Here is a 230,065-nt window from a genome sequence, read left to right as displayed (position 1 = left end):
TTTGAAGCAGCCAGCCGCCACGGCCAGTTTCAGGAGGCTGCCGCCGAACTTGGGGTGACGCCTTCGGCCCTGTCGTATCAAATCCGGCAATTGGAAGAGCATCTGGGCGTTGCGCTGTTTGTGCGGGCCAATCGACATGTATCGCTGTCGCCGCGAGGCCAGGCGCTGGCGGTGGAAGTTCAAGCGGCGTTTCAGCAGATGGAGCGGGCCTTCGATGGTTTCCGGCAAGTCGAGGACGACGACACGCTGGTGATTTCCTGCGGCCCCGCCTTTTCCGCCAAATGGCTCGCGCCCCGTCTGCATTTCTTTCTGGAGGAAAACCCCGAACTGGATTTCCGCCTCTCGGCCACGACACGCCTGACAGATTTTGCCGCCGATGGTGTCGATGCGGCGGTGCGGTTCGGTGCGGGGGACTATCCGGGGCTCTATGTTGAGCCGTTGTTTGAAGAGACATCCATTCCGATGATTTCACCCTCCCTGTTTGAGCAACTCGGCGGCGTGGCGGATGAAGCGCTGTTTTCCAGAGTAAAGCTGATCCACGATGATTCGCTCGGCTTCCTCGCGCCGGAAGGCCACTGGCCGCGCTGGTTGTCCGCGATGGGCTATGGCGGTGTCGACCCCAAGCGCGGCTCAAGGTTTAGCCATGCGGACCATTGCATCGAAGCCGCGGTCGACGGCGCAGGCATTGTGATGGGGCGGCTGGGGTTTGCGTTCCGCGATCTCAAGGCCGGACGGCTCATGACGCCGTTCAAGCAGGCGGTCGCGTCCTTTGGCGGCTTCTATTTCTGCTGCCCACCCGCCGCGCTCGACAACGATAAGGTGCTGCGTTTCAAAGGCTGGCTGCGCGATGAGGCCGACGATCAGGCGGACGCGATCGACGCCTTCGTGAAAGACCACGGCATTGAGCGCATAGACGCCTAGTCCGGATCCACTTTCCCGCGCAGTTTCTTCACCGTGCCGCGTTTGGCCTTGCTTTCCAGTCGTCGCTTTTTTGAACCCAAAGTGGGCCGCGTCGGCCTGCGCTTGGGCGGCGGCGGCGCGGCGGCTTCTTCGATCAGCGCAACAAGGCGCTTGCGGGCATCATCGCGGTTTTTCTCCTGGCTGCGAAAGCGCGTGGCGGAAATGACGATATCGCCCTCCGCGTTCAACCGCTTGCCTGCGACCTGTTCGACCTTGGCGATGACCGGCCAAGGCAGGGTGGCGGCGCGGCGCGGGTTGTAGCGAAGCTGTACGCCGGTCGCCAATTTGTTGACGTTCTGGCCGCCCGGTCCGCCGGAATGGACAAACTTCTCTTCCAGATCGCTTTCCAGAATATAAGTCGCGTGTTTGATGGGGATGCGGGTTTCGGCCATGCCCCCTTTTAATGCGGCGGAACCGTTTGACAAATCCTGCAGCCTGACGCTGAATCGCGGCAACCAAAAACAAGCCCAAGGCACACGTATGGCCAAGATCGACAAGTCGCAGCTTCGCTCCAAACTCTGGTTCGCAAACCCGGACGATTTCGACATGACGGCGCTCTATATCGAGCGCTACATGAATTGGGGCATCACCCGCGAGGAGTTGCAATCGGGCAAGCCGATCATCGGCATCGCGCAGACGGGATCGGACCTTTCGCCCTGCAACCGCCATCACATCATTCTGGCCGAGCGCGTGCGCGAGGGCATTCGTGAAGCTGGCGGCATCGCGTTTGAGTTTCCCGTCCACCCGATTCAGGAAACCGGCAAGCGTCCCACCGCCAATCTCGACCGCAATCTGGCCTATCTGGGCTTGGTGGAAACCCTGTTCGGCTATCCAATCGACGGTGTGGTGCTGACCATCGGTTGCGACAAGACAACGCCTGCCTGCCTGATGGCTGCAGCGACGGCGAACATTCCCGCGATTGCGCTTTCCGTCGGGCCGATGTTGAACGGCTGGTACAAGGGACAGCGCACTGGCTCCGGCACGATCAAATGGCATGCGAAGAAAGAACTTTCGGCGGGCAATCTGTCCTACGAGGAATACACCGACATCGTGGCATCGTCTGCGCCCTCGCCCGGCTATTGCAACACGATGGGCACGGCCACGACCATGAACTCGCTTACCGAAGCTTTGGGCATGAGCCTGCCCGGTTCTGCCGCTATTCCTGCCGTCCATAAAGAGCGCGCCAACATGGCCTATTGGACCGGCAAGCGCATCGTCGACATGGTTTGGGACGATGTGAAACCCTCCGACATCATGACGCGCGAGGCGTTTGAAAATGCCATTGTCACCAATTCCGCCATCGGCGGCTCCACCAACGCGCCCATCCACCTGAAGGCCATCGCCAACCATCTGGGTGTGCAGCTCGACAATCAGGACTGGGAGGATTTGGGCTACGACATTCCGTTGATGCTCAACCTGCAACCGGCAGGCGAATATCTGGGCGAGGATTATCACCATGCGGGCGGCGTGCCCGCCATCGTCAATCAGCTGATGGAGAAGGGCAAACTGCCCCATCCCAATGCGATGACGGTCAACGGCAAGACGATTGGCGAGAATTGCGAGGGCGCTGAGGTGATGGATGACAAGGTCATCTGGCCCTACGACAAGCCCATGGTGCAAAGCGCGGGCTTCCTCAACCTGAAGGGCAATCTGTTCAGCACGGCGATCATGAAAACGTCCGTGATTTCCGACGAATTCCGTGAGCGGTATCTCTCCAACCCCGATGATCCCAACGCCTTTGAGGGCCGTGCGGTCGTGTTTGACGGGCGCGAGGACTATCACGCGCGGATCAACGACGAGAGCCTTGGCATCGACGAATACACGCTGCTGTTCATCCGTGGCGCTGGCCCGATTGGTTATCCCGGCGGCGCGGAAGTGGTGAACATGCAGCCACCCGATGCCCTGCTGAAGCGCGGCATCAACTCGCTGCCCTGCATCGGCGATGGCCGCCAGTCGGGCACGTCCGGCTCGCCGTCAATCCTGAACGCCTCTCCCGAAGCTGCTGTCGGCGGCGGGCTGGCGATTTTGCAAACCGGCGATCAAGTGCGCATCGATTTGAACAAGCGCGAAGCGAATATTCTGATTTCAGATGCGGAATTTGCCGAGCGTCAAAAGGCCGTGGATGCGCAACTGGCCAAGGGCCGCCTCGACTACGTCCCCGATCACCAAACCCCGTGGCAGGAAATCCAGCGCGGCATGGTCGATCAATTCGAAGAAGGCATGGTGCTGAAACCGGCCGTAAAATATAGGGACGTGGCGAAAATTGTTCCGAGGGATAATCACTAGGCTCCATCATGCATATCTTGGGAATAATTGTAGCGTTTCTCGGCGCGGCTGCTTTTTGGTGGTATCGGGTAAAAATCATCCGCGACGCCGGCTCGGAGGTTATTGATGCTGCTGGACGTATGAAGGGCAAATACCGCCGCAACAAAATTCGCACAGCCAACGAACAGTCGCCCATAACGGCGATTGATGATCCCATCACCAGCGCTGCGACACTGGTTTATATGATGTTGGAAAACGCTGAGACGACGCCAGCACAAGATAACTTCGTGCGCGGGCAATTTGACGGCTTTTCCGATGAAGTAACTGTCGACGAAGCGGTGGTTTATGGCCGCTGGGCGGCTCAACAGGGCATTGAGAAGCGCAAGGCGATCAAAATGCTTTGCAAGCAATTGAATGGGTGGCTTGATCTGTCGGAAAAGCTCGACATTGAGAAGATCATATCGACAGTTTCTCAATCGGATTTGTTCAACGTGTCTGAAACTTCCGTTCAATCCGCTCTTACGCGGTTGGGGCTGGTAGAATGAGCAACATCACCCCATTCGGCCCCACCTGTATTCTTGGAGAAGGCCCGCTTTGGCATCCTTTGCGGGAGCGGCTTTATTGGTTCGATATCATCAAGGGCGAGCTGTATTCGTCGAACAAGTTCGGCGGGCAGATGCGCCGATGGAACTTTGGCGAACCCGCGTCCGCCTGCGGATGGCTGGACGAGGACACGCTTGTCGTGGCCACCGCCAGCGGCTTGCAGAAATTCGACGTTGAGCAGGGCCACTGGGAAACGCTGGTCGACATGGAAGCCGATAACGAGACCACTCGTTCCAATGACGGACGGGTTGGCCCGGATGGCTCGTTCTGGATCGGCACGATGGGCCGGGCGCTGGAGCCAGCGGTCGGCGCTTATTACCGGTTGAAGCGCGGCAAGCTGGAATGCCTGTTCGACCGTGTTTCGATTCCCAACGCCACATGCTTTTCACCTAACGGCAAGACGGCCTATCTGGCCGACACGCGCAAACAGGTAATCTGGCGTTGGCCGCTCGATGACCACGGCAATCCGGTGGGCGAGCGGGAGGTTCACATCAATCTGCGGGACGAAAACCTCAACCCCGATGGCGCTGTCTGCGACGCGGAAGGCTATCTTTGGAACGCTCAATGGGGCGCGTCGCGGCTCGCTCGCTATGCGCCGGACGGGTCGCTTGATCGGGTGATTGATCTGCCCATCAGCCAGCCGACTTGCCCGGCCTTTGGCGGCGATGATCTTAGAACGCTCTACATGACCTCAGCCAGCGAAGGGCTTTCGAAGGAACAGCTGAGCGATCAGCCCGATGCGGGGCGGTGCTTTATGATGCAAGTGGACGTGCCGGGAGTGCGGGAACACCAGCTTATCGTGTAGCCTCATCCAGCTTTGTGGCGACCACGCTGGAGGCTTCCAGCGTTCTGTGGACGGGGCATTTATCGGCAATTTCCAAAATCTTCGCCTCCAGCCCATCGGGAAAGCCGCCTTCCACATGGATGATGCGTTCGAAACGATCCACACGGGTTTTCGATGCCTTGCGCGCGTCGTCGCATTCCACGCAATCCTGCGAATGAACCTTTGCGTGGGAGACCTGAACCGTGATCCGCCCCATCGCGATTTCCTTGCGCTCCAGATACATGCGCAATGTCATGGCCGTGCAGGCACCCAAGGCAGCGCCGAGGAAATCGTAGGGTGACGGGCCGGAATCGAGCCCGCCATAGCTGACGGGTTCATCGGCAAACAGGCGGTGCCGCCCCGCCAGAACGGTGTTTTGAAATTTACCCTCCCCCGTCTCCGCCACGACGATGTGCTCGACAGGTTCCCCCGCTTGGGGCGCATCATCCGGCAAGTATTTGCCCGCCCATCCCGCAATCACCGATGCCGCATAGGCCGCATCGCTCTCGCGGGTCAGCAGGTGGTCGGCGCGGTCAAGCGACACAAAACTCTTTGGATGGCGGGCGGCGGTGAAGATTTCCGTCGCGTTTTCCACGCCCACCGTGTTGTCGATGGGCGAGTGAAGAATCAGCAGCGGCTTGCGCAATGCCGCCACACGATCGGTGAGCGTTATGGAGCGCAGATCGTCGATGAACTGCTTCTCGATGGTAAAGTTGCGGCCCGCCAAATCGACCTGCGCTTTGCCGGCGCGTTCGATCTCGTCCAGCTTGGCACCGAGATTATGCACCACATGGTCGACACTCGACGGTGCGCCAATCGTCACGACCGCTTGCGCTTCGGGAATGTCTGCCGCCACAGCCAGCATGGCCGCGCCGCCGAGCGAATGGCCGATCAGCAGCGACGGTGCGGTGTGGTGCGTGCGCAGATAATCAGCAGCGATGCGCAGATCTTCCAGATTGGACGAAAAATTCGTGTGCGCGAATTCTCCCTTCGATGACCCCAGCCCCGTGAAATCAAACCGCAAGACGGCAATGCCCGCCCGCGCCAGTTCCGCCGCGATACGCCTCGCTGCCAGCAGGTCTTTGGAACAGGTGAAGCAATGGGCAAACAGGGCCGTCGCCCGCACCGGCCCCGCTGGCACATCAAGCCTTGCGGCCAATAAGTCACCGTTGTGACCGGGAAAAGAGGTTTTGATCGTCGTTGCGTCGAGTGCGGGCATGATGGCAATTCCAAAAAGAAGATGGCGAACCCTGCCATGGATCGGCGTTCACGCCAAAGTCACGAAATTGCGTTGGTTAATGGAAATTAACCCTGTTTGGTCACCGGTTGTTTACGAGTATCGGGTTATTAACCAGCAGGAATTTCCCGCAATTTTACTCAAACTTGTTCATACGGTGTTAACCTCCGTGGGCCGATGATGCACGCCTCAACACAGGAGGCTGTCATGAGAAGTGCCAACGCCCATTCGCTCAACGAAAAGACCGTGCCGATTTCGGATACGCTCTTTAACGAGCTCGTGCACGCCGAACCCATCGACGCGGTGGAAATCGCCCGTCAACTGCCATTGGAAAACCGCGCCCGTCTGGCGAAGTTTTGCTATCAGCGGCGTCATCTCAACAAACTGGCTCTGCTGATCGCATCAAGCTGTGATCGCATGACGCTGCGCCGCGCTTTTGGCACGGCTGGCGACATAATTTTTCAGCAATCGCGTAACGTGGAAGCCACGCTTGCCGAACAGCAGAAAGACAACAAAATCACGCTGGCACGTTCTGCCAATGTGGTGTCGCTGCGCCCGGTGATGGATGATGCTGACGAAAGCGGTGCCGACGAAGACAATGCCGACGGGGCTCAAGAAGCCTGAGCTGCTTGTTTGTCAATGATATGCCCTGCGGCCATCGCCGCACGGGTCAGGTCGTCTGCGATCGCCGCTTGAGCTGATTGACGTTGCGCAGGGTTATTCATGCGCAGCAGCGCTGACGGATGATTCGTCACAATCAGCTTGGCGCCATTCTCCAGCGGATGTACCGCGCCCCGAAGCGCACTTACCGAACCTGATTTGCCGGTGATGCCACGGATGGCAGACGCGCCAAGGGCGACAATAACCTTTGGCTTCACCAATTCAATTTCCTTTTGCAGCCAGAACCGGCACGCATCAATTTCGCCTGCACGCGGATTTTGGTGGATGCGCCGCTTGCCACGCGGTGTGAACTTGAAATGTTTGACGGCGTTGGTGATGTAAACATCGTCCACTGCCAGACCGATTTCTCCCATAATCTGCCGCAGCAATTGACCGGCGGGGCCGACGAAGGGCTTGCCTTCGAGGTCTTCGCGATCACCGGGTTGTTCGCCCACCAGCATGAGCGAAGCGCTATTCGGTCCGCGCCCCGCCACGGCTTGAGTTGCAGGCTGCCACAGCGGGCAAGCGCGGCAAGCCTTTAGCCCGGTACCAACATCATCCAGCGAGTTGATCGCTTCGGGCGTTTCATCGCGGACAGCTTGGTGCAGATGCACCATCATCTTGTCGTTGGGCACAGTCGGTTGCGCGTCGCGCATTGTGCGTTCGCGCTCTTGGGCTTTGGCGATGAGGCCGGGGATGAGTTCGGCTTCTGGGAGGTTTTTCCAATATTTCTTTGGCATTTCGGATTGCATGGCATCGACCTTTAGCCGCGCCGGATTGAAAATCGCCGCGTAGTAGGAGCGCCAATAATCCTCCAACGCATCATCATCGGGCGCATGAGACTTTGGAACGCCATCGGAGAAAGTCAGATTTTCGCCATCCCAGTGGGCGCAGCGTTCCGGCGTTAGGATGGACCAGTGCATCCCCGCAAAGCGGCGCATGAAGAACGGGGCTGTCAGGCGCACGATGTGATGGGTGGGCTCGAACCACGCAACGAATTGTTCAGTGCCTTCGGCAGTCTCACCAGTTTTGCGAAAACGGACGAAGGCTTTCATTTTGTGTCGGTCGCGGCTGACCTCTTTGGCCAGACGGCTGGCCTTGTGCACTTGCGCGTCAGCGCTTTGGCGCAGCAGAGACTTATCTTGCTGCAAACGGATGAGAAGATTGTAGAGCAGGTCGAAACGGGCATGGTCGCTGTGACAAACCACCATGCGGGCAAGATCAAGAAACGCTTTCGGCACCAGCGGCGCACGAACTTTCCGCGCAACAACGGGAGCGACAGCAACGTTCAGCGGGACGCCGTGATCGTCAAACAGCGAGCCGGTCTCGCCGCGCACGCTGAAGCGGATATCAGACGGCGGCAGCTGCGCCATCAACGCCACTTTGGCGCCCGCTCGCCAGCTTTCGAAATCGTCGGGCGCGTCGAGGAGGATCGTTTTCATAACGCTAGAAGAGGTCGAGTTGCTTGGGCTTTGGCTGGAACCGCGCGCGGAGGTTGGCGCTGTCGGTCAGCGCGCCGGGCTGCCAGTCGGCGGCGATGATGAAGGGCATGGCCTTGCGCACACCGTTGGACAGGCGGGTCAAATCTTGAAGTCGCAGCTTTGTATAGCGCCGCGCAGAAAGAATACGCGACACAGCCTTGGTGCCGATGCCCGGAATACGCAGCAGCAATTCGCGCGGGGCACGGTTCACATCGGCAGGGAACCAATGGCGGTTTGCCAAGGCCCAAGCGAGCTTGGGGTCGATGGCCAAATCAAGATTTCCGTCGGGCGTGGCGGACGTAATCTCACCCACATCGAAGCCGTAAAAGCGCAGCAGCCAATCGGCCTGATAGAGCCGGTGCTCGCGCATCAGCGGCGGTTTGATGAGCGGCAGGTTCTTGCTCGCATCTGGGATAGGAGAGAAGGCTGAATAATAGACGCGCTTTAAACCGTAGCCGGAATAAAGCGTGGATGAAGTGGTGAGCACATCGCTGTCGCGGGAATCATCGGCACCGACGATCATCTGAGTCGATTGTCCGGCGGGGGCGAATTTCGGCACCTTGCGGGTTTTCTTCCGCTCTTCCTTGTATTCATCCATGTTCAGTTTCAGCCGTGCCATGGTGCGCTTGATGCCCGGTGCATTCTTTTCCGGCGCAAGAGCCTCCAACCCCTGTTCGGTGGGCATTTCGATGTTGATCGACAGCCGGTCGGCATAAAGCCCGGCCTTGGCCAGCAGTTCGGGCGAGGCTTCGGGGATGGTTTTCAGGTGGATGTAACCGCGGAAATCGTGAACCACGCGCAATTGACGGGCCACTTCGACCACCTGTTCCATCGTATAGTCGGCGTTGCGCATGATGCCGGAGGAGAGGAACAGGCCTTCGATGTAATTGCGTTTGTAGAAGTCGAGCGTCAGCTGCACGACCTCTTCCACCGTGAACCGCGCCCGCTGAACGTTGGAGGAGATGCGGTTGACGCAATACAGGCAGTCATATTTGCAATAATTGGTCAGCAGCACTTTCAGCAGCGATATGCAGCGCCCGTCCGGCGCATAAGCGTGGCAAATGCCGGAACATTCGGTTGAACCAACTCCCTTGCCACCCACAGAGGAGCGGCGTTCCGAACCCGACGACGAGCATGAAGCATCGTACTTGGCTGCGTCTGCCAGCACTTCTAGTTTCTCGCGCACGCCCATTCGGCCACGCTTTTGCTCCGGCGCGGCGGGCGGGGCGGCTTTGGGTCTGGCAATGGTATCGAGCAGTGTGGTCATGGGACTTCCAAATTGTTCTTGATATGTTCTTATACGATTATTCCCACCGCGTCTTTTCAAAAACGACCAGACCTGCGAGAAAGTTGGTCGCACCTTCTTTTCAATGGACACAATTCATGTCGTTTATTTTCAGCCCGCCCGAAACTGTCAGCCTTCCGATCAGTGGTAGCGGCGACCGTTTTCCTATCCGCCGTGTCTTTTGCGTGGGTCGCAATTACGAAGATCACGTGGTTGAAATGGGCGGAGTGCCAGGACGTGAACCGCCGTTCTTCTTTGGCAAGCCTGCGGACGCTGTGCATCAGAACGATGAAATTGCCTATCCCAGCCATTGCGAAGATTTCCATCACGAGATGGAACTGGTGATCGCCATCGGCGAGGGCGGCACGGACATTCCGCTGGAGAAGGCCAACGACCACATTTTCGGCTATGCCGCAGGCGTCGATCTCACCCGCCGGGATTATCAGGCATGGGCCAAGAAAGCCGGTCGTCCTTGGACGATGGCAAAGGGATTTGACCATTCCGCACCGATCAGTGCGATCAAGCCTTCAAGCAAAATCGGCCATCCAGAACGGGGTCGCATGCATTTGACCGTCAATGGCGAGACCAAGCAGGACGGTGATCTGGGGCAGCAGATTTGGAAGGTGCCGGAAATCGTCTCCAACCTTTCCGAGTGGATTGAATTGAAAGCAGGCGATCTGATCATGACAGGCACGCCTGCTGGTGTTGGCCCGCTCGTTGCCGGAGACCGCGTTGAAGGTTCTATTGAGAACATCGGCGAATTGGCCTTCACCATTACGCCCGGCCCGTCTGCATGAGCAAAACGCCGCCAGACGATGCAATAGACTACCGCGCGTGGTCGCACAGGGCCGCCGATTGGGGGGCCGATTATCTCGATTCGCTGGCGGAACGACCCGTTCGCCCCAAGGTAAAGCCGGGAGCCATTGCCGCGCAAATTGGCGCGTCACCGCCAGACGGTGGCGAGTCGATGGATGCGATCTTTGACGATTTCGAGCGCATTATTCCCGGTGGCATGACCCATTGGCAGCATCCGCGCTTCTTTGCCTATTTCCAATCAAACGCTGCACCTGCCGCACAAATTGCTGAACAGCTTGCAACCGCTTTTGCCGCGCAATGCATGTTGTGGCAGACGTCTCCCGCCGCGACCGAACTGGAAGTGAAAATGGTGGACTGGCTACGCCAAGCGGTCGGCCTGCCGGATACATTCCAAGGCACGTTTCAGGACACCGCATCGTCCGCCACGCTCTGCGCTGTGTTGACGATGCGCGAAAAAGCGTTGGGCTTCACGGGCAATAAAGAAGGCTTGTTTGGCAAAAAACCGCTGCGGATATACGCATCTGGCCGCACCCATTCCTCCATCGACAAGGCGCTTTGGATTGCGGGGCTGGGGCAGGATAATCTCGTCAAAATTCCCACGCTGGATGGACCGTTGTTTCCGATGGACGCGGCGGCTTTGCGCCAAGCGATTGCAGCCGACCGCGCGGCAGGCATGCAGCCTGCAGGCATCGTCATGTGCGTTGGCGGCACGTCGGTTGGTGCGACTGACAATATCGCGGAAGTCTGCGCCATTGCGCGCGAAGAGGGCCTTTTCACCCATCTCGACGCCGCTTGGGCGGGATCAGCCATGATATGCGAGGAATTTCGCACGCTTTGGACGGGTGCCGAACATGCTGATTCCATCGTGCTCAACCCACACAAATGGCTCGGCACGCCGATGGAATGTTCGCTGCATCTGGTGCGCGATCCTGAAACGCTTGTGCGCACAATGGCGATCCAGCCGGAATATCTGAAGACCCACGGCAAGGACGGCATTGTCAATTTCTCCGAATGGTCGGTGCAATTGGGCCGCCGTTTCCGCGCGCTGAAAGTCTGGTTCCTGATCCGGGCTTATGGGCTGGATGGCCTGCGCCGCCGCATCCGCAACCATGTGACATGGGCGCAATCCCTGGCGGAACGGCTGCGCGGCGAGGCTGATTTCGAGATTTCGACCGAGCCGGTCCTGTCGCTCTTTTCCTTCCGCCACACGCCCGATGGCATCGCTGATCTGGACGCCCACAATCTGGCGCTGGTGAATGCGATCAACGACGATGGGCGCATTTATCTGACCCAAAGTGTCCATGAGGGCAAAACGGTCATCCGCTTCGTCGCTGGGCAATTTGACATGGCGGAAGAGGATATTCACATCGCATTTGATGCAATCACCGAAGTGGCCCGCTCCCTTGTCTAACCTCTCGACCGCCTCCATCACCGACCGTCTCAGCAGCCTGGGCGCGGAGCGTTGGCAGGTGCATTTCGATGCCCGTGCGCGGGCGCAGGCGGGTGAAGACATTATCGAACTCACGATTGGCGAGCCGGATGTGCCCGTATCGGCGCATCTCATCGCCAAGGCCCATGAAGCCATGCTGGCGGGCCGCACGCGCTATTCTGGTGGGCGGGGCGAGAAAGTGGCTTGCGAAGCCATCGCGGCCAAATACGCCAAGCGCACGCGCCGCGATATCACCGCCGCCAATGTTTTGACCCTGCCGGGAACCCAAGCTGCACTCAGTTTTGCCATGCTGGCCCTGGTGGAAGCGGGGGATGATGTTCTGGTGCCAGATCCCTATTACGCCACTTACGAAGGCACCGTGCGGGCAACGGGGGCCAATTTCGTGCCTGTGCCGATGAGCGCGGAGAACGGCTTTCGGTTGACGCCGGAGCAGGTCGAAGCTGCCATTACGCCGAACACGAAGGTGTTGCTGCTGAACTTTCCTCACAATCCCACAGGCGCAGTTTTGACGGCGGAGGAAATCGCCGCCATCGGCGCTGTCTGCGCCAAACACAATCTGTGGATCGTGTCCGACGAAGTCTACGAGCAACTCGTCTACGGCGTGCCGTTTGCTTCCGCTTTCGACAATCCTGATCTGGCGGAACGCACGATTGCCGTATCTTCCATTTCGAAATCCCACGCCGCACCGGGTTTCCGCTCCGGCTGGTGCGTGGGACCGGCATGGTTCACCGACGCGATGCAGGGCGTGTCGGAGAGTTTTCTGTTTGGCGGGCAACCCTTTATTGCGGATATGACCGTTGAAGCCCTGACCAAGCCTGACGATACGGCTGCTCGGATGTGCGAGAAGTACCAGCGCAGGATCGGGGTTTTGCTGGACGGGCTTTCGGGCTCCAACCGGGTCAAGCCGCTGGTTCCGAAATCCGGCATGTTCATGCTCGTTGATGTGGCGGCAACGGGCGTCAGCGGCGCGGAATTCTGCCGCCGCCTGCTTGATGAAAAAGCCGTTGCGACCATGCCTGGCTCGTCCTTCGGGGCGCAGGCGCACGATTACATTCGCCTCAGCCTGACCGTTGAAGACGAGAAACTCGTTCAAGCCGCCAAACGCATCGTCGAACTGGCCGAGGAAATCTGACCATGTGGCCCAAACCCACCAAACGGCTGAAGCTCGGTTTCGTCGGCGGCGGGCGCGGCGCGTTGGTTGGCGAATGGCACGCGATGGGTGCGCGCATGTCGAACCGCTGGGAAATCGTGGCGGGTGCGCTCTCCTCCAAGCCGGATATCGCAGCTGAGTCCGCCAAAGACTGGATGCTGGAGCGCAGCTACGACGATTTTGCCGTCATGGCAGCAGCAGAAGCCGCTCATCCGGACGGCATCGACGCGGTGGCGATCTGCACTCCCAACCATACCCATTTTACCATCGCCAAAGCCTTTCTCGAAAACGGCATTGGCGTGATTTGCGACAAGCCGATGGTCACGACGATGGACGAGGCCCGCGAACTTGTTTCGCTTGTGCAACAATCCGGCGTTTTCTTTGGCGTAACCTATACCTATTCCTTCCATTCCATGGTTCGCCAAATGAAAGCGATGGTCGCCAAAGGTATGATCGGCAAGGTACGCCAAGCCCATGTGGAGTACGTGCAGGATTGGGCCAGTGGCGCCAGCGACCCTGCAACCAAACAAGCCGCTTGGCGGCGCGATCCGGCTCTGGCGGGCCGTGCGTCGGTGACAGGCGACATTGGAACCCATGCGTTCCATCTCATCCATTTCGTGACTGGCGAACCGGTCAACGAAGTTTCCGCTCGGTTTCACATCTGTGGCGGAGCGGAGCGGATGGAGGATACGGCCTTCATGCAGCTCAAAATGGGCGCAGATATTCCGGCAACGCTTTGGTGTACCCAAGCCGCGCCCGGCAATGCCTGCGGCTTGCGCCTGCGCGTGTATGGCGAGAGCGGCGGACTGGAGTGGAACCAAGAGCATCCGGAAATCGTCCACCACACCCGGGTGGGCGAGCCAACGCAAATTCTCATGCGCGGCCACGGCAAGGGCATGTTGCCGGAGGCTGAACACATGATCCGCCTGCCGCGCGGCCATGCCGAGGGCGTGTCGGATGCGTGGTGCAGTCTCTACACCGAAATGGCGATTGCTCTGGAAGCGCATCGGGCGGGCGAGAGAGCCAATGTGATGGTGCCAGATGTGGTGGACGGTGCGCGGGGCGTTTTCTTCGTGGACGCGAGCGCCGATAGCGCCGAAGCCGATGGCGCTTGGCAGAAATGCTGGTTTGAGGGCTAAGCCTTAATCCCCGAACAGAATGTCCAAGATCGTGCGCTTCTTTGGTTCTGGAACGGTCGCCACCACCGTGTTGTCGGAATTGCCGCCATTCATCACCCGCTCGATGAAGCTGGGGCGCGGTTCACCTTCTTGCCACGGGCGGAAATCCGGCGTGGGCAGATTGGTCGGCAGGGTCGCCAGCAGATAGCCATCACCGGGCAGCAGCTTTTCTTCCAAGCCGTGATGGGCCGCACCCATGACCGCGGAAAACACCTGCGCGGGCAGGGAGCCGCCTGTCAGCTTTTTGGTCGGTGAATTGTCGTCATTGCCGAACCAAACGCCCGTCACGAAATGGGCCGTATGGCCGACAAACCATGCGTCGCGGAAGTTCTGGCTCGTGCCGGTTTTGCCGCCGACATGGTGGCCTTCCACGCGCGCGCTTTTGCCCGTGCCTTGGGTGACAACCTTGTGCAACATGGCGTTCATGTTGCCTAACACGCCGCTGTTGATGACGGGCGTTTTGGGCCGCTTGCCGCGCGAATAGAGCACCTTGCCGTCCGCGTCGGTGATCTTGGTGATGATATAGGGCTGCGCCTCAAAGCCGCCATTGGCATAGGGTGCATAGGCCGCGGTCATCTCCAGAAGCGAGACTTCTGATGTGCCCAGCGCAATCGATGCGTTGTGGGTCAGTTTTGAGCCGATCCCCATGCGGTTGGCGATTTGGGCCACCGCTTTGGAGCCCGTATCGCGCACCATTTTCACCGCGATAGTGTTCAATGACTGGGCAAATGCATCGTCAAGACGCACATCGCCGCGATAACGGCGGTCGTAATTTTCCGGGCTCCAATTGCCGATGCTGACCGGCTCATCTGTGAAGATGGAGGCCGGAATATAACCGCGCTCCAGCGCTGCCTGCCAAACGAAGGTCTTGAAAGCGGAACCGGGCTGACGTTTGGCATCGGTTGCGCGGTTGAACTGGCTCTCGCCATAGTTCCGCCCACCAATCAGGGCTCGGATGGCACCGTCGGGCGAAAGAGTGACCAGCGCGGCTTGGCTGACGCCTTTCTTTTTGCCGTGTTTGGCAAGCGCCTGCCCAACTTCCGCATGGGCCGCCGTCATCATGAAGGGCGACAGCGTGGTCTCAACCGTCACGTCCTTGTCGATTTCTCCAACCAGCGCAGTCACACGTTTCATGATCATGTCGGCTGCGAAATGTTCCGGGCCGGAGCGGTAATATTTGGTCGTAATCACCGGCGTTCCATCTTCGCGCACGGCGTCCGGCTCGACATAGCCTTCGCGCACCATGGCGTTAAGCACCACTTGCGCGCGGGATTTGGCAACGTCCGGGTTGGTGGCGGGAGAATAGCGCGAGGGCGCTTTCAAAAGACCCGCCAGCATGGCCGCTTCTTGCAGGCTCACCACGTTGGCCGATTTACCGAAGTAACGTCGTGCGGCGGAATCAACACCCCATGCGCCCGCGCCGAAATACACGCGGTTGAGATAGAGTTCGAGTATCTGGCTCTTGGAGAATTTGGCCTCCAGCCAGAAGGATATAATGAGCTCCTGAATCTTGCGCTCAAACGTGCGCTCAGGCTTCAAAAAGAGATTTTTTGCCAATTGCTGGGTGATCGTTGATCCGCCCTCGCGCATGCGGCCGGAAGCAACGTTGCGCACCATTGCGCGGGTGAAGCCGATCGGATCGAAGCCGAAATGATACTGGTAGCGGTGGTCTTCAATCGCGATCACCGCTTGGGGCAGCCATGGCGACATGTCTTCGATGCGCAACACATCGCCGCCTACACCCCGGTTGAGAATAAAAGCGCCGTCATCGGCAACGATACGTACATTGGGCGGACGTTCCGGCACTTCCCACGTGGCGGCGCTCGGCAATTTCGAGCCATACCACGCAAAAATCCCCAGAACGGCGATAAAGCCCCACAGGCCAAGGACCACGGACCAATAGGTCGCCCATTTGGTAAACCGCCAAGGCAGCGAACCTTTGCCCTTGGCTTGCTTTGCGTGCTTCTTTTTGCCGGGAACCGCAATTTCGGGCGCAGGGCCGCGTCCACCACTCATGGTGGGCTCAATGCGTTTTGCGTCTTTGGGACGTTTGCGCCAGGCCATATGTGCTCGATGTCGCTTTTTTTAAAACAAATGAACGGGACGGGTATCCCTAAAACTGTCTTCACCCTGCCACGCCAATTTTAACCGCTGGTAAAGGCAGGCGTTAACTTAAGCGGAAATATGGCTTCGGTTTGATGCTTTTGCGCAGATTTAGTGCAGATCAGTCCATCGCATCGTGGATGAGGTTTTCTGCGGCTTCAGCCAGCAGCGTCTCGTTCGCTTCACCCGGCACCGATTCCTTACCGATTTCCAGCATGATGGGGACGGCGAGCGGTGAGACTTGTTCCAGATCTTTGTGAACGATCTGCCCTCGAATTGAAGCGAGCAGATCGCCCAGCCGGTGAATATCCAGCAATCCAGTTGCCGCATCTTCGCGGGTTGCCTGCATCAAGATATGGTCCGGCTCGTGTTCGCGCAGCACGTCATAGATCAGATCGGTGGAAACGGTGACCTGCCGCCCCGACTTTTCCTTGCCCGGATGGTTCTTCTCGATCAGCCCCGCGATCAAGGCGCAGTGGCGGAAGGTGCGCTTGAGCATGAAGGAATCTTCCATCCACGTCTCCAGATCATCGCCCAGCATGTCTTCGTCAAACAGGCCTTCCAGCGTAAGTCGCCCGTCTTCGATCATTGCGCCCATATCGTCCAAGCCCCAGATGCAGATGCAATAATCGGTGGCGACAAAGCCCGTGGGGCGCGCGCGGGCACGCTCGAGGCGTTTGGTGAGCAACATGCCCAGCGATTGATGGGCCAGGCGACCAGCGAAGGAATAGGCAACGAAGTAGAACTTCTCGCCGCGCGGAAAGGTTTCCACCAACATCTGATCGCCACGCGGGATGACGGACTTTATCTTTTGCATCCGCAGCCATTCGGCCACTTGCGGAGGCAGTTCTTTCCACTTCGTCTCGTCGGCCATCATGGTGCGAATGTGGTCTGCGAGGTAGGTCGTAAGCGGGAATTTGGAGCCCGCATACATCGGCACCATAGGGTCTTTGGAAACCGTGGGGGTGACGATGGCTTCGTTCTCTCGGATACCCTCGAAGCGCACGATCTGGCCTGCGAACATGAACGTGTCGCCATAAACCATCTGTTCAAGAAAATACTCTTCCAGCTTGCCGATAACCCGCCCGCCGCGCGTCGCCATCAGCCCTTTGCTGTCGCGCTTGGCATGGCGCAACAGGCGCACGGTGAGCGAGGGTGCTTCATAGATGGTGCCCGCGTTAAGGCGGTATTGCTGGGCAAAGCGGGGATGGGTCAGTCGCCATGTGCCGTCCTCGGTGCGGCGGATTTTGGCGTAGCGTTCGTAGGTCTTCAGCGCGTAACCGCCAGTGGCCACAAAATGCACGGCGCGTTCGAACGTGTCCCAGTCAAGATCGGCATAGGGGGCGGCGGAGATGACTTCGTTGTAGAGATCGTCTTCGGAAAACGGCCCCGCGACCGCCATGCCCAAAATGTGCTGGCACAGAACATCCAAAGCGCCGGGGCGAAGGTCTGGCGTGTCTTGGTCGCCGAGATAATTGGCGTCCAGCGCGGCCTGACACTCCATCACCTCGAAGCGGTTTGCAGGCACCAAAACGGCACGGGATGGCTCGTCCATGCGGTGATTGGAGCGGCCAATGCGCTGGGCCAGTCGGCTCGCGCCCTTCGGTGCGCCGATGTGCAGAACCAGATCCACATCACCCCAATCAATGCCGAGGTCGAGCGTCGATGTGGCGACGACCGCACGCAATTTGTTGTCTGCCATCGCCGCTTCCACCCGCCTGCGTTGGGCAACGTCGAGCGAGCCGTGGTGCAGCGCGATGGGCAGATCATCTTCGTTGATGCGCCAAAGGTTCTGGAACAGAAACTCCGCCTGGCTGCGCGTGTTCACGAAGAGGATCGACGTGCGGTATTGCTTGATCACCTCGTAAACTTCGCCCACCGCATGGCGGGCTGAATGGCCGGACCATGGCAGGCGCTCTTGCGTGTCGAGAATGGTGATTTCCGGTTTTGCGCCGCCTTCCACCGTGATCAGTCCCGCTTCAAAGTCGCTGCGGGCTTGGCCGTCTTGGTTTTGCGCCACGAGCCACCGCTGCAAGTCTTGCGGCTGGGCGACGGTGGCGGAAAGCCCGATGGTGCGGACCTGCGGACACAATTTGCGCAACCGGGCGAGGCCGAGCGCCAGCAGGTGCCCGCGCTTGGATGTGACGAGCGAATGAAGTTCGTCAAAAATCACATAGGTAAGGCCGGAGAAGAAATGCGCCGCGTCCTTGTTAGCGATCAGCAGGGCAAGCTGCTCCGGCGTGGTGAGCAAAATGTCCGGCGGGTTTTGCTTTTGCCGCTGGCGACGGTGGGAAGGCGTGTCGCCGGTGCGGGCTTCAATGCGCACGGGCAAATCCATTTCATCCACCGGCATTTCCAGATTGCGCTTGATGTCCACCGCCAGCGCTTTCAGGGGCGAGATGTAGAGCGTGTGGACACCGCGATGAGCTTCGCCCGGTTTGCGCTTGGGGCGGGTGGCGAGATCGGTCAGCGAAGGTAGAAATCCAGCCAAGGTCTTGCCAGCGCCTGTGGGTGCGATGAGCAGGGTTGAATCGCCCTTTTGGGCGCGTGCCAGCAATTCGATCTGGTGAGCACGGGGCTGCCAGCCTTTTTGTGAAAACCAGTTGAGAAATGTGGACGGAAGGGTGGCAGAAACGGGCAACCCGTCTGCGTCATGCTGCGCAATACTCTGTCTTTCCATCGCCATGGCGAACAAGGTAAGGTTTCGCAACGGAAGCGTCGACTGGGAAAGACGAATCATGCTGCGACACGTGAGCTTTGATGCGTCTGCACGCCGTTTTGTGCTGACCTGCGTGTTAGCGCTTTGCGCAATTTTGGCGCTCTCGGCCTGTCAGCGCGATGTGCTGAAAGTCGATTCTGGCGAAAAACCAGCGCCGCAGGTGGTCGAAGCTGCGCCTGCGCCTCAAGAACCGATCTCGGACGAGGAGGCGGCGCTCAAAGAGGTGGAGAATTCCACCGTTGATGATTCCGCTTTTCGCGCTGAGACCGTACCAGCCATGGCGTTGGTCTTAGCGATGTCTTGGCAACCGGGGTTTTGTGAAACGCGACCCAAGAAATCCGAATGCCAAAGCCAAACGGCAGACCGCTACGACGCCAACCACTTCACGCTGCATGGTCTGTGGCCGCAGCCGCGCAGCAAGGTTTATTGCGGCGTGTCAAAAACCAATGTCTCGCGCGACAAGAATGGCAATTGGCTCGATCTGCCGGCGGTGCAAACAAGCGTCGCCACAAAGGCGCGGCTTGACAGAATTATGCCCGGCACACGCTCAAGCCTCGACCGGCACGAATGGATCAAGCACGGAACGTGCTATTCGCGCACAGCAGAAACTTACTATCGCGATTCGCTTGCTTTAATGGACAAGATCAACACGTCTGCCGTGCAGCGCCTTTTCTCGGCCAATATCGGGCAAACGCTGAACGCTAACCAAATCCGCGCTGCTTTTGACGACAGCTTTGGGCGCGGCACGGGCGAGCGGGTACGCGTGGCGTGCAAGCGCGATGGCAACCGGCTGCTGATCACTGAATTGACATTGGGGTTGAATGGAGTGGTTGGCGCTGATCCTGATATCGGACGCCTCGCCTCGCGATCACGGCCTATTTCCGCTGGTTGCCCCGGTGGCATTGTCGATCCGGTTGGGCTGCAATAATGCGGGCTGCCCTCATACAGCTTAGCTTTATGGTGATGGCACTTTTATCGGCAGCGTTTCCGGCAACCCATGCGGCTGCGCAAGACGCAACCGAAGCGGCGGAAATCAACACCGAACTGCGCAACGAATTGCGGGCCCGTTGGCAGCGCACGGATGTTATAATTCTTTCTCCCGAAGACGCGCTCGATGCCAAGCGACCCTCGCAGGGATCAAACAACCGTTCCTGGCGGGTGGAAAATGAAGACTTCTCTTGGGTGCAGACATTCGCAACCATCGTGCTGATCGCTTTGGTAGCACTGGGCCTTTATCTGTGGCTGCAAAACAAGATGGGGGGCGGGCTGTTTGCAAAGCCTGCTGAAGACCGCAAATTTGATGTTGAGGGGATGGAAGTTGGCGGCATGGATGTAAGCGCCAGCAACGAATTTTCCGTTGATGACATTATGCGCCATGGCGACCCACGACAGGCGCTTCGACTGCTGATGGTGAACGTTCTTGCCCGCGCTGCCAGAACCAACGATGTGCCTGTACGCCGTTCGTTGACCGCGCGGGATATTGTGGCGCGGCTGCCAGAGACCTGGGCAGGAAGAGAGCGGGTTGCCGATTTGGTCAGCCAAGCTGAACCCATTCTATTTGGTGGACGCGATCTCTCTGCCGAGCGGCTCAGCGATCTGGTGGAACAAGCACGGCCCGTCTTGGCGCTCAATCGGGGGACGCCATGAGCACCAGCCAAGCAAGCTCCAACACAGTATTGAGCGCACAGCAGGCCGGCAATCCTGGGGCAACTTTGGGCGTCGGACTGGCTGTGCTGTTAAGCGTGGTCCTCTTCTACTGGATATGGACCCAACCGCCGCCTATCGACCGTTCGGTGATCGGCACGAGCGGTCTTGTGCATCATGCACGCCAGAGCGGGCTTGATGTGCGCAGTGTCTCGAACGGCGTGCCGCTCGAAAAAGGAGCAGTCGGCCTGCGCGTGTTGCCTTTGTATGATACGAATACGGCGGCGCGCTCAAGCGACGAGGCGCAAAGCGATTTCGACGGCAACCTGCGCAATATTTCGACCACGGCGTTGCGTAACAAAATTGCCGGTGCGCCGACGATGCTGGTGCTACCCAAATGGGGCTACGGCACCTTGCGGTTGGAGCGCCTGCATCCGGAACTGCTGCTCAATCCGGGTTCTATTGCAGTCGTGGATACGAATTTGGGTGAATTTGCCCAAAGCCCCTATCGGTTGGAAAAGGTGCCCCTGACAGCCGCACGCAACGACAGCGTGCCCGACACCATCAGCGCGATGACGTTGCCAGACGTAACGCTAATCTCGGCGCAATCAGCATCGCTTCTCACGCGGCTGCGAAACACCAGCTGTGTTCCCATCATTGCATCAGGCACTGAGGTGTTCCTGTTGTCTTGCACCTTAAGCGAAAACAGTGCTCGATTTTGGCTGCTGACCGATCCTGACCTGATCAACAATCACGGGCTTGTGCGCGGTGAAAATGCGGTCTTTGCGGTTGAACTGCTGAAAGCCTTGGCAAATGACAAGCCGATTGTTTTCGACTTCAGCACACGAGAGCGATCCCCATCCCGCCAAGGCCGCAGCCCGTCTCGCGACCGATCCTTCGCCGATCTTGCCCGCTTCTTTGGCTATCCGCTCAGTCTCGTTTGGCTGATGGCTGGCTTGCTTGGTGGCTTTACCCTGTGGAGGGCTTGGGTGCGTTTTGGTGCGGCCAATACGGGGGACGGCGAAAACGCGATGGCGGTATCGAAACTGACGGCCATTGACGCCAACACTCGCATTCTGCGCGCATCCGGCAGCGACGGAGCGTTGGCAGCCTCTCACGTGACGCAGCGCTTGGAGCGGCTTGCCATTGATCTGTTGGGCAGCCAGCGTAAACCGGGGCGCGCGGGGGAAGAGCAGGTTATTGCCCTGATCACACGCCGCTTCCCGGAATTGGGCGGCAGGCTTTCGCGGCAGGTGGAGCAACTCGCACCCGGCTATCTGATGAGCGATCCGGGCCGGATTGCTGCAACCCTTTCTGATTTTGAAAAGACCCTTTTGGAGATTCGTCATGAATTTGGACGACCTTCAGCGCCTCGCCGCTGAGATCAAACATTCCGTTGCACAAGCGGTGCACGGGCAAAATGCCATTATTGATATGCTGCTGGTAAGCATTTTCGCCCGTGGCCATTGCCTGCTCGAAGGACCGCCCGGCACTGCAAAAACGTTGTTGGCTCAGAGCTTGGCTACATCGCTGAAGCTCGATTTCAGCCGCATTCAGTTCACACCCGACCTGATGCCCGGCGACGTGTTGGGCGCGAACGTGTTCGATTTCAAAGCGGGCGCGTTCAACCTCATCAAAGGGCCGGTGTTCACAGACATTTTGCTGACCGACGAGATCAACCGCGCGCCGCCTAAAACACAAGCCGCGCTGTTGCAGGTCATGAACGAGCGGAAGGTGACGATTGACGGCAAGGACTATGCCGTGGGCGATCCGTTCTGCGTGGTCGCCACCCAAAACCCGATTGAACACCAAGGCACCTATCCGCTGCCGGAGGCGCAGCTGGACCGCTTTCTGTTCAAACTGGTTCTCGATTTTCCCAACGAAGCGGACGAGATGGAAATTCTGCGCCGCCACGCGCTGCAACCACTGGAACACGATGCGCGGAAGATTGGCATCAAGCCGGTCGCCACGCGCAAGGCCATTCGTGATGGACAGGATCTGGTCGACACAATCCGTCTGGAAGAAGACATTCTTGCCTATGTGCTGCGGCTCGTGCGGACAACGCGCACCGACAGCGCGATCAGCCACGGCGCATCAACCCGTGCGGCGGACGCACTTTGCGGGGCAGTGCGGGCCTGTGCGGCGCTGCAAGGGCGCGACTACGCTCTACCGGACGATGTGAAAATGCTGTTTGCGCCTGCCATGCGCCACAGGATCGTGCTTTCGCCCACGGCAGAAATCGAAGGCCGATCATCCGATGATGTGCTGGAGCAAATTCTCAATCAGGTGGAAGCGCCGCGCTGATGAGACCTTCCGCACGGCTTCTGTGGTTGGCTTTGGGGGGATTGCTCTTTGCAATCGTCTGCGTCGCTGTGCCTGCCTTGCCGGTGGAGGCTGCCACCCTTCCTCTGGCCGGATTGGTGCTAGCGGTTCTGATAGACTTAGCGGTCAGCCTGCGCGGCGGCGCGGTGCAGCTTGAAGCGATACAGCCCAACGACGTGTTCACGGGCGAAGCGGCGAAGTTCCATCTTCGACTGTCCAGTCGCTCGCCACTGCTGCTGAGCCTGTTTGTTGAAGGGCGGGTGCAGACCCAGGACGGGTTGCAAGCGCCGGAAGTGTTTTCCTTCGTCGCGCAAGACGATGCACTTGTTTGCGATTTGCCCCTGAAAGGCGTGAAGCGCGGAACGTGGATGATCGAACGGCTCTGGCTTAAATGGAGCAGCCGCCTGGGCCTCATTGAATTCGTGCCCAGTCACCGCATCGACCATGCGGTTGCCGTTGTACCCAATATCCGGCCCATCACATCAGGTGAAATCGATCTGAAATTGCGCTCCGCTCTTTTCGGCATGAAAGAAACTGTGTGGCGCGGCGAAGGGTCGGAATTTCACCAGATGACCGAATACGTGGCCGGCATGGACCCGCGGTCTATCGACTGGAAACACTCTGCCCGCCACCAGAAAATGCTGGCCAAGGAAATGCGCGCGGAGCGCAACCATCAGGTCGTCATGGCCGTCGATAACGGGCAGCTGATGCGTCAGGAGATCGACGGGCTGGCAATGATCGATCACATGATCAACAGCGCACTGGCGCTGACTTGGGCCTGCCTGCAAAGCGGCGATCTTGTTGGCCTGCTGGGATTTGATGCCCGCCCGCGCCATTACGCACCGCCCGCGCCGGGGCAAAAGACATTTGCGCTGATGCGCCGTCAGATGGCTGATCTGGAATACAGTTCTGTTGCCACCAATCACACGCTGGCGCTCTCTCACCTGCAACAAAAGTTGCAAAAGCGTTCGCTCATCGTGGTCCTGTCAGATTTCGCGGATCCGCTGAGCGCCGAATTGCTGCTCGACCATATGACCATTCTCAACCGGCATCATGTGGTGATTTTTGTGAGCCTGCGCGACCCAGTTCTGGAAGAGGTCGCAATGGGCAAAACCTCCAGCATGGATGGTGTGGCGAAAGCTGTGTCAGCCGCCGAAATGCTCAAAGAACGCCGCTCCGTTCTCGACCAAATGTCGGCGATGGGTGTCTATGTGATCGAGACCTATCCCGGCCAGATGACGCCACGATTGCTCTCCACCTATCTCGATATCAAAGCGCGGGAGGTGATATGAGTACCGAAGACCTGATGCGCTCCGCGCGCTTTCGCAAAGAGCGTGAACAAGAATGGAAACGGCTTTCCGATCTCGTGACGCGGGTAGAAAAAAGTGGCGTTCAGAATCTGGGTTTTGAAGACGCCGAACGGCTCACCGCGCTTTACAGGCAAGCGATGAACTCGCTCTCGCTTGCCCGTGAAATTTCGCTCGACAGGGCATTGCTCACCTATCTGGAAAGTCTGTGCGCGCGCGCCTATCTCGCAGTCTACGCGCCGCGCGATACGCTGGTCGGGTTGGTGGGCCGATACTTCAAATCGTCAGCACCCCAAGCGGTGCGCCGCTCTTGGCTGGCCTTCTTGCTGGCCTTCATCGCGATGGCATCGGGCGCGACGCTTGCCTACTTTCTGACGCTGCAAGATTCCAGCTGGTATTATTCTTTCGTTCCCGGCGGTTTGGCAGGCGGGCGCGGGCCGGACGCAACAGCCGAATATCTGCGCGGGGTCATTTACGACGACACGCCGCCTTCGCTTGATCAACTGACAGCTTTTTCAACCTCACTGTTTGCCCACAACACGCAAGTCTCCATTTTCGCGTTTGCTTTGGGGGTAATGGGTGGGCTGCCAACGGCGATACTGACCTTCTACAACGGCACGATATTGGGCACATTTTTCGCCATCCACGCTGAAAAAGGTTTGGCGTTTGATCTGTTTGGCTGGCTGTCCATCCACGGGGTGACCGAGCTAACGGCCATCATGATGGCGGCGGCCGGCGGGTTTCGGCTCGCAGGGGCGATCCTATTTCCCGGCAACAACACGAGAAGCTATGCGCTGCGGCTGGCTGGGCGCGATGCGATCAAGCTGATCATCTTAGCAGCCATCATGCTCATCGTGGCGGGAATTCTGGAAGGTGTGTTTCGCCAGACAGTCCAAGATCCGTGGCTGCGCATCACAATCGGTTGGGGCGCGGGTGCGCTCTGGCTGGCATGGATTGTGCTCTGCGGCCGTGAAGAGATCAACGCAAACGAACGGCAGGCGGGCTGATGCGCAATCCGTTACGCAGAAGAACGCCCGAGGAGAAGCAGCGTCGTGCTACAAAACGGGCTCGCAAGGCGCAAGAATCCGGCTTGAAACAGTTTCAGATTATTCCACCCGAAGGCGTGCCGCTGAACCTTACGCTCGCTTCCATCTCCGCACGCGCAGGCGCGCAACTGACCGATTTTTTGGTCACGTTCATGATAGCCTTTTTGTTGATTTTGCTGGTGATCTTCGCAAGCGGTGGTTCCGGCACAGTGATAACCATTGCTGGCGCGTTGATCTTTTTCTTTGTGCGTGTGCCCTATTACATCGTCACCGAACTGGTCTGGAACGGGCGAACGCTGGCTAAACGCTGGATGGGTCTGCGGGTAATCTCGCTGGATGGCCGCAGCCTGACCGCGCATCAAGTGGTTGTTCGCAATGTGCTGAAGGAAATCGAGTTCTTTGCACCGCTCACCTATCTGATGGTGTCCGGCAACAATTCGATCTTGATCACGCTCACCGCGCTCGGCTGGCTGGTGATATTGTTTGTTGTGCCGTGGCGCAGCAAGAAGAACCAACGCATCGGGGATATCGTTGCCAATACCTGCGTGATTGACGACCCTGCCCCCGTCCTGCTGCGGGATATGGCCGCTGACGACCCGACGCGCGCGAGGGAACGGTTTGTCTTCACAAGCGATCAACTTGATCATTATGGCCGGTTCGAGCTGCAAACGCTGGAGCAGGTTTTGCGGGTTTCGCAGGATGTATCGCAGTCTTCGCGCAAACAGCAGGATAAGAACATCCGCGAAATCACCGAGCGGATCGTCGCCAAGATCGGCTACGGCGAAAGAATAGAAGCTGCCGACGCACGTGATTTCCTGTCCGCATTTTACCGTGCACAGCGGGCACATCTGGAAAGCCGCAAGTTGTTTGGCGATGCCCGCGAGGACAAGTTTTTCCGCGCCGATGACGTTGGGCAGGACTCAAAATAGCGGTAGTGTAACAAGATTCGATCAAACGACGAGGAAACACGATGAGCGATACTTCCCAACCAAACCCGCGCCCTACGATGGGCGGCACCCCAAGCACTCTGGGCATCGGCACGATGTTGGGTGAAACCTTCAGTATCTTTGTAAGCCGCATCGGCTTGTTTGCGGTGATCGGCATGGTGGTCATGATCGCGATCAGTGTTTTGACGTTTATGTTCTTTGGCAGCGCCCTTTTGGACGCTAATTCACTGACCAATCCGACCAGCTTTTGGACGGCCACGGTTTTTGCAAGCATTCTGTCTCTTGTCGGCACCTCGCTTCTGATGGGTATTCTGGCTCTTGCGGCTTATGACGCAAAACTGGGCAGACCAGCACGCTTGAGTGTGTATATCGGTGCCGCGCTGAGCGTGATTGTTCCGCTCACCGTCCTTTCAATCGTCAGCGCCATTGCGATGTCTATCGGCTTTATATTGTTGATTGTGCCGGGCCTTTACATCCTGACAGTCTGGTGTGTTGCAGCGCCAGCAATCGTTATTGAACGCGCGGGCTTCTCCGGCCTAAGCCGCAGTGCGGAACTGACCAAAGGCTATCGCTGGCCCGTGTTTGGCTACATAATCTTGCTGTTCATCATCAACATCGTCATCGCCGGCTTGTTCATGCTCGTCGCGGGGCTGGCGTCTTTCACTGCGCCCAATACCATTGTTGATTATATCGTGCAGGGCGTTGCCAACGGCTTGTCGACGGCAATCTACGCCATCGGCGTGGTCGTTCTGTTTGCACGGTTGAAAGAAGTAAAAGAAGGCTTGGGCATGGAAGACTTGGCGGACGTGTTCGCCTAATCGAGACGATAACTGCGGAGCGTCCAAGAGGCGCTTCGCAGCCTGCCTAGCGGAAATGTTTGGACAGCTTGAGGCCTTGCGCCTGATAGTTGGATTTCAGGTCTGCGCCATAGAGCGCGTCGGGCTTTTTGAGCATCCGCTCATAGACCAAACGCCCGACAATCTGTCCATGCTCAAGAATGAACGGCACTTCGTGGGAGCGTACTTCCAGCACGCCGCGTGCGCCTGCGCCGCCAGCTTTGGCGTGGCCAAAGCCGGGATCGAAAAAACCCGCATAGTGAACGCGGAACTCTCCCACGAGCGGATCAAACGGCACCATTTCCGCCGCATGGCTTGGCGGCACATGGACGGCCTCCCGCGATACCAGGATGTAAAACTCATCCGGGTCCAGCACGAGGTCATCTGAACCGCGGTTGTGAATCGGCTCCCAATAATCGAGCACATCGCAGGCCGCTTTTTTGTCCACATCGACCACGCCTGTGTGGCGCTTGCCGCGATAGCCAACAAGGCCGTTTTCATCACCGGTCAGATCAATCGACATGGCGATGCCGCGCGCGTCGATGTTCGGCTCTTCTGCCGCGACCAGCGTTTGCGCCTGATGCAGGGCCAGTAATTCTTCAGCGTCCAGCAGCGCGTTACCCTGCCGGAAACGTATTTGCGAAAGGCGCGAGCCCGTGCGGGCGACAATGGGGAACGTTCGTGGCGAGATTTCCAGATAAAGCGGACCGGAATATCCAGCCGGTACTATATCGAATTGCTGGGCGTTATCAGTAATGACGCGGGTGAAAATATCGAGCCGCCCCGTGGAGCTTTTGGGATTGGCAGACGCCGCAATCGCTTTCGGCAGATCAAGCTTTTCCAGCAGCGGCACGATATATACACAGCCCGTCTCCAGCACCGCACCGTCGCGCAGGTCGATCTCGTGCATGGAAAAGCGCTTGAGCTTGTCCATCACCGTCGCATCGCGGCCCGGCAGGAAGGAAGCGCGAACGCGGAAGGCTTTTTTGCCCAAGCGGAGATCGAGCGAAGCCGGTTGAATCTGGTCACCATCCAACTTGCGCACAGCCTTCAACGCACCCTGCTCGAAAAGCTGGGCGATCTGGGCGTCGCTCAATATGCCTGCACGTTTGCTCATGATGTTTCGTATCGCTCAACCGCCATTGACGCAAAGCGGTAAGGGGCTTAATCCAACGCTTGTTCAGTGGTGATTTGGCCGGTCGGCTTGCAGCCACTTAAAACAAGTCGCTAAAGGGCCGATTTTGCGGAGGATACGTCTGCAAGTTTGGAACCGGTTTTGCGACCCATTTTGGGAAAGGCGCGAAGCCGGTTTTTTTGTGCCGGTTTGCGTCTGCACAGCAGGAGACAGAATATGAATGAGAATTGGAAACCGGCAACGAGGCTGGTTCACGCCGGGCAAACGCGCTCCGAACACGGCGAGACGTCCGAGGCGCTCTACCTGACGCAAGGCTTTGTCTATGACAGCGCGGAGGCCGCCGAGGCGCGTTTTGCAGGCGACGAGCCGGGCTACATCTATTCGCGCTACGCCAACCCAACCGTCTCCATGTTTGAAGAACGCATGCGTGACCTAGAGGGCGCGGAAGCAGCTTTTGGCACAGCCAGTGGCATGGGCGCGATTTCATCTGCCCTGCTGTGTGATCTGAAAGCTGGCGATCATGTGGTTGCCGCGCGCGCACTGTTCGGCTCTTGCCGCTGGGTGGTGGAAAAACTGATGCCGCAATTCGGAATTGAGACCACTTTGGTCGATGGTGCGGACATGGACGCATGGAAGGCGGCCGTCCGCCACAACACCAAGACACTGTTTCTGGAAAGCCCAACAAACCCAACGCTGGAATTGTGCGATATTGCAGCCGTGGCCGCGCTCGCCAATGAAAACCGGGCGCGGCTTGTGGTGGACAATGTATTCGCCACGCCAATCCAGCAAAAGCCGCTGGAACTGGGTGCACATACGGTCGTCTATTCGGCCACCAAACACATTGACGGGCAGGGCCGGTGTCTCGGCGGCATCGTGTTGTCGGATGAGGAATGGCTCAACGATCACTACTACGATTATTTCCGTCACACCGGACCGTCGCTCTCACCATTCAACGCGTGGGTCTTGCTGAAAGGCCTGGAGACGCTGCCGTTGCGCGTGGCGCAGCAAACCGCAAACGCGGCCAAGGTCGCCGATCATCTGGCGGAGCACAAAGCGGTTTCGCGCGTCATCTATCCGGGCCGCGACGACCATCCGCAGGCAGAGCTGGCCAAGCGGCAGATGACCGGCGGTTCAACGCTGGTCGCGTTTGAGCTGGCTGGCGGAAAGGCGAGCGCGTTTGCCTTCGAGAACGCCCTGCAATTGGTGGCGATCTCCAACAATCTGGGCGACGCGAAAAGCCTCATCACCCATCCTGCCACGACCACGCACAAAAACCTGTCCGACGCTGACCGCGACACGCTTGGCATTTCGCCGGGCATGGTGCGGCTGTCGCTCGGTCTGGAAGATGCCGACGACCTGCTCGCCGATATCGAGCAGGCCTTGGCGAAAGTCTAAATACCGGACTGCGCCAGCAAGTCTTTCAACGAGACTTGCGGGCGCGGGCCGATATGCTGGATCACTTCCGCTGCCGCAAGGCCGCCAATGCGCGCGCAGTCTTCCATCGAGCGGCCCGTTGTCAGACCGTACAGAAAGCCAGCCGCGTAAAGATCGCCAGCGCCAGTTGTGTCTTCCAGTTTGTCGATAGAATGGGCTGCGACTTCGCTTGTCTTTTCGCGGGTCACAACAATCGACCCTTCCTCGCCCTGCGTTACCACAGCCAGAGCCGTATCTTCGCGCACTGAGGAAACCGCTGTCATCAAATCCGCTGTCTGGTAGAGTGATTTCAATTCAGCGTCGTTGGCAAACACGATATCCACCGTGCCAGACCGCATCAGATCAAGAAATTCTTCACGATAGCGGTCCACGCAGAAAGGGTCGGATAAGGTGATCGCAGTTTGGCGCTTGTTTTCATGCGCGATGTTTGCCGCCAAGCGGATTGCTTCCTTGGCCCGGGGTGGGTCCCACAGATAGCCTTCAAAATACGTCACTTGTGATGCTGCAACCACATCGGCATCAACATCTTCTGGGCCAAGTTCCACGCAGGCGCCGAGATAGGTGTTCATGGACCGTTCGCCATCCGGCGTGACAAAGATCATCGAACGCGCTGTGGGCGGCACGCTCTCCAACGGCTTGGTGTCGAAGTGAACGCCAATGGCGCGGATATCGTGGGTGAAGACGCCGCCCAGATGGTCGTCCGCCACTTTGCCCAAATACGCAGCCTTCGCGCCAAAGCTGGCTATGCCCGCCGCCGTGTTGCCTGCCGAACCGCCCGAAGCCTCCACCGCTGGACCCATCGCGGCATAGAGATGCTCGGCGCGGTCTGCATCAATCAGGTTCATCGCGCCCTTGTTGATGTTTTCACGAACGAGGAAGTCATCCTCGGCGCGGGCGATAATATCAACGATGGCGTTGCCGACGGTCAGCACGTCGAATCTAGGATCAGCCAAGGTAAGCTCCCAAAGGTGGCGAGAAAGTTGGCCCCCTTTAGCGAAGCTGTGCGGCTGCGCCAAGGGTTACTTGTCTTGAGCCAGAACGCTCCCCATGTGGGTGAGGAATTAGACCCCTCGTGACCAAAGACCAGCCATGCTCGCAAACGCTATATCCCGATCAGTTTCGCAGGTTTTCTCCGCGCCGTTCCGTGCCGTGTTGTGGAAATCGATTGGTCTGACCATCGTGTTGCTCATCGGCCTATGGTTTGTGCTGGAAGCGTTGATCTCAACTTTCCTGATGCCGTTTCTCGGACCGTGGCCTTGGGTAGCGACTGCGCTGGCATGGATTCTTGGCGGTGGCTTGTTGATCGCAATGGGCTTCTTGATAGCCCCGGTGACGTCGTTGTTTGCCGGCGTGTTTCTCGATGAGGTGGCTGAAGCCGTGGAACGGACCCATTACCCTAAGGATCCCGTCGGCACACCGCTGGCGCTTCGCCAATCGGTCATGATCGCGCTGCGGTTCTTCGGACTTGTGATTTTGGGAAACTTGGCCGCTTTGATCTTGGTGCTGTTTTTCGGCCTTGGCGTGCCGGTCTTTTTCGTGGTCAACGGCTATTTGCTGGGTCGAGAATACTTCCAGTTCGCAGCTTTGCGCCACGTTTCTGTGGCTCAAGCTGATGCCATACGACTGCAAAACGGGACGCCGATTTTCCTTGGTGGTCTTGCCATCGCAGCGTTGCTGGCCGTGCCGATCGTCAATCTGCTGACACCGCTGTTTGCAGGGGCCTTGATGACCCACGTTTACAAAGCACTGGCCGCACGCAGCTCAGTAGCCGCCTGACGTTGCAGCCTCATCGCCATCGAGAGCCGCTAAAAGGTCATCCAGAACGCCGGATGCACCGAAGCGAAAGGTTTTCGGCGCGGCCCAGTCCGGCCCCATAATGCGGTCGGCAATTGCCAAATAGGTTGCGGTGTCTTCCACCGTTTTCACACCGCCAGCAGGCTTAAAACCAACTGGTTTACCGCTATCGGCAATCGCTTGGATCATGATTTCAGCCGCGTGGGGCGTTGCGTTGATCGGCACTTTGCCCGTCGACGTCTTGATGAAATTCGCACCAGCTTCGATGGCCATATGGCTCGCCTTGCGGATCAACTCATCGCTGCCCAGCTCGCCCGTCTCGATTATGACTTTCAACAAAGCCTTCCCCGCACATTGCTGGGCAATGGCTCGCACCAGCTTACTGGCAGCTTCTTCGTCACCAGCTTTGAAAGCACCGTAGGGAATGACCAAGTCAATTTCGTCTGCCCCGTCGCGGATGCAGGTTGCGGTTTCCAGCACGGTCATTTCCTGCAAATCCGTGCCGCCGGGAAAATTCACGACCGTGGCGATGGGGATGACCTTTCCCCGCGCGCGGGCGGTCAGAACCTTGTGGGCATGGGCGACGAAACGTGGCCAGATGCAGATCGCCCCAACCCTGCCGTGGGGCGTGTGGGCTCGCTCGCACAAAACATCGATATCGGCGTGGCTGCAATCGGCGTTGAGATTGGTCAGGTCCACCATCGGCAAGGCGCGGGCGGCAGCAGATTTGCGGACGTCTTTGTCCAAGGTCTCGGTCATAGAATATCTCGATCCAGATCTTTTTGCAGCACATAAGCCAGAAGCCGCGTCAACAACAGGCCACCCTTGGGTGCCATTGTCTTTGTCTCTTCATGACCGAGTTCCTGTCCCGTCATTCCGGCTGCGAAATTGGTGATGACGGAGAAAGCCGCAACTTCCATTTCAAAAAACCGCGCCAGAATAACCTCCGGCACCGTCGACATGCCAACGGCGTGAGCGCCCATCACGCGGGCCATGTGGATTTCAGCTGGTGTCTCGAAGGTTGGGCCGGAAAACCACATATAGACGCCATCCGATAAAGGCACATCGATCTCGTCCGCCGCCACCGCAAAGCGGTTGCGCATGACGGGATCATACGCAGTGGTCATGGAAACAAAGCGCGCATCCGTCGGCTCGCCGATCAGCGGGTTGGTGCCGGAGAAATTGATGTGGTCGGTGATCTGCATGATCGAGCCGGGCGGCATGTCCTCTTCCAGCGATCCGGCCGCATTGGTGAGGATCAAGCGGCGCACGCCGCAATCAGCCAAGGCCTCCAGCGCGGGGCGCATCGCGGCGGCGTTGCCTTGCTCGTAGTAGTGAATCCGGCCGGACAGCACTGCGACCTTGTTGGGACCAATCGTGCCGAGGATCAGTTCAGCGCTGTGGCTGGATACAGTGCTTTCGGGAAACTCGACAATTTCCGAATAGGGTGTGCGGGAGATGATATCGACAGCATCGACGAGACCGCCAAGGCCAGAGCCGAGGACAATCGCGATTGTCGGCTGGAAATCTCCCAGCACTTCGTGGAATTTTTTCATTCTTAGGCTTCCAGATCAAACGAGGCGGGCAAGAGTTCGGCTATGGTCAGCGTCTCCACCACGCCTTGGGAATCGCACAGGTGAACGGGCGTGTCGCCTTTTGCAAATTCCGCGATGCGCTGGCGGCAACCGCCGCAGGGCGTGGCGCGGTCGGCTTTTTCCGCCATAACGAGAATTTCTGAAATCTCCCGCTCGCCTGCCGTCACCATGTGGGCGATGGCTGAGGTTTCCGCGCACCAGCCTTCAGGAAAAGACGCATTTTCGATGTTGCAACCAGCGTAAATCACCCCCGATGCCGAGCGTATGGCCGCGCCAACGGGGAATTTCGAATAGGGAGAATAGGTGTTCGCCATGGCCGCCTTGGCCGCGTTGAACAGATCGGCGTTGCTGCTCAAACTATCTCTCCTTCGAATAGGGAACGCCACCGGCCTTTGGCGGAATGGCCTTGCCGATGAAACCAGCGAGCAAAATGACCGTGAGAATATAGGGCAGCGCTTGCATCAACTGTACCGGCACCGTGCCAATCAGCGGCAGGGCAACACCTTGATAGCGGATTTCGATAGCACCCAAAAAGCCGAACAGCAGGCAGGCCCACATGGCCGCAACAGGCCGCCATTTGGCGAAGATCAATGCGGCGAGCGCGATGAAGCCACGGCCCGCCGTCATGTCCTTGACGAAGCCTGCCGACACACCGATGGCGAGAAACGTGCCCGCAAAACCGCACAGAATTCCGCATACGATCACGGCGCGATAACGCGCCCATGTGACCGATATGCCAGCGGTATCGACAGCGGCCGGGTTTTCGCCCACAGCGCGCAGGCGCAGGCCGAAGCGGGTGCGGAAGAGAACCCACCACGTCACCGGCACCATGATGAAAGCGAAATAGGCGATGAGGTTGTGGCCGGAGATCAACTCTTTGTAGATCGGCCCGAGTATCGGGATGACGTTCAACGTCTCCGCCAGCGGCAATTCAATGGGCGTGAACCGAGCGTCTTGAGGCAATTGCGGCGTGCGGCCACCGGCGCTGAACCACGCATTGCCAAGGATAATCGCGGCACCCGCCGCGATGAAGTTGATCGCCACGCCGGAGACGATCTGATTGCCCTTGCTGGTGATCGAGGCGAAGCCGTGGACGAGCGCAAGCGCGACGGAAATGATGATTCCCGCGCCAAGGCCGAGCCAAGCAGATCCGGTGACGGCTGCTGCCGCACCAGCCGCAAAAGCAGCGCCGAGCATTTTGCCTTCCAGCCCAATGTCGAAAATACCGGCACGCTCAGAATAAAGCCCCGCAAGACACGCCAGCAAAAGCGGCACAGCAGAACGGACGGTCAGATCAAGAAGTTGAAGCAGCGTCTCCATTATTCGCCTGCCTCCGGCAACACGTCCTGCGACTTGGTGGTCGACAGGCTGGAGAACGCACGCGACAGGCCGGGGCGGAACAGATTTTCCATTGCACCAGCAAACAAGATCACAAGGCCCTGGATCAGCAAAATCATATCGCGGGTGATGTTGGGCATGTCGAAGGAAAGCTCTGCGCCGCCCTGATACAATGCGCCGAACAGAATCGCAGCCGGAACGATTCCCGCCGGATGGGAGCGGCCCATCAGCGCCACGGCGATGCCGACAAAGCCTGCGCCTTCCACGAAGTCCAGCTGCAGCCGCGCTTGGTCACCCATCACAGGGTTTAGCGCCATCATTCCGGCTAGGCCGCCGGAAATCATCATGGTGACGATAATGATTTTTGCCTCCGGCATGCCTGCATAGATTGCCGCCTTCGGGCTGGAGCCGAGGGTTCGCATTTCATAGCCAAAGCGCGTGCGCCAGATCAGCACCCAGACGAGAAATGCCATCAGAAGCGCCAGCAGGAAAGTGATATTGAGCGGTGATGCGCCCATGTCGAGGCCGAATGGTTCGAACAGCCCGCCAAGCTTCGGCAATTGCGCCCCTTCGGCAAAATCGCGGCTGCGGGGGCCAAGCTGCGCAGATTTTTGCAGCGGGCCGGACAGCAGATAGACCATAACGGCAGCGGCGATGAAGTTGAACATGATCGTCGTGATAACGATATGGCTGCCGCGCTTGGCCTGCAAAAAAGCCGGAATGAAAGCCCAGAACGCGCCGAACAAGGCCGCGCCGATGATCGCCAGCGGGAAGGTCAGCCACCACGGCAGCGTTCCATCGAGCGAAAGGGCTACAAGGCCAACGCCCAAACCGCCGATATACGCCTGACCCTCGCCGCCAATGTTGAACAGAGCGGCATGAAAGGCCACCGCCACCGCAAGGCCGGTGAACATGAAGGTGGTCGCGTAGAACAGCGTGAAGCCCAGATTGTAGCCGGAGCCAAACGCGCCTTTGACCAGTAGATAGGCAGCCTCCAGCGGACTCTCGCCAACGAACAAAACCACCAGCCCCGAAATGAGAAAAGCCACCGTCACATTGATCAGCGGCATCAGGCCGTAGTCGACCCATTTCGGAAGAGGATTGATCATTGCAGCGTCGCCCCATCGGGTATCGCGCCTTCGGCATTGACGAGCGAGAGCAGTGTGTCTGTGTCGGATACCTTGACGAAATCGCCGTCCAGCACGGCGAGCATCATGGCGTGAATTTCATCGGCGGAGAAATGCCTGCCGTTCTTGTCATGGTTGGAAAGCGAAGCAGTAGCATCGCCAGCCAGATAGACCATGAAGCCGAGATTGCCAGCCATCCGTGCGGTCGTGCCAACGCAGTGTTCCAGATGAACACCGGCAACGACAATCTGTGCCGCGTTATGGCCTTCCAGCGCCTGCATCAGATCGGTGCCCACGAAGGCGTTGGTCGTGCGCTTTTCGATCACTTCCTCATGGGGCAGTGGTGCGACTTCGGGACAGAATGCGTGGCCGGGTTTGCCGGGGGCATAAGGCGAAGCGGGGTTCATATCGTCGTGGCGAATGTGGATGACGGGGTCGCCCCGCTCGCGCCACGCGGCGAGCAGACGCGCGGCGTTGGCCTCTGCTTCCGGTTGGCCACGCTCGCCCAGCGCGGGATCGGATCCGGCTTTCTGCATATCGATGATCAACAGCGCAATGCTCACGTTTTCGGCTCCAGTTTCAATTGTCCTGTCGACGGATCACCTTGGAAAAACGGATTGTAGGCAACTTCCCACAGATGGCCATTCGGATCTGCGATGTAGCCGGAATAACCGCCCCAGAAAACCTTTTCAGGCCGCTTTTGTGGATGGGCTCCCTGCAAAACCGCGTGATCGAACCATGTGTCCACCGCCGCCTCGCTTTCGAGGTTCACGGCCAGCGATACGCCGCGAAAGCCGATAGGCGTCACTTCAGTATTTGCATCTTCCGCCAGCGCAGCGTGGCTATAAAGACCGAGCACAATTGAATGGCCTTGGAGGAAGGTAACGCTTTCCTGGCTCGCGGTTGTATCGGCCCAGCCGAGCGCGGTGTAAAATTGCGTCGAACGCACAAGATCGGCAACACCCAACGTGACGATTGAGATATTGGCACCCATTGCTGTCGTCTCCGCGCCTTTTCAACCCAGACAATGCCCCACGAATTCGGTGCCGTCGAGTGGGAGAAAGCAACACAAAAAAGCCCGCCCTGATCGCTCAGGACGGGCCAGATTGTTTGCCGAAACTGCCGGGCGATTACACGCCGGGGACAGCCTCTCCACCAGAAGATTTGCGCACTTTTTTCGTGGCAGTTTTCTTGGTTGGTTTGGCGTCCACTTCTTTAGCGCGGTGCTTCATGAAGTGGTCGAATTCTTCCTGATCTTTCGCGCGGCGAAGCTCGCGGGCGTAATCGTCGAATTCGGCACGCATGGAGTCCAGCTCGCGGCGTTTTTCGTCCAAGCGGCGAAGTTCAGCTTCACGCCAGTCGTCAAAAGCGACGTTGCCAGTGCGGTCAAAACCATGCGGCTTTGCGTAGCTGGCACCACGTTTGAACGTGTTGGCCATGGAGTCAGTTGCGTTGTTCACGTCCGCCTTGAACTGGTCGAGACGGTCGCCCCAGATGATATAGGCGATCATGGCGAGGCCGAGCGGCCAGAAGATCATGAAGCCGATAACCATCATGGCGATCGTAACAGGTGTCCAAGCGGGACGGATGAGAGCGTTGGTCATGAGGAATTTCCCCTTCCTGAGCCGTGTGAATGCAGGCAAGGGAAATGAGGCCCGTTCCTGCTTGTCTAAAACGTAGGGCAGGAAATGGGGCATTCAAGTTATTTTGGTTAAAGTTTTGTAAAGACTGTCTTATTCGACGCCTTCAACGATGATCAACTCTGAATCAGCCACCGCTTGGCGGATTTTCACCGCGTTTTGATATTCCACCGTGTTGTAACAATCGAGTGCCGCCTGCACCGAAGGAAACTCGATCACCACGTTGCGCGCGCGATTTTGACCTTCCATGGAATGGGTTTCGCCGCCGCGCACGAGGAATTTTGCGCCGTGTGCCTCAAAGGCTGGCTTAGCGGTCGCCACATAGTCGGGGTAGCGCTCGGGGTTGTTCACATCCACCCGTGCGATCCAATAACCTTTTGCCATGTGTCAGCCTCCTGCCATTTCTTCAACGATTGCGAGCGCCGCAGCGCGACGGTCTTCAGCGCCCATAATGGGCCTGCCGATGACCAAATGGGAAGCCCCCGCAGCCAGAGCTTTTGCAGGTGTCATCACCCGCTTCTGGTCGCCCACATCCGCACCCGCCGGGCGGATGCCGGGGGTGACGATGGCCATGTCGGGGCCGACGATTGTGCGGATCATTTCGGCCTCTTGGGCAGAGGCGACCAAGCCGCCCATGCCAGCTTCCCGCGCCTGCTCGGCGCGTTTTTGAACCAAGGCCCGCGCATCCAGCGCGTATCCGGCTTCCTTGAGGTCTTCATCGTCCATTGAAGTCAGCACCGTCACGCCAAGCAATGTCAGCGGATTGTCGCCCAAGGCTGCAACGGCTGCCCGCATGGCTTTTGGATAAGCGTGGAGAGTCAGCATCGACACGCCCATCTGCGCCACGCTTTCCACGCCCTTGGCGACGGTGTTGTCTATGTCGAGCAGTTTCAGATCGAGAAAAACCTGCTTTCCCGCGTCGATCAATTCGCGTGCAAGGTGAAATCCATTCTCGCGCTCCGGCGCATAGGCCAGCTGATGACCGATCTTGTAGAAGGAAACGCTGTCGCCCAATTCAGCCACTGCCGCGCGGGCTTGCTCCATTGTAGGAACATCAAGTGCGAGGATGAGGCGGTCGTCGGCCATGGTTGGCACCGGATTTAGGAGAACTGCTTGGCCCGTTCTATCAACTTGGCGCTCATATTTTGCAAGAGCGAGATCTGCCGTTCGTTCGTCAGATTGCCGTCATCATCGAACGCGCTGCCAGCCGGACCGACGCACAATTGCGCCGGAATAGCATCCGCACCGACATTGATGAACACGTCACGCATGTGGCTGAGGCCGCGAATTCCGCCCAAGGCACCGGGCGAACACGAGGCCAGGGCGAAGGCGCGGCCCGCGTAAGGCTTGCAGCCAACATCGCGGGAAAGCCAGTCAAGCGTGTTCTTCAAAAGCGGTGTGATGGAAGCATTGTATTCGGGGCAGACAAAAACCACGCCCTGATGCTCGCTCATCAAAGCCGCCAGTTTCTTCGCCCCTTCCGGCGCACCGTTCTCTTCTTCCCAATCGCCATCATAAATCGGCATGGGATAATCAGCGAGAGAAACGAGGGTTGCGCTTGCGCCATCTTTTTCAAGTTGCCGCACGATCGTTGCGCCCAATTGGGCATTGATCGAACTGGCGCGGTGGGAACCGGGAATGACGAGAATTTTGGGGGCGGACATGAAAAGGAATTCCTTCAAAACAACAATTGCAAAGAACTAACGTGCGCCCCGCAGGACGGTTGCCAATCAGTCCGCAAAACTGTCGAAAAAGCCCTTCATGCGCGAGAAGAAGCCGGTGGATTCCGGGCTGTTGGCCTCTGAGGATTCTTCCTCGAATTCCTGCAGCAATTCGCGCTGACGGCGTGTCAGGTTTTGCGGCACCTCAACGGCGACTTGGATGTACATATCGCCAAACTGCGAAGGCTTCGCCGAGGGGTTTTGACGCATCACGGGCATGCCCTTGCCGCGCAACCGGAACTGCTTGGCGTTCTGCGTGCCTTCCGGCACCTTCACACGCGTCTTGCCACCTTCGACCGTACCGACCTCGAACTGACCGCCGAGAGCGGCGGTCGTCATGGAAATAGGAACGCGGCAATAAATGTCTGCGCCATCGCGCTGGAAAAACTGGTGCGGTTTCAGCGACAGGAAAATATACAGATCGCCGGTCGGTCCACCGCGCATGCCCGCTTCGCCTTCACCCGCAAGCCGGATGCGCGTGCCGTCTTCAATGCCGGCAGGCACGTTTACCGTCAGCGTTTTGGTCTCAACTGTACGACCCGTGCCGGAGCAATCGCCACAGGGGTCGGAAATCACCTCACCGCGGCCTTGGCAGGACGGGCATGTGCGCTGAACGGAGAAAAAGCCAGACGACGCCCGCACTTGACCCGCGCCACCGCAGGTGGAGCAGGTGGAGGGCGATGAACCGGGTTTCGCGCCGGAGCCGGAACAGGTGTCGCAGGAAACGGCGGTGGGAATTTCCACTTCTGCTGTCTTGCCGGAATAGGCTTCTTCCAGCGTAATTTCCATATTGTAGCGTAAATCAGCGCCACGCTGACGACCGCCGGACGAGCGGCGTGCGCCGCCCATCATCTCGCCGAAAATGTCCTCGAAAATATCGCCCATGGAACCGCCGCCGAAGCCACCGCCCCCGCCAAAACCGCCGCCACCGTTTTCAAAAGCGGCGTGGCCGAATCGGTCGTAGGCGGCCCGCTTTTGCGGGTCTTTCAGCGCCTCATAAGCCTCGCCAACTTCCTTAAACTTGGCTTCCGCCTCCGCATTATCGGGGTTTCGGTCGGGATGATATTTCATCGCCATTTTGCGGAAAGCGCTTTTCAGCTCTTTCTCGTCCGCATCACGAGAAACGCCAAGCGTGTCGTAATAGTCTGCCTTGCTCATTGTTCTTTTCTTTCCAACATGGCGTTCAGGCGCGTCAGCCCCGCAAGCCGCTATCCGTCATTGTGTGCCAAGAGGGAGCGAAGGCGGAAGCGGACATGGAATGGCCTGACAGATGATGGTTTCCAGCGCGAAACAAAGTTTCAATTGGTCGGCTTCGATTAGACTGATCGGGCTTCAAAAAAATCCCCGCCCGCACTGTGCGAGCGGACGGGGATGATCTTGTCGATCTCTTAAAAGCGCAGCGCGTTACGCCGACTTTTTCTCGTCTTCGTCGTCGATTTCTTCGAAATCGGCGTCCACAACGTTTTCGTCTGCGGCGGCTGCGGTTTCAGCATCGGCAGCGGCGGCTGCCTCCTCTTCAGACTGCTGCGCTTCGTAGATCGCCTGACCCATTTTCATGCTGGCTTCCGCCAGCGCCTGGGTTTTCTGTTCGATCTCTTCTTTCTCGGACAGCTCGTTTTCAACCGTCGATTTCAGGTCGGTCATCGCCATTTCGATGACTTCCTTCGTGGACGCATCCAGCTTATCGCCATGTTCTGAGAGCGACTGCTCGGTCGAGTGCATGAGCGCCTCGGCCTGGTTGCGGGCTTCAACGCTTTCACGCTTCGCCTTGTCCGCTTCAGCGTTGGCCTCGGCTTCCTGAACCATTTTTTCGATATCCTCGTCGGACAGACCGCCCGATGCCTGGATACGGATTTCGTGGCTCTTGCCGGTGCCTTTGTCTTTGGCGGAGACGTTCACGATGCCGTTGGCGTCGATGTCGAACGTCACCTCAATCTGTGGCACGCCGCGCGGTGCGGGTGGGATGCCGACGAGATCGAACTGGCCGAGTGATTTGTTGTCGGCTGCCATTTCGCGCTCGCCCTGAGACACGCGGATCGTCACCGCGTTTTGGTTGTCTTCGGCGGTCGAGAATGTTTGCGACTTCTTCGTCGGGATCGTTGTGTTGCGGTCGATCAGGCGGGTGAACACACCACCCAGCGTCTCGATGCCGAGCGACAGCGGGGTCACGTCGAGCAGCAGCACGTCGGTCACGTCGCCTTGCAAGACGCCTGCCTGAATGGCGGCACCCATGGCAACCACTTCGTCCGGGTTCACGCCTTTGTGGGGCTCTTTGCCGAAGAAGTCTTTCACGGTTTCCTGAACCTTCGGCATGCGGGTCATGCCGCCGACCAAGATCACCTCATCGATATCACCAGCTGAAAGACCAGCGTCTTTGAGGGCTTCGGACATCGGCTTGACCGTGCGCTTAACCAACTCGCTGACGAGGCTTTCAAACTTCGCGCGGGTCAATTTCATGGTCAGATGTTTTGGGCCGGAAGCGTCTGCTGTGATAAACGGCAGGTTCACTTCGGTCTGCGAACCGGAAGACAATTCGATTTTCGCTTTTTCAGCAGCTTCCTTGAGGCGCTGCAGGGCCAGCTTGTCGGTCTTCAAATCGACGCCTTGGTCTTTCTTGAACTCGGCTGCCAGATATTCCACCAGCGCCATGTCGAAGTCTTCACCGCCAAGGAACGTGTCACCGTTGGTGGATTTTACTTCGAACACGCCGTCGCCGATTTCGAGGATCGACACGTCGAACGTGCCACCGCCGAGGTCGTAGACTGCAATCGTCTTACCGTCATTCTTCTCCATACCATAGGAGAGCGCGGCAGCCGTTGGCTCGTTGATGATGCGCAGCACTTCCAGACCGGCGATTTTGCCCGCGTCTTTCGTGGCCTGACGCTGGGCGTCGTTGAAGTAGGCGGGAACCGTGATGACGGCCTGCTCAACCTTCTCGCCCAGATATTCCTCTGCGGTTTCCTTCATCTTCTGAAGGATCATCGCCGAAATCTGCGAGGGGGAATATTTGTCGCCGTTCACCTGAACCCAAGCATCGCCGTTGTCGCCTTTGACGATTTCGTATGGGACGAGCTTCTGGTCTTTCTTCACTTCCGGCGAGTCGAAACGACGGCCGATCAAGCGCTTGACCGCGAAAAGGGTGTTTTCAGGGTTTGTGACTGCCTGACGTTTGGCGGGCTGGCCGACCAGTCGTTCGCCGTCGTCGGAAAACGCCACCATCGACGGCGTCGTGCGCGCGCCTTCGGCGTTTTCAATTACTTTGGGGTTTTTGCCGTCCATTACGGCGACACACGAATTGGTGGTGCCGAGGTCGATACCGATAACTTTAGCCATTTTGTCTCTCCTTAAAGCGCCCTGTCTGTTGGAACCCGTAAAAACCCTTGCGGGCTGGCATTCGTGGCAACAAGACCTATTGGATTTTCACTTCATTTGCCGTGTAAGCCGATTTGGAGGAAACTTGTTCTCCAACGCGGCTAACCGAGCGTCGAGCGGTATATAGTTAGCTGGTTTCGCCCCTGCAAGGATTTGCCCAAGAGATTCTTTGCGCCAAAATGCCCCCAGCGCTGCAATCAAAGCAAAAATCATGATTGAACTGCCAAAAGGCGTGAAACACTGGCCCGCCTATTTCGACCGGACAGCGCAGGAAAACTTGTTGCAAACCATCCGCGATGGTGTGCGCGAAGCCCCGCTTTTCACCCCCCGCATGCCGAAGACGGGGAAGGAAATGACCGTTCGCATGACGAATTTTGGCGAACTGGGCTGGGTGACCGACAAAGAACGCGGTTACCGCTATCAGGACACCCACCCGCAAACCGGCATGCCTTGGCCTGCCATGCCGCAAGCGTTCCTTGATCTGTGGGATGCTCTTGCCGACCACCGGCGCCCGCCACAGGCTGCTTTGATCAACTGGTATGCCGATGATGCCAAAATGGGCCTGCACCAGGACCGTGACGAGGCCGACTTGTCCGCCCCCGTGCTTTCGATCTCGCTGGGCAATGAATGTCTTTTTCGAGTGGGTGGCATAAAGCGCACCGACAAGACCCAAAGCTTCCGCCTGTGCAGCGGCGATGTGATGATGTTGTCCGATGAAGCGCGGCTGGCGTTTCACGGCGTGGACAGGATTTATGCGGATACCAGCGATTTATTGAAGGCGGGCGGACGGATAAACGTTACGCTACGGCGAGTGAACTAGGCGGCGGGCCAATTAGAAGGAAACACAATGAAATTTTCAGATCAAATGGCCAAAGCCATGCCTGAAGGCATGAAATTGCCGGAAGCGTTTCGCAAGACGTTCGACTGGATGGAAGCGCGTGGTCATCTGGACCAGATCGAGGGCGATTTCAGCGAAGGGTTCAACGACACGATCCTGTATCTTTATCCGGCTAACGAGGCCGAGGAAGAGGGGGCATCGTTCGCCTGTTTCGTTACCCCGCCCTACCCCTTCACATTTGGCTGGGAGGAGCGCGATGCCTCGCTCGACAACCGTTATTTCGAGTTTGCCCGCACAGGCGCCGATGGTTCGATGGCCGGTTTCTGGCTAGACGATGATGGCAAACAATGGGTCGTTCACCGAGGCTCGGGGTCAGGCTCCATCTGGACGGGGTTGATCAGCGATGACCCAGTGGATTTTCTGCGCTTGCTCGCAATTGGCTATGTGGAGCCCTGCTTCGACGAAGGCCATGGAGCCACACCATTGGGCGCGCAGATGATCGCAGAAGGCGTGGATGAAGAGGAATGGGAACAACTGCGCGCAGAAAGCGACGAGCCGGACGAGGAATACCCCGAACCGATTGTCCCAACCGCTTTTCGGGAATTTGTGACCACCACTTTCGGTGTTACGATTCCCGAAACGGCGCTGGAGCTTTTGAATGATCACGCATCTGACCAGCCGTATGACAGAAACGACCCCTTCGTGTCCTGGGTCGAGAGCGTTCAGCCGGAGGGGGAAGCCCGCGATTTCATTGAGGATTTTGAGGAAGAGCTCGACGAGGAAACCATCAAGGCGATTGAAGAAGCCCAAGAGCGTATCAACTCCATAGACAACGATCCAAACCTGAGCGACGAGGAAAAACTAGAGCGGATCTCAGACATCTATGAGGAAATCGAGCGGCTTTGATTGCGCAGCCAGATCCTCAGACACCCTGACCGCACCTCCCCAATTGATTTATCGAAGGTCTTTTTTCGGGTGGGTGGCGTTCCATGGGGACGACAGAATTTATGCGGGCACAAGCGATTTGTGAAAGGCAGGTAGGCGGATCATCGGGGCGCTGCGGCGGGTTGGCGAATGATCGCTTGAAACTAACTGCACAGACTGATTTGCAGACTTCAATTTCCAAGCATCAAACAGCTTTCCCATATTTTTAAGATCTTTGACTTATCCCGATCCTAGGATGGGACGGTTTTATGATCTCTATTAAAAACATACAGAACTCGCCGTACTTCGCCATATCTTCCAGCGGTGAAGAACCTTGGGTTATGAAACCCAGTCCGGGTATCACGTGCCGTTTCGTTATGGTGTATCGGCAAGTGGTTTCGCGTGGTTCTTTGACCCAGAAGAAGGAGTGTTTGTCTACGATGTCGAGCGGCAAACACTGAAAGCACGGCTGAGGGTTCCCGCAGCCACACAGGTTGTTCCCGGTATCGACAAGCCGGAGCCGGATTGTTCGCATCGCAATCATGAAATGCTGGTCGGTCCAGATGGTCGCCATCTCTACCATCTCAACAGTCACGGCATCACGACGAGCGATCTGAGCGTTATCAACATTGAAAACGGAGAGATCGTCCGTTCTTTCAAAGATCTACCGGGAGGTGGCGAACTTTCGGAATTTGCGTGCTCGATAGCGCTGGATCAATTCAGCAGGCTGGCACTCGAGGGCTGTAATGTGGCTGGCGTTACCGTGCCCATGTCCATGCCCGTGTCCAAAATAAAGGTGGCCGGAAATGGGATTGCGTGCTTGCCTAGCAAAAAACTAATCCCCGTCGCCCATCCGTCCTCTAACCTCGCCGCCATCTCGTGCGTAAGAACGGTGGCGTCGGTCCGGCTTCGTCATGCGCAAGGGGCCGGTATGTAACTGGGGGCGATGACCGGATCGTCTCCCAAAGTGCACGTCACCCAGTTTCCAGCGCCATTCGGTTAAAGCCCGAAGGTCACGCGGTCGTTGCTCCCATGGGCTGAAAAGGTCCATGCAAACGCAGTCGGAAGGGTAGTCGTAAAAATATCGGGTGGAGCGGGCGGCGGCCTGCCACACAAACACACAACAGACACGGCGGACTTCCGCCCGCTCCATCAGTTCTGCCCGAAGGGTGGAAAGCAGCATCCTCTCGCGAACAAAATGTTCGGCGGAGACGCAAAAGTTTGTCCGGAGCGCTACAGGACCAAAGCTGCGATAAGTGCATCAGAGCCACTGGCCTGTTTAAGCGAAAGTCTGTCGAATACTTCCAGAACTATTGCGAATCACCCGTGGCTCGTACAGCTCATATTGAATTGGTTGCATTTTTTTACCTTACAACCATAAGTATTTTTCTGTTTCGGTCAGATAAAAATGTTTCGATATATCAATGGTTTAAACGCTTCTCCAAAAACCCTATTTGAAGAAAGGATTGTCTGGTTGATTTTCACGGGAGTGATATACTTGAATTTCATTTGGGGGAATGGATTTACTTGTGAAAAGCTTCGAAGGTGTTCTCTTAGTCGCCATTGAAAAGTCCCTGGCGAACGACATTAAGCTCCGCGAGCGCGTCTACAACAGGGCGCGTTGCGCGCTGAACGATTGGTTTGTCGAACACCACACACCCACAAATGAGCGGATAGCGAGCCAGATGGGTTTGGAAGAGGCAATCAAAACTGTCGAAGCGACCATTGGCGAACGCTCTGTCGAAACGGTGCCCATGCAGCAGCCTGAATCAACCCGATATCTGAAAACCGCCAATCAATGAGGCTTGTTTTTGGGATCGGTGATCTTGATTTCGGCGTCGTCGAGTTCCTGTGAAGACTGTGTGGCGACCGCAGGGTCGACGACGAATTTCATCTTCTGAGTTTCGATCTTTAGCGCTCTGGCCAGTCGGGCGGTTTCATTGCGAGCCAAGTTCAATTCAAGCAGCGAAGCATCGTACCGCGCGGACAATTGCCCCATTTGCGCATTCAGTTCGCTCACTTGTCTCTCGTATTGCTCAGCCTTCTCGGATTCCCGCTCGGCAGCCCGGCGCAATTGATGGGCCAAGGTCTTGGAAGCGTTCGATTCAGATCGTGCTATCGACAACTCGTCTCGCGATTGCTGAACAACTTGGTCTTTGACCCGAAGTTGGGATTGCAGCGTGCCGACGCGCGAGCGAAGTGAAAACAGTTCTTCCTCACGGATGCGCAACTTTTCTTCGGCTTGATGGCGCTCGGAATTGAGTTCCAGATTGGCGTTGTTCAACTGTGATCTCAGTTCAGCGTTTTCATCCTGATATTTTTCGAGGGACTGAAGAGCATGGCTGGCATCGGCAGATGATTGCTGCTGACGCTCAATAAGATCTTCACGCTCGGCCTCCATTGCATCATAATTCTGTTGCACTTCGGTCAAGCGCTGAGCGGTTCTTTCCAGATCAGCCTGGAAGCGCTCGGCACGTTCGGCAAAAACCTCTTTTTCGGCGTTGAGGCTTTCTACACGGCTGATAAGCGCAACACGCTGCTTGTCCGTCTTGTCCAAATTGGCGGCTAGTTTCTCGATTTCTTCGCGGAATTCGGAATCCCGCTCCATCATTTTGACGATGTCTTCACGGGAGTTTTCGAGTGCCAAACGCAATTTTTCATTGGAAGTCTTGGCTGCTGCCAAGGCGGAGCGGGCCTCTTCCAGCTTGTGACGCAGTTCTTTGCGGTCCTGCGACAGGCGTTGCACTTCTTGGGTCAACGCATCACGTTCTTCCGCAATGCGCTGGGAGTTTTTCAACTCAACCTCGGCCTTGCGAACGAAATTCTTGAAATTCCTCATCTGCTCGTTGGTGCTGCGCACTTCGATTTCTCGCGCAGCCAGAGACTTTTCCGCCTCTTCAATATCTTCGAGCATTTTCGAAAGCGCATTTGCCTGTTGCAAACGCTCCGGATTTACCCGCTTCGACACAGGCGCGATGACCGTCTCTTCGACTTCATTTGCATCCTGTTCGGAACTTCCAAACAGCTTGCCCCAGATGCTTCGTTTTGCCATTTTGCCGCTCGATTTTGATAATCACGCAGGAATTCGCTCAACTACAATGCTTTGCGCCCAATAGGGCCGCGCCACCGCAAGCGTCCCTGCGTCCTCCTTTTGGTCTGCTAGCGCGATAAGATCAAGCTTCTTATGGAGCAATTGCGCGGCACGTGGCCATAACGCGCAGTCATTGTTGCCCGTTCGCCTCACTGCACCGTCACGGCCGAGCGATGAAAGGATTAATGTGCGAGATCACTGATTCGGTCGATCACCCGGTCCCAATCACCATTTGGCGCCAGATCGATCGTCTGACCAGGCCCGCGTTCGATGGGTCGTGCGATGAAAGCAGTTTGCAAGCCACAGGCTTGCGCAGCGTGAAGGTCGTTGTTGTGGGCGGCTACCATCATCACTTCGTTTGGCTGCAACCTCAGAGCGTTGCAACAGGCATGGTAGACAACGGGTTCAGGCTTGTAATTTTGGGCAATTTCCGCGCCCAAAATGCAATCCCACGGCAGGCCACCATATTTGGCCAGACGGGTCATCAGTGCGATTGAGCCGTTGGAACAAGGTGCGATGATTGCCTTGGCCTTTAGCGCATGCAGGCCATCGACCACATCGGGCCATGGGTCGAGTTTTTCCCATGCGGTGTTAAGCGTGTCGCGCTCTTGTTCGTTGAAGAACGGTTCCAGTTTGAAATGGGCCAACGTCTCGTCGAGGTTTTCGCGGTGCAGGTCATCCAGTTGCACGTAGCCGCGACCGCCGGAGCGGATGCGCTCCATCGCAGGGTCGTAGCGACCACGCCAAAAGTCGGCAAAGGCATAGGGGTCGGTGGTGATCGCCTTGGCAGAAAACGCGCGTGCCGCCTCCCGCGCCACACTTTCGCGCCAATCGACCATCGTACCGAAAACGTCAAAAATAAACGCTCTTGGGACCGACACTAGGACGCTTCCCCACCGCGGCTTCCCCGATAGGTGATTGTTTGGAAATCCATGCGCAACGTATCGACCATCAACAGCCGTCCGATCAGCGGCTCACCGGCACCCGTGATGATCTTGATAACTTCGGCCGCTTGAATCGTACCGATAATGCCCGTCGTCGCGCCCAGCACGCCCGCCTCTTCGCAGGTCGGCAACATGTCATCTTCAGGCTGGTTGGGGAACAATTCGACGTAGCGGGGCTGATAGCGGCCGTCTTTGTCCTGTTGCCAGGGCATCAACACGGTAACCGAACCATCGAAACGGTTCACAGCACCGGTAACCAGCGGGACGTGCATTTTCTCGCACGCTTCGGCCAGAATATAGCGGGTAGCGAAATTGTCGGTCCCGTCGACCGCAACCGTGCAATCGGTCACCGTTTCGCGGGCATTTTCCTTGGTGAGCCGGGAAGCAACCGTCTCGACCTTCACGTAGGGATTTACTTCGCGCAGAGCAGCCTTGGCGCTGTTGACCTTGGAACGGCCAATGCTCTGGGTGGAATGGACAACCTGACGCTGCATATTGGACAGGCTCACCATGTCGTCATCAACAACACGAATGGTGCCAACACCAGCAGCGGCAAGATAAAGCAAGACGGGAGAACCCAATCCACCAGCACCGACAACAAGAACGGTTGCCTTTTTCAGTTTCTGTTGCCCCGCTCCACCAATTTCCGGCAAGACCAAATGGCGTGCGTAGCGGTCGATTTCTTCAAGTGTGAGTTTGGAATCGCTCATATCAAAGTCACTTTTTGTCTAAGTGGGCACGATCCGACTGTCGCTGACAGTAAAGTGTTGTGCCCGTTCCCCCATGGCGTCAAACAGATTTGCATCCGTCCCAGTCATCCAAGCTTGACATCCAAGCGTGTCGATTAGGTTAAAAAGCGCTGCGCGGCGGCCCGCATCAAGATGGGCTGCTATTTCGTCGAGCAGCAAAATGGGCACCATACCGGAGACTTCAGCCACCAAATTGGCGTGTGCCAGCACAAGGCCGGTCAACAGCGCTTTTTGCTCGCCGGTAGAGCAAAGGGCTGCCGCCATATCCTTTGGCCCATGCCGCACGGCGATATCGGTGCGGTGCGGACCGTCTATCATCCGGCCAGCCGCCCGGTCGCGTCCGCGTTCGCGCACCAGTAAGGCGCGGAATTCATCTTCAAGGTCGGAAGCGCTGCCAGCCCGCATCATGTCTTCCAGCGTTCCATCAAGTGCTATTTCAGCGTTTGGGAAGACGGCCTGTGGCCCGGTTTCGCCACGCCCGATGATGGCACGAAGCAAGTCCACCAGTTCGGCGCGCGCAAAGGCGATGGCAATGGCGCTCTCCGCCAATTGGCTTTCTATAGAAACGAGCCAAGATTTATCGGCAGAAAAGTCTTCCAGCAGCTTGTTGCGCGCCCGCATGCTTTTTTCATAATCCGCCACACGGCGGCCATGGGCCGGATCGATGGCGAGCACCAAACGATCGAGAAAGCGTCGGCGGTCGCCCTTCGGGCCAGTGAAAAGACCATCCATAGACGGAGTAAGCCAGACGATACGGGAATGTTCGAGAAGCACATCGCTGGTTTTTGCCGTGGCAGAATTAACGTGCACGCGCCGCTGGCCTTCCACGCCCTGCGCGCCATGTTGAAGGCCGGTGCCGATGGCCACAGGGCCGGCAGGGCCGTTCAACTCTGCATGCACAGCCCAAGTGCCATCGCCGCCCTCGCGGGCAACCTGGCCGTAGACTGAACGGCGCAGACCCCGACCGGGCGACAAGAAAGATACCGCCTCCAGAAGGTTGGTTTTTCCTGCCCCGTTTTCTCCGGTCAAAACAACATGACGGTGGTCCAACGAAAGACGTGCGGAAGCGTAGTTGCGGAAACTGAAGAGTTTCAGCTGCTCGATATGGGTCGGCAGGTCTGTTTGGGCGGTCATCAACACGGGGCCGATACTGCCGTTGGCGCGCGATTCGTCAATCTTTGATTGCGATCAGAGCCATTTCAGCCAACGCATAACGATCAATTGCACAGCCAAAAGTAGCCCCATGCCGACACAAACCCAAAGAAACGCGGACGCGCTTTCAAGGCCGGGAAGACCTCCAACATTCATACCCAACAGGCCGGTAAGAAAGCTAAGTGGCAAGAAAATCGCTGATATGATCGACAGCAGATATAGCGTGCGTTCGGAGCGCTCGGCTATTTGGTTGGTCGCATCGTCCTTCAACACGAGCGCCCGTTCCCGCGCCGCATCAATCTCCTCAACATAGCGGGTAAGCCTGTCAGCGGTCTCCGTCAGATGTTGTCGTTCGATTTCGCTCAACCAATCGGGCGCATCATTGGCCATAGCTGCCAAAGCCTCGCGCTGGGGAGCAAGATAGCGGCGCAAATTAACGGCCCGCAGGCGAAGATCAGCAAGTTCACCGCGCACAGCGCGGGCATTGCCACCCTCCAGCGCGATCTCAAGGCCGCTCAACGCATCATCCAGCGCGTTAATCGTGTCAGCCATGCGGATGACGAGCATGGAGACGAGGCTTTGGTAAAGCTGGCCAATCGTTCGTGGGCCATCGGCTGACTCTGTCAAACGAGCCAAGATATCCCGGGGTGTTTGAAGGCGACGGTTGCGCATGGTGATGATACGCTTGCCATCACTCCAGATACGCATCGCGACCATGTCGTCGGGTTGCGCGTTGCTGTTTAAGTTCACGCCTCGAAGAATGGCCCAAACCCTATCACTGTTAATCGTGTAGCGGGGTCGCGTCTCGCGCGCCAAAAGCGCATCTATCGTCAGCGGAGCCAGTCCGCTGCTTTCACGCAGCCACGCTTCCGTTTCGGCGTGGCCAGCTTCCAGATGCAGCCAACAGGGTTTTTGGTCGTCTTTCCAGATATCGGCGTCGGGCCAGCCGATGGTTTGCGCACCGCCCTGTCCGTCCAAAACGCATCCAAAGACAAGACCGTCAGCGGATGTTTTGGGTTCGCTCATCGAAGTTGCCTAGACCCTCATCGGCATCAGAACATACAGCGCACCCTCTGCACCCTTGTCGCGGATGAGAGTGGGCGAGCCGGGGTCGGCAAACATGAAGCTGGTTTCCTCGCTCGACAATTGGTTAGCGATATCAAGCAGATAGCGGGAGTTGAATCCGATATCGAGCGCATCGGAGCCATATCCCACGGCAAGGCTTTCTTCAGCCGAGCCAGAGTCTGGATTGTTAACGCTGAGCACCAATTGACCGTCGGCAAGCGACAGCTTCACTGCGCGACCACGGTCTGAGGAGATGGTGGAAACGCGGTCAACCGCAGCGGAGAATGTCTCACGCGCGATCAGCATTTCCTTGTCGTTGCCAACGGGAATGACGCGGTTGTAATCTGGGAAAGTTCCGTCGATCAGCTTCGAGGTCAGCACGACAGCATCGACCGTGAAGCGGATTTTGCTATCGGAAAGCTCGACTGTGACAAAGCTGTCTGGGGTTTCCAGAAGCTTCTGCACTTCGCCGACCGTTTTGCGCGGAACGATCACGCCCGGCATGCCGTTTGCGCCATCGGGCGCTTCGCTTTGGGCTTGCGCCAGGCGGTGACCGTCTGTTGCAACAGCACGGAGCATTGTTTTGCCCTCGTCTTCAACGGTGTGGAAGAAGATGCCGTTGAGATAATAGCGCGTCTCTTCAGTGGAAATAGCAAACTGCGTACGGTCAATCAGATTCTTGAGATCAGCGCAGGCCATACGGAATGTGTGGCTGAATTCACCAGCTGTGAGGTCGGGGAAATCGGACTCTGGCAGCATTTGCAGACTAAACTGCGAACGACCGGAGACAAGTTTCAAACCAGCTTCGTCGCCAACGGACATCATGACTTCAGACCCGTCAGGCAATTTACGAACGATGTCGTAAAGCATGTGCGCAGACACAGTCGTCGCGCCTGCTTGCTCCACTGAAGCGGATATCGTTTCAGTGACTTCGATATCGAGATCGGTCGCTTTGAAAGTCAGTGTCGAACCGTCCGCGCGCAACAGCACATTGGACAGAATGGGGATCGTGTTGCGGCGTTCAACAACGCGCTGCACGTGGTTGAGAGCTTTCAGCAGGTTTGAGCGTTCAAGGGTGACACGCATAGCGGGTTACTTCCGACAGAAATGGGATTTCAGGCTTTTTAGCTGCCAGCGAAAATGGGGTATGCAAGTGCTGCGATCAAGACGTCGCCCAGCGCACACACAGGATTCTCGCCAACGTCCAAAGCCGCCTTGGTGGCGTCACCGCAAAGATGACGCCAATCAACGCAGCGCTATTGGCCCAATTCGTGGATCAGGCGTTTAAGCAATTCGATCTCCTGAGCGAGCATGTGATCGCTCTCCAGCAGTTTTTCGATCTTGCGAACAGCGTGAAGAACCGTTGTGTGATCGCGCCCGCCGAAGCGCCGACCGATTTCTGGCAGCGAGCGCGGTGTAAGAATTTTTGCCAAATACATGGCGATCTGACGGGGACGCACGATAACGCGCGTGCGGCGGTTGGACAGAAGATCGTTTTTCGACACGTGATAATGACGCGCAACAACCTTTTGAATGTCTTCGATGCGAACGCGTTTTTGTTCACCCGATTGAACCAGATGGCCGAGCATTCGCTCGATCACGTCCATGTCGACAGGGCCGTCGGAAAAACGGTGCTGGATGAGCAATTGGTTGAACGCGCCTTCAAGATCGCGTCCCGAAGAGGCTACCTTCTCGGCGACGAAATCCAACACACCATCAGCGATGGCGAGTTTGGAATCTTCGCGCTGCGCGTCGCGGTAGCGCAGTTCCAGCATTTCGCGGCGCATTTCGATGTTGGGCGCCTTCACTTCCAGCGCAACACCGCCCTGCAAGCGCGAACGCACACGGGCATCAAGCGATTCCAGCTCCGAAGGCGGACGGTCGGCTGCCACGACGACCTGTTTGGCGCTGTCGATCAACGCGTTCAGCAGATGGCAGAATTCCTGCTGGATGCTTTTGCCTTGCAGAAATTGCATGTCGTCAATCAGCAGCAGATCAATGTCGCGCAGGCTTTCTTTGAACGACAATGCGGATTGATCTCGGATAGCGGATGCAAAGCGCCACATGAAATATTCGGCCGTCAGATAAAGCATTCGAACGCCGTTGTTGCGTTCGTTTGCAGCCCAAGCGATGGCCTGCAACAAGTGGGTTTTACCCAGGCCCACATTGGCGTGGATAAACAATGGGTTGAAACGCAGGGCCGCACCATCCGCTTCCGCAACCGAGCGGGCCGCCGCACAGGCCATCCGGTTCGATGCGCCTTCGACCAAGGTGGCGAAGGTGTAATTGGGGTCAAGCGGCGAGCCAGCAAACGTTGTTCTTGGATCAACCGCACCACCTCGGTCAGAGGGCGGGCTTGGCAGGTTGGCCGCGCCCTCGCGCAGGGTGCGATTGGGAACGGGTGCGTTGTTGGTGAAAGGCGGAAGCGCAGGCTGACTTAAAGGAGCTTTGTCAATTGCCTGCTGTTGCGGCGGGACTGGACGGGCCATGCCGCCATTTTCGGTATTAGCCGCACGCACAGCGGAACGGACGACAACATCAATGCGCAAAATGTCTTCAAGCTGCTTTTGCCACATCTCCAGCAGCATCGCCTGGTAGTGGGTGCGGATCCAGCTTTTCAGGAACGTTGTAGGCACCGAAAGCGTCAACTGGCTCTTCGATACGCTTTCCAGACGGCAGCGGCCAAACCAGCTTTGATAGGCCTCTTGGCCGAGCTTTGCTTTTAACTGCGCTTGCACGCGTTCCCAGCGTTGCACATCTTTGGCTGCAACGGTTGGGCCAGCTTGGTTTTGCTTGTTAAGTGCTGCGCGCCGGGCAGAACGACTGGTTGCATCAGCAACCGAAGTGCGCGTGCCGGAGCGTGCACCAGTTTCTGTCTTTGGTGTATTGAGCGCCTTGGGGGTCCCGCCCGAGCCGCCAATCGCAGAAGAGTCGGAAGTTAATGAGGGTGTCTGTTTACCGCGTGGAGATGCCATTTTTTGAGTATCCGCAATCAAGTCAGGAATGTCGATCCGGTGTTTTTCTAAAACGACCGGAGCTTTGAATTCTGATGCCTATTGGTCAGGCGAGTCTTGATTGCCTTACTCGTGCATGATGCCTTCTGTTGTGTAGGTCGGCGTCGTTTCGTTTGTAGAAAATTTGTTCATTGGAAAAATCGTTTCGGTTGCAATCGTCTTCGCGGTGGTCATCGTCATCCTCCTGTTCGGCCCGGTCTTGCGCCGGTTTGTTGATCGCTTCCGTCTTGCGCGGAAGGCTTTGATTTCTGTTCAGCTCGTTGCTGCGCTTTTCTCCGCGCGCCTCGAACCCTTGATCGGAGCGCAGTATCGCACTCTTGAAGTGATCTTCCTTTTCTGAAGATCGTTTACGCATGGCCGCCCTATTGTCGCCAAGGCAAGCCCTCTACTTTCCAGCCGCTGACAGTGCCGCGATGGCCTTCGCCATCGGGATCACCCTCAAAACCGCCGATAATGTTGTAACAATTGCTGTAACCCTCGCTCGTCAAAGCGTGAGCCGCCGCAGCGCTGCGCACGCCGGAGCGGCACAGGAACAGCAAATTCGTGTCTTTGCCCAAACCCTCGTCTTCCAAACGCTGTATCACGTGTGGAACGAAAGCCGTGTTCAGGCTCATGTCGGGATAGAACGACCATTCTTCCAAGACAGGCGCTCGCATGTCCTGCTGCAGAAGCGGGATGCCCACAAAGCCCCACTCGGGCCGGGTACGAACGTCCACAAGAACCGTCCTGGCTTTTTCTCCAACAAGCATTTCCCATGCTTGGGTTGGTGAAATGTCGCCAGCATAGGCCATGTTAAAACTCTCCCGTTTGCGCAAAACGGAGGTTTTGCGCATCGACCGTTGTTCCAATTTATAAAGCCCCCTTGCCACAGCATGATACTGCGGTGAGCGGTGAGGCAAACGATGGTTGTGCCGGATTGGCAATTGACCGCTATTTTAAGACCGAACAGCACAAAGGCACACTAGACGCACCTGAAAACCATCCGGCCTGAAGAGAAACCGCGCCTTGCCCCCTCCCGCACGATAGTTTCTGGTGCACCGACTTGTTGCCGATTTTCTTACCGTAAAACATCTTCGTGTGCGGGGTGCTTAACAGGTCTGTCTTCCACCTCGGAGGCCAACATACACAGGGGGTTTGGGGGTCACAAGGACGATTCGTTAACATTTTAGAAACCACCGATTTCGGGCCCTGAATCCGCCCGTGTGACTGAAAAAAATTGATCGGCAAAAAGCTTGTGGAATCAAGCCGATTGAAAATTGACTCGCTTAAAATCACCGGCAGATCACAATTGGAAAAAAGAATCTCGCGCAGACTCTATTGACTCGCAATTAGGGCAGCGAGACTCACCTTCGCTGCACTGCACTCAAAATGTCCGCAGTATAAACCTCTGATAAATATAAGAAAATTCTGTCATGCCGATGGGTAACATAATTACCCAAAACTCGTTGTGAATCCGGTTGCATTGAGTCCCATTATGAACCTTTACGCGAAACAGGCTCCCCAAAATTTCGCTCCAAACGAAAAACCCGACACGAGCGGTGCTCGGTCGGGTTCAAAGTGTTATGCAGTATGGGACGGCGGCTTCTCGCCGTTCCGCCCAATCTTGTGTTTGGCCTACAGGGCCTTGATGCGAGCAGACAGGCGGGAGATTTTCCGCGCCGCTGTGTTCTTGTGAATGATGCCTTTGGAGGCCGACTTCATTACGACCGGCTGGACCTTGCGGAACTGCTCAGCGGCAACCGCCTTGTCGCCTGCGGCAATCGCTTCTTCAAGGCTGCGAAGATTGGAGCGCATGTTCGTGCGGCGTGATTTGTTGACTGCGGTGCGACGGGCGATTTTGCGGGTCGCTTTCTTCGCTGATGGTGTGTTGGCCATAATAAGTTTTCTTTCGATTCGTTCGGTGCGTGCGATCCCACAATTATGGGCCGGGACACTCTTCAATTTGTAAGGGTCGTTTGCGCTTCTGGCCTTCAAAAAAGCCATATGCCCAAACAAAAGCGGCGGCTTTTCTACAAAGCCGCTTTCGCGGTGTGCTATAGGGCCAAGTCTGCAACCCGTCAACAGCGCCGTTCTTGGTGGCTCTAACGGTTTTTGAACTGGGCAGAGCGCTTTTCAACGAATGCCTTCATGCCCTCATCCTGATCTTCCGTGGCAAACAGCGAATGGAACAGGCGCCGCTCGAAGCGCACGCCCTCGGCCATTGTCATTTCATAGGAGCGGTTGACGCTCTCCTTGGTCATGGCAACAGCGGGTTGAGAGAATTGCGCGATCTTGGCTGCGACTTCCAGCGTCACCTCCATCAGGTCCGACACCGGCACGACGCGCGAGACCAAGCCAGATCGTTCGGCTTCTTCAGCATCCATCATCCGGCCTGTCAGGCACATATCCATGGATTTGGACTTGCCAACAAAACGGGTCAGGCGCTGCGAGCCGCCCATGCCGGGCATCACACCGAGCGTGATTTCCGGCTGGCCGAATTTGGCGCTCTCCGACGCGATGATGAAATCGCAGATCATTGCCAGTTCACAGCCACCGCCAAGCGCATAGCCGGAGACGGCAGCGATGATCGGCTTGCGAATGCGGGTGAGCGCGTCCCATCCGGCGAAGAAATCCTGGCTCCAGGCATCCATATAGGAGAGGGGCTGCATTTCCTTAATGTCAGCACCGGCGGCAAATGCCTTTTCCGATCCGGTCAGCACGATGCAGCCAACCTTGCCATCGCTGTCGAAAGCCTGCGCAGCGGCCACGACCTCATTCATGGTTTGCGTATTGAGCGCATTGAGAGCCTTGGGGCGGTTCAGCGTGATAACGCCGACGGCTCCGTTGGTATCCACTTTGATCATGTCGTAGGGCATGGGAAGCCTTTCATCTGTGCAGCCATTTTACGGAAGCGTGGGCAGCCTCCAAAGCAGCATCAAGTGTTTCAAACTTTGTCTCGTAATAAAAGCCGATGGGAAACCAGCCCTCGCCCGTTTCAACATCGTGGCGATATTCCTCATAACCGAAAGTGCCGTCAGATCGTTGGAACAGATCGACACACAGCGCGCCACCGTCCTCATTAATGGAGCGCACAACCGTACCGAGTTCCTTCGAGCGTCGGTGCATCGTCACCTTTGGCAAGCTCCACAATAGAATGTCGATCGCCCCGATTGAACAATGCGCTTGATGTTGCTGCCGCATCCGTGGGCGCAGGGCTGGCCTTCGCGGTCATAGGCGTTGAACGTGTGTTGGAAATAACCGAGCGAGCCATCTGTCTGGGCATGATCGCGCAGCGATGAGCCTCCTGCCTCGATGGCCGAAGCGATGACTTCTCTTATATGAACAGTCAGCCGTTCCAGCCGTTCGGTCGGACGACCATTTTTGGTCACCAGCGTCCGCGCTTCGCGCTTGGGTGAGAGTTTCGCCCGCCACAGAGCTTCGCACACATATATATTGCCCAGTCCAGCGATAACCCGTTGATCGAGCAAAGCGGCTTTCAGAGGCGCTTTCTTACCAGCCATTTGAGCAGCCAGAATGTTGGCGCTGAGCGCGTTGCCGACAGGCTCCACGCCCATGCCCTTAAACGTCGGGTGTTCATCCAGCGCATCGCGGCGCGTCATAAGCATGAAACCGAAACGGCGGGGGTCGTTGTAGATCACTCGCGCCGTGCCGCCGGATGCCTCTTTAAGATGGAAAACAACATGGTCATGGGCTTCCAACCGCGACCGCTCGTGATGAAACGTGCCGGGGATGGTTTCACCATCATCTTGTTCGGTTCTAAACGAGCCGGACATGCCCAGATGCATTATAATGACATCGCCGCTGGCCAAGTCTGCCAGCAGATATTTGGCCCGGCGGCCCATCGAGACGATCTGGCTGCCGGACACGATGCGTTCGAAATCGGGGGCAAAAGGAAACCGCAGATCGGGGCGGCGCAGTTCCAGCCGTTCGACCGTTGCGCCTTCCATCACAGGCGCAAGGCCGCGGCGGACGGTCTCTACTTCCGGCAGTTCAGGCATCAGACGTGCTGGCCGCCGTTCACGTGAAGTTCGGCGCCGTTCACATAGCTGGCCTGATCGGAGCACAGATAAAAGACCGCATCCGCCACTTCCATCGTGCTGCCCAGCCGCGCCAGCGGGATGTCTTGTATCAAACCCTCCGTGCCAGGGGACAATATAGAGGTATCAATTTCGCCCGGTGCGATGGCGTTGACGCGAATACCGAGCGGGCCGAAATCCGCCGCCATTTCGCGGGTCAGCGAGGCCAGTGCGGCTTTTGATGTGGCATAGGCGCTGCCCGCAAAGGGGTGAACCCGACCGCCGGCGATGGACGTGATGTTGACGATGGAGCCTTTGGCTTCCTGCAATTCTTCCAGCAGGCCCCGCGCCAGCAAGATTGGCGCAAAGAAATTCACCTGAAACACCTGCCGCCAGACCTGCATCGGCGTCTTGATCGTGTTGGGCCGCTTGCCGCCATCCAGTTTGGGCGAAATGCCAGCATTGTTGACCAGCGCGTGCAGCTTGCCGCCCTCGTCCTGCAGCCGCTCTTTGATATCCGCTACCGCAAGGCCCAGACTGTCAGCATCCGCCAGATCGACCTGCACATGGTTGGCCGCGCCTTCAGGCCACGGACAGTTGGCATCAAACGGTTGGCGCGACAGCGTGAGCACCCGCCAACCCTCTGCGGAAAACCGGCGCACGGCAGCGTGGCCAATGCCACGGCTCGCGCCGGTAAGTACCAGCGTTTTGCGGCCGTCCATGTCTTGCGATGTTTCAGCAGGTGGTTTCATGGCTCTTATCTAGGCGAAGCGAACTGCTTTGCCTATGGTGCTTGTCGATCTAACTGAACTTGTGTTTCACCGGAGTTTGTCATGGGCGCCATTCTCGCCATCGATCAGGGCACGACATCATCGCGGGCCATTGTGTTCAACGCCGACCAAACCATCGCCGCCATAGCGCAGCGCGAATTCTCTCAACATTTTCCAAAGTCCGGCTGGGTAGAACACGATGTTGAAGAGATCTGGGAAGGCGTGATCGCCGTTTGTCGAGAGGCCATCGCCAAGGCAGGGCTTGAGCCAAAAGACATCGCCGCTATCGGCATCACCAACCAGCGCGAAACGACCGTTGTTTGGGACTGCAAGACAGGCAAAGCGATCCATAACGCAATTGTTTGGCAAGACAGGCGCACGTCGGAATTCTGCGCTCAAACTAAAATAACGGGCGTGGAGAACGAGGTGACGGCACGGACAGGGTTGCTGCTCGACCCGTATTTTTCCGGCACAAAAGTCCGCTGGCTTTTGGAGAACGTTGATGGTGCCCGCGAACGCGCGCAAGCGGGCGATCTAATGTTTGGCACCATCGACACATTCCTGATCTGGCGGCTGACGGGCGGCAAACGGCACGTCACCGACGCCACCAACGCTGCTCGCACGCTGATGTATAATATCGGCGAGAATAGATGGGACGATTTCATGCTGGATATGCTTGACGTTCCCCAATCCATGCTGCCGGAAGTGCTCGACTGTGCTGCCGACTTCGGGATTATCGACAAAGAGCATCTGGGTGCGGAAATTCCTGTCCTGGGCGTGGCGGGTGACCAGCAAGCGGCAACAATTGGTAATGCCTGCTTTAAACCGGGAATGCTCAAATCCACCTACGGGACAGGATGTTTCGCGCTGCTGAACACGGGCAGTGACAAGGTCACCTCGAAAAACAAGATGCTCACCACCATCGCCTATCGGCTCAATGGCAAGACGACCTACGCGCTGGAAGGTTCGATTTTCATGGCAGGCGCAACGGTGCAATGGTTGCGGGATGGGCTGAAAATCATCGACGATGCAGGACAATCCGGCGCGATGGCGCAGGCTGCGGACGATGAACAAGAGGTCATTCTGGTGCCAGCATTTACCGGCCTTGGCGCACCCTATTGGGACGCGGATGCGCGGGGCGCAATCTTCGGCATGACGCGCAACACCGGACCCAACGAATTTGCCCGCGCGGCGCTTCAAGCGGTCTGCTATCAGACGAGAGATTTGTTGGACGCTATGAAAGCCGATTGGGCGGATGCTTCCGACGAGACGATCCTGCGCGTGGATGGCGGCATGGTGGCGAGCGATTGGACGATGCAATATCTGGCTGACATTCTGGCAGCTCCCGTAGACCGCCCGACGATATTGGAAACCACCGCCCTCGGCGCGGCTTGGCTTGCAGGTTCCCGGGCTGGCGTATGGCCCGACCAGGACGGTTTTGCCGAGACGTGGGCGCGGGAGAAGCGCTTCGAGCCGCAGATGGATGAAGCCTCCCGCTCAGCGCGGTATGCCGGATGGAAAGATGCGGTCAAGCGCACTCTGTCGAAGCCTCAAGCCTAGTTGCGTTCACAATCGCTTGCGTAATTGTGAGTGCCGCACCGCTTGCCTTGCGACACTTGCAGGTGAATAAGCAGCCAAATCTGTTTTTCGGGGTATTCCTATGACCACATTCGCTTTTCGCACCCTCAAAGCCGCCCTTTTTGCCTCCGCACTCATCGCCGCCCCAGCACAAGCGGCGGAGTTTGATATCGACAATTGGGCAAGCGTCGAAGAGGCGGCCAAAAGCCAGACGGTTTACTGGAACGCATGGGGCGGCGCACAGAACATCAACGACTACATCGCGTGGGCCGGTGGTTTGATGAAGGAACGCTACGGCGTGACTGTCGAACATGTGAAACTTGACGATACAGCCAATGCAGTGGCCACGGTACTGGCAGAGAAGACGGCTGGTAAGGACGAAGGCGGACGCGTCGATCTGATCTGGATCAATGGCGAAAACTTTGCCGCTATGAAAAGCGAAGGCCTGCTTTACGGTCCCGGTTGGGCCGAAAAGCTGCCAAACTGGCAATATGTCGACGTTGAAAACAAACCCACCATTACCGTGGATTTCACCATTCCCACCGATGGCATGGAATCTCCTTGGGGCGGCGCGAAGATGGTTTTCTTCTACGATAGCGCCCGCACCAAGGCGGAAGATCTGCCGAAAAATGTCATCGAATTAGCGAAATGGACCGCTGCCAATAAGGGTCGCTTTTCATACCCTGCGCCGCCAGATTTCATTGGTTCGTCCTTTCTGAAGCAAGCGCTCACCGAGCTGGCACCGGACCCGTCGAAATTGCTGGAGCCTGTGAAGGCGGAAGAGTTTGAGGCTGTCACCGCGCCGTTATTTGCCGTGCTGGACGACTTGCACCCCAATATGTGGCGTCAGGGGCAGGCTTATCCGAAGAACTATCCGGCGATGGAGCAATTGCTCGCTGATGGCGAATTGGACATTACCTTTGCCTTCAATCCATCGCAGGCGTCTTCTTCCATCAAGCAAAACAAACTGCCGGACACGATCCGCTCGTTCACCTTTCCCGTTGGCACCCTTGGCAACACACATTTCGTGGCCATTCCCTACAACGCAAACGCCAAGGCGGGAGCGCTGCTGCTGGCCAATTTCCTGCTGTCGCCGGAAGCCCAGCTTCGCAAGCAAGACCCGAATTTCTGGGGCGATCCAACCGTGCTGAACATGGCGAAACTGCCGGAGGCCGACCGTGCCGCCTTCGCCGCTCTTGATCTCGGCATCGCAACTTTGAAGCCCGAAGAGCTTGGCCCCATGCTGCCGGAGCCGCATCCAAGCTGGATGACGGAAATCGAGAAAGAATGGACCCGCCGCTACGGCGCGGGCAACTAAACCGGAGCATATGGGGCGCGGCGAGCGATGATACTGCGTTTCGCGCCCGCTTTTGCGATCGCGCTGCTGCTGGGTCCCGTTGTGTTTGGCCTGGCAGCAACGCTGCTGCCCGCCTTCGGCTATCTGCCTTCGCTGGGCGGCACAGAGGTTTCCACCAAACCCTTTGCTGATCTTTTTGCCATGCCGGGCGTGTGGCGCTCGGCAGCGCTGAGCCTCATAACAGGGCTGGTGACAACAGCCATCGCGCTCACGATTGTCATTCTGTTTGTCAGCGGCTGGTTCGGTGCGCGCATTTTTGCCCGCGTTCAGCATCTCATTTCGCCGCTGCTTTCGGTGCCCCATGCGGCGGCGGCCTTCGGACTGGCCTTTCTGATTGCGCCATCGGGCTACATCATGCGGCTGCTATCGCCCTGGGCGACGGGAGCCACCCGACCGCCCGACGTGCTGATCCTGCAAGATCCTTATGGCCTGTCGATGATGGCGGGTTTGATCATCAAGGAAATTCCGTTTCTGCTGCTGGTCACACTGGCCGCCCTTCCACAAACTCGGCCACGCCAATCACGCCACATCGCACAATCGTTTGGTTACGGCCGCCTTGCCGCGTTCCTTCACACGACATGGCCGCTGGTCTACCGACAAATCCGCCTCGCCGTTATCGCCGTCATCGCCTACGCAACCTCGGTTGTGGACGTGGCGATCATTCTGGGGCCATCGACGCCATCCACGTTGGCCGTGCGCTTAACACAATGGATGAGCGACCCGGATATCGCCCTGCGCTTTGTTGCGTCGGCAGGAGCGGTTTTGCAATTGGGCGTGACGGTGACCGCAATTCTAATCTGGCTGGTGAGCGAGCGCGTTGCCGCTCGCATAATGCGGACACAGCGCCAATCGGGCCGACGCGTACAAAAAGATGCTGTGCTGCGCGCCGCCGGCCTAATTTTGATCGTCACCGCCGCATTCTTGATCTTCGCAGGACTGTTTATTTTGGGGCTTTGGTCGGTTTCGGGGTTTTGGGCATTCCCCGATGCCTTACCGCGCAATTTCACACTGCAAAACTGGGGCCGCGCTTGGTTTACGATGGTTGGGCCGCTGTCGAATACGCTCTGGATCGGCGCAATTGCTACCGTTGTCGCCATCATCATCACGCTGGCCTGTCTGGAGCGCGAAGCCCGCACGGGGCGCACAGGCGGCTCACGGGCGCTGCTGTTCATCTACCTGCCGCTGATCGTGCCGCAGGTTTCGTTCGTGTTCGGCCTGCAAATTTTCTTCGTCTCTATCGGCTATGACGCGTCTTGGCCCGCGCTTGTTTTTGTGCATCTCATCTTCGTTTTGCCCTACGTTTTCCTGTCACTCTCCGACCCCTGGCGGGCTTGGGACAGGCGCTTCGCCAATGTGGCGCACGGGCTTGGGGCAAGTCCTACACGCACGTTCTGGCGGGTGCGGCTTCCGATGCTGCTGAAGCCAGCTCTGGTGGCTGCTGCTGTGGGATTTGCGGTTTCCATCGGACAGTATCTGCCAACGCTGTTGATTGGTGCCGGGCGCATTCCCACCATCACGACCGAAGCGGTGGCACTTGCCTCAGGGGGTGATCGGCGGGTGATTGGCGTCTATGCCTTTGTGCAGATGATTTTGCCGTTTCTTGGATTTGCTCTTGCCGCCGCTATTCCCGCTATCCTTTTCCGCAATCGCAGCGACATGAAAGGGGTGTCGTAATGGGGGAGCCCGGCCTTGTCCTGCGCGATATCGAAATCGCTCTTAACGGCAAAGCGCTGCTGGCTGTATCAGCACATGTCGCCCCGTCGCAGACGCTTACGCTGATGGGTCCATCTGGCTCCGGCAAGTCATCGCTGCTTGCCTATATCGGCGGCTTTCTTGACCCGACATTCAAGGCCAAAGGCAATGTGCTTCTCGATGGCGAGGAGATCACCCACAAACCCGCTCATGAGCGCCGCACAGGTATTCTGTTCCAAGACCCGCTTCTGTTCCCGCATATGTCGGTCGGTGAAAATCTGCTCTTTGCCGTCCCGCAAACTGTCAACGGTTCTGAACGCCGGACGCGCTGCGAACAAGCGCTGGAGGATGCGGAGCTGAGCGGCTTTTTTGACCGCGATCCGGCCACGCTTTCGGGCGGTCAAAAAGCACGTGTTGCGCTGATGCGGGTGTTGCTGTCGCGCCCCAAAGCGCTGTTGCTGGACGAGCCGTTCTCCAAACTCGATACAGATTTGCGCGATCAGGTTCGGCGTTTCGTTTTTGCTGAAGCTGCACGCCAAAACCTGCCCGTGCTGCTGGTCACCCACGATGAAGCCGATGCCACCGCCGCCGGTGGCGAGATCATTCGACTGGATTGAACGCGCCAGATCGCGGTATTCACACCCATGATCTCACTTCCACCATCTGTGTCAGACCTTCCCATCCATGAAAAGCTGGGCGATCTACTGCGCTTGCTGGAGACGCAATCGCGGGCCGTTCTTATCGCTCCACCGGGAGCGGGCAAGACAACCATCGTGCCACTGGCGCTGTTGGACGCTCCTTGGCGGGAGGGGCGCAAGATCATCGTGCTGGAACCGCGCCGCTTGGCAGCCAGAGGTGCGGCCAGTCGCATGGCCAGCCTGCTTGGTGAAAATGTGGGCGAAACGGTTGGCTATCGGGTCCGGTTCGACACGAAAATATCCGCAAAGACCGAAATAGAAGTTGTCACCGAGGGCGTGTTCACACGCATGTTGGCGTCCGATCCGGGCTTGGAAGACGTGGCTTGCATCCTGTTTGACGAATTTCACGAGCGTAGCCTCGACAGCGATCTGGCGCTCGCGCTGTGTCTCGATTTGCAAACGGGCTTGCGCGAAGATCTGCGTCTCATTCCCATGTCCGCAACGTTGGATGGTGGGCAGGTGGCGCATACAATCGATGCGCAAGTGATCGAAAGCGCAGGGCGGCAATATCCCGTCGAGATCGTCTACCGCGAAGGCCGAGTAAAAGAAGCGGTAGAGGCGCAAATGGCGTCTGCCGTTCGAGCGGAAATCGTCCAAGCCAATACCGGCAGCATCTTGTGCTTTCTGCCCGGCCAGCGAGAAATCGAACGCGCGTTTGAAGTACTGAAAGACACGCTGCCGAACGATACAGATTTGCTTCGGCTCTACGGCGCCTTATCTTCGGCTGAACAAGACGCCGCCATTCAGCCAAGCCCATCGGGACGGCGCAAAGTCGTTTTGGCGAGCGCCATTGCGGAGACGTCGCTCACTATCGACGGCATCACCACAGTCATCGATTCCGGCCTGTCACGCCTACCGTTCCACGAACTGGCCACAGGTCTGACCCGATTGCAAACCGTGCGGTCAGATCAGGCTTCAATCGCGCAAAGGGCCGGGCGCGCCGGGCGGCTGGGGCCGGGACGGGCTATCCGGCTTTGGCGGGAGCAGCAGACGGCATCCCTCCCGAAAACCGCACCGCCTGAAATCATTAATGCGGACCTGACAGACCTTGTGCTTACGCTGGCCGATTGGGGGGTTGCCAATCCCGCACAACTGATATGGCTTGACCCGCCGCCTGCACCGGCTTGGAACGAGGCGACCGCGCTGTTGAGAAAGCTCGGCGCGCTTTCGGCTGAAGGAAGTTTGACAGAGCATGGCCGGATGCTGGCGCGCCTGCCCATGCCACCACGGCTGGCACATATGATTGCATCCAGCGCTAATCCCCAAGAGGCCACGCTGCTCGCCCTGGTGCTTCAGGAGCGCGGCTTGGGCGGAGCAGCGGTTGATGTTGAAAGCCGCTTGGCGAGGGTAAAATCAGGCCGCGATAAGCGCAGTCAGCAGATGCAAACGCTCGCCAAACGCTTGGCCGCTCAAGTTGGCAAGGCACAGGCCGAGAGCGAAAGCGTTGGCGTGACATTGGCGCTGGCCTTTTCTGAGCGGGTCGCGCAGCGGGGCGGACAATCCCCAAACGGCATGATCCGCTACACGCTTGCGAACGGACGGGGCGCGGAAATTGATGCAATCGAACCGCTGGCAGCGCAGGATTATCTGGTGGTGGCAGACATGATCGGCCGCGCCGGTGCGGCCCGGATCGTTTCCGCGGCCGCGATTGAAAAAGCAGACCTGCTGAGCCGTTTCGAAGCAGAAATTGCAACCGTTCGAAGCACTCGGTTTGATGGGAGCAAAGGGAAATTGCTGGGTGCAGAAGTGCGGAAATTCGGCGTACTGCCGCTGGAAAAACCGCGCGGCTTTTCCCCGTCCGCTGAGGATATCACAGACGCCTTGATCCATGCAGTGCGCGAACAGGGTCTCGACGCCTTGCCTTGGCAAAAGGCGGACTGGGCGTTGCTAGAGCGCTTGCGCTTTTGGACAGCGCACCATACAGGCGCTGATACACCAAAGCGCTTTTGTGAAGCCGCTCTGATCGATGAATTAGACGAATGGCTGGAACCCTTTATTGCGGGGCGCACATCGCTGAAGGAGCTGGCGGACGGGACGTTGAGCAACGCGCTCCTGCTGCGCTCAGGTCTTGGCTCCGTGAGGGATCTTGACCGGATCTTGCCATCGCATTTCACGGCACCTACGGGTTCGAAAATTCCGATCATCTTTTCAGCGGCCAAAGCCGTCATTGCCGTGCGGCCTCAAGAATTGTTTGGCCTGACGGCCCATCCCACGATCATCGACGGCACGTTTGCGTTGGAGATCGAGCTTCTTTCCCCCGCAGGACGACCGATCCAGATTACCAGCGATCTGCCCGGCTTCTGGCGTGGCTCTTGGGCAGATGTCCGTGCGGACCTTCGCGGGCGCTATCCCAAACATCCCTGGCCGGAAAATCCACTGGAGGCAGAACCCACCCAACGGGCCAAGCCTCGAAAATAGGCGCTCGATGCGGCACTTTAGATGTCGCCAGCGCCATGTCGTTTCGGGTAGCAAAGAACCACGCCAACCCTCCGGAAGCCGATATGCCCGATCAAACCATACAAGCCGCCCTGCCGGAGCGGGTTTTGATCCGCCTCGATACACTGATCCGCTTGCGGTGGTATGCGATTATCGGACAAGTGGGGGCTGTCCTGGTGATTGCCTTCGGCTTTAACTATCCGATGCAATGGGCACTTTGCCTGCTGCTGGTTGCTTTATCGGCAGCGCTGAACCTGTTTCTCGCCAAGCGCTACCGCGCCAACCATCGCCTGCCAGGTGAAGGCGCGTTCATGCTGCTGGCTTTCGATCTGCTGCAATTGGGCAATCTCTTATTCCTGACAGGCGGTTTGCAAAATCCGTTTGCGATTTTGCTGATCGTGCCGGTGGTCGTGTCATCAACCTCGCTTCTGCGTCGCCACATAGTGATGCTCGGGTTTCTCGCAGTTGGTATCGTCAGCCTACTAGCATTTTTCCATCTGCCGCTGCCTTGGGACACCGCGGACCCGCTGCGCCTGCCCCGCCTGTATGTGGCGGGATTCTGGGTCGCTCTGGTTTGCACGCTCGCTTTCACGGCAATCTATTGTTTTCGGGTTGCACAGGAATCACGAAAACTGGCGGATGCGCTTTCCGCAACAGAACTTATTTTGCAACGCGAGAAGCACTTGAACGCACTTGATGGACTAGCGGCCGCTGCGGCTCACGAGCTCGGCACTCCGCTGGCAACCATCGCGCTTGTGTCAAAAGAAATGCACCACGAATTGCCCGTCGATAGCCCTCTGCGTGAAGACGCAACGCTGTTGCGCGAACAGGCGGAGAGGTGTCGGCAGATCTTGCAGACGCTGAAGTCCCTCAACAGCGAGGGCGCCGAGATGATTGAGCGCCAGAGCCTTGCGGCGCTGGTGGAAGAAACCTGCGCCCCATTGCGTAATTTCGGCGTCACCATCGACATCATTGAAGAAGGCGAGCAGCCAAGCCCGCTGATGCTGCGCAGCCCCGGCGTGCACTATGGCCTTGGCAATATCATCGACAATGCGGTGGATTTTGCGCTGCAGAATGTTCGCGTAACAACCGCTTGGGATAAGCATTCCATTTCCATCACTGTTGACGATGATGGCCGCGGATTCTCACCAGATGTCATTAACCGCATTGGCGAACCTTTCATAACCACCCGCCCGAAAGGCCGCAGCACGCATGATTCTGGCCTGGGGCTTGGCCTTTTCATCGCCAAGACGCTCATCGAACGCAGCGGTGCTTCGGTAACTTTCAAGAACCGTCAGGCCAAGGGCAGTGAAAACGGTGGTGCTCGGGTCTCAATCGTCTGGCCACGCGAGGCTTTCGAGCGCGGCATCAACTCTTGATGCGCGCCGGATGTTGGCAGGACAAATATGCGACAAGTTGGCATTTTTGACTGCATTTATTTGATTAAGAAACCAAATTCCCCACATACTCGTTAATAGAACGACCCAATTGATTTGAACAATTTGAGACGACGGACCCTGCTATGACGGAAACTGCCGATCCTGCCGATCTAACCAACACCCCAACCTTGCTCTTGGTGGACGATGACCGTCCATTTTTGCAACGTCTTGGCCGTGCTATGGAAGGCCGTGGCTTTGCGGTCACCATGGCGGAAACAGTGGCTGACGGCATGGCGGCCGTTCGGGCGGCCGAGCCCGACTATGCAGTTGTCGATATGCGCTTGGAAGACGGCAATGGTCTCGATGTGGTGGAAGCCCTGCAAGCTCGCCAAGCCCAAACCCGCGTGATCGTGCTAACTGGCTACGGCAACATCGCAACAGCAGTGACGGCAGTGAAATTGGGTGCGATTGACTATCTCGCAAAACCCGCGGATGCCGACGACATTCTTAATGCACTGATGCAAAGCCCCGACGACAAGGCTGCACCGCCGGAAAATCCGATGTCGGCAGACCGTGTGCGCTGGGAGCACATTCAGCGCGTTTACGAATTGTGTGACCGCAATGTGTCCGAAACAGCCAGACGTCTCAACATGCACCGCCGCACATTGCAGCGCATTCTTGCAAAGCGTGCGCCCCGCTAATCCAGTCAACGCGCTCGGGCCTAATCGTCGGAAAATTGCTCTGCGGCCAATCCTGCATGGGCACAGCAACGTGCGAGGCGGATGGCACTGGCGCGAGCAAAACGTAGATGGACCTCCTTACGCCGTGCGGCTGGCATTTTAGCGTCCACGCATGGCCGAATTTCTTCTGCTCCATAGGCATCAGCAATCATCAAGCCGGCCTCAGCAGGAAATTCGTCCATTGGAACATCCGGCAGGGTTGCGAAATACAGCCGATCGCAAAAATCGAAATAGTCTGGCCATTTTGCATCCGCTCTAAGATCAGCCAACGAAGACTTCACCTCAACAATCATCACCTCGCCTTTTGGCGACAAAGCTACCAGATCCGCGCGACGTCCGGTTCTGAGCGTTAATTCGGGCAAGGTCACCCATCCGGCCTCGCTTAAATGACGCTCCACCCCTGTGCGAACTGCTAGCGCCCGCTCGGACTGGCGCCCGTCGACAAATGGGTTGTCTTGAGCAAGTGACACAATCGGCACCGCCGAATCTCCTTTTGTTCTTCCTATTTCAAAAGGTGACAGATCAATCAGCGGTGTCAAATACCCTTAACCGCGCTTGCAAAAGCGTTGGTGCAAAAATGTCTCACCTGAAACGATTTGAGAGTTTGCAGAGCTCGAATCCCCATGATTCGTTTGTTCACAGACGCACAAATTGGTAGATAGCTCGCACAAGCGCATTGGGGGATGCGGGCGAAGTAATGCGTATATGTCGTCCTAAGGCTGTAAAGCGCCTTTATTATAATGGGTTAAAAGATGTTTTCCGGTTTTTCAAAAGTCTTCACGCCGCTGGTCCTTGTTTTGGCTCTGTTCGCGGCAGGGTGTTCGTCATCCAGCCGCTCAGTCTCCGGCTATACAGGTCCATCAATTTCGTCCGTCTCAGCTAAACGAAGCGCGGCACGGGCTGACGTTCGCAGCGCCCGCAGTGAAGTTCGACAAGCGAAACGGGAAGTTGCCAAACTCGAGCGCGACATTGCCCGTAACGAACGTCGGCTGAAGCGCAATATCTCAACCAAACGCAAAGATACGGCGAAAAAGGCGGTTCGTGCTGACAAGCGGGCTCTGCGCAGCGCGAAACGCTCCTTGCGTCGGGCAGAACGCAGCCTACGCCGGGCAGAACGGCGCCAAGAGCGCGCTGAGCGTGCCGTTACCAAAGCGCGCAATGACAAACGAGAAGCTGAACGCCGCTTCGCGCAAGCGGAGCGCGATCGCAAGGCAGCTGAGCGTGCAAGTCAACGGGCCGATGCCCGTCGTGCTCTGGAGCGCAAAGACGCTGATAAGCCTGATAATTCGCGACGCCTTTTCGCTCTGTCTGATCCGGCGCTGGCCAACATCAGCGATTACAAAGCCCGTGTTGATGGCGGTTTTCCAGTCGCGGCAATCCCCGTCTCTAAGATGAACAAGCGGAATTTCCGGCAAGTGGTGAACTACCGCACGTCCCACAAACCGGGCACGCTGGTTGTCGATCCGCATGGCAAGTTTCTCTATCTCGTCCAGCCTGGTGGCAAGGCCATGCGTTATGGCATCGGTGTCGGCAAGGCCGGTTTTGAATGGTCGGGCGAAGCGCACATCGGCTGGAAGCAGGAGTGGCCAAAATGGACACCACCTGCCGAAATGATCGAACGTCGTCCCGATCTTGCTAAATGGGGTGTCGATAATGGCGGTATGCCCGGCGGGCCAACCAACCCGCTTGGCGCTCGTGCGTTGTATCTGATGCAGGGCAACGTCGACACGCTCTACCGCCTGCATGGCACACCTGAGTGGAGTTCCATTGGTACCGCAGCATCATCTGGCTGTATCCGCCTTATGAACCAAGACGTGATCGACCTCTATAAGCGGGTTCCAAACGGAACCAAAGTCGTCGTTCTGTAACAACAATTTGGGATGATGCCGGAAAGGAGCATTTCCGGCACTTTCTGATAAAGCATCGCTTGCAATCGCCAGCCAGTCGCTTTACCTACACGTCGTCGCGGTCAACACTGCGATACAGCATGCACCCGTAGCTCAGCTGGATAGAGCACCAGACTACGAATCTGGGGGTCGGGCGTTCGAATCGCTCCGGGTGCACCATTTTCTATGAAAGCTGCTGCTTGTAGCCAGTGTTCAACTGGCCTGTCTTGATGAGCTGAATCATCTGCTGCGTGTGGCTTGCCATGAGCATTTGACCGCCATCAGAAAATTCGTTGAGACGCAACTTATCTGGAAACAGCTCGCACAATGATCGGATAACTTGAATTGGCGAGTGAGGGTCGGTGGCGCCATGTGCCATGATGACTGGTCCTGGAGCCTCTTCGATGAGGTGATCCCAATTTTCGAAGCAGTCGATAACATCGTGAACCGCTTCTTCAATTCCCTGTTTGGAAGTGAAAGCAACGCCTTCCTCAAATTCGGCAATTGTTTCCGGTAGAGCCATCACCTCCAGATCTGCCGGACTGCCGGAATAATGGTGGGACAGAAAGCGGGACATTCCCGCACTCAGCATGAGCCGATGGCCCGCACGGGCCACCAAATAAGCCATTTGGGGAGACACTTTGCACGCCTTTATTAAGGCCACGGTCCATGCAGAACTTACCCGGCTGGCATCAAAACTGATCTTCCTGGTGGTTGGCGCAGCCGATGCGATGACGATCCTGCGGTCGATACGATGCTGTAGATGCTTGAAAATATGGAAAGCTGCTGGCGTTGAAGCCGTCTGCGCGATCAACACGCATTTCTCAATTCCCATTTGATCAAGAATAGCTTCCACATCAGATGTGAGACATTCAAACCGTGATGTTCCTTTTGCCGCCTTGGTTGTTGCACCGAAACCAGGACGTCCTGGCGCAATGAAATACAGCCCGGCATCGTGCAATTGCTGCTCTACAAAGGGTGGGAAACTTCGGTAGTAAACAGAGTGCAAAAAGACGACTGGAAGTCCTTGCGGGTCACCATAGAACAAGACGTCAACGCTGCGGTTGTCTGGGCGCAATACATCGAGACGTCGCCGCTCCGGTCGGTTGGCAATACGCGCAATGGGTTCTATTTCCTTCACGAATTGCGAAAGACCAAGCGCAACCCGCATGAGATCGAGCTGACTGCGTGCACCGGCTTTCGCCAGTAAATTTTGAAACTGAGTGCGAACGGTGGCGTGGGAGCGCTCGCGCGCATCTGCGATTTGGCGCAACGACGAGCCGGACATAAAGCCGTCAACAATGTCCGCCTCCGCGTCTGAAAATCCGAATGCAGATTTCATCAACTGGGACGCCTCAACCCGCCAAACAGGGTCGATTATAAACATCAGGGCGCGCTTTTCAGAAGAAGTCTGAGAGTCTGACCGTATCAACGCAATCGTTACCGGTCTGTCTTCCTTGTCCTTGAAAGCCCTTTTCAAATGCACGCTGCCGTTTCCGTCTGCTTCTTTCAAAGCGGCTTCGATGGCGGTTTCCAACGGCTCGGATTTTTCCAGCGAATAACCTATACCGCTAATGCGGTCGCCCACATCCAGGCCCGTTTCCTTAAAGGCGAGATCATTGACCGCGTGAATGAGTCCGCCGCTGGCCACGAGATAGGCAGAATGGGGAAATGTATTGAGCAGCAATGCCACATCATCGCGCAAATTGTCCTGGGAGTCGCGCAAGGCGATAGAGGACAGCGTTTCGCTGGCAACAGCATCGACGGCCTTTGACTGAACGCCCTCGCGCGGCCTCACAACCAATTGGCTGATATCGCCGTGTTCTGAATCGACGTGCTTGTTCCACGCGTCGATAAACAAGTTGTAGCTGCGCGGATCATCAACCAGCCGCTCCATCGCCCTCGCGAGCTCCAATTCTGTTTGGGACTTTTCCGACAAGAGACCTCCCTGCACGCGGCTGCGCGAAATGTGATGAAAGTCACACTCACCAAAATTAGCGGCAAAATTTCTCTCGCGCATACAGCACTTGCAGTATGCGGAGCGATTGCCGTGGATGGCAAGTTGGCGATCAGGGGTGAGGTTTGCCGGATCGGCAAATCAAACAAAACTCAAGCAATGCAGTGCGTTATTGAGCGCTGCGTGGGAGGCCCACATGACCGCACCATATTTTCTGAAGTCCAATTATCAACTCAACTTCAACGTCGATGACACCATCCAGTTTGGTGGTGGTTCGATCCAATTATCGAACAACAACATACTGGTCTACTGGACCGATTATGACGATGTGCAGACAGCGACATCGCCAGGCACGGACATCGTCGCAATCATACTCGATCCGCTTGGCAATCCCCTGACTGCCAACTTTCAACTCAACCAACACTATAAGGCTGACCACGAGTTCGGCGCCGAACTGGCGGCCTTTCACGACACCGGCTTCGTTTCTGTGTTCACCGACTATGACGAGGACGACCAGTCCTTGCGTGTCAGGTTGGAGACCTACACCAACGACGGCACCCAAGCGATCAACAAGGCCATCGGCACGGGCAGCAACGCGCAGGTCAACATCAACGGCAACGCTCAGGCACTGGTCACGTGGTCGGGTGATGGTGGCGTGAAGGGCCGCGTCTTCACGCGCTTCGACAATTCGCTGGGCGACGAGTTCGAGATCAATTCCCTTCAGGATTCAACAACAACGGTGCGCGCTTGGGATACGACCACGCTCTCCGATGGGACGTTCCTGACGGCAGCGTTCTTCGATCCCGATACCTACGTTCTTGGCAACAACGCCATGGAATTCATTATCCAGAACCCGGACGGGACGCAGTCATCGGAGAAACTGCACTACATTAGCGACGCTCCGCCCAATTGGGCGAGCATTTACAACGTCCACCTGACAGGCCTGGACGATGGCGGCTACGCCATGATCTTCACCGAGACCTACAATGCGCTGCAAACGCTGCACTACGTGTCGTTCACCGCTTCGGGCAACGTTCAACAGCAGGGCACGCTGTGGGAAAACCGAGGCCTTTCAAACAGTGGCAGCCATTTCGACATCGAGGCGACGGCGGATGGCGGCTTTCTCGTCTCATGGAGCGAGCGGGCTAATGACGTCCAGAAGGTGAAGAAATTCGCCGACAACGGTGCGCCGGAAACCAACGGCGAACTCACAATCGCCAACAGCGACGGCACCACCCATCTGCTGCAATTGTCTGACGGCCGGATTTTCTCGACCTCAAGCCAGGACCGGAACGGTGATGCCGAGATTTTCGGGAGCATTATCGAAACCCGAAGTGGCATCGACATTCGCTCAAAAGCGACCGAGGGCGACGATTTTCTCGTCGGCAACGGGTTCTCCAACACCTTCTATGGCAATGGTGGCAACGACGTTATGCACGGCATGCAGGGCAATGATTTCCTGTTTGGTCGCACCGGAAATGACGAAATCTACGGTGGCGAAGGCGACGACCGCATCGACGGCAACGAAGGTGTCGACCGCCTTTACGGCGATCTCGGTGACGACATTCTCAACGGCAACGACGACGCGGATTCCCTTTATGGCGGAAGGGGCAATGACACGCTGGATGGAGGCCAGGGCAACGATTATCTCGACGGCGGGCTGGGCACCGATTTCATCAATGGCGGGATGGGGTATGACGTGTTTCAGCTGCCCGACTACCCGAGCGTCCTCTCCGGGTTCGTCAGCGAAATGGACTTCTCCACGAATACCTACACTTTCGGTTACGGACCGAACAATCTGAACGTGGAAACCGTTCTCAATGTTGAAGCAGCAATCGGGGGAAACCGGAATGACACGATCCGCGGCGGCGGCAATGCTGATTTCCTCCATGGCGGGGACGGCAACGACCGGCTGATCGGCTCAACCAACGTGGAATCGATCTACGGCGGAGACGGCAACGATATCATCAGCGGCGGTGGCGGTCTTGACATCCTCGGCGGGGGCGAAGGCATCGACACGCTGGACTATTCGGACATCCAGCCTTCGCCGGGCGTGCTTTTGAGCGGCTACTACGAAATCTCGCTCGCCGGAGATCAGACGGCGGAATTCGTCGCCTTCCGGGTCGGAACATACACGGTCGACGAGATATCGGAATTCGAGAACCTCATCGGAACGGGCTTCGCAGATATTCTGATCGGCAGTGACGACGGCAATACGATCCGTGGTGGCGGCGGCGACGACACCATTCGCGGCGGCTTGGGTTTCACCGATATCCTGTACGGCGAGGACGGCCAAGACACGATCTATGGCGAAGGTGGCCCGGACCAGATTATTGGCGGTGGGGACAACGACCGCCTCTTCGGCGGCGAAGATAACGACTTTCTTGCCGGGGGGTATGGTGACGACCTGCTCGACGGGGGAACCGGCGCGGACCTTTTGGCAGGCGGTTGGGGCAACGACGACTATATCATTGACGACGAAGGTGACGAAATCCTCGAAGACGTCGGCCGCGGTTACGACGAGGTTTTCACCAACCTCGCCAGCTATACGCTGAGCGACAACCTCGAACGCCTCAACTTCACCGACACGGGCAACCATGTCGGCAAAGGCAATGCGCTCGACAACCGCTTCGCGGGCAACGCGGGCAATGACCGCTTTGTGCTGGACGAGGGCGGTGCCGACATCTTCTCCGGCGGAAACGGGTTCGACACGTTCGACGCCCGCGATGGACTGCTCGGCATCCGCATTGATCTTAGCGAAACCTATCAAACCGGGACGGGTGACGCGCAGGGCGACTTTTTCGCGTCGATAGAACAGTTCTGGGGCTCAAACACAGCTTCCGACGAAATGACCGGCGCGTCCGGGCGTACAAAATTCTACGGCTTCGGCGGTTCGGATAATCTCTCAGGCGGCAGCAGCGTCGATTTTCTGAACGGCGGAACAGGCGATGACGAGCTGGAAGGCCATGCCGGACGCGATACACTTCAGGGCGAACGGGGCGACGACCTGTTGGTAGGCGGCGCGGACCGAGACCTGTTCCTGTTCGTCCGCTCCGACTTCGGAAATGACACCATTTTCGACTACGAAGATGGTCTGGACCGGCTCAAGGTCTGGGGCGGCAACGACCCGTCCAACGGTGTTGCCGATGAACTTTCCGATTTCACGATTACCGGCAACGGCTCCGCTTCGGTCCTGTTGACACTCAATGACGGCACTGGAGACAATTCGATCCTGCTGAACAGCGATAACGGTCAAAATATCACCATCGATGCCAGTGACTTCCTGTTTTATTGAGATGCTGACCAGCTTGTTGGCCCGACAGCATCACGTCTTCTCGCACTGCCTGTGCAGTTGAAGATACAAGCCGGGTTACGCTTTGCAATGATTGTCGCTCAGTTTAGCCGCTGAGATGTTTGGGCATCGAATAAGTGAATGTTTTCCGGCGCTACGGATAACTTGAGCGTCTTGCCCTGCTCCGTGTCGCGATGGATGCCGTTGAGATTCGCTGTCAGCGCTGTTGTTGAGCCAGCCAACCGACCATGCAGCAAGGTATTGGCACCCAGAGGTTCGGTGAACACCACGTCCAGCGCGATCTTGCCACGCGGGTTGATTTCCAAATGCTCGGGCCGGATGCCGAGCTTGACCGGGCCTTCGTGTTTGACCTTGCCGGGAAGCGTAACACCGTTTTCCAGCAAGACTTTCCCGCCCGTCACCGTCGCATCAACGATGTTCATGGCGGGGCTGCCGATGAACTGGGCTGCGAACAGGGTTTGCGGACGCTCGTAAACTTCCAGCGGCGTGCCGACTTGCTCCGCGATGCCGGAATTCATCACAATCATCCGGTCGGCCATCGTCATGGCTTCCACCTGATCGTGGGTCACGTAAAGCGCAGTGACGCCGAGCTTTGATTGCAATTCCTTGATTTCCAGCCGCATCTGAACGCGCAATTTCGCGTCAAGGTTCGACAGCGGCTCATCGAACAAAAACACCGCCGGTTCGCGCACGATGGCGCGGCCCATGGCGACTCGCTGGCGCTGGCCGCCGGAGAGTTGTTTGGGGCGGCGGTCGAGATAGTCTTCCAGTTGCAACAGCCGCGCAGCTTCGGCGACCTTTGTGTCGATTTCGGATTGGGAAAGGCCCGCGATTTTCAAGCTGTAGGCCATGTTCTGGCGCACGCTCATATGCGGATAAAGCGCGTAATTCTGGAACACCATCGCGATGTCGCGTTCCATGGGTTCCATCTCGTTGACGCGGGCGCCGTTGATCGCAACCTCGCCCTCGCTCACGCTTTCCAAGCCCGCCACCATGCGGAGCAAAGTGGATTTTCCGCAGCCGGAGGGACCGACGATGACGATGAATTCGCCATCGTTAATATCGACGCTGACGCCATGAATCACTTCGGTCTTGCCGAAGCGCTTTTTCACGTCCCTGAGTTCGACCGTTGCCATGTCCCTGCCCCCTACTTTTCGCTGTCCACGAGGCCGCGGACGAACAATTTCTGCATCGAGACCACGACGATCACCGGCGGGATCATTGCCAGAATTGACGTCGCCATAATCACCGGCCAGTCAGCCGTGTCGTCGCCGGATGGGAACATCTGTTTGATGCCCATGACCACGGTGTTCATGTCCGGCTCGGTGGTGATGAGCAGCGGCCACAGATATTGGTTCCAACCGTAGATAAACAAAATGACGAACAGCGCTGCGATGTTGGTGCGGCTCATGGGGATAATGATATCGACGAAAAAGCGCATCGGACTTGCGCCATCCACACGCGCGGCTTCCGCCAGTTCGTCAGGGATTGTCATGAAAAATTGGCGGAAGAGGAAGGTCGCCGTGGCCGAAGCGATGAGCGGGAAGATCAGACCTGAATAGGAATTCAACATGCCGAAACCGGCAACAACTTCATAAGTCGGCACAATGCGCACTTCGACGGGCAGCATGAGCGTTATGAAGATCATCCAGAAAAACAATGTGCGGCCGGGAAAGCGGAAATAGACAACCGCAAAGGCTGAAAGCAGAGAGATGATGATTTTACCAATCGCGATACCCATCGCCATGACGAACGAATTGAACAACATTGTTGAGACGGGAACATTGACGCCAGAGAAAAGGGCGCGGCTGTAGTTTTCCCAAAAGTGATCCCCCGGCAGAAGCGGCATCGGGGGGCTTACGATTTCCGGCTGCGTGACCGTAGACGCCACAAAGGCAAGCCATATGGGAAAGAACACGACCAGCACACCCAAGATCATCAGCGCATGGGTGAGCCATAGCGCCGAACCACGTTTTTCCACCATGCCGGGGGCGGGTTCCTTGAGTGCCGCGTCGCTCAATAGTGAACCCTCTTCTCAACGAATTTGAACTGGAGAATGGTGAGCAGACCCACGACGAAGAGCAGGATAACCGATTGCGCCGCGGACGAGCCAAGATCTTGACCGACGAAACCGTCTGAGAAGACCTTATAGACAAGAATCGTCGTCGCTTGTTGCGGGCCTCCTGCGGTGATCGTGTGGATGACGCCAAACGTCTCGAAGAAGGCGTAGACGATGTTCACGACAAGCAGAAAGAATGTGGTCGGCGACAGCAGCGGCAAGACGATGGTGAAAAACCGCTTCCAGAAATGTGCACCATCGATGGCTGCCGCCTCGATGACCGAACGCGGCACGGCTTGCAACGCGGCAAAGAAAAACAGGAAATTGTAGCTGATGCGGCCCCAAGCGGAGGCGACAACCACGAGTCCCATCGCTTCGGCTTCATTGAGCACATGGTTCCAGTCATAACCCAATTGGCCGAGATACCATGAAACGACGCCGACGCGTGTGTTGAACATGAACAGCCACAAAACGCCCGCGACAGCAGGCGCGACGGCATAAGGCCAGATCAGCAGAGTGCGGTAAGTACCAGCGCCCTTGATCAGACGGTCTGCCATGACGGCGAGAAACAGCGCCGGAACCATGGAAACGATGGTTACGAGGGTGGAAAAAATCGCGGTGGTGACGAAAGACGCGCGGTAGAAGCGGTCGGTCAGCAGAAATTCGAAATTTCCAAGACCCACAAATTGGGTGGACAGACCAAACGGGTCCGGAATGAAGAGCGATTGCCAAATGGCCTGCCCTGCGGGGTAGAAAAAGAAGACGGCGGAGATGAACACTTGCGGAAAGACAAGCGCTAGCGGCAGCAACCAGCCGTTGAATGTCACCCGTTTTTCCATGCCAGACGCCCCCGATTCAAACGTCGAATGGGTCGGAGGCGGGCGAACCCGCCCCCGGCCCTAGATCAGACGAGCGACCTAGCGGTTGGCTTGCTCGAAGCGGCGCAACAGCTTGTCGCCACGCTCTTTCGCGCTGTCGAGAGCGGCTTGTGCTGTCTTGTCACCGGACCAGACGGCTTCCAGCTCTTCATCGATGATGCCACGGATTTGGTCGAAGGAACCAAGACGCAAGCCCTTTGAATTGGCCGTCGGTTCTTTCGCCGTCATCTGGATCACGGCAATGTCGGTGCCGGGATTGGCTTCGTAGAAACCGTCAGCCTTGGTTTTCTCGCCAGCGGCAGACGTGATCGGCAGATAGCCGGTGTCCTGGTGCCACTTGGCTTGAATATCCGTCGAGGACAGGAAGTTCAGGAAGTCTGCAACCGCCTTGTATTCTTCCGCCTCGTGACCCTGCATCACCCAGAGCGAAGCACCGCCAATGATGGTGTTTTGTGGTGCGCCTTCAGTGCCTTCCCAATAGGGCAGCGGGCGCACGGCGAAATCGAATTTCGCTTCCGCCTTGATACCCGCATAACCGGCAGAGCTCTCGGTGAACAGCGCACATTCGCCAGCGCGGAAGTTTGCACCGCCTTCGTTGCGACGACCAGCGTAGATGAACTTGCCGTCTTTTGCCCAGTCGCCCATCGCTTGAATGTGGGTGACTTGAAGTGGGCTGTTAAGCGCTAGTTCGGTGTCCACACCAGCAAAGCCGTTATCCTTCGTGGCAAACGGAACGTTGTGATAGGCGGAGAGGTTTTCCAGGTGAATCCAGCTCTGCCAAGCGGTCGTCATCGGGCATTCGATGCCTGCTGCTTTCACTTTGGTCAGAACTTCATCGACCTTCTGCCATGTGGAAAGGTCAACTTCAGGATCAACACCGGCTTTTGTCAGCAGGTCTTTGTTGACCCAAAGCACCGGTGTTGAAGAGTTGAACGGCAGCGACAGCATCTGGCCTTCTGGCGTGGTGTAATAGCCTTTGACCGACCCGATATAGGCGTCGGGGTCAAAAGTCGCGCCCGATTCAGCCATCACTTCGTAGACCGGCTTGATGGCACCCTTGGCCGACATCATCGTGGCAGTGCCGACCTCAAACACCATCAAAAGGTGCGGTTGTTCGCCGGCGCGGAAAGCCGCGATGCCTGCGTTCAGTGTTTCGGAATAATTGCCTTTGTGCGCAGCCACGACCGTATGCTCGCTCTGGCTTTTGTTGAACGTCTCAACCTGTTCGGCGACAAGATCGCCAAGACGCCCTGTAAATGCGTGCCAGAACTGGATTTCAGCGGCGCTGGCTGCGCTGCCGAGAACGGCGGATGCGGCAACGCTGGCCGCGAGAAGTGTTTTGCGAAATTTCATTTGTTGTTCCTCCAATTGCTGAACGTGGGACGGGGACCGTTTGCCCACGAAAGCTGTTCCTATGGTCGGACTGCAAAACTTTTGTGTCAAACTGCTTTTGTATCGCAGACCACAGGAATCCATATTTTACCCCTGCCTTTCTCACCGGGATGAAACGCTCTACGCTGCTTTACGGCCGATTGGATGGAGCGATGGCATGACCAAGACAGATCTTTCGACGGATTACCTTATCGTTGGCAGCGGCGCAGTGGGCATGGCCTTTGCCGATTCGCTGCTGACCGACAGCGACGCAGACATGATTATCGTGGACCGGTTCCAAAAGCCCGGCGGGCATTGGAACCTCGCGTATCCTTTTGTGACCCTGCATCAGCCTTCGGCCTTCTATGGCGTATCATCGACAGAATTGAGCAACGGCAAATTGGATGAAGTGGGATTGAACAAAGGGCTTGGCTCACTGGCCAGCGGCGCGGAGGTAAATGCTTATTTCGATCGGGTCATGCAGGAGCGGTTTTTACCCTCGGGCCGCGTGCGATATTTTCCAATGAGTGATTATCGCGGCGACGGCACTTTTGCCTCGCTGCTGACAGGTGAAGAACGCAAAGTCTCTGCAAAGAAGTTCGTTGACGCGACTTATCTAAAAACCACCATCCCCGCCACCCACACGCCAAGCTTCAGCGTCGAAAGCGGTGTGCGCTTCATGCCGCTGAACGATTTGCCGACGATCAGCGACAGGCCAGACGGGTTCGTCGTGATCGGCGGGGGCAAAACGGGCATGGATGCCTGTATCTGGCTGTTGGAAAACGGCGTCGACCCCGATGCGATCACGTGGATTATCTCGCGCGACGGGTGGATGCTGGACCGCCAGAACACGCAGGCTGGCATTGAATTTTTCCACCATACGATGGAAGCGCAAGCCCGGCAGTTTGAAGCAATCGCGGCGGCTGACAGTGTTGAAGATCTGTTCGACAGGCTTGAGGAGGCTGGTGTTTTGTTGCGGCTCGACAAGAACGTTCGGCCCAGCATGTTCCACGGGGCGACGATCTCGCAGGCGGAACTGGCGCAGCTTCGGCGCATCACGAATGTCGTGCGCAAGGGGCGGGTGAGCCATATCGGCCTCAATGAAATCACGCTGGCCTATGGCTCCATCGCCACCACACCCAACACAGTGCACGTGGATTGTTCCGCCAGCGCCATCAGCAATCTTGCTACCAAGCCGATCTTTCAAGGCGATACGATCACGCCACAGACCGTTCGATCCTACCAGCCGGTGTTCAGCGCCGCGCTGATTGCCCATGTGGAAGCCACCCGCGAGACGGAAGCCGAGAAAAACCGCCTTTGCGGGGTGGTGCCCCTGCCAAACCACGACACGGACTGGATACGCATGATGATCCCTTTCATGATGAACCAATACAATTGGAGCATGGACCCGGACATGAAGGCGTGGCTGCGCTCCAACCGTCTAGACGGGTTCAGCGCGATGGTGAGCGGCATTGCCGAGGACGATCACGAAAAACGTGCCGTCATCCAGCGCATGAAAGACAATTCCATGCCAGCAATGGCCAAGCTTCAGCAATTTGTCAGCACGTTGGAAAAGTCCGATACCTGCTGCCCAACGGGGTGATTTCACATGACACAGTTTCAGGTTCGCAAGAGCGCCATTTCAGACGCACGGTTGGTAGAGGACACGCCAGCCGATCTTCCAAATGGCAGCGTTCGTGTGCGGGTGGAGAAGTTTGGACTGTCGGCCAACAACATCACCTATGCGGTAGCGGGCGATACGCTGGGATATTGGCAATTCTTCCAGCCTGCGGACGATGCGGCGGGTGAATGGGGCATTTTTCCCGTTTGGGGATTTGGTGAAGTTGTTGAGTCACAAGCTGAAGGCATGGCTGTTGGTGAGCGCTTGTTTGGCTATTTCCCGCCTGCTGACAGCATCGTTATGCACGTGTCTGGACTCGCAGACAGCCACTTTTTCGATGGTTCCGAGCATCGGCTCAAACTGCCAAAAGGTTATAACATCTATCAGCGCCTTAGTGCCGAGCCGGGATACAATTCTGCACACGATGATCTGCGAATGCTGTTCTTCCCACTCTACCTCACGTCCTTTGCGATTTGGGATCAGCTGAAAGAGAACGACTGGTACGGGGCGGAACAGGTCATCGTGGTGAGCGCTTCGAGCAAGACCAGCATCGGCCTCGCCTATGCCTTGGCGCAGGACGACGACGCGCCGGCCTGCGTCGGCGTTACCTCAGCTGGCAATCTCGAATTCACGAAGTCGATTGGCGTCTATGACGAAGTGACAACCTATGACGCGATGGAAGACGCCATCGCCAAGCGCCCGAGCGCTATCGTCGATATGTCAGGCAATGCAGATGTGCTGGGTCGGTTGCACACCCATCTGGGCGAAGCGATGCTTCGCACGCTTGATGTGGGGCTGACCCATTGGGAAGGCGCGCGAAAGAACGAGGCGATCATCCGCGACAGGCGGGAATTCTTCTTCGCGCCCGCGCACGTTCAGAAACGCATGGAAGATTGGGGGCCGGCAGAATTCAGCAAACGGTCCAATACCTTTATTATGGAAACGGCCGCCAAAAGCATGGCTTGGCTGGAATTGGATCATCTGGACGGGCTGGAAGCAATGAAAGGCATCTACAACGACGTGGTGGACGGCAAGGCACCGCCGCAAAAAGGCTTGTTGATCCGCCTTTAGATTTCTGCTTCGGGCCGAGGTTTCGGCAGAGTGCGTTTTGGCGTGCCGTTTGCAAGGTTGAAGCGACGAAGTTCGTCAGGCGTGAAGACATAGAGCTGCGCCGGCGGCGTTGCCATAGCCTTCACCCATACCTGCAAGTCCACCTCCATATCGACCAACAATTGCTGCGCGATGCTGGAGACCGTTTGGGCCTCGCTCATGCCACGCTGCAAGGTGCCGGTAGCGTTTGGCAGGGCATAGACCTGATGGACGCCGATGAAAGAGCCTTCGCCTGCGCTGCGATAAAGGCCGCCCGCTAGAACCAACGGGCAGGACGACGCGCAATAAGCGTGGGCGGGAATGACGGTGGATATACCCTCTTCGCGGATAGTGCGAGACATGGCCAGCGCGTCAGAAACCGAACCGCCCGGCGAATGCAGATGCACTTCGCCAATCGCGCTGCGGCCTGCCTCATCGCGGTATTTTTCAATGAACTTCTGCAACCGTGCAGCGGCCCCGGCGTCGATGCGGCCTAACGCGCTTGCTTTGCCGTCAGGGCCAAGGTGGAACGTCATGCCTTCGGAGAGCACCGTGCCGTCCGTTGGTCCGGTATAGCCCGGCAAAGAGGGCGCACGGCGTGATGGGCCGATGGGCATTGTGCGGGGAAGATAGGGCCGCGTCTGATCGCCCGGTTGCGGCAATTGCATCGGAGCGGGCTCCAGCCGCTGCGAGCCTGGAATGCCGTCGGGCGTCTCGGCCAGCATTTGCGAAAAGTCTTGGCCCACAGTCCCGACCGTTAGACCCAACATGCCCAGAAAGACATAACGCAACGCGCTGCCATCGTTGAATGATCGGATAAGCGCCGTCAGCGGGCGTTTGAGCGTCTCGCGGGCCATAGGCTAAGGTGTTTTGCCAGAAAGCGGGGTGACATTTGAGGGCTCTGCCCGCGGTTGCGGCTCTGGCTCTGGTTCGGGCTCTGGCGGTGGAACTGTCTCATCCTTTTCAATCGCATTCATCTGCTTGTAGAGACGCACAGCCCGCATCATTTCATGGGCGGTAACGTCGTTTGCATCGGTCTCCAACCCTTCTTCCTGACGGATCGCCGCTTGCACAATGCAGAGGATGAAAATCATCACTGCCGGCAAAAGGTCAATGGAGATCGCGCCTGCCCATGATGGCATGAAATCTCCCGCATAGCGCAGCACAGCTTCCGGCGATGACAGCGGCGTAAAGCGGACGGGCTCCACAGCCGGGCGGGACAATATTTGTTCTGCCGCCGCTGCTAAAACGGTGCTTTGAGATTTCACGGCCTGTTCGACGCGGTCCACCACCGCGTTTTGACGGCTGGCGAGGTCTGCTGTGCCGCCATCGGCTTCCGGCGCAATGAAAGAACGGCCCAGATCTTCCGCAGCCCGTTTTACAGCGGGTGCGATGGATGATTGCTGTAACGAAGCAATTGTTCCCGAAAGGGCAACCGCTTCTTCCGCGAAGGCATTGGCACGGGCATCCACCGGCCCTGCTTGCGACACAAGCTTGCGCATGGCGGCCAGACGCTCACCACCCTCGGTGAAGAGTTCCTTGGTGGGCACGCGTGATTCGATAATTTCGCTTTGAAGGCCGGTCAATTGGTTCGACATTTGCGAAAGAAGCTGCACCACAGTGCCGCTGCCCGAAGTGCCTGTCAGAGCGCCAGTAGCGGCCTCTTCTTGCGCCAGTCTTGAGAAACGCTGAGAAGCGAGTGCAATATCAGGCAGCAGGCTTTGCGCAGCCAGCGCGTTGTCGTGCGCCTGTTCAAGCTTGCGCTGGTATTCTTCGGTCGTGTTGGCCAGATGCTGTTCCAGCGCGGCCCCACCGGCCAGAGCGGCGGCGTTCAACCACGAAGACATGGCAACGATCATCGCCGAGCCAAGCACCATGGCGAGATAGAGGTAGCGGCGTCCGTGGCCCGTTTTCACGTGCGGCATGAACCGCATGAGGTAGGACCAGAAGCCAAATATGCCGACCGACACGGCGATGGAATAAATCACGGCTCCGAGGAAAACGACCGTGGGCGAACCGTTCAGCAATTCGCGCACGCCTAGATAGGTGTAGACGCCCGATGCCAAGGCGAGGATAGCCAACACCGCGCCCGTCATGGTTTCCAGCCCGACTTGGGCCTTGCGCAAATCTCGCGCCATTATACTGCTCCCGTACCAGATACGTTTCGAGATGACTTATCGTGGCGTCATGGCGGGATAAGGGCAAGAGTGGTTGTGCACCTCAGCGGTCGGGAAGCGGGATGAACTCGTCGTTGTCATCCGGTGGCAATTGAAAACGGCCGTGTTCCCAATCGCCCTGTCGCCACGCTTCTTTGGCGGCTTCGATCTTTTCCTTCGATGAAGCAACGAAATTCCACCAGATATGGCGCGATTCCGAGAGCGTTTCTCCGCCCAGCAACATAAGCCGCGCACCCGTTTCACCGGCTGTAACTGTGATCTTGTCGCCGGGGCGGAACACCATCATCTGCCCCGCTTCAAACACATCGCCAGCGACGGTGATCGACCCTTGAGTGATGTAGATACCTCTGTCCTCATGGTCGTCCGGCAGCGGCAGGCTGGCACCCGCTTGCAACACCGCATCGGCGTAGAACATTTCCGAGAATGTCTTTGTTGGAGCGCGTTCTCCATAAGCGTTGCCGATGATGAGGCGCACGCTTTTGCCTTCGCTTTCAAGGAACGGCAGCGCCGCTTCCTTGTGATGTTCAAAGCCTGCCGGTTTGTCTTCATCCTTGGCGGGCATGGCCACCCATGTCTGGATGCCGAACAGGCTGGATCCGCTCGCGCGGGTCTCCTCGCTGGTGCGTTCGGAATGGGTGACGCCGTTGCCCGCAATCATCCAGTTGACCTCACCGGGATAGATCATCTGGTTCGTGCCGAGCGAATCCCGGTGTTGAAATTCGCCCTTGTAGAGATACGTCACCGTCGCCAGCCCGATATGGGGATGCGGGCGCACGTCAATGCCTTCGTTGGTGAGAAATTCTGCCGGGCCCATTTGATCGAAAAAGATGAAGGGGCCAACCATTTGCCGTTTAGCCGAAGGAAGCGCCCGGCGAACCTCAAAACCGCCCAAATCGCGGGCGCGCGGAATGATCAGCGTTTCGATGGAATCGATGCTGGCTTCATCCACGCAATTGGGGTCGATGGCGGGGTTCCAACTCATGTCTCTATCCTCGTTCTATTTGTTCAGCACGTCTGCGTGTTCAGGGTGGCGGCGGAATTGAGTGGCTGCAAAGGGGCACAGGGGCAAAATCTTCTTGCCCGCTGCCCGCATATCTTCGACTGCCCGCGCCACAAGCGCTTGGCCATATCCCCCACCGCGCAGGCTATCGGGCACGCTGGTATGGTCGATGATAATCATCGAGTCTCCCGCCTTGGAAAACGTCATTTCGGCCACGTCGCCATTATCAGTGGTTATAAAATAGCGCCCGCCACTGCCGCTTTCTTCCAGCTTGATATCCATGGCGTTCAACCGCTTCTCAAAGATGGCAGGCCAATGCCAGTGGATTCAAAACCGCCATCAACGCTGATCAACTGGCCGGTGACATAGCTGGCTTTGGGCGAACACAGAAACACGATCACGTTGGCGATTTCGTCTTCACTGCCGTATCGGTTGAGCGGAATAGCGTCATGGTAAGCGTCGATGATATCTTGGGTATGCACGGCCATAGCGAGCTTTGTGCGCACCGGGCCAGGCGCGACACAATTGGCGCGGATGCCGTATTCACCGAGTTCCGCAGCCAGTTGCTCTGTCAGATGGATGACAGCGGCTTTCGATGTTCCATAGGCCACACGAAGCGTCGAGGCGCGCAGGCCGGAAATAGACGCGATGTTGACGATAGCACCCTTCGATTGCTTCAGCAGCGGGGTCGCCGCCTGCGAACACAAAAACACGCCGTCAAGATTTGTTTCCATAACCGTGCGCCAACGCTTGAAGTCCGTGCCTTCGATGGGGCCAAAATCAGCGACACCGGCATTATTGACCAGCGCATCGAGACGTCCGAAATGCGCTTGCGTTCGTTCGATCATTTCGTCCACCTGTTCAGGTGCGGAAATGTCGAGATTGAGCGGGAGAGCGGAATTGATGCCTTTGGAAGCCGCAGCCAGCTCATCACCGTCACGGTCTACCATGACAACACGGTAGCCCTCTTCAATGAACAACTTGGTGGTTGCCAAGCCGATGCCACGGGCGGCGCCTGTGACGAGGGCAACTTTTTCGGTCATGCGGATTTTCCTGCGTGAGATACCAGCACGCCAACGCTAACCCAAAGGCAGGCGAAATCAATAATGCGGAGGGCGGGTGTTTTCATGGGGGCCGGTGCCGGCTTCTTCCACTTCGGTCAGCCGATCACGAAAACGCATCAAGGCGTGGGTAACTTCATCAATGCGCTTCCATTGATCGCGCACCAGAGCGGACAACTCTTCGATCTCTTTGGTTTGGTGCGCGATGGTTTCTTCCAGCGCGTCGATGCGCTTGCTATCCGACATGGGCTAGTCGCCCATTTTGAGCGCTTCGATGAAAGCGGTCTGCGGAATTTCCACCTTGCCGAACTGGCGCATCTTTTTCTTGCCCGCCTTCTGCTTGTCCAGCAGCTTGCGCTTGCGCGAGGCGTCGCCGCCGTAGCACTTGGCCGTCACATCCTTGCGCAGCGCGGAGATAGTCTCGCGCGCGATCACATTGCCGCCAATGGCCGCCTGAATCGGGATTTTGAACATGTGTTTGGGGATCAGCTCTTTGAGCTTCTCACACATCACACGGCCCCGATTGGTTGCGGCCGAACGGTGGACCAGCATGGACAGCGCATCAACCGGCTCGCCATTGACCAACATCGCCAGTTTCACCAGATCACCCTCACGGTATTCGTGCATCTGGTAGTCGAAGCTTGCATAGCCGCGCGAGATGGATTTCAGCCGGTCGTAAAAGTCGAACACCACTTCGTTCAGCGGCAGTTCGTATTCCAACATGGCGCGTTTGCCGACATAGGTGAGATTGGTCTGGATGCCGCGGCGCTCCTGACACAATTTCAAGATCGGGCCAAGATATTCATCAGGCGTGAGGATCGTGGCTTTGATCCAAGGTTCGTGAATTTCCAAAATCTTCATCACGTCCGGCATGTCCGCCGGATTGTGCAATTGCATTTCCGATCCATCGCGCAATTTCAACGTGTAGACCACGCTAGGCGCAGTTGCGATCAGATCGAGGTCAAACTCGCGTTCCAACCGCTCCTGAATGATTTCCAAGTGCAGCAGACCAAGGAAACCGCAGCGGAAGCCGAATCCAAGTGCAGCAGACGATTCCATTTCGTAGGAGAAACTCGCATCGTTGAGGCGCAGCTTGCCGACCGCAGCCCTCAAATCCTCGAAATCATCTGCATCGACGGGGAACAGGCCACAGAACACGACGGGTTGCGCGGGTTTAAAGCCGGGGAACGGAGATTCGGTTGGTTTTTTGTCTTCCGTGATCGTGTCGCCAACGCGGGTATCAGCCACTTCCTTAATGGAAGCAGTAATGAAGCCGATTTCACCGGGGCCGAGTTCGTCGACGGTTTCCAGCTTCGGAGTGATGACGCCAACACGCTCAACGGGATACTTCGCATCCGTTCCGATCATGCGGATCGTCTGGCCTTTTTTCATTTTGCCATCAACCACCCGCACCAGCACGATCACACCGAGATAGGCGTCGTACCAGGAATCGACCAGCAGAGCCTTAAGCGGCTTGTTTGGATCACCCTCTTTCGGCGGCGGCAATTGGTGGACGATCGCTTCCAGCACGTCTTCGATGCCAAGGCCAGTTTTTGCAGAAATTTCTACTGCACCCGAGGCATCCAGCCCAATAACTTCTTCAATCTGGGCTTTGACGCGATCCGGCTCGGCGGCGGGCAGGTCGATTTTGTTGAGAACGGTCGCAATCTCGTGGTCATTGTCGATGGCTTGATAGACGTTGGCGAGCGTCTGCGCTTCCACACCTTGGGATGCGTCAACCACCAGCAACGAGCCTTCGCACGCTGACAGAGAACGGGAAACCTCGTAGGCAAAGTCCACATGGCCGGGCGTATCAATGAGATTGAGGATATAATCCTCGCCATTTTTCGCCTTGTAATCCAGCCGCACAGTTTGCGCCTTGATGGTGATGCCGCGCTCTTGCTCAATGTCCATATTGTCTAGCACTTGCTCGGACATTTCACGCTCGGTCAAACCACCGCAAACCTGAATCAGACGGTCTGCCAAAGTGGATTTGCCATGGTCGATATGGGCGACGATGGAAAAATTACGGATGTGGGAAAGATCTGTGCTCATGGGATCGTATTTAGACCAATATAAAGGCCGCGCAAGCGCCGTTTTGCTGTCCGTGTCGAAATGCCCGATGGGAGCGAAGGCTAGAAATGACGAACCATTCGACGTGGTTTTCAGCTTTGGTATAATCAGAGACACACTCACCCAAAGATGGCCTTTCCACCATGATCTTCTCGCGCATACTTAGCGGATCAAAACGCTCCTTCGACAGCCTGTCGGAGCAGGAAATATTGGCCCTCGCCATATCTTCAGAAGAGGAAGATGCACGCATCTATCAATCCTATGCAGACGGCTTGCGGGAGGACTATCCGGCCTCTGCTGCTGTCTTTGACGGAATGGTGAAAGAAGAGAACGAACACCGCAGGCGCTTGATTGATCTGCACGTGCAGCGCTTCGGTGACCATGTGCCGCTCATCCGCCGCGAACACGTGCGCGGTTTTTACACCCGAAAGGCCGATTGGCTGGTTCGACCGTTGGGCGTCGACAATGTGCGCAAACAGGCGGTCGCCATGGAGGAACAAGCGCACCGCTTTTATCTGCAGGCCGCTGAGCGCGCCAACGATGCCTCAACGCGAAAACTGCTGGGTGATCTGGCGCTGGCTGAGTCCTCGCATATGTCGCTCGCAGCGCAAATGACGGATGCCATCGCAGATTCTGGTGAGATTGACGAAGAGGCCGAGACGGAAAAGCGGGCCTTTATCCTGACTTATGTTCAGCCCGGTCTTGCAGGATTGATTGACGGCTCGATTTCCACGCTCGCGCCGGTGTTCGCCGCAGCGTTCGCCACCCGCGATACGTGGGAAACTTTCCTCATTGGCTTTGCCGCTTCGATTGGCGCTGGTATTTCGATGGGCTTTACCGAAGCCCTATCCGACGACGGAAAGCTGACGGGGCGCGGTTCGCCGATCAAACGCGGGTTTGCATCCGGCATCATGACCACGGTTGGCGGATTGGGGCATGCCCTACCCTATCTCATCACGGATTTCTGGACCGCGACATTCACCGCCGGCATCGTGGTGGTCTTTGAACTGTGGGCGATTGCCTGGATTCAAAACCGCTACATGGAAACACCGTTCCTGCGCTCCGCCCTGCAGATCGTGTTTGGCGGCGCACTGGTGCTCGCGGCGGGAATTTTGATCGGCAGTGCGTGAGGGTTTTGCGGCGGGAGAAGTCCGTTCACCGCCTCCAAAGCGCTTTGGAAAGAGGTGGAACCGACGCTCGCCCGCTAAGAGGGATGGGTGCGGGTTTGCGTCGGTTCCGGGTTCATGCCGTCTCAACCAGTCCACTTGCAAAGACTGGGAGGTGAGCACGGTGCCTTCGCGATGGACCACCCTGAAACTTGCGCTTCAAGGCTTGCGCCCCATCCATTCGCGTCGGCGTGCTTATATGTAGCCGCAAAGATTCAAACTTGGCACGTATGTAACAGTTACGTTTACGTAAATAGAGGTTACATGGCGTTAAATCCTTTTAATTCATGTGCTTCGCTGAAGCGAAAATTCCACGTTTCGTGAAGTTTCACGCAAGATGGCGTATGAAACCCCTAGCGGAACGATGCCAGACCAGCGGCATCGAGCTTCTCAACAAGCTGCTTGGCGACGCTTGCATCGAATCCCCGCTTGATAAGACGGTCCAGGGGATCGGTCGCAAAGCCAGGCTCAGCACGCACCAATTCCTCCAGCGCCTTGCGCGCTGTATCAAAATCCGTGCGGCTATGTGCGCCGATTGCAACCGCCATCGCGAGAAGCGGAGAGCGGCGCATGTCCATCATTGTTGTGATGTCTTGGGCCGATTTGAAATCCCGGGATAATTGCGCACCCAAAAAACGGTAGAAATCGAACCAAGCGGGCCGTACCGCCAGAAGCTGATCGGCTTTGCCCAGAAACTCATTGCCACGCTCCACATCACCAATGGAAATGAGCCACGCTGCATAATCGCCCAAAATATCTGCGTCGTAGGGGTTCAGTTTGATGGCCTCTAGCGCCGATTGATTAGCCGCTTGGCGTTGGCCCAGAACCTTTTGAACGGCAAACAATGCTTGATGCGCTCGCGCCGATTGCGGGCCCAGTGCAATGGCCTTTTGTGCCATGCGTTGCGCAGCTTCCAGCGGATCGCGTTCGAGACGGTTGCGGTCTTCGCGGTGTTCGTCGAGATACAGGAAAGTAAGAATGGCGTAGATTGATGGCAATTTGGTGCCGCTTTCCAGCGCCGCCTCAGCGCAGGCGCGAGCGTTTGCGTGGCCCGGATCGCTCTCAAAATAGAAATACTGATAGCCTTTGATCACGCAATCCAGCTGGCTGCGCATTCCTCTTGCATTGGCGACATCGACGTAGATCACGCCATAAGGCGAAGCGACCGGAGAATAGATGCGGCCCAGAATGTCGAGGACATTGCGGTCTCCCACCGAAGCTGGCCTGTCGATCAGGCGGCTTGATGACCAAATCACCACATCATCGCGGGTGCGCTTCAGTGCACCAAAAAACCGCACCTGTTCACCGCGCCTGCGGGCGGTAACTTCCATCACGTAGTCAGCCTCGGGCAGCTCGCCAGCCTCTTCACCCTCACTGCGTTGCAATCCCATGAATTGATAATCGTTGAATCTCGACATCACATAGCCAATGGAATCAGCAAACTCACCAATGCCGAACCAGTCAGGATAACTGGCCTCCGGCAGCTTCAGCACGGCAACGATTCGTGGAAGGCGACCTGTGTCTTGCGGGGCCAATTGCAGTGTTGGGTCGGTGGCACTGTCAGCACGAAAGGTCGAATAGATAAGAAGACTTAAATTCACCAGCGCCACAACGCCCAAAATGGCTACAGCCAGAGCGAGCCAGCGCAACATTCTGTGTTGACCCGTCACCAGTCGAGCGAGCTTCGGCGTTGGCTGCGTTGGCGCGGGCTCTGCGACAACGGAGGCGGGGACAGGCGCCTCGACCGGAGTTTCAGACAGCGGCACCTCGGTTGGTGTCTTCGACTGCTCAAACGTTGGAACATAAGAACCCGGCTCCAGCACGATGCGTACAGCTTCATCGTCTTCTATCTGCGCGTTGTGCAGCGCAAGCGCTTGGCGAAGGCGGCCAGCCGCCACGCGAACAGCGGCGGATTCCTGCGGGTCAAAATCCTCCTCACGGCCCAAAGCATCGACCGCGATGCTGTAGGCTTTGATATCGGCCTCTTCACCGTCGAGCTTTTTGGTGACGACGAATCTTAGAAAATTTGAGAGTTGTTGCGAACCTGAAATTGACTCGGCCGCCAGCGCCCGTTCAAGCGCGGCTTCCACGTCTTTTCGCTGTGCGCCCCCGGAAGCATCGAGCGCCATGCGCTGTTCCTCCGATTCCCTCATTGCGGCAGTGTCAGTGAAAACGAGTTAAAAATCAAAGCTCTTCATTGGTGTATCTTGTCACGAATTGATGCAGCAAGCGGTTAAGCAGGGCTATATCTTCATCACGCGACAACCGGTGGTCGCCATCCGGCACCATGGTAAGCGCGACATTATCGTGGACAAGTTCGGCCACGATACGGTGGGCGTGATCGGCAGGCACATCGGGATCGGCAGCGCCTTGCAGAATGTGAACGGGTTTTCCAACGTTGAGGCCGGAGCCAAAAATCAGATTGTTGCGGCCATCTTCGATCAATTGCCGCGTGATGATGTTTGGTTCATCGGAATAGGGTGTTGGCTCAGCAACATAACCGTTCTGCGCCATTTCTTCCCGTTGCTCATCACTAAAGGCTGGTTCCATCAATTCGCTGGTGAAATCGGGCGCGGGTGCGATCAGGAACAGACCCGCAATGCGATCTTTTTCACCGCGCTTTTGCAACTCTTGCACAAGCCGCAGCGCAATCCATCCGCCCATTGAGGAACCGACCAGAATTTGCGGACCGAAAGTCTGTTCCAAAATCACAGCCACGCTTTCGGCCACCCAGCGCGAAATTGTACCTTGGGTAAATTCACCCCCCGATTCGCCGTGGCCAGAATAGTCAAACCGCAGCGACGAAACACCCAACTGTTCGGCCAGAGCAACCATCGCTTCGGCCTTTGTGCCCAGCATGTCGGATTTGAATCCACCCAGCCAGATCAGGCCGGGAGCCCTATCACGCACGGATTTGCGGATAGCAATTAGTGTCGATGATGACGCTTCATCTGGCCAGTGGTGTTGTAGGGTGGTAGCAGTTTCCATATCGCTGTTTCCGGCTAAGCCATGCAAGTTTGCGACCCCCTTCAAAGCGAAAGCGGAACAAAACATCAAGATGAGCGCGAAGCCGGACGAACCGAAAACCATTCTCCAAGTCTTACCCGGCCTGCACACCGGCGGAGCCGAACGCACCGCGATCGACATCAGCCAAACGATAGTAGACCGCGGCTGGCGCTCGATTATCGCGAGCAGCGGTGGGCGCATGGTGCCAGAAGTGGAGGCGCATGGCGCAGTCCACATACAGATGCCAGTGGATTCCAAAAATCCGTTGACGATTTGGCGCAACGCGCAACGCTTGAAAAAGCTCATCACAGAGAAAAACGTTGATCTCATCCATGCGCGGTCGCGCAGTCCTGCCTGGTCTTGCCTTTGGGCCGCGTGGGCCAAAAAGATCCCTTTCGTGACCACCTATCACGGTGCCTATTCGCAATCGAATGCTGTCAAAGCCTATTATAACTCGGTCATGGCACGGGCTGATGTTGTGATCGCCAACTCGAACTGGACCGCGGATCTCATTCGTTCGCGCAACCCTTGGGCCGATGGACGGATACAGACCGTCTATCGGGGAACAAACTTTGAAGACTTCAACACGGACACAATTGATGCCGAGCGCTTGGCCAAGCTGCGCAACGATTGGGGTCTGAAAGTCGATGACTTCGTGGTTCTCCAATTAGCGCGGCTCACGGAATGGAAGGGCCAACGGGTCGTGATCGATTGTGCGGCCAAAATCGCACCGCACTATCCACAAACACGGTTCGTATTGGCTGGTGATCCACAAGGACGGGAAGACTATGTAGCCTCGCTGAAAAGCTCAGTAGAAGCGCATGGTATTGCCGCAAACTTATCAATGCCCGGCCATTGCGATGATCCAGCGGCGGCCATGGCGTTGGCCGATGTGGTGATTGTCGCCTCAATCGATGCGGAAGCCTTCGGACGGGCAGCGGTGGAAGCAAGCGCTTTTGAAAAGCCGTTGATCGTTACCGATATTGGCGCTGTGGTAGAGACAGTGCTGTGTCCACCCGCCGTAGATGAAAGCGAACGAACGGGCTGGAAAGTGCTGGCGGGCGATGCGGACGCGATGGCGCAAGCTCTGCAAGCGCTGCTTGATATGGATGACGCGGAGCGGCAACGTGTAGGACGCAATGCACGAAACTATGTCGTGGCCAACTTCTCATTGGAACGCATGTGCCGTGAAACGCTTGGCATTTACGAGAAATTGCTTGATACGGCGTGAACCATGGCGCAATGCATGATCTCGCCAAGCGTTACGAATTCTGCTACGAAGTCTTCGTGTCGCTTGATGCATTGAACCGCCTAAAACGAAACAGAAAAAAGGATCACCACGATTCGCCGTCCACACAGAGCTGCCCAGCCACAAAGATCAGGCCCACGGGCTAACAAAGATATCATCGCCCCCGAAGTTCAATTGATTGACGCTGAGGGCACCAACCACGGTTCCGTTCCGCTTGAAAGAGCCTTGGAAATGGCAGAGGAAGCCGGCCTTGATTTGGTCGAGATCTCTCCAACCAACCGCCCCCCCATTTGCAAAATCCTGGACTTCGGGAAATACAAGTACGCCGCTCAGAAAAAAGCTGCCGAAGCCCGCAAAAAGCAGAAAGTCATCGAGGTCAAAGAGATCAAGATGCGCCCTAACATCGACACCCACGATTATGAGGTCAAGATGCGGGCTGTTCGCAGATTTTTCGAGGATGGTGACAAGGTAAAGGTCACACTGCGCTTCCGTGGCCGTGAAATGGCTCACATGAACCTCGGCATGGACCTTTTGAAGAAGGTCAAGGAAGACACCGACGAAATCGCCAAAGTGGAGGCCGAACCGAAACTGGAAGGCCGCCAGATGATGATGGTTTTGGCACCTAAGTAGACGTCCTGACATCATCACCTTGTTTCACTGCCGGGTTGTGGCAACCTCCTTTTAAACCGCTTTCAGAAGAGCTCATCAGGAGAACGCAACCCGCGCAGCCGAACAATGGATCAAACCCCGATCAGCAAGGAAACATCGACCCCTATGCAGGCGCAATCGCGTGGCAAACGCGGTTTCCTGACGCGATTTTTTCTGCCGGACGGCCTGTCAGGCAAACTGCTTATGATCACCGCGCTGTTCATCATGCTGGCCGAAGTTTTGATCTTTGTGCCTTCGGTCGCGAACTATCGCCTGACCTGGCTAAAGCGCCAGTTTACGACGGGCGAGGTGGCAAGCCTTTCGCTGCGCGAATTGCCCGACAGCCAGTCTTCCGAAGCATTGCGTATGAAACTTCTCGATCTGACGCAGACCGATCTCATTGTCTTTGAGCGCGACGGTGCGCGGGAAATTCTGGCCAGACGCGATATGCCTGTGTCGATTGACGACCAGATCATGGTCACAGATCCAGGGCGGCTTCAGGCAATTTACTCCATCCGCGATGCGCTCGATACATTGATTTTTGGCGGCGATCGCACGATCCGGGTTTATGGACCGATGGCGCAAAGTCCGGGACAGCTTGAAATGGTCATGTCGGACGAACCGATGCGAGAAGCCATGTTGGGCTATGCCCGCAATGTTTTACTGATCTCGCTATCGCTTGCGTTTCTGACCGCTGGACTCGTCTTCCTTACTTTGCGTTCATTCCTGATCCGGCCACTACAATCCATGACGAGTCGCATGTTGGCCTTCGCCCGGGATCCACAAGACGGCGACTTAGTGATCAAACCCACAGGCAGGCGTGACGAGATAGGGGTGGCGGAAGAACAATTGAGCGCGATGCAAAAGCAGGTTCGCGGACAGATGAACCAGCAACGGCGTTTGGCAGACCTCGGCTTGGCTGTCTCCAAAATCAACCACGATCTGCGCAATATTTTGGCTTCGGCGTCGCTGTTCTCCGATCGGCTTACCAGCCTTGAAGACCCAACCGTGCAGCGTCTTGCGCCGCGTTTGGTGCGGACGATTGATCGTGCGGTGGATTACACCCGTTCCGTTCTGGAATACGGCAAGGCAGGCGAAGGGGAACCGAAACGCGCCATCTTAAAGCTGCATCGCTTGATGGAAGAGGTTGCTCAAGTTCTGTCGCTCGATATGGAAAGCGATGTGGAATGGAACAACAAGGTTGCACCCGATCTTGAGATTGAGGCCGATGCCGATCAGTTCTTCCGAGTAGCGCTTAATCTTTGCAGGAACTCAGTGCAGGTGATGACTGCGATGAACGATGCCAATGTTGTGCGCAGGCTGACTGTTGAAGCCAATAGCCGTGACAGCGGTGTGGAAATTCTAGTTTCAGACACTGGCCCCGGCTTTGAGACAGATGCTCGGGACAAGTTGTTTTCGGCCTTCGCCAAATCCACCCGCGCCGGTGGGACGGGCCTGGGACTAGCGATTGCGGCTGAGCTGGTTTGGAACCATGGCGGCACAATTGAACTGCTGGACAATGATATGCCGGGCGCGCAGTTCCGACTTTGGCTCCCCACAGCTTCGGTTTAGTCGTCTCAAGAAGCTTTCTTGGAAATCCACTTTTTCCAAAGTGCCGCTTCACCCATTTTCTCGACAAATTCCGCGTGAGCCTGAAGTTCCTGGCGGCTTATGCGTGGCGGCAATTTTCCTGGCCGCTGCTTTTGTGGTGCGTAGGAACCGGGTGAAACGCGGGCATTGGCCGATTGTTCCTCGCCATCGTCAAAGCCAAGGCCAGCCTGACGGCCCCCGGTGAGTTCGAGATAAACTTCGGCCAGAAGTTCAGAATCGAGCAGTGCGCCATGCAACGTGCGGTGTGCATTGGAAATACCGAAGCGTGAACACAGAGCATCAAGCGAAGCGCGTGCACCGGGAAATTTTCGTCTTGCGATTTCCAGCGTGTCGATCACACGCGCAGGGTCGAAAGGAGTAAGCCCGGCGCGGGTCATTTCGGCGTTGAAAAAGCCCATGTCAAATTTCGCATTATGCGCGACCAGCGCACCTTCGCCGAAGAAATCCATGAACTCATCGATCACATTTTCAAAGAACGGCTTATCCTTGAGGTCTTCGTTGGAAATTCCGTGAACAGCCTTTGCATCGGGGTGAACCTCCCGATCGCCCGGATTGAGATAAATGTGAAACGTTTTTCCCGTTGGGAAACGGTTGATCAGCTCGACAGCACCGATTTCGATGATTCGGTCCCCTTCCCGCGCATTTAGGCCGGTTGTTTCCGTATCGAATATGATTTCACGCATGATCGTCGATCTCCAAAGGAGTGTAGATGTGAAGGAGCTGTGCCACCGCTTCGCGGGCGGCGTCTAGACCCAGAGAAGAATCGATGATGTGATCTGCGCGGGCGCGTTTTTCAACATCGGGCACTTGCCGCGCCAGAATGGCCTCGAATTTTTCCTCGTTCATTCCGGGACGGGTCAGCACCCGCTCCCGCTGAACTTCGGGTGGAGCGGAAACCACGATAATGGCATCCACCTTGTCGGCATTGTTGCGCTCGAACAAAAGTGGTGCATCCATGATGGCAATAGCGTGACCTTCCTGCCCGATCCGTTCGCGAAATGCCATTTCTTCGCGGTGAACGAGCGGATGCACAATGGCTTCCAGTTTCTTCATCGCGTCTTCTTTGCCGATGACATGGCTGCTCAAAAGCGCCCGATCAACGGTGCCATTCTTCGTTGTGCCAGGAAACGCCTCTTCAATAAGTGGCACCGCTTCACCTTCATAAAGCGCATGAACGGTGGCGTCAGAATCAAAGACGGGAACGCCAGCATCGCGAAACATCTGAGCCGTGGTTGATTTGCCCATGCCGATGGAACCAGTAAGCCCCAAAAGCAATGGTTGCATGCGCTCACCCAAATCGCGCTCAATCATGGCTCGCAGCGCTTTAGACACCGATGGCCGCACCCCGAACCATTGTTCGAAACCCGGAACGGCTTGGTGCAATAACATGCCCAAGCCATCGACAATTTTCAGCCCGTGCCTTTGCGCCTCACGCAGAAAGGGGGTGATCAATGGGGTGTAAACGATATCGGTAACGATCACTTTGTCTTTTACATTGGCGAATTCCAGAGGCCGTTGATCGTCATTATCCATGCCAAGAGATGTTGTGTTGATGATGAGATCAGCCTGCGAGGCATGAAAAGATGCCTCTTTTAGTTCCACAGCAACACAGCTTTCACCGAATTGTCCGACAAGCGATTCAGCCCGCGCGAGTGTTCGGTTAGCGATGACGATGCGTTTGAACCTAGCCTGAACCAATACATCTATGATCGCCCGTGATGCGCCACCTGCGCCAAGCACCAGGACTGTTCTCTCAGACGCATCGTTAGACCAACCGGGCGCCTGGTCGTCGAGATTTCTTGCAAAGCCGATGCCGTCCGTGTTGGCGCCCCAAAGCGTCGTGCCTTTTAACCAAACCGTGTTTACCGCACCTAAGCGTTCCGCCGCTTCATCGCGCCAAACAACATGATCATGAGCCGTCTCTTTATGTGGGATTGTAATGTTGCCACCGACAAAACCCTTGTCAGCCATTGCATCGAGAAACGCCGTGAAGTTTTCCGGTTCCACGGCGATTTTTTCATAGGAACCATCAATACCATGCAGGCGCAGCCAGTGGGTGTGCACCAACGGCGAGCGCGAATGCTTGATCGGCCAACCGGCAACGAACGCCTTTTTGGGGTGCGCGGCGTCAGCCATCAATCACGTTTTCCTTGCGCAAAGCGTTCAGCAGCGGAAGCAAGGGAAGACCCATAATGGAGAACAGATCGCCACCAATAGATTGGAACAATTGCGCGCCCGGCCCCTCAATTTGATATGCACCAACGGATGACAAAACAGCATCGCCGGTGCTTGCCAAATGCCGCCCTACGAAACCGGGATCGAATTCACGCATCACCATTTTGCAAGGTTCCACATGCCGCCAAACCGTTTGGCCGTCTTTAGCCAACACTACAGCAGAATGAAGCATATGGGTTTTTCCCGATAGCGCGATAAGACGTCGTCGCGCTTCGTCCATGTCTTTCGGTTTGTGGAGCACTTCCCCTTCGAAGGACAGGATCTGATCGCAGCCGATTACCCATGCGCCAATTTGTGCTTGTGAAACCTGCCCCGCCTTCGCTTCAGCTAGAATTTCCGCGCGGTCTTCCGGCAGAACATCGGCTTGCGCCAGTGGCGCCTCAAGCGCCCGCTCGTCCAGCGTCGATGGTATTTGCTCTATCGTCAGCCCAGCATTGCGCAAAATATCAGCCCTGAACGTGCTTCCAGACGCGAGAACGATGCGTTTTTGATCCGTCATGGTGTCGAACTCCGCTTCAAGGCGATCAAGATTGGGCGATGAGGGTGGGTTTAGGAATCGTTTTGCATCAAGGCAAGAATAGCAGCCGCCGTCTCCTCAACAGAACGTTTGGAGACATCAATCATCGGCCAGGAATTGTCCTGGCACAATTGCCGTGTCCACACGAGTTCCTCCTGGATTGAAGCGCGGTCAATATAGGCGTCGTCGGTCATATCGCGCTCGAAAGCCAGAAGACGGTTTTCGCGCACCTGAAGAATCCGCTCTGTTGAGGCGATAAGTGCAACAATCAGTGGCTTTTTAGAGTTGATGACATTGTCCGGCAGATCATTGCCTGGAACCAACGGGATGTTGCACACCTTCAAACCCCGTTGGGCTAGATAGATGCTGGTGGGTGTTTTCGATGTTCTGCTGATGCCGATCAGAATCACATCGATTTCCTCAATATCATCAGGAAGGTTGCCGTCATCATGGTTCATCGCAAAACGCAACGCTTCCAGGCGGCCAAAATAATCCTCATCCAGTGCGTGCTGCGCCCCCACCTGTCCGGACATTTTCTCCCCTAGATGAGAATCGAAGACTTGCGTCAGGGGATCCAAAACATTGATCGCAGGTGCCTCCAATGCCCGACAGCGTGCTTGAAGAAATTCGCTGTGAGCCTCGTTGACCAGTGTGTAGAGGACAATACCGGGAGCATCCTCGATTTTCTTGAGCGCCGTTTTCAGCGCTTCCTCATCGCGAACCATCGGTGAAATATGCTCGATGGCACGCCAATTGGTGTATTGCGCTGCGGCCGCTCGCCCTACTGTGGTTAATGTTTCTCCGGTAGAATCGGAGATCATGTGGAGATGAAAGAAGCTCTTTTTCGAGACCTTTTCTCGGGCTTTTTGAAGCCAGGATCGAACGGCCATGGGAGTTTCCTTTCAGCTCACGCGGGTAATCGACACATTTCGCATTTGTGAATCAATGTGGACAAAAACGATGAATCGGGCAGCGGCTGGTTTTGATGCCCACTGGAGCAAAATCCATCCACATGCGGAAAGGGAGGGACAGGTTTCAGTTGGGTTTGTGAGTTAACGGTTTATTCACCTTTATGGAAACTTATTCATACGTTGCAAACAGGTTGCTGGCTTGAATTCAGTTGGGAACCAATTGATTCAGAATAGCGAATCTCTTTTTCCCACTGTCCATTTCCACAGACGGAAAACTTGTCTACAAGTTCGGACAACCGAGGCTTTGGCAGTGTTGTGTGTGGATAAGATTCAATCCCCATAATCCACCGAGTCTAAACAGAATCAATAATCACACAGACACAAACCCTTTTTGGAAGGCACTGTGCAAAGGTGACAAAAAGAGACGACAGGACCAGCACGGGATGCCTATGAAACGTGAAGACAAATCAGTGATGCGTGTAATAGCTGGAGAAAGTCTAACACCCCCACCGATATGGATGATGCGTCAGGCCGGTAGGTATCTGCCCGAATACAAAGCCACCCGCAAAGAGGCTGGGAGCTTTCTCGATCTTTGCTACAATCCACCACTGGCGACCGAAGTGACCTTGCAGCCGATCCGACGGTTTGGCTTTGATGCGGCAATTCTGTTTTCTGATATTTTGGTTATTCCTGATGCGCTAGGCGTTGATCTGCGCTTTGAAGAAGGCCGTGGACCAATCCTGAAGCCGGTTGATGCCGCGGCGATTGCCAAACTGGATGCGAGCAAAGTGGTTGAATATCTCGCACCGGTTTTGGAGACTGTTGATCGGTTGAGCAATGAACTGCCGGAACAGACAACGTTGTTAGGGTTCTGCGGAGCGCCTTGGACAGTGGCAACCTATATGATCGCTGGCCATGGCACGCCAGATCAGGGGCCGGCCCGACAGTTCGCGCTTACACAGCCCGACGATTTTCAGACTTTAATCGATGTGCTGGTTGATGCTTCATCTTCCTATCTGATCGCTCAGTTGAAAGCTGGCGCTGATGCGGTGCAAATATTTGATTCCTGGGCGTCAGTTCTGGACGAAGATCAATTTACCCGCTGGTGTGTGGAGCCTGTCAAACGCGTGGTAGCCAACGTTCGGGCGCAAATTCCCGATGCCAAAATCATCGGTTTCCCTAAAGGAGTGGGTGCATTCTACAAGGGATATGCTGCTGCTACGGGTGTGGATATGATTGGGATTGATTGGTGTCTGCCGATGGCTTTTGCGCAAGATTTGCAAAAGGAGGTGCCAATTCAAGGTAATTTGGACCCTAAGCGGTTGATCGCTGGCGGTACATCTTTGGACACCGCCGTTGATAACATAATTGAACATCTCAATAACGGACCATTGGTGTTCAATCTCGGTCATGGCATCACGCCTGAAACACCTATACCGCACGTTCAGCAGATGATCGACCGTGTTCGGATGGTATGTTAAGGGGAAGAATTGATGGATCTGTGGGTCAAATCTCTGCACGTTATTGCCATGATCGCCTGGATGGTCGGCTTTCTCTATTTGCCACGCCTTTTCGTTTATCATGCGGCCGAAGGTGTTACCCCGGAGACATCGGAAACGTTCAAGGTCATGGAACGACGCTTGATGAAGGCGATTATGACACCCGCCATGATTGCCACCTGGGTGTTCGGCATCTGGATAGCCGCGCTTTACAATGTTTGGGCCGAACCGTGGTTCATTATCAAACTGGCGCTCGTCTTGGTTCTGACGGTCTTCCATTTCATCTCTGTGGGCTGGATGAAGGCCTTTGCAGAAGATCGAAACGAAAAGCCGCAGCGCTTTTTTCGGATCGCGAATGAAGTCCCGACCGTGTTGTTGATCGTCATCGTTATTTTGGTGGTCGTCAAACCATTCTGATTTTGCTTGCGAATGGGATGATTCGGGTCTAATAGGGCCCTATCAACCTCGGATACGCTGTTGCCCGCTTGCGGGTCCTGCCTTGCAGCTTGGCTTTGCCAAACCGATGCCCCAAACGTCTGCTTTGTTGGAAACCTTCTCATTCGCATGATGGTCTTTGGCGTCCGCCTCGGAACCGAATCCTCCTCAACTTAAAGTCGGGCTGACGGTCCGCACGCTTCATGGAAATCACTTTATGGACCAGATGAAACTTCACGATCTGAAGGCGAAGTCGCCGACAGATCTCATTTCTTTTGCTGAAGAGCTGGAAGTGGAAAATGCCAGCACACTGCGCAAGCAGGAGTTGATGTTTGCGATTCTCAAACAGCTGGCCGAGCGCGATGTAGAAATTATCGGTCAGGGTGTCGTGGAAGTGCTGCAAGATGGCTTTGCGTTCTTGCGTTCACCAAGCGCCAACTATCTACCGGGCCCCGATGATATTTACATCTCACCCTCTCAGTTGCGGAAATTTTCGCTTCGCACGGGTGATACGGTTGAGGGACCAATCCGGTCTCCAAAAGACGGCGAGCGTTATTTCGCACTCTTGCAGGTCAATACGATCAATTTCGATGATCCAGAGACAATCAAGCATAAGATCCATTTTGATAACCTGACGCCGCTTTACCCGGAAGAACGGTTTCACATGGAAATCGATGACCCAGAAGCAAAAGACTTGTCAGCGCGTGTTATTGATCTGGTTGCACCGCTGGGCAAGGGCCAACGTGCTCTGATAACGGCGCCGCCGCGCACTGGTAAAACGGTGCTTCTCCAAAATGTTGCAAAATCCATTACAGCCAACCATCCAGAAGCGTATTTGATCGTCTTGTTGATCGATGAACGACCGGAAGAAGTGACAGACATGTCGCGGACGGTAAAGGGAGAAGTGATTGCTTCAACCTTCGATGAACCGGCAACGCGACACGTTCAAGTTACTGAAATGGTTATCGAAAAAGCGAAAAGGCTCGTTGAGCATGGTCGCGATGTGGTGATCCTTCTCGATTCGATTACACGTCTTGGCCGGGCTTACAACACGACCGTTCCATCATCGGGTAAGGTTCTGACGGGTGGTGTAGACGCCAATGCCCTGCAGCGCCCTAAACGTTTCTTTGGTGCCGCTCGTAACATTGAGGAAGGCGGTTCTCTGACGATTATTGCGACTGCTCTGATTGATACAGGCAGCCGTATGGACGAAGTGATCTTTGAAGAATTCAAAGGCACAGGTAACTCAGAAATTGTGCTGGATCGTAAGGTTGCTGACAAACGCACTTATCCTGCGATGGATATCCTTAAATCTGGCACACGTAAGGAAGACTTGCTGGTGCCGAAAGAAGACTTGCAGAAAATCTTCGTACTGCGCCGTATTTTGTCCTCAATGGGCAACACGGACGCCATCGAATTCTTGATCGATAAACTGAAGCAAACAAAAAACAACGCAGAATTTTTCGATTCGATGAACACCTGATTTGATCAAATGCTCGTTCTTTGATTCACTTTGATTCGGCTACGAAATAATCTCATGTTCTTTTGGTGTCTTCCTATTGAGGGATAAGGAATGCACGAGAAGACCATCTTTGCCCTTTCCAGCGGTTCACTTCCCAGTGGCGTAGCAATTATTCGCGTTTCAGGGCCGGCTGTAGCAGATACAGCGGAAAAAATACTGGGTTGCTTGCCTCCACCGCGTAAAGCTACGTTTTCTCGGTTCCGGCATCCTTCCACTGGCGATCTTCTTGATGAGGGCCTCTCGATCTATTTTCCCGGTCCGAACAGCTTTACAGGTGAGGACGTGCTTGAGCTGCAAGGACACGGTGGCAAGGCTTCAGTAGAAGCCATATTGACCGCTTTGGCTTCAATAGAAGGTCTGCGCGTTGCGGAAGCTGGTGAATTTTCCCGCCGAGCGTTTGAAAACAATAGAATGGATTTGACCGAGCTTGAAGGCCTGTCTGATCTTATCGCCGCACAGACCGAAGGACAGCGCCGACAAGCACTTTCCCAATCTCAAGGAGTTCTTAGGGCGCTCTATGAGGGGTGGCGGTCCGATATTATCCAGGCACGCGCTTTGATCGAGGCGGAGTTGGACTTTGCGGATGAAGATGATGTGCCCGGTAGCGTAAGTGATCAGGTTTGGTCTGGCGTGTTGACCCTCATAAATCAAATAAGCGATCACCTGGATGATGGAAGACGCGGAGAATTGATCAGAGAAGGGTTCTCGATTGCGCTTCTCGGCCCGCCCAATGCGGGCAAGTCCAGTCTTTTGAACGCATTAGCAAGGCGTGATGTGGCCATCGTAACGCCGCAAGCTGGAACAACCCGTGATACAATTGAAATTTCTATGCGTATTGGTGAGCACCTCGTGGTGATTACCGACACTGCGGGTTTGCGACAAACAGATGATGAGATTGAACGTGAGGGAATCAAGCGTGCGGTACAAGCTGCACGTCATGCTGATTTGGTCGTGTGGCTTTCCCCCAGCGATGCTCCCGCTGACCTTCCAGTAAAGTTGCGCGAAATACCAAATGAGCAGCTTCTTACCATCGGAACCAAAGCTGATTTAGCCACGAGCCAGTGTGAAATAGTAGTCTCGACGGTTTACACGAACGGTTTGGATGTTTTTCTGCGGGAACTTGAAGATCGCATTGATAAACGGTTGGGACATGGCGAATCAGCTGCATTATCTCGTCAACGGCATCGATTTGCTCTAAATGAATGCAGCAATTGCTTACGGTTGAGCATCCAATCTAAACTTGATTTGGAATTGCGCTCTGAACATCTTCGACAAGCCGGAGACCATTTGGGTCGCTTGACAGGCCGTATTGATGTTGAGGACCTACTGGATGTTATTTTTTCAGAATTTTGTGTCGGTAAATGATTCACGTGAAACACTATACAGCCAGTCATTTGTTTCACGTGAAATGAACTGCGGCTTGATCACCCTTTGACGGACGCTTTGAAACGAGTCAAAGAGACCGACGTAACATAGAAAAGATCTGGAACAGCAGCGCGATGGCGCAAGAACACAAATTTGATGTGATCGTGGTTGGTGGTGGTCATGCGGGCACGGAAGCTGCCGCGGCCAGCGCTCGACTGGGTGCACGCACCGCTCTGGTGACCCACTCATTCCAGACAATAGGAACCCTGTCGTGTAATCCTGCCATTGGTGGTTTGGGTAAGGGCCATCTGGTACGCGAGATTGACGCTCTTGATGGACTGATGGCCCGTGTTGCTGACCGGTCCGGAATTCAGTTTCGAATGCTGAACCGCAGAAGGGGTCCAGCTGTGCGTGGCCCACGAGCGCAGGCGGACAGAAGGCTCTACCTGAAGGCCATGCAAGAAGAGATTGAAGCCCAGCCAAACCTGGTCGTCATTGAGGGAGAAGCTGCGAACCTTCTTATTGAAAAATCTGCGATGCAGGGGCTTGTTTTATCGGATGGCCGTCAACTGTTTGCGCCAGCGCTGGTTTTGACGACCGGGACCTTCCTTGGTGGACTGATTCATATCGGAGAGAAGAAAATTCCTGCTGGCCGTATGGGAGAAAAGCCATCAGACGCGATGGCCGAAGCTCTTAGGCTTTTGAAACTGCCTCTTGGACGTCTGAAGACCGGCACCCCTGCCCGTCTTGATGGCCGAACAATCGACTGGGATCGATTGGAGATGCAACCTGCCGATGATCCACCCATTCCATTTTCGACCCTTACCGATGCGATACGCGTTCCACAGATTGAGTGCGGCATCACGCGAACAAATGCGAAGACGCATAAAATTATTGCTGCCAATGTTCACCAATCGGCGATGTATTCTGGGCAAATTGCGGGCGTTGGTCCGCGTTATTGCCCTTCTGTGGAAGACAAGATTGTCAAATTTGCGGAGAAAGACAGTCACCAAATTTTTCTGGAACCTGAAGGATTGGATGATCCGACAGTTTATCCCAATGGAATCTCGACATCTTTGCCGGAAGATGTGCAGGCAGAATTTATCGCGACCATTGAAGGTCTCGAAAAGGCGATTATTCTGCAGCCTGGCTACGCCATTGAATACGACTATGTTGACCCCCGGGCCCTGCGACCCACTCTTGAAACGCGGGTTGTCAAAGGGTTCTATCTTGCAGGTCAAATCAATGGAACCACGGGTTATGAAGAGGCGGGCGCTCAGGGTTTGGTGGCAGGTTTGAACGCCGCGCTCAAGGCAAGTGGTGGTGAGCCTCTCCATTTCAGCCGGACGAATTCCTACATTGGCGTGATGATTGATGATTTGGTGAGCCGGGGGGTCAGCGAACCCTACCGAATGTTTACATCAAGGGCTGAATACCGTTTGAGTCTAAGGGCTGATAATGCGGACCAGAGGCTAACGCCAATTGGTTTGAATATCGGCTGCGTTGGCAGTGAGAGGTCAGATGCCTATGCCAATAAGGCCGTTGCGCTTCAAGAAGCCAAAGATTTGTGTCAAAGCCTCATGTTATCACCCAATGAAGCAAGAAAACACGGGCTTAACATAACTCAGGACGGTGTACGCCGAAGTGCCTACGATCTGATGAGCTATTCGGAGATCGGATTTGATGATGTTCGGGCCATTTGGTCAGAATTGGGACCGATTGATGACAAAATAGCCAAACAGATTAAAATCGACGCGTCATATGCGGTGTATCTTGAGAGACAACAGGCCGATATCGATGTCGTCCTGAAAGATGAGGCACGGACCATTCCTGACGACTTTTTGTTTTCCAATATTGCAGGTCTGTCAAACGAACTTAAGTTCAAGTTGGAGCAGGTTCGACCAGGCAATATCGGTCAAGCCGCTCGAATTGACGGCATTACACCTGCCGCACTAACTTTGGTTTTGGCCCACGTGAAGAAACACGCCGCAAAAGCCTCTGAGACAGCCGCTGAGGAGCGTTTCCTTGGCTGAGTGCCCCAAGGCGGTTGCCAGTCAAATTTCGTCCCTATGGCCTGTTTCACGTGAAACACAGCAACGTCTTGAAACGTATGTTGGGCTGTTGGAGCAGTGGCAAAGGCGAATTAATCTCGTCGCACCATCGACAATGGATGATGTCTGGTCTCGTCATATACTTGATTCGGTTCAAACGCTTGCCGCCGCGTCCGCGGCCAAAACCTGGATTGACATTGGTTCGGGTGCGGGGTTTCCAGGTCTGGTGACGGCAATTTTGCTTTCAGAAGCGGGCGAGGGCACTGTTCATTTGATTGAAAGTGTCGGCAAGAAGTGTGCGTTTATGTCTGCGGTTGTTCGAGAGGTCGGTCTAAGAGGTGGCTCTGTTGATGTTCAAGTCCACGGAGATCGTATCGAAAACGTATTAAGGTCAGCGCAAAAACCTGATGCGGTGAGCGCTCGTGCGCTTGGTCCCCTCGTCGATTTGTTGCATCTTACGGATGGCCTCTTGGTTGATGGCTGCGTTGGTGTTTTTGCTAAGGGTCGGGGGCACGAAGCGGAAATTGCACTTGCTAGTGAGGTTTTTGATTTCAACATTGAACTCAAAAACAGTGTTTTGGGTGACGGTTCTGTGCTTCTTACGGTTTCAAATGTCCGACGCATTGGGTAGACAGAGCCTTTACAGCCCACGGGCATCAGAGACATTTTATGAGCATTAACGCCGATATCCGTCCCCGAGTGATTGCGCTTGCCAACCAAAAGGGAGGGGTAGGCAAGACAACAACAGCTATTAATCTGTCGACCGCATTGGCCGCTATCGGTGAAGAGGTTTTGGTCGTTGACCTTGATCCACAGGGAAATGCGTCAACCGGGCTGGGCATAGATGCAGAGGACCGTGAGCTTTCGACGTATGATTTGTTGCGCGATGGGGCGTCGCTGAAGGATATCAGCATTCCTACGGCTGTGCCTCGCTTATCCGTTGCTCCCTCAACTCTAGATCTGCTGGGGTTGGAGACTGAGGTTTCTCATGTTGAGGATCGTAATTTTCGCTTAAAGAAAGCCATCGCTGCACATTTAGGCCGTGAGCCTGATTATAGCTACATTATGATTGATTGCCCCCCTTCGCTCAATTTGCTGACGCTGAATGCGCTGGCTGCTGCAGATTCCGTGATCGTGCCCTTGCAGACCGAATTTTTCGCACTAGAGGGTCTTAGCCAATTGCTACAAACTTTAGAGCAGGTTCGGGCTAGTATAAACAATCGGTTGACCGTTCAAGGCATCGTGATGACCATGTATGACAAGCGAAACAACCTGTCCGAGCAGGTTGTTTCCGATGTTCGAGAGACCTTGGGCGAACTCGTCTATGAGACGATCATACCCCGCAATGTCCGGATTTCTGAAGCTCCATCGTTTGGCAAACCGGTCTTGTTATATGATATCAATTGCGCAGGATCTCAGGCTTATCTGAAGTTGGCGTCCGAGCTGATTCAACGCGAAAAAGCGCTTCAGCGCTCACCAAATTAGAAGGCACACTATCAATATGGCAAAAGATGCGAGCAATAAACGGTTGGGTAAAGGATTGGCAGCGTTGATTGGAGACATGGACAGAAGCCCTGCGCCACCAGCGGTTGCTGTAGACGATCCTGATCTTTCTGCACTGGTCAAATATGACAGAAGCGTTCCCATCGAACAGGTAACGAACAACGCCAACAACCCGCGACGGCAGTTTCGGGTTAGCGAATTGGAGGAACTAGCCAATTCAATCGCTGAGCACGGGATTGTCCAACCGATCTTGGTGCGTCCAAAAGGTCAAAACAGATATGAAGTGATTGCCGGTGAAAGACGGTGGCGTGCTGCGCAAAAAGCTGGCTTGCATGAAGTTCCTGTCGTCATTCGCGATGTTGATGATCGAGAGGCGTTGGAGCTTGCCATTATCGAAAATGTGCAACGTTCTGATCTCAATCCGATTGAAGAAGCTTTGGGATATCAGCAACTTATTGATGACCATAAATATAAGCAGGCGGATCTTGGAAAGGTCATCGGAAAAAGCCGTAGCCACGTGGCGAATACGCTGCGTCTTTTGAAATTGCCGGTGAATGTACGATCCATGTTGTCAGAAGGCTCGCTCTCCTCTGGGCATGCAAGGGCACTCATCACACTTGATAATCCTGAATCATTGGCGAAACGTGTGGTGGCTGAGGGGCTATCAGTCCGTGAAACTGAAATGCTTGCAGCGAGAGGTGATATCGATTCGGACTCGAAACAAAAGCCAAAGCCCGTCAAAGATGCTGACACAAGGGCTCTAGAGTCTTCAATATCTGATGCTCTTGGCATGAAAGTATCGATTACCCATCGCCCAAATGGTAAGGGACGCTTGATGATTGACTACAAAAGCCTTGAACAACTCGATTCGCTTGCGGAACGACTGAAAAAATAGCTTTATCTTATCCGCAAGTGACGCGCTTCAAGAGCAATAGCCAACAATGTGGTTGATACGAGTGCTGGTGCGAGGCTCGCATTAGCGCGGGCTTCCAACGATACATCGTCGATACGTTTTAAAGCCCGGCTGAGCGCTGGCAACGTCCACCCGCTCAATGCTCGTGTGACCTTGTCTTTGCGCTGAAAATTTACTGGTGGGCGCATCCGGGCAATGGCATTGGCAGCTTGTGATCCTGTGGATTCCATTCCAGCGCGAGCCTGATGCAGCAATTGAAAATAACGCTGCAGACCCAGAACGATCTGGATTTCAGACGTGCCGCGAGTCAATAAACGTTTGTAAGTGTGCTCCATCGTAGAGATGTCGCCGGTGGCTGCTGCATCGATCACGGTGTCCACGGCAAGTGCCGAAGCATCGCCCACTATGGCCAGAATATCATCTGGCGATATCGTTTCCTGGCCACAGCAATAAAGACACAATTTCTTCACCTCGCTGCGCGACGCCATTCGGTCTTCTCCGAGCAGACCTTTAAGCATCTGGCGGGTATCGTTTGCTATCGTAAGGTTGGCCGCGCGCAATTCTTCATCAATCATTGCGTCCAGGGCTTTTGCCTGATCTGCGTAACAGGGAAGCGCCACAGCGCCCTTGGCTTTTTCAACCCGTGTGCGCAAAGGGGCGGTCTTTTTGAGATCACCTGCTTCAACGATCACGAAGGCATCTTGTGGGGGGGTGTCGAGCACGGGTTGGATGGCAGCTGGCAGGTTCTTTTGAGTAGAACCCTTGATCCAGACCAGTCGTTTGCCGCCGAACATGGAAACTGTGTGCGCTTCATCTGCTACACGGTTCTGATCGCTGGCTGCGTCTTCCGCATCCAGCTGAACAGTCGCAAATGGATCGTTGAGATCGGCACCGCTTGACCGAGCCAGTATTTTGGCACGTTCAGACACAAGTCCGGCATCCGGCCCGTAAATGAGAAAGACACTATGTGCTGGATCTGGCCGCTTGAGATAGCCATCAACGGCATGGGCCTTAACCTCGGCCACGGTCGTTTAGTTTCCAGCTACGGTTTGAGCTACCACTAGACGAATTTGTTCGGCCACGTCTTTGGCGGCCCTGTTTTCTGCGTCACGGGCGGCGCGTTGATTGGCGAACTTTTGCGGCGTGCGGTTGTAAGCTGACAATGCTGTTCGCGTGCCGGAAGCCAGGGTGCGGTTGGTAGATTTTTCAGTGATCGTATAGCTCACGATCACTGAGACTTGCGCTGCGGTTGCGGCAGCTACTCCAGCTTCCACAGCAACGCCGGAATCGGCGGAGCGGACGGCCAGTTGCACGCGGTAGAGACTGGGTTCAATCGGGTTGCCACCATTCATTGAAAACAGGAGCGCGTTGCGAACCTGTTGTTCAACCCGTTCTCTGGCAGCAGATACTTCAGTTGCACGCAAAGCCTGACGAACAGAACTTACTTCTGCATCGGATTTGGCAGCAGCTGGCGTTGTTCGTGCGTTGAGCGGTTCGACGGTGCAGCCCGAAAGTGCGGTCAAAGCAGCGAGGGATAGCACACTGGCTGAAATCCATCTGCGTGCGCAGGCTGAGGCGGGTCTAGATGACCACATTGACAATTCTCCCGGGCACAACGACCAGCTTTTTCGGTTCCTTACCAGAAAGCGCCTTCTGCACAAAGTCTTGGGCGAGAACATGGTTTTCAACCCAGTTTTTATCGGCATCAACGGGCACCGAAATTTCGCCCTTGCGCTTGCCGTTGATTTGCACGGGCAAGGTAATTTCGTCTTCGACCAGCATTTCTCGATCGACTTTCGGCCAAGGCGTCGCGCTGACCAGATCTTCGAAACCAAGTGTAGCCCAACATTCCTCAGCCAGATGCGGCATCATCGGTGCGATCATCTGCAATGTGATGATAATGGCTTCGTGAAGGCACGGTTTGGACACATTGCCAGCGCGGGCAGCAGCTTCCAAAGCGTTAACCAAGGTGTAAATTTGTGCGACCGCTGAGTTGTAGCGCAGGGATGGGATCATATCGTCCACATTGGCGAGCGCCTTGTGGGCGGCCTTGCGCAAGGCCAGATCCGCTTGAGTGTCACCGCTTTTGTTTTCGGTGTCGGCTATCGTGTTCACCAAACGCCACAGGCGTTGGACGAAACGGTGGGCGCCTTCGACTCCGGCTTCTGTCCAGATCACATCACGGTCCGGTGGGCTGTCGGAAAGCACAAACCAACGGGCGGTGTCGGCACCATAGCTGTCAATAATGTCTTCCGGGTCCACGACATTGCGCTTTGACTTCGACATTTTCTCGATGCTGCCGATGGGAACTTCTTCACCGTTGTCCAAACGAAAGGCGCGGCGACCGTTACCACCGTCCTCCATTCTGAGTTCTGACGGTTCAAACCAGCCCATGTCTTTGTCGCCATAGGTTTCGTGAACCACCATGCCTTGAGTGAAGAGGCCTTTGAACGGTTCTGTTACGTCCATATGGCCAGTGATCGACATAGCGCGAGCGAAAAAACGCGAATAGAGCAGGTGCAGGATCGCGTGTTCAATGCCGCCGATATATTGATCGACAGGTAGCCATTTGTTTGCCGCTTCCACGTTGGTGGGAGTGCTGACAGTTGGGTCGGCAAAGCGAGCGAAATACCACGACGAATCGACAAACGTGTCCATCGTGTCCGTCTCCCGCTTGGCAGGTTTGCCGCAAGAGGGGCAGGGGACATCGCGCCATGTTGGGTGGCGGTCGAGCGGGTTTCCCGGCGTGTCGAAGGAAACGTCTTCGGGCAGTTCGACGGGAAGGTTTTCTTCTTTCTCTGGAACTACGCCGCAATCCTTGCAGTGCACGACTGGAATGGGGCAACCCCAATAGCGCTGGCGGGATACGCCCCAATCGCGCAGCCGGAATTGTTCCCGGCCTTCCCCCAGCCCGTTCTTTTCGGCCCAGTCGATAGTTGCGTCGATGGCTTCCTGGCCGGTAGCGACTTCGACCCCGGCGGGCTGATTTACAAACCGTACTTTCTCGGTTTTGGCGGGAACAAAGGCTTCGTCTTTGACTGGCGTTTCGTCGTTTATGGCGAAGAAGGTATCTATGACCGGCAGCGAATACTTGCGTGCGAAATCCAAGTCGCGCTGATCGTGAGCGGGGCAAGCGAAGATCGCGCCGGTTCCGTAATCCATCAGCACGAAATTGGCCACGTAGATCGGCAAAGTTTGGTCTTCATAGAGTGGGTGCTTCACCGTCAGGCCGGTGTCGAATCCCTGCTTCTCCGCTTTTTCCAGTTCCTCAGCCGACGTGCCGGTTTTGCGAACATCAGCATTGAATTTTGCCAATGCGTCATTCTCTTGTGCCAGAGCCAGTGCCAGCGGGTGTTCCGGCGCGATAGCCATGAAGCTCGCGCCTGCCAGCGTGTCGGGGCGGGTTGTGTAGATTTCCAGCGCATCGAAACCGTGGGTGGGTTCTGTGAGGGCGAATTTCATCTGAAGGCCACGGCTTTTGCCGATCCAGTTGGCCTGCATCAATTTCACCTTGTCGGGCCAATCTTCCAGCCCGTCCAGCGATTGCAGCAGGTCGTCGGAAAAGTCCGAAATTTTGAAGAACCACTGGGTCAGCTCGCGCTGTTCAACCTCAGCACCGGAGCGCCAGCCTTTGCCGTCGATCACCTGCTCATTGGCCAAAACCGTCATGTCAACCGGATCCCAGTTGACCCGTGCGTTCTTGCGATAGGCGAGGCCCGCTTTCATAAAGTCGAGAAATAGCTTTTGCTGCTTGGAATAGTATTCCACATCGCAGGTGGCGAATTCGCGGGACCAATCCAGCGACAGGCCCATCGACTTTAGTTGTTTGCGCATCTCCGCTATGTTGGCATAGGTCCACGTTTTTGGGTGGGTGTTGCCTTTCATGGCAGCGTTTTCGGCCGGCATGCCGAACGCGTCCCAGCCCATCGGGTGGAGAACCTCAAAACCCTTGGCGCGCTTATAGCGGGCGATCACATCACCCATCGCATAGTTGCGCACGTGGCCGATATGAATGCGGCCCGACGGATAGGGGAACATTTCCAGCACGTAGTAGGTGTCGCGGCCCGTGGGGGCGGTCTCGGCTTTGAACAGCTCTTTTTCGTCCCAGACTTTTTGCCATTTCCGTTCAACGCTTTTGGCGTTGTAGCGTTCGCTGTGTTGCTCGCTTGCCATGTTCGGGGTCTTCGTGAAAAAGGGGACAGTGCTGCGGGCGGTTTGGCCCGAAAAAGGCGCTGACGTCAACATTTGCCAGAACGGGAAATTTTCATGAGTGCTGCTGACAATCTTGCGCAGGTGTTAAGCCAGATGGAGGCCGCGGCCAAAGCTGCCGGGCGCAAATCCAAAGACGCGCAGTTGATTGCCGTTTCCAAGACCTACGATGGCGAGGCGATCAAGCCTGTTCTGGAGGCTAGCCATCGGGTTTTTGGCGAAAACCGGGTGCAGGAAGCGCAGGGCAAGTGGCCTCAGCTGCGTGATGAATACGATGGTATTGAATTGCATCTGATTGGGCCACTGCAATCCAACAAGTCGAAAGAGGCGGTTGCGCTGTTTGATGTGATTCACACTGTTGACCGGGAAAAAATCGCCAAGGCGCTGGCGAAAGAAATGGAAGCTCAGGGCAAACACCCGCTTTTGTTCGTGCAGGTGAACACGGGCGAAGAGCCGCAAAAAGCAGGCATTGCGCCCAAAGAGGCCGTCGATTTCGTCAAACGCTGCCAAGAGGTTCACGGCTTGGCCATTGAAGGCCTCATGTGCATTCCGCCGTTTGATGAAAACCCCGGCCCGCATTTCGCCTTGCTGCGCAAGCTGGCGCGGGAGGCTGGCGTTGAGAAATTGTCCATGGGCATGTCCGGCGACTTTGAGACGGCCATCGAATTCGGCGCAACGCACGTGCGCGTTGGTAGCGCGATTTTCGGAGCGCGGGGCTAGGAGATCAGGTCGGCCACGCAATCCTTGGCCGTGCCTTCGCTCCATCCGCGCGCGTCCCAGCCAAGACCGCGAACCTTCTGGGTATAGCTGGCTTCCGTGCCGGTTTCGCTGGAGCCGTAGAAATCGAAGCAATTGCGCCCACGCTTCCACACTTCAAAACATCCACCCGACATATCGGCACCGGATGTGTATTTGAAACACAATTGGTTGCCCTGAAATTCCATCGTGCCCCGCGCTTCGCCGCGACTGTCGGTATAGACCGTGGTGCCGTCGGCTCTGAACACTTCGCTCCACGGTGCGCCGCTGGAATATTCGCCTGACAGGGTGAGGCCGAAAAGCTGGGCGCGGATTGCGCTTTCGCTCAGTGCGGCGGCGTTTGCGCTGACGGCACCCATTAGCCATAGCGCCAACAGGCTCACAAGTTTCATTGACTTTCTCATGGCAATCCCTAAAACGCCGATCATGCTTACAAAGGCCGTCAAAACCAAGACCACCTTGTAACCGCTTCTCCCAGCTCTCCGGGAGGAGAGGTAACAAGCGATTGTGTCCTTGGGAGAGCGAGGAGCTTAAAACATCATGGGTTATAGAATTGCAGTTGTCGGCGCCACGGGCAATGTCGGGCGCGAAGTGCTGGACATTCTGTCCGACCGGGGATTTCCCGCAGACGAAGTTATCGCGCTCGCCTCGCGCCGCAGCCAGGGCACGGAAGTCTCTTTCGGTGACAAGACGCTGAAGGTGAAAGCCCTCGACACTTTCGATTTCTCTAAGACCGATATTGCGATCATGTCTGCTGGCGGGTCGATTTCGCTGGAATGGGCACCGAAGATTGCAGCGACCGGCTGTGTTGTCATCGACAATTCCTCCGCATGGCGCACCGACCCCGATGTGCCGCTGATCGTGCCGGAAGTGAACGCGGACGCGATTGAAGGTTTTTCTAAAAAGAACATCATCGCCAACCCGAATTGTTCCACCGCGCAACTTGTGGTTGCATTGAAGCCGCTGCACGACCATGCGATCATCAAACGCGTTGTCGTCTCCACCTATCAGTCGGTTTCCGGCGCGGGCAAAGAGGGCATGGACGAATTGTTTGAACAGTCCCGTGCCGTATTTGTGGCCGACCCACTGGAGAACAAGAAGTTCACCAAGCGCATCGCTTTCAATTGTATCCCCCACATCGACGCTTTCATGGATTCCGGTGACACCAAGGAAGAGTGGAAGATGATGGTCGAGACGAAGAAAATGCTCGATCCAAAAATCAAGCTCACCGCAACCACCGTTCGCGTTCCGGTGTTTGTCTCGCATTCGGAGGCGGTGAACATCGAGTTTGCAAACCCGATTTCGGCTGATGAGGCCCGTGAAATTCTGCGCGAAGCGCCCGGTTGTCTGGTGATCGATAAGCGCGAAGACGGCGGCTACATCACGCCTTACGAAGCGGCTGGCGAAGACGCGACGTATATTTCACGCATTCGCGAGGATTCGACCATCGATAACGGCCTCAACATGTGGGTCGTCTCCGACAACCTGCGCAAGGGCGCTGCGCTCAATACGGTTCAGATCGCAGAACTGTTGGTGAATCGTGGTCTGCTGAAAGAACGGGCAGCGGCTTAGTTCGCGCTCACGGTAATGGCGCTGCGGACGGGTGCGGTCTGCGCAGGCGCCGCGTTGAGCGCCGGACGGCTCTTTGCCATCTGGGCGTGAACAATGCCTCTGGAACAGCCGCGCTTGCCAGTCGAACCTTAGCCCCATAGCCTTGCCTTACCGCTTGGCTATGGGGATTCGGTTTGGCTGAAAAACAACAAGAAACGCGCAAAGCGTTTGGCCGAACTCTGTCCGACCTCTGGCTTGATGGGGAAGAGGGCAGGTTCCATCCGGCTGAGACCCAAATCCTCGATTGCGCCGCGCGCGGCATAGACTGTGTGTTGGGTGACAAACGACCTGCTAGAGCCTCAGAAGAAAACCGTGTTCGAGCGGAACTGCTGCGCTTTATCGCATTGGGCGGTGACGCTCAGAACCCGTTGCACGAAAAAGGTCTGACAGTGATCGGTGCTTTCATCGAATGCGGCGCAGAGGGGCTGGATTTCGAGGGTACAACGATCACGGAGAATCTTTGGCTGCGCTCCTGCACAGTGAATGGCCGCGTGTTGCTGCGTGATGCAACGACATCGGCGCTGGGGTTTTCCGGCTCTCAGGTGGACGGCATCAACGCTGACCGTTTGGTGTGCAATGGCAGCCTTCACCTGAAAAATGGCTTCATCACCACAGAGACGGTCTATCTGCGTGGCGCGGTGATCAAGGGCAACCTTTCGTGCAGCGGCGGACGCTTTCGCACGCGCGAATCGCGGTCTTTGGTATGTGACAGCGTCACCGTCGAGGGATCCGTTTTCATTCGTGATCGGTTTTCCGCCTTGGGTGCGGTTGAATTTGGCAAAGCGATCATCGGCAATGGCCTGTTTGCCAACAATGGACGCTTTCTTGACCGGGAAAAGGCGCTCTACGCGCAAAGGTGTCGGGTCGAGAACTCCATTGATCTGGGAGAGGGCTTTAAGGCTCGTGGGCCGGTTTCCTTTCAAGGCGCGAAGATCGCCAATGACATGATTTGCTCTGGCGGACTGTTCAAAGGCGCGCCGTGTTTGACCCTGCGCGGAGCGCAAATCGCCGGGACATTCTTTTGGCAGGAGATCGTCAAGGCCAATGGTGAATTGAACCTTTCAGCGGCCTCCTGCCAAACGCTCAATACCAATATGGCCTCTTGGGAAAAGCCCGATCAGGTGCGGCTGGATAACTTTACTTACAAAGGCTTCTCTCAGCTGGAAAAGGGCGCGAACGCGGCCTACTGGAAGAGCTTCTTGGAGCGTCAGCCGGAAAATCACCTCACGGATCGTTTCCGCCCAAACCCCTATGCGCAGCTTGCCAGTGTCTTGGACAATATGGGCTATGAACTGGAGGCCAAATCCGTTCGTGTTGAGCAAAGCCGCCGCCAGAGCAACTTCACCCGTCTTTACGAACCAAACGGTTCCGGCCTTTGGGAGCGCTTCATGCGCTGGTTGGTCGTGTTCTGGAATTTCATCCAAGGCGCTTTGGTTGATTATGGCTACCGGCCCGGCAAGGCTGTGCTTTATCTGATCGGTGTCTTGTTGGTGGGTGCGGGCATCTATCATTATGCAGCGCTGAACGGGGTTATGACGCCGACCCATCCGCTGATCTACAAAGAGGCGGGCAATTCCATCCCTGCCGAATGTTCGAAGAACTGGGTTTATCCCGAAGAAAGTATCCGCGCGGCCTGCGAGGCGGCGATACCGGGGGAATATTCCACCTTTAATGCGCTGGTCTATTCCGCCGATGTGGCGCTGCCCATTGTTAATCTGCGGATGGAGAACGACTGGTCGCCCCGTGTCGTGACGTGGCCGGAGGGTCGTTATGAAGGCTTCGGTTCCTTTCTACCCGGCACGCTGGGCGGTTGGGTGCGGGCTTGGGAATGGCTGCAGATCACGCTTGGCTGGCTGCTCTCGCTGCTCTTCGCCTCTGCTATTGGCGGGATTATCCGCCGATAGTCAGCTTGTGCTTGGCCTTGGAGGCGCGATTGTGTAAACGAGCGCCAAAGAACAAGCTGGCAGCGCCCTGTGAAGCGGCACAGCCACGACAACAGGACACTTCGAGATGGAAAAGTTCACCAAGCTTTCAGGCGTCGCCGCGCCCTTGCCGATCATCAACATCGACACCGACATGATCATCCCGAAAGACTATCTGAAAACCATCAAGCGCACGGGCCTCGCTGAAGGATTGTTTGCGGAAATGCGGTTGAACGAGGACGGCTCGGAAAACCCTGATTTCGTTTTGAACAAGCCCGCTTACCGCGAGGCGACCATTCTGGTGGCGGGTGACAATTTCGGCTGCGGTTCATCGCGCGAGCACGCGCCGTGGGCGCTGCTCGACCGTGGCATACGCTGCGTGATTTCCACCAGCTTTGCCGACATTTTCTACAACAACTGCTTCAAGAACGGCATCCTGCCGGTGCAGGTGACGGAAGATGAGTTGGACAAGCTGATGGACGATGCCTCGCGCGGTTCCAATGCTATTCTGACGGTTGATCTGGAAAGCCAGACGATCACCGGCCCGGATGGCGGTTCGGTTTCTTTCGAGATTGACCCGTTCAAAAAGCACTGCCTGATGAACGGTCTCGACGATATCGGTCTGACGCTGGAAAAAGCCGATAGCATCGACAGCTACGAATCGAAGCTGGAAGCATCGCGTCCTTGGGTCTAGAGCCACTCAATCTTTGACACCCCGCTCAGCCGCGATTGGCGGATGAGTTCGGCGTCCAGCCTCGCCCGTCTGGCATCGGACAATTTGATACCGTCCTCCCACCAGATCTTTCGGATCTGCAGTGCGTCTGCCTTTTTGTTGGCGCACATGTCGATGCGGCCGACCAGCCGGTCGTTTTCCAGTAGCGGGAAGACGTAATAGCCCCAGACGCGTTTGTGCGCGGGCACGTAAATCTCGATGCGGTAGAAGAAGCCGAATAGCCATTCCAGCCGCTTGCGGTCGCGGATGACGGGATCAAAGGGCGACAGCGCACGCATTCTTTTGGGTAGGGGCGGCAGGTCCTCGACTATTGAGCCGATATCGGCCCGCGCCACCATTTCTCTTGTTTCATCCTTCTTCGCACAGCCGATCGACACTTCCTGCAAGGTGTTGTTTGCGCCGCTGGCCAGTTGGTCCTCCATCCATGCCTTGGCCTCTGCCGGTTTGATGAGGTCGAAATAGCGGGCAATATCGCCCGGTGTGCCAAAGCCCAGCCGCTCCAGCGCCTCGCGGCAGGCCCAGTCGACAAAAGCGTCGTGGGAAACGCGTTGCTCGAAATGTTCGTCGGGAATGGTGTTCCGGGCTTTGTCATAGACCTTCTGAAAGCCTTTGCGCGCCGTGATGCCCAGATCGCCGGTGTGCCACAGATACTCAAGGGCCGCTTTGCCATCGTGCCATTGCCACATTTCCTGCGGGCCCTTCTCAGCCCGTTCCAGATCGCGCGACATCAGCGGTCCGTCCCGCTCGATGCGCTCCATCATTGCGCCCACATGATCGCGGAAACCGCCGCCCTGCCAATTCTCAAACCGTTTATCGAGGCGCTCCCGCTCGCGGGCGAAGCGGTGGCGCCAATAGGGGTAGAATTCGCTTGGGATGATGGACGAATCGTGGGTCCAGTGTTCGAACAAAAGCTGCTCTTTTTCGATCAGCCTTGCCAGATCGCGGGGCCGATAGGTTTGATTGCGGGCAAACAGCGTCATGTGCTGGGCGCGTTCGACCCATTGGATGGAATCGATCTGCACAAAGCCCAATTGCCGGATCAGTTTATACAGCCCACCGGGCGGAAACGCCCTGTGCGGCGGACGGGTAAGCCCTTGCAAATGAAGGATTGTATGGCGCGCCTGCGCGTTGGTCAGATGAAGGCTCATGGGTGAAACACTGGCACAGGGTTTTGCCTGCGAACACCTCGCGCAAACCTTGGCAAACAGCGAATTTCAGCCTGCGACAACCATAGCGAGGATTAGCCCTTGCAAATGCCGCATTTGCTGCCAATCTCTGTTGTAGCCCGTGTGGGCCATGTGTTCAACGAAACGAAAGGAGGTGATCTGATGTCGAGCATTTTTAAAGGGACGGTCAGGTCTTTGTTCAAGGGAAAAACCGCAGGAGCAGCCTCCGCGTTTTAACGCTTGAAACAGATTGTCGGTGTGTCAGTAAATCGTAACACGATGAGCTGAGACCGACCGGCCCGACGAATGCGAGAGCCGCACCTGGAACACGGGTGCGGCTCTTTTCTTTGCGCTCATGGCGCTCGCGCTTTGGACGAGTGCGGCCTTCGCGGGAGCGGCGTGCCGCCGGGTTGCTCTTCGCAACCGGAGGCTTTCCTTTTCGGGGGACCTAAATGATGAGTTCGTTCACGGTTTTTGGATGATGGGTGATTTGCTCGTAGCCATCTTCTGTGATGATGAAGCTGTCACCAACTTGAGCGCGGAACGTGTCAGTAGACACGCTGCCGTCGACAGCCAGCACCATGCCTGGTTGAAGAACTGTTTTGTCGCCCGTCACCAATTGCGGCTTCTCGAGAAAACTAAAACCTGTGGCGCGGCCGCAGCGAAACGGGAAATCGTAGCCAGCTGCCTCGATCACTCGTGCATAGGCAGCATGCACGCTTTCGGCCGTGACGCCCGGCTTTAGGGCGGCCAACGCCGCTTGTTGGCTGGCAAGTGCTACTTCGTAGACCTTTGCCTGATCGTGCGGCGCGTCGCCTATCCAAAAAGTGCGGTCAAAACCCAGTTTGAAGCGATGGAAATTGGTCATCCCGCAAAAACACAAAAACACCGGCTCACCGTGGTGCATTACACGGGTGGAGGCGCGTTGGTGGGTTTTGGTAATCGTGTCGCCAGATGCCATGATTTGCAGAAAGTGGGTGTTGGGAGACATCGCCCGATCGTCATAATGATCGCTCAGCAACTGCGCTGCCTTGCGGGTTCCGGCTGCACTGGTGGCCAACGCTACTTCAAACTCAGGGACGCCATCTGCGATGGCTGCCCGTCCTGCAGCCATCATGGCGCTCGCTACTTCCCCAGCGTGGCGGGCCAGTTGCAATTCTTCCGCTGACTTGATCATCCGCATGTCGGATAGAATCGCTGTCACATCAGACGTTTTAACGTTCTCAATCAGACTATCGACATAAGCGCGCACGACGGGTGGCATATGATCCGGCTCAAGTCCAACGCGTTGCGCGCCTTTCGTGGCCGCAGGTAGCTGCTCGCGCCACTCTTGGCCCACACCATCGTTCCACGGTTTGATATGGCCCACCTGCGCCTGCGCCTGTGCTATCGTGTAGTCAATACTGGGTGTAATCAGCGTGCTGTCGCCATCTCTTGGGACCACCAAAATAGTGGGGCGGCCAAACTCCATGTGGAGGTAATCGTAGTAGCCGATGAGATAGTAAATGCTGTCGTCGTCGGTGATAAGTGCGATGTCGATATCGGCGGCCTTGAGGCGCTCTCGCAATGCGGTCAGGCGGGTTTCATGTGTGTTGGTCACAGTTTCACCGATCGGCTTTGAAGGGCAGGTGTCATTGCCTCTTGTAGTTTGCTTTCAGAAGTCTGAGGCGATGCCTTTGTTCTCCCAGTCGCCGTATCGGACGGGGTCGGGGCCTTTTCGTCCATCGATTTCGCGGGGTGCGGCCTCTGCCTCATGTGCCTTGCGCCGGGCCTCGGCCTCGGCGAGTGCGCGTTTGGCGATTTCCGGATCGGGCTTTTTTGCCTGCTTGGCCATTGAATTTCGCGCTTTCTATTGTCCTGCTGCGTGTCACATGCGTTGACACGCCTTGCTGCGCAACCCATCTGAACGGCAAATGTTTGCGTGCCGTCTATGTGCCTATAGCGCGGCAGGCTTTCAAGAACTTCAAACGTCGCACTGTTGGAGGGTGACATATGGGCAATTTGGTCAAAACCTCGATGCTTCTGGCGGCTATGACCGCGCTGTTCATGGGTGTCGGCTATATGATCGGCGGCGAGACCGGCATGTTGTTGGCGCTGGTATTTGCTGCGGCGACCAATCTTTTCGGTTGGTGGAACTCGGGCAATATGGTGCTGCGCATTCACGGTGCCGAGGAAGTTGATGAGGCTTCCGCGCCTGAACTGTTTTCCATGGTGCGTCAATTGGCCGAGCGGGCTGAACTGCCCATGCCCAAGGTCTATATTATCAACACACAACAGCCCAATGCCTTTGCAACGGGCCGCAACCCGCAAAACGCGGCCGTGGCTGCCAGCACCGGGCTGCTCGATGCCCTCAGCCGTGAGGAAATCGCCGCTGTGATGGCCCATGAGCTTGCCCATATCAAAAGCCGCGATACGCTGACCATGACGATCACAGCGACAATCGCTGGTGCCATCTCCATGCTCACCAATTTCGCCTTCTTCTTTCGCGGACGGGACAATCCGTTCGGGTTCATCGGCGTTCTGGCGGCGATGATCTTGGCACCTCTGGCTGCTGGTATCGTGCAAATGGCGATCAGCCGAACGCGGGAATATCAGGCCGATAAAGATGGCGCTATCATCTGTGGTAATCCTCTTTGGCTTGCCTCGGCGCTGGAGAAAATTTCTGTGATGGCTGGGCGCACGATTAATCAACAAGCGGAAAACGCCCCTGCCACTGCGCATATGTTCATCATCAACCCACTGAACGGTCAGCGTGCAGATCCACTGTTCTCCACGCATCCGGACCCGGAAAATCGCATTCAGGCGCTGCAGAAACTTCATGATGAGTGGACATCGCGTCCACCAGCGGAAGTTGGTACGCAAGGCCGCACGGCAGAAATCGAAATTTTTGGACGCGATGCGGGCAAGCGGCGTGAGCCGGAACAGCCGTCATCCAGCGATGGGCCTTGGGACAACCCTTCCTCCCATCAGCGCGGCCCTTGGCAGTGAGCGCTTCTGCCAAATCCAACGCAAAGCGTTCCAACCAACGCTGCAAGCCACGGGCAAGCGTAGCCACTCCAGATAAGCCGGGCCTTGCCGCTCGCGTCGCTGCCGCACAGGTTTTGACCAGAGTGATCGACGATAAGCGCGGCCTTGATGGCTTGCTCGACACCCGCCACGGCCCTCAAGCCTACCGCGACTTGAGCGAGCAGGATCAAGGTTTGGTCCGTGCGATCGTTACCACGGCGCTTCGTCACCGTGGCGAGATTGACTATGCGTTTGACCGCCTGATGGACCGCAAGCCGCCGAAAAAGGCGCGTCATCTGCACCACACGCTTCACGTGGCGGCGGCACAAATTCTGTTCATGGACGTGCCGGAAAGCGCGGCTGTTGATCTGGCGGTGACCAGCCTCTCTCAAGAGCCACGCTCCGTGCGGTTTTCTTCGCTCGGAAATGCCGTTCTGCGCCGCATGGCGCGAGAGGGTGGCAAGTTGTTCTCGCGCATGGACGCGGGCGCGCGCGCCAAACTAAATATGCCGCCCTGGCTGTGGTCGCGCCTTAAGAAAGGCTATGGTCAGGAGCGGGCTGAAAAATCCGCCCTCATGCATATGATCGAACCGGTTCTCGATATCACGGTGAAGGAAAACCCAGAGAATTGGGCGGAAAAACTGGGTGGCGTGGTGCTGGCAGGCAATTCCATCCGCACGGGCCGAAAGGGCTCGATCAGCGAATGGGAAGGCTATGAAGACGGCGCGTGGTGGGTGCAGGATTTTGCCGCCCATCTGCCGGTTCATCTCATGGGCAATGTGGCGGGCAAGCGGGTGCTTGATCTTTGCGCTGCGCCCGGTGGCAAGACGGCGCAATTGATCGCCGCTGGCGCGAACGTTACCGCGGTTGAGCAAAGCCATGACCGTCTGGAGCGGTTGGCACTCAACTTGAAACGCCTCGGCATGGGTGCTGATCTGGTTCAAGCCGATATGATGGAATGGCAGCCTGCGCTTCCCTTTGATTGTGTGCTGCTTGATGCTCCCTGTTCGTCCACCGGCACGATCCGTCGGCATCCCGATGTGCAGTGGACCAAATCCAAGGAAGACGTTGCAGCACTGGCCGAACTGCAGGCGGCAATGGTGCGCCGCGCAGCGGATTTCTTACAGCCGGGCGGGCAGTTGCTTTTCTCAAACTGTTCCATCGACCGCACCGAGGGCGAAGATGTTGTGGCGGCTTTGATCAAAGACATGCCATCGCTGAAATTGCAGCCATTCTCAGCTGATGATGTTTTTGGAAGAGCGGAATTGGTGAACGGTCAAGGCACCGTGCGCACCCTGCCGTGTCACCTCGATCAGGTTGAACCACCTGAAGCTGGTGATGGAGAAGCGCTTGACCCGCGCGCTTATCAGGGCATGGACGGATTTTTTGCAGCCCGTTTTGAGCGGATCTAGCCCGGTCCACCTTTTGTACCCGGTGTGAAGTTATCCGTTTCCCTGTAAACTGTGATTCGAAATCATTGATCGGGCGAAAAAAGTGCAGTTTGCGGAGCGAATAAAATTGTTTCCTGTGCTGGCCAGCGAGACTTGGCGACGTGCCAGGTTGCGGTTTAAGTCCAGTCCCTATTCCGGCATGACTTTGCCCAGCGCACCCTTGCCGAGACAATCCTGTGTTCCTCTCGATATGCGTCCGGCTGACCCTGAGATGGCGGGCGATTATTACCGTGGTCGTTATGCGTTCGGCGGCGCGATTGTGGATTTGAGTGGGGATTCGCCTTTTCTCGCCAACCCGCCGAACCCAGATTGGGAGCGGGAGCTTCATGGCTTTCGGTGGCTTCGACATCTGGTTGCGGCAGAGACCGCACTGGCACAGGCGCAAGGGTCGGCCTTTGTTGCCGATTGGACCCGTCTTTGCGGGCGCGTTCGCAAGCCTCGCGCCTTTGAGCCGGGCGTTATTGCTGATCGCTTGATCTCATGGACATGCCATGCGCCGCATTTGATGCAAGATGCCGGTGCTATAGCAAATACGGACATGCGGCGCTCGATGGTCCAGCAGATGCGGTTGTTGCAAAGCCTACAATCGACACTGCCAGTCGATGTTACCCGTCTGAAATGTGCTGTTGCACTTACCTATGTTGCTTTGTGTTTCGGTGCCCGCGAGAAGAACCTTCGCGCAGCCATGAAAGATCTGTCACGGGAAATCGGCCGCCAAATTTTAGCCGATGGCGGTCATATTTCGCGCAACCCCGCAGTGCTGGTGGAATTGCTGGCAGATATGTGGCCGTTGTTGGACGCTTTTGCCCGTTCGGGCAGGGAGCCTGCGTCTTCACTGGTCAGTGCAGTGGACCGCATGATTGGCGCTTTGCGCTTTTTCCGCCACTCCGATGGCACCTTGGCGCAGTTCAATGGCACGGGTGTTCCTTCGCAAGAGCTTTTGGTTTCGCTTCTAGACAACACAAGTGTTGAAACGCATTTGCCCGTTAGCCAAATTCAACATTCAGCACCGTTTACCGGATACGAGCGGCTCAGCAATGGTGGCGCAGTTTTGATTATGGATACGGGTGCTCCCCTGTCCCGTGTCTCCAGTGCTGATGCAGCGGCGGGATGTTTGTCGTTTGAAATGTCGAGTGGCAAAAATCGGTTTATCATCAATTCTGGAAAGCCGGTGATTGATGAGAAGAGCTATGGTCCCTTCTGGCGGATGACAGCGGCGCATTCCACAGCGGTTATTGGTGCTCAATCATCGGCACGCTTTGCCAAAAATGCCCGACTGGCAGAGGCGCTACCATCGCCTATTTTGACGTGGCCTGAAAAAGTTACGCATGAACGGCGCACCAATGAAGGCAAGCCGGAGATTGAAGCGAGCCATGACGGCTATGTTGCCTCACACGGTTTGGTTCACCGCCGGATTGTGCATTTGTCGGACAATGGCCGGATGTTGAACGGAGCCGATCGTTTCGAGCGGGTTGACCCGCGTGCACCGTCTGGCGACGGCAGTGAGATTGTGCTGCGTTTTCACCTGCCGCCAACCATCAGCGCTAGCAGGCTCGCAAATGGTCATTCAATTTTGTTGGCAGCACCGGACAAAGAGGCCTGGACATTCACTTGTGTCGATGCGCCCATCGCCTTGGAAGAGAGCATTCATTTTGCTCAAGAGAATGGACCGCGCAAAACTGAGCAAATCGTCGTGCGGGCGTTGTCCAACCGCCATGCCGAAATTCGGTGGAGCATGGAACGCCGTCAGCGCAAAACGGTGAGCCGGTCGAAGGGCCAAAGTGAAGAAATACCCGATCTACTGGCGCCGTTGGATCAACCGGAACCAGCTGAATAATGCACGTTTTGGTGACACGTCCTGCAGAAGCAGCTCAGGCAACGGCTGGTCTGTTAGAGGAGCTTGGCCATACGGTAACGCTTGCACCGTTGCTGGCGGTCGAGCCAGTTGAGACCCCTATGCCGGATGGCGATTTTGACTGCGTGATTCTCACCAGCGCGAACGCAGCCCATCGGTTTGTTGAGGTCTGGAGCGCGGCGCAATCGGTTTTAATTGTGGTCACGGGCTCTGCGACGGCAGCTTGTGTTCGCACGGCTGGCTTCACAAACTGCCATAGTGTTGATGGAAGCGCGTTGGATGTTTTGGCGCATATTACCTCCATAAAGCCCAAACTTACTCACATTCTCTATCCACGGGCGGAGAGTGTGGCGCATGATTTGGGGCTTGCCCTAAGGCAAGCTGATATCAGGTGTGCGGATTGGGTGGTTTATCGGACCACGGAAGCGGATAAACTTGATCAAAAAGTCCAGGATGATCTTTCCAGTGGCGCCATTGGTGCCGCACTGCTTTATTCCCCGCGCACAGCCCGTGTCTTTGCGCGATTGGTTGGTGGCGCTCTGGCCGACGAAGTGAGCCTGTTCGCTTTGAGTGGTGATGTTGCTGCTGCTTTGGGCGACGAGCTGCAAACGAGGTGTCGGTTTCCATCAAAACCTACCCAAGATGCCTTGTTTGACCTTCTTGCGACGAAAGACGGCTGACAAATACTTTGACCCTGCAAGCAGCGCTGCGTTAGTTTGAAATTAGAAGAGGCACATGCAGTGTCTTATGTCATGTTGACTCCGATGGATCGCCTGAGATGAGCAAATCCCCCAAGCGCCCGGCCAGTCGCCGTACACCAAAAAAGCCGGTGACGATTGACCTGGAAGCCGACAGCAAAAAGGCAGCTAACAAAGCCGCGAAATCAGCACCTGTAGCGGATGCGAAGAAGGCTGACGAGACAAAAGCCGAAACCGTTAAGGCGCAAAATGCCGAAGAGACTTCCCGCCGTTCTACACCCCGTGTCGGTCGTGATGCGGGTAAGGAGCCGAAGGCGGATTTGGCTGCTGAAAACAAGAAAGAGGCCGCACCTGAAAAGCCAACAGTGGATGCACCGAAGGCAGCGGAACAGGCTGACAAGAAACCCGCTGCACCTGCAAAGCCCACTGCACCGCCGACACCTGAAAAGTCCGGTGGTGGCACGGGTGGCCGTATTGCGGCAGGTGTCGTTGGTGGCCTTCTTGCTTTGGGTGGTGGCGCTGGTTTGCAAGCGGCCGGCTATCTGCCGAATTTCGGTGCTGTCGAGACGCAAACTTTTGTAACTCCCGATGAGCTGCAAAAGACGAGTGCGGATCTGGTTGCACAAATCGCTAATCTGCAGACCCAGTTGGAAGAAGTTTCGAGCGCCCCCGTTGTTGCGGATCCTGATCAATTGGCTGCTGCTATCGATGCGCGGCTGGAGCAGGGCGTTAATCCGGTGGATCCGGGCGTTGCTGGCAAGTTGCTTGATGCGGAAAACCGCATCATCTCGCTGGAAACCTATGTCAGCGAAGCGCAAGCAAAGCTGGCTGAGCTAAGCAGCGCCGTTGCTTCAGCTTCTGCGGGAGATAGCGCAGTTGATGGTTCAGCCCTCGCGGCTGTGACCGAAAAGCTCGATGGTCTGGCAAACGACGTTTCGCAATTGAAACAAGCGCCGCAGCAGGAAAGCGTTGATCCGGCTACCGTGGTTGCACTCGGCACGACTGTTGCAACCATTCAATCTCAAATCGGAGCGCTGGAAACATCGCTTGGCGCTGTCAGCGCCAAGACGGACAAATTGCCAGATAGCTTCGTCACACCAGAGGCCGTCGATGAGAAGTTGGCAGGGCTGAAATCTGGTTTGGATGACAGCCTGTCAGCGATTGAAAGCAAGGTTGGCGAATTGTCCGGCGCTGTCGAAAGCCAGCAGGCGGCACTTGGCACGGTTCAGGAGCAGGTTTCCAACGGAGCCGACAAAAGAGCGGCTGTTGCGCTGATTGCGGCACAGTTGAAAAGTCAGGTTGATCGTGGCGAGCCATTTGCGCAGACGTTGGAAACACTGAAAACTGCGAGCGGTGAAGGTGAGTCTTATGTGGCTTTGGAACCTTTTGCGTCCTCTGGCGTTGCGACCGTTGATGAACTCGCGACCCGCTTCGGCACTGTGAGCGAAGACATAATCAATGCAACCACCGACAAGTCGGCTATGAGCCTAACGGATCGTCTTCTGTCGGGTGCCAAATCGCTGGTGAAGGTAAAGCCAATCGATGGCGTTGAGGGCGATACGCCAGACGCAATCGTCAGTCGCATTGATTCAGCACTGCGCAAGGGTGATGCAGTGCTCGCTGCTGAAGCCTGGCAAGCGTTACCGGATGCTGGCAAAGCGGCGTCTCAATCATGGTTTGATGCCTTGCAAGCACGGATCACAGCGGACAATCTGCTTTCTGCCACGGTTCAAAATTTCATTTCGTCGACCGTCTCAAATTGATGGCCGGTTTCCAGAAGACTTTTGTGTCTTATTTGTCTCTGCCAGCGCTCGGATAGTTTATGTTTCGTCTCGTTATTTTTCTGATCATCCTTTTTGCTGCAGCGATAGGCTTTGCTTGGCTTGCCGATAGGCCCGGTTCCGTAACGGTCAACTGGCCTTGGCTTGGCATGATCGTGGAGATCACCTTGCTGCGGGCTGTTATCGCCCTCGCGGTGATCGTGAGCGCAATCATGATTGTGTGGTGGTTGATTTCGGAATTGCTACGCTCGCCGCAGACTTATGGTCGCTGGAGCGCTGGTCGGCGTCGTGACAAAGGATACGCCGCGCTGTCACGGGGTCTTGTGGCTGCGGGTGCGGGCAATGCGCCTCTGGCTCGTCAGCTGGTGAAGCAGAGCTCGAAATATCTCGAAGATGAACCGATGGTGAAAATGCTCGACGCTCAAACTGCGCTGCTGGAAGGCAACCGCGATGTGGCGCGACAAAAATACGAGACCATGCTGGAAGACGATTCGACCAAGCTGCTGGGCCTTCGCGGGCTCTATGATGAGGCCGAGCGCGAGGGCAATGCGGAAGCTGCGGGCCATTTTGCCCGCGAGGCCTATGGTGTTTCGCCAGAGACGCCTTGGGCTGCTGCCGGTCTTTTGCGGTTGCAGGGTAATCTTGGCGACTGGACAGATGCGCTGAAAACGCTCGATGCCAATCGCGCATCCGGCATGATGGAGCGTGAGGAATATTCCCGCAAACGTGCTGTCATCTTAACGGCACTGGCCAATCAGGTTGAAGACGAAGACCCCGATAAGGCCCGCACCCATGCGCTTGCGGCGCACAAATTGGCACCTGATCTTTCACCAGCGGCGGTGACCGCGGCGCGTTTGTGCAAGCAGTTGGGCGATCCGCGCAAGGCGCGCAAGGTTCTGGAAACCGCCTGGAAGAAAATGCCTCATCCAGATATTGCCGATGCTTATTTGGAGGTTGCTTCTGGCGAGACAGCTTCGGAAAGATTGAAGTTGGCTGAGAAACTGGCACGAAAGCAGGATGGTCATACCGAAAGCCGCTTGCTTATTGCGGCTGCTGCTATTGATGCAAGTGAGTACGACACGGCCCGAGGCCAGTTGACCAAAGTGCTGGCCGACGATCCATGCGAGCGGGCCTGTCTGATGATGGCCGATCTCGATGAAGCGGAGCATGGCGATCAAGGACGGGTGCGCGAATGGCTGGCACGGGCGGTCTCCGCGCCGCGCGATCCGGCGTGGACCGCCGATGGTATTGTGTCGAAGAATTGGGCTCCGCTGTCGCCGGTCTCGGGCCGGCTCGATGCGTTCGAGTGGAAAGTGCCGGTGGAGAACTTCGGTGGCGTAGACCGGGCTTTGGATTATTCCGAAATTCCGGTAGGCCGCCGCGCGTCTCCTCGCCGTGAGGAGGATGACGATGACGAACCGACCACAATCCAAATCGCACAAGCAGCTGTTGCCTCAACGGCCGCGGCTGGTGGTGTCTATGGGTTGACCGGCGCGCCGGAGGGCAGCGCTGCTGCGGATATCCGTAAAGATGACGACAGCGGGACGGACACAGTTGTCTTAGATGATGACAATGGCTCAGCGGACGTCGAAGACGCCGAGATTTTGGAAGACGAGCCTGCAAAAGAAGTTTCTGCCGAAGCGCCTGAGACCCCAATTATCGTCAAGCCGGAAGCGGTTGATGAGATCGTAGACCGGGAAATTCCTGCTGATAGTGGGACCGCCAAAGCAGCAAACGCGAAAGAAGCGGCGTCACCGTTCAAGAACACCGATTTTGACGAGGATCAGGACGGTCAGATTGACCACCGTCCCGATGATCCCGGCCCGCGGGTACCCGAAAAGAAGAAAAAGAACTTTTTCTTTTGAGTGCCTGGGCTTGATTGGACTAGCGAACGACCGGGTTGCCGATTGAACCGCGAGCCTATCGGTTTTGGCGGTTCTCGATCAGATCATCAACCACGGACGGGTCAGCGAGTGTGGATGTGTCGCCCAGCGAACCGTAGTCGTTTTCAGCGATCTTGCGCAGGATGCGGCGCATGATTTTGCCGGAACGGGTTTTTGGCAGGCCCGGTGCCCACTGAATGGCGTCGGGCGAAGCGATAGGCCCGATTTCCGAGCGTACATGATTGCGCAATTCCTTGCGCAAGTCGTCGGTCGCTTCCACACCGTCCATAAGGGTCACATAGCAATAAATGCCTTGGCCTTTGATATCGTGGGGGAAGCCAACAACGGCGGATTCCGAGACGGCGGGATGAAGCACAAGCGCGGACTCGACTTCCGCCGTGCCCATGCGGTGGCCCGATACGTTGATGACGTCATCAACGCGGCCCGTAATCCAGTAGTATCCGTCTTCGTCGCGGCGGCAGCCATCGCCGGTGAAATATTTGCCTTTGTAGGTGGAGAAATAGGTTTGAACGAACCGTTCATGGTCGCCATAGACCGTGCGCATTTGGCCGGGCCAAGAAGCCGTGATGCACAGATTTCCCGAAGCCGCACCGGTTAGTTCTGCGCCTTCATTGTCTACCAACTGGGGCACAACGCCGAAAAAGGGCGTGGTTGCCGAACCGGGTTTCAAATCTGTCGCGCCAGGCAGGGGGGTGATCATGTGACCCCCGGTTTCCGTTTGCCACCACGTATCAACGATGGGGCAATTGCCGTTGCCGACCGCGTGGTAATACCACTCCCACGCTTCGGGGTTGATTGGCTCGCCCACCGTGCCGAGCAGGCGCAGGGAAGAGCGGTCGGTGGCTTTGACCGGCCCGTCGCCGTGCTGCATCAGCGCACGGATGGCTGTTGGGGCGGTGTAGAAAATGTTGACCTTGTGCTTGTCGCAAACCTGCCAGAAGCGGGAATTATCGGGATAGTTCGGCACACCCTCAAACATCAGCGTGATCGCGCCGTTCGCTAGCGGGCCGTAGACGATGTAGGAATGGCCGGTCACCCAGCCGACATCGGCGGTGCACCAGTAGATATCACCTTCGTGGTAATCAAAGACATATTGATGGGTCATTGCGGCCCAAACCAGATAGCCGCCTGTCGTGTGGAGCACGCCCTTCGGTTGGCCTGTTGAACCTGAAGTGTAGAGAATGAAGAGCGGATCTTCCGCGTTCATCGGTTCGGGCGGGCAGTCGGGAGACGCGGCTTGCGTCGCTTCGCCATACCAAATATCGCGACCCGGTTCCCAGCCGATGGCACCGCCGGTGCGCTTTACACAGATGACGTGTTCGACATGGATGCCCTGAATAGCAGCGATTTCGATGGCGTTGTCAGCGTTTTGTTTCAGCGGCACTTTCTTTCCGCCACGAAGCCCCTCGTCGGCGGTGATGACGAATGTGGATTCGCAATCAACGATGCGTTGGGCGAGGGCGTCTGGTGAGAAGCCGCCGAAGACGATGGAATGAACCGCGCCGATACGAGCACAGGCCAACATGGCATAAGACGCTTCGGGAATCATCGGCATGTAAATGGTAACGCGGTCGCCTTTTTTGACGCCGTTGGCCTTCATCACATTGGCAAGGCGGCAAACCTGATCGTGCAATTGACTGTAGGTGATGTGCGCATCTTCAGAAGGGTCATCGCCTTCCCAGATGATTGCAGTCTGGTCGCCACGCTTTTCCAGATGACGATCAATGCAATTGGCGGAAACGTTCAGCGTGCCGTCTTCATACCATTTGATGGAAACATCGGGATACTCGTAAGTCCAATTGCCGGCCTTGGTTGGCGGGCTAATCCAATCGAGCCGCTTTGCTTCTTTCATCCAGAACGTATCAGGGCTTTCAACGCTTTCAGCATACATCTTTTGGTAGGTTGCAGCGTCGGCATGAGCGCGTTTGGCCACCTCGGCTGGCACGGGATAAATTTTGTTTTCCATCGGGTCTCTCCCACTCTCCCGCAGCGAAATATGCTGCATGAACCCATGTCTAGCCCAGCGCAATGCGGCCGGTCCATTAGACTTATAGCGAGGAAGGGCGATGGGATGAGGATTTCAAGAGTGTTAAAAAATTTGACTCTTTCATCAAGATTCGCTGTTTTGCCACAATCTAAGTGCAGGCGGGCGCTCGCACCGCTTGTTTGGTGCAAGGAGGTGGGGCGCGTTGTTTGTGCCTTTATGGTTAATGAAACGCTAAGGTTTAGCTCTTATCGTTTGAAGTGAACGGCCAAGCGGTAATCACGCGCCCGAAGGAATTCATATGTTCAGGATGAAGCATGTTTGTCAGGTGATGGTGGCATTTGCCTGCATCTTCTTAACCGCCTGCAGCCAAACAGCCACAAGCACATATGGTGCAAAAGGCAGCACTGCGTCGGTTGAAAATGCCCGTCAAAAGAAAATTCTCGCTTCGCGCGAACGCGCCCGTAAAGCAAAAGAAGCCCGCCGCGCTGCGTTTACTAAAAAGCGCGAACAACGCAAGGCCAAACGCGCTTCATCGCAAAGAGGCACCACAGCCGTCCAGCGCAAACGCGCCAGCCGAAGCAAAAGTGGCAGCAAGCGCACAACACTGTTCGGTTCCTTCAAAAAGAAGGAAGTGGCCAAAAAAACCAAATCCAAAAAGCGCGTAGCGAGCAAGGGCCGCAAACAACGGATCAAGCGCACAAAAAAGGCCTTTGTGCCGAGCGTTTCGCGCAAGGCTGGCCGGCTGCGTGTCAACGCACCTTGGAATTGTGTGCCGAAGCGTTTGAAAGGTGTGATTTATCAAATCCGCAAGCGCTGGGGGCCCGTGACCATCAATTCCACCCACCGCAGCCACAGGCACAACCGGCGGGTTGGCGGTAAGCGTCGCTCCTATCACCTCAAGTGCCAAGCGGTTGATTTCCGCGTTCACGGCAGCACACGCGGTCTGCTGACGTGGCTGAAGCGCCACCCAAGCGTGGGTGGATATAAGCGCTACCGTTCCGGTTTCTTCCACATTGATACGGGTCCGAAGCGCACGTGGTAGTGCGCTTCAACAATTATGCTTGAACTAATTTCAAGGGAGGCTGCATGCCTCCCTTTTTCGTTGCGGTTTTATGATTTGACCCCGAACCAGCCAAGAATTGCGCCTTGCGCCAGCATGATCGCAAGGTAGTGGCCGGAATCGATGGCGGTCAGGCTCCACGATCTGCGCTGGAAACGGTGGTTGACGATCATGCTGGTCATCACAAACCCGCCCCAGATGAAAAGTGCAGACATCACTCCGTTGATTACCGTGACCGGGCCAGCGTGATAGATCACGCCGATGAACACGTAGGCCATCAGCGCGTGGCAAAAGGCGGTTAGAGCGTAGACATAGATCGTGTGTCCGGCGGAGAGGCGTGCTTGTTCAATGCCAGCTGCCCGCATCCACGGTTTTGCCAGCAGCGAATACCAAAGGGCCCCGATTGTCATGCTGGCGATCACAGCGAGAAACAGGGCCAAATAGTTTACCTGTTCAGACATGATGTTTTCCTACTGGGTTAACCAAGTTTACTCATCGATTTTAAGGGCTTTGTTGTCATCCTGTTAAGGTGTTCCACAGCCGTGTGCGTGTCCAGCAATGTCCGTCTTTTCAACCCAGTCTGCGCGTCTTTTGCCCCGTTCTTTTCGGGGTTTGGCTTTGATTTTGGCCGCCAGCTTTATGCTTTCTGCGTGTGCTGGCAGTCCGCTGCTTTATCGCATCGGCGGCAAAGGCAGTGTTGATTACCAGAAGGTGTCCTGGTGTGTGCCGTGGAGCTTGAAGCGCGTTTTGCGACGTGTGGCGCATCACTATGGCGATGTTGTCGTTTTCTCCACATGGCGCCGCCCTTGGCACAATTGGCGTGTTGGCGGGGCGAGCAGCTCTTATCATAAAACCTGTCAGGCAGTGGACTTCAAGGTGCGCGGGGCAAATATGGCGGAAGTGTATCGCTATGTGAAACGCCAAAGCGAAGTGGGTGGTCACAAGCTCTACTCAGCCCGTCGAGGCGGCCATATTCACATTGATACCGGCCCGCGTCGCACGTGGAAATAGAAACTGCGATCTAGAACTTGATCGGTTCTGACTGAACCGTCTGGATAACCTGCCCGTTGCGCCAAAGCACAGCTTCGCCGCGATAGGTGTTGCCGCGCTCTAACGCGCGTTTGCGCCCGGTATAAGCAGTGTAGCTGGCAAGCGGTCCTTTCAGCGGTTTGCCCAACGTTTCAACATAGGTGCCGTTGTTGTCCATGATGCGCAAATCGATGCGGTCATTGGGGCGCAGGTTGATGAGATAGGCCCAAAAGACGAGCGGTCCGGCTTGCTGCGGCGTTTTCATTTCACCTGTGAGCACGTTGCCGCTTTTCACGACTTCACCGGCAAAGCCCGTGCCAAGAATGGCGGAAGACGCGCCTGTCATGCCTTCTCGCGCTTTCGCGTCCCAAAGACTTGCAGCAATGGATTCTTGAGGCGAACACTGATCTGTCTGATTTTTCCCCGTCATCGGATCAATAACCGATTTGCCCTTGCGCACGGTTACATGAATGTGGGGGAAGGTCGTGTGGCCGGATAGGCCCATGATGCCAATCGCGTCGCCGCGCTTTAGCTTGTCGCCCTTTTTGACGTTCACCGAATCCTTTTTCAGATGGCAGTATTGTGTCGTCCATCCGTTTGCGTGAAGCAGGATGGCGCCGTTGCCGCATTCTTTGCCCTGGATTTTGCGCACGTCATCGGCGTTTTGAACAAGGAAGTCTTCCATGTCGCGGCGCAGGCCCACCACTTCTCCGTCTGCCATGGCAAGAATGGGAATGTTGCGGTCCAGATCTTTGACGAAAGGTACGCGAATGTCGGTGCCCTTGTGCTTGTCGAATGTGGCGGTGCCGCAATACGGGTCTTGCCACGTGCCGTCTGCCAAATTGAAATCCACAAGGTTCTGTACCCAGCAATCTTTGCCGATGGTGCAGTCAATGGGAAGGGACAGGCTTGGGGCGGTTGTGTCCTTTGCCGATGCTGAAAGCGAAAGGCCAAAAAGTGAGGCCGCCAGCAGGGGCATTATGGTCTTGGGAAATATCTGGGAACGCGTCATCTTGAAAACCTTGCCTCTTCGCCGTAAGCCACCGCGACAGTCGTGAGAGGCGGGCGCTTTGGCACCCGTCCTTTCGCGCAAGCTAACGATAGGCGCAACCGGAAGGCAAATTCATGGCAAACCGCAAACTTCTTCTCCTGCCGGGTGACGGCATTGGCCCTGAAGCGATGGGCGAAGTCCGCCATATTATCGCGCATATGAACGAGGCCGAGGGCGCAGGCTTTGAAATCGACGAAGGTCTGGTTGGCGGCGCAGCGTATGACGCGCATGGCGAGAGCATTTCCGACGCTGATATGGAAAAGGCTTTGGCAGCAGACGCCGTTCTGTTTGGCGCCGTTGGTGGGCCGAAATGGGATGACGTTCCCTACGAGCAGCGCCCGGAGGCTGGTCTTTTGCGCCTTCGCAAAGATCTTGCCCTTTTTGCCAATTTGCGCCCCGCTATTTGCTATCCAGCTTTAGCTGATTCTTCTTCGCTGCGCAAAGACGTGGTCGAGGGTCTCGATATTCTGATCCTGCGCGAATTGACGGGTGGCGTTTATTTTGGCGAGCCGAAGGAGATCATTGATCTTGGTAACGGCCAGAAACGCGGCATCGATACGCAGGTTTACGACACCTACGAGATTGAACGCATCGCTGCGATGGCTTTTGAACTGGCCCGCACCCGCGACAACCGCGTTTGTTCGATGGAAAAGCGCAACGTTATGAAGTCCGGTGTGCTGTGGAACGAGGTTGTCACCGCAACTCACAAGAAGGGTTATGAGGATGTGGAATTGACCCATATGCTTGCGGACGCTGGCGGCATGCAGCTTGTGCGCTGGCCTAAACAGTTTGATGTGATCGTCACCGACAATCTGTTTGGCGACATGCTTTCTGATGTGGCGGCCATGTTGACTGGGTCGCTCGGCATGTTGCCATCGGCTTCTCTCGGTGCGCCCGATGAAACCACTGGCAAGCGCAAGGCACTCTACGAGCCGGTGCATGGTTCTGCGCCGGATATTGCGGGCACGGGCGCTGCCAACCCAATCGCCATGATTGCGTCTTTCGCCATGTGCATGCGCTATTCGTTCGAGATGATCGCTGAGGCTGATCGTCTGGAAGCTGCAATTGCCAAAGTGCTCGATGATGGCTTGCGTACCGGCGATATTATGAGCGATGGCATGACCAAAGTTGGCACGACCGAAATGGGCGCTGCAGTGCTGGAAGCTTATAAGGCCAGCGCTGCTTAAGGACGCTTGAAACGAGCAAACCTGCCGCAGTGGTATTTGCGCTGCGGCAGCACTATCTTGAGAACATGAAAAAAGTTCTCGCATCCACATTTGGCGCTGTTTTGGCCCTGTCCGCCGTTGCTGCAAACGCGGCCCCGCTTGACGCGCTGAAATGGGACAAGCGCGTGTTGATCTTGTTTGACCAATCACGCTCCTCTGCATCGCTGGACCGTCAGATCGACCGCTTGCGCGAGCGTCGCCCTGACGTGGATGAGCGCGACATGATCGTGCTGGTAAGCGCAGGCAATGAACGCGCCGCCATTGCGATGGGCTATGCGCGCCTGCCAAACGGCATCGAGCGGACTTTGAGACGTTTCTACAAGCCAGCAGAGCGCGGCATGACGATGATATTGCTCGGCAAGGATGGCAGCGAAAAGCAGCGCTGGAACCGCACCATCGATCCGCAGGAAATCTTCGATGTCATCGATTCCATGCCGATGCGGCAGCGGGAAATGAGCGAGGAAGAGACCTAAGCCTCTCCCCGTTCAGCGGCTCACCTGTGCATCGCATGATATTCGTCGTTGGGATGCATGTCTGTGGCTGAGGCCATGCGGTTGGTCATGTTGTAAAACGCTGCCACCGAAGCAATGTCCCAGATGGCGCGATCATCCCAACCTGCTTCGCGCAAGGCTTCGCGGTCTTCGTCTTCTATCGACTCAGGCTGCTCGGTCAGCAGGGCCGCAAAATCCAGCATGGCCTTTTGCTTTTCGCTGAGTGGGGCGACGCGATAGTTCATCACCATCATCTCCCCCAGCTTCGGATCACCTGATAATTGCCGTACCGCCGCGCCGTGGGCTGTGAGGCAATAGAAGCATTTGTTGATGGATGAGACTGTCACTGCGATCATCTCGCGCTCCAGTTTGGTCAGCGCCGAATCGCCCAGCATCAGGTCGTTATACATATCGGTAAAAGCGCGCAGTTTTTTCTCGTTGAACGCATAGGCTTGCAAAACATTGGGCACGAGGCCGAGTTTTTCTTGGCACAGGTCAAAATATGCCTGTGTTTCGTCCGAACGGGGCGTTTCTTGGTCTATTTTTAGCGCAATCGGTGGCTTTTGCTTACTTTTTGTCACAGTCTTGCATTCCTTGTTCCATTGCCCAAACCAGCTTTATTGCCGCCGGAAGGACCGTTTATGCCAGCCCGAAAGTTCAAGGATTTCTCCGCTGACCGCAAGAAGATCATTACAAATGCGCGAAAAGCGCTTCCAAAAAATCAGGTCGGGACAGCAGGAGCGCTTGCGCCCTTGTTGTTCGGTGAGGCGGCAATTGAAGATCTTCAGGCTCAACCAGCCAACAGTCTTGCGGGGATGCTTCAGATTGCGCGGCAGGTGGAAACCAAGGGCGCTAGTCGGCTGACCATTGAAGACCACGATGAAGACGCCGATGGTGTTCGCCAAACTTTGTTGACGATTGCTTTGCCAGACCGGCCGTTCGTGGTTGATTCAACTCTGGCGACGATTAATGCCGACGGCCACCGCGTTCATTTGGTGATCCATGAGCGGATGGTTTGCGAAAACGGCAAGATGTTCGCGCTGATGATGGTGGTGATGGCCCCGCTGTCGCGTGATGCGCAGAAGGCGCTGAAGAGCGAGTTGAAGGAAACGCTTGATCAGGTGCGCAAGGTCACCGACGACTGGCAACCGATGTTGGCTCGGTTGGGCAAAACCGTCGCTCGCTTTCGCGCCGCACCTCCGCCGGTTCCTGCCGATCAATTGGCCGAGACGATCCAGTTCATCGAATGGCTGGTCGATAACAATTTCACGCTGATGGGTCTGCGCGAATATGCGTGGCAGGGCTCCAGCAAAAGCGGTAAACTGGTTGCCGAAAAAGGCTCTGCGCTCGGCATTCTGAAGGATGATAGTCTGGCGGTGATGAACCGCGGTGGAGAACCCGTCACGCTGACGCCTGAAATCCGCTCGTTCCTGCAATCGTCTGACCCGCTCATTATCACCAAAGCGAATTTGCGCTCGCGGGTGCACCGGCCAACCCACCTCGATTATATCGGCATCAAACGCTACGACGAGAAGGGTGGCCTTGCCGGAGAAGTGCGTATCGTCGGGCTGTTTACCTCGACAGCCTATACGAAGTCCGTTCAGACGATCCCAGTCCTGCGCCACAAGGTTACGAGGGTGATTGAGGAATCAGGAGCCGACAAGCGCAGCCATACGGGCAAGGCTCTGATCAATATTCTGGAGACGTGGCCACGCGACGAACTGTTTCAGATTGATGTTGATTTGCTTTCAAGCTTTGCCACGCTTGCGGCCCAACTGGACGAGCGCCCCCGCGTGCGGGTTCTCTCGCGTGCCGACCGTTTTGACCGTTTTGTTTCGGCCATCGTCTATGTGCCACGCGAACGCTATGACACCGCAGTGCGTGAGAAAATTTGCGCGATGTTGGCTGAAGTTTATCACGGGCGGCTGTCAGCCTGGTATCCGCAGTTTCAGGAAAACGGTCTGACGCGGGTTCATGTCATCATTGCCCGGGATTCCGGCACGACGCCGGATATCGCGATGGATGAACTGGAGCGGCGCGTCGAGCAGATCATTCGCACATGGAATGACGCTTTTTCAGCATTGGTAGAAGGAGGCAAAACGCCGGTCTGCGAATTCCCCGTTTCCTACCAAGAGCGCGTGTCGCCGCAAGTGGCGGTGCGGGATGCTGAACTCTTGGCTGGCTTGCAGGATGACGAGGAAATAGCGCTCGATTTCCATGATGACGAAGAGGGTGATCGGACGGGTTATCTGAAGATGTTCCATCTGAGCAGTGCGGTGCCGTTGTCGCAGCGCGTGCCGATGCTGGAAAATCTTGGTTTCCACGTGATTGACGAGACAACTTACGAGATCGCGCGGCCCGATGGCAAAACAGTGCACCTCCACGATATGCGATTGGAGACAGCCGATGGTTCGGCATTTGATCGTGAGGAATCGCAGGCGCGTCTCTCCGCTTGCTTGCAGGCAGTCTGGCAGGGTCGCGCGGATGATGACCGGTTCAACGCGCTGGTTCTCACTGCAGGTCTCGATTGGCGACAGGCTGCCGTATTGCGCGCTTATGCGCGGTATCTGCGGCAAATCAATTTTGCGTTTCCACCAGCTGTGATTGCCCGCGTTTTGGCCGCAAACTCTGCCATTGCGGGTCAGATTGCTGATCTCTTTGCCGCTCGCTTTGACCCGAAAGTTAAAGACCGCGAGACGGCAAACGAGGCCGTGGTCAAAGACATTGAAGCTGCGCTGGAAGACGTTGGTTCCAGCGATGATGACCGCGTTCTTCGCCAAATGTTGAACGCCGTGCAGGCAACGTTGCGCACCAATTTCTACACCAAGCGGGTGAGCTTGGCAGATGACAATGATGCAGCCCAACTCGAAGGCGCGCCGCAGCCGGTTTTGGCTTTCAAGGTCGACCCCTCTGCCGTCAGCGGGATGCCGCAACCTGTGCCGTACCGCGAGATCTTTATTTCCTCGCCCCGTGTGGAAGGACTGCATTTGCGCTTCGGGCCTGTGGCCCGTGGTGGCTTGCGCTGGTCTGATCGGGCACAGGATTACCGCACCGAAGTGCTGGGATTGGTGAAAGCGCAGCAAGTTAAAAACGCGGTGATTGTGCCGGTTGGTTCCAAAGGCGGTTTTGTGCCCAAGCAATTGCCTAACCGTTCAGACCGCGAGGCGTGGTTTGAAGAGGGGCGGCAATCGTACCGTATCTATATCTCGTCGCTGCTTTCGGTGACCGATAATCTGGTCGCCGGTAAGGTTATGCCGCCCAAAGATGTTGTGCGCCACGATGGAGACGATCCGTATTTTGTGGTCGCTGCTGATAAAGGCACATCGACCTTCTCCGACACCGCCAATGCGATTTCGCAGGCTTATGATTATTGGCTTGATGATGCATTCGCGTCGGGCGGTTCGGCTGGGTACGACCATAAGAAAATGGGCATCACGGCGCGCGGTGGATGGGAGGCGGTCAAACGCCATTTCCGCGAGATGGATCGCGATATTCAAAACGAGCCGTTTTCGGTTGTCGGGGTGGGCGACATGTCGGGCGACGTTTTCGGTAACGGTATGCTGTTGTCGAAATGCACCCGTTTGATCGCCGCTTTCGACCACCGTGATATTTTCATCGACCCGAACCCGGGTATCGAAAAGTCGTTCGAAGAGCGCGAGCGGTTGTTTAAGGCAGACCGTTCCAGCTGGGCGGATTACAAAACGGATTTGATCTCCAAAGGCGGCGGCGTGTTTTCTCGCTCGGCTAAATCCATCAAATTGCCGAAGGAAGCTGCCAATGCGATCGGCTGTGAGCCCGGCACGATGACACCGCAAGAGCTTATGACCGCCATTCTCAAAGCACCGGTTGATTTGATGTGGTTTGGCGGGATTGGCACATACATTCGTGCCAGCCACGAGAACAACGCCGATGCCGGTGATCGTGCTAACGATGCGATCCGCATCACCGCTAAAGACCTGCGGGTGAAAGTAATCGGGGAGGGGGCCAACCTTGGCGTCACCCAAGACGCGCGTATTGAATTCAACAGGCTGGGCGGCCGTTGCAACAGCGATGCGATTGATAACTCCGCTGGTGTGAATTCTTCCGATGTCGAGGTGAACATCAAAATTGCGCTCGCTTCGGCCATGCGAGACGAGCGTCTCAACCGCGCTTCCCGCAACCGTTTGCTGGAGAGCATGACGGAAAGCGTCGCGCATCTGGTTTTGCGCAACAACTATCTCCAGACGCTTGCCATTTCGCTGACCGAGCGGCGCGGTGTGGAAGATGTCGCCAACCAACAGCGGTTGATGCAGCAATTGGAGGAGCGCGGGCGGCTGGATCGTAAGGTAGAGAATCTGCCCGATGATGTTGAAATTGCCGAACGGGTTGCTGCTGGTGAAGCGCTCACACGGGCAGAAATCGGCGTTCTGCTCGCTTATGCCAAAATCGTGGCGCTGGATGATCTGGTGGATTGCGACGTGCCGGACGATCCTTATCTGCACGCCATGCTGGTGGAATATTTTCCCGAAAAGATGCGCAAGAAACATGCTGACGATATCGACAACCACCGTCTGCGCCGTGAAATCATCGCCACATCTTTAGCAAATTCCATGATCAACCGTGGCGGCCCGACATTTGTCTCTCGCGCCCATGATCGCACGGGTGCGCCACTGGAACGGATTGCACGGGCCTATATGGCTACGCGGGGTGTGTTCGATTTGCAGAACCTGCACAATCAGATCGACGCGCTCGACACCAAAATATCCGGCGATTTGCAATTGGAACTCTATCGCGTGTTGCAGGACAGGGTGCTCGATCAAGGCGTGTGGTTTGTACGCTACGGGGATTTTGCAAAGGGTATTGGCGCAGTTGCCGACACCTATCGCGATGCCGTCGACACGTTGATGCCGAAGCTGGAAGAGCTGGCTCCTGACTTTTTGAACGAGCGTATTGACCGCGAAGCGGCGCGTTACAGCGATGGCGGGGTGCCGCAAGATCTTGCGCGAACGATTGCGCGAATGCCGATTGCGGCGCTTATCCCTGATATTCGCTGGTCAGCCAGCCAAGCGGACGTGACGCTGATGGATGCTGCCCGCGTGTTCTTTGATGTTACCAGCATTTTCGAGGTTGGCCGCATCGTTCAGGCGGCACGGGATATTGATGCTGATGATTACTACGACGCCTTGGCGCTGGACCGTGCGCTGCAAAGCCTGCACCGTGCGCGGCGTGATATCGTGGTGGACATTCTTTCAACCAAAGGGGGAATGGAAGAATGGCGTAAGTCCAACAGCGATGGTTTGAACCTGACGCGCAGCCAGATGCGGGGCATTGTCGATCATGACAAAGCAACCGTGTCACGCCTTACAGTAGCTGCCAATATTCTGGGAGATTTGGCCCGTCGATAGCGCGACTGATGCGACAATCTGGCTCAATTTGTGAGCACAGAACTGAAATCCTTTGGATTCCTTCTCCCCTCACACATTTGTGTTGCTCTAAGCGGTCGCACTTTGCCAAATGCTTTGCTAAACCCTGTGCGAGAGGGATACTCCAAGCAAGTCTGAAACGTTTCTGCGGTTTGCTGCTGTGGACTTTTGTAAGACTGTGCGGGGGTTGAATACCCAGTAGGTTTAGAAGTGAAAGAGTTGTAATCGTGATTAACAGACGCACACTCCTTGCCGGATTGCTGGCAACCGCTCTGGTTCCAACCACATTGTTTGGGGAAGCGTTCGCCCACCATACGGGCAAACGAAGACGCCGCCGCCGTGTCCGGGCTGCTCGCCGTCGCAAGACGCGCCGGGCGCGTAAGCCGTTTAAGCTGGCTAAACGTTTCCAGCCCCAACGGGTGTTTTTCCGCAATCGCTACAAACGCGGTACGATCGTGGTCGATCCAAGAAATCATTACCTCTATCTGGTTGAAAGCCGCATACATGCCCGCCGATATGGCGTTGGCGTTGGCCGTGCCGGGCTTGCCTTTAAGGGTTCGGCTCGCATTGGCCGCAAGGCGAAATGGCCAAGCTGGACACCAACTGCTGGAATGATCCGTCGTGAGCCGCAGAAATATCTTAAATACAAAGATGGCGTGCCAGGTGGTCCGGGCAATCCTCTCGGTGCACGCGCGCTCTATCTCTACAAAGGAAAGCGCGACACGCTGTTCCGCATTCATGGTACGACCGCGCCTTGGTCCATAGGCCGCTCGGTTTCCAACGGTTGCATCCGCATGGTCAACGATCACGTGATCGATCTTTACAACCGCGTGCCCCGTGGTGCGCGTGTTGTCGTTATCTAATATGTAACACAGTATCGAGGGGGCGAAGACCAAACGGTTTTCGCCCTTTCTTTTGCCGCAGACTGCGGCTACAAGCGGCGCAAATGTAGGCCGTCAGTTCGTGTTCGGCCCCCGCTTCCCTTTTTCAGGCCAGAACCATGACCCTTCGCAACATCGCGATCATCGCGCACGTTGACCACGGCAAAACCACACTCATCGATGTTTTGCTCAAGCAATCCGGCACGTTTCGAGACAACCAGCAGGTTGACGAGCGGGCGATGGATTCCAACGATCTGGAAAAAGAGCGTGGCATCACCATTCTCGCCAAGGTCACATCGATTCAGTGGAAAGACTCCCGCATCAACATCGTTGATACGCCAGGCCACGCCGATTTTGGCGGCGAGGTCGAGCGTATCCTCAACATGGTCGACGGCGTGATCATTCTGGTGGACGCCGCTGAAGGCCCGATGCCGCAGACGAAATTCGTGCTGCAAAAGGCGCTGAAACTGGGCCTGAAACCCATCGTGGCGATCAACAAGATCGACAAGCCCGATGGCCGCCCCGACTGGGTGCTTGACGAAGTGTTCGATCTGTTCGGCAATCTCGACGCCAATGAAGAGCAGCTTGATTTCCACGTGCTCTACGGCTCCGCCAAACAGGGCTGGATGGCGAAGGATGCCGAAGGCCCGAAAGAAGATATGGCACCGCTGCTCGATCTTGTGATGGAACACGTGCCGGAGCCTGCTATCGAAGAAGGCGATTTCCGCATGTTGGCCACGACGATTGAGGCCAACCCGTATCTTGGTCGCATTCTGACTGGCAAAATTACGTCCGGCGTCGCAATTCCCAACCAGGCAATTCATGCGCTCAACCAAGACGGCGAGATCGTTGAGCAGGGTCGCATCACGCAGGTGTTGTCGTTTGAAGGTCTTGATCGCAAACCTGTAACGGACGCCAAGGCCGGCGACATCGTCTCGATTGCCGGTCTGACGAAAGCAACGGTTGCTGATACGCTCGTCGCGCCTGGCATCAGAGAACCGATCGCTGCGCAACCGATTGATCCACCCACGCTTTCTATGACGTTCCGCGTCAATGACGGTCCGCTGGCCGGTCGTGAAGGCTCCAAGGTGCAAAGCCGCGTTATTCGTGATCGTTTGATCAAGGAAGCGGAAGGCAATGTGGCTTTGAAAGTCACCCAGCTGCCAAATTCCGACGCTTATGAAGTGGCGGGTCGGGGCGAATTGCAGCTGGCGATTTTAATTGAACAGATGCGCCGCGAAGGTTTTGAGATGACCGTTGGTCGTCCCCGCGTGTTGATGCAGGAAGACGAGAACGGTGTGAAAATTGAGCCTATTGAAGAGGCCATCATCGATGTTGATGAGGACTTTTCCGGTGCTGTGGTCGAGAAGCTCTCCCAGCGCCGCGCTGATCTGGTGGAAATGAAACCATCGGGTGCCGGTCGCACACGGTTGGTGTTTCATGCACCAACACGCGGTCTGATCGGCTATCTTTCCGAATTGATGACGGACACGCGCGGCACAGCGATCTTCAACCGCACGTTCCTCGAATATCAGCCTTATCGCGGCGACATCCCGCAGCGCCACACGGGTGCACTGATTTCCAACGGCGACGGCGAAGCGGTGGCTTTCGCCATGTTCAACCTTGAAGACCGTGGGCCGATGATCATTCATCCTGGCGACAAGGTCTATCAGGGCATGATCGTGGGCGAACATGCGCGCGGTAACGATCTGGAAGTCAACGTGTTGAAGGGCAAGCAACTCACCAACATGCGATCATCCGGCAAGGACGAAGCGGTGAAACTGACCCCGCCAATCAAGATGACGCTGGAGAAAGCGCTTTCCTACATCACCGATGGCGAACTTGTGGAAGTGACCCCGGAAAACATTCGCCTGCGCAAGCGCGAGCTGGATCCCATCGAGCGCAAAAAGCAGATGCGGGCAGCGCAGTCGGCAGCGGCTGGCGGTTGATTGGAACTATTCAAACAGGCTTTTGAAGGTTTCAATGTTGGCGCGAAAGCCAGCTTCGAAATCGCCATCGCCTGAGTGGTAGACGCTTTCAAATGAGATGACGCCCTCATAGCCGTCTGCCCTCAGGGCTTTGGCTATTGGCTGAAAATGCGGGGCCAATTGGCCTTCGCCAATGGGGCGGATTTCCAGCGTGGCCGACGGTGGATCGGCAAACACGTCCTTGATGTGAATGTGGCCCAGATAGCCACCGCGCAGGGCATCGTAGCCGCGCGGGTATGCTTCCTCCTTGCACCAGCAATTGTTGGCCGGGTCCCATAAAACCTTCAGCACGTCTTTTGCATCCAGATCATCAATCAACCGCCGGGCTGTTGTCGCTGAATTCACCATCGTGCCGTTGCCTGTCTCCACCACAAGCGTCACGCCTTCCGAGCGCGCGAGTTCAACCGCAGGTGCGATGAGAGGAAGCTGCGCCTCCCATGCGCCGTGGGCGACATTCCATTTTTCTGCGCCGTTGTGGCCCCACAGGATCTGTTCTTTCTTGCCCGTCATGATGCGTACGGTTTGGCAATCGAATTGATGGGCCATGGCGATGCAGCGCTTCAGCGCGTCCATGTGTTTCACATGGGTTGGGTCGCCCGGCTTGGAAGATGCCATGACCATGCCTGCAAACAGGTGCCGCGAAATGCACGAAACGCGCTTTTGGTGGTGGCGAATGGTTTCTAACGCGCTTTGCCGCTCGCTTGCATCCAAATCGCCAACCTCTTTGTCGCCGATAAATTGAAGCTCCGCCCATTCCAAATCGTATTCGCTCATGACACTGCAAGCGTGGCCAAGATCGCGTGAAATTCCATCGGTGATGACGCCCAGTTTCATGGGTCTACTTTCTCAGGCCCGTGCCGATGATTTCCTCCGTCACCTTCGCCACGACTTGATTGTCGCCGTCTGGGTGGCGGGTGCGGCCAGCTGCGAAGAGCTGCATGGCGGTGGCTGCGGTGAAGAGTGGCACGCCCAGATCCTGCGCCAGATCGAGCGAGATCGTGAGGTCTTTGTGCATCGTGTTGATGTGGCTTCCGGTCTTTTCAAACGTGCCTGCAATGACGTTGGACACCGCCGCGTTGGTGATGCCGCATCCGGCTGCAGACGTGGAGAAGACGCGGTTCAAAGCATCTGCATCCACGCCCGCTTTGGCTGCCAAGCCGCAGGCCTCAAACGCGCCGGTGAAGATGGATCCGATGAGCGCCTGCAAGCAGGCTTTCATGGTCTGACCTTCACCAATTTCGGTGCCAACTGTGTGGATCGTTGCGCTGATTGCCTCCATCGCGGGGCGGGCCGCGTCGAGCGCTTCCCGCTTGCCTGCCGCCATCAGTGTCAGCGTGCCGCCTTCCGCGCCTGGCCGGCCACCGCTGACAGGGCTGTCTACAAGACGCAGATCTGCGTCTTTCAACCGGGCCGCAATTGCCTTGGCTTCTTTCGGCTTGATGGTCGCGGTGAGCACAATGGTGGAGCCGGGTTTGAGGGTGGAGAGAAGCCCGGCTTCATCTGCACCGTTGCCGAAGATTGCGGTTTCAACCTCGCCCCCGTTCATCACCATGATGAAGACCGTATCGGCGTGCTGCCCCACATGGGCGGCGCTTGCTTCTTCCATGCCACCCATCGCGCCAAAGGCCTTCATTCGCTCCGGCTTCAGATCAAATCCGTGAACAGTGAATCCGCCCTTGATGAGATTGGCGGCGAGGCCAGACCCCATATCCCCGATACCGATAATTCCCGCGATTGGCATAGCGTCCTTCTCCCGTTTGAAAGAAGTATGGTGAGACGCGGTCGCTTTGACCAGACTTTGTCGTCAGCGCCCTCATGCTTCTCCCCTTCGTGCTGCAAGCCATTCGCTGCTTTGCATTTCGCGCAACCGAGAAATTGTGCGATCGAATTCGAAGGCTTCGGTGCCGTGGGAGACGGGATAGAGTTCTGACGGCCGCGCTTGCGCTTCAACGATCAGGGTGCGCTTGGCGTCGTAGAGCGTGTCGATCAGGGCGATGAAGCGTTTGGCGGCGTTGCGGTCGGCCTCGTCCATCACGGGCACGCCTTCCAGCGCGATTGTTCTGAAATGCTCCGCAATCGTCAGATAATCGCCCGCACCGCGCGCTTCACGGCAGAGCGAATCAAAAGAGGCTCGTAGCATCGCGCCTGAGGTTCTGGGGAATCTAAGGGTTCGACCTTTGACGGAAAGCGCGATCTCCGTTTCGACCGCACCGCCAAGCATGGCTTGCCAAAGCGCGTCAAATTGTGCTGCTCGGTCGTTGCCAGTGAGATAGACGTCGCCATTGACCAGCATTTCCATGCGATAGTCGGTTTGCGAAGCCAGATGCAGCACGTGCATGCGGTTTTTTAAAAGCTCGATAAAGGGCAGGAACCATGATCGGTTCAACCCGTCTTTGTAGAGATTGTCCGGCTCGACATTCGATGTGGCGACAACGGTGACGCCGTTATCCATCAACTGCGTGAACAGCCGCGCCAAAATCATCGCATCGGCCACATCGGTGACCGCGAATTCATCGAAACACAACAGCCGTGCCTGTTTTGCGAGGTCGGCAGCGATGGGTGGGATGGGGTCGGCGTCCTGGTTCTTGGCGCGCTTTGCGTCTTGGCGGAAAGCGTGGATGCGGGAATGGACGTCCTGCATGAAACCGTGGAAATGGATGCGACGCTTGTCCTCAACGGGTGCCAGCTCAAAGAACAGGTCCATCAGCATCGTCTTGCCGCGTCCGACACCGCCCCAGATATAGAGCCCTTGGGGCGTGTTTGCGTCCATTGGCTTGTTGCGCCCAAACAGCCAGCCAAGCGCACCTTGTTTTGACGCACGGGGGCGGACAGAAAGTTGACCCAATAAAGAATCCAGCGCCGCAATGGTCTCGCGTTGGGCCGGATCTGCCTGCAATTCACCGGTAGCAATAAGCGCGGTGATTTCGTCGCTAAGTTGCGAGGTCGGAGCCGCTGTTTGAGACTGCGATTGGTCCGTATTGGTCATCGTTCAGCCAAACCACGCAAGCGGGCAAATTGGCAAGAGCGGAAAGACGTTGTCCCGAACTGCTTAGCGCGAGAAGGTCAGACCGCCGCCGCTGTAACGTTCTTCGCCCGTGCGTCGCAGGGAAGCGATTTGCTTGCCGCCGTCATCGTAGAGCAGAACTTGATTGTTGGTCACATTCCACGAACTCACATTGCCAATGCCAACGCCACCGCATTGGCGACCGGCAGCGCGGAAACCGCTGCCCCATTTGGTGAGTGCCAAGAAGATATCGCAGTTTGAACCGCCACCGCTGACGGTCCATCTGCCGATCAAAGCCTGCCGTGTGACAGGTTGGCTTGATTGGACCGGCGCTGGCGATGGCTCAACATTCGCGAGTTGATCTGGCGGCTGGCTTGACGACGGTGCTTCTGGCACTGCGGTTTGCGGCGCAGGAACAGCAGTTTGCGGCGGAGCGGTTTGAACGGGTGGTGGTGGTGGCGTTGGTGAGGCCGGCTGCAACTGACCGCTTTGCACCCGCGATGTGGGTGTTGGTGGGAGCGGATCAGCTTGGTTGCTCGATGAGGAGAACAAGCCAGCCTGGTTAATATCGCTCGTGCGGGTACAGCCGGTCATAGCGACGGCCAGTCCAAGCGCTGCTAGAGCCGCCCATGTTGTTGGTTTCGCGTGGCTTGATGCCCGCTTAATATCAGTCGTGGAAGCCGAAACTACCATGCGTATGCTCCTCGAAACGCCACGCCCTGCCGCCGCGATTTGTTTGTGTCGGCCCGAAACCCTTCGAACCTTAACCTTATTTCCGTGCAACTATGCCTCAACAGCACTGTTTACGCGTTCATTTGCTTTCCTATGGTTAACCGAGAGCCAGATCAAGCGCCACCTATTGGCGCTGTCGCCTTCGATTAGCGATATTTGGCTGCTGTGATAAATTCGCCGAACGTCTCACACCAGATAATGACACTGTTGTAACTGCTGACATCAATGCCATCCGGCACATCCAGAACGAAACCGTTGAAGGTTTTCACGCTGCCAATCTCTATTGCCTGTTCTTTGATTGCGTTGAACGGGTCTTCATGATCCGCGAAGTCAGGCGCGAGATAGAGGCGGTAATCCGGCCCCGGTGCCAGCTTGCCCTCGTGGACGATCTTGTCGCCCGAAATGCTGATTTTTCCCTCGCCCCAATGCAAGAAATCACTACCCGGCAATTGGCGGGTGAAGTTTGCAGTATATTGGGCTCCTGCTGCCTGTTGTTGCAGGGTTGCGCTATCCGGCGCCGGTGGAGCGGTAAGAATTGGCAAAAAATAGATGCCAAGTGCGAAGCCGATTGCCAGCATCGCGCCATGAGTGAAAAAAGCCAGAATAATACGCATGTTGAAACCTCCTAAAGTGAGGTTTCGGGCTTAAAGCTCTCTTATGTCCACAAAATGGCCGTGAATACCTGCAGCCGCCGCCATTGCCGGGCTGACAAGATGCGTGCGGCCTTTGAAGCCCTGACGGCCTTCAAAGTTGCGGTTTGATGTTGAAGCGCAACGCTCCTCGGGCTTCAGGCGGTCGTCGTTCATGGCCAGGCACATTGAGCAGCCCGGCTCGCGCCATTCGGCTCCGGCCGCGATGAAGATCTTGTCCAGCCCTTCCTTCTCAGCCTGCGCTTTCACCAGCCCCGACCCCGGAACAACCATGGCGGAGACACCTTCGGCAATTTTCTTGCCTTCCATGATCTTTGCAGCCGCGCGCAAGTCTTCAATACGGCCATTGGTGCAAGAGCCGATCCAGACGCGGTCAATCTTGATATCGGTGATTTTGGTGCCCGGTGTCAGGCCCATATAGTCAAGCGCGCGTTGCTTGGAGGTACGCTTGTTTTCGTCCTGGATCAGAGCAGGGTCTGGCACTTCACCGGTCACCGCGATGACGTCTTCGGGCGAAGAACCCCAAGAAACGATGGGGGTGAGGTTGTTGGCATCCAGCGTGATGACCTTGTCGAAATGGGCATCTTCGTCGGATTTCAGCGTCTTCCAATAATCGAGCGCCATGTCCCAAGCCTTGCCGGAGGGGGCTTTCGGGCGACCTTTGATGTATTCGAAGGTTTTCTCGTCAGGTGCGATCAGGCCAGCGCGCGCGCCGCCTTCAATCGTCATGTTACAAACCGTCATGCGGCCTTCCATCGACAGCGCCTCAATGGCCGAACCGCAGAATTCGATCACGTAGCCTGTGCCGCCAGCCGTGCCGATTTCGCCGATAATGGCGAGGATGATGTCTTTGGCGGTCACGCCATTTCCAAGATCGCCGGTCACCTCGACCTTCATGTTCTTGGCTTTTTTCTGGATCAGCGTTTGCGTGGCGAGCACGTGCTCAACCTCTGATGTGCCGATGCCGTGGGCCAGCGCACCGAAAGCGCCGTGGGTGGATGTGTGGCTGTCGCCGCACACGATCGTCATGCCGGGCAGGGTGAAGCCTTGCTCGGGGCCGATGATGTGGACGATGCCCTGGCGGTTGTCTGTCTCCGAGAAATATTCGACGTTGAACTCGGCTGCGTTCTTGGCGAGTGCCTCAACCTGAATGCGGCTCTCTTCGTTTTCGATGCCATTGGCGCGGTTTGTGGTTGGGATATTGTGGTCAACCACGGCCAGTGTCTTCTCCGGTGCGCGCACGGTGCGGTTGGTCATCCGCAGGCCCTCAAAAGCCTGTGGGCTTGTCACTTCATGGACAAGATGCCGGTCAATATACAACAGGGCTGTGCCATCTTCGGCCTCGTGAACCAGATGATCGTTCCAGATTTTGTCATAAAGGGTCGTGCCGGCCATTTTTGCGTTCCATACTGACTTCGGGATAGGGCATTTGTGGTGCCCACATTTTCACAACAGGATATGCGCAGGCTGATGCCAAACGTCAAGAATGAGAACGTAATGTTGGGGTGTGCTGACAATGATTGAGTGGTTGAGCGGTCTTTTGTGCCTCTGGCTCGGTATTTGTGGGCAACAGGGCGCAAGCGGCACCTGCCGGGACGTCGTCCATGACAGCAACAAGCATGTCGTGTGCTCTTATCGGTTGGCGCAGGTGTCGGTTGAGATGTTTCATTCCGATAAAAACAAGAAGCCCTATGGCAGCCTTGCGCCGCTGAAACGCCAGCTAGACCGCACGCCGCTCATGCTTGCCAATGGTGGCATGTATCACGAAAATCTAGCGCCGGTTGGTTTGTATATCGAACGAGGTCGGCAGTTCGTGGGGGCTTCCACCAAAGGTGGCTGGGGAAATTTTCACCTTTTGCCCAATGGAGTCTTCTGGATTGATGGCGACAGGGCGGGGGTGAGCGAAACCAAGGCGTTTCTGCGCCGCTCGATCAAGGTGGCGCATGGGGTGGATTACGCTACGCAATCCGGGCCAATGCTGGTGATCGACGGCAAACTGCACCCGCGGTTCTTGAAAGATTCAACCAGCAAGAAAATTCGAAACGGCGTTGGTGTCTCTGCTGATGGGCAATGGGTGCATTTTGCCCAATCGCGTGGGCTAGTGACGTTTTGGTCGTTCGGCACGCTGTTTCGTGATGTGCTGGAAACGCCCAACGCGCTGTTTCTTGACGGCAGCATTTCCACGATGGAAGCAGGCGATTATCGGCTGGGTGGATGGCGGCCCTTGGGGCCGATCATCGGGGTGTTTGCGCGCTAAGCCTTTGCGTTTCGCTGTTGCACCCACGGCAGCAAGAACAAGCCAATCAGGAACAGCGGTATCAACGGCATGATGCCGATACGTTGGTTGCCGAAGAAATCGGTCGCCATGGCGATCATGGCGGGCGCGAGGAAAGAACTGGCGCGGCCTGACAGGGCGTAGAGGCCGAAGGCTTCGGTCATGTTGTCGTCGTCTGCCTGGTCAGCCATCAGCGTGCGCGACGATGCCTGCAGGGAGCCTCCGGCTGCACCGATCAAAGCGCCGCAGATGTAAAACGCGATATCTGCGGGGGCAAAGCCCGGGCCGCTGTCTGCGACGGGAATATAGAGCACCATGTCGCGGTCTGTTGTCACAATGATCAGGCAGACAACGATGAGCATCAAAATGGAGGTGGTCACAACCATTTTGGGCCCGAAGCGATCATCAAACTTCCCGCCCATCCACGCTCCCAAAGCGCCGGTGAGCGCCGCCAGAATGCCGAACAGGCCGAGCTGTGTTGCGCTCCACTGGAGCACACCACCGGCATAAATGCCGCCGAACGCGTAGAGGCCATTCAGCGCATCGCGGTAGAACATGGATGAGCCGAGATAGGCGAACAGGCTTGGTGTTTTGGGCAAGGAGCGGATCGTCCTCATCAGGTCTGATAGACCCTTTGACACTGCACCCGCCACTTTTTCGCGCCTTGGCGCGTCCGGCGTGAACAGGAAGAAGGGAATGACGAAGATAAGAAACCACAAGCCCGTGAGCGGACCTACAGCGCGTTGGCCGCCAGATGCGATGGCATCGAGGCCCAAAATGGGGGGGATGCCGATCAGGGTGACACCGCTGCCGGGTGATGATTCCACCAACAAAAGCAGCACGAAGATGAGGCTGACCACGCCGCCCAGATAGCCCAGCGCCCAGCCATTGCCCGAAAGACGCCCCAGCTCTTCGCGGGGCACGAGGTCTGTCATGACCGCGTTGTTGAAAACGGAAGCGAAACTTTCGCCGAACAACGCGATGGAGAAGAAGACGAGAATCCAAAAGACCATGCCAGCGCCACCCGGCTCCGCGAACCACAAGAGGCATGAACCGATGACGAAACAGGCGCCGAAGAATGCCATCCACGGTTTGCGCGGTCCTGTTGCATCCGCGATGGAGCCGAGAACGGGTGACAGAATGGCGATGGTGACACCGGAGATTGCCAACATCCAACCCCACATGACCTGGCCGGTCTCCGGGTCTGGTGCGACTTCGGTGGCGAAGTAACGGGCAAAGAAAAAGGTGATGAGCAAGGTGTGAAGCGGTTGCGCTGCCCAATCGAACAGCATCCAGCCCCAAATTCCTTTTTTGGTCACCTGGGCTTTTTGGCCGACGCCGGGTTTAGTCAACGGTTCTGCTGTGTTGAGGCTCATTGCCCATTTTCCGCATTCGATTCGATTTCAACCAATACCGTATTTGGACTTTATTAATAATACTTGTCGAATTCAGTCGCCCAGATCGCGCTGCATGTACACGACATCGAGCCATCGCCCGAACTTGAACCCTACGCGCTCCAATCTGCCAACCTGGCGGAAGCCGCAAGCTTTGTGCAGGCCAACGGAGCCGTGGTTTTCGCTATCGCCAACACCGCCAATCATTTGCGTTTTGCCGAGAGCTTTGGCGCGGTCGATTAATTCTTCCAGCAAGGCCTTGCCGATGCCCCGCCCCCGTGCGGCTTCGTCGATGTAAATGGAATCTTCCACCGTGTTGGCATAGGCGGCGCGGGGTTTGAAGGGGCCGAAATAGGCGTAGCCGATCACCGCGCTATCTTTCTCAAAGACAATCCATGGCATGCCTGCCTGTTGGATGGCGCTCATGCGGGCTGCCATTTCGTCTTGCGAAGGCGGCTCTATTTCAAAGCTGCCCGTGCCTGTCAGAACGGCATGAGCATAGATCGCCGTTATGGCGGGCAAGTCTTCTGCTGTGGCGTTGCGTATCGTCATGGGCGCAGCGTGGCGGGGCGTTGTGCAACAGGCAAGAAAAAAGGCGCCTCCCGAAGGAAGCGCCTTTCCAAAAGTTCGTTTGAACCGTCGCTTATTCCTGATTGCCCATGAAGGAGAGCAAGAACTGGAACATGTTGACGAAGTTCAGGTAGAGGCTCAACGCGCCCATGATGGATGACTTGGCCATCATTTCTGCATGACCAGCGACCACGTCATATTCATGTTTCAGGCGCTGTGTGTCCCAAGCGGTCAGACCAGCGAAGATCAGTACCCCAATGGCGCTGATTGCGAACTGGAGTGCCGAAGATGCGAGGAACAGGTTTACGACCATCGCAATAATCAGGCCAATCAAGCCCATCATCAGGAATGTGCCCATGCCCGAAAGCGAGCGCTTGGTGGTGTAGCCATAGAGGCTAAGACCGCCGAACGCTGCTGCCGTGACGAAGAATGTCTGCACGATCGACCCAGGAGTGTAGATCATGAAGATGTACGACATCGAGACGCCCATCAGCGTAGCGAACGCGTAGAACAGGCCCGTCATTGCTGGCTTGGACAGTTTCTGCAGGCCGAACGACAGCACCAAGATGAATGCCAGTGGGGCCAACATGATCACCCATTTGAGCGGTGAGGTGTAAACCATTGCGCCAAACTGGGTCAGCATCGTGTTGCCGACCTGGCCCACAGCGTTTGCACGATCCGTGGTCGAGGCGAGGTTGGCTGTTGCTAATGCCGCGATGCCGGTGACGGCCAAAGCGGATGCCATGTAGTTGTAGATGCCCAGCATATAGCTGCGCAAACCCTGGTCGATATCGGCACGCGTCGCGGTTCCCGCGGTTTGCATGCGCATTTGCTCTCTAAGATCGGCCATTTAGCTCCCTTTCCGAAGAAAATCCGCGCTTTTTCCCAAGGCTGCGGATCAGTTGTGACTCATATCGTTCCCGATGATTTGAGCCATCAGGTCACGCATAATATGATGATTGCTTGTGGCAAGTTCAAGACATGCCCTGTGCCATGCTGCCGCAGTCTGGGCAGCAGTCGGCATTGCATCCCACTTTGGTTAACAATGCCTTCTGGCTTTACAATTCCCGCAGAACCGGCGCTGCCTTTTGGCCCAAAACCCGCCATGTTCCAATCAAGCCAAAGCCGATGGTGAAGACGAGTGCGACGACGATTGTGAAAACGGCGACTTCCGGCAGCAAAGTGAAGGAAAAGCCCATGATTTGCGCGATAACAAACCATGCCGCAATGCCACCCGCGAGCAGGCCGAACAGGGCTGTTGCAAGGCCAAGAAGCGAATATTCCAGCACATAGGCTCCGATCAGCGTGCGCCGGGTTGCGCCGAGTGTTTTCAGCACGACAGCATCGTGGACACGGGCGCGGTTGCCAGCAGCCAATGCGCCACCAAGCACCAGCACCGAGGCTGCAAGCGCCAGCAGAGCGGCGGCGCGGATAGCGGTCGCCAATTGGCCGATCAGCGCGTTGACCGTATCGAGCGCATCGCGCACGCGCACGGTGGTTACCGTCGGGAATTGTGTGGTGATTTGCTTCAAAATCGTGCCGTCACGTACAGTCGCGTCCACGCCTTCCACTTCAGGAATTTGTAGCGTGGCAAGATAGGCGTGCGGTGCGCCAGCGAATGTATTGGGCGAAAAGACCATGACGAAATTGATGCCCATGCTTTCCCATTCCACATTGCGCAGATTGGCGACTTTGGCTTCGATTTCGCGGCCCAGGACGTTGATGACGATTTTGTCGCCAACGTTCACGCCCACTTCTCCGGCTTCTTCAGCGGCAAATGACACAAGGTTTTCGCCCGTGTGGTTTTCGTCCCACCATGTGCCTTGCGAAAGGGTGGAGTTTGCCGGAAGCTTGGCGGAATAGGTGATGCCCCGGTCGCCACGCAGAACCCAGCGGCCACCTTCTGCTGCCTGAATTTCGCTCGACGGCACGTCGTTGATGGAGACGATGCGGCCGCGCAGCATCGGCACGCCAACGACTTCGGAGCCGGGGGCGACTTCGTCCAGCGCTGTGCGGAAGGGCTGGTATTCGCCCGATTGAATATCGACGAAAAAGAAATCAGGCGCGTTTTGCGGCAGGTTTGCGCCAATTTGCTTGCGCAAATTACCGTCGATCAGCGCCAACGAAACGAGAAGCGCCAGACCGAGGCCGAGCGACAGAACGACCGATGGTGTGAGCGCGCCGGGGCGGTGAATGTTGCCGACCGCCAAACGCCATGGGGTTGAGCGCAAAGTTGGCACGCGGCGGGCGGCGAATTGAATGAGCCAGGAAACGCCGCGTAGCAAAATGAACGAGAAGCCGATGCCAGCGAGAAAAGTGCCAGCGATGTTGCGGTCTGCCGCTTGCCAAACGGCTAAGCCAACGAGGGCTGCGATGATCAACACGGTTGCCACAATGAAGATCGGGCGTGGCCACGGCGCGCTGTCGCGTGCGGCGTTGCGGAAGAGTGCGGTTGCGGGAATGTCTCGGGCTTGCGCCAATGGCCAAAGCGCGAAGGCCAGTGCTGTGAGAACGCCAAATACGGTTGCGGCAAGAAGTGCCGGCAATTGGAAGGGCGAGGCCGAGCCAATCGGGACAACGCCCTCCAAAAACACTTTGGCGATGATGGGCATTAACGTACCGAACGCCAGGCCGATGCCGATGCCGACCAACGCCAGAAGCATGATCTGGAACAGGTAGACCTGAAAAACGAAGCCCGCGGGCGCGCCGAGGCTTTTGAACGAGGCGATGACGTGTTGTTTCGTCTCCAGGAACGCGCGGACAGCATTGGCAACGCCGACGCCACCGACGATCAGCGCGGTGAGGCCAACGAGTGTGAGGAATTGCGAGAAGCGGTTAAGATTGCGCGTCAAAGCAGGAGCTGCATTGGCCGACGAGCGCACGCGCCAACCGGCTTGCGGAAAGGCTTCGTTGGCTTCCTCAATAGTGCGCTTGATGGTTTCCTGATCGTTGACAGGCAATTGCGTGCGCACCGTCCAGCGGACAATCGTTCCCGGCTGCACAAGGCCCGCTTTGTCCAACGAGGCAAGGCTCATCAACACTTTCGGGCCAATGGCAAAGTTGTCGCTCACGCGGTCGGGTTCGTTGGCGATTGTGGCGATGACTTCGAAAGAGGCGCGGCCAATCGCTATAGAGTCTCCCACATTAATGTTAAGCCGCTCTAGCAAAATCGGGTCAACGGCCACCGCATCACCCGCTTGCATTTTTGCGGTCGCGTCTGGCGTGCTGGCGTCAAACGTGCCGACGCGGGGCCACGCACTGTCGACGGCCTTCAGTTCGATGATTGTCTGGTCGGAGCCGTCGGGCATCCGTGCCATTGCGCGCATGTTGGCGGCTTCGGTCGTGGTGCCACGGGCGCTGATGAAGGCCCGCTCTTCCGGCGTCAACTGTCGTTGGCTGGTGGTAAAGGCGATGTCGCCGCCCAAAAGCGTTCGGCCTTCTTCGATCATGCCGCTGGTGATGGATTGGGCGACCGAGTTAACGCCTGAAATTGCCGCGACGCCGAGCGCGATGCAAGCGAGGAAGACGTAGAAACCTTTCAAGCCGCCGCGAAGTTCCCGCAGCGCAAAACGCATGGCGAGCGCCGGTCCGGCCGCGCTGTTGGCGGATGACGTTTTGTCTTGGGGCCGCACAAGGGCGGCTGCGGTGTCAGCGGAAGTTACGGTCACGAGGCAAGCTTTCTGTTTTCCGTGTCAATCTCTCCGGCTCGCACTTTCAGCGTCCGCGAGCATTGCGAGGCGAGAGAAGGATCGTGAGTAACGAGAACCAGCGTTGTGCCGCGCTCGCGCTGTTGCTGGAACAGAAGTTGAGCGATCTGTTCGCCGGTCTCTTCGTCCAGATTGCCGGTTGGTTCGTCCGCGACCAGAATTTTGGGGTCGGGCGCTAGGGCGCGCGCAATGGCGACACGCTGCTGCTCGCCACCGGACATTTGCGATGGATAATGGTTGAGGCGGTGGCCAAGGCCAACCGCTTCCAGTTCTTTCTGCGCTTTGTCGAAGGCGTTTGGATCGCCAGCCAGTTCCAGCGGCACAGCGACGTTTTCCAGCGCTGTCATATTGGGGATCAGGTGGAAGGATTGGAAAATGATGCCGATGTTGCGGCCCCGGAACGCGGCCAAGCCGTCTTCATCCAGCGACGAGAAATCCTCGCCTGCCAGTTTGACCAAACCGCTGTCGATGCGCTCAAGTCCCGCCATCACCATCAACAAGGTCGATTTGCCTGAGCCGGAAGGTCCGACGACGCCCACGGATTCGCCCGCTTCCACGCCCAACGAAATTCCGTTGAGCACATGCACCTTCGATGCACCCTCGCCGAGCGTCAAATGAACCTGATCAAGCTCAATAACATTGTTGGCTGGCTTGGCCACAGGGGCTGGTTTGGCCGCGCTTGCGAGCTTTTTCTTTTTGGGTGAAGGAGTGGATGCTGGCTTTGCCATATTTTGAAAATCTTTCCCTGCTTCTTGTGCAGTGAATTGAAACGCGGCTCGTGCTTCCTACGTTGCTGAAAGTCGTAAAGTTTTCACCCAACATACGTGGCATTAGCCGGGGTCATGTTGTCTCACTTGCTCGCTCCGATATGGCGGGCGCACGCAGAAAGTTAAAGTAATGAATCGTAAAGCAGAACCAACGCGACGATCTGTCCTCGCGCTTTCCGTCAGTCTTTTGGCGCTGGTGAGCGTCTCTTTTGCACCGGCTATTGCGCTCGCTGCGCCCAAAATTGTGGTGTTGGGCGATTCGCTTTCTGCCGGTTATCAGTTGCCACCGGGTGCGGCGTTTCCAGAAAAATTGCAAAAGGCGCTGGATGCCAAGGGCGTTGCGGCTGAAATTGTCGGTGCAGGTGTTTCCGGCGATACGCTTGCAGGCGGCCTTTCCCGGCTCGATTGGTCCGTGGGCGATGATGCTGATGCGGTGATTGTTGAATTGGGGGGCAATGATGCGCTTCGGGGCCTTCCCGTGGAGAAAGCCAGAAGCAGCCTTGAAACCATCATCACGCGGTTGAAAGAGCGCGGCAAGCTGGTGCTTCTGGCTGGCATGATGGCGCCGCCGAATATGGGCGATGCTTATGTGACCGAGTTCAACGCCATGTATGGCAAGCTGGCGCGCAAGCATGATGTGATGCTGTACCCGTTCTTTCTTGAGGGCGTTGCTGCGGTCCCCGAGCTGAACCTTGCCGACGGGTTTCATCCCAACGAGAAGGGTATTGATGTGATCGTCGAGCGCATCTTGCCGGACGTCAAAAAGTTGGTCGCAGAGGCCGAAGAAAAGGGCGATTCGTAAGAACCGCCCTTTCGTAATCTCGTGGCTATTGTGACGCTTTACTGCGCTGCTGCATCCATGAATTTACCGACAGCGCCTTGCATCATTTGAAGCGGTTTCATTGCGGGATCGACGCCGTAGCGCGTTTTGAAGGTCTCAGGCGCAAGCGCGGCCATTTGCGTTTGACCATCCTTTGACCAAACGAGAACGCGGATGGGCAGGTCGTGTGCCGCCATTGGATTGGCCTGCATGATAGGCGTTCCGATTTTCGGATTGCCGAACAGGACCAGCGTTGTGGCCGGCATGTCCAGACCAACGCTTTTTGCACCGGCTTGATGGTCGATCACGGCGAAGACTTTTGCTCCCGCTTTTTCAATCGCTGCGGTGAGCTGCATCACCGTTTTCTCAACGCTGTGAGGGCTGGCTTTTTCAATCCAGCCGTCCATTGCCGATGCGGGCGCGGAAAGAACAAGTGTCGATGTGGCGAACGCCAACGCGGCGGCTGAATTGGTGAGACTGCGTGGCATGGTTAGCTCCTGTTTGGGCTGAAAAAGGCGTTAAATGATCAAGAAGTTTTGCCGATGCCGTAATAGGCCTGATCGCCCCAAAGCCGCTTGACCGTGCGGTCGCGACCGCAGGCGGTGCGGTAGTAATTGTAGCGAATCTTGCTCTTCTTATAATAATCTTGGTGGTAGTCCTCAGCCATCGTAAAGGGCGCCGCCATTGTGATTTCAGTGGCGATTTCCTTGCCGAGGTCTTTTGCGGCCTGCTCTTTGGCCTTTTTCGCGGCCTCCAGCTGTTTGCCATCCAAGGCGTAAACTGCGGTGGAATAGGAGAAACCCCGGTCACAGAACTGCCCGCCGCCATCGGTCGGGTCGACCGAACGGAAGAAGATTTTTAGCAACTCGTCATAGGATATCTTGGCCTCGTCATAGGTGATTTTCACCACTTCGCGGTGGCCGAACTGTGTGTGGTTTTGATAGGTCGGGTTTTCGTTCGTACCGCCCGTGTAGCCCGACACAACCTCACCAACGCCCGCAACTTGTTCAAAGTCTTTTTCGATGCACCAGAAGCAGCCACCGGCAAAAATTGCTTCGGCGGAAAACGCCATCGGCGCGGTTGCTGCCATTGAGGGCAGGGCGATGGAAAGGGCAAGCAGGGATTTGCGCAACATGGTGCTGGTCCGTTTGTTGGGTCGTGAATTGTTGATGTCTTAGCTGTTCAGCTAGGGCAACAATGGGGCGACCGCAACAAACGTTGCTTCAAGTCGGCGTGATGGATGGTGACTTGGATCCTGACCCTAAGCTTTTGCAGACGACGTGCGGGCCTGTACCATGCGGTAGACATGCAATCCCATAATGATGATGTTGAGCACCAGAACGGGCATCACTCCGGCAAGAAACCCATAGGCGACAAAGCAGACATTGCCCGCAATATTGCACATACGCATGTGGGTCTGGTTTTTCATCGAGGCCATCAGCAGCAGGAACAGCCCAGCCAGATAGCCCAGCAAATCAACGTGAAACATCGCTTTCTCCTCCTGCACGCAGGTTAGGAGATTGCGACTGCAGTTTCTGTGACAAAGGACACAGAGCAGCAGAAGGGCTTATTGTTGGTTCCTCGCGGTAGCGCAGCGCAGGGTCAGAGCTTCACGAAGTGATGGGTTTCGTCGCGCACGCCCGGTTGATCGTCGGGGACTTGCAGCGCCAGACCGTGGTCTTCCAGCAACGCAAACCATTGTGGCCATTCGACCAGTGAGAGCGTTTCCACGGCGCTGTCGTCGTCGTTTTCATGATCGCCCAACTGGCCAAAAACGATGCGCAGCACGGGCTCGCCACCGGGAGGTTCATAAATGGCAGGCTTTCCGGCACGGGCTGACGCCCAGTTTCTGATCTCTTGATGATCGGTGAGTGTGATCATGGCTGATGTCTCCTGATGTTGCTGTTGCCCCATCATAACGGCTTTCAGCGGTGATACGTTGCGCTGGATCAATTGAGCGGATGATTTTGTATCATCCGAAAGTTGGCCAAACCGGACGTCAGGAATCTTTGACGTGCTGGTTTTATCGCTCTACAAACGCTCCACCATATCACTCAGGGTCAGGGAGCGGCCTTTTGTCGGACGCACCACGTCTTAAAGAGCGGCCATTGAGCCCGCATCTTTCAATCTACAAGCCTATTCCAACGATGGTCATGTCGATCCTGCATCGCATCACCGGCGTTGCGCTCTATGCAGGCACGATCCTGATCGCGTGGTGGCTGATCGCCGCCGCTTCTGGACCGGATGCATTCGCAACGGCCAACGGCGTGTTCACCTCGATCATTGGCAAGATCATCCTGTTCGGTTTCACCTTCGCGCTGATGCATCACATGCTGGGTGGGCTGAAACATCTGGTTCAGGACACAGGCCGCGGGCTGGAGAAAGATTTCACGACCAAGATCGCCAAAATGCACCCCATCGCTTCAGCGGTCCTGACGGTTCTCGTCTGGCTGCTGGCGCTGGCGTTTTGAGGGGCTGAACAATGACATCTATGAACGATCTGCGCACTCCGCTTTCCCGTGTTCGGGGGCTTGGTTCTGCCAAGGACGGCACGGAGCACTTTTGGCGCCAGCGGCTAACGGCCATCGCGAACATTCCGCTGATGCTGTATTTCATCTGGGTGATGGTCCAGCTGATCGGTGCGACACACGAAGAAGTTGTCGCATGTTTTCAAAAGCCTTCTGTGACTATCATCTTCCTGATGGTGTTTGGGAGCGCATTTTATCACATGAAGCTCGGCATGCAGGTGGTCATTGAAGACTACGTTCAAGGCGGTGCCGGTAAGATCGCGCTCATCGCAAACACATTTTTCTGCATTGGCATGGCCGCAGCCTGCGGCTTTGCAATTCTAAAACTCGGCTTTGGAGGCTAGAGACTTGGCGAAAACGGCAAACGGTAGCGCGAAAAAAGCGATCCCTGCTTACGATATTATCGACCACACCGTAGACGTTTGCGTGGTGGGCGCCGGTGGCGCTGGCCTGCGGGCAACGCTGGGCGCGGCGCAGGCCGGGCTGAAGACGGCGTGCATCACCAAGGTCTTCCCCACGCGCTCCCACACGGTTGCAGCGCAGGGCGGTGTTGCCGCTTCGCTCGGCAATATGGGCAAGGACACCTGGCAGTGGCATATGTATGACACCGTCAAAGGCTCCGACTGGCTGGGCGATCAGGACGCGATTGAATATCTGTGCCGCGAAGCGCCCAAGGCCGTTTATGAGCTTGACCATTTCGGCGTGCCGTTCTCGCGCACCGAAGAGGGCAAGATTTACCAGCGCCCGTTTGGCGGCATGACCACCGAATACGGCGAAGGCCCGCCTGCCCAGCGCACGTGTGCTGCTGCTGACCGCACCGGCCACGCAATGCTGCACACGCTCTATGGTCAGAGTCTGAAATATGACGCTGAATTCTACATCGAATATTTCGCCATTGACCTGATTATGGAAGACGGCGCTTGCCGTGGCGTGGTGTGCATCGAAATGGCAACCGGCCAGATCCACCGCTTCCGCGCGCATAAAACGATTCTGGCGACCGGCGGTTATGGCCGCGCCTATTTCTCCGCCACCTCCGCCCACACCTGCACGGGCGACGGCAATGCGATGGTTCTGCGCGCTGGCCTGCCGCTGCAGGATATGGAGTTCATCCAGTTCCACCCGACCGGCATTTACGGCGCGGGCTGTCTGATCACCGAAGGCTCACGGGGCGAAGGCGGCTATCTCGTCAATTCCGAGGGCGAGCGCTTTATGGAACGCTATGCGCCATCGGCGAAGGATCTCGCCTCCCGCGACGTGGTTTCCCGTTCGATGACGATGGAAATCCGTGAGGGGCGCGGCGTGGGGCCGAAGGGCGACCACATCTATCTCCACCTCGACCATCTCGATGCCGATCTGCTGGCCGAACGCCTGCCCGGCATTTCGGAATCCGCTCGCATCTTTGCTGGTGTTGACGTGACGAAGGAGCCGATCCCGGTGATCCCGACCGTCCACTACAACATGGGCGGCATCCCGACCAATTATCACGGCGAAGTGCTGACCAAGGCCAATGGCGACCCCGATACGGTCGTGCCCGGTCTGATGGCCGTCGGCGAAGCGGCCTGTGTCTCCGTTCACGGCGCAAACCGCCTTGGCTCAAATTCGCTGATTGACCTCGTTGTCTTCGGCCGCGCTGCAGGCATGCGCTGTGCGGAGACGGTGACGGCGGGCGCAAGCCACGGTCCGCTTCCCGCAGACTCCGCCGATCTGGCGCTGTCACGCCTCGACCATTTCCGCAACGCATCGGGCGGCACGCCGACTGCAAAACTGCGCGCCGACATGCAGGCGACCATGCAGTCCAACTGCGCCGTCTTCCGCACAACGGAAATCTTGGACGAGGGCCACGAAAAGATGCACAACATCTGGAAGGCCTCCGACGACATCGCCACCACCGATCGCGGTCTTGTGTGGAATACAGACCTGATCGAAACGATGGAATACGACAACCTGATTTCGCAGGCCGTTGTGACGATGGATTCCGCTTGGAACCGCAAAGAAAGCCGCGGCGCCCACGCCCACGAGGATTACCCCGACCGCGACGACGAAAACTGGATGCACCACACGCTGGCATTTGCCGATTTTGACAAGAAAGAAGTGAAAATGGATACGCGACCCGTGCACACCTACACGCTGAGCAACGAAGTCAGCTACATCAAGCCGAAGGCGCGGGTGTATTAGAGGCTGCGAGCACAGATTTAGAATTTGAAAGGGCCGCGAAAGCGGCCCTTTTTACATGGTGCCGCTGAAGCGATTTCGGCCTACCCCAGACTGTTGGACTGCCGACGAGGCTATCAATCGGTTTGACCAAGGCAACCTTCAAATTAGGCCCTGCTCAAAGTTCCTCGATGTCCGTAGTGCGGGCGAAGTGACCATAAGAAAGCTACTTCAATAAATGTTCCGAGGTAAGCTATGCAAAGGAACTAGCAATCGATCACCATGTCGGATTGATCTGACTGTGATAATTTGAATAATTCAACATCTGCAATACCACCGGCCGCTGTTTCAAATACAGTTGAACGAAAATGAAAATGGTCTATCTCGCCTGACTTAAGCTTTTGGAGCCCGTCTATAAGCCTGTCTAATTCGACATCAGAAAAACCCATGCCAATTCCATACCAACCGGTTTTAAAATCTGTAATTGCTGTGCGCATTGCTTTTTACCTGATCGACTTAATGCTAACTTTTCCCTGCAGTTCCAAAATCAATTATTCGGTTGAATTGTCAAATAGAGAGGCTGGCAATCGGCTCAAAGCTGTCGTCGGCGTCGTTTGGCACACGCGAAATATTTCCGTTTAAGCACCGCACCCCAATTCGTCATCCCGGAGACGCCGGAGGCGGAGTCCGGGATCCAGTGCTGAGAGCGTTGCCCGCGCGGCTCTGGGTTCCGGGTTCTGGCGATGCCAGCCCCGGAATGACGGTGGTGGAGTGAGGGGAAATCGAAAAAGACTTATTCACGCTTCCTCCCCTTCCTCTAACCTCGCCGCCATCTCGTGCGTAAGAACGGTGGCGTCGGTCCGGCTTCGTCATGCGCAAGGGGCCGGTATGTAACTGGGGGCGATGACCGGATCGTCTCCCAAAGTGCACGTCACCCAGTTTCCAGCGCCATTCGGTTAAAGCCCGAAGGTCACGCGGTCGTTGCTCCCATGGGCTGAAAAGGTCCATGCAAACGCAGTCGGAAGGGTAGTCGTAAAAATATCGGGTGGAGCGGGCGGCGGCCTGCCACACAAACACACAACAGACACGGCGGACTTCCGCCCGCTCCATCAGTTCTGCCCGAAGGGTGGAAAGCAGACATCCTCTCGCGAACAAAATGTTCGGCGGAGATGCAAACGCACGTCCTCTATCTACAATCCGTCATCACGGAGCCGCCGCAGCCGGAATCCGGGATCCAGAACCGACAGGTCCACCCGCACGGCACTGGGTTCTGGCGTTGCCAGCCCCGGAATGACGACGAGTGTGTCGGGTGTGAAATTGGGCGCCAAAAAGGGGGCTGCTCAAACCTTGATCAGGTCGCTCTCCTTCACCGTTTCCATCACGGCGAAGGAATGGGTCTGCATCACGTTGGGCAGTTTGCTGATCTTCTCGCCCAGCAATTCGCGGAAATGGGCCATGTCGCGCGTGCGGACTTTCAGCATGTAGTCGAAGGAGCCTGCGATCATCATGCAGGTCTGGATTTCGGGAATGTCGCGCACGGCCGCGTTGAAGTCTTCCAGCGAATTGTCGACCGTTTGCAGCATGTTGATGTGAACGATGGTGACATGGTTCATGTCGATCTTCGCGGGACTGATTTTGGCGTTGTAACCGCTGATTACGCCCGCCTTCTCCAGTCGCCGCACGCGCTCGGAGCAGGGGGTTTTGGTGAGGTTAACCCGTTGGGCCAGTTCAACAATCGAGAGCCTTCCATTGGCCTGCAATTCGTTGAGGATGTGTTTATCGATATTGTCTAAAGACCTGCTCATTTAGGCATATTTCCTGATTTGGCCTGCAAATTAGGCTTTTGACCTAAACATTAGCCAAGTTTAGGCGCTCAGACCAGTCTTTCTTCCTATAATGTAAGATGCGGATGGTAACCGGACGACCGAATTGGGGGGCGTCACCATTCTCGCATTCTCAACCGCAATCGGGCGGTTGCTCACGAGAGGAGAAAGACAATGACTGCAACATTAGTGGTTGGCCTGGATGGTCACGGATCGGGGGAGCGGGCGCTTGCCCACGCCCAACATTTGGCGAAGCTGATCGGCGATTGCGATCTGGTTATTGCCTATATCGTCGAATGGTCGCCGTTCTCATTCCAGACACCGGAAGAAAACGCCGAACGCCACAAGCGCCGGGAGGAAGAAATCTCCACCGCGCTGGAACGGGTGGTCAATCCCGCCGTCGAAAAGCTGAAAGCGGCTGGGCTCAACGCCACGGGCATCGTGCGCCATGGCGACGTTGCCGATGCGCTCATCGCTATCTCGAAGGAAAAGAATGCCGATCAGATTGTCGTCAGTCGTTCCTCCGAAGGCGGTTTCGCCAAGCGCATTTTTGGCAGTTCAACGTCCAACCTTGTGATGAGCGCAACCGTGCCCGTCACAGTTGTCGGTTGAGGAGAGTGTTATGAGAAATCTATCCAAATCAATTCTGCCGACCCTTGCCGCGACTGCGGCACTGACGGGTTCGGCTGTCGCCCAAGAGGCGATGTCGCTAGACCAGAAGGTCAACGAAGTCTTCGCAAACGTCACCGGACCCTTCGTGAGCCTCATCTTCGCACCGTTCCCGGGAACGACTTTTCCGTGGATCGTCATGTGGCTCGTTGTGGCGGCGACCATCTTCACCGTCTATTTCGGTTTTGTGCAGTTTCGCTTTTTTGGCCACGCAATTGGCCTTGTGAAGGGGGATTATTCTGACCCCAACGATGCCGGTGAGGTGAGCCACTTTCAGGCTCTCGCCACCGCGCTTTCCGGCACGGTGGGCCTTGGTAACATTGCCGGTGTGGCCGTTGCCGTGGGCATTGGCGGGCCGGGCGCTACGTTCTGGATGATTTTGGCGGGCCTGATGGGCATGGCGTCAAAATTCACCGAATGTACGCTGGGCGTGAAATACCGCAACGAATATCCAGACGGCACCGTCTCTGGCGGGCCGATGTATTACATCTCCAAGGGCTTTGATGAATTGGGCCTGCCGGGCGGTAAAATTCTGGCCGTTCTGTTTTCGATTTTCTGTATTCTGGGTGCATTGGGCGGGGGCAATATGTTCCAGGCCAACCAGGCGCATGCCCAAATCCAGACAGTTGTCGGTTTTGAGTTCTCCGGTTTGATTACCGGGTTCATCTTTGCGGCAATCGTTTTTGCCGTGATCGTCGGTGGCATTAAATCCATCGCCAAAGTGACCGAGAAAATCGTGCCGTTGATGGGAATCATCTATGTGGGCGCAGCCCTCATCATTTTGATCGTCAATTACGACAAGATCGGCTGGGCCTTTGGCCAGATTTTCGCAGGCGCTTTCACGGGCCTTGGTGTTGCCGGCGGTTTCGTTGGCGCGTTGATCCAGGGCTTCAAGCGGGCGGCGTTCTCGAACGAAGCCGGTGTGGGTTCTGCGGCCATCGCGCACTCTGCGGTGAAAACCAAAGAGCCGATCACGGAAGGTTTCGTCTCGCTGCTTGAGCCGCTGATCGATACGGTCGTCATCTGCACGATGACGGCTTTGGTGATCACCATTTCCGGTCAGTTGATTATGGATGAGGCGACCGGCCTGTTCGTTCTCAACGATGCTGGCAGCGCGATCAAAACCGTGGGTGATACGTCCGGTGTCGCGCTGACATCGGCCGCCTTTGGCTCGTCGATCTCGTGGTTCCCCTATGTGCTCGCCGTAGCGGTGATCATGTTTGCGTTCTCGACCATGATCTCATGGTCCTATTACGGGCTGAAAAGCTGGACCTACATGTTCGGTGAAGGGAAGGCGTCTGAGCTTACGTTCAAGATCATCTTCTGCGTCTTCATCGTTATCGGTGCAGCCGCCAGCCTCGGCCCTGTGATCGACTTCTCGGACGCGGCGATCTTTGCCATGGCCGTGGTCAACATCTTCGCGCTCTACTTCCTCATGGGATTGGTGCGCAAGGAGTTGGCGTCTTACAGCGAGCGTCTTGCCGCTGGCGAGATCAAGAAGTTCAAGCACTAAGTGCTTTTGACAAAAGCTAAGATGGGGCGCTCGATCTGGGCGCCCCGTTTTCGTTTGCAGCTTGCGACTATTGTTCGTCTTGCCAAGTGGCCGAGCCAACGCTACGTCTCAAGCTCAAATTTATGTGCACCGGAGCCCGCACGTGGTTGAACTCACACTGCCTAAAAATTCCCGCATCGAAGACGGCAAAGTCTGGACCAAAATTGAGTCAGACACCAAAGCCCCGACGCGCGAATTCAAGATTTACCGCTGGTCGCCCGATGACGATGGCAATCCACGCACCGATACCTACACCGTCAACACGGACGATTGCGGTCCGATGGTGCTGGACGCGCTCATCTGGATTAAGTCCAACATCGACCCGACGCTGACCTTCCGCCGCTCTTGCCGCGAAGGCATTTGCGGTTCCTGCGCCATGAACATTGACGGCACCAACACGCTTGCCTGCACCAAAGGCATGGCAGAAGTTTCGGGTGCTATTTCGATATATCCCCTGCCGCACATGCCTGTGGTAAAAGACCTTGTGCCGGATTTGACGAATTTCTACGCCCAGCACCGCTCCATTGAGCCTTACTTGAAAACCGTAACGCCGAAGCCGGAGAAAGAGTGGAAGCAATCGCCGGAAGACCGCGAAAAGCTGGATGGTTTGTATGAGTGCATCCTGTGCGCCTGTTGCTCAACGTCCTGCCCGTCCTATTGGTGGAACGGCGACCGATATCTCGGCCCTGCAACGCTGCTGCAGGCCTACCGCTGGTTGATCGACTCGCGCGACGAAGCCACTGGCGAGCGGCTCGACAATCTGGAAGACCCCTTCCGGCTCTACCGCTGCCACACCATCATGAACTGTGCGCAGGCTTGCCCAAAGGGTTTGAACCCGGCGAAAGCGATTGCGGAGATCAAGAAGATGATGGTGGAGCGCCGGGTTTAGGATTTATCCGGTGACTGTCGTTGAGCAATATGTAACGGACAAAAATTTAAAGAGCCGGGCAAACCTCCACGCGAGGTATGGAACCAAGAATTGGTTTGAATTTGTACATGCTGCAATGGAATGGCAAGAAAATGAGCATGTTGCGGATATCGGGTGCGGCCCAGGTTGGCTCTGGAGCGAGGTGTCCTCGCCCTTAAGTATTCTTGACGGACTTACTCTCGTCGATACGTCGCAATTTCTTCTTCAACAAGCCCAGACGACTGTTTCGGCTTTGGTAAAGGACTTTGAGCCACAAGCGTTGGAAGCCAGTGTTTGCGACCTTCCGCTTAACGACGATGGTTTCGATACGGTGCTTGCACTTCATATGCTGTATCACGTGGAGGATCAGCCTAGAGCGGTGATGGAATTCAAGCGAGTTTGTGCAGAAGGTGGCAGGGTGGCTATCAGCACAAACAGCCTGGATAATCTAGCTCGTATCAATCAATTGGGTTTCGATGTTTTCGGGGCACAAAAGCAGGATCTCGGTGCCGTTTTGTTCAGTCCGAGCAGGGCAAGGGAACTTTTAGAGGAGCATTTTGAAAGCGTAGCCGTTCATCGTTTCGAAGATAATTACGAAATAAGCGATGCAAAGGATATTGCAGCCAATCTGCTTTCGTTTCCTCTCGGAGATGCGGCAGACTCTGTAAGGCGGAAAGAACTCGCAGAAGCGCTTGAGCGCGAGTTGATCAGTGTCGAGCGTCCTTTTGTCGATACGAAAGTGAGTTTTCTTCTGATTGCGAATTGAAACGACACAATCATTCCTTTTACGTAAGAAAAATTGTCATAAATTGCCATTCCTTATACTTTTGGCGCTTCTGTAACACATCGATCTTGATTTTCCTGTTCTGCATGCTACGCCTTGAGACAGGGAACTCGCAATCGAGCGCAGGGCGCTCAAATGTCTTACGTAAAAGGAAGAATTTATGGCGCGCAACAAGATCGCATTGATCGGCTCTGGCATGATCGGCGGAACGCTGGCTCACCTCGCTGGTCTGAAAGAACTCGGCGATATCGTGATGTTTGACATTGCCGAAGGCATTCCCGAGGGCAAAGCGCTGGACATTGCGGAATCTTCGCCTGTTGACGGGTTCGACGTAAAACTCTCCGGCACGCAGTCTTATGAAGCCATAGAGGGTGCCGATGTTTGCATTATCACCGCTGGCGTTGCCCGCAAGCCGGGCATGAGCCGCGATGACCTTCTGGGCATCAACCTGAAAGTGATGGAGCAGGTGGGCGCGGGCATTAAAAAGTATGCGCCGAACGCCTTCGTGATCTGCATCACCAACCCGCTCGATGCGATGGTCTGGGCGCTGCAGAAATTCTCCGGCCTGCCGAAGAACATGGTTGTGGGAATGGCGGGTGTGCTGGATTCGTCGCGCTTGAAACACTTCCTCGCTGATGAATTCGACGTTTCGATCAAAGATGTTACAGCCTTTGTGCTCGGCGGCCATGGCGACACGATGGTGCCGATTGCCAAATACACGACCGTTGCGGGTATTCCCCTGCCGGACCTCATCAAGATGGGTTGGACGACGAAAGACCGTGTCGAAGAAATTTTCGACCGCACCCGCAAGGGTGGCGGCGAGATCGTCGCTCTGCTGAAAACGGGTTCCGCCTATTACGCACCCGCCGCATCAGCGATTTCCATGGCCGAAGCCTATCTGCGCGATCAGAAGCGGGTTCTGCCCTGCGCCGTGAACCTGAAAGGCGAATACGGCATTCAAGACATGTATGTCGGTGTGCCGGTGATCATCGGTGCCGGTGGCGCGGAGCGCGTGATCGAAATCGAGATGAGCAAAGCGGATGAGAAGGCGTTTGCGGCGTCTGCCGCTGCAGTGGCCGAGTTGTGCGAAACATGCGCGGGCATAGCGCCGAACTTGAAGTGATCATTTTTTCCGCCGTCATCCTCGGACTTGTGCCGGACGTCTAGGATGCCGGATAGGGCTGCGGTGGTTGATGAAACATTCTGGATCCCGGACTTGGCTTCGCCAATCCGAGGATGACGGATTAGAGAAAAGAGCGAAACGGAATGAACATTCACGAATATCAAGCCAAGCAAGTGCTCGCGGGCTACGGCGCGCCGATTGCCAAGGGTGTGCCGATCCTATCGGAAGCGGACGTGGACGCGGCTATCGAGGCGCTGCCGGGTCCGCTTTATGTGGTGAAATCGCAGATTCATGCGGGTGGTCGCGGTAAGGGCAAGTTCAAGGAGCTTCCCGAAGATGCCAAGGGCGGTGTTCGGCTGGCCTTCTCGCCTGACGAAGTCCGCAGCCATGTCAAGGAGATGCTCGGCAACACGCTGGTCACGAAACAGACTGGACCCGCTGGCAAACAGGTCAATCGGCTCTACCTCGAAGACGGTGCGGATATTGAGCGCGAGCTTTATTGCTCCATCCTCGTGAACCGAGAGACGGGCAAGGTTTCGTTCGTTGCCTCCACCGAAGGCGGCATGGACATTGAGGCTGTGGCTGAAGAGACGCCGGACAAGATTCACACAATCGACATCGATCATTCCGCAGGCGTAACGGACGCGAACATCGCGGCGCTCGTTTCTGCGTTTGAATTGACCGGCAAGGCCGCTGACGAAGCGCCGAAACTGTTTCGCGACCTCTACACGGCTTTCACCGACACAGACATGGCGCTGTTGGAAGTGAACCCGCTGATCGTGATGAAAAACGGCTCACTTCGGGTGTTGGATGCGAAAGTTTCCTTCGACGGCAATGCCGAATTCCGCCAAGCGGAAATGCAGCAATACCGCGATCTCACCGAAGAAGACGCTAAGGAAATTGAAGCGTCGAAATATGACCTCGCCTATGTGGCTTTGGACGGTGATATCGGCTGCATGGTCAACGGAGCTGGGCTTGCAATGGCGACGATGGACATCATCAAGCTCTATGGCGCAGAGCCAGCCAACTTCCTCGATGTGGGCGGCGGTGCGACGACCGAGAAGGTCACGGCGGCATTCAAAATCATCACGGCGGACCCGAAGGTCAAAGGCATTCTGGTCAATATTTTCGGCGGCATCATGCGCTGTGACACGATTGCCGAAGGCGTCGTGACGGCTGTTAAAGAAGTCGGCCTGAAAGTGCCGCTGGTTGTGCGCTTGGAAGGCACGAAAGTTGAAGAGGGCAAGGCCATCCTCAACAATTCAGATGTGGATGTGGTGGCCGCTGATGATCTGGATGATGCGGCGCAGAAAATCGTGAAAGCGGTGAAGGGTTGAGAGACGAGGAGAGAGCGCATGGGTTCAATAACAGCAAATCTAAAATCGTATTCAAAACTATCTGTCAGGCTTCCCAAGAACCAGGGAACCGGACAGACAACTAAAATTAGCTCGTTGTCGCTGGACTTTGATATCATCAGCAGCGCAATACCTTTCACTGTCCAATTCTTGATGCAAGATGAACTAGCACGACGTCCCGAAACCGAAATCACCTACTTTACTGTTGGCAATAGGATACAAATTACGCTTCAGGAATATGTGACTGAAGCCGAATACACGAACTTGCTTTTGCAGCTGTCAAATTCTGAAGTATCTTCGATAGATGTGAACTTTGAAGGAGATGATTTTCCTTCATTCATTTCGCCAACGGATGCAACGAATACGAGTGCGGTCGACAATCGTTTAGTGTCTCAAATTATTTTGAGATCAAATTGAGCATGCTTGTCGAAAAATTGGCCCTTGCCCGTCGAGCTTTGATGTTTGCTTTTGGCTTGTCATTTACGACATTTTCCCACGCCCAAACCGCGCTTTCGGGATCGACGGATGCCGATGCAAATCCGGACCCTGTCTTCGTGTTTAACCGCATTTGCTACGCGCAGGTGCATGATTTCAGCGCGATCCGTGAGATGTCCGCGAAGTTGGCTTGGCGTTCGATGGGGGCGACCGATCTGAAAGCGTTCCAAAGCGTCGACAACCCGACGGCCCTAGAAGGTTGGGACGTGCAGGTGGGAGAGCGACTGTTTCGTGTTGGCATTCAGAAATCCGGCCTGACAGATGCACAGAAAAAGACGTTCCCGGATTTTGCTGGTGGCACCGCCTCCACCTGTTCCATCGTGCTGGACGACCAGCAGGACGCAGCCGAATTCATGCCCAACATGCAGCGACTGGCGGGCAAGGAGCCGATCTCCAAGGACGTGTCCGAAGGTCTGCTCAACGCTACCACATGGGCGGGCGGCAACGATGATATCAAGGTCTTTCTCGTCGCAAAGGCTCCGCCAACCGGCAACGGCGGTTTGCTCAACGTAACCCTGTTGCAAAAATGATGGAGACACTTTTCGCATGGCTGCCGCTGGTTTTGCTCCTCATTGGGGCCGCGTGGTTGGCTCGCTACCAGATGCGAACCTACGGCGCTCACGTCGACCGTGTGAACGCGATTAACGACCGAACGCTGGAAATTAACGAACAGATTCTCGACCAAAACCGCGAAACGCTTTTGGTTCTCAAGGAAATTCAGAAGACACTGAAAGATAAGTGCTAATGTCCATTCTCATCGATAAAAACACCAAAGTCATCGTCCAAGGCCTTACGGGTAAAACCGGCACGTTCCATACAGAGCAAGCGCTTGCTTATCATGGCACGCAGATGGTTGCGGGCACGCATCCCAAAAAGGGCGGCGAGACGTGGACGGCTTCCAACGGAACTGGTGATCTGCCGATTTTCACCACCGTTGCAGAGGCCAAGGAACAGACGGGTGCCAATGCCTCCGTGATCTACGTGCCACCCGCCGGTTGTGCGGCCGCCATTGAGGAAGCGATTGATGCGGAAATTCCGCTGATTGTGGCGATTACCGAAGGTGTGCCTGTGTTGGACATGGTGCGCGTGAAGGAAAAGCTCGACAAATCCAAATCCCGCCTTATCGGCCCCAACTGTCCCGGCGTAATGACGCCGGATGAATGCAAGATCGGCATTATGCCGGGCTCGATCTTCAAAAAAGGTTCGGTCGGTGTTCTGTCGCGTTCCGGCACGCTCACCTATGAGGCGGTGTTTCAAACCACCAATGCGGGTCTTGGTCAAACGACGGCTGTGGGCATTGGCGGCGACCCGGTGAAGGGCACGGAATTCATCGACGTGCTGGAGATGTTCCTCGCCGATGACGAGACCAAATCCATCATCATGATCGGCGAAATCGGTGGCTCCGCAGAAGAAGATGCAGCGCAGTTTATCAAAGACGAGGCCAAGAAAGGTCGCTCGAAACCGATGGTCGGGTTCATCGCTGGTCGTACTGCGCCCCCAGGCCGCACGATGGGCCATGCTGGCGCCGTTATTTCAGGCGGTAAGGGCGGTGCAGAAGACAAGATTGACGCAATGGAAGCCGCCGGCATTCGCGTTTCTGACAGCCCCGCCAAACTGGGCGAGACGCTGCTGGACGTGTTGAAAGGTTGATGGAAGGGGTTTGACTGTTTCGTGATGTGGCAAATTACACAGTTTGTATCTGTCGTTTGCGCTAGCTCTGGCGGCGAATTCGTTCGCTTGGCTATGAGAGGAATCAGTCCATGCCCCTAACCGTTGATACAGTCGCTACCGGAGATCCAGCAGTCAATGGCATCCTCCACGATGATCATTATATCGGGCCGGTGATCACTTATTCCTTTCCCGCCTATGCGTCTCTCTACGAATCCAGTCACTATCACGCGCTGCCGGGATTTGAGCCGCTCAATAATGCGCAGCGAAATGCTGTCCGCGAAACCTTTGATCTGATCGAAGAATATACGTTGGTGCGTTTTGCTGAAATGACCGAACGCGCTGACTCACATGCGACTTTGCGGCTTGCTCAGACAGATATTCGTGAAACGTATCGGCCTGATGGCACGATATTTTCAAAACCGATTACAACCGCCACCGCGTTTAATCCTTCGGAGACGCCTCTTGGTGGTGATGTGTTTTTTAATCCTGACGACTTTGACACGCCAAGTGCGGGCAATTTCGATCAGATGACGTTCTACCACGAAATCGGTCACGCGATCGGGTTGGAGCACAGTCACGAAAATACCGACTTTGGAACGACACCGACTGCATACGATCACATGAGCTATACGGTTATGAGCTATCGCATGTCCGAAGGTGCTCCAATTCGGAGCGCCCGTGCGGACGGCTATGCCGAAACCTTCATGATGATCGATATAGCCGCATTGCAGCACCTTTATGGTGCCGACTTTACGACCAATGCGGGCGACACAACCTATTTGTTCCGCCCAACGGAAGATAAGATTTTCCGCACAATTTGGGATGGAAACGGCACTGATACTTACGATTTCCGCTTGTATTCGACTGATCTGCGTATTGACCTTAATCCTGGCTTGTCATCGGATACGAATGCTGGACAGACTGTGCTGTTGAATTCAGGTTACGTTTCGGGCGGCGAGGCACCTGTTTATGCCGAGGGCAACGTGTTCAACGCTTTGCTTTACAATGGTGACACGCGCTCTTTGATCGAGAATGCCTTGGGTGGGTCGGGCAACGATACCATTTCTGGCAACCAAGCCGCCAATCTACTCAATGGCAATGGTGGAAACGATACCATTCACGGGCTTGGTGGGAGTGACACCCTGTACGGCCTCAGCGGTGGCGACAACATATTTGGTGGCCTCGGCAGAGACAGAATTTTTGGCGGTGAAGACAATGACGCCCTTCGTGGAGAGGAGGATGGAGATAGGATTTACGGCGGAAGTGGAAACGATGATCTGTTCGGTGGCGAGGGCAACGACCTTCTAGATGGTGGAACTGGATCAGATGAAATCCGCGGTGGGCTTGGTCGCGACGTTATTCTTGGACGAGACGGTGCCGATGATCTTTTTGGTGATGAAGAGGGTGACAAAATTTACGGTCACCAGGGCGCCGATATAGTAAAAGGCGGTGGCGGTAACGATTTCATTCGCGGCGGAGATGATGGTGACCTACTTTTCGGTGATGAAGGTCGCGATGCGATCTTCGGCGATGCTGGAAACGATGAACTCCACGGAGGCGCGGAAGGCGACTCACTCTACGGTCAGGCTGGTCTCGACTCGATTTATGGCGGCGATGGCAACGATCTGATTAAGGGCGGTGCGGACAGGGACGCATTGTTTGGCGACACCGGACGTGATGCGATCTATGGAGAAGACGGTGACGATGTCATTCGGGGTGGTTCTGGCGACGACTCATTGTTCGGCATGGATGGTCTCGACGATATTTATGGTGATGATGGAGATGACCGTCTGAAAGGGGGCGTCGGTGCTGACGACCTGTATGGCGGCAATGATAATGACATTCTCATTGGCGAAAGCGGCGACGACAAGCTGTTTGGCGAAGCAGGCAATGATCTGCTGCTGGGCGGTATAGGCTCCAATATTCTCAATGGCGGTATTGGCGATGACGTGTTCCGTTTCCAGACCAATGATGAGACCAACGTCATCGAAGACTTCACCAAAGGTGAAGACATTATCGACATGCGCGCGTTTGGCTTCACCAGCTATCAAGATTTTCTAGCCGGAACAGACCAGTTTTCAGTATCGGGGACCGGCAGGTATGTGACGATCGACGGAAATGGGTCTTTTTCGATCCTGCTCTCCGGTTTCTCTGGCGCTCTGGAGGAAAGTGACTTCGCGCTCTTCTGAGGCTTATAAGGGTTCTAAAGGCTTGCGCCTGAAACCTGATGTCCCGGTCGAGCAATCAAATGCCATCTGATCGTTTCGACGACATGACGATGGACAAAATATTGAGCGACCGGCAACAGATTGCCGCCGCTCCTGTTCGATAATCGGCCATGATGGCCGTGAGAAAACTGGAAAGGGACGACGATGGCGCGTCAGGAACAAAACGAAGCCTTTGCGAATACCTCGTTTCTTTACGGGGGCAATGCTGGATATATCGAAGAGCTTTATGCCGACTACAAGCGCAACCCGTCTTCGGTAAGTGCGGAGTGGCAGCAGTTTTTTGGTGATCTGGGCGACCATGGTGATGACATCATCAAGAATGCCGAAGGTGCCTCCTGGAAGCAGAAGAATTGGCCAATTCCAGCTAATGGTGAGTTGACGTCTGCGCTTGACGGTCATTGGGCGGATGATGAAGTCGTTAGTGAGAAGAAGGTTAGCGCGGCGATCGCAGCCAAGGGCGGTATGTCCGATCTTGAAGTGCAGCAGGCGACGCGCGACTCCATCCGTGCGATCATGATGGTTCGCGCTTACCGCTTCCGTGGACATTTGCACGCCAATCTCGATCCGCTCGGCATCGCGGGCAACAAGGAAGACCACAACGAGCTTCACCCCTCGGCCTATGGCTTCACCGAGGCCGATTACGACCGCAAGATTTTCCTCGACAATGTGTTGGGCATGGAATTTGCGACCGTTCCTGAAATGCTGGAAGTGCTTAAGCGAACCTATTGCTCGACGCTCGGCGTTGAATTCATGCACATTTCCAACCCGCAGGAAAAAAGCTGGATTCAGGAGCGTATCGAAGGCCCGAACAAGGGTATTGAGTTCACCGAAAACGGCAAGAAGGCGATTTTGCACAAACTGGTTGAAGCCGAAGGCTTTGAGCGGTTTCTCGATGTTAAATACAAGGGCACGAAACGTTTTGGTCTTGATGGCGGCGAGTCACTCATTCCGGCGCTGGAGCAAATTATCAAACGCGGTGGCCAGTTGGGCCTGAAAGAGATCGTCTTTGGTATGGCGCATCGCGGCCGTTTGAACGTGCTGACCAACGTAATGAGCAAACCTTTCCGTGCGGTTTTCCATGAGTTCAAGGGTGGTTCCTTCAAGCCTGATGAGGTCGAAGGATCGGGCGACGTTAAATACCACCTTGGCGCTTCCTCCGACCGCGATTTCGACGGCAACAAGGTTCACCTGTCGTTGACGGCAAATCCATCGCATCTGGAGATTGTGAACCCCGTCGTGTTGGGCAAGGCCCGCGCCAAGGGCGACCAGTTGATGCCAAAGCGCGAAGACGGTTCGCGCGACCGCCGGGTTGTTCTGCCATTGCTTTTGCACGGTGACGCGGCTTTTGCCGGGCAAGGCGTTGTGGCGGAGTGTTTTGGTCTGTCTGGCCTCAAGGGTCACATTACAGGCGGGTCAATCCACTTCATCATCAACAACCAGATCGGATTTACGACGAATCCGCGTTTTTCGCGCTCCTCGCCTTATCCATCGGACGTGGCGAAGATGATCGAAGCGCCGATTTTCCACGTCAACGGAGACGATCCGGAAGCGGTGGTTCACGCTGCAAAAGTGGCGATCGAATTCCGTCAGCAGTTCGGCAAGCCCGTTGTGATTGATATGTTCTGCTACCGCCGTTACGGCCACAACGAGGGCGACGAGCCTAAATTCACGCAGCCTGTGATGTATGACATCATCAAAAAACACCCCACCACGCTCACACAGTATGGGCAGAAGTTGGTGAAGGAAGGCGTGCTGAGCGAAGACGAGGTGCAGGGCCAGATCGCTGGTTTCCGCGCTGAATTGGATGGCGAGTTTGAAGCGGCGGAGAGCTACAAGCCCAACAATGCGGATTGGTTGGACGGGCAATGGTCGGGCTTGAAGGTTGCCGACAGTCCGGAAGAAAAGCGCCCCGGACAGACCGGTGTTGCAATGGACGAATTGAAGCGCGTGGGCGAAGCCATCACATCGGTTCCTGACGGTTTCGAGGTTCATAAGACCATCGCCCGTTTCATGGACAATCGCCGCGCAATGATTTCGTCTGGCGAAGGCATCGACTGGGCGACGGCAGAGGCTATGGCTTTCGGCACGTTGCAAAGCGAAGGCCATAAGGTTCGCCTGTCCGGTCAGGACTGTGAGCGCGGAACGTTCTCGCAGCGCCACTCGGTGCTTTACGATCAAAAGACTGAAGATCGCTACATTCCGCTGGATAATCTGGGCAAAGATGCTGCCGGTTATGAGGTCATTAACTCCATGCTCTCGGAAGAGGCGGTGTTGGGCTATGAGTATGGCTACTCACTGGCTGAGCCAAATGGGCTGACACTGTGGGAAGCGCAATTTGGTGATTTCACCAACGGTGCGCAGGTCGTGGTTGATCAGTTTATCTCGTCGGGCGAGCACAAGTGGCTGCGCATGTGCGGCCTCGTGATGCTTCTGCCCCACGGCTATGAAGGCCAGGGGCCGGAGCATTCTTCAGCGCGGCTGGAGCGGTTCCTGCAATCATGTGCGGAAGACAATATGCAGGTCGCAAATTGCACAACACCAGCCAATTATTTCCACATTCTGCGCCGCCAGATGAAGCGCGATTTCCGCAAGCCGCTCATCATGATGACGCCGAAGAGTCTGCTGCGTCACAAACGCTGCGTTTCGACGCTGGAAGAACTGGGCCCGAAATCCACTTTCCACCGCCTGCTTTGGGACGATGCGGAAGTTTTGAACGAACAACCGATCAAGCTGGTCAAGGACGATAAAATTCGCCGCGTGGTGCTTTGCTCGGGCAAGGTCTATTACGATCTGTATGAAGAGCGCGAAAAGCGTGGGATCAACGACATTTACCTGCTGCGGGTTGAACAGCTTTACCCATTCCCGGCAAAGGCGCTGATTACCGAGTTGTCGCGTTTTGGCGATGCGGAAATTGTCTGGTGTCAGGAAGAACCCAAGAATATGGGTGCGTGGGCTTTTATCCAACCCTATCTAGAGTGGGTGTTGGAACACATTGACGCCAAACACACGCGGCCCCGTTATGCGGGCCGTGCGGCGGCGGCTTCTCCGGCAACGGGTCAAATGTCACGCCATTTGGCGCAACTCGGAGCCTTCCTTGAAGAAGCTCTTGGTGGATAACAGACAGGAAATAATATGGCCTTAGATATCCGCGTTCCAACGCTTGGTGAATCCGTCACGGAAGCGACCATCGGCAAATGGAACAAGCAACCGGGCGATGCCGTGAAAGCGGACGAACCTTTGGTTGAACTTGAGACCGACAAGGTGAGCATTGAGGTTCCGGCCCCGGCGGACGGTGTGCTGGAAGCGATCATTGCCCAGGAAGGTGAGACAGTTGGCGTCGATGCGCTATTGGCCCAACTGAATGAAAACGGAGCGGCGGCAGCGGCCGTTGTTGATGAAAAAGCTGCTACGAAGACAACAGAAAAAGAGACGGGGACGAGCGCTATGGCTTCCGCAGAATTGATCGACATTATTGCCCCATCGGCGGGTGAGTCCGTTACCGAAGCCGAAATAGGCGCATGGCATGTGAGTGTTGGCGAGGCGTTTGCTGTCGATGATCCGTTGGTGGAATTGGAAACCGACAAGGCTGCTATGGATGTGCCCGCCGCTGCTGCAGGAACTTTGGCTGAGATTTTAGCTCCCACAGGAACCGTGATCGCACCCGGCGATGTGATCGGCCGCATCAGCGTTGGTGAGGGTGCTACGCCTTCCGCGCCTGCGCCTACTGCAACTCCTGCACCGGCTGCAAAAACGAACGGGGCTACAACATCGATGGACCCGTCTCCGGCTGCTGCGAAAATGCTGGCCGAAAAGGGTATCAGTGCGGATTCCGTCGCAGGCTCTGGAAAGCGTGGTCAGGTTTTGAAGGGCGATGTGCTGGAGGCACTCGACAAGACCACTGCCGCCAAAGCCGAGGCGCCCGTTCAAGCGCCGCGCCCTGCTTCATCTGACGATGACGCCGTTCGTGAAGAGCGCGTGCGGATGACACGTTTGCGCCAAACGATCGCCAAGCGACTTAAAGGTGCGCAGGAAACAGCTGCCATGCTCACGACCTTCAACGAGGTCGATATGGGTCCAGTCATGGACCTGCGCAAAAGCTACAAAGATCTGTTTGAGAAAAAGCATGGCGTGAAGCTGGGCTTCATGGGCTTTTTCACGAAAGCCGTCTGTCATGCGCTGAAAGAAATCCCGGCGGTGAATGCCGAAATCGACGGCACCGATATCATCTATAAGAATTATGCCCATATCGGCGTGGCAGTCGGCACGGACAAGGGTCTTGTGGTTCCTGTCGTGCGCGATGCGGATCAAATGACTATTGCCGAAGTTGAGCAGGAAATTGGCCGCCTTGGCCGCGCTGCCCGCGATGGCGATTTGACGATGGCGGACATGCAGGGTGGAACGTTCACGATTTCCAACGGGGGCGTTTACGGTTCGCTGATGTCGACACCAATCCTGAACTCGCCGCAGTCCGGTATTCTGGGCATGCACAAGATTCAGGAGCGGCCCGTTGCTGTGAACGGAGAAGTCGCGATCCGTCCGATGATGTATCTGGCGCTGTCTTACGATCACCGCATCGTTGACGGAAAAGAGGCTGTAACCTTCCTGGTGCGTATCAAAGAGAGTTTGGAAGACCCCCAGCGGCTTGTCCTCGACCTGTAGCCATGATGCGCGGTGCTTTCTTCGCAGCTTTTTTTGCCTGTGCAGGCGTGTCGGCGCAGGCGGCAGAGTGTTTGCAGGGGGATGCAATTTATGAAGACGCCGACAAGGCTTATGCCTTGGCGTTTTCCGGCACGGGCGATGAAGGCCGCGGCATGGCGAGCAACCGGTTCACGCTGGGGCTAAAAGACGGCAAGAAGCTGCTGGAAGGGTCGGTTCTGTGGAGCAACGGCATATCCCGGCCCGTGGGCGTGATGACATATCAATGCCCTGGTGGCGATATCATAGCGGAAGAGCTGGATGCTTGCAAGATTTGGGAAGGTGTCGTTTACGCCGTTTATCCCGACGGTGAGGTTGATCTTATCCCGCCGGACACTGACCCGGCTGCCAACGCGTTGCTTCTGCCTGACCTTGGTCGCAGCCTTCGTTATTCAAAGCCCTGGACCGACGAGAATCTCGCTGTCGTGCCCTGGGACAAATTCAGCTATATCGGGTGCAGCCAATAGCACCTTCCACCAAAGGAAAATCTCATGTCTGACACCTATGACGTCGTTGTCATTGGCTCCGGCCCCGGCGGTTATGTCTGCGCGATCAAGGCCGCGCAATTGGGCCTGAAAGCGGCGGTGGTCGAAAAGCGCAGCACTTTTGGTGGCACTTGCCTCAACATCGGCTGCATTCCGTCCAAGGCGCTGTTGCATGCATCCGAGATGTATCATGAAGCCGAGCACGGCCTTGAGAAGCTGGGCATCAAGACGGGCGGCGTTAAGCTCGATCTAAACGCCATGCACGCTCATAAGGACGGGGTTGTGAAGGCCAATGTTGATGGGGTGCAATATCTGTTCAAGAAGAACGGTGTTGATACGTTCCACGGTCATGGTTCGCTGGTTGACGCCAACACCGTGAAGGTGACGGCTGATGATGGTGCCGAGCAGATGGTTTCCGCCAAGAACATCGTCATCGCAACCGGCTCCGATGTTGCGCAGATTCCGGGCGTTGAACTGGAGTTTGACGGTCAAGTTCTGGTTTCCTCAACCGAAGCGATCAACCTTCCAAAAGTGCCCAAGACCATGATCGTGATCGGCGGCGGCGTTATCGGGCTAGAGATGGGCTCGGTCTGGTCGCGGCTGGGTGCCGAAGTGACTGTGATCGAATTCCTTCCAACCATTCTCGGCGGTATGGACGAGACAATTACCAAGAATTTCCAGAGAATTCTGAAAAAGCAGGGCTTCAAATTCAACCTATCGTCGAAAGTGACGGGTGTTGAGAAGAAGGGCAAAAAGGGGTTGGTCACGTTCGAACCTGTTAAAGGTGGCGAAGCTCAGACGGTGGAGGCGGATGTGGTTCTCGTCGCGACAGGTCGTCGGCCTTATACCGATGGTTTGGGGTTGGAGGCGCTCGGCATTACGCCGGAGCGAGGCATCATTCCAACTGACGGCGCTTGGCGTACATCGGTGCCCAATGTCTATGCCATTGGCGATGTAATCGCCGGGCCCATGCTGGCGCACAAGGCCGAAGACGAGGGCGTGGCGGTTGCCGAAACAATTGCTGGGCAACACGGCCACGTGAATTACAACGTCATTCCCGGAGTGGTTTACACCAATCCCGAGGTGGCGTCTGTTGGCGCGACGGAGCAGCAGTTGAAAGCCGATGGCGTGGACTATGTCTCTGGCGAATTTCCCTTCACGGCCAATGGCCGCGCGCGCGCGATGAACCAGACCGATGGATTGGTGAAATTTCTCGCTGACGCCAAGACCGACCGGGTTCTTGGTTGTCACATCATCGCGACAGGCGCGGGTGAGTTAATTCACGAAGTGTGCGTGTTGATGGAATTTGGAGGCTCTTCAGAAGACCTGGCGCGTACCTGTCACGCGCACCCGACGATGTCAGAAGCTGTGCGCGAGGCGGCGATGGCGACCGAGGGCAAGCCGATCCATATGTGATTGCAACGGTTTGTCAGCACAAAAAAGGCGGCTCAAGAGCCGCCTTTCTGATTCGATACTGGATACTCAAAAACTATTCGGCTGGTACGTCTTCAACTGTCACTGTTTCAGCCTTTGCAACTTCCTCGAAAACCGGCTTTTCAGCAGGATCGAAGGTTGTCACAGCTTCTTCAGTCGCTTCTGGGGTTTTCACCTCAGCCATTGTTTGCTCGTGCTTGGCCATTTTTCCCCAGCCACAACCTTCCGCAAATGCGGGGCTGGATGCTGCGGCTGCCAAGGCGGCTGCGGTCAAAAGGGTCGAAAGTCTTGCCATGGGGGCCTCCATTGCTGGTTTCTAACCTACAAAGCGTAGCACAAGATTTGCGTTCGCCAAGAGTGTGAAGCGATCATGCGGCCAAATATCCCGATTGGGACAGACGTTCAAATCAGTAGCACGTGTCGTCAAACGCTTTCTCTGCATCGCGGAAGCAACGGTTTTTTGAGGAGCAATACAGGTCTTCGACCTTCGAGTAGACCATAATGCCGCTCTTGATTTTACCGGATTTGGTGCGCTCGCAGCGCAGGATAACCTCAACGATGAGGCCTTTGTCTGTCGCCGCTTCTACGAGGGCATCGCGGTCACGAAAGCCGGGGTAGAGTGTAAAATTGCTGGCGAGCGCTGTGGAAAGCGTGGCGGTGGTGAGGGCGAGGACGATAAGAGTGCGCATGGTTTCAATTCCCTTTGCAGATGGTTCTGCTGGGGATATTGCAAACGCTATGCCACTTATTTGGGTCTAAACTGTGCCGTTTCGGGACAACCGATGTGGGATGAGGTTAATTTCTGGCTATTGTCGGGTAACCTTGTATCCGCGCTGTGCCAGAATGGAGACTAGGCCGTTTTCGCCTGGCAAGTGCAGAGCGCCCACTGCAATGAATGCGCCACCACCCGCTTTGATAAGCTTTTCGGTGCCTTCTGCCATGATGATGTTTCGCTTATCGACGATTTCGCGCTGAAAGGCTGCATAGTCGGAGGTCTGCACCTGGCTTTTCACACCCTCTGGGCTGAGATGGCGCATCATGGCCCAAACAGTGCCCGTCTCTTCGCGTTCGTAGAGTTGGATCATGGTCTCGAAAATATCGTCCATTCGGTCGCCGAGCTTGGCGGTTTCGGTCAGTGCGGTCAGCATCAGCGGTTCGGGCAGGCTGGACAGGGCTCTGATCTGGCTTTCAACCGTTTCCAAAGACACAAGCTCTTTGCCCTGTTCATCGGCGATTTGTGCGAGTTTTTGATCGAGGAATGGCTTTCCAGCGGCCTTGCGGGCATTTTCGCAGGCTGGAGTGGCAATAGCGCCCATCAAAGCCCACGGTTTCAGGCGTTTTGCGAGAAACCACGGAATGCTGCCACGCTTGGAAACAAGATCGCCTACAAGTTTGGCATCAGCTTCTGACAATCGTGAGGTCACGTCGCTGCCATCGGTGTAGCTGGTATATTGCAGCATAGCGGTCGCCTTCTGCTTCATCTTTTCAGGATCGAGCACGTCAGTCACTTCCAGCGCCACGATGGACGATGAATTTAAGGCTGCGGAGACTTTTGGTGTGAGATCAAGCAAACGGGGGTCGCTCATGTGCATTGTTCCGAAGAGGTAGCTGGGTCGTGCACCTTGCTTCTCGATCTTCCACAGCAGCCCTTTGCCGTTAGGCAGAGTATCTGCAGCAGCCTCAACCTTTTTGGCGATCTCTGGGCTGTTTTTGGCGAGCTTGTCCATAACGTTTGTGCCGTTGCAGACCATATCCGCGGCGCTGACTTTGCCCGCAGACATCAAACCGGAAAGGGCAGCTGATATCGCGAGTGCAATCACGGAGAGCACGGCGAAGCTGCGGCGACGCCAGAAACGCGGTTTCACGGGGGGCATTTGGTGCTCCTAAGCTCGTGGATGGGCATTGGCCCATGTTTTCAAAAGCGCATCAGTATCGACTTGCGTATAGCGCTGGGTGGTGGAGAGGCTGGCATGGCCAAGCAATTCCTGAATCGTGCGCAAATCACCGCCATTGCCCAACAAATGCGTGGCAAATGAATGGCGCATGGCATGGGGAGTGGCGTTTTCTGGCAGACCAAGCGCGCCACGCATTCGTGCCATGTTTCGCTGGATGATGGTTGGGCTCACTGGCCCACCTTTCGCACCACGAAAGACGGGATCATCTGGCCCGAGCGTATAGGGGCATTGGTGTAGGTAGGATTCGATGGTGCGGGCAATGACTGGAAGAACTGGCACCATGCGGGTTTTTTCACCCTTGCCGGTAATACGCAGTGTCTGCGTTTTGATGGCTGGCTTGGCGTTATCAGCGAGACCAAAATCAGCCAGCGTGAGGTTCAATCCTTCAGAAATGCGCAGGCCGCAACCATAAAGCAGCGCCATGAGTGCGGCATCGCGGCTCGCAATCCACGGCTCGCCGTCTAGATGCTCGGCGGCTTGGGTGAGCTTGACGGCGTCATCTGCTGTCAATGGTCGTGGCAGTGTGGTCGGTTGCTTTGGAGCGCGCATTGCCACGAGGCCCGCTGATGATGCTTCGCCGCGTTGCTCCAGCCAGCGTACGAACGAGCGTATACCGGCAAGGCCGCGTGCCAAGGTTCTCGCGCCCGCGCCGTGATCGCGGCGCTTGGCGAGGAAGCCGCGCAGCACCATTGGCTTTAGATCTGCGAAATCGCGTTTGCGCGGTGGCTCGCCCAGATAATCTGTTAGATGCAGGCAGAACTGGCGGAGATCGCGTTCGTAAGCTTCAATCGTTTTGTCGGCCATGCGTTTTTCATCGCGCAAGTGAGTGAGCCACTGGGCGCGCGCTACCATCAAATCCGGCGCGGCGGGTATAAGAATTTCAGACTTTTGCGTAGCTTCGACCATAGCCGCAAATGTGCGGCAGGGAGGTTAGGATTGGCTTAAAACGCCGGCTTGCGCACTGATTTCTTGGCGGCGTTCGTTCACCACGTCGCGCACGGAATTCCATAAGAATGCGAAGGATTGGAAGCCTTCTTCTGTCACTTGGTCGGAATCGAGCGCTTTCACCACGGTTTCAAGAACGGTTGATAGTTCTTCTTGCAGAGCCATGAGCTCAGCCATGTCTTTGCTCTCGCGGGCGTGGCGAGAAATTTCCAACAAGCGCACGTTGTAGACGTCCGCTTTGTTTTTCGCCTTTGCCGAAAGCGAACGGCGCAGGGCGAGCAGGGCAGAGCCGATCATAGCCAAAATAGTAATGATCAAAGCCAGCGGTTCTGCGTTCTCCTGAAGGAAGGAAGGTTTGTCGCGGTCGTAATACCGTGCTGCTCCGGGATGGAAGGGCAGGCTTGCGCCTTGATTGACGTTGGGTCCTGCGATGTTTGCGGACAGTGGCATTCGTATCAGCAGATCAAGGCGCTTCTCGAAGATGATGTTGACCAATTCGTTTACTGCATCTTCGTCCGCATCGTCACGCGCGACTAACAGGCGCTGAAGTGTTGCGGTTTCGATGTCTTTTACAGGCAAGGGTCCAGAGCCGTCGAACGCTCCTCGCACAATTTTTGATGCTTGGATAAACGGGCGCTTTAGCGACATCGCTTGAGCTTGGTCGATGGCAATGAAACGCATATCGATGCCGCGCAAACGGGCTTCTTCAAGAAATGACAGGAAGGACGGGTCGCGCAGGGAATTGACCAGAAAAATTGCATCGCTCTTGCGTTGCATGAATTGCTCTTTGCCCAATTCACCGGAAACCGACAAAGAGCGGAAACTTTCTGGCGCCACGGAATAGTGATCTACCACAGACCAAAAAGACCTACTCCCTGATGAGCCGTCTTCGGGAATCGTGATGCGATGGTTTGGCAAATCCTGCATGCGGTAAATAGGCTTGTCTGCATGCGCAATCAGGATGAAGTAATCTGAGAACAGATCTGCTACCAATTGGATATCGGAATAGGCCGGGGTGTTGGATTCCACGGTTGCCAGTTCAGCCTCCCCCGCCCTTAGGCGACGGATATTGACTGAAGAGTTTAGGCTGGGCCGCACACGCAGCCGCAGAGTATCGGAATGGCGCAGCACGACTTGCGAAATTTCACGCATCAGAGTGAAGGCGTCGCCATCGCGTGGGCCAGCATAGACGGTCAGGATTTTCGGCTCTTGGGGCTTGCCATAGATAAACCAAACACCTCCAGCGCCGACCGCCAAGATCAATGCGAAAAATAGTCCGTATATCCAGCGCATCTCAATGTCCTGCCCATCGCTCTCAACGCCCTTTTAAGAGAAGAGACTTAGGAGCGATACTGCCAAAGTGCCTCGCAGCGCAGAATTAGCTTTTGCGGTTTCTTGCAGCCAGCGTGCGAAGGCGTAGCGCGTTCAACTGAATGAAGCCGTGGGCGTCTTCTTGGTCGTATGCTCCAGCATCGTCTTCGAATGTCACCAGAGCTTCCGAGTAGAGCGACTTTGCGCTGTCGCGAGCAACCACGATGACGTTGCCCTTGTAGAGCTTCAACGTAACCTCGCCTTCCACATGGGTCTGGCTGGCATCAATTGCCGCTTGCAGCATGTCGCGCTCTGGCGAGAACCAGAAGCCGTTGTAAATGAGTTCTGCATAGCGCGGCATCAGTTCGTCCTTAAGGTGGCCCGCGCCACGGTCGAGCGTGATGGATTCGATTGCTCTGTGCGCTGTGAGCAAAATGGTGCCGCCCGGCGTTTCGTAGACGCCCCGCGACTTCATGCCGACGAAACGGTTTTCAACCAGATCAAGGCGGCCAATGCCGTTGTCGTGGCCAAGCTGATTGAGTTTTCCAAACAGATCAGCAGGTCCCATCTTCTTGCCGTCGATGGAAACAGGGTCGCCGCCCTCAAAACCGATTTTGACCATCGTTGGCTCGTCTGGCGCGTCCTGGGGATCAATGGTGCGCATGTAGACATATTCAGGGGCCTCGACTGCCGGATCTTCCAGCACTTTGCCTTCTGATGAAGAGTGCAAGAGATTGGCATCCACTGAAAAGGGGGCTTCGTTGCGCTTGTCTTTGGCGATTTGAATTTGGTGTGTTTCAGCAAAATTCATAAGATCTGTGCGGGATTTGAACTCCCATTCGCGCCAAGGGGCGATGACTTTGATGTCCGGGTTTAGCGCATATGCTGCCAGTTCGAAGCGGACTTGGTCGTTGCCTTTTCCTGTTGCGCCGTGCGCGATGGCGTCCGCTCCGGTTTCTTCTGCGATCTCGATGAGGCGCTTGGAAATCAGTGGGCGGGCGATTGACGTTCCCAGCAGATAGACGCCTTCATAAACGGCATTGGCACGAAACATCGGAAAGACGAAATCGCGGATGAATTCGTCACGCACATCCTCGATGTAGATTTCTTTGATGCCCAGATTTTCTGCTTTGCGCTTGGCTTCTTCCAGTTCTGCGCCGCCTTCGATGGTGGACTGTCCAAGATCGGCGGTGAATGTGACCACTTCTGCGCCGTATTCGGTTTGCAGCCACTTGAGGATAATGGACGTATCGAGTCCGCCGGAATAAGCGAGGACGACTTTTTTGATGTCGCCTTTTTTGATTTTGGACATGAGGGTTGCCGATTTTCAGGGTGACGAATTTTGCGGCACTTTAGCCGGAATCGCTTTGCGCACAAGCGTTGGAATTAAGCAGTTTCCAGCTTCTTGCCGCGTGTGCCACGAATGCGGTGCCAACCGGATGGCACACGCGCAACGAGCCAGAAACTTGCAGCTATGCTAACAAGCGTCAGCATTACACCCATTGTCACGTCTGATGTGAAATGGCGGCCAAAGGCTACTCTGAGGAAGCTGATGGCAATAATGAGGAATAGGATGATGGCGAGAGAATTGCGCCGCCAGCTGGCTGGCAGGAAGGGAACCAGCACCAGCATCCAGGTGGCCGCCGCTGCTTCGCCGGAGGGAAATGAGCAGTTGAAGTCGCACTGATCGGTGATTGTTCCGGGCAGCGTGAACTGTGCATCACCGCCGAATGTGTCAACTTGATAGGGGCGAGCACGGCCTTTGAATGTTTTCAGCACAAGATTGACGATGATCAAAGGCCCCAAAAGCCCAGCAATCGTGCCCGCCAAAGGTGCCTGCCAGTTGCGCCTGTTTGGGTTGTATCCCGCTATAAGGTTCCCAAGACCCCAAAGAAGCATAATCACCATCAATCCGAGTGGGATAACATATCCGATTATGCGGATCTGCCGCATGAAAGCGTCTTCAATCAGCGGGAAATAACCACATGTTTTGCCCTGTGGTGCTAACTGGCTGCATGCAACTTCAAGATAGAACGTCCGGCTGATCGCAATGTCTATGTCTTGAATTGACCGCCAAAGGAAAAGCACAGCGATCGTCGCTACGATTGCGAGCACAAGCGTTGAGGTGCGTGCTAGTGGGTGGCTGGGGGTCAGCGGAGGCATTGGTGTTGTAGCGGGCACGTTCTATCCGTCGTTTGCCGGAAGAGGCTTTGCTGGGCCGCGAAACTTCACCGTAATTTCAGGATCGACTTCGTCTTCTGTGTGAACGCCGAGCACGATGCCCTTGCGCCGGGATTTTGCGCGCATGTTATCAATATCATCATCAGACTTTGTGGTGCGCTGCGCGTTGCGTCTGCCCCATTTTCCAAGGCGCTCATACATGAGTCCCAAAATATCGTCGTGTTGGTCAGAGCGACCTAGGTCGCGCAGTTCGTCAGGGTCGTTCTCCAGATCGAACAGCATTGGCGGGAATGGCACGCCATCTTTTTGGCCCTCCGCATGCATGAATTTCCAACGCTTATCGGTGACCATGAACAAGCGTGCATCTTTTGGCTTTAAGCCAAGATTTACCGCCATGGGCGTGGCTGAATAGTCGAACTCGCTTATCGCATAGTCGCGCCATTCTTCAGGCTTTTCGCCACGCAAGAACGGGATCAGAGAGCGCCCCTCAATGATATGATTGGGCACTTTACCGCCAGCGAACTCCACGAATGTTGCAGCGAGGTCGATTGCTTCTGTTGGCTCGTCGATCACAGTGCCGCGAGCCGCATCAGCTTCAGGCGATGGGTCGTAGATGATCATGGGGACTTTGGCGCTTTGCTCGTGGAACAGACTTTTTTCGCCCAACCAATGGTCGCCCAGATAGTCGCCGTGATCGGACGTGAGCACGATCATCGTGTCTTTCATCTGATCGGTGTCTTCAAGGTATTTGAACAACACGCCCATTTGGTCGTCGCACTGTTTGATCAGGCCCATATAGGCAGGCATGACGGCCTCGCGCACCTCGTCGCGCGAGAACGCCTTGCCAACGGCATTGTTCATGAATTGCTCGTAGACCGGGTGAGGGTCTTCCCGTTCCGCCGGATGGCGAACTACAGGTTGAATCTGATTGCCGCCATACATGTCGTGATAGGGCGCTGGGACAATGTAGGGCCAATGGGGTTTGATGTAGGAAGCGTGGCACATCCAAGGTTCATCATTGCCCTTGCGGCTTTCGATAAAGGATATGACTTCGCGGGTGAGCCAAGGTGTTTCACTGTCTTGCTCGTGAATGTTGGCCGGCTTTGAGGAATGCGATGTGAACCATGCGGAGGCCATGTTGCCTTCTTCATCGATGCCCGCATTGGCATAATCGTGCCAAGGGTTCTCGCCCTCGTAGCCTTTGGATTTGAGGTATTCATTATAGGGTGAGCGGCGGTGATCGTAGAAGCCGTCTGGACCTTCCGCCCAAAGACCATCGTCACGCGCGTAGATGTCGAAACCACATTCGGAAACCCGTGCGCCAACGATGCTATCGTGGGTGATGCCCAAGCGTTCCATGCCTTCGTGATCAACAGCCATATGGGTTTTTCCAACAAGCCAAGAAGACATGCCGAGTTTGCGCAGGTGATCACCTATGGTTTGTTCTCCGACTTTTAGCGGAAAACCGTTCCATTGGGCACCGTGGCTGGAGGCGTAGCGCCCGGTGTAGAAGCTCATCCGAGAAGAGCCGCAAATGGGTGATTGCACATAGCAGCGCGAGAAACGCACGCCCTTCTCCGCGATGGAATCCATATGCGGTGTGTGCAGGTGCGGGTGGCCACCGCAACTGAGATAATCGTGCCGCAATTGGTCGAACATGATGAAAAGGATGTTCTTGCGTTTCGTCATGAATTTGCTCTGCCCGTTTTAGCCACCGCGCACGGTGTCATTTGGCTTCCGCCCTGTCCAGATAGCTCGGAAATCATTCACGTTGGTGCGCGTGGGGCCAGTGGTAACGAGATCGCCGAGACGCTCGAAAAATGTGAAGCTGTCATGGCGGTCGAGGTGGTCTTGAGCATTGAGGCCCAGCGCTTTTGCGCGCATCAGCGTATCAGGTGTGATCACCGCGCCGGCATTGGTTTCGCTGCCGTCTATGCCGTCTGTATCGGCGGCGATGGCGCAGACACCGCTTTCGCCGTTGAGCGCGACGGCAAGCGCCAACAGATATTCGCAATTGCGCCCTCCGCGGCCCGGTTTTTCGTTGTTGGCTACCGTCACGGTTGTTTCGCCGCCAGACAGAATAAGCTGAGCTGTGCTGAGCCGTGCCAGATCAGCGTGGATACGCGCAACGTCATGGGCCTCGCCTTCAATGTCAGCACCAAGATTTTCCACTGATATGCCAGCATGGCTGCATCGGCGGGCAATGGTTTCGATCATATCCTTTGGGCGTGAAATCATGTGAAACTTGGTGCGCTCGAAAATTGGATCGCCCGGCTTTGGTGTTTCCGCTTGCGGGCTTTCAAGGTGGTCGCGCACGGCGGGGGAAACCTCAATGCCGTATTGTTCAATCAATGCAAGCGCATCATCACAGGTGGAAGCGTCTGGTACGGTTGGACCGGAGGCGATGGTGGATGGGTCGTCGTGAGGCACATCGGATATGGCGAGTGTGACGACTTGGGCTGGTGCTGCAACTTGTGCAAGTCGACCGCCTTTCACAGATGAAAGATGTTTGCGCACAACGTTCATCTCGCCAATCGGCGCGCCACTCATCAACAGGGCTTTATTAATGGCCTGTTTTTCGGAAAGTTTGATCCCTTGCGCTGGAGCGGTCATCAACGCGGAACCACCGCCCGACACGAGCACCAAAAGCATGTCTTTTTCAGTCAGTGAACCCGCGTTTGTCATGATCTGTTTGGTCGCTTCAAAACCACGATCATCTGGCACTGGGTGAGCGGCCTCAATTACTTCGATGCGTTCGCATTTTTCGCCGTGGCCATAGCGGGTGAGAGCAATGCCTGTGAGTGGTGCGTTGTCTGGCCAGTGTTGTTCAACACTGCGCGCCATAGACGCTGCTGCCTTGCCGATAGCTACGGCGAGCGTTCGGCCCTTTGGCGGCTGTGGCAGGAAATTCGGCAGACACGTTTGGGGCATGGCGCTGGTTACCGCGTGGCCGAACAAGTCACGCAGAAAAGCGGTTGCTTCTGTTTCGTTAGAAGGCGGGTTCAGAGGCTTGGTCATGGAACGGTGAATAGGCGAAAGGCCTTCGTTCGCGCAACCGCGGTGTCACTTCGAGTCGACATACAATTTGTAAACATTACCCGAATTGGATTTACAAAAATTACAAAAGTAGTTTTTGTAAATTACAGCGTGCACAGATTGACATCATTTCGTTCCGAGGATTTGTCGCTCTGATCTAAAGAGGTCTTCGAAAAGCTACAGGAGACTTTCACCATGGCACGCAACACAAGCGGCTATAACGGCCTTTTCATTCCCGGCCCAACCAATGTGCCGGATAAAGTGCGCCAAGCATTGAATGTGCCGATGCAAGACATGCGGGCGAGCGATTTTGGTGAGCTGACCTTTCCCCTTTTTGCAGGTGTGAAAAAGGTTTTGCGCACGCAAACTGCTGAAGTGTTTCTGTTTCCCGCATCCGGCACAGGTGGTTGGGAGGCAACGGTCGCTAACTTGTTTTCGCCTGGCGACCGCGTTCTGATGAGCTCGTTTGGTCAGTTTTCGATGTTATGGGTGGATATGTGCGAACGCTTCGGTCTCGAAGTCGAGCACTGTGCAGTCGAATGGGGCTTGGGTGTCCCGCATGACGAGTATCGCCGTATTTTGGAAGCGGATAAGGCTCACACGATCAAAGGCGTTTTCGCTTGCCATAACGAGACAGCAACGGGTGTGACGTCTGATATTGCTGCCATTCGCGCAATTCTTGATGATCTCGGTCATCCCGCTTTGCTCTGTGTCGATGGGGTCAGTTCACTTGGTTCGCTCGAATTTCGGATGGATGATTGGGGCGTGGATGTCATCGTTGGCGGTTCACAAAAGGGCTTCATGCTGCCTGCGGGTTTGACCATCATGGGCGTGAGCCAAAAGGCGATGGAGCGGCGCGTGACGGCGACGATGCCACGCACGTTCTTCTCGTTCGATGACATGCTCAAGCACAATGCCACGGGTCATTTTCCCTACACGCCGCCAACGCAATTGTTCCACGGCTTGCAAGCATCGCTCAAAATGATGTTTGAGGAGGGTTTGGACAACATCGTGGCGCGCCACAATCGCCTTGCCACCGCCGTTCGCGCCGGTGTCCACGCTTGGGGCCTGGAACTTTGCGCGAAAGATCCGGCCACCTATTCCGACACCGTTTCTGCAATCGTGGTGCCCGAGCACATGGACAGTGGTGCGGTTTTGAAGGCTGCCTATGAGCGTTACAATCTGTCGCTCGGTGCTGGCCTGTCAAAGGTTGCGGGCAAGGTGTTCCGCATCGGCCATCTGGGCAATCTCAACGAAATCATGGTGCTTCAGGCGCTTGCAGGATCGGAAATGGCGATGCGCGACAGCGGCATCAACATTGAGCTTGGCTCTGGCGTTGCAGCGGCACAAGCCTGCTTCATTCAATCCGCTGATGAGCAACAGATCAGCCGCGCCGCATAAGAACCCGCCTTTGCTAAGGCTGCTATTTGAAAGGAAACGCAAAATGACCGCTATGATGACAAAAGACACTTTCGGTGTGACCATCGCTTCCACATTGGATATCTCTGAAATCACCAATCAGGAGGATTTCACATTTTCTGCTGTAATCGACATGCGCCGTGCGACAGACAAGACCGCTTATCCGGTGGAGGAAGTAACGCTGCGTCGCTTGCGCAATTTCCGCATCTCCTATCAACAGATGCCGATGAACCTTTATGAGCCCACGTCACGCGAGGAAAACGAATTGCACCGTGCCATCACCGACCAACAGGGCACAATTTTGGTTTTGACCGATCATGCGGTACCGCTGGCCCGCTTCTGCCGGCAAATGGACATCCCGTTCCGCAGCCGCGAACTCTACATCGTGGAAACCGAGAGCGATTATGTGCCAGTGCAGGTTCCCGCGACCCAAAGGGCTGCCTCGCGCTTTGGTACATTTGGCAGTTAAGCTGTAATAGTCTCGCCGTTACAAAAATGACTTTTCTTTAGGGAAGTATCTTGACGAGGCCCGTGCAAGCGGGCCTCTTTTCGTTATGGCTGGCGAAAAGATTTTTATTGGACCGAAACTGCGCGAATTGCGGCAGGCACGAGGGCTAACACAGGCAGAGCTGGCAAAGCAGCTGACGGTCTCGGCCAGCTATATCAACTTGGTTGAGCATAACCAGCGAAGCGCCTCGTTCAAATTTCTCATTCGCTTAACGGACCATTTCGGTATTGATTGGCGCGCGCTGGCAAACACCGATAATGGCATGTTGCTGTCTGACCTTCGGCGCATTTCCAACGATCCAGTGTTCGGCGACGCCAAGCCCGATGTCGAAGAGCTTCGCTCGGCGTTGGATAATGCGCCCAATCTCGTCACCGGGCTGTTGAACATCTACAACACCTATCGCAGCTACGGTGAGCGTTTGGCGGAAATCTCCGATGCTCAAGGTGCGGGTGGTGACAATCGCCTTTCCATTGAGCAGGGCGTTCACGACTTCTTTCGAAACAACAACAACCACTTTTCTGAGTTGGAAAAAGCTGCGCAGTCCTGCGGGATGGACGAAATCGAAGACCGGCAGGAAATGTATTCCAGCCTGCGGGCGTATCTCAGCGAGAAGCTGAACATCGGAATTGCGCACGCACAAAACGAAGTTTTGGGAACCACGGCTGCGCAGTTTGATTCAGGAACACGGCAGATTGTCTTGTCGGATGCGCTTGATCATCAAAACCAGGTTTTCCAACTGGCGCACATGATCGCGCAGATTGGATTTACAGATCTGCTCGATGCTCAATTGCCCGAAGCAATGCGTGAAAATGACGGGGCGGTTGCGCGACTGCGGCAGGAACTTGCCAATTATTTCGCTGCAGCTCTCATCATGCCGTATGATGCATTTCATGCTCAGGCGGTGCAGGCGAAATACGATATCGATTTGCTCACCACACGGTTTTCTGTTTCGTATGAAATGGTGTGCCATCGCCTCACCACGCTGCAACAGCCGGGTAAACGGGGAATTCCGTTTTTCTTTTTGCGCATTGATAGGGGTGGCAACGTCTCCAAACGGTTCAACGTTACGCCGATTGAACTTGCCCGTTACGGCGGGGCGTGCCCGCGTATGGATGTGCATTATTGTTTCCGTGTGCCAAGTCGGATTTTGACCCAAGTGGTCGAGATGCCTGATCACAGCCGTTATCTTACCGTAAACCGTACAGTGGATCGTCCGGCAGTGCGGTATTCAATGGAAGATAAGCGGCTTGCGGTTTCGCTCGGTTGTCCTGTCGAATACGCGCAAGAGACGGTTTATGGGCAGGGGGTGGACACGAATGCGCCGCGCATGATCACGCCCATTGGCGTGAATTGCCGACGTTGCCCACGCATGGACTGCGCCCAACGGGCACATGACCCGTTTTATGCTGATCTGAAACTCTCAGCCGACTAATCAACAGGCAGGCTGCTTGGGACCGATTCTGGCCGTCCGAGTGGCAGGCTTTGGGCACTCTTCCCTTCCAGCGCTCTGAGAAAGGCCAAGAGGTCTTCAATTTGATCATCGCGCAAGTTACGAGGCTCAATGTCGATCTTTGCGCGTTGGCGTGCCATCTCGCGTTTGTCTTTGGTAATGACGAAGTCTATTTCAGCCAACCAAGGTGCGGTTGGTAGATTGGCCAGATCGCGTGTCCAGCGGTCGAGAGCGTTCAGTGGATCAAGATGATGCTGGACTATACCGCGCAGTGTCGGATAGGCGCCATTGTGACCGTAGGGGGCCGTTAGTGTGACATTGCGCAAGGATGGTGTTCGGAAGCGGTAGGCGTCTTCCAGACGGTCACTTTCGCCCATTCGTCCAACGTCACGGGCTGCTGGATCGAAGAGCCGGGTTCTGCCGGGGCCAAAGGCTGGTAATGCAAGCGCATGGAAATTTTGGTCTGTGAACAGAGGGCCGGAATGGCAGGCTACGCAATTTCCATCGCCATAGAAGATATTCATGCCGCGTTTTTGGATGGGGGTAAGGGCGTTCGGATTGCCTTTGAGGTAATCGTCAAAGGGGCTATCGTAGCTCTGCCATTCCGTGCCGATGAAGGCGGCAAGCGCCTCCGCTATATCGATTTCGGAAATTTGTTCTGGCGATTCGATATGGTCGAAGGCAGTAACAAACATTATGCCATAGGCGGGTATGGTTCGTACGCGTTTGGCAACGATTGGCCAAACACGGTCAATGCGATCATGCGCAGCGCCGGCGACCTGATTTTCTTTTGGGTTCCCCGCCATTTCAAACTGCGCGGTCATCGGCAAAAGCGCTTGCGCTGCGAGCAGGCTGGAGAGGCCCTTGGGCAACCATTCTTCGGCGGGAGAATTGAAGCCGTTTTCGTAGAGGTCGGATTCTTCCAATCGACCATCGTGGAATAGAACGCGGATTTCTTTTGCACCGAGGTTCCACAGAGCGGGCGCGTTGCGGGGTATACGTTTGCGAATGCGATTTTCACCTTTGCCTGCGGTGCGTTTGGGGCCAACCCCCTCGCCGCCTTCTCCGATACCCAGTGAGAGGCCGTCTGTGCCGCCGTGCTTGTGGTGATGGCAGGTGCCGCAAGAAATGTTGCGATTGCCGGACAGAATTTTGTCGTAAAACAAAAGCTGACCGATACGTGCTTGCCTTGTGTCAAACGCGATGAAATCATCCTTGGTGAGTGGTCGCGGAAGATCGCTCGCCCGTGCGGACAGCACAAAAGCCAAGCCCAGTATCAGCGCGAGTATCAGCCTGCCATGCGCCATATCGTTTTTGCCCTGTGCCTCTTTTTCGCTGTTCCAGCCCGTGCGGAAATTGAAGCCGCTCGTGACCTTATGGACAAGGGCAAATTTAGTGAAGCGATGAAAGAGTTGTTGCCTGCTGCCCGCTCTGGCAACGCGGATGCGGAAGAGTTGATCGGTGTGATGTACGCAATGGGTCTGGGTGTAGAGCGCGATGACCGTCGCGCGTTTGAGTGGTATTTGCGCTCGTCCATGAAAGGGCACCCGGGCGCACAATCGGGTGTTGGTTGGTACTACGAAATTGGCCGCGGCATGGAATCACCTGATCTGGTGCGGGCCTATGTCTGGTACGTGCTCAGTGCTATTGGCGGCGATCCGGATGCGGCTATCAGCCAAGAAGAGGTCGTCAAGAAAATGACGCCGGAACAGATTGCCCAAGGCGATATCCTGATCGACGATTATCGGGTCTGGCTCTATCCGTTTCGTTAGGGCTAGGCTGTGGCGACTTTGATTTCGTGAGACTGGATCATGACCAAACTGCCCAAGCTGAAACTTCATCACGTTAACATCGCTAGCACAAATGTTCCGGAGATGGATCGCTTTTACCGTGAAGTGTTGGGGCTGGGCGACGAAGACCCGGCGGAACTGCCGCCTATTGCCAGCGATAATGAAGTCGTTGGCAAGGTTGCTTTTGTCACCGATGGGGACATTCAGATGCACCTCTCGCAAAAAGATGTGCTGAGCAGCTTCAAAACCGGAAAACTGGTCAATCCTCTTGAGCGTGGGCACATCGCCTACCGGACCGACGACATTGCCGCTTTCAAAGCCCATTTAGACGCGCAGGGTGTGCCTTATGCGGATTGGGGCAATGTCGCAGTAGCGGGTTGGCAGCAGATTTTCTTTTATGACCCAGAGGGCACGATCATCGAAGTGCATCAGGTTGGTGATGGGTGAATCGTAACACCACTGTCTGCTTTCACGCTAAAGCCCGGTTCGCTCATTGAGCTTCAGGATATCAATAATATCGAAAATGCCGCGCATTTCCTGAACAATGGTTCGCGTCTCTTCGACAAAGTTTTTCTCCTCCCAAACCGAAGCCACCTCAAAGTGGTTGTGCGCGCAGGGGATCATCAACAGCAGTTTGTTGTTGTAGAAGCTCGCTTCAAGCGACGTGCCTCCGTAATGATGCTGGAGTTTCAAGAGCCGCTCCATGAATGTGCTGGAGAGTAGGTAACGCGCTTCCACCTGATCATCTGAAAGGACTTCAAACTCTTTCTCGAAAACAGGATCTTCCAGTTCCACCCGCTCAAGCGTGGTGAAGCTGCTCTTGAACCAGTTTTTCACTTTGCCGCCATCGCGTCTGACGACCGTGTTGCTGGTGAAGTTTTTGGGCATACTTAGCAGGATGCAGATGCCGTTGAACTTGACGGTTTCGTTTCTGTGTTTGCCTTTGCTGATTTTTACTAACCGGGCTTCCACAAGCTCAATGTCAATGTCTTCGTATTCGCCTTTGACATAATCTTCCAACTCGGCCTTGTCGTGACCGGGAATAATTCTGGATCGTTCCAAGCTCTCAATGCTTATCGGGCTTTTTTCAGAATACGAGAAGCGATCGCCAAAGAATTCAAAAATCTTCGGGAAGACTTCGGCTTTCACTGAAGATCGAAACAGTTTGAGGGGCCGCGAAATCAGATACCAACATCCGGTGCCAACAAGAAAACAAAGAAATACGATGGGGTTGGCAGCGTCATTGAACAGCGCAAAACCACCAACGTTCGATGTCGAGTTGAAAGACATGGCTGCCCAAGTCGCCAGTGCCACCAAGACAATTGCCGCCGGGATGATGGTTGCCGCGGTGACCATCGTCTCCTTTACGGCTTCCTGCCGACGTTCCTCAAATTCCTCTGCATAGGGTTGTATTTCGGTTTCGAAATACAAATTCAATTCCTCATCGTCGTTCCAATATAAATCTGCGTGAACGGGTTTAAGCCGTTCCCCGAATGGGCGGTTGGATTGGACGAAAGTTGATCCAACGAACGTGTTCACCGCGCCGGCTCCGTGAGGAAGTCATCGGCGTTTATTGCTTTGCGTGCCTCTTCTTCAGCTGCGAAATGAGGCACTGCAGAAACGCCAGCCAGTTTTGCGATCAAGCTGCCAGGGAAAATTTCGACGGCATTGTTGAGTGCTGTCACAGCGGAGTTGAAGAAGCGGCGGCTGGCAGCGATGCGCGCTTCAACCTCGTTGAACGTTTGCATGGCTTGCACCATCGTTTGATCCGATTTCAGATCAGGATAGTTTTCCACCTGCACCATGAGCTGGCCCATCTTGGAGGAAATCATATCCTCTATGGAGAGCCGTGCACCTGATGTCTGCGGGTCAGGTGCTTGAGCAAGCTCTGCAACACGGGTGCGCAATTGTGTGATGTCTTCAAGCAAGCTGCGTTCATGGGTCATGAACTTTTGGGCCATGCGCAGCATGTTGGGGATGAGGTCCAGCCGCTGCTTCAAATGTGCGTCTATGGAGCCAAGTGCCTCCCGTACTTTGTTGCGGCGCATGATGATCTGAACGTACCAGACTGCCAAAACAACGGGCAGCAATCCCAAAACGCCAAACGCGATAACGTCCCAAACGCGATAGAAGCTCTCAACAAACATGAACATCCCCAAAAGTTACGGTCTTTGTTGTCGCTGATAGTGGGGGTGATGGGTTAAAGACTTTGAAAAAGAACTGAGGGGATGAAAAACGCCGTTAAAAAATGGTGAAGCGTCTGTGTGTAGTTATCTACTACAACAAAAAAGCCCCACCTTTCGGCGGGGCTTTGGAAGAGCGTAAGGAAAGTTGAACGGCTTAGTTCAGGTCTTTCATGTTCGCTTCTTTGATTTCGGCTTCTGCCTCGGTCACAGCAGCCGACAGGGCATCGAAGACTTCGCCGCCGCCTTTAACGTTGGCTTTGAACCAGTCAAACACCGGTGCTGCGGCTTCTTTGAAGGCTGCTTTTTCAGCAGGCGTTGGCACGTAGAGATCGCCGCCACCGGCAACGAATTCTTCGTAGGCCTTGATCGACTTGCGCTTGGGCGAGGCGAAGGTTGCCTGCTGAAGTGCCGCGAACCCGTCAACAACCACTTGGCGCATGTCTTCCGGCATGGCTTTGAACTTGTCGTTGTTCATCCACCACAGCGCGCCCATATAGGCGTGGCCATCGAGGGTCACGTATTTCAGCCCTGCATCGGGGAATTTCATGCCCATAATATCGGTGATGCCGTTTTTGGAGCCTTCAACAACGCCCGTCTGGAACGAGGTGAAGAGTTCCGGCCACGGGATCGGTGTTGGCGAAGCGCCCAGCGCTTTGACCAGCTCTTGCGGGAGGTCTGCAACGACGGTGCGGATTTTCAGGCCTTCCATGTCTTTTGGCATGGCGACGCGGCGTTTGGTGTTGGCAAAGTTGCGCCAGCCGCCCGTGTTGCCAATCGTCATCAGGCGGATTTTATCGCCTGAATCCTTCAGCGCCATGTCGCGGACTGTGCGGGTGAAGTCCGTGTCGGTGAGAACCTTTTCCGCGATGCGGTCGTTCGCCATCAGGTAGGGCAGATCGAGAACCTGCACGTAAGGAAACGCGCCTGCTGCACCGCCGGATGTGGAGATGTAGATGTCGATGGAACCGTCAGCGACGCCTTGCAGACACTCAGCGCCTTTGGAGCAAAGCTGCGTGCCGATGAAAAGCTCTACCGCGATTTTGCCATTGGAGGCCGCTTCGACGTAGTTCTTGAACACGACCAGACCATCATAATCTTCGTCGTTCTCGTTGGAATTCGCGGTGGCGCGCAGGGTGAAATCGGCTGCAAAAGCGGCCATAGCGCCGCCCAGTGATAGGGTAGCCGTCAGCGCGGCTATGCCGAGCTTTTTAGTTATGGAATTCATGGAAAGTCTCCTCCTGTTGCGGGCTTTTATGGCCCTTGTTTGAAATCGTAACACTGCCGCTTGCGCGGTCAACGGTTAGCTTTGCAGGCGCTCACATGAATGCCCTCAAAATTGGCCCAAAAAGATCGGCGTCTTTGACGAAGCCCAACCAAGTGGGAATGCCCAGCGAAATGATGGGGAAGTAGGTGATGAGAAAAATGACGAAAACTTCAACCGCCAGAAAAGGAAGTATGGCTTTGGATATGGCCTCCACCTTAACGCCGGACACCGAACTGGCCACGAACAGCACGAGCCCCATGGGGGGCGTTGCCAGCCCAACGGTGAGGTTTACCGACATAATCATGGCGAAGTGGACGGGGTGGATGCCGAGATTGATGAAGATTGGCGCGAGGATTGGACCAAGGATGATGATGGCCGGGCCAGCGTCCAGGAACATGCCGACTATGAAGAGCAGGATGTTGATCAGCAGCAGCAGCATCAGGGGATCGGACGTGAGCGTCAGGATCCACTGGGCGAGGTTCTCCGCTGCGTAGGAAAGCGACACCACCGTTTTGAACGCCATCGCAGCGCCGACGAGCAAAAGAACCACGGCAGATGTGATGGCCGACTTGATGAGCACATTCGACAATTCGCTCATTTTGAGGGTTCGCAAAACCAGCAGGCCAAGAAGGGCTGCATAGGCTACGGCCAGCGCAGAGGCTTCTGTTGGAGTAGCGATGCCACCCAAGATACCACCCAGAATGATGACGGGCGTGAGCAGGGGCAGCACGGCGCGTTTGGCTATCGTGCGGAATGTATCGGACACAAGGCGGCGCTGGATTTGAAAGAAGACTTCCGACACTGCAAAGGCGATGGCGAAAAAGATCCCGAAAGTGGCCCAATCGCGGTCGCCTTCGCTGGCTAGGACTTTGACCACCGCAGGATACAGAACGGTTGCGAGCATCAACCGTGCGATGATGCGGGCTGCCAGGTTTTCGCCTGCGCCGATGGAAACATCGTCGAGTAGCACGCGCTGCGCCGGTGGGTAATCATAGTGGTTTGCCATCAGCCGCGTGACAATCATCAGGCCGATACCGACCAGTGCGCCGGGAATGATGCCGCCTGCGAAGAGCGCTGCCACGGAAACTTCCATGACATAGGCGTAGATAATCATGATGCCCGAAGGCGGGATAATTGGACCGATGACCGAAGATGCAGCTGTGATGGCGGCAGCAAAGCGGCGGGTATAACCCTCCTTTTCCATCGCTGGAATGAGCATCGAGCCCAAAGCAGATGTGTCTGCTACCGCCGAGCCGGACATTCCGGCAAACAGCATGGATGAGAGAATGTTCACCTGCGCCAGCCCACCGCGCACGGAACCGATGATGGCTTGGGAAAACGACACGAGGCGTTCGGTGATGCCTCCGCGGTTCATCAGTTCGCCAGCCAGCATGAAGAACGGTATCGCCAGCAGCACACCGTTGTCGATGCCGTTGAAGATGTTTCGGTACATGAGCGCGATATCGCGCTCCTGGCCGTTGAGATAGAGCATGATGCCCGGCGCTGCGAGCATGGCAAAGAAGACGGGAACGCCGATCAGCAGGAAAATGAGAAACAGCGGCAGGAACCAGACCAGCATATCAGTCTCCCACCATCGACATGGGCGATTGCGGCGCGGGGAAGTCCTCATCGCTCCAGATCAAGCGACCAATGGCGCGCAGGATAAGTTCCACTGATACCGAAATCAGCATGACCATCAGCACCGACATGGCCAGATAAACATAAGCGGTGCGGAATTGCAGTTCGGTGCCCAGCAACTGGTTGATGCCGCTGTCTTGCAGCAGTCGGTTGAGGCCGGAGGAATCAAACAACAGCGGTGCCGAGAAATGCGCCCAAGCGTGGCCAAGCATGACAATCATTACAATCAGCGACAGACCCATAATTGCAAGCATGAGAAGTGCGCGAATGCGCGGCGGCAGCAGGTCCGGCAGCATGTCTATGGAGACGAAACCGGCGTAGCGATAAGCTGAAGGCGCGACGAGTGCCATCATCCAGATCATCAGGGCGCGGGCGGCTTCTTCCGGCCAGGGAAGGGCGTTGTTGAGAACGTAGCGGTAGAAGATTTGCAGCAGGACGGCAGCTACCATCAGCGCCATGGCGACAGCGCCGATGCCACGGCCCCAGCGCAGAACGCGGGCGTTTATCCCTCCCAACAAGCCGATGAGGCTTTGCAAAACGTTCAACTGTTATCCTCCCCAGGATGGCCACCTCCCGTGGCCGTTGTTGATGCAAGCACGTCAGCCGCCCGTGTGGAAGCCTCCAAATGCTCCGTCGGCGAAGACCAGTGCCTCGCCGTGATTTTTTACAAAGCTGTGAACTTGTCCGACGATGATAAGATGATCGCCAGCGTCGTGGGCGGCGCTGGTTGTACAGTCGAAGCGGGCAACAGTGTTTTCGATCAGTGGCACGCCATTTGCGTCCAGCTCCCACTCACAGCAGTGAAAGGCCGCACCGTCTTTTGCGAAAGCGAGTGCAAGGTCTTGCTGGTCGCGTTCCAGCACATGGATTGCGAAATGCTTTGCTTCTGCAAAGGATGGGTATCGGCCTGATGATTTTGCAAGCGACCACAGGACGAGCGCGGGGTCGAGAGAAACGGAGGCAAAGGAGTTGACCGTCATGCCAATGGGGCCATTGCTGCCGTTTGCGGTGATGATTGTCACTCCGGTCGCGAAAGCGCCCAATGCGTTGCGGTAAGCGCGTTGATTGTCCGCCGATGGCGTCAGCATCTCGGCACGCGGGCGTTGCACCTCGATTGTGTCTTCGGTTGTGGTCATCGTGTTTGCCGTCGCATCCATCACGCTACCTCGCGGCCGAGGGCAAGGGTGTAGATTTCAAACCATGTCTGGCGATCCATGTTGACCCTGAGTGCGTCGGAGAAGTCTTTCATGCGGTCAATCTTGTTCGTGCCCATGACGGGCAGGATTTTGGATGGGTGGGCCAGCAGCCAAGCCACAGCAAGCGCGTCAACACCAACGCCATGATCGGAAGCAATGCGCTTCATCCCGTCCCGAAGCGCCTTGGTGTCTGCGTTGCCCTCGTCGAACAGCGCACCGCCCGCCAGCGGCGACCAAGCCATTGGCGAGACGCCGTGCTGCTGGTGGAAGGCAATATCGCCGTTGGTGAAAGCTTCGTGAGCCAGAACCGAAATCTCGATTTGGTTGGTGACAAGTTTGTTGCTCATCGCCGATTGCAGCAGGTTCCAATCGTGGGGCTTAAAGTTCGACACGCCGATTGAGCCAACTTTGCCGGATGATACCGCAGCATCAAGAGCCGCACCCGTTTCATGGTGGTCCATCATCGGGTCGGGGCGGTGGATCAGCAGAAGGTTGATGTGGTCGATGTTCATCAGCCGCAGTGAATGGTCGATAGACGCGCCAATGTGATGGGCGGATGTGTCGTAGTACTTCACCCGCGCATCAGCGTAGCGGCCAGCGGGGGCCACGATATCGCATTTGGTGACGATCTCGACTTTATCGCGCAGCGATGGGGACTGTTTAAAGCAAGAGCCCAGCAATTCCTCGGCCTCATAGCCGCCGTAGATGTCCGCCTGGTCCATCGTGGTGATGCCTTGCTCCAGGCACGCTTCTATCTTGGCCTGAATGTGAACGGGGGACGTGTCGGGATCGTCGCCCAAGCGCCACATGCCGTAGACGATGCGGCTCATTTCGAGCGAGTCGTTGAACTTGATGCGCTGCATTATTTTCTCTCTCCCACGCCCAGCGGCGTGTTGGGGGTGGCGGCGGGAACGCGGCCCTGAAGCTGAGGCATGGAACAGGTTTCCAGATGCGGCAGAACGAGTTTGCCGAAATGCTCACATTCTTCCATGTGCGGATAGCCGGAGAAGATGAAAGCGCGGATGCCCATTTTTTTGTAGTCTTCGATCTCCGACAGGATTTGATCGGCAGAGCCAACCAAGGCCGCACCGCAGCCGGAGCGGGCGCGGCCAACGCCCGTCCACAAATGCGGCTCGATATAGCCTTCGAGGTCAGCCAGTTCACGGTTTTTTGCTTGGTGCGACACGCCAAGCGACGCGGCGTCCAGCGCCCGTTCGCGGATGAGCTTGCCCTGTTCGTCATCGAGTTTCGAGACGAGTTCGCGGGCGTATTCGCGGGCCTCTTGTTCGGTGTCGCGCACGATCATGTGGACGCGCAGGCCGTAGTCGAGCACGCGGCCATAATGGGCGGCGCGTTCGTGGACAGCTTTCATGCGCTCTGCCAGCTCTTCCTTTTTCTCCGGCCACATCAGATAGACGTCGCAATGCTCGCCGCATAGATCGAGCGCGGGAGGGGAATAGCCGCCGAAATAAAGAAGCGGACCGCCGTTTTGTTGATAGGGACGGGCAGGATCGGTGGTCAGACCCTCGAATTGGTAGACTTCGCCTTGGTGGTTGATTTCATCCTGCGTCCACGCCTGCTTCAGAATTTCCACTACTTCGCGGGAGCGTTGGTAGCGATGGGCGCTGTCTTCTTTTTGGCCGGGGAAGTCGGACGAGATGATGTTGACCGTCAGTCGACCCTTTAGCATGTGATCGAGTGTAGCGATGGTGCGGGCCAGCATGATCGGCTGCATCTCGCCGCAGCGGACGGCGGCCAGCATGTTGATGTTTTTCGTCAGCGGCGCGTTGCCGGCCACGAAGGTCAGTGTGTCTTGGCCCACCTGATAGGACGAGGGACACAGGATGTTGCGGAAGCCCAACTCGTCGGCGCGGCGAATGATGGCGGAGGTGTTTTCCCAAGACGAGCGCAATTCACCTTCGGGTTGGCCCAAATAGCGGTAGTCGTCCGAACACAGGGGCGCGAACCACGAGACTTCTGCGGCCGTTGTATCGGCTGATCGGATGGGAACGATGGACATTTTGCGTGCGCTCTCAAGCGGAATAATTGCGTTACCGGTCCGCCTGTGTATCAAATGCAGAACCATGTATCAATCGTGTATCAATTATGAGTGAAACACTAACCCCATTCAGCGCCCGGCCCGGCCGCTTACCACTCCATGTTCAGGTCAGCGAGTTGCTGGCGCGGGACATTCAGGCGGGTATTTTGGCTGATGGGGAAAAGCTGGAACCGGAGCGGGAAATGGCGGCGCAGCTCGGCGTTGCCGTGGGCACGTTGCGCAAGGCGCTGGGTGATTTGACGGAAAAGGGTTTGCTCGAACGCGTGCAAGGATCGGGCAACTACGTGCGCCGTTCGAAAGAGGCGCAGACCATCTACGGCTTTTTTCATCTGGAGAAGATCGGCGGCGGCGGTTTGCCGAGCGCTGATGTTCTCTCGGTTGATGCCATGGAGAAACCTGACGATCTGCCCCACTTTGGGCGCTCTAAGGAGGTTCTGCGGATCAGGCGCTTGCGGAGGTTGAGTGGCGTTGATGCTGCGCTGGAGGAAATCTGGCTGGATGGGCGGTTTTCCCAAGGGGTGGATATGCGCGATTTGCCGGATTCTCTTTACGTCTATTACCGTGAGAGGTTGGGCCTTTGGGTCATGCGGGCGGAAGATTCGGTTTCTGTTGCTCCGGTGCCGGATTGGCGACCGGACGGATTCGGCAGCGAAGAGCCAGCGATTTGGGGATATGTTGAACGCCAAGGCTTTGACCCTGAGAATGTGAGTGCGGAATATTCCAGAACGTGGTTTGACCCCAGCACGACGCGCTATATCGCGCGGTGGAGCTAGAACAAGATGACTTTGCGCTATGGCATGATCGGCTGCGGAATGATGGGCCAAGAGCACATCCGCAACATCCAATTGCTGGACGATACCGCAATCACCGCGATTGTGGAGCCGGACGCTGACATGCGCGCTGCGGCGCGGGCTCTGGTGCTGGATGTTGAATTTGAGGACACGCTTGAAGGTCTTGTGCGCCGCGATGATGTGGATTGCCTCGTCATCGTTAGCCCGAATTATCAGCACGCGGATCAATTGCGCCGCATTGCTGCCATCCGAGCGCTGCCGATTTTGTGTGAAAAGCCGCTGATCACCGATCCGGCAGATGAAGCGATCATCACGAAGCTACAATCGGATTATGCCGCGCCAATCTGGGTGGCGATGGAATATCGGTATATGCCGCCCATCGCGGCGCTCATTGAAGAAGCTGCGGATGCGACCGGTGGCATCAAGATGCTGACCATCCGCGAACACCGCTTTCCGTTTTTGCCGAAAGTGGGCGACTGGAACCGCTTCAATGCAAAGTCTGGCGGCACGTTGGTGGAAAAGTGCTGCCACTTTTTCGATCTTATGCGGCTTATCTTACAAAGCGAGCCAGTGCGTGTGATGGCCTCTGCCGGCCAAGCGGTGAACCATCTGGATGAGGTTTACGACGGCCAGCGTTCTGACATTTGGGACAATGGATATGTGATCGTCGATTTCGCCAACGGTGCTCGTGCCATGCTGGAATTGTGCATGTTTGCGGAAGGATCGGATTATCAGGAAATGGTCACGGCTCTTGGGCCGAAAGGCAAAATCGAGTGTTTTGTGCCGGGTCCGGGGCGCTTTTGGCCTGCTGAGCGCGGTCCCGCGCCTGTGCCTAAGCTGTTGGTGAGTCCGCGCGATCCGCAGGGGATGATCGAAAAGCCCATTCCTGTCGACCCGACCCTGTTGGAAGCGGGGGATCACAACGGATCGACCTTCTACCAGCACCAACGATTTCACGCGATGGTGTTGAAGGGGGGTGAACCAGAAGTGGGGTTGAACGACGGTTTGCTGGCCGTGAAGATCGGCATGGCGGCGCAACAATCTGCGTTGACCGGACAGGCCGTGGAATTGTGAGGACATAGTGATGAAAAGCGAAGAGCGGTTGCAGGCGCTGCAAGGCCAAATGGCCAAGGCAGGCGTTGATCTCACGGCACTGGGGCCAGGCGCGCATATGCAATATTTGCTTGGCTTTGCGCCACACCCCGATGAACGGCCTTGCTTGCTGCTCGTTTCAGCCAACGGTTCAACCATGCTGATGCCGTCGCTTAACGCCGATGGCTCGCGGGAACATACCGATCAGAGTTTCCATATGTGGGCGGACGCCGATGGGCCGGACACTGCGCTGAAGACGGCTTTGGCAGATATTGGCGCAGGAAACGCAGAAACGATTTCGCTGGATGAAACCATGCGGGCTGACTTTGCGCTGTTGCTTAAAGATCATCTCCCTAATGCTCGTCACGTCTTCACGGAAGCTACGGTCGGTGCGTTACGGATGTGCAAAGACGAGGACGAATATGCTGTCTTAAAGCGCAATGCTTTGCTGAATGACCGTGCTTTCCTTGCTGCAGCTGAGGCGATCAAGCCTGGCATGAGCGAGTTGGAAATTGCGGCAGTGGTTCGTGAGGCGCATGGGACCGAAGATGGACGCACAGAGTTTTGTATTGTTGGTGCAGGCGGCAACGGCGCCTTTCCCCATCACGCAACGGGCGAGCGGAAGGTTGCGGCTGGCGATGCAATCGTCGTTGACATCGGTGCGCGCAAAGATGGCTTTCCAAGTGACATGACGCGCATGGTGGTCGTTGGTGAGCCGCCAGAGGGTTATGAGGAAGTTCACTCGGTTGTTGAAGCTGCTGTGCAAGCAGCTATGGCAGCAGCACGGCCCGGTGTTGAGGCTCGTGTCGTGGACAAGGCGGCACGCGATGTGATCTCGGCAGCGGGTTACGGCGACTATTTCATGCACCGCACGGGGCATGGCTTGGGCATCGAGGTTCACGAGCCGCCTTATATCACATCCACGTCGAAAACCGTGCTTCAGGAAGGCGCTGTGTTTTCCATCGAGCCGGGCATCTATCTGTCGGGTCGTTTTGGTATCAGGCTGGAAGACATTGTTATCCTGCGGGCTGACGGGCCGGAGATTTTGTCTGGCTTGTCGCGCGATTTTGTGACGGTGGCGGTTTAGTCTTTGCGCTCGTGCGCTGGAAGAATCGTTCCGACGCAATCGCCAAAACCGATCGTGTAGCCATCGCCCCTCGCTTTGCCTGTAAGCGTGAGCGTGTCGCCGTCTTGGAGGAATGTGCGCGTCTCGCCATTGTCCAAGGTGACAGGTTCTTTACCGCCCCAAGACATTTCCAGCAGACTTCCAAATTCATGTTTTTCGCTGCCGGAAATTGTCCCGCTCCCCAACAGGTCGCCGGTGCGCATGGGACAGCCGGAGGATGAGTGGTGTGCGAGTTGTTGGGCGGCGGAATAATATAGCTCGCGCATGTTGGTATGGCTGAGAACGGATGTCTTTTGGCCTTGCGGCGCGAGCGAGACGGCGAGGTCGATGTCGTAGAGCATTGGCCCGGTGTCTTTGAGGTGATCGAGTAACGCCACTTCGCGGGGTGGCGTATCGATCCGGAAATGTTCGAGCGCAGCCTTGGTGACGATCCAGGGACTGATGGTCGTGGCCGTCGCTTTTGATTGAAAAGGGCCAAGCGGCTGGTATTCCCACGCTTGAATGTCGCGCGCTGACCAATCGTTCAGCAGGACGTAGCCAAAAATCGCTGCATCGGCTTCATCGACGCTGAGCGGATTGTTTGATGGCGTGCCGACGATAGCACCGATCTCCAGTTCCAGATCAAAGCGCTCGCAAGGCGCGAAGCGTGGCGTTTCGTCGTTTGGACCTTTCAATTGGCCCCATGGGCGGTGAACGGGTGTGCCGGAGACAACCACGGATGACGCGCGGCCGTTATAACCAATGGGTATGTGCAGCCAGTTCGGCGGTAGGGCGTTTTCCGCGCCGCGAAACATGGTGCCCACATTCACTGCATGGTTTCGCCCCGCATAGAAATCGGTGAATTCCGCCACGTTGAAGGGCATGTGCAGTGTCGCGTCTTTCTGGGAAACGAGATGCGGGCGCAAGGTGTTTGCTTGGGTGCTTGCTTCGGACAGCAGCGCAGTGAGTTCCTGTCGCAAGCGGCTCCATTCTGCGCTGCCAAGGGCCATGAAGTCGTTCCATGTAGGATGCGCAAAGGCTCCACCGAATGACACGATACCTGCCTCTTCCAGCGCACGCACATCAAGTATCTCATTGCCAATGGCAACGCCGCAGCGCGCGTCTTCTTTTGCGGTGGAAAAGACGCCATAGGGCAGATTGTTGAGCGGGAAAGGGTGGTTGGCGCTGTTGGCGCTTTCCACCCAAGAGCGTGTCAGCTTGGTCATGTTTGCAATCTACTTTTTGCCCGATGTGCCGTCGAACTTCTTCTCTAGGCTTTCCCAGCAATCGATGTAGTCGTCTTGCAGCGGGGCTTCCTTGCCGGCGAATTCGGTCAGGTGTTGGGGGAAGCGGGTCTCGAACATGAAGGACATGGTGTTGTCGAGTTTTTCCGCCTTCAACTCCGCATTGCTTGCGCCCTCGAAAGCGGTTTTGTCGGGTCCGTGGGGCAGCATCATGTTGTGGAGCGAAATGCCGCCGGGAATGAAGCCTTTGGGCTTGGCATCGTACTGGCCGTAAATGTTGCCCATCAATTCCGACATGATGTTTTTGTGATACCACGGCGGGCGGAATGTATTTTCCGCCACCATCCAGCGTTCGCGGAACAGCACGAAATCGATATTGGCCGTGCCGGGTTGGCCCGATGGTGCTGTGAGCACGGTGAAGATCGACGGGTCTGGATGGTCGAACAGGACCGCGCCGACGGGGCAATAGCTGCGCAGATCGTATTTCACGGGTGCGTAATTGCCGTGCCATGCGACGACGTCCAGCGGGGAATGGCCGATTTTGGTTTCATGGAATTGGCCGCACCATTTGATAGTGACCGTTGACGGCGTTTCGCGGTCTTCGAAGGCGGCGACGGGTGCTTTGAAGTCGCGCGGATTGGCCATGCAGTTTGCGCCGATGGGGCCGCGGCCCGGAAGTTCGAATTTCTGTCCGTAGTTTTCGCAAACGAAACCGCGGCAGGGGGCTTCCAACACTTCAACACGGTAGACGAGGCCGCGCGGAATGATGGCGATTTCCTTCGGTTCCAGATCAATGATTCCTAGCTCGGTGCAAAAGCGTAGGCGGCCTTCTTGCGGCACAACCAGCAGTTCGCTGTCAGCGCTGTAGAAATAGGCGTCTTCCATGCTCTGCGTGACCAGATAGACGTGAGCGGCCATGCCGATCTGCGTGTTCACGTCGCCCGCGGTGGTCATGGTGCGCATTCCCGTCAGCCAGGTGAGCTTTTCCTCGGTATGGGGAAGCGGATCCCAACGGTATTGACCCAGACTGGTGACGTCTTGGGGAATATGTGGTGCAGATTTCCAGAAGGGCAGACTGATTTTCTCATATCGGTGTGAATGCTTCACCGATGGACGGATGCGGTAGCACCATGTCCGCTCGGGGCGCACATCTGTAAACGCCGTGCCACTCAATTGCTCGCCGTAGAGGCCGTAGTTGCACTTTTGCGGGCTGTTCATGCCCTGCGGCAGTGCGCCGGGCAGGGCTTCCGTCTCATAGTCGTTTCCGAAGCCCGGCATATAGCCTTCATGGGGGCCGGGCAGGGACGGGGCTTGGATCATCTGGTCGCGCTGGACATGGGTGTTCATGGTCGCCTCGCTGGTTTGAGCATCTGGTTTCAGATTAAGGCTTGAGTGACCGACTCACAACACGGCAAAACCCTCAAGTGACGCGCCCTTTCTTTTGATATTTGGGATCGTCCCAAAGACGGTTTGACATGACGTCTTCAATGATCGCCACGGCCTTTAGAACGTCCTGCTTGTCGATATAGAGCGGCGTGAAGCCGAAGCGCATTATGTTGGGCGCCCGGAAATCGCCAATCACGCCACGTGCTATCACGGCCTGCATGGCGGCATACCCGTGCTGGAACGAAAACGAGACTTGCGAGCCGCGAAGGCTTGGTTCGCGCGGACTTTCAAGGGTGAGGTGCGGGCAACGGCGCTCGACTTCCGCGATAAAGGTTTCTGACAATTCGATGGAGGCGGCGCGCAGATTATCCATGTTCACCCCGTCCCATACGTCCATCGCGGCTTCCAGCGAAGCCATCTGCAAGACCGGTGGTGTGCCGACGCGCATCCGGTCAATTCCGGGAGCAGGGCGGTAGTCCAGATCAAAGGCGAAGGGCGCATCGTGTCCGAGCCAGCCTGCCAAGGCGGGGCGTAGAGTGGGGGCAATATCGGGCCGCGCATAGATGAAGGCGGGAGCGCCGGGGCCGCCGTTGAGGTATTTGTAGGTACACCCAACGGCAAACTCGCACGCACATCCGGCAAGATCGACGGGAACGGCACCTGCGCTGTGAGCAAGATCCCAAATCATCACCGCCCCAGCCGCATGGGCGGCTTTGGTGATTGCTCCCATATCGTGCATTCGTCCTGTGCGGTAATCGACATGGGTTAGCATGACGATGGCCACCGTTTCATCGATTGCCTCGGCGATTGCGTCCGGTTCCACAACTCGTAATTCGTGGTCCTGGTCGAGGCTGTCGATCAACCCTTTGGCCATGTAGAGATCGGTGGGGAAATTGCCCGTGTCGGAAAGAATGACCTTCCGCTGGGGCCGCATGTCAAGTGCTGAGGCGACGGCTTGGTAGACTTTGATGGACAAAGTATCGCCCATCACAGTTGATCCTTCCGGCGCGCCGATCAGTCTGCCGACGCGATCTCCCAGTGTTGAGGGTTGATCCATCCATCCGCACGAGTTCCAGCCACCGATCAGCGATTTTCCCCATTGCTCCTCAATGGTGTTGGCAACTCTTTTGGATACGGCTTTTGGCAAGGGGCCGAGTGAGTTTCCGTCGAGATAGATCATTCCTTCAGGCAGGAAGAAGCTGTCTTTTCTGCAAATGTCAGTTGGAGCCATTTTGCGAGCCTTAATGTCGTATTTTTCCAGTTGAGCGGACCCTATATCGTCGCCTGTAAAAAGTCTGCTAGGCTCATTTTTGGATTGCGAAGGTAAAATTTCAGGGGCTTGTTGTGACGGGAAACGTATTGGCCGTTCGAATTTTACTGATGCTGGCGGTCGCGTTTTTCGGCTCGTTTTCAGCCTTTGCTCAATCCAGCACTCAGCCCGGACTGCTGAAAGTTGCTATCAAGCCTATCGAGCCCTTTGTCACTGATGACGCAGAAAACCCGCAGGGATTTTCCATTGAATTGTGGGACTTGATTGCAGAACAAAACGGCTGGCAATCGAGCTACGTTTTCGTGCCAACATTGGGCGAACTGTTTGACGGGGTGCGCAAGGGCGATGCGGATCTGGCGATTGCCGCCGTTTCAATTACGGCTGAGCGGGAAGCGGAATTTGATTTTTCCCATTCCTATTTTCGTTCTGGCCTGCGCGTTATGGTGGCGAGCGGTGATGGTGGAGATGGCATACAGATTTGGGCCGCGGTGCGGGACTTGTTTTGGTCAAAGGGTTTTTTGATCGCGGCGATTGTCTTTCTTGCATCCGTTTTGGTGGTCTCCCACATCACTTGGTTTTTGGAACGTAAGACCAACCCCCAATTTTCGCCGCATTATCCTCATGGCGTGTGGGATGCGTTTTGGTGGGCGATCGTTACCATCACGACGGTGGGGTATGGCGATAAGGCGCCTTCGGGAGTGCGGGGCAAATTGTTTGCGCTGTTCTGGATGATCTTTGGCTATTTCATGTTCGCCTATTTCACCGCTGTGGTGACGAGTACGGTTACCGTGCAGGAATTGCGCGGTTCGATTTCTGGGCCGGATGACTTGTTTGGTCGCCCTGTTGCGGTGATCGATAAAAGTACGAGCGCTCGTTTTCTGGAGCGTCGGGGGCAGGAGGCCGATCTTGTGCGCGTGGAGCGCATTGAAGAGGCTTATGCTGCACTGCGCGATGGGCAGGTTGAGGCGGTCGTTCACGATGCGCCGGTGCTGCAATATTATGCGCAGCGAGCGGGACGCGGTAATGTTCGTTTGGTTGGAGCGACGTTCAACAATGATGAATACGGAGTTGTGTTGCCACGCGGCAGCGCTCTTCGCGAGGACATAAACCGAACCATCTTGCGGTTGCGGGAAAATGGCCAATATGGCCAGCTGTATGCGAAATGGTTCGGTCGTCAACAGTAAGTGTTAGGCAACGTCGCCGGACATCTCGTTCAGCCTTGGCGGGTTTGCTCCAACGCGGGAAGCTGTGATGGCTGCGGCTTTGTTGGCATAGGCAAGGGCACGTTGAAGGACTGTTTCATCCAAGGACGCCAGGGCTTGTTTACCCAAGCCGATTTGGCCATTCAGCGAAGAGAGGAAGCCCGCGCTGAATGTATCGCCGGCACCTACCGTGTCTGCGACGGTGATTTTCTCCGCCGGTGCTTTCACGACACCGCCCTTGAAATGGGCTTCCGACCCATCGCCGCCCCGGCTGATCAAGATGATCGACGTGCCGTGGCCCAACCATTTCTGTGCCGTTGCGTTGAAGTCCATATTCGGCTCGATCCAGCTTAGGTCTTCGTCGGAGACTTTGACGATATCGCTGTGTTCAATCATGCGACGAATGCGGGTGCGGTGCTTGTCTTCATCGTCAATGAAGTTGGGGCGGATGTTGGGATCAATATAGGTGAGGTGGTTTGCGGAATTTTCTATGAGAAGGCTTTCATAAGCGCTACCGCAAGGTTCGGGAATCAGCGAAATACCGCCAAACAACAACGTTGAAACGTTTCCCGGGACGGCAGGCATATCAGAGGGCAAGATTTCGCGGCCAGCGGAGCCTTCGTCGTAAAAAGTGTAGGTGGCGTTGCCATCACTCAGATCGACAACGGCGAGTGTTGTCGGGCGGTCACTGCGGAGGCAAAGAGAGTGATCGACGGAGGAATCTTCAAGATCGGCAATCAGCTTGCGTCCAAAACCATCGTTGGAAACACCGGAGAAGAAACCTGTAGTTTCTTCCAAGCGCCCTAAAGCGATGGCGGTGTTGAAAACCGAACCGCCAGTCACTGGTCGTAACACATGCTCACCTTTGCCATTCACATCGGGCAGCATATCAATCAGCGCTTCGCCGCAACACAGTATCATTTCAAACTCCCGATGATGAGCCAGCCTGCGCAGGGCGCGAGGATGCCAGTGTTACTGCTCAACACCTGCGACAGCAAACCCGCAATGGCACTGTGCAGCCAAGCCGAACCTTTGTAGACTTTTCCAAAGATATCAGAAAAATATCGACTTAAACGCTGCACTTGTATTGACTCCTACCGCTACTTGCGCAAAATTTAAACCGATTGAAATTCAGATCGGTCGGCCATCCGCGTCTTTTGTCTGGGCGGTCACGATTTGGAATGGCAATTCGCTGCTGATTTCCGATACGCTGTGCGTGTGTAAGGTTTCAGCACTTTTATCACTAAGGGAGGAATTTCTGATGAAATCCATCAAAACACTTGGACTCGGCCTGCTTGCAGCCGCCACCGTGTCGCTCACGACATCGGTTGCACTTGCCGGTAGCCACAGCAAGACGCTTACGATTGCCACCGTGAACAACGGTGACATGATCCGTATGCAGAAATACACCGACGATTTCACCGCAAAAACCGGCCATAAGGTTGAGTGGGTTACGTTGGAAGAAAACGTGCTGCGCCAGCGCGTAACGACAGACATCACGACCAAGGGTGGTGCTTTCGATATCATGACAATCGGCATGTACGAGACGCCAATCTGGGGTAAAAACGGCTGGCTCGTTCCGCTGAACGACCTTTCTGCTGAATACAATGTCGATGACATTCTGCCAGCTATGCGTGGCGGTCTTTCCCATGACGGCACGCTTTACGCGGCTCCGTTCTACGGCGAATCGTCGATGATTATGTATCGCACCGATCTCATGGAAAAAGCCGGCATGGAAATGCCAAAGGCTCCGACCTGGGATTTCATTGCCAAAGCTGCTGCTGCGATGACGGACCGCGACAACGACATCAACGGCATTTGCCTTCGCGGTAAAGCCGGTTGGGGTGAGGGAGGTGCTTTCATCACGGCCATGTCCAACTCGTTTGGCGCCCGCTGGTTTGACGAAAACTGGAATGCGCAGTTCGACACTGAAGAGTGGAAAAACACGCTTACAGCTTACAAAACCATGATGGATGCATCCGGCCCCGCCGGTTACGCCACCAACGGCTTCAACGAAAACCTGTCGCTCTTCCAGCAAGGCAAATGCGGCATGTGGATTGATGCCACTGTTGCTGCGTCTTTTGTGACCAACCCGAACGACTCGACCGTTGCTGACAAAGTTGGCTTTGCTCTCGCGCCTGATACAGGTCTTGGCAAGCGTTCGAACTGGCTCTGGGCTTGGGCACTGGCAATTCCTGCCGGTACGCAAAAAGAAGCTGCTGCCAAGGAGTTCATCGAATGGGCAACCGGCACCGGCTACATTGAGCTCGTTGCTGAAAAAGAAGGCTGGGCTAACGTTCCTCCGGGCGCGCGCACATCGCTGTACGAGAACCCAAATTACAAAGAGGTTCCGTTCGCTCAGATGACGTTGGATTCAATCCTGTCGGCCGATCCAAACAACTCAACCGTCAAGCCGAGCCCATATGTGGGTATTCAGTTTGCGGCTATTCCTGAGTTTGCAGGCATTGCGACTGAAGTGAGCCAAGAGTTCTCTGCAGCCTATGCTGGTCAGCAAACGATCGAAGAAGCATTGGCGAAGGCGCAGGCCATCACCAACGATGCTATGGAAGCTGCTGGCTACAAGTAAGCACTTCGAGACACGCAGAGGGCCGCGGAAATCGCGGCCCTTTTGCTTTCTATGCATAATATGATCGAATGAGTTCAAACGGCTATTCCGTTCACTGGGGAGGTGGATCTCATGGCAACTCAGAACACCAGATCCGCGGCCCGTTTCATGCTGGCTCCGGCAGTCATCTTGCTGCTTGGCTGGATGCTTGTCCCTCTCACGATGACCCTATGGTTCTCGTTCAGAAAATATCTGCCCCTTCGAGGTGGAGATCAGGGCTGGGTTGGCTTTGACAACTACGTTCGCTTTGTAAGTTCCAGTTCGTTTTGGCCTAGCGTGCAAACCACGCTCATTATCGTGGGCAGTGTGCTCATCATAACGGTCGTGCTTGGCATCCTTTTTGCCCTGCTGCTTGATCAACCTATTTGGGGGCAGGGCGTTGTTCGTATTCTCGTCATTGCACCCTTCTTCGTCATGCCGACCGTCTCAGCGCTTGTGTGGAAGAACATGTTCATGGATTCCTCCAACGGTCTCTTCGCTCATTTGTGGCGAGCGTTTGGTGCAACGCCAGTGGAGTGGCTATCGCAGGCGTCAATCGAATCCATTATTTTGATCGTCTCCTGGCAATGGCTGCCCTTTGCAACGCTCATTTTGCTGACCGCCGTGCAGTCGCTGGACGGTGAACAGTTGGAGGCCTCCGAAATGGATGGCGCAAAGCCGTTGCAGCGCTTTTTCTATATCATTTTGCCGCATCTGGGCCGCGCGATCACAATCGTCATTTTGATCCAGACGATTTTCCTTCTGGCGATCTTTGCGGAAATCTTCGTCACCACCGGTGGTGCGTTTGGCACCAAGACACTTTCATATCTGATCTTCCAGCGCGTGCTGGAAAGCCAGAACATCGGGTTGGGATCAGCTGGCGGTATCTATGCCGTGATCCTCGCCAACATCGTTGCCATCTTCTTGATGCGCATCGTTGGCAAGAACCTGGACGCGTGAGGAGAAACTAGACATGGCTCGCGCAATCACAACAAAACGCAAAATCGGATATACGGTGGCCGCTTGGACCATCGGGTTCCTGATTTTCTTTCCCATTCTATGGACGATTCTTACCAGCTTCAAAACTGAAGCCCAGGCGATTTCCTATCCACCTGTTTTCATGTTCTTCGATTGGACCACTGAAAACTACGGCGTGGTAATGGAGCGTTCAAACTATGCTCGCTTCCTTTGGAATTCGATATTCATCGCAGGTGGTTCTACGCTGCTGGGCGTGATTATTGCCATTCCGGCGGCTTGGTCGATGGCGTTTGTTCCATCAAAACGTACCAAAGACATTCTGCTTTGGATGCTTTCCACCAAGATGCTGCCCGCGGTTGGTGTGCTCTATCCAATTTACCTGATTTTCATCGAACTTGGACTGTTGGATTCAGTGCTCGGCCTGACGATCATTATTATGCTCATCAACCTGCCGATCATCGTGTGGATGCTTTACACGTATTTCCGCGAAATTCCTGTCGATATTCTGGAAGCTGCGCGAATGGACGGAGCGAGCCTGCGGTCTGAAATTATCTACGTGCTAACGCCAATGGCCATACCCGGCATCGCGTCCACCTTGCTGTTGAACTTCATTCTGGCTTGGAATGAAGCCTTCTGGACGCTCAATCTAACGGCTGCAAAAGCGGCACCGTTGACCGCGTTCATCGCCAGCTATTCCAGCCCCGAAGGCTTGTTCTATGCCAAGCTATCAGCAGCTTCGACAATGGCCATCGCGCCGATCCTTATTTTGGGCTGGTTCAGCCAAAAGCAACTTGTACGCGGCCTGACGTTTGGCGCAGTTAAATAGGTGTAATTATGGGAAGAATAACTCTCTCACAGGTCACGAAAAACTTTGGCACCACCAACGTCATTCCGCCGCTTGATCTTGAAATCGACGACGGCGAATTCGTTGTCTTCGTTGGACCATCGGGCTGCGGCAAGTCCACGCTTTTGCGCCTGATTGCAGGACTGGAAGATGTGACGAGCGGGAACATCGCTATCAACGGCAACGATGCCACCAACATTCCTCCCGCCAAGCGTGGCCTAGCGATGGTGTTCCAGTCCTATGCGCTCTATCCGCATATGTCGGTGCGCAAGAACATCGCGTTTCCGTTGAAGATGGCAGGCTTGAGCCAAAACGAGATTGATCAGAAGGTGAATGCCGCTGCTGAGGTTTTGAACCTGGCCGACTATATTGACCGCCGCCCCGGACAACTTTCTGGCGGCCAGCGTCAACGTGTTGCGATTGGTCGGGCCATTGTTCGTGAGCCGGATGCTTTTTTGTTTGATGAGCCTTTGTCAAACCTTGACGCCGCCTTGCGGGTGAACATGCGGCTGGAGATTTCCGAGCTTCACCAACAGCTGAAAACCACCATGATTTATGTGACGCACGATCAAGTGGAGGCCATGACGATGGCTGACAAGATTGTGGTTCTGCGTGCTGGCAATATCGAACAGGTTGGCTCGCCCATCGAACTTTATAAAAACCCGACCAATCTTTTCGTCGCGGGCTTTATCGGCTCACCGAAGATGAATTTTGTGACAGGTGAAGTGGCGCAAAAATACAATGCCCATACTATCGGTGTTCGCCCCGAACATCTGGTTGCATCGAAGACCAAAGGCACCTGGAAGGGGACTGTTGGTGTGTCTGAGCACTTGGGCTCAGACACTTTCCTGCGGGTTAATGTTCCCGGTGCTGAGGAAGGCTTGGTGGTTCGTGCTGCTGGCGATGTTCAGCTCTATCACGGTGATACAGTTTATCTTTCGCCCGAAAACAAATCGCGCGTCTATAAGTTCGATCAGAACGGCCTAGCCATATAATGACGCGTCTAGCCGGCAAGTCTGCGCTCATCACCGGGGCAGCCCGAGGGATTGGGCGTGGCTTTGCAGAGGCTTACGTCCGTGAAGGTGCAAGTGTTGCTATCGCCGACATAAATCTGGATGCCGCAACCAAGGTTGCTCGCGATATCGGCGAGGTAGCCTATGCGGTTGAACTGGACGTCTGCAATCAAGCAAGCATTGATGCTGCCATTGGCTCGGTTGTGAAGCGGGCAGGGAGGTTGGATGTTTTGATAAACAATGCAGCCCTTTTTGATGCAGCCGAGGTCGTGGACATCACGCGTGAGAGCTATGACAAGCTGTTCGCGGTTAATGTCGCTGGAACGCTTTTCACGATGCAGGCGGCGGCTAAACAGATGATTGCGCAGGGCAATGGCGGCAAGATCATTAACATGGCTTCACAAGCTGGTCGGCGGGGCGAAAGCCTGGTGCTCGTATATTGTGCGACAAAGGCTGCCGTTATCTCGATGACACAATCTGCGGGTCTCAATCTTATCAAGCATGGCATCAATGTGAACGCTATTGCGCCTGGTGTTGTTGATGGAGAGCATTGGGAACACGTCGATTCAATGTTCGCGAAGCTGGAGGGCAAGAAGCTTGGTCAAAAGAAGTCCGAGGTGGCGGCAGGCGTGCCAGCGGGGCGTTTTGCAACACCCGATGACCTGACGGGTATGGCGGTTTTTCTAGCATCGGATGAGTCGAACTACATTGTTGCGCAAACCTATAATGTCGATGGCGGACAATGGATGAGCTGATGGCACAAAAACTTTCCAACACAATTCTATCGACCCTATCGAGCGACGTAGCGTTACCGGGCTACGATCGAGGGGCGCTGTCTCGCGGCATCCTTCACATCGGTCTCGGCAATTTCCACCGCGCTCATCAGGCTGTCTATCTCGACAAACTGTTTTCGCTTGGCCACGACCATGACTGGGCGCTGGTTGGCGCGAGCTTGCGAGACAACGACAAACCTGTTCGGTCTGATCTCCAAGAGCAAGACTGGCTCACCACAGTCGTTGAACTTGATCCTGAGGGACTGACCGCTCGTATTTGTGGCTCCATGATCGACTACGCGGAGATTAGCCCGGATGCTGTGATTGAAGCTCTATCTGATCCAGCAATTCGGATCGTGTCGCTAACAATTACCGAGGGAGGCTATTTCGTTGATGCCACCACTGGTGGATTGGACACGAGCCACCCTGATATTCAGCATGACATCAAGAATATGGGTGATCCTAAAACGGTGTTCGGATGCATTATTGCAGCGCTGAAAATTCGTCATGATCGAGGTGCCCCTCCGTTCACAGTCATGTCCTGTGATAATCTGCCGGAAAATGGTCACGTGGCAAAAAATTCCGTCATCGGCTTAGCCAAGGCTCAATCGGTGGAGTTTGGTACATGGATTGAAGAGAACGTCAGCTTTCCGAATTCTATGGTCGATTGCATCACGCCAGCAACTTCGCAGCGAGAGATTGACTTGGTTTCGAGTCAATTCGCTATTGAAGATGCGCGCCCTGTGGTCTGTGAACCTTTCCGCCAATGGGTGTTGGAGGATGATTTTTCAAACGGCCGTCCCGCTTTGGAAAAGGTGGGTGTGCAGTTTGTGTCTGACGTTGCTCCATATGAGTTGATGAAGCTGCGCATATTGAACGGTGGGCACGCGACGATTGCCTATCCAGCAGGACTGCTGGACATTCATTTTGTCCACGACGCTATGGCGAACCCTCTCGTATATGGCTTTCTGGATAAGTTGGAACGCACAGAAATTATCCCGACAGTGCCGGACATTCCGGGCGTCTCCCATCAAGACTATTACGCCACAATCGTGGAGCGCTTTTCCAACAAAGCCGTTGGCGATACGATTCCGCGGCTTTGCCACGATGGTTCCAACCGCCAGCCGAAGTTTATCCTTCCTGTGATTGAAGACAGGTTATCCGCCGGACAATCCATTGACGGGCTTGCCTTGGAATCCGCGCTTTGGTGCCGCTACTGCTATGGTGAAACGGAAAGCGGTGCCAAAATTGAGCCGAACGACCCAAGCTGGGACCAGTTGCAGGCGCAGGCCGTGTTGGCCAAACAAGATGCTGCTCAATGGTTGGAGATGCGGGAGATATACGGCCCGCTGGCAGAAAACGAAGTATTTCGTTCAGCCTTCAAATCCGCGCTGGAAGCCGTGTGGCGTGATGGAACAGCTGCGACCTTGAATTCCTATATCTCAGTCCAGTGTGGCTAAACAATTGGGCTCCAACGCCCTTACGTCACGACATCCGGCTTGGTGCGGCCTGTCAAAGTTTCCAACTCACACAGCTCCAAAGCTGCATTCCGCACCTGTTTTAAAGCCTCTTGGGTATCCTGAGAATGGTTCCCGTCCCTGCTAACAAACTGCTCAAGATACAGTCGCAAAGTGGCACCTTCAGTGCCCGTGCCGGATAGCCGAAATACAGCCCTTCCGCCCGATTTGAAGAAAACCCGAATACCCTGGTTCTCGCTCATTGAACCGTCGACTGGGTCTAGATAAGAGAATTCATCGGCTCTGGTGACTTCTTCAAAACCGAAGGTTCGCCCGGCCAAATCAGGCAAGAAGCTGCGGAGTTTTGCAATAAGTGAGCTTGCTGCCTCTATGGGCAGAGCCTCGTAGTCATGACGCGAGTAATAATCACGGCCAAACTGTTGCCAATGATCCTTGAGAACTTCTGCAACCGATTGCTTTCGCTCGGCCAGAATGTTGAGCCACAACAAAACCGCCCAAAGCCCGTCCTTCTCCCGGACATGGTCCGACCCTGTTCCGGCGCTTTCCTCGCCACAAATGGTGACCTTGCCTGCATCAAGCAGATTGCCGAAGAATTTCCAGCCGGTTGGTGTTTCAAAACATTCCACGCCCAATTTTGCTGCCACCCTGTCGCCGGCACCGCTTGTCGGCATTGACCGTGCGACACCAGATATTCCGTCTTTGTAGCCGGGTGCCAGATGCGCGTTGTTTGCAAGAACAGCCAGGCTGTCTGATGGCGTCACATAGATATTGCGACCGACAATCATATTGCGGTCGCCATCACCGTCTGACGCCGCACCAAAATCCGGGCCTTCGTCGGACATCATCATGTCCATCAGGTCTTTTGCCCAAACCGGATTGGGGTCCGGGTGGCCATTGTCAAAGTCTTCCTTCGGCACTCCGTTGAGAACCGTGCCTTTCGGCGCATTGAGTGCGTCTTCCAATATGGCCTTGGCATAAGGCCCAGTCACCGCATGCATAGCGTCGAACTTCATTGTGAAGCCGCTGGCGAAGAGATCGCGAATTTTTGCGAAGTCGAACAGGCTTTCCATGAGGGATTGATAGTCGCTCACAGGGTCCACGATTTCGATGCTCATTGCGCCCATTTGTTGTCGGCCAATTGTGGACAGATCAACGTTGGCCGCATCGGCGATTGAGTATTCACAAAGCGTCAGTGTTTGATCAAAAATTGCGTTGGTGATGGCTTCCGGCGCCGGTCCGCCATTGGCTGTATTGAATTTGATGCCAAAGTCTTCGTCGACACCGCCGGGGTTATGGCTGGCTGACAAAATTAATCCACCATCTGCCTTGTTTAGCCGAATGAGGTGGGATGCTGCCGGTGTGGAAAGCAGTCCACCTGCGCCAACGATAACCTTTGTCGCGCCATTGGCTGCTGCCATTTTGATGATCGTTTGGATGGCATCGGCATTGAAATACCGGCCATCGCCACCGACGACCAGTGTCTTGCCCCGCGCGCCACCAACAGCATTGAAAGTCGCTTGAACGAAATTCTCCAAATAGCCAGGTTGCATGAAAACACGGGTCTTCTTGCGCAATCCGGAGGTGCCCGGTTTTTGGTCTTCGAATGGGACCGTGGAGACGACGTCAATTTTCATCGGTTGGCTCATAATCACTTTGCTTCAAGCATTTTAAATTTTTATTCGGTCAGCACCACCTCGATGCCTGAGAATTTGGAACGCCGCATAGCGCGTTGGGCGCACTGCCCGGCATTGTCTCTGATTAATAGGGTGTTCCATTATATGTGCGGCAGTCTTGATCGCCGTGTCTGATATGGCACTCTAGCCAACCAACACTTTGCAGTACGACGGTGCGATGACGACGTTGAAGAGCATTGATCTGAATTCTGATCTCGGTGAGAGCTTCGGGCCTTGGTCTATGGGGGATGACGAGGCGATGCTCTCCATCGTCACGTCGGCCAATATCGCGTGCGGTGGTCACGCGAGTGACCCCGAGACGATGTTCACAACGCTGCAACTGGCTGCACAGAACAGTGTGAGCGTTGGCGCGCATCCCGGGTTCAATGACCGTGAGGGGTTTGGCCGCCGGGTCATTCCGATGGCTCCAGCGGAAATCGGTCGGATGTGTGCAGCCCAGATTGGAGCGCTGATGGCTATGGCGAGTTTGGCTGGAGCCCGTGTTGCTTATGTCAAACCCCACGGAGCGCTTGCTAACCTTGCGGCAAGGGACAGAAATGTTGCCGATGCGATTGTTGCGGCGGTGAAGGCCATCGACCGTGATTTGGCCTACCTGGCAATTTCCGGAACGGAATCTGAACGAGCGGCGCAAGCTGGCGGCCTGCAGACTTTCTCGGAGATTTTCGCCGACCGCGGCTATCTCTCATCGGGCCAATTGGTGCCCAGGTCACAAGATGGTGCGATGATCCATGATCCGAATGAAGCGGCGGAGCGTTTGCTGTCTTACCTTGATAGCGGCCACATGCCGGTCATTGATGGAAATCCTATTCGGTTGGACGCCCACTCAATCTGCGTTCACGGAGACAGCGACCATGCGGTGTCTATGGCTAAAGAAATTCGCAAACGATTGAGCGATGCTGGCATGACAATCGAGAGCTTCGTAAAGCCAGCCGCAAGATGAAGCCCCACTTTACGCCCGTTGCAGACAGTGCCGTGCTGGTCACATTCGGGAAGGCGCTTGGAGAGGATGTGTTCCAATCCATCGTTGCTTTTGACAAAGCACTCCAGCAAAGCCCGCCCAGCGGCATGGTTGAGGCAGTGCCGGCGCTGGTGAATGTGTTGGGGATCTTTGATCCAGTTCAGACCGATCATGTTGAACTGCAAGTGGCCTTAGAAAAGTTGTTGAGCGGCATGTCACGCAATGTGCTGCAAACGCAAAACCGTGTCGTGCAGGTCTGCTATGACGGGCCTTACGCGCCAGATTTGAAGGCTGTGGCGCAGGCTTGCGGGTTGAGCGAAGAAGCGGTGATCGCTGCTCATCTAAGCGGTGATTACAAGGTTTTGATGTACGGTTTCGCGCCGGGCTACGCCTATATGGGCGGTGTGTCGCCAGACATTCAGGTGCCGCGCAAAACCGCGCCCGTGCGCGATATTCCCGCTGGCAGTGTTATGATTGCGGGTGCTCAATGTTTGGTGACCACCGTAAAAATGCCAACAGGCTGGTCAATCATCGGACGTTCGCCCACGCCCATTTTGCTGGATGATCCTGCGCGACCGTTCCTGTTTGATATAGGCGATACCGTCACGTTCGAGCGCATCAGTGTGGATGATCTTTTGAAGGCGATGGGTTGATGGGTGCCGCTCGATTGTCAGTGCAATTTGCCGGTCCTCTGGTAACGATCCAAGACGGTGGCCGAGTGGGGAACTTGCGCTACGGGGTGACCGCGTCCGGCCCAATGGACCGAACTTCTTTCGCGGCTGCGAATGCCGCACTTGGCAATCCCACAGACCAAACCTGCATTGAAATCTCACTCGGTGGTTTGGTCGTTGAGTGCAAGGAGGGTGCAGTATCGCTCGCCATTGCGGGGGGAGATTTTATCATTGATCACGGCGGAGCGAAGACCAGCGGATGGACTGTCTTGACGCTGCAGCCCGGCGAGAAGCTGGCCATTCGTGGTGGCGCATCGGGCAGCTGGGCCTATCTGGCGCTTGCGGGAGGTCTCGTTGCAACCGAATGGCTTGGCCATACGGCAACACTATCGACCTCCGGGTTTGGCGGCGGTGCGTTGCAGGCTGGGCAGGAGTTGGTGGTTGAAAACGCGGAGCAGCGGCTGGAGCGCGAGGGCGCAATTGCCCTGCCGCAGTTTGACGATGATCGCTCTACGTTTCGTGTGGTGATGGGGCCGCAGGACGGGTGGTTCCCGTCAGCCGCTATCACCGCTTTTCTGGAAGAGACGTTTCAAGTGACTGACAGCTATGATCGCATGGGAATGCGGCTTGCAGGGCCGGTCTTGTCGCCCGACGGTGCGCTTTCCATTCCGTCTGAGCCCATCATTCGGGGATCGGTTCAGGTGTCGGGTGAGGGGGTTGCCACGGTTCTCTTGGCAGACCACCAAACCACAGGCGGCTACCCTAAAATAGCAACAGTGATTTCTGCAGATCTCGATCGCTTGACCCAGCGCCGCAGCCGCGAGGACATTCGCTTTGAGGCTATCACGCCCAGCGAAGCGGTTACATTGGTCCGCGCGAGACATACTGCATTGAGAGATTATCTGAGTACCATAGCGGAACCGCGAGGCTCCTTGGCCCAGAGGCTAATGAGTCAAAATCTGATCACTGTCGCTGCGGAAGAGAATTGATTGATTTGGCAGCGCGAATTCGGACAAATTGACGAAAGAGAGAGCATGTCGAAGGATAAAATAAACGGCCTATATGGCGGTTGCTGCCAAGGGTTTAGGCGTGCAGGATTTTCGACGGTCGCTATGACAGGATTGCTATAATGGGCTTGCCGTTGAAAGGTATTGAGGTGGTGGCTGTCGAGCAAGCGGTCGCTGCCCCCTATGCCTCCAGCCGATTGGCGGATGCAGGCGCCCGGGTTGTTAAAGTAGAACGTCCTGAAGGCGATTTTGCTCGTGGCTACGATGATGTTGCAGCGGGGCAATCAAGCTATTTTGTATGGCTCAACCGCGGCAAAGAAAGTGTAACTCTTGATCTAGCTTCAAAGCATGGCAAGGAGCGTCTCACAGCCCTTCTTGAGAAAGCCGATGTCCTTATTCAGAATTTGAAGCCGGGTGCATTGGCGCGGCTTGGCTTCTCTTCCGACCGCATCAAGCGTGATTTTCCCCGTCTTATCACGTGCTCTATCAGCGGATTTGGTGAGGATGGACCGTTCTGTGACCGAAAGGCTTATGACCTCCTCATACAAGCTGAATCTGGCCTCTGCTCTCTCACGGGCGGTCCTTCGGAACCTGCCCGCGTGGGCGTTTCGATCGTTGATATAGCGACGGGCGCCGTTGCGTATTCGGCAATATTGGAAGCCTTGATAGCTCGTGGAGTGAGTGGCCAGGGCGTCCAAATTTCCGTCTCAATGTTTGATGTGATGGCGGAATGGCTGACCGTGCCGTTGCTTAATCATGAGGGGGGCAAAACTCCCAAACGACTTGGGCTCGCGCATCCGTCGATCGCGCCTTACGGAGTTTTTCAGCCAAAGGATGGGCGACCCATATTGATTTCGATCCAGAGTGACCGTGAATGGCAGACGCTTTGCAATGAATTTATTGAAGATCCATCGCTGGCAAAGGATCCGCGCTTCATCACGAATTTGCTTCGTGTCGAAAATCGACTGGAAACCGATGCGATCGTTGGGGAAGCCTTCGCCCGTATGAGTTCGGAGGTGGCAATCGCTAAACTCACCCGTGCCAATATTGCTCTTGCCACCGTCAATGATATGGAGGGCTTGTCCAATCATCCGCATTTGAGAAGGGTGACTGTGGGTTCTTCCAACGGCAACGTGTCTTTACCTGCGCCACCGGCAATTTTTGCCGACAAAGAACGGCCCTTGGGTCCTGTTCCGGCTCTCAATCCGCTTCAATCTGAAAACGGTTCGTGAATGGGCGTGTCACTCGATTTGGACTGACAAAATGAGAGAGGGTCCAACAAGACATCCAAATTAACGCGGCCATGTGACAGCGAATTGGGCTTCGGACGCCTCAAAACATGTAAAATATCGAGAAAATTGGAGCGGGCGATGAGATTCGAACTCACGACCCTCACCTTGGCAAGGTGATGCTCTACCCCTGAGCTACGCCCGCTCGAGCGGCTGCGCTTGCAGCGCCGTGTATATGGCGCAAGGGCTGGTTGATTGCAACAGGAAAGTGATCACGCCAATGGGCGAATTTGCCGCTTTGGGTTAATTGAAATTGTAGCGCCATCCAGCTTAGAACGGGTTTTGGATTATTGCGGCTGGACAAGCATTTTATGACCGATCTCCCCTCAACGCCTGTTGATCGAAACGCCCTGCTTGGTTTTCTTGATAAACAGGGATTTGCTGTCACCACGACCGACCATCCGCCATTGTTCACCGTGGAAGACAGCCAGAAACTGCGGGGCAGCATTGAGGGTGGGCACACGAAAAACCTGTTCTTAAAAGATAAAAAGGGTGCGTATTTTTTGCTGACGGCAGAGGAAGACAGCGAGGTGAATCTGAAAACGCTGCATAAGCTATTGGACGGCTCGAGCCGGTTTTCGTTTGGCAAACCGGAGGCACTTCTGGAATTGCTGGGGGTAATTCCTGGTGCCGTGACAGCCTTTGGCATTATCAATGATCGTGAAAACAACGTGACCTTTGCCATTGATTCCCGCCTCATGCGCCACGATAAAATCAATTGCCACCCGCTCACCAATGAAGCGACCACGACGATTGCCCGTGATGATCTGCTGGCCTTTGCCAAATTGTGCGAGCACGAACCGATGATTGTTGATCTTTCACAAGAGGTCGATTGAGGGGGCGAACCCTTGCATAATTCCGCCGCTTCCCCATTTTGAGCGTGAAGCAACACGCCGCGTTTTCTGTGGCGTCTATTGAAAACCCCCAATTGTACTGAGAGCGTGGGCGACATGACTGACTGGATGAAGCCGCAACAAGGGCAGATGAACGTGAATGCGACGGTCTCGATGGGCGATGCCCCAACCGCGCCTGCGGCCGAGGAGTCTGGGCCAGTGAAGGATATTTCCACTGCGGAATTTGGCCCGGAAGTGATCGAAGCCTCAGGCACCGTGCCGGTGGTGGTGGATTTCTGGGCGCCGTGGTGCGGACCGTGCAAGCAGCTTGGGCCGATCATCGAGAACGCGGTTGCTGCGTCGAACGGCGCGGTGCGTCTGGTGAAAATGGATATTGATCAGCATCCGGAAATTGCCAGCCAGATGGGCATTCAGTCAATTCCGGCGGTCGTCGCTTTTGTTGGTGGTCAGCCGGTTGACGCTTTCATGGGTGCAAAGCCTGAAAGCGAAGTTAAGGAGTTTATCGCCAAAATTGCTGCGATGGGGCCGGGCGGGGAGCCGTCAGAAGGGCCGGATATGGCAGCTGCGGTGGAGCAAGCTAACGGGTTGATAGCGGAAAAAGACTTCGCCGGTGCAGCACAAATGTTTGCGGCTGTCTTGCAGCAGGAGCCAGGCAATCTCGATGCGATTGCGGGGCTTGGGCAGTGTTATCTCGCAGTCGGAGAATTTGAACAAGCGCGTGGTCTGATTGTGCAAGTGCCGGAAGATATGCAGTCAGAAGGGCCGATTGCGGCTTTTCTGACAGCACTGGAGCTTGCTGAACAGGCAGCGAATTTGGGTGATCTGGGACAGCTTGCCGCGAAGGTTGAAGCCGAGCCCGTCAACCACGATGCGCGATTTGATTATGCCATTGCGCTCAATGCTCGTGGCGAGCGTGAGGAGGCGGCAGAGCAGTTGTTGACGATCATTCGCAAAGACCGCAAGTGGCGCGACGACGGCGCGCGCGTACAATTGGTCGAGTTCTTCGATGTGTGGGGCAATGCTGACCCTGCGACAATCAGCGGTCGCCGTGCGCTATCCTCAATCCTCTTCTCGTGACACGGTAGCGATATGAAGGCAGGAAACGTCACATACACGCTCGTGAGCGAAATTCCGGATATCGTTCCGGTGTTTCCGCTGCCGGCTGCACTGTTGTTGCCGGGTGGAAACATGCCGCTCAATATCTTTGAGCCGCGCTACTTGAACATGATAGATGATGCGATGCGCGGATCTCGGATTATCGGTATGATCCAGCCGGAGCTTGATCATGATGAGCGTCTTG

At 56.0% G+C, this 230,065-nt stretch carries 209 protein-coding genes, 2 tRNA genes, 1 pseudogene and 1 riboswitch (2 of these 213 cut by a window edge); of the genes and pseudogenes, 106 read left to right on the top strand and 106 right to left on the bottom strand.

Features of this window, described 5'->3' with window-relative positions; genetic code table 11:
• On the top strand, positions 1-921 hold the 3' portion of the coding sequence (gene gcvA / locus ACFQ14_RS10435; RefSeq protein ID WP_377212672.1) for a transcriptional regulator GcvA. 39 nt of this gene lie to the left of the window's left edge; 921 of the gene's 960 nt are visible here — the last part of the coding sequence; the start codon falls outside the window, past its left edge; its stop codon occupies positions 919-921.
• On the opposite strand, the gene arfB is transcribed toward gcvA, so the two are convergent.
• Complete coding sequence (gene arfB, locus ACFQ14_RS10430; protein WP_377212671.1) at positions 918-1,352, bottom strand: alternative ribosome rescue aminoacyl-tRNA hydrolase ArfB; 435 nt, start codon at positions 1,350-1,352, stop codon at positions 918-920. The genes gcvA and arfB overlap by 4 nt on opposite strands.
• An 88-nt stretch (positions 1,353-1,440) precedes the next feature.
• Here arfB and ACFQ14_RS10425 point away from each other — a divergent pair, with 88 nt between their 5' ends.
• The 3 genes from ACFQ14_RS10425 to ACFQ14_RS10415 are packed head-to-tail and all read left to right on the top strand — an operon-like array spanning position 1,441 to position 4,633.
• Positions 1,441-3,246 carry an IlvD/Edd family dehydratase gene (locus ACFQ14_RS10425; RefSeq protein ID WP_377212670.1) on the top strand — a complete coding sequence of 602 codons (1,806 nt, stop codon included), beginning with the start codon at positions 1,441-1,443 and terminating at the stop codon, positions 3,244-3,246.
• Between the two features lie 8 nt (positions 3,247-3,254).
• The gene (locus ACFQ14_RS10420) at positions 3,255-3,770 is read left to right on the top strand and encodes a hypothetical protein (protein WP_377212669.1); all 516 of its coding nucleotides are present in this window, start codon (positions 3,255-3,257) and stop codon (positions 3,768-3,770) included.
• Positions 3,767-4,633 carry an SMP-30/gluconolactonase/LRE family protein gene (locus ACFQ14_RS10415; protein WP_377212668.1) on the top strand — a complete coding sequence of 289 codons (867 nt, stop codon included), beginning with the start codon at positions 3,767-3,769 and terminating at the stop codon, positions 4,631-4,633. The genes ACFQ14_RS10420 and ACFQ14_RS10415 overlap by 4 nt, the downstream gene beginning before the upstream one ends.
• On the opposite strand, the gene ACFQ14_RS10410 is transcribed toward ACFQ14_RS10415, so the two are convergent.
• Complete coding sequence (locus ACFQ14_RS10410; protein WP_377212667.1) at positions 4,623-5,870, bottom strand: bifunctional alpha/beta hydrolase/OsmC family protein; 1,248 nt, start codon at positions 5,868-5,870, stop codon at positions 4,623-4,625. The genes ACFQ14_RS10415 and ACFQ14_RS10410 overlap by 11 nt on opposite strands.
• A 225-nt stretch (positions 5,871-6,095) precedes the next feature.
• Between ACFQ14_RS10410 and ACFQ14_RS10405 the strand changes: the two genes are divergently transcribed.
• Complete coding sequence (locus ACFQ14_RS10405) at positions 6,096-6,512, top strand: hypothetical protein (RefSeq protein ID WP_377212666.1); 417 nt, start codon at positions 6,096-6,098, stop codon at positions 6,510-6,512.
• On the opposite strand, the gene ACFQ14_RS10400 is transcribed toward ACFQ14_RS10405, so the two are convergent.
• On the bottom strand, positions 6,500-7,990 hold the full coding sequence (locus ACFQ14_RS10400) for a UdgX family uracil-DNA binding protein (protein WP_377212665.1): 1,491 nt from the start codon (positions 7,988-7,990) through the stop codon (positions 6,500-6,502). The two genes, ACFQ14_RS10405 and ACFQ14_RS10400, sit on opposite strands and share 13 nt — an antisense overlap.
• A gap of 4 nt (positions 7,991-7,994) precedes the next feature.
• Positions 7,995-9,221 carry a putative DNA modification/repair radical SAM protein gene (locus ACFQ14_RS10395; RefSeq protein WP_377212951.1) on the bottom strand — a complete coding sequence of 409 codons (1,227 nt, stop codon included), beginning with the start codon at positions 9,219-9,221 and terminating at the stop codon, positions 7,995-7,997.
• A gap of 191 nt (positions 9,222-9,412) precedes the next feature.
• Between ACFQ14_RS10395 and ACFQ14_RS10390 the strand changes: the two genes are divergently transcribed.
• The 4 genes from ACFQ14_RS10390 to ACFQ14_RS10375 are packed head-to-tail and all read left to right on the top strand — an operon-like array spanning position 9,413 to position 13,869.
• Positions 9,413-10,111 (top strand): fumarylacetoacetate hydrolase family protein, encoded by a 699-nt coding sequence (locus ACFQ14_RS10390; protein ID WP_377212664.1) that lies wholly within the window; start codon positions 9,413-9,415, stop codon positions 10,109-10,111.
• Positions 10,108-11,541, top strand: a complete 1,434-nt coding sequence (locus ACFQ14_RS10385) for a pyridoxal phosphate-dependent decarboxylase family protein (RefSeq protein WP_377212663.1) — start codon at positions 10,108-10,110, stop codon at positions 11,539-11,541. Before ACFQ14_RS10390 ends, ACFQ14_RS10385 begins: the two co-directional genes overlap by 4 nt.
• The gene (locus ACFQ14_RS10380) at positions 11,534-12,712 is read left to right on the top strand and encodes a pyridoxal phosphate-dependent aminotransferase (protein ID WP_377212662.1); all 1,179 of its coding nucleotides are present in this window, start codon (positions 11,534-11,536) and stop codon (positions 12,710-12,712) included. Before ACFQ14_RS10385 ends, ACFQ14_RS10380 begins: the two co-directional genes overlap by 8 nt.
• 2 nt (positions 12,713-12,714) lie before the next feature.
• The gene (locus ACFQ14_RS10375) at positions 12,715-13,869 is read left to right on the top strand and encodes a Gfo/Idh/MocA family protein (protein WP_377212661.1); all 1,155 of its coding nucleotides are present in this window, start codon (positions 12,715-12,717) and stop codon (positions 13,867-13,869) included.
• Between the two features lie 3 nt (positions 13,870-13,872).
• On the opposite strand, the gene ACFQ14_RS10370 is transcribed toward ACFQ14_RS10375, so the two are convergent.
• Positions 13,873-15,972, bottom strand: a complete 2,100-nt coding sequence (locus ACFQ14_RS10370) for a transglycosylase domain-containing protein (protein ID WP_377212660.1) — start codon at positions 15,970-15,972, stop codon at positions 13,873-13,875.
• Between the two features lie 160 nt (positions 15,973-16,132).
• The gene (locus tag ACFQ14_RS10365) at positions 16,133-18,691 is read right to left on the bottom strand and encodes a ligase-associated DNA damage response DEXH box helicase (protein ID WP_377212950.1); all 2,559 of its coding nucleotides are present in this window, start codon (positions 18,689-18,691) and stop codon (positions 16,133-16,135) included.
• A gap of 58 nt (positions 18,692-18,749) precedes the next feature.
• Here ACFQ14_RS10365 and ACFQ14_RS10360 point away from each other — a divergent pair, with 58 nt between their 5' ends.
• From ACFQ14_RS10360 to ACFQ14_RS10325, 8 genes are read left to right on the top strand one after another with little or no spacing between them, the layout of a single operon-like run.
• Positions 18,750-19,658, top strand: coding sequence for a ribonuclease T2 family protein (locus tag ACFQ14_RS10360; protein ID WP_377212659.1), 909 nt, complete (start codon positions 18,750-18,752; stop codon positions 19,656-19,658).
• Complete coding sequence (locus tag ACFQ14_RS10355; RefSeq protein WP_377212658.1) at positions 19,658-20,377, top strand: DUF4129 domain-containing protein; 720 nt, start codon at positions 19,658-19,660, stop codon at positions 20,375-20,377. Before ACFQ14_RS10360 ends, ACFQ14_RS10355 begins: the two co-directional genes overlap by 1 nt.
• Positions 20,374-21,756: a hypothetical protein gene (locus ACFQ14_RS10350; protein WP_377212657.1), complete on the top strand. Its 1,383-nt coding sequence runs from the start codon at positions 20,374-20,376 to the stop codon at positions 21,754-21,756. The genes ACFQ14_RS10355 and ACFQ14_RS10350 overlap by 4 nt, the downstream gene beginning before the upstream one ends.
• Entirely contained in the window at positions 21,722-22,678 is a 957-nt protein-coding gene (locus ACFQ14_RS10345) for an AAA family ATPase (RefSeq protein ID WP_377212656.1), read from the top strand. The genes ACFQ14_RS10350 and ACFQ14_RS10345 overlap by 35 nt, the downstream gene beginning before the upstream one ends.
• The gene (locus ACFQ14_RS10340) at positions 22,678-23,988 is read left to right on the top strand and encodes a DUF58 domain-containing protein (protein ID WP_377212655.1); all 1,311 of its coding nucleotides are present in this window, start codon (positions 22,678-22,680) and stop codon (positions 23,986-23,988) included. The genes ACFQ14_RS10345 and ACFQ14_RS10340 overlap by 1 nt, the downstream gene beginning before the upstream one ends.
• Positions 23,985-25,010, top strand: coding sequence for a stage II sporulation protein M (locus tag ACFQ14_RS10335; protein WP_377212654.1), 1,026 nt, complete (start codon positions 23,985-23,987; stop codon positions 25,008-25,010). The genes ACFQ14_RS10340 and ACFQ14_RS10335 overlap by 4 nt, the downstream gene beginning before the upstream one ends.
• Positions 25,010-25,978: an RDD family protein gene (locus tag ACFQ14_RS10330; RefSeq protein ID WP_377212653.1), complete on the top strand. Its 969-nt coding sequence runs from the start codon at positions 25,010-25,012 to the stop codon at positions 25,976-25,978. The genes ACFQ14_RS10335 and ACFQ14_RS10330 overlap by 1 nt, the downstream gene beginning before the upstream one ends.
• A gap of 41 nt (positions 25,979-26,019) precedes the next feature.
• Positions 26,020-26,814: a hypothetical protein gene (locus ACFQ14_RS10325; protein WP_377212652.1), complete on the top strand. Its 795-nt coding sequence runs from the start codon at positions 26,020-26,022 to the stop codon at positions 26,812-26,814.
• Positions 26,815-26,860: 46 nt separating this feature from the next.
• Here the strand turns inward: ACFQ14_RS10325 and ACFQ14_RS10320 are convergent, their stop codons facing one another.
• A complete protein-coding gene (locus tag ACFQ14_RS10320; protein ID WP_377212651.1) occupies positions 26,861-27,949 on the bottom strand; it encodes a 2'-deoxycytidine 5'-triphosphate deaminase in 1,089 nt (362 codons plus the stop codon).
• A gap of 56 nt (positions 27,950-28,005) precedes the next feature.
• A riboswitch (SAM riboswitch) is annotated at positions 28,006-28,083 on the top strand.
• 100 nt (positions 28,084-28,183) lie between these two features.
• Between ACFQ14_RS10320 and ACFQ14_RS10315 the strand changes: the two genes are divergently transcribed.
• Positions 28,184-29,362 carry an O-succinylhomoserine sulfhydrylase gene (locus ACFQ14_RS10315; protein ID WP_377212650.1) on the top strand — a complete coding sequence of 393 codons (1,179 nt, stop codon included), beginning with the start codon at positions 28,184-28,186 and terminating at the stop codon, positions 29,360-29,362.
• Here ACFQ14_RS10315 and ACFQ14_RS10310 read toward each other — a convergent pair.
• Positions 29,359-30,354, bottom strand: coding sequence for an adenosine kinase (locus tag ACFQ14_RS10310; protein WP_377212649.1), 996 nt, complete (start codon positions 30,352-30,354; stop codon positions 29,359-29,361). The genes ACFQ14_RS10315 and ACFQ14_RS10310 overlap by 4 nt on opposite strands.
• Before the next feature lie 136 nt (positions 30,355-30,490).
• Here ACFQ14_RS10310 and ACFQ14_RS10305 point away from each other — a divergent pair, with 136 nt between their 5' ends.
• Positions 30,491-31,177, top strand: a complete 687-nt coding sequence (locus ACFQ14_RS10305) for a sulfate transporter family protein (RefSeq protein WP_377212648.1) — start codon at positions 30,491-30,493, stop codon at positions 31,175-31,177.
• Here ACFQ14_RS10305 and deoC read toward each other — a convergent pair.
• The 13 genes from deoC to dnaK form a co-directional block, all read right to left on the bottom strand.
• Positions 31,163-31,954, bottom strand: coding sequence for a deoxyribose-phosphate aldolase (gene deoC, locus ACFQ14_RS10300; RefSeq protein WP_377212647.1), 792 nt, complete (start codon positions 31,952-31,954; stop codon positions 31,163-31,165). The two genes, ACFQ14_RS10305 and deoC, sit on opposite strands and share 15 nt — an antisense overlap.
• On the bottom strand, positions 31,951-32,751 hold the full coding sequence (locus tag ACFQ14_RS10295) for a purine-nucleoside phosphorylase (protein ID WP_377212646.1): 801 nt from the start codon (positions 32,749-32,751) through the stop codon (positions 31,951-31,953). The genes deoC and ACFQ14_RS10295 overlap by 4 nt, the downstream gene beginning before the upstream one ends.
• Before the next feature lie 2 nt (positions 32,752-32,753).
• Positions 32,754-33,146 (bottom strand): cytidine deaminase, encoded by a 393-nt coding sequence (gene cdd / locus ACFQ14_RS10290; RefSeq protein ID WP_377212645.1) that lies wholly within the window; start codon positions 33,144-33,146, stop codon positions 32,754-32,756.
• A 1-nt stretch (position 33,147) separates the two neighbouring features.
• Positions 33,148-34,110, bottom strand: coding sequence for an ABC transporter permease (locus ACFQ14_RS10285; protein WP_377212644.1), 963 nt, complete (start codon positions 34,108-34,110; stop codon positions 33,148-33,150).
• On the bottom strand, positions 34,110-35,237 hold the full coding sequence (locus ACFQ14_RS10280) for an ABC transporter permease (protein ID WP_377212643.1): 1,128 nt from the start codon (positions 35,235-35,237) through the stop codon (positions 34,110-34,112). Before ACFQ14_RS10280 ends, ACFQ14_RS10285 begins: the two co-directional genes overlap by 1 nt.
• Positions 35,234-35,818, bottom strand: a complete 585-nt coding sequence (locus ACFQ14_RS10275) for a cysteine hydrolase family protein (RefSeq protein ID WP_377212642.1) — start codon at positions 35,816-35,818, stop codon at positions 35,234-35,236. Before ACFQ14_RS10275 ends, ACFQ14_RS10280 begins: the two co-directional genes overlap by 4 nt.
• Entirely contained in the window at positions 35,815-36,249 is a 435-nt protein-coding gene (locus tag ACFQ14_RS10270; RefSeq protein WP_377212641.1) for a VOC family protein, read from the bottom strand. Before ACFQ14_RS10270 ends, ACFQ14_RS10275 begins: the two co-directional genes overlap by 4 nt.
• 136 nt (positions 36,250-36,385) lie before the next feature.
• Positions 36,386-36,859 (bottom strand): DUF2852 domain-containing protein, encoded by a 474-nt coding sequence (locus ACFQ14_RS10265; protein ID WP_377212640.1) that lies wholly within the window; start codon positions 36,857-36,859, stop codon positions 36,386-36,388.
• Between the two features lie 129 nt (positions 36,860-36,988).
• Positions 36,989-37,279 (bottom strand): DUF1330 domain-containing protein, encoded by a 291-nt coding sequence (locus tag ACFQ14_RS10260; RefSeq protein ID WP_377212639.1) that lies wholly within the window; start codon positions 37,277-37,279, stop codon positions 36,989-36,991.
• Between the two features lie 3 nt (positions 37,280-37,282).
• Positions 37,283-37,981 (bottom strand): orotidine-5'-phosphate decarboxylase, encoded by a 699-nt coding sequence (gene pyrF / locus ACFQ14_RS10255; protein WP_377212638.1) that lies wholly within the window; start codon positions 37,979-37,981, stop codon positions 37,283-37,285.
• A gap of 14 nt (positions 37,982-37,995) precedes the next feature.
• On the bottom strand, positions 37,996-38,559 hold the full coding sequence (locus ACFQ14_RS10250) for an NADPH-dependent FMN reductase (protein WP_377212637.1): 564 nt from the start codon (positions 38,557-38,559) through the stop codon (positions 37,996-37,998).
• A 66-nt stretch (positions 38,560-38,625) separates the two neighbouring features.
• On the bottom strand, positions 38,626-39,774 hold the full coding sequence (gene dnaJ / locus ACFQ14_RS10245) for a molecular chaperone DnaJ (protein WP_377212636.1): 1,149 nt from the start codon (positions 39,772-39,774) through the stop codon (positions 38,626-38,628).
• 246 nt (positions 39,775-40,020) lie between these two features.
• Positions 40,021-41,949, bottom strand: a complete 1,929-nt coding sequence (gene dnaK / locus ACFQ14_RS10240; RefSeq protein WP_377212635.1) for a molecular chaperone DnaK — start codon at positions 41,947-41,949, stop codon at positions 40,021-40,023.
• Between the two features lie 250 nt (positions 41,950-42,199).
• On the opposite strand from dnaK, the gene ACFQ14_RS10235 reads away from it, so the two are divergent.
• The 4 genes from ACFQ14_RS10235 to ACFQ14_RS10220 all read left to right on the top strand — a co-directional run bounded on the left by ACFQ14_RS10235 (position 42,200) and on the right by ACFQ14_RS10220 (position 45,552).
• Complete coding sequence (locus tag ACFQ14_RS10235) at positions 42,200-42,808, top strand: alpha-ketoglutarate-dependent dioxygenase AlkB family protein (protein WP_377212634.1); 609 nt, start codon at positions 42,200-42,202, stop codon at positions 42,806-42,808.
• 27 nt (positions 42,809-42,835) lie between these two features.
• Positions 42,836-43,732, top strand: coding sequence for a DUF1542 domain-containing protein (locus tag ACFQ14_RS10230; protein WP_377212633.1), 897 nt, complete (start codon positions 42,836-42,838; stop codon positions 43,730-43,732).
• Between the two features lie 352 nt (positions 43,733-44,084).
• Complete coding sequence (locus ACFQ14_RS10225) at positions 44,085-44,687, top strand: hypothetical protein (RefSeq protein ID WP_377212632.1); 603 nt, start codon at positions 44,085-44,087, stop codon at positions 44,685-44,687.
• A 592-nt stretch (positions 44,688-45,279) separates the two neighbouring features.
• On the top strand, positions 45,280-45,552 hold the full coding sequence (locus ACFQ14_RS10220; protein ID WP_377212631.1) for a hypothetical protein: 273 nt from the start codon (positions 45,280-45,282) through the stop codon (positions 45,550-45,552).
• Here ACFQ14_RS10220 and ACFQ14_RS10215 read toward each other — a convergent pair.
• From ACFQ14_RS10215 to ACFQ14_RS10155, 13 genes are all read right to left on the bottom strand, one after another.
• Positions 45,546-46,802, bottom strand: a complete 1,257-nt coding sequence (locus ACFQ14_RS10215) for a hypothetical protein (RefSeq protein ID WP_377212630.1) — start codon at positions 46,800-46,802, stop codon at positions 45,546-45,548. The genes ACFQ14_RS10220 and ACFQ14_RS10215 overlap by 7 nt on opposite strands.
• A gap of 221 nt (positions 46,803-47,023) precedes the next feature.
• Positions 47,024-47,722: a haloacid dehalogenase type II gene (locus ACFQ14_RS10210; RefSeq protein ID WP_377212629.1), complete on the bottom strand. Its 699-nt coding sequence runs from the start codon at positions 47,720-47,722 to the stop codon at positions 47,024-47,026.
• Positions 47,722-48,495, bottom strand: coding sequence for a HesA/MoeB/ThiF family protein (locus ACFQ14_RS10205; protein WP_377212628.1), 774 nt, complete (start codon positions 48,493-48,495; stop codon positions 47,722-47,724). Before ACFQ14_RS10205 ends, ACFQ14_RS10210 begins: the two co-directional genes overlap by 1 nt.
• Positions 48,496-48,513: 18 nt before the next feature.
• On the bottom strand, positions 48,514-49,668 hold the full coding sequence (gene recF, locus ACFQ14_RS10200) for a DNA replication/repair protein RecF (protein WP_377212627.1): 1,155 nt from the start codon (positions 49,666-49,668) through the stop codon (positions 48,514-48,516).
• Between the two features lie 54 nt (positions 49,669-49,722).
• Positions 49,723-50,712 (bottom strand): zinc transporter ZntB, encoded by a 990-nt coding sequence (locus tag ACFQ14_RS10195; protein WP_377212626.1) that lies wholly within the window; start codon positions 50,710-50,712, stop codon positions 49,723-49,725.
• Positions 50,713-50,721: 9 nt separating this feature from the next.
• Complete coding sequence (dnaN, locus tag ACFQ14_RS10190) at positions 50,722-51,837, bottom strand: DNA polymerase III subunit beta (protein ID WP_377212625.1); 1,116 nt, start codon at positions 51,835-51,837, stop codon at positions 50,722-50,724.
• 170 nt (positions 51,838-52,007) lie between these two features.
• Complete coding sequence (dnaA, locus tag ACFQ14_RS10185; protein WP_377212624.1) at positions 52,008-53,726, bottom strand: chromosomal replication initiator protein DnaA; 1,719 nt, start codon at positions 53,724-53,726, stop codon at positions 52,008-52,010.
• A 401-nt stretch (positions 53,727-54,127) separates the two neighbouring features.
• Positions 54,128-54,598: a rhodanese-like domain-containing protein gene (locus ACFQ14_RS10180; RefSeq protein WP_377212623.1), complete on the bottom strand. Its 471-nt coding sequence runs from the start codon at positions 54,596-54,598 to the stop codon at positions 54,128-54,130.
• 781 nt (positions 54,599-55,379) lie between these two features.
• Positions 55,380-55,640 (bottom strand): 30S ribosomal protein S20, encoded by a 261-nt coding sequence (gene rpsT, locus ACFQ14_RS10175; protein WP_377212622.1) that lies wholly within the window; start codon positions 55,638-55,640, stop codon positions 55,380-55,382.
• A gap of 206 nt (positions 55,641-55,846) precedes the next feature.
• Complete coding sequence (locus tag ACFQ14_RS10170) at positions 55,847-56,620, bottom strand: enoyl-CoA hydratase (protein WP_377212621.1); 774 nt, start codon at positions 56,618-56,620, stop codon at positions 55,847-55,849.
• A 10-nt stretch (positions 56,621-56,630) separates the two neighbouring features.
• Complete coding sequence (locus ACFQ14_RS10165) at positions 56,631-56,876, bottom strand: hypothetical protein (protein WP_377212620.1); 246 nt, start codon at positions 56,874-56,876, stop codon at positions 56,631-56,633.
• Positions 56,873-57,763, bottom strand: a complete 891-nt coding sequence (mutM, locus tag ACFQ14_RS10160) for a bifunctional DNA-formamidopyrimidine glycosylase/DNA-(apurinic or apyrimidinic site) lyase (RefSeq protein WP_377212619.1) — start codon at positions 57,761-57,763, stop codon at positions 56,873-56,875. The genes ACFQ14_RS10165 and mutM overlap by 4 nt, the downstream gene beginning before the upstream one ends.
• A complete protein-coding gene (locus tag ACFQ14_RS10155; protein WP_377212618.1) occupies positions 57,763-58,533 on the bottom strand; it encodes an SDR family NAD(P)-dependent oxidoreductase in 771 nt (256 codons plus the stop codon). The genes mutM and ACFQ14_RS10155 overlap by 1 nt, the downstream gene beginning before the upstream one ends.
• A gap of 81 nt (positions 58,534-58,614) precedes the next feature.
• On the opposite strand from ACFQ14_RS10155, the gene glpK reads away from it, so the two are divergent.
• From glpK to ACFQ14_RS10120, 7 genes are all read left to right on the top strand, one after another.
• Positions 58,615-60,111 carry a glycerol kinase GlpK gene (glpK, locus tag ACFQ14_RS10150; RefSeq protein ID WP_377212617.1) on the top strand — a complete coding sequence of 499 codons (1,497 nt, stop codon included), beginning with the start codon at positions 58,615-58,617 and terminating at the stop codon, positions 60,109-60,111.
• Between the two features lie 100 nt (positions 60,112-60,211).
• On the top strand, positions 60,212-61,447 hold the full coding sequence (locus ACFQ14_RS10145) for an ABC transporter substrate-binding protein (RefSeq protein WP_377212616.1): 1,236 nt from the start codon (positions 60,212-60,214) through the stop codon (positions 61,445-61,447).
• A 27-nt stretch (positions 61,448-61,474) separates the two neighbouring features.
• On the top strand, positions 61,475-63,160 hold the full coding sequence (locus ACFQ14_RS10140) for an ABC transporter permease (RefSeq protein ID WP_377212615.1): 1,686 nt from the start codon (positions 61,475-61,477) through the stop codon (positions 63,158-63,160).
• Positions 63,160-63,795 (top strand): ATP-binding cassette domain-containing protein, encoded by a 636-nt coding sequence (locus ACFQ14_RS10135; RefSeq protein ID WP_377212614.1) that lies wholly within the window; start codon positions 63,160-63,162, stop codon positions 63,793-63,795. Before ACFQ14_RS10140 ends, ACFQ14_RS10135 begins: the two co-directional genes overlap by 1 nt.
• A 27-nt stretch (positions 63,796-63,822) precedes the next feature.
• Positions 63,823-66,294, top strand: a complete 2,472-nt coding sequence (gene hrpB / locus ACFQ14_RS10130; RefSeq protein WP_377212613.1) for an ATP-dependent helicase HrpB — start codon at positions 63,823-63,825, stop codon at positions 66,292-66,294.
• 83 nt (positions 66,295-66,377) lie between these two features.
• Positions 66,378-67,691, top strand: a complete 1,314-nt coding sequence (locus ACFQ14_RS10125; RefSeq protein ID WP_377212612.1) for an ActS/PrrB/RegB family redox-sensitive histidine kinase — start codon at positions 66,378-66,380, stop codon at positions 67,689-67,691.
• 143 nt (positions 67,692-67,834) lie between these two features.
• A complete protein-coding gene (locus ACFQ14_RS10120) occupies positions 67,835-68,392 on the top strand; it encodes an ActR/PrrA/RegA family redox response regulator transcription factor (RefSeq protein ID WP_377212611.1) in 558 nt (185 codons plus the stop codon).
• A gap of 20 nt (positions 68,393-68,412) precedes the next feature.
• On the opposite strand, the gene ACFQ14_RS10115 is transcribed toward ACFQ14_RS10120, so the two are convergent.
• Entirely contained in the window at positions 68,413-68,910 is a 498-nt protein-coding gene (locus tag ACFQ14_RS10115) for an MmcB family DNA repair protein (protein ID WP_377212610.1), read from the bottom strand.
• 273 nt (positions 68,911-69,183) lie between these two features.
• Here ACFQ14_RS10115 and ACFQ14_RS10110 point away from each other — a divergent pair, with 273 nt between their 5' ends.
• Both ACFQ14_RS10110 and ACFQ14_RS10105 read left to right on the top strand, forming a co-directional pair.
• Positions 69,184-70,299: a L,D-transpeptidase gene (locus ACFQ14_RS10110; RefSeq protein ID WP_377212609.1), complete on the top strand. Its 1,116-nt coding sequence runs from the start codon at positions 69,184-69,186 to the stop codon at positions 70,297-70,299.
• 121 nt (positions 70,300-70,420) lie between these two features.
• Positions 70,421-70,497: transfer RNA gene (locus tag ACFQ14_RS10105), tRNA-Arg, on the top strand.
• Between the two features lie 4 nt (positions 70,498-70,501).
• Here the strand turns inward: ACFQ14_RS10105 and ACFQ14_RS10100 are convergent.
• A complete protein-coding gene (locus ACFQ14_RS10100) occupies positions 70,502-72,256 on the bottom strand; it encodes an alpha/beta fold hydrolase (RefSeq protein ID WP_377212608.1) in 1,755 nt (584 codons plus the stop codon).
• A 214-nt stretch (positions 72,257-72,470) separates the two neighbouring features.
• Between ACFQ14_RS10100 and ACFQ14_RS10095 the strand changes: the two genes are divergently transcribed.
• The gene (locus tag ACFQ14_RS10095) at positions 72,471-75,569 is read left to right on the top strand and encodes a calcium-binding protein (RefSeq protein WP_377212607.1); all 3,099 of its coding nucleotides are present in this window, start codon (positions 72,471-72,473) and stop codon (positions 75,567-75,569) included.
• Positions 75,570-75,667: 98 nt separating this feature from the next.
• On the opposite strand, the gene ACFQ14_RS10090 is transcribed toward ACFQ14_RS10095, so the two are convergent.
• The 4 genes from ACFQ14_RS10090 to ugpB form a co-directional block, all read right to left on the bottom strand.
• Entirely contained in the window at positions 75,668-76,723 is a 1,056-nt protein-coding gene (locus ACFQ14_RS10090) for an ABC transporter ATP-binding protein (RefSeq protein WP_377212606.1), read from the bottom strand.
• Positions 76,724-76,734: 11 nt separating this feature from the next.
• Complete coding sequence (ugpE, locus tag ACFQ14_RS10085) at positions 76,735-77,571, bottom strand: sn-glycerol-3-phosphate ABC transporter permease UgpE (RefSeq protein WP_377212949.1); 837 nt, start codon at positions 77,569-77,571, stop codon at positions 76,735-76,737.
• Positions 77,572-77,603: 32 nt separating this feature from the next.
• Positions 77,604-78,485: a sn-glycerol-3-phosphate ABC transporter permease UgpA gene (gene ugpA / locus ACFQ14_RS10080; RefSeq protein WP_377212605.1), complete on the bottom strand. Its 882-nt coding sequence runs from the start codon at positions 78,483-78,485 to the stop codon at positions 77,604-77,606.
• 78 nt (positions 78,486-78,563) lie between these two features.
• Positions 78,564-79,877 (bottom strand): sn-glycerol-3-phosphate ABC transporter substrate-binding protein UgpB, encoded by a 1,314-nt coding sequence (gene ugpB / locus ACFQ14_RS10075; RefSeq protein WP_377212604.1) that lies wholly within the window; start codon positions 79,875-79,877, stop codon positions 78,564-78,566.
• Between the two features lie 196 nt (positions 79,878-80,073).
• On the opposite strand from ugpB, the gene ACFQ14_RS10070 reads away from it, so the two are divergent.
• Both ACFQ14_RS10070 and ACFQ14_RS10065 read left to right on the top strand, forming a co-directional pair.
• A complete protein-coding gene (locus ACFQ14_RS10070; protein ID WP_377212603.1) occupies positions 80,074-81,498 on the top strand; it encodes a hypothetical protein in 1,425 nt (474 codons plus the stop codon).
• Positions 81,499-81,504: 6 nt separating this feature from the next.
• Positions 81,505-82,587 carry a DUF2855 family protein gene (locus tag ACFQ14_RS10065; RefSeq protein ID WP_377212602.1) on the top strand — a complete coding sequence of 361 codons (1,083 nt, stop codon included), beginning with the start codon at positions 81,505-81,507 and terminating at the stop codon, positions 82,585-82,587.
• Here ACFQ14_RS10065 and ACFQ14_RS10060 read toward each other — a convergent pair.
• The 7 genes from ACFQ14_RS10060 to lepA all read right to left on the bottom strand — a co-directional run bounded on the left by ACFQ14_RS10060 (position 82,584) and on the right by lepA (position 88,898).
• Positions 82,584-83,462, bottom strand: coding sequence for a COG3904 family protein (locus ACFQ14_RS10060; protein WP_377212601.1), 879 nt, complete (start codon positions 83,460-83,462; stop codon positions 82,584-82,586). The two genes, ACFQ14_RS10065 and ACFQ14_RS10060, sit on opposite strands and share 4 nt — an antisense overlap.
• A 3-nt stretch (positions 83,463-83,465) precedes the next feature.
• Positions 83,466-84,743 carry a hypothetical protein gene (locus tag ACFQ14_RS10055; protein WP_377212600.1) on the bottom strand — a complete coding sequence of 426 codons (1,278 nt, stop codon included), beginning with the start codon at positions 84,741-84,743 and terminating at the stop codon, positions 83,466-83,468.
• Between the two features lie 82 nt (positions 84,744-84,825).
• Complete coding sequence (locus tag ACFQ14_RS10050; protein WP_377212599.1) at positions 84,826-85,764, bottom strand: pirin family protein; 939 nt, start codon at positions 85,762-85,764, stop codon at positions 84,826-84,828.
• A gap of 15 nt (positions 85,765-85,779) precedes the next feature.
• Positions 85,780-86,064: a GNAT family N-acetyltransferase gene (locus ACFQ14_RS10045; RefSeq protein ID WP_377212598.1), complete on the bottom strand. Its 285-nt coding sequence runs from the start codon at positions 86,062-86,064 to the stop codon at positions 85,780-85,782.
• Between the two features lie 5 nt (positions 86,065-86,069).
• Entirely contained in the window at positions 86,070-86,825 is a 756-nt protein-coding gene (locus ACFQ14_RS10040; RefSeq protein WP_377212597.1) for an SDR family NAD(P)-dependent oxidoreductase, read from the bottom strand.
• Positions 86,826-86,882: 57 nt separating this feature from the next.
• Positions 86,883-87,089 (bottom strand): SlyX family protein, encoded by a 207-nt coding sequence (locus ACFQ14_RS10035; protein WP_377212596.1) that lies wholly within the window; start codon positions 87,087-87,089, stop codon positions 86,883-86,885.
• 3 nt (positions 87,090-87,092) lie between these two features.
• On the bottom strand, positions 87,093-88,898 hold the full coding sequence (gene lepA, locus ACFQ14_RS10030; RefSeq protein ID WP_377212948.1) for a translation elongation factor 4: 1,806 nt from the start codon (positions 88,896-88,898) through the stop codon (positions 87,093-87,095).
• Positions 88,899-89,062: 164 nt separating this feature from the next.
• Between lepA and mbfA the strand changes: the two genes are divergently transcribed.
• The gene (gene mbfA, locus ACFQ14_RS10025; protein WP_377212947.1) at positions 89,063-90,046 is read left to right on the top strand and encodes an iron exporter MbfA; all 984 of its coding nucleotides are present in this window, start codon (positions 89,063-89,065) and stop codon (positions 90,044-90,046) included.
• A 389-nt stretch (positions 90,047-90,435) separates the two neighbouring features.
• Here the strand turns inward: mbfA and ACFQ14_RS10020 are convergent, their stop codons facing one another.
• Positions 90,436-92,211, bottom strand: coding sequence for a hypothetical protein (locus ACFQ14_RS10020; protein ID WP_377212595.1), 1,776 nt, complete (start codon positions 92,209-92,211; stop codon positions 90,436-90,438).
• A 55-nt stretch (positions 92,212-92,266) separates the two neighbouring features.
• On the bottom strand, positions 92,267-93,070 hold the full coding sequence (locus tag ACFQ14_RS10015) for an alpha/beta hydrolase (protein ID WP_377212594.1): 804 nt from the start codon (positions 93,068-93,070) through the stop codon (positions 92,267-92,269).
• Between the two features lie 70 nt (positions 93,071-93,140).
• Here ACFQ14_RS10015 and ACFQ14_RS10010 point away from each other — a divergent pair, with 70 nt between their 5' ends.
• The 3 genes from ACFQ14_RS10010 (at position 93,141) to ACFQ14_RS10000 (ending at position 96,557) form a co-directional block, all read left to right on the top strand.
• Positions 93,141-94,319, top strand: coding sequence for a glycosyltransferase family 4 protein (locus ACFQ14_RS10010; protein WP_377212593.1), 1,179 nt, complete (start codon positions 93,141-93,143; stop codon positions 94,317-94,319).
• Between the two features lie 111 nt (positions 94,320-94,430).
• Positions 94,431-94,967 carry a translation initiation factor IF-3 gene (gene infC, locus ACFQ14_RS10005; protein WP_377212946.1) on the top strand — a complete coding sequence of 179 codons (537 nt, stop codon included), beginning with the start codon at positions 94,431-94,433 and terminating at the stop codon, positions 94,965-94,967.
• A gap of 105 nt (positions 94,968-95,072) precedes the next feature.
• The gene (locus tag ACFQ14_RS10000) at positions 95,073-96,557 is read left to right on the top strand and encodes an ATP-binding protein (protein WP_377212592.1); all 1,485 of its coding nucleotides are present in this window, start codon (positions 95,073-95,075) and stop codon (positions 96,555-96,557) included.
• Positions 96,558-96,562: 5 nt separating this feature from the next.
• Here ACFQ14_RS10000 and dnaQ read toward each other — a convergent pair whose 3' ends face one another.
• The 5 genes and pseudogenes from dnaQ to ACFQ14_RS09975 form a co-directional block, all read right to left on the bottom strand.
• Positions 96,563-97,279: a DNA polymerase III subunit epsilon gene (gene dnaQ, locus ACFQ14_RS09995; RefSeq protein WP_377212591.1), complete on the bottom strand. Its 717-nt coding sequence runs from the start codon at positions 97,277-97,279 to the stop codon at positions 96,563-96,565.
• Positions 97,272-97,880 (bottom strand): dephospho-CoA kinase, encoded by a 609-nt coding sequence (gene coaE, locus ACFQ14_RS09990; RefSeq protein WP_377212945.1) that lies wholly within the window; start codon positions 97,878-97,880, stop codon positions 97,272-97,274. The genes dnaQ and coaE overlap by 8 nt, the downstream gene beginning before the upstream one ends.
• A 3-nt stretch (positions 97,881-97,883) precedes the next feature.
• Positions 97,884-98,732 (bottom strand): annotated as a pseudogene (locus tag ACFQ14_RS09985) (shikimate dehydrogenase); the annotation flags it as partial.
• Complete coding sequence (locus tag ACFQ14_RS09980; protein WP_377212590.1) at positions 98,725-99,330, bottom strand: Maf-like protein; 606 nt, start codon at positions 99,328-99,330, stop codon at positions 98,725-98,727. The pseudogene ACFQ14_RS09985 and the gene ACFQ14_RS09980, both read right to left, overlap by 8 nt.
• Positions 99,331-99,380: 50 nt before the next feature.
• Positions 99,381-100,238, bottom strand: coding sequence for a pyruvate, water dikinase regulatory protein (locus ACFQ14_RS09975; protein WP_377212589.1), 858 nt, complete (start codon positions 100,236-100,238; stop codon positions 99,381-99,383).
• Positions 100,239-100,708: 470 nt separating this feature from the next.
• On the opposite strand from ACFQ14_RS09975, the gene hemE reads away from it, so the two are divergent.
• The 8 genes from hemE to ACFQ14_RS09935 all read left to right on the top strand — a co-directional run bounded on the left by hemE (position 100,709) and on the right by ACFQ14_RS09935 (position 109,529).
• A complete protein-coding gene (hemE, locus tag ACFQ14_RS09970; RefSeq protein WP_377212588.1) occupies positions 100,709-101,740 on the top strand; it encodes a uroporphyrinogen decarboxylase in 1,032 nt (343 codons plus the stop codon).
• A gap of 12 nt (positions 101,741-101,752) precedes the next feature.
• A complete protein-coding gene (gene hemJ / locus ACFQ14_RS09965) occupies positions 101,753-102,175 on the top strand; it encodes a protoporphyrinogen oxidase HemJ (RefSeq protein WP_377212587.1) in 423 nt (140 codons plus the stop codon).
• Positions 102,176-102,410: 235 nt separating this feature from the next.
• Positions 102,411-103,676: a transcription termination factor Rho gene (gene rho / locus ACFQ14_RS09960; protein ID WP_377212586.1), complete on the top strand. Its 1,266-nt coding sequence runs from the start codon at positions 102,411-102,413 to the stop codon at positions 103,674-103,676.
• A 90-nt stretch (positions 103,677-103,766) separates the two neighbouring features.
• On the top strand, positions 103,767-105,080 hold the full coding sequence (gene mnmE / locus ACFQ14_RS09955; protein ID WP_377212585.1) for a tRNA uridine-5-carboxymethylaminomethyl(34) synthesis GTPase MnmE: 1,314 nt from the start codon (positions 103,767-103,769) through the stop codon (positions 105,078-105,080).
• A gap of 134 nt (positions 105,081-105,214) precedes the next feature.
• The gene (gene mnmG / locus ACFQ14_RS09950; protein ID WP_377212584.1) at positions 105,215-107,113 is read left to right on the top strand and encodes a tRNA uridine-5-carboxymethylaminomethyl(34) synthesis enzyme MnmG; all 1,899 of its coding nucleotides are present in this window, start codon (positions 105,215-105,217) and stop codon (positions 107,111-107,113) included.
• A complete protein-coding gene (gene rsmG, locus ACFQ14_RS09945; RefSeq protein WP_377212583.1) occupies positions 107,106-107,762 on the top strand; it encodes a 16S rRNA (guanine(527)-N(7))-methyltransferase RsmG in 657 nt (218 codons plus the stop codon). The genes mnmG and rsmG overlap by 8 nt, the downstream gene beginning before the upstream one ends.
• A 38-nt stretch (positions 107,763-107,800) precedes the next feature.
• Positions 107,801-108,616 carry a ParA family protein gene (locus tag ACFQ14_RS09940; protein ID WP_377212582.1) on the top strand — a complete coding sequence of 272 codons (816 nt, stop codon included), beginning with the start codon at positions 107,801-107,803 and terminating at the stop codon, positions 108,614-108,616.
• 16 nt (positions 108,617-108,632) lie between these two features.
• Positions 108,633-109,529 (top strand): ParB/RepB/Spo0J family partition protein, encoded by an 897-nt coding sequence (locus tag ACFQ14_RS09935; RefSeq protein ID WP_377212581.1) that lies wholly within the window; start codon positions 108,633-108,635, stop codon positions 109,527-109,529.
• A gap of 2 nt (positions 109,530-109,531) precedes the next feature.
• Here the strand turns inward: ACFQ14_RS09935 and holA are convergent, their stop codons facing one another.
• The 3 genes from holA to leuS are packed head-to-tail and all read right to left on the bottom strand — an operon-like array spanning position 109,532 to position 113,720.
• Positions 109,532-110,572 carry a DNA polymerase III subunit delta gene (holA, locus tag ACFQ14_RS09930; protein ID WP_377212580.1) on the bottom strand — a complete coding sequence of 347 codons (1,041 nt, stop codon included), beginning with the start codon at positions 110,570-110,572 and terminating at the stop codon, positions 109,532-109,534.
• A gap of 6 nt (positions 110,573-110,578) precedes the next feature.
• Positions 110,579-111,142, bottom strand: a complete 564-nt coding sequence (locus tag ACFQ14_RS09925; RefSeq protein ID WP_377212579.1) for a hypothetical protein — start codon at positions 111,140-111,142, stop codon at positions 110,579-110,581.
• Positions 111,129-113,720, bottom strand: a complete 2,592-nt coding sequence (gene leuS / locus ACFQ14_RS09920; protein ID WP_377212578.1) for a leucine--tRNA ligase — start codon at positions 113,718-113,720, stop codon at positions 111,129-111,131. The genes ACFQ14_RS09925 and leuS overlap by 14 nt, the downstream gene beginning before the upstream one ends.
• A 93-nt stretch (positions 113,721-113,813) precedes the next feature.
• Here leuS and ACFQ14_RS09915 point away from each other — a divergent pair, with 93 nt between their 5' ends.
• Complete coding sequence (locus ACFQ14_RS09915) at positions 113,814-114,476, top strand: YggS family pyridoxal phosphate-dependent enzyme (RefSeq protein ID WP_377212577.1); 663 nt, start codon at positions 113,814-113,816, stop codon at positions 114,474-114,476.
• Here the strand turns inward: ACFQ14_RS09915 and ACFQ14_RS09910 are convergent.
• Positions 114,473-114,904: a hypothetical protein gene (locus ACFQ14_RS09910; protein ID WP_377212576.1), complete on the bottom strand. Its 432-nt coding sequence runs from the start codon at positions 114,902-114,904 to the stop codon at positions 114,473-114,475. The two genes, ACFQ14_RS09915 and ACFQ14_RS09910, sit on opposite strands and share 4 nt — an antisense overlap.
• A 148-nt stretch (positions 114,905-115,052) precedes the next feature.
• On the opposite strand from ACFQ14_RS09910, the gene ACFQ14_RS09905 reads away from it, so the two are divergent.
• The 3 genes from ACFQ14_RS09905 (at position 115,053) to leuD (ending at position 118,739) form a co-directional block, all read left to right on the top strand.
• Positions 115,053-116,084 (top strand): aspartate-semialdehyde dehydrogenase, encoded by a 1,032-nt coding sequence (locus ACFQ14_RS09905; protein WP_377212575.1) that lies wholly within the window; start codon positions 115,053-115,055, stop codon positions 116,082-116,084.
• Positions 116,085-116,257: 173 nt separating this feature from the next.
• Positions 116,258-118,027 (top strand): hypothetical protein, encoded by a 1,770-nt coding sequence (locus tag ACFQ14_RS09900; RefSeq protein WP_377212574.1) that lies wholly within the window; start codon positions 116,258-116,260, stop codon positions 118,025-118,027.
• A 106-nt stretch (positions 118,028-118,133) separates the two neighbouring features.
• The gene (gene leuD / locus ACFQ14_RS09895; protein WP_377212573.1) at positions 118,134-118,739 is read left to right on the top strand and encodes a 3-isopropylmalate dehydratase small subunit; all 606 of its coding nucleotides are present in this window, start codon (positions 118,134-118,136) and stop codon (positions 118,737-118,739) included.
• On the opposite strand, the gene ACFQ14_RS09890 is transcribed toward leuD, so the two are convergent.
• The 3 genes from ACFQ14_RS09890 to ACFQ14_RS09880 all read right to left on the bottom strand — a co-directional run bounded on the left by ACFQ14_RS09890 (position 118,736) and on the right by ACFQ14_RS09880 (position 121,778).
• The gene (locus ACFQ14_RS09890) at positions 118,736-119,926 is read right to left on the bottom strand and encodes a winged helix-turn-helix domain-containing protein (protein ID WP_377212572.1); all 1,191 of its coding nucleotides are present in this window, start codon (positions 119,924-119,926) and stop codon (positions 118,736-118,738) included. The two genes, leuD and ACFQ14_RS09890, sit on opposite strands and share 4 nt — an antisense overlap.
• Positions 119,927-120,392: 466 nt before the next feature.
• Positions 120,393-121,544 carry a M24 family metallopeptidase gene (locus ACFQ14_RS09885; RefSeq protein WP_377212571.1) on the bottom strand — a complete coding sequence of 384 codons (1,152 nt, stop codon included), beginning with the start codon at positions 121,542-121,544 and terminating at the stop codon, positions 120,393-120,395.
• 54 nt (positions 121,545-121,598) lie between these two features.
• Positions 121,599-121,778, bottom strand: a complete 180-nt coding sequence (locus tag ACFQ14_RS09880; RefSeq protein WP_377212570.1) for a DUF1674 domain-containing protein — start codon at positions 121,776-121,778, stop codon at positions 121,599-121,601.
• A 158-nt stretch (positions 121,779-121,936) separates the two neighbouring features.
• On the opposite strand from ACFQ14_RS09880, the gene htpX reads away from it, so the two are divergent.
• The 6 genes from htpX (at position 121,937) to ACFQ14_RS09850 (ending at position 130,600) form a co-directional block, all read left to right on the top strand.
• Entirely contained in the window at positions 121,937-122,932 is a 996-nt protein-coding gene (htpX, locus tag ACFQ14_RS09875) for a zinc metalloprotease HtpX (protein ID WP_377212569.1), read from the top strand.
• Positions 122,929-124,362, top strand: a complete 1,434-nt coding sequence (locus tag ACFQ14_RS09870; protein ID WP_377212568.1) for an RsmB/NOP family class I SAM-dependent RNA methyltransferase — start codon at positions 122,929-122,931, stop codon at positions 124,360-124,362. The genes htpX and ACFQ14_RS09870 overlap by 4 nt, the downstream gene beginning before the upstream one ends.
• Before the next feature lie 115 nt (positions 124,363-124,477).
• The gene (locus ACFQ14_RS09865; protein WP_377212944.1) at positions 124,478-126,238 is read left to right on the top strand and encodes a heparinase II/III family protein; all 1,761 of its coding nucleotides are present in this window, start codon (positions 124,478-124,480) and stop codon (positions 126,236-126,238) included.
• An 11-nt stretch (positions 126,239-126,249) separates the two neighbouring features.
• Positions 126,250-126,936, top strand: coding sequence for a uroporphyrinogen-III synthase (locus tag ACFQ14_RS09860; protein ID WP_377212567.1), 687 nt, complete (start codon positions 126,250-126,252; stop codon positions 126,934-126,936).
• 98 nt (positions 126,937-127,034) lie between these two features.
• Positions 127,035-128,717 carry a COG4223 family protein gene (locus ACFQ14_RS09855; RefSeq protein ID WP_377212566.1) on the top strand — a complete coding sequence of 561 codons (1,683 nt, stop codon included), beginning with the start codon at positions 127,035-127,037 and terminating at the stop codon, positions 128,715-128,717.
• 59 nt (positions 128,718-128,776) lie between these two features.
• Positions 128,777-130,600, top strand: a complete 1,824-nt coding sequence (locus ACFQ14_RS09850; RefSeq protein WP_377212565.1) for a heme biosynthesis protein HemY — start codon at positions 128,777-128,779, stop codon at positions 130,598-130,600.
• A gap of 55 nt (positions 130,601-130,655) precedes the next feature.
• Here the strand turns inward: ACFQ14_RS09850 and acs are convergent, their stop codons facing one another.
• Entirely contained in the window at positions 130,656-132,605 is a 1,950-nt protein-coding gene (gene acs / locus ACFQ14_RS09845) for an acetate--CoA ligase (protein ID WP_377212564.1), read from the bottom strand.
• Between the two features lie 319 nt (positions 132,606-132,924).
• Between acs and ACFQ14_RS09840 the strand changes: the two genes are divergently transcribed.
• Complete coding sequence (locus ACFQ14_RS09840; protein ID WP_377212563.1) at positions 132,925-133,668, top strand: YcbK family protein; 744 nt, start codon at positions 132,925-132,927, stop codon at positions 133,666-133,668.
• A gap of 68 nt (positions 133,669-133,736) precedes the next feature.
• On the opposite strand, the gene ACFQ14_RS09835 is transcribed toward ACFQ14_RS09840, so the two are convergent.
• Positions 133,737-134,147 (bottom strand): DUF1761 domain-containing protein, encoded by a 411-nt coding sequence (locus ACFQ14_RS09835; protein WP_377212562.1) that lies wholly within the window; start codon positions 134,145-134,147, stop codon positions 133,737-133,739.
• A 97-nt stretch (positions 134,148-134,244) separates the two neighbouring features.
• On the opposite strand from ACFQ14_RS09835, the gene ACFQ14_RS09830 reads away from it, so the two are divergent.
• A complete protein-coding gene (locus ACFQ14_RS09830; RefSeq protein ID WP_377212561.1) occupies positions 134,245-134,697 on the top strand; it encodes a YcbK family protein in 453 nt (150 codons plus the stop codon).
• Between the two features lie 10 nt (positions 134,698-134,707).
• Here ACFQ14_RS09830 and ACFQ14_RS09825 read toward each other — a convergent pair whose 3' ends face one another.
• Positions 134,708-135,727: a M23 family metallopeptidase gene (locus ACFQ14_RS09825; protein WP_377212560.1), complete on the bottom strand. Its 1,020-nt coding sequence runs from the start codon at positions 135,725-135,727 to the stop codon at positions 134,708-134,710.
• A gap of 113 nt (positions 135,728-135,840) precedes the next feature.
• On the opposite strand from ACFQ14_RS09825, the gene leuB reads away from it, so the two are divergent.
• Entirely contained in the window at positions 135,841-136,953 is a 1,113-nt protein-coding gene (gene leuB / locus ACFQ14_RS09820) for a 3-isopropylmalate dehydrogenase (RefSeq protein WP_377212559.1), read from the top strand.
• A gap of 65 nt (positions 136,954-137,018) precedes the next feature.
• Entirely contained in the window at positions 137,019-137,465 is a 447-nt protein-coding gene (locus ACFQ14_RS09815; RefSeq protein ID WP_377212558.1) for a DUF4174 domain-containing protein, read from the top strand.
• 20 nt (positions 137,466-137,485) lie between these two features.
• Here ACFQ14_RS09815 and ACFQ14_RS09810 read toward each other — a convergent pair whose 3' ends face one another.
• A complete protein-coding gene (locus tag ACFQ14_RS09810; protein WP_377212557.1) occupies positions 137,486-138,064 on the bottom strand; it encodes a peroxidase-related enzyme in 579 nt (192 codons plus the stop codon).
• A gap of 60 nt (positions 138,065-138,124) precedes the next feature.
• Here ACFQ14_RS09810 and ACFQ14_RS09805 point away from each other — a divergent pair, with 60 nt between their 5' ends.
• The 3 genes from ACFQ14_RS09805 (at position 138,125) to typA (ending at position 145,715) form a co-directional block, all read left to right on the top strand.
• Positions 138,125-142,867 (top strand): NAD-glutamate dehydrogenase, encoded by a 4,743-nt coding sequence (locus tag ACFQ14_RS09805; RefSeq protein ID WP_377212556.1) that lies wholly within the window; start codon positions 138,125-138,127, stop codon positions 142,865-142,867.
• Positions 142,868-143,109: 242 nt separating this feature from the next.
• Positions 143,110-143,748, top strand: coding sequence for a L,D-transpeptidase (locus tag ACFQ14_RS09800; RefSeq protein WP_449301304.1), 639 nt, complete (start codon positions 143,110-143,112; stop codon positions 143,746-143,748).
• Between the two features lie 137 nt (positions 143,749-143,885).
• On the top strand, positions 143,886-145,715 hold the full coding sequence (gene typA / locus ACFQ14_RS09795) for a translational GTPase TypA (RefSeq protein WP_377212554.1): 1,830 nt from the start codon (positions 143,886-143,888) through the stop codon (positions 145,713-145,715).
• Between the two features lie 6 nt (positions 145,716-145,721).
• On the opposite strand, the gene ACFQ14_RS09790 is transcribed toward typA, so the two are convergent.
• The 6 genes from ACFQ14_RS09790 to leuC all read right to left on the bottom strand — a co-directional run bounded on the left by ACFQ14_RS09790 (position 145,722) and on the right by leuC (position 151,535).
• On the bottom strand, positions 145,722-146,588 hold the full coding sequence (locus ACFQ14_RS09790) for a sugar phosphate isomerase/epimerase family protein (RefSeq protein WP_377212553.1): 867 nt from the start codon (positions 146,586-146,588) through the stop codon (positions 145,722-145,724).
• Between the two features lie 4 nt (positions 146,589-146,592).
• Positions 146,593-147,495 (bottom strand): NAD(P)-dependent oxidoreductase, encoded by a 903-nt coding sequence (locus ACFQ14_RS09785; protein ID WP_377212552.1) that lies wholly within the window; start codon positions 147,493-147,495, stop codon positions 146,593-146,595.
• Positions 147,496-147,567: 72 nt separating this feature from the next.
• On the bottom strand, positions 147,568-148,740 hold the full coding sequence (zapE, locus tag ACFQ14_RS09780) for a cell division protein ZapE (protein ID WP_377212551.1): 1,173 nt from the start codon (positions 148,738-148,740) through the stop codon (positions 147,568-147,570).
• 63 nt (positions 148,741-148,803) lie between these two features.
• Complete coding sequence (locus ACFQ14_RS09775; RefSeq protein ID WP_377212550.1) at positions 148,804-149,451, bottom strand: AprI/Inh family metalloprotease inhibitor; 648 nt, start codon at positions 149,449-149,451, stop codon at positions 148,804-148,806.
• Between the two features lie 185 nt (positions 149,452-149,636).
• Positions 149,637-150,104, bottom strand: a complete 468-nt coding sequence (locus tag ACFQ14_RS09770; RefSeq protein ID WP_377212549.1) for a DM13 domain-containing protein — start codon at positions 150,102-150,104, stop codon at positions 149,637-149,639.
• A gap of 30 nt (positions 150,105-150,134) precedes the next feature.
• Complete coding sequence (gene leuC / locus ACFQ14_RS09765) at positions 150,135-151,535, bottom strand: 3-isopropylmalate dehydratase large subunit (protein ID WP_377212548.1); 1,401 nt, start codon at positions 151,533-151,535, stop codon at positions 150,135-150,137.
• Positions 151,536-151,656: 121 nt separating this feature from the next.
• Between leuC and ACFQ14_RS09760 the strand changes: the two genes are divergently transcribed.
• Positions 151,657-152,397: a phosphodiester glycosidase family protein gene (locus ACFQ14_RS09760; protein ID WP_377212547.1), complete on the top strand. Its 741-nt coding sequence runs from the start codon at positions 151,657-151,659 to the stop codon at positions 152,395-152,397.
• On the opposite strand, the gene ACFQ14_RS09755 is transcribed toward ACFQ14_RS09760, so the two are convergent.
• From ACFQ14_RS09755 to ACFQ14_RS09735, 5 genes are all read right to left on the bottom strand, one after another.
• Positions 152,394-153,791: an MFS transporter gene (locus ACFQ14_RS09755; protein WP_377212546.1), complete on the bottom strand. Its 1,398-nt coding sequence runs from the start codon at positions 153,789-153,791 to the stop codon at positions 152,394-152,396. The two genes, ACFQ14_RS09760 and ACFQ14_RS09755, sit on opposite strands and share 4 nt — an antisense overlap.
• Before the next feature lie 72 nt (positions 153,792-153,863).
• On the bottom strand, positions 153,864-154,361 hold the full coding sequence (locus ACFQ14_RS09750; protein ID WP_377212545.1) for a GNAT family N-acetyltransferase: 498 nt from the start codon (positions 154,359-154,361) through the stop codon (positions 153,864-153,866).
• Positions 154,362-154,452: 91 nt separating this feature from the next.
• Complete coding sequence (locus ACFQ14_RS09745) at positions 154,453-155,229, bottom strand: Bax inhibitor-1/YccA family protein (RefSeq protein WP_377212544.1); 777 nt, start codon at positions 155,227-155,229, stop codon at positions 154,453-154,455.
• A gap of 208 nt (positions 155,230-155,437) precedes the next feature.
• Positions 155,438-157,954, bottom strand: coding sequence for an ABC transporter permease (locus ACFQ14_RS09740; RefSeq protein ID WP_377212943.1), 2,517 nt, complete (start codon positions 157,952-157,954; stop codon positions 155,438-155,440).
• An 89-nt stretch (positions 157,955-158,043) separates the two neighbouring features.
• A complete protein-coding gene (locus ACFQ14_RS09735; protein ID WP_377212543.1) occupies positions 158,044-158,814 on the bottom strand; it encodes an ABC transporter ATP-binding protein in 771 nt (256 codons plus the stop codon).
• 169 nt (positions 158,815-158,983) lie between these two features.
• Here ACFQ14_RS09735 and ACFQ14_RS09730 point away from each other — a divergent pair, with 169 nt between their 5' ends.
• The gene (locus tag ACFQ14_RS09730; protein WP_377212542.1) at positions 158,984-159,655 is read left to right on the top strand and encodes an arylesterase; all 672 of its coding nucleotides are present in this window, start codon (positions 158,984-158,986) and stop codon (positions 159,653-159,655) included.
• 38 nt (positions 159,656-159,693) lie between these two features.
• On the opposite strand, the gene ACFQ14_RS09725 is transcribed toward ACFQ14_RS09730, so the two are convergent.
• From ACFQ14_RS09725 to ACFQ14_RS09710, 4 genes are all read right to left on the bottom strand, one after another.
• Positions 159,694-160,161: a DUF302 domain-containing protein gene (locus ACFQ14_RS09725; RefSeq protein ID WP_377212541.1), complete on the bottom strand. Its 468-nt coding sequence runs from the start codon at positions 160,159-160,161 to the stop codon at positions 159,694-159,696.
• Between the two features lie 38 nt (positions 160,162-160,199).
• Positions 160,200-160,808, bottom strand: a complete 609-nt coding sequence (gene msrA / locus ACFQ14_RS09720; protein ID WP_377212540.1) for a peptide-methionine (S)-S-oxide reductase MsrA — start codon at positions 160,806-160,808, stop codon at positions 160,200-160,202.
• 126 nt (positions 160,809-160,934) lie between these two features.
• Positions 160,935-161,162 carry a hypothetical protein gene (locus ACFQ14_RS09715; protein WP_377212539.1) on the bottom strand — a complete coding sequence of 76 codons (228 nt, stop codon included), beginning with the start codon at positions 161,160-161,162 and terminating at the stop codon, positions 160,935-160,937.
• 113 nt (positions 161,163-161,275) lie between these two features.
• Positions 161,276-161,554: a hypothetical protein gene (locus tag ACFQ14_RS09710; protein WP_377212538.1), complete on the bottom strand. Its 279-nt coding sequence runs from the start codon at positions 161,552-161,554 to the stop codon at positions 161,276-161,278.
• A gap of 194 nt (positions 161,555-161,748) precedes the next feature.
• Between ACFQ14_RS09710 and sdhC the strand changes: the two genes are divergently transcribed.
• The 3 genes from sdhC to sdhA are packed head-to-tail and all read left to right on the top strand — an operon-like array spanning position 161,749 to position 164,376.
• Positions 161,749-162,144 carry a succinate dehydrogenase, cytochrome b556 subunit gene (gene sdhC, locus ACFQ14_RS09705; RefSeq protein ID WP_377212537.1) on the top strand — a complete coding sequence of 132 codons (396 nt, stop codon included), beginning with the start codon at positions 161,749-161,751 and terminating at the stop codon, positions 162,142-162,144.
• A gap of 20 nt (positions 162,145-162,164) precedes the next feature.
• Complete coding sequence (gene sdhD, locus ACFQ14_RS09700; protein ID WP_377212942.1) at positions 162,165-162,545, top strand: succinate dehydrogenase, hydrophobic membrane anchor protein; 381 nt, start codon at positions 162,165-162,167, stop codon at positions 162,543-162,545.
• A 4-nt stretch (positions 162,546-162,549) separates the two neighbouring features.
• Positions 162,550-164,376 carry a succinate dehydrogenase flavoprotein subunit gene (sdhA, locus tag ACFQ14_RS09695; protein ID WP_377212536.1) on the top strand — a complete coding sequence of 609 codons (1,827 nt, stop codon included), beginning with the start codon at positions 162,550-162,552 and terminating at the stop codon, positions 164,374-164,376.
• A 242-nt stretch (positions 164,377-164,618) separates the two neighbouring features.
• On the opposite strand, the gene ACFQ14_RS09690 is transcribed toward sdhA, so the two are convergent.
• Positions 164,619-164,849, bottom strand: coding sequence for a hypothetical protein (locus ACFQ14_RS09690; RefSeq protein ID WP_377212535.1), 231 nt, complete (start codon positions 164,847-164,849; stop codon positions 164,619-164,621).
• Positions 164,850-165,692: 843 nt separating this feature from the next.
• Complete coding sequence (locus ACFQ14_RS09685) at positions 165,693-166,157, bottom strand: Lrp/AsnC ligand binding domain-containing protein (RefSeq protein ID WP_377212534.1); 465 nt, start codon at positions 166,155-166,157, stop codon at positions 165,693-165,695.
• A 192-nt stretch (positions 166,158-166,349) separates the two neighbouring features.
• On the opposite strand from ACFQ14_RS09685, the gene ACFQ14_RS09680 reads away from it, so the two are divergent.
• The 15 genes from ACFQ14_RS09680 to lpdA all read left to right on the top strand — a co-directional run bounded on the left by ACFQ14_RS09680 (position 166,350) and on the right by lpdA (position 183,555).
• On the top strand, positions 166,350-166,787 hold the full coding sequence (locus ACFQ14_RS09680; protein WP_377212533.1) for a universal stress protein: 438 nt from the start codon (positions 166,350-166,352) through the stop codon (positions 166,785-166,787).
• Between the two features lie 10 nt (positions 166,788-166,797).
• Positions 166,798-168,357, top strand: a complete 1,560-nt coding sequence (locus tag ACFQ14_RS09675) for an alanine/glycine:cation symporter family protein (protein ID WP_377212532.1) — start codon at positions 166,798-166,800, stop codon at positions 168,355-168,357.
• A gap of 142 nt (positions 168,358-168,499) precedes the next feature.
• Positions 168,500-169,285 (top strand): succinate dehydrogenase iron-sulfur subunit, encoded by a 786-nt coding sequence (locus ACFQ14_RS09670; RefSeq protein ID WP_377212531.1) that lies wholly within the window; start codon positions 168,500-168,502, stop codon positions 169,283-169,285.
• Between the two features lie 10 nt (positions 169,286-169,295).
• On the top strand, positions 169,296-170,069 hold the full coding sequence (locus ACFQ14_RS09665) for a class I SAM-dependent methyltransferase (RefSeq protein WP_377212530.1): 774 nt from the start codon (positions 169,296-169,298) through the stop codon (positions 170,067-170,069).
• A 178-nt stretch (positions 170,070-170,247) separates the two neighbouring features.
• Positions 170,248-171,210: a malate dehydrogenase gene (mdh, locus tag ACFQ14_RS09660; protein WP_377212529.1), complete on the top strand. Its 963-nt coding sequence runs from the start codon at positions 170,248-170,250 to the stop codon at positions 171,208-171,210.
• A gap of 143 nt (positions 171,211-171,353) precedes the next feature.
• Positions 171,354-172,547: an ADP-forming succinate--CoA ligase subunit beta gene (sucC, locus tag ACFQ14_RS09655; protein WP_377212528.1), complete on the top strand. Its 1,194-nt coding sequence runs from the start codon at positions 171,354-171,356 to the stop codon at positions 172,545-172,547.
• Positions 172,548-172,565: 18 nt separating this feature from the next.
• Complete coding sequence (locus tag ACFQ14_RS09650; RefSeq protein ID WP_377212527.1) at positions 172,566-172,982, top strand: hypothetical protein; 417 nt, start codon at positions 172,566-172,568, stop codon at positions 172,980-172,982.
• A 2-nt stretch (positions 172,983-172,984) separates the two neighbouring features.
• Positions 172,985-173,590, top strand: a complete 606-nt coding sequence (locus ACFQ14_RS09645) for a hypothetical protein (RefSeq protein ID WP_377212526.1) — start codon at positions 172,985-172,987, stop codon at positions 173,588-173,590.
• Positions 173,587-173,805, top strand: coding sequence for a hypothetical protein (locus ACFQ14_RS09640; RefSeq protein ID WP_377212525.1), 219 nt, complete (start codon positions 173,587-173,589; stop codon positions 173,803-173,805). The genes ACFQ14_RS09645 and ACFQ14_RS09640 overlap by 4 nt, the downstream gene beginning before the upstream one ends.
• Entirely contained in the window at positions 173,805-174,710 is a 906-nt protein-coding gene (gene sucD, locus ACFQ14_RS09635) for a succinate--CoA ligase subunit alpha (protein ID WP_377212524.1), read from the top strand. Before ACFQ14_RS09640 ends, sucD begins: the two co-directional genes overlap by 1 nt.
• 110 nt (positions 174,711-174,820) lie before the next feature.
• Positions 174,821-176,920 (top strand): M10 family metallopeptidase C-terminal domain-containing protein, encoded by a 2,100-nt coding sequence (locus tag ACFQ14_RS09630; RefSeq protein ID WP_377212523.1) that lies wholly within the window; start codon positions 174,821-174,823, stop codon positions 176,918-176,920.
• 183 nt (positions 176,921-177,103) lie between these two features.
• Complete coding sequence (locus tag ACFQ14_RS09625; RefSeq protein WP_377212522.1) at positions 177,104-180,076, top strand: 2-oxoglutarate dehydrogenase E1 component; 2,973 nt, start codon at positions 177,104-177,106, stop codon at positions 180,074-180,076.
• 15 nt (positions 180,077-180,091) lie between these two features.
• On the top strand, positions 180,092-181,618 hold the full coding sequence (gene odhB, locus ACFQ14_RS09620; protein WP_377212521.1) for a 2-oxoglutarate dehydrogenase complex dihydrolipoyllysine-residue succinyltransferase: 1,527 nt from the start codon (positions 180,092-180,094) through the stop codon (positions 181,616-181,618).
• Between the two features lie 2 nt (positions 181,619-181,620).
• Positions 181,621-182,121 carry a hypothetical protein gene (locus tag ACFQ14_RS09615; protein WP_377212520.1) on the top strand — a complete coding sequence of 167 codons (501 nt, stop codon included), beginning with the start codon at positions 181,621-181,623 and terminating at the stop codon, positions 182,119-182,121.
• A gap of 24 nt (positions 182,122-182,145) precedes the next feature.
• Positions 182,146-183,555: a dihydrolipoyl dehydrogenase gene (gene lpdA, locus ACFQ14_RS09610; protein ID WP_377212519.1), complete on the top strand. Its 1,410-nt coding sequence runs from the start codon at positions 182,146-182,148 to the stop codon at positions 183,553-183,555.
• A 73-nt stretch (positions 183,556-183,628) separates the two neighbouring features.
• On the opposite strand, the gene ACFQ14_RS09605 is transcribed toward lpdA, so the two are convergent.
• The 9 genes from ACFQ14_RS09605 to ACFQ14_RS09565 form a co-directional block, all read right to left on the bottom strand.
• A complete protein-coding gene (locus tag ACFQ14_RS09605; protein ID WP_377212518.1) occupies positions 183,629-183,868 on the bottom strand; it encodes a hypothetical protein in 240 nt (79 codons plus the stop codon).
• Positions 183,869-183,980: 112 nt separating this feature from the next.
• Entirely contained in the window at positions 183,981-184,262 is a 282-nt protein-coding gene (locus tag ACFQ14_RS09600; RefSeq protein ID WP_377212517.1) for a hypothetical protein, read from the bottom strand.
• Between the two features lie 117 nt (positions 184,263-184,379).
• Positions 184,380-185,447, bottom strand: coding sequence for a TraB/GumN family protein (locus tag ACFQ14_RS09595; RefSeq protein ID WP_377212516.1), 1,068 nt, complete (start codon positions 185,445-185,447; stop codon positions 184,380-184,382).
• Positions 185,448-185,456: 9 nt separating this feature from the next.
• Positions 185,457-186,434: a tyrosine recombinase XerC gene (locus tag ACFQ14_RS09590; RefSeq protein WP_377212515.1), complete on the bottom strand. Its 978-nt coding sequence runs from the start codon at positions 186,432-186,434 to the stop codon at positions 185,457-185,459.
• 24 nt (positions 186,435-186,458) lie between these two features.
• Positions 186,459-187,766, bottom strand: a complete 1,308-nt coding sequence (locus ACFQ14_RS09585; RefSeq protein ID WP_377212514.1) for a TAXI family TRAP transporter solute-binding subunit — start codon at positions 187,764-187,766, stop codon at positions 186,459-186,461.
• 85 nt (positions 187,767-187,851) lie between these two features.
• Positions 187,852-189,096 (bottom strand): argininosuccinate synthase, encoded by a 1,245-nt coding sequence (locus ACFQ14_RS09580; RefSeq protein WP_377212513.1) that lies wholly within the window; start codon positions 189,094-189,096, stop codon positions 187,852-187,854.
• Between the two features lie 74 nt (positions 189,097-189,170).
• A complete protein-coding gene (locus ACFQ14_RS09575) occupies positions 189,171-189,965 on the bottom strand; it encodes a phosphatase PAP2 family protein (RefSeq protein ID WP_377212512.1) in 795 nt (264 codons plus the stop codon).
• 3 nt (positions 189,966-189,968) lie between these two features.
• A complete protein-coding gene (locus tag ACFQ14_RS09570; RefSeq protein WP_377212511.1) occupies positions 189,969-191,654 on the bottom strand; it encodes a sulfatase-like hydrolase/transferase in 1,686 nt (561 codons plus the stop codon).
• A gap of 18 nt (positions 191,655-191,672) precedes the next feature.
• Complete coding sequence (locus ACFQ14_RS09565; RefSeq protein WP_377212510.1) at positions 191,673-192,983, bottom strand: glycerate kinase type-2 family protein; 1,311 nt, start codon at positions 192,981-192,983, stop codon at positions 191,673-191,675.
• A gap of 213 nt (positions 192,984-193,196) precedes the next feature.
• On the opposite strand from ACFQ14_RS09565, the gene ACFQ14_RS09560 reads away from it, so the two are divergent.
• From ACFQ14_RS09560 to ACFQ14_RS09550, 3 genes are all read left to right on the top strand, one after another.
• On the top strand, positions 193,197-194,402 hold the full coding sequence (locus ACFQ14_RS09560) for an aminotransferase class V-fold PLP-dependent enzyme (protein WP_377212509.1): 1,206 nt from the start codon (positions 193,197-193,199) through the stop codon (positions 194,400-194,402).
• Between the two features lie 43 nt (positions 194,403-194,445).
• A complete protein-coding gene (locus ACFQ14_RS09555; RefSeq protein WP_377212508.1) occupies positions 194,446-194,889 on the top strand; it encodes a hypothetical protein in 444 nt (147 codons plus the stop codon).
• A gap of 85 nt (positions 194,890-194,974) precedes the next feature.
• Positions 194,975-196,360 carry a short-chain fatty acyl-CoA regulator family protein gene (locus tag ACFQ14_RS09550; RefSeq protein ID WP_377212507.1) on the top strand — a complete coding sequence of 462 codons (1,386 nt, stop codon included), beginning with the start codon at positions 194,975-194,977 and terminating at the stop codon, positions 196,358-196,360.
• On the opposite strand, the gene ACFQ14_RS09545 is transcribed toward ACFQ14_RS09550, so the two are convergent.
• Positions 196,357-197,685: a cytochrome-c peroxidase gene (locus ACFQ14_RS09545; RefSeq protein WP_377212506.1), complete on the bottom strand. Its 1,329-nt coding sequence runs from the start codon at positions 197,683-197,685 to the stop codon at positions 196,357-196,359. The genes ACFQ14_RS09550 and ACFQ14_RS09545 overlap by 4 nt on opposite strands.
• Between ACFQ14_RS09545 and ACFQ14_RS09540 the strand changes: the two genes are divergently transcribed.
• Together ACFQ14_RS09540 and ACFQ14_RS09535 are read left to right on the top strand one after the other, a co-directional pair.
• Positions 197,677-198,150: a tetratricopeptide repeat protein gene (locus tag ACFQ14_RS09540; protein WP_377212505.1), complete on the top strand. Its 474-nt coding sequence runs from the start codon at positions 197,677-197,679 to the stop codon at positions 198,148-198,150. The two genes, ACFQ14_RS09545 and ACFQ14_RS09540, sit on opposite strands and share 9 nt — an antisense overlap.
• A gap of 39 nt (positions 198,151-198,189) precedes the next feature.
• The gene (locus ACFQ14_RS09535; RefSeq protein WP_377212504.1) at positions 198,190-198,615 is read left to right on the top strand and encodes a VOC family protein; all 426 of its coding nucleotides are present in this window, start codon (positions 198,190-198,192) and stop codon (positions 198,613-198,615) included.
• A gap of 27 nt (positions 198,616-198,642) precedes the next feature.
• Here ACFQ14_RS09535 and ACFQ14_RS09530 read toward each other — a convergent pair whose 3' ends face one another.
• The 8 genes from ACFQ14_RS09530 to ACFQ14_RS09495 all read right to left on the bottom strand — a co-directional run bounded on the left by ACFQ14_RS09530 (position 198,643) and on the right by ACFQ14_RS09495 (position 206,472).
• Positions 198,643-199,707 (bottom strand): DUF3137 domain-containing protein, encoded by a 1,065-nt coding sequence (locus ACFQ14_RS09530; protein WP_377212503.1) that lies wholly within the window; start codon positions 199,705-199,707, stop codon positions 198,643-198,645.
• Positions 199,704-200,315, bottom strand: a complete 612-nt coding sequence (locus ACFQ14_RS09525) for a LemA family protein (protein WP_377212502.1) — start codon at positions 200,313-200,315, stop codon at positions 199,704-199,706. The genes ACFQ14_RS09530 and ACFQ14_RS09525 overlap by 4 nt, the downstream gene beginning before the upstream one ends.
• Before the next feature lie 193 nt (positions 200,316-200,508).
• On the bottom strand, positions 200,509-201,579 hold the full coding sequence (locus ACFQ14_RS09520; RefSeq protein WP_377212501.1) for a TRAP transporter substrate-binding protein: 1,071 nt from the start codon (positions 201,577-201,579) through the stop codon (positions 200,509-200,511).
• Between the two features lie 91 nt (positions 201,580-201,670).
• Positions 201,671-203,197: a TRAP transporter large permease gene (locus tag ACFQ14_RS09515; protein WP_377212500.1), complete on the bottom strand. Its 1,527-nt coding sequence runs from the start codon at positions 203,195-203,197 to the stop codon at positions 201,671-201,673.
• Position 203,198: 1 nt separating this feature from the next.
• Positions 203,199-203,801: a TRAP transporter small permease gene (locus ACFQ14_RS09510; protein ID WP_377212499.1), complete on the bottom strand. Its 603-nt coding sequence runs from the start codon at positions 203,799-203,801 to the stop codon at positions 203,199-203,201.
• A 54-nt stretch (positions 203,802-203,855) separates the two neighbouring features.
• Positions 203,856-204,392, bottom strand: coding sequence for a flavin reductase family protein (locus ACFQ14_RS09505; RefSeq protein WP_377212498.1), 537 nt, complete (start codon positions 204,390-204,392; stop codon positions 203,856-203,858).
• A 20-nt stretch (positions 204,393-204,412) separates the two neighbouring features.
• Entirely contained in the window at positions 204,413-205,315 is a 903-nt protein-coding gene (locus ACFQ14_RS09500) for an aldo/keto reductase (protein WP_377212497.1), read from the bottom strand.
• Positions 205,315-206,472: an LLM class flavin-dependent oxidoreductase gene (locus ACFQ14_RS09495; RefSeq protein ID WP_377212496.1), complete on the bottom strand. Its 1,158-nt coding sequence runs from the start codon at positions 206,470-206,472 to the stop codon at positions 205,315-205,317. Before ACFQ14_RS09495 ends, ACFQ14_RS09500 begins: the two co-directional genes overlap by 1 nt.
• A gap of 86 nt (positions 206,473-206,558) precedes the next feature.
• Between ACFQ14_RS09495 and ACFQ14_RS09490 the strand changes: the two genes are divergently transcribed.
• The 3 genes from ACFQ14_RS09490 to ACFQ14_RS09480 are packed head-to-tail and all read left to right on the top strand — an operon-like array spanning position 206,559 to position 209,481.
• Positions 206,559-207,284: a GntR family transcriptional regulator gene (locus ACFQ14_RS09490; RefSeq protein ID WP_377212495.1), complete on the top strand. Its 726-nt coding sequence runs from the start codon at positions 206,559-206,561 to the stop codon at positions 207,282-207,284.
• Between the two features lie 6 nt (positions 207,285-207,290).
• Positions 207,291-208,376: a Gfo/Idh/MocA family protein gene (locus ACFQ14_RS09485; protein ID WP_377212494.1), complete on the top strand. Its 1,086-nt coding sequence runs from the start codon at positions 207,291-207,293 to the stop codon at positions 208,374-208,376.
• A gap of 10 nt (positions 208,377-208,386) precedes the next feature.
• A complete protein-coding gene (locus ACFQ14_RS09480) occupies positions 208,387-209,481 on the top strand; it encodes a M24 family metallopeptidase (RefSeq protein WP_377212493.1) in 1,095 nt (364 codons plus the stop codon).
• On the opposite strand, the gene fahA is transcribed toward ACFQ14_RS09480, so the two are convergent.
• The 3 genes from fahA to kynU form a co-directional block, all read right to left on the bottom strand.
• Positions 209,478-210,725, bottom strand: a complete 1,248-nt coding sequence (gene fahA / locus ACFQ14_RS09475; RefSeq protein ID WP_377212492.1) for a fumarylacetoacetase — start codon at positions 210,723-210,725, stop codon at positions 209,478-209,480. The genes ACFQ14_RS09480 and fahA overlap by 4 nt on opposite strands.
• 9 nt (positions 210,726-210,734) lie before the next feature.
• Positions 210,735-212,090: a homogentisate 1,2-dioxygenase gene (gene hmgA, locus ACFQ14_RS09470; RefSeq protein WP_377212491.1), complete on the bottom strand. Its 1,356-nt coding sequence runs from the start codon at positions 212,088-212,090 to the stop codon at positions 210,735-210,737.
• A gap of 73 nt (positions 212,091-212,163) precedes the next feature.
• Positions 212,164-213,360: a kynureninase gene (gene kynU, locus ACFQ14_RS09465; protein WP_377212490.1), complete on the bottom strand. Its 1,197-nt coding sequence runs from the start codon at positions 213,358-213,360 to the stop codon at positions 212,164-212,166.
• Positions 213,361-213,473: 113 nt separating this feature from the next.
• On the opposite strand from kynU, the gene ACFQ14_RS09460 reads away from it, so the two are divergent.
• Positions 213,474-214,583, top strand: a complete 1,110-nt coding sequence (locus tag ACFQ14_RS09460; RefSeq protein WP_377212489.1) for a transporter substrate-binding domain-containing protein — start codon at positions 213,474-213,476, stop codon at positions 214,581-214,583.
• Positions 214,584-214,586: 3 nt separating this feature from the next.
• Here the strand turns inward: ACFQ14_RS09460 and ACFQ14_RS09455 are convergent, their stop codons facing one another.
• Complete coding sequence (locus ACFQ14_RS09455; RefSeq protein ID WP_377212488.1) at positions 214,587-215,522, bottom strand: carbohydrate kinase family protein; 936 nt, start codon at positions 215,520-215,522, stop codon at positions 214,587-214,589.
• A 340-nt stretch (positions 215,523-215,862) separates the two neighbouring features.
• Here ACFQ14_RS09455 and ACFQ14_RS09450 point away from each other — a divergent pair, with 340 nt between their 5' ends.
• The 6 genes from ACFQ14_RS09450 (at position 215,863) to ACFQ14_RS09425 (ending at position 222,274) form a co-directional block, all read left to right on the top strand.
• Positions 215,863-217,188, top strand: coding sequence for an ABC transporter substrate-binding protein (locus ACFQ14_RS09450; protein WP_377212487.1), 1,326 nt, complete (start codon positions 215,863-215,865; stop codon positions 217,186-217,188).
• Positions 217,189-217,299: 111 nt separating this feature from the next.
• Positions 217,300-218,166 carry a carbohydrate ABC transporter permease gene (locus ACFQ14_RS09445; protein WP_377212486.1) on the top strand — a complete coding sequence of 289 codons (867 nt, stop codon included), beginning with the start codon at positions 217,300-217,302 and terminating at the stop codon, positions 218,164-218,166.
• A 13-nt stretch (positions 218,167-218,179) separates the two neighbouring features.
• The gene (locus ACFQ14_RS09440) at positions 218,180-219,010 is read left to right on the top strand and encodes a carbohydrate ABC transporter permease (RefSeq protein WP_377212485.1); all 831 of its coding nucleotides are present in this window, start codon (positions 218,180-218,182) and stop codon (positions 219,008-219,010) included.
• A gap of 8 nt (positions 219,011-219,018) precedes the next feature.
• Positions 219,019-220,023, top strand: coding sequence for an ABC transporter ATP-binding protein (locus tag ACFQ14_RS09435; protein ID WP_377212484.1), 1,005 nt, complete (start codon positions 219,019-219,021; stop codon positions 220,021-220,023).
• Positions 220,023-220,796, top strand: coding sequence for an L-iditol 2-dehydrogenase (locus ACFQ14_RS09430; protein WP_377212483.1), 774 nt, complete (start codon positions 220,023-220,025; stop codon positions 220,794-220,796). The genes ACFQ14_RS09435 and ACFQ14_RS09430 overlap by 1 nt, the downstream gene beginning before the upstream one ends.
• Positions 220,796-222,274, top strand: a complete 1,479-nt coding sequence (locus ACFQ14_RS09425) for a mannitol dehydrogenase family protein (RefSeq protein ID WP_377212482.1) — start codon at positions 220,796-220,798, stop codon at positions 222,272-222,274. The genes ACFQ14_RS09430 and ACFQ14_RS09425 overlap by 1 nt, the downstream gene beginning before the upstream one ends.
• A 20-nt stretch (positions 222,275-222,294) precedes the next feature.
• On the opposite strand, the gene ACFQ14_RS09420 is transcribed toward ACFQ14_RS09425, so the two are convergent.
• Complete coding sequence (locus ACFQ14_RS09420) at positions 222,295-223,926, bottom strand: alpha-D-glucose phosphate-specific phosphoglucomutase (RefSeq protein ID WP_377212481.1); 1,632 nt, start codon at positions 223,924-223,926, stop codon at positions 222,295-222,297.
• Positions 223,927-224,152: 226 nt separating this feature from the next.
• On the opposite strand from ACFQ14_RS09420, the gene ACFQ14_RS09415 reads away from it, so the two are divergent.
• From ACFQ14_RS09415 to ACFQ14_RS09400, 4 genes are all read left to right on the top strand, one after another.
• Entirely contained in the window at positions 224,153-224,926 is a 774-nt protein-coding gene (locus ACFQ14_RS09415) for a LamB/YcsF family protein (RefSeq protein WP_377212941.1), read from the top strand.
• Positions 224,923-225,597 (top strand): 5-oxoprolinase subunit B family protein, encoded by a 675-nt coding sequence (locus ACFQ14_RS09410; RefSeq protein WP_377212480.1) that lies wholly within the window; start codon positions 224,923-224,925, stop codon positions 225,595-225,597. Before ACFQ14_RS09415 ends, ACFQ14_RS09410 begins: the two co-directional genes overlap by 4 nt.
• Positions 225,597-226,604, top strand: a complete 1,008-nt coding sequence (locus ACFQ14_RS09405; protein ID WP_377212479.1) for a 5-oxoprolinase subunit C family protein — start codon at positions 225,597-225,599, stop codon at positions 226,602-226,604. The genes ACFQ14_RS09410 and ACFQ14_RS09405 overlap by 1 nt, the downstream gene beginning before the upstream one ends.
• A gap of 140 nt (positions 226,605-226,744) precedes the next feature.
• A complete protein-coding gene (locus ACFQ14_RS09400) occupies positions 226,745-227,854 on the top strand; it encodes a CaiB/BaiF CoA transferase family protein (protein ID WP_377212478.1) in 1,110 nt (369 codons plus the stop codon).
• A 127-nt stretch (positions 227,855-227,981) separates the two neighbouring features.
• Here ACFQ14_RS09400 and ACFQ14_RS09395 read toward each other — a convergent pair.
• Positions 227,982-228,056 (bottom strand) — tRNA-Gly (locus ACFQ14_RS09395).
• Between the two features lie 166 nt (positions 228,057-228,222).
• On the opposite strand from ACFQ14_RS09395, the gene ACFQ14_RS09390 reads away from it, so the two are divergent.
• The 3 genes from ACFQ14_RS09390 to ACFQ14_RS09380 form a co-directional block, all read left to right on the top strand.
• On the top strand, positions 228,223-228,747 hold the full coding sequence (locus ACFQ14_RS09390; protein ID WP_377212477.1) for a prolyl-tRNA synthetase associated domain-containing protein: 525 nt from the start codon (positions 228,223-228,225) through the stop codon (positions 228,745-228,747).
• A 114-nt stretch (positions 228,748-228,861) separates the two neighbouring features.
• A complete protein-coding gene (gene trxA / locus ACFQ14_RS09385; protein WP_377212476.1) occupies positions 228,862-229,842 on the top strand; it encodes a thioredoxin in 981 nt (326 codons plus the stop codon).
• Positions 229,843-229,854: 12 nt separating this feature from the next.
• A protein-coding gene (locus ACFQ14_RS09380; RefSeq protein WP_377212475.1) for an LON peptidase substrate-binding domain-containing protein crosses the window boundary here: on the top strand, positions 229,855-230,065 show its 5' portion. Its footprint extends 461 nt past the window's final position; only the first 211 of its 672 coding nucleotides appear in the window; it begins with the start codon at positions 229,855-229,857; its stop codon lies off the right edge, out of view.

The organism is Pseudahrensia aquimaris (genome assembly GCF_042676045.1).
Lineage (GTDB): Bacteria > Pseudomonadota > Alphaproteobacteria > Rhizobiales > Rhizobiaceae > Pseudahrensia > Pseudahrensia aquimaris.
The sequence above is the reverse complement of the archived record's forward strand: the minus strand, read 5'-3'. Positions and strand labels throughout refer to the sequence as shown.

Bases quoted from the DNA above. Each gene is read 5' to 3' on its own strand.
- lepA (WP_377212948.1), bottom strand. From the start codon at position 88,898: ATGAGCACAGATCTTTCCCACATCCGTAATTTTTCCATCGTCGCCCAT.
- ACFQ14_RS09925 (WP_377212579.1), bottom strand. From the start codon at position 111,142: ATGTGGTCATCTAGACCCGCCTCAGCCTGCGCACGCAGATGGATTTCA.
- hemE (WP_377212588.1), top strand. From the start codon at position 100,709: ATGAAACGTGAAGACAAATCAGTGATGCGTGTAATAGCTGGAGAAAGT.
- ACFQ14_RS10055 (WP_377212600.1), bottom strand. From the start codon at position 84,743: ATGGCGCGAGATTTGCGCAAGGCCCAAGTCGGGCTGGAAACCATGACG.
- sucD (WP_377212524.1), top strand. From the start codon at position 173,805: ATGTCCATTCTCATCGATAAAAACACCAAAGTCATCGTCCAAGGCCTT.
- ACFQ14_RS09490 (WP_377212495.1), top strand. From the start codon at position 206,559: ATGAGTGAAACACTAACCCCATTCAGCGCCCGGCCCGGCCGCTTACCA.
- ACFQ14_RS10090 (WP_377212606.1), bottom strand. From the start codon at position 76,723: ATGGCAACGGTCGAACTCAGGGACGTGAAAAAGCGCTTCGGCAAGACC.
- ACFQ14_RS09400 (WP_377212478.1), top strand. From the start codon at position 226,745: ATGGGCTTGCCGTTGAAAGGTATTGAGGTGGTGGCTGTCGAGCAAGCG.
- ACFQ14_RS09740 (WP_377212943.1), bottom strand. From the start codon at position 157,954: ATGCGTTTTGCGCTGCGGGAACTTCGCGGCGGCTTGAAAGGTTTCTAC.
- ACFQ14_RS10095 (WP_377212607.1), top strand. From the start codon at position 72,471: ATGACCGCACCATATTTTCTGAAGTCCAATTATCAACTCAACTTCAAC.
- typA (WP_377212554.1), top strand. From the start codon at position 143,886: ATGACCCTTCGCAACATCGCGATCATCGCGCACGTTGACCACGGCAAA.
- ACFQ14_RS09685 (WP_377212534.1), bottom strand. From the start codon at position 166,157: ATGAGCAGGTCTTTAGACAATATCGATAAACACATCCTCAACGAATTG.
- dnaN (WP_377212625.1), bottom strand. From the start codon at position 51,837: ATGCGTGTCACCCTTGAACGCTCAAACCTGCTGAAAGCTCTCAACCAC.
- ACFQ14_RS10285 (WP_377212644.1), bottom strand. From the start codon at position 34,110: ATGGAGACGCTGCTTCAACTTCTTGATCTGACCGTCCGTTCTGCTGTG.
- ACFQ14_RS10050 (WP_377212599.1), bottom strand. From the start codon at position 85,764: ATGAGTTGGAACCCCGCCATCGACCCCAATTGCGTGGATGAAGCCAGC.
- ACFQ14_RS09855 (WP_377212566.1), top strand. From the start codon at position 127,035: ATGAGCAAATCCCCCAAGCGCCCGGCCAGTCGCCGTACACCAAAAAAG.
- ACFQ14_RS10295 (WP_377212646.1), bottom strand. From the start codon at position 32,751: ATGAAAAAATTCCACGAAGTGCTGGGAGATTTCCAGCCGACAATCGCG.
- ACFQ14_RS09450 (WP_377212487.1), top strand. From the start codon at position 215,863: ATGAAATCCATCAAAACACTTGGACTCGGCCTGCTTGCAGCCGCCACC.
- ACFQ14_RS09725 (WP_377212541.1), bottom strand. From the start codon at position 160,161: ATGCCACGCAGTCTCACCAATTCAGCCGCCGCGTTGGCGTTCGCCACA.
- ACFQ14_RS10265 (WP_377212640.1), bottom strand. From the start codon at position 36,859: ATGACCAACGCTCTCATCCGTCCCGCTTGGACACCTGTTACGATCGCC.
- ACFQ14_RS09805 (WP_377212556.1), top strand. From the start codon at position 138,125: ATGCCAGCCCGAAAGTTCAAGGATTTCTCCGCTGACCGCAAGAAGATC.
- dnaA (WP_377212624.1), bottom strand. From the start codon at position 53,726: ATGGCATCTCCACGCGGTAAACAGACACCCTCATTAACTTCCGACTCT.
- ACFQ14_RS10015 (WP_377212594.1), bottom strand. From the start codon at position 93,070: ATGGAAACTGCTACCACCCTACAACACCACTGGCCAGATGAAGCGTCA.
- hemJ (WP_377212587.1), top strand. From the start codon at position 101,753: ATGGATCTGTGGGTCAAATCTCTGCACGTTATTGCCATGATCGCCTGG.
- ACFQ14_RS10410 (WP_377212667.1), bottom strand. From the start codon at position 5,870: ATGCCCGCACTCGACGCAACGACGATCAAAACCTCTTTTCCCGGTCAC.
- hrpB (WP_377212613.1), top strand. From the start codon at position 63,823: ATGATCTCACTTCCACCATCTGTGTCAGACCTTCCCATCCATGAAAAG.
- ACFQ14_RS09595 (WP_377212516.1), bottom strand. From the start codon at position 185,447: ATGCCCCCCGTGAAACCGCGTTTCTGGCGTCGCCGCAGCTTCGCCGTG.
- ACFQ14_RS09975 (WP_377212589.1), bottom strand. From the start codon at position 100,238: ATGGCCGTTCGATCCTGGCTTCAAAAAGCCCGAGAAAAGGTCTCGAAA.
- ACFQ14_RS09880 (WP_377212570.1), bottom strand. From the start codon at position 121,778: ATGGCCAAGCAGGCAAAAAAGCCCGATCCGGAAATCGCCAAACGCGCA.
- ACFQ14_RS09570 (WP_377212511.1), bottom strand. From the start codon at position 191,654: ATGACGAAACGCAAGAACATCCTTTTCATCATGTTCGACCAATTGCGG.
- ACFQ14_RS09905 (WP_377212575.1), top strand. From the start codon at position 115,053: ATGGGTTATAGAATTGCAGTTGTCGGCGCCACGGGCAATGTCGGGCGC.
- ACFQ14_RS09785 (WP_377212552.1), bottom strand. From the start codon at position 147,495: ATGCCAATCGCGGGAATTATCGGTATCGGGGATATGGGGTCTGGCCTC.
- ACFQ14_RS10250 (WP_377212637.1), bottom strand. From the start codon at position 38,559: ATGTCCGCCCCCAAAATTCTCGTCATTCCCGGTTCCCACCGCGCCAGT.
- ACFQ14_RS10330 (WP_377212653.1), top strand. From the start codon at position 25,010: ATGCGCAATCCGTTACGCAGAAGAACGCCCGAGGAGAAGCAGCGTCGT.
- sucC (WP_377212528.1), top strand. From the start codon at position 171,354: ATGAACATTCACGAATATCAAGCCAAGCAAGTGCTCGCGGGCTACGGC.
- ACFQ14_RS10040 (WP_377212597.1), bottom strand. From the start codon at position 86,825: ATGACCGAAAAAGTTGCCCTCGTCACAGGCGCCGCCCGTGGCATCGGC.
- ACFQ14_RS10395 (WP_377212951.1), bottom strand. From the start codon at position 9,221: ATGGGCGTGCGCGAGAAACTAGAAGTGCTGGCAGACGCAGCCAAGTAC.
- ACFQ14_RS09715 (WP_377212539.1), bottom strand. From the start codon at position 161,162: ATGTTTCACGTTGATTTGCTGGGCTATCTGGCTGGGCTGTTCCTGCTG.
- ACFQ14_RS10390 (WP_377212664.1), top strand. From the start codon at position 9,413: ATGTCGTTTATTTTCAGCCCGCCCGAAACTGTCAGCCTTCCGATCAGT.
- ACFQ14_RS10305 (WP_377212648.1), top strand. From the start codon at position 30,491: ATGCTCGCAAACGCTATATCCCGATCAGTTTCGCAGGTTTTCTCCGCG.
- ACFQ14_RS10425 (WP_377212670.1), top strand. From the start codon at position 1,441: ATGGCCAAGATCGACAAGTCGCAGCTTCGCTCCAAACTCTGGTTCGCA.
- trxA (WP_377212476.1), top strand. From the start codon at position 228,862: ATGACTGACTGGATGAAGCCGCAACAAGGGCAGATGAACGTGAATGCG.
- ACFQ14_RS09495 (WP_377212496.1), bottom strand. From the start codon at position 206,472: ATGTCCATCGTTCCCATCCGATCAGCCGATACAACGGCCGCAGAAGTC.
- ACFQ14_RS09730 (WP_377212542.1), top strand. From the start codon at position 158,984: ATGAATCGTAAAGCAGAACCAACGCGACGATCTGTCCTCGCGCTTTCC.
- ACFQ14_RS09980 (WP_377212590.1), bottom strand. From the start codon at position 99,330: ATGACGGATCAAAAACGCATCGTTCTCGCGTCTGGAAGCACGTTCAGG.
- recF (WP_377212627.1), bottom strand. From the start codon at position 49,668: ATGACCGCCCAAACAGACCTGCCGACCCATATCGAGCAGCTGAAACTC.
- ACFQ14_RS09640 (WP_377212525.1), top strand. From the start codon at position 173,587: ATGATGGAGACACTTTTCGCATGGCTGCCGCTGGTTTTGCTCCTCATT.
- ACFQ14_RS09830 (WP_377212561.1), top strand. From the start codon at position 134,245: ATGTCCGTCTTTTCAACCCAGTCTGCGCGTCTTTTGCCCCGTTCTTTT.
- ACFQ14_RS09910 (WP_377212576.1), bottom strand. From the start codon at position 114,904: ATGAAACTTGTGAGCCTGTTGGCGCTATGGCTAATGGGTGCCGTCAGC.
- ACFQ14_RS10370 (WP_377212660.1), bottom strand. From the start codon at position 15,972: ATGGCCTGGCGCAAACGTCCCAAAGACGCAAAACGCATTGAGCCCACC.
- ACFQ14_RS09735 (WP_377212543.1), bottom strand. From the start codon at position 158,814: ATGGCAAAGCCAGCATCCACTCCTTCACCCAAAAAGAAAAAGCTCGCA.
- ACFQ14_RS09675 (WP_377212532.1), top strand. From the start codon at position 166,798: ATGAGAAATCTATCCAAATCAATTCTGCCGACCCTTGCCGCGACTGCG.
- rho (WP_377212586.1), top strand. From the start codon at position 102,411: ATGGACCAGATGAAACTTCACGATCTGAAGGCGAAGTCGCCGACAGAT.
- ACFQ14_RS10335 (WP_377212654.1), top strand. From the start codon at position 23,985: ATGAGTACCGAAGACCTGATGCGCTCCGCGCGCTTTCGCAAAGAGCGT.
- mnmE (WP_377212585.1), top strand. From the start codon at position 103,767: ATGCACGAGAAGACCATCTTTGCCCTTTCCAGCGGTTCACTTCCCAGT.
- ACFQ14_RS09410 (WP_377212480.1), top strand. From the start codon at position 224,923: ATGAAGCCCCACTTTACGCCCGTTGCAGACAGTGCCGTGCTGGTCACA.
- ACFQ14_RS09425 (WP_377212482.1), top strand. From the start codon at position 220,796: ATGGCACAAAAACTTTCCAACACAATTCTATCGACCCTATCGAGCGAC.
- ACFQ14_RS10120 (WP_377212611.1), top strand. From the start codon at position 67,835: ATGACGGAAACTGCCGATCCTGCCGATCTAACCAACACCCCAACCTTG.
- deoC (WP_377212647.1), bottom strand. From the start codon at position 31,954: ATGACCGAGACCTTGGACAAAGACGTCCGCAAATCTGCTGCCGCCCGC.
- arfB (WP_377212671.1), bottom strand. From the start codon at position 1,352: ATGGCCGAAACCCGCATCCCCATCAAACACGCGACTTATATTCTGGAA.
- ACFQ14_RS10215 (WP_377212630.1), bottom strand. From the start codon at position 46,802: ATGGCAAAACGAAGCATCTGGGGCAAGCTGTTTGGAAGTTCCGAACAG.
- pyrF (WP_377212638.1), bottom strand. From the start codon at position 37,981: ATGGCCGACGACCGCCTCATCCTCGCACTTGATGTTCCTACAATGGAG.
- ACFQ14_RS10110 (WP_377212609.1), top strand. From the start codon at position 69,184: ATGTTTTCCGGTTTTTCAAAAGTCTTCACGCCGCTGGTCCTTGTTTTG.
- ACFQ14_RS09505 (WP_377212498.1), bottom strand. From the start codon at position 204,392: ATGACCACAACCGAAGACACAATCGAGGTGCAACGCCCGCGTGCCGAG.
- ACFQ14_RS10415 (WP_377212668.1), top strand. From the start codon at position 3,767: ATGAGCAACATCACCCCATTCGGCCCCACCTGTATTCTTGGAGAAGGC.
- ACFQ14_RS09750 (WP_377212545.1), bottom strand. From the start codon at position 154,361: ATGACGATACGCAACGCCACAGCAGAAGACTTGCCCGCCATAACGGCG.
- htpX (WP_377212569.1), top strand. From the start codon at position 121,937: ATGGGCAATTTGGTCAAAACCTCGATGCTTCTGGCGGCTATGACCGCG.
- ACFQ14_RS10260 (WP_377212639.1), bottom strand. From the start codon at position 37,279: ATGGCAAAAGGTTATTGGATCGCACGGGTGGATGTGAACAACCCCGAG.
- ACFQ14_RS09565 (WP_377212510.1), bottom strand. From the start codon at position 192,983: ATGACCAAGCCTCTGAACCCGCCTTCTAACGAAACAGAAGCAACCGCT.
- ACFQ14_RS10125 (WP_377212612.1), top strand. From the start codon at position 66,378: ATGCCCGATCAAACCATACAAGCCGCCCTGCCGGAGCGGGTTTTGATC.
- ACFQ14_RS09915 (WP_377212577.1), top strand. From the start codon at position 113,814: ATGAGTGCTGCTGACAATCTTGCGCAGGTGTTAAGCCAGATGGAGGCC.
- leuC (WP_377212548.1), bottom strand. From the start codon at position 151,535: ATGGCCGGCACGACCCTTTATGACAAAATCTGGAACGATCATCTGGTT.
- ACFQ14_RS09445 (WP_377212486.1), top strand. From the start codon at position 217,300: ATGGCAACTCAGAACACCAGATCCGCGGCCCGTTTCATGCTGGCTCCG.
- ACFQ14_RS09405 (WP_377212479.1), top strand. From the start codon at position 225,597: ATGGGTGCCGCTCGATTGTCAGTGCAATTTGCCGGTCCTCTGGTAACG.
- ACFQ14_RS10365 (WP_377212950.1), bottom strand. From the start codon at position 18,691: ATGGAAAGACAGAGTATTGCGCAGCATGACGCAGACGGGTTGCCCGTT.
- ACFQ14_RS10360 (WP_377212659.1), top strand. From the start codon at position 18,750: ATGCTGCGACACGTGAGCTTTGATGCGTCTGCACGCCGTTTTGTGCTG.
- ACFQ14_RS09560 (WP_377212509.1), top strand. From the start codon at position 193,197: ATGGCACGCAACACAAGCGGCTATAACGGCCTTTTCATTCCCGGCCCA.
- mdh (WP_377212529.1), top strand. From the start codon at position 170,248: ATGGCGCGCAACAAGATCGCATTGATCGGCTCTGGCATGATCGGCGGA.
- zapE (WP_377212551.1), bottom strand. From the start codon at position 148,740: ATGACCAATACGGACCAATCGCAGTCTCAAACAGCGGCTCCGACCTCG.
- ACFQ14_RS10345 (WP_377212656.1), top strand. From the start codon at position 21,722: ATGAATTTGGACGACCTTCAGCGCCTCGCCGCTGAGATCAAACATTCC.
- ugpE (WP_377212949.1), bottom strand. From the start codon at position 77,571: ATGGTGGAAAAACGTGGTTCGGCGCTATGGCTCACCCATGCGCTGATG.
- msrA (WP_377212540.1), bottom strand. From the start codon at position 160,808: ATGTTGCGCAAATCCCTGCTTGCCCTTTCCATCGCCCTGCCCTCAATG.
- ACFQ14_RS09440 (WP_377212485.1), top strand. From the start codon at position 218,180: ATGGCTCGCGCAATCACAACAAAACGCAAAATCGGATATACGGTGGCC.
- dnaK (WP_377212635.1), bottom strand. From the start codon at position 41,949: ATGGCTAAAGTTATCGGTATCGACCTCGGCACCACCAATTCGTGTGTC.
- ACFQ14_RS10070 (WP_377212603.1), top strand. From the start codon at position 80,074: ATGACCAAGACAGATCTTTCGACGGATTACCTTATCGTTGGCAGCGGC.
- ACFQ14_RS09485 (WP_377212494.1), top strand. From the start codon at position 207,291: ATGACTTTGCGCTATGGCATGATCGGCTGCGGAATGATGGGCCAAGAG.
- ACFQ14_RS10280 (WP_377212643.1), bottom strand. From the start codon at position 35,237: ATGATCAATCCTCTTCCGAAATGGGTCGACTACGGCCTGATGCCGCTG.
- ACFQ14_RS10010 (WP_377212593.1), top strand. From the start codon at position 93,141: ATGAGCGCGAAGCCGGACGAACCGAAAACCATTCTCCAAGTCTTACCC.
- fahA (WP_377212492.1), bottom strand. From the start codon at position 210,725: ATGACCAAGCTGACACGCTCTTGGGTGGAAAGCGCCAACAGCGCCAAC.
- ACFQ14_RS09540 (WP_377212505.1), top strand. From the start codon at position 197,677: ATGCGCCATATCGTTTTTGCCCTGTGCCTCTTTTTCGCTGTTCCAGCC.
- ACFQ14_RS10325 (WP_377212652.1), top strand. From the start codon at position 26,020: ATGAGCGATACTTCCCAACCAAACCCGCGCCCTACGATGGGCGGCACC.
- odhB (WP_377212521.1), top strand. From the start codon at position 180,092: ATGGCCTTAGATATCCGCGTTCCAACGCTTGGTGAATCCGTCACGGAA.
- ACFQ14_RS10140 (WP_377212615.1), top strand. From the start codon at position 61,475: ATGATACTGCGTTTCGCGCCCGCTTTTGCGATCGCGCTGCTGCTGGGT.
- ACFQ14_RS09710 (WP_377212538.1), bottom strand. From the start codon at position 161,554: ATGATCACACTCACCGATCATCAAGAGATCAGAAACTGGGCGTCAGCC.
- ACFQ14_RS09755 (WP_377212546.1), bottom strand. From the start codon at position 153,791: ATGAGCCTCAACACAGCAGAACCGTTGACTAAACCCGGCGTCGGCCAA.
- rpsT (WP_377212622.1), bottom strand. From the start codon at position 55,640: ATGGCCAACACACCATCAGCGAAGAAAGCGACCCGCAAAATCGCCCGT.
- ACFQ14_RS10205 (WP_377212628.1), bottom strand. From the start codon at position 48,495: ATGAGCGATTCCAAACTCACACTTGAAGAAATCGACCGCTACGCACGC.
- lpdA (WP_377212519.1), top strand. From the start codon at position 182,146: ATGTCTGACACCTATGACGTCGTTGTCATTGGCTCCGGCCCCGGCGGT.
- ACFQ14_RS10045 (WP_377212598.1), bottom strand. From the start codon at position 86,064: ATGGATATCAAGCTGGAAGAAAGCGGCAGTGGCGGGCGCTATTTTATA.
- ACFQ14_RS09645 (WP_377212526.1), top strand. From the start codon at position 172,985: ATGCTTGTCGAAAAATTGGCCCTTGCCCGTCGAGCTTTGATGTTTGCT.
- ACFQ14_RS10355 (WP_377212658.1), top strand. From the start codon at position 19,658: ATGCGGGCTGCCCTCATACAGCTTAGCTTTATGGTGATGGCACTTTTA.
- dnaQ (WP_377212591.1), bottom strand. From the start codon at position 97,279: ATGCGTGAAATCATATTCGATACGGAAACAACCGGCCTAAATGCGCGG.
- ACFQ14_RS09790 (WP_377212553.1), bottom strand. From the start codon at position 146,588: ATGAAACTGGGCGTCATCACCGATGGAATTTCACGCGATCTTGGCCAC.
- coaE (WP_377212945.1), bottom strand. From the start codon at position 97,880: ATGCAACCATTGCTTTTGGGGCTTACTGGTTCCATCGGCATGGGCAAA.
- ACFQ14_RS10195 (WP_377212626.1), bottom strand. From the start codon at position 50,712: ATGAGCGAACCCAAAACATCCGCTGACGGTCTTGTCTTTGGATGCGTT.
- ACFQ14_RS09745 (WP_377212544.1), bottom strand. From the start codon at position 155,229: ATGGCCGATCTTAGAGAGCAAATGCGCATGCAAACCGCGGGAACCGCG.
- ACFQ14_RS09480 (WP_377212493.1), top strand. From the start codon at position 208,387: ATGAAAAGCGAAGAGCGGTTGCAGGCGCTGCAAGGCCAAATGGCCAAG.
- ACFQ14_RS10230 (WP_377212633.1), top strand. From the start codon at position 42,836: ATGAAATTTTCAGATCAAATGGCCAAAGCCATGCCTGAAGGCATGAAA.
- mnmG (WP_377212584.1), top strand. From the start codon at position 105,215: ATGGCGCAAGAACACAAATTTGATGTGATCGTGGTTGGTGGTGGTCAT.
- ACFQ14_RS09815 (WP_377212558.1), top strand. From the start codon at position 137,019: ATGAAAAAAGTTCTCGCATCCACATTTGGCGCTGTTTTGGCCCTGTCC.
- ACFQ14_RS09850 (WP_377212565.1), top strand. From the start codon at position 128,777: ATGTTTCGTCTCGTTATTTTTCTGATCATCCTTTTTGCTGCAGCGATA.
- acs (WP_377212564.1), bottom strand. From the start codon at position 132,605: ATGGAAAACAAAATTTATCCCGTGCCAGCCGAGGTGGCCAAACGCGCT.
- kynU (WP_377212490.1), bottom strand. From the start codon at position 213,360: ATGGCTCCAACTGACATTTGCAGAAAAGACAGCTTCTTCCTGCCTGAA.
- ACFQ14_RS09455 (WP_377212488.1), bottom strand. From the start codon at position 215,522: ATGATACTGTGTTGCGGCGAAGCGCTGATTGATATGCTGCCCGATGTG.
- ACFQ14_RS10405 (WP_377212666.1), top strand. From the start codon at position 6,096: ATGAGAAGTGCCAACGCCCATTCGCTCAACGAAAAGACCGTGCCGATT.
- ACFQ14_RS09775 (WP_377212550.1), bottom strand. From the start codon at position 149,451: ATGGTAGTTTCGGCTTCCACGACTGATATTAAGCGGGCATCAAGCCAC.
- ACFQ14_RS09940 (WP_377212582.1), top strand. From the start codon at position 107,801: ATGAGCATTAACGCCGATATCCGTCCCCGAGTGATTGCGCTTGCCAAC.
- glpK (WP_377212617.1), top strand. From the start codon at position 58,615: ATGGGCGCCATTCTCGCCATCGATCAGGGCACGACATCATCGCGGGCC.
- ACFQ14_RS10180 (WP_377212623.1), bottom strand. From the start codon at position 54,598: ATGCGCAAAACCTCCGTTTTGCGCAAACGGGAGAGTTTTAACATGGCC.
- ACFQ14_RS09600 (WP_377212517.1), bottom strand. From the start codon at position 184,262: ATGCGCACTCTTATCGTCCTCGCCCTCACCACCGCCACGCTTTCCACA.
- ACFQ14_RS10000 (WP_377212592.1), top strand. From the start codon at position 95,073: ATGGATCAAACCCCGATCAGCAAGGAAACATCGACCCCTATGCAGGCG.
- ACFQ14_RS10235 (WP_377212634.1), top strand. From the start codon at position 42,200: ATGATTGAACTGCCAAAAGGCGTGAAACACTGGCCCGCCTATTTCGAC.
- ACFQ14_RS10420 (WP_377212669.1), top strand. From the start codon at position 3,255: ATGCATATCTTGGGAATAATTGTAGCGTTTCTCGGCGCGGCTGCTTTT.
- ACFQ14_RS09625 (WP_377212522.1), top strand. From the start codon at position 177,104: ATGGCGCGTCAGGAACAAAACGAAGCCTTTGCGAATACCTCGTTTCTT.
- ACFQ14_RS09825 (WP_377212560.1), bottom strand. From the start codon at position 135,727: ATGACGCGTTCCCAGATATTTCCCAAGACCATAATGCCCCTGCTGGCG.
- ACFQ14_RS09935 (WP_377212581.1), top strand. From the start codon at position 108,633: ATGGCAAAAGATGCGAGCAATAAACGGTTGGGTAAAGGATTGGCAGCG.
- ACFQ14_RS09630 (WP_377212523.1), top strand. From the start codon at position 174,821: ATGCCCCTAACCGTTGATACAGTCGCTACCGGAGATCCAGCAGTCAAT.
- hmgA (WP_377212491.1), bottom strand. From the start codon at position 212,090: ATGAACACCCATGTCCAGCGCGACCAGATGATCCAAGCCCCGTCCCTG.
- ugpB (WP_377212604.1), bottom strand. From the start codon at position 79,877: ATGAAATTTCGCAAAACACTTCTCGCGGCCAGCGTTGCCGCATCCGCC.
- ACFQ14_RS09390 (WP_377212477.1), top strand. From the start codon at position 228,223: ATGACCGATCTCCCCTCAACGCCTGTTGATCGAAACGCCCTGCTTGGT.
- ACFQ14_RS10065 (WP_377212602.1), top strand. From the start codon at position 81,505: ATGACACAGTTTCAGGTTCGCAAGAGCGCCATTTCAGACGCACGGTTG.
- mutM (WP_377212619.1), bottom strand. From the start codon at position 57,763: ATGCCTGAACTGCCGGAAGTAGAGACCGTCCGCCGCGGCCTTGCGCCT.
- ACFQ14_RS09770 (WP_377212549.1), bottom strand. From the start codon at position 150,104: ATGCGTATTATTCTGGCTTTTTTCACTCATGGCGCGATGCTGGCAATC.
- ACFQ14_RS09760 (WP_377212547.1), top strand. From the start codon at position 151,657: ATGATTGAGTGGTTGAGCGGTCTTTTGTGCCTCTGGCTCGGTATTTGT.
- ACFQ14_RS09690 (WP_377212535.1), bottom strand. From the start codon at position 164,849: ATGCGCACAGCAATTACAGATTTTAAAACCGGTTGGTATGGAATTGGC.
- ugpA (WP_377212605.1), bottom strand. From the start codon at position 78,485: ATGGAAAAACGGGTGACATTCAACGGCTGGTTGCTGCCGCTAGCGCTT.
- ACFQ14_RS10170 (WP_377212621.1), bottom strand. From the start codon at position 56,620: ATGCCCTACGACATGATCAAAGTGGATACCAACGGAGCCGTCGGCGTT.
- leuS (WP_377212578.1), bottom strand. From the start codon at position 113,720: ATGGCAAGCGAGCAACACAGCGAACGCTACAACGCCAAAAGCGTTGAA.
- ACFQ14_RS10135 (WP_377212614.1), top strand. From the start codon at position 63,160: ATGGGGGAGCCCGGCCTTGTCCTGCGCGATATCGAAATCGCTCTTAAC.
- ACFQ14_RS09680 (WP_377212533.1), top strand. From the start codon at position 166,350: ATGACTGCAACATTAGTGGTTGGCCTGGATGGTCACGGATCGGGGGAG.
- ACFQ14_RS09435 (WP_377212484.1), top strand. From the start codon at position 219,019: ATGGGAAGAATAACTCTCTCACAGGTCACGAAAAACTTTGGCACCACC.
- leuD (WP_377212573.1), top strand. From the start codon at position 118,134: ATGGAAAAGTTCACCAAGCTTTCAGGCGTCGCCGCGCCCTTGCCGATC.
- leuB (WP_377212559.1), top strand. From the start codon at position 135,841: ATGGCAAACCGCAAACTTCTTCTCCTGCCGGGTGACGGCATTGGCCCT.
- ACFQ14_RS10020 (WP_377212595.1), bottom strand. From the start codon at position 92,211: ATGGCGCTCGATGCTTCCGGGGGCGCACAGCGAAAAGACGTGGAAGCC.
- ACFQ14_RS09555 (WP_377212508.1), top strand. From the start codon at position 194,446: ATGACCGCTATGATGACAAAAGACACTTTCGGTGTGACCATCGCTTCC.
- ACFQ14_RS10320 (WP_377212651.1), bottom strand. From the start codon at position 27,949: ATGAGCAAACGTGCAGGCATATTGAGCGACGCCCAGATCGCCCAGCTT.
- ACFQ14_RS09650 (WP_377212527.1), top strand. From the start codon at position 172,566: ATGGGTTCAATAACAGCAAATCTAAAATCGTATTCAAAACTATCTGTC.
- ACFQ14_RS09840 (WP_377212563.1), top strand. From the start codon at position 132,925: ATGTTCAGGATGAAGCATGTTTGTCAGGTGATGGTGGCATTTGCCTGC.
- ACFQ14_RS09420 (WP_377212481.1), bottom strand. From the start codon at position 223,926: ATGAAAATTGACGTCGTCTCCACGGTCCCATTCGAAGACCAAAAACCG.
- ACFQ14_RS10375 (WP_377212661.1), top strand. From the start codon at position 12,715: ATGTGGCCCAAACCCACCAAACGGCTGAAGCTCGGTTTCGTCGGCGGC.
- ACFQ14_RS09615 (WP_377212520.1), top strand. From the start codon at position 181,621: ATGATGCGCGGTGCTTTCTTCGCAGCTTTTTTTGCCTGTGCAGGCGTG.
- ACFQ14_RS09550 (WP_377212507.1), top strand. From the start codon at position 194,975: ATGGCTGGCGAAAAGATTTTTATTGGACCGAAACTGCGCGAATTGCGG.
- ACFQ14_RS09835 (WP_377212562.1), bottom strand. From the start codon at position 134,147: ATGTCTGAACAGGTAAACTATTTGGCCCTGTTTCTCGCTGTGATCGCC.
- ACFQ14_RS10155 (WP_377212618.1), bottom strand. From the start codon at position 58,533: ATGAAACCACCTGCTGAAACATCGCAAGACATGGACGGCCGCAAAACG.
- ACFQ14_RS10340 (WP_377212655.1), top strand. From the start codon at position 22,678: ATGAGACCTTCCGCACGGCTTCTGTGGTTGGCTTTGGGGGGATTGCTC.
- dnaJ (WP_377212636.1), bottom strand. From the start codon at position 39,774: ATGAGCAAGGCAGACTATTACGACACGCTTGGCGTTTCTCGTGATGCG.
- ACFQ14_RS09535 (WP_377212504.1), top strand. From the start codon at position 198,190: ATGACCAAACTGCCCAAGCTGAAACTTCATCACGTTAACATCGCTAGC.
- ACFQ14_RS10385 (WP_377212663.1), top strand. From the start codon at position 10,108: ATGAGCAAAACGCCGCCAGACGATGCAATAGACTACCGCGCGTGGTCG.
- ACFQ14_RS10270 (WP_377212641.1), bottom strand. From the start codon at position 36,249: ATGGGTGCCAATATCTCAATCGTCACGTTGGGTGTTGCCGATCTTGTG.
- ACFQ14_RS09525 (WP_377212502.1), bottom strand. From the start codon at position 200,315: ATGTTTGTTGAGAGCTTCTATCGCGTTTGGGACGTTATCGCGTTTGGC.
- ACFQ14_RS09515 (WP_377212500.1), bottom strand. From the start codon at position 203,197: ATGCTGGTCTGGTTCCTGCCGCTGTTTCTCATTTTCCTGCTGATCGGC.
- ACFQ14_RS09580 (WP_377212513.1), bottom strand. From the start codon at position 189,096: ATGTCCAAAATCAAAAAAGGCGACATCAAAAAAGTCGTCCTCGCTTAT.
- ACFQ14_RS09605 (WP_377212518.1), bottom strand. From the start codon at position 183,868: ATGGCAAGACTTTCGACCCTTTTGACCGCAGCCGCCTTGGCAGCCGCA.
- ACFQ14_RS09590 (WP_377212515.1), bottom strand. From the start codon at position 186,434: ATGGTCGAAGCTACGCAAAAGTCTGAAATTCTTATACCCGCCGCGCCG.
- ACFQ14_RS10400 (WP_377212665.1), bottom strand. From the start codon at position 7,990: ATGAAAACGATCCTCCTCGACGCGCCCGACGATTTCGAAAGCTGGCGA.
- ACFQ14_RS10315 (WP_377212650.1), top strand. From the start codon at position 28,184: ATGAATGAGAATTGGAAACCGGCAACGAGGCTGGTTCACGCCGGGCAA.
- ACFQ14_RS09500 (WP_377212497.1), bottom strand. From the start codon at position 205,315: ATGCAGCGCATCAAGTTCAACGACTCGCTCGAAATGAGCCGCATCGTC.
- ACFQ14_RS09430 (WP_377212483.1), top strand. From the start codon at position 220,023: ATGACGCGTCTAGCCGGCAAGTCTGCGCTCATCACCGGGGCAGCCCGA.
- ACFQ14_RS10145 (WP_377212616.1), top strand. From the start codon at position 60,212: ATGACCACATTCGCTTTTCGCACCCTCAAAGCCGCCCTTTTTGCCTCC.
- ACFQ14_RS09520 (WP_377212501.1), bottom strand. From the start codon at position 201,579: ATGAATTCCATAACTAAAAAGCTCGGCATAGCCGCGCTGACGGCTACC.
- ACFQ14_RS09585 (WP_377212514.1), bottom strand. From the start codon at position 187,766: ATGCGCTGGATATACGGACTATTTTTCGCATTGATCTTGGCGGTCGGC.
- ACFQ14_RS09545 (WP_377212506.1), bottom strand. From the start codon at position 197,685: ATGGCGCATGGCAGGCTGATACTCGCGCTGATACTGGGCTTGGCTTTT.
- sdhD (WP_377212942.1), top strand. From the start codon at position 162,165: ATGAACGATCTGCGCACTCCGCTTTCCCGTGTTCGGGGGCTTGGTTCT.
- ACFQ14_RS10060 (WP_377212601.1), bottom strand. From the start codon at position 83,462: ATGGCCCGCGAGACGCTCAAACGCCCGCTGACGGCGCTTATCCGATCA.
- ACFQ14_RS10035 (WP_377212596.1), bottom strand. From the start codon at position 87,089: ATGTCGGATAGCAAGCGCATCGACGCGCTGGAAGAAACCATCGCGCAC.
- ACFQ14_RS10350 (WP_377212657.1), top strand. From the start codon at position 20,374: ATGAGCACCAGCCAAGCAAGCTCCAACACAGTATTGAGCGCACAGCAG.
- ACFQ14_RS09890 (WP_377212572.1), bottom strand. From the start codon at position 119,926: ATGAGCCTTCATCTGACCAACGCGCAGGCGCGCCATACAATCCTTCAT.